At 48.1% G+C, this 230,686-nt stretch carries 193 protein-coding genes, 3 tRNA genes and 2 pseudogenes (2 of these 198 only partly in view); 91 read left to right on the top strand and 107 right to left on the bottom strand.

Features of this window, described 5'->3' with window-relative positions; all coding sequences use genetic code 11:
- The 10 genes in view from T491_RS0101175 to T491_RS0101130 are tightly spaced (at most 48 nt apart) and all read right to left on the bottom strand, a layout consistent with a single transcriptional unit that may run on beyond the window.
- A protein-coding gene (locus T491_RS0101175) for a DegT/DnrJ/EryC1/StrS aminotransferase family protein (protein WP_036915032.1) crosses the window boundary here: on the bottom strand, nt 1-1,040 show its 5' portion. It extends 211 nt beyond the left edge of the window; 1,040 of the gene's 1,251 nt are visible here — the first part of the coding sequence; the start codon lies at nt 1,038-1,040; the stop codon falls past the left edge of the window.
- Nucleotides 1,041-1,042: 2 nt separating this feature from the next.
- Nucleotides 1,043-1,696, bottom strand: a complete 654-nt coding sequence (locus T491_RS0101170; RefSeq protein ID WP_028902256.1) for a sugar transferase — start codon at nt 1,694-1,696, stop codon at nt 1,043-1,045.
- Between the two features lie 3 nt (nt 1,697-1,699).
- Nucleotides 1,700-2,527: a glycosyltransferase gene (locus tag T491_RS15370; RefSeq protein WP_033148171.1), complete on the bottom strand. Its 828-nt coding sequence runs from the start codon at nt 2,525-2,527 to the stop codon at nt 1,700-1,702.
- Nucleotides 2,524-3,657 carry a glycosyltransferase family 1 protein gene (locus tag T491_RS0101160; protein WP_028902255.1) on the bottom strand — a complete coding sequence of 378 codons (1,134 nt, stop codon included), beginning with the start codon at nt 3,655-3,657 and terminating at the stop codon, nt 2,524-2,526. The genes T491_RS15370 and T491_RS0101160 overlap by 4 nt, the downstream gene beginning before the upstream one ends.
- On the bottom strand, nt 3,654-4,631 hold the full coding sequence (locus T491_RS0101155) for an acyltransferase (protein WP_028902254.1): 978 nt from the start codon (nt 4,629-4,631) through the stop codon (nt 3,654-3,656). The genes T491_RS0101160 and T491_RS0101155 overlap by 4 nt, the downstream gene beginning before the upstream one ends.
- Entirely contained in the window at nt 4,613-5,779 is a 1,167-nt protein-coding gene (locus tag T491_RS0101150; protein WP_028902253.1) for a glycosyltransferase, read from the bottom strand. The genes T491_RS0101155 and T491_RS0101150 overlap by 19 nt, the downstream gene beginning before the upstream one ends.
- Nucleotides 5,779-7,299 carry an O-antigen polysaccharide polymerase Wzy gene (gene wzy, locus T491_RS0101145; protein WP_028902252.1) on the bottom strand — a complete coding sequence of 507 codons (1,521 nt, stop codon included), beginning with the start codon at nt 7,297-7,299 and terminating at the stop codon, nt 5,779-5,781. The genes T491_RS0101150 and wzy overlap by 1 nt, the downstream gene beginning before the upstream one ends.
- The gene (locus tag T491_RS0101140; protein ID WP_028902251.1) at nt 7,289-8,734 is read right to left on the bottom strand and encodes a lipopolysaccharide biosynthesis protein; all 1,446 of its coding nucleotides are present in this window, start codon (nt 8,732-8,734) and stop codon (nt 7,289-7,291) included. The genes wzy and T491_RS0101140 overlap by 11 nt, the downstream gene beginning before the upstream one ends.
- A 48-nt stretch (nt 8,735-8,782) precedes the next feature.
- Nucleotides 8,783-9,853 (bottom strand): hypothetical protein, encoded by a 1,071-nt coding sequence (locus T491_RS0101135; RefSeq protein ID WP_028902250.1) that lies wholly within the window; start codon nt 9,851-9,853, stop codon nt 8,783-8,785.
- A gap of 4 nt (nt 9,854-9,857) precedes the next feature.
- Nucleotides 9,858-12,293 carry an SLBB domain-containing protein gene (locus T491_RS0101130; RefSeq protein ID WP_036915029.1) on the bottom strand — a complete coding sequence of 812 codons (2,436 nt, stop codon included), beginning with the start codon at nt 12,291-12,293 and terminating at the stop codon, nt 9,858-9,860.
- Nucleotides 12,294-12,562: 269 nt separating this feature from the next.
- Between T491_RS0101130 and T491_RS0101125 the strand changes: the two genes are divergently transcribed.
- Genes T491_RS0101125 through T491_RS15365 form a run of 3 tightly spaced genes read left to right on the top strand, consistent with a single transcriptional unit; the run spans nt 12,563 to nt 15,568 of the window.
- Entirely contained in the window at nt 12,563-13,468 is a 906-nt protein-coding gene (locus T491_RS0101125) for a UpxY family transcription antiterminator (protein ID WP_028902248.1), read from the top strand.
- A 57-nt stretch (nt 13,469-13,525) separates the two neighbouring features.
- Nucleotides 13,526-14,875 (top strand): glucose-6-phosphate isomerase, encoded by a 1,350-nt coding sequence (locus T491_RS0101120; RefSeq protein ID WP_028902247.1) that lies wholly within the window; start codon nt 13,526-13,528, stop codon nt 14,873-14,875.
- A gap of 18 nt (nt 14,876-14,893) precedes the next feature.
- Entirely contained in the window at nt 14,894-15,568 is a 675-nt protein-coding gene (locus T491_RS15365; protein ID WP_036915027.1) for an HAD family phosphatase, read from the top strand.
- Between the two features lie 580 nt (nt 15,569-16,148).
- Here the strand turns inward: T491_RS15365 and T491_RS0101105 are convergent.
- From T491_RS0101105 to T491_RS15360, 3 genes are read right to left on the bottom strand one after another with little or no spacing between them, the layout of a single operon-like run.
- Entirely contained in the window at nt 16,149-16,727 is a 579-nt protein-coding gene (locus T491_RS0101105) for a DUF4230 domain-containing protein (RefSeq protein WP_028902246.1), read from the bottom strand.
- Between the two features lie 4 nt (nt 16,728-16,731).
- Nucleotides 16,732-17,448 (bottom strand): DUF4230 domain-containing protein, encoded by a 717-nt coding sequence (locus T491_RS0101100; protein ID WP_051522896.1) that lies wholly within the window; start codon nt 17,446-17,448, stop codon nt 16,732-16,734.
- Between the two features lie 5 nt (nt 17,449-17,453).
- Complete coding sequence (locus tag T491_RS15360; protein WP_051522895.1) at nt 17,454-17,975, bottom strand: DUF4738 domain-containing protein; 522 nt, start codon at nt 17,973-17,975, stop codon at nt 17,454-17,456.
- Nucleotides 17,976-18,084: 109 nt separating this feature from the next.
- Between T491_RS15360 and T491_RS16855 the strand changes: the two genes are divergently transcribed.
- On the top strand, nt 18,085-19,836 hold the full coding sequence (locus T491_RS16855; protein WP_081773186.1) for a sensor histidine kinase KdpD: 1,752 nt from the start codon (nt 18,085-18,087) through the stop codon (nt 19,834-19,836).
- 5 nt (nt 19,837-19,841) lie between these two features.
- On the opposite strand, the gene T491_RS0101085 is transcribed toward T491_RS16855, so the two are convergent.
- From T491_RS0101085 to T491_RS15340, 13 genes are all read right to left on the bottom strand, one after another.
- Nucleotides 19,842-20,714, bottom strand: a complete 873-nt coding sequence (locus tag T491_RS0101085) for an RNA polymerase sigma factor RpoD/SigA (RefSeq protein ID WP_028902243.1) — start codon at nt 20,712-20,714, stop codon at nt 19,842-19,844.
- A 99-nt stretch (nt 20,715-20,813) separates the two neighbouring features.
- A complete protein-coding gene (locus tag T491_RS0101080; protein WP_028902242.1) occupies nt 20,814-23,165 on the bottom strand; it encodes a glycoside hydrolase family 2 TIM barrel-domain containing protein in 2,352 nt (783 codons plus the stop codon).
- A gap of 24 nt (nt 23,166-23,189) precedes the next feature.
- Entirely contained in the window at nt 23,190-26,228 is a 3,039-nt protein-coding gene (locus T491_RS0101075; RefSeq protein WP_028902241.1) for a TIM-barrel domain-containing protein, read from the bottom strand.
- A gap of 38 nt (nt 26,229-26,266) precedes the next feature.
- Nucleotides 26,267-29,365, bottom strand: coding sequence for a two-component regulator propeller domain-containing protein (locus T491_RS0101070; protein ID WP_081773185.1), 3,099 nt, complete (start codon nt 29,363-29,365; stop codon nt 26,267-26,269).
- 12 nt (nt 29,366-29,377) lie between these two features.
- Entirely contained in the window at nt 29,378-30,397 is a 1,020-nt protein-coding gene (locus T491_RS0101065; RefSeq protein WP_028902239.1) for a LacI family DNA-binding transcriptional regulator, read from the bottom strand.
- A gap of 223 nt (nt 30,398-30,620) precedes the next feature.
- Nucleotides 30,621-33,248, bottom strand: coding sequence for a DUF5686 and carboxypeptidase-like regulatory domain-containing protein (locus T491_RS0101060; RefSeq protein WP_028902238.1), 2,628 nt, complete (start codon nt 33,246-33,248; stop codon nt 30,621-30,623).
- The gene (locus tag T491_RS0101055; protein ID WP_028902237.1) at nt 33,249-33,938 is read right to left on the bottom strand and encodes an HAD family hydrolase; all 690 of its coding nucleotides are present in this window, start codon (nt 33,936-33,938) and stop codon (nt 33,249-33,251) included. It lies immediately after the preceding gene.
- A gap of 23 nt (nt 33,939-33,961) precedes the next feature.
- Nucleotides 33,962-34,867 (bottom strand): CDP-alcohol phosphatidyltransferase family protein, encoded by a 906-nt coding sequence (locus T491_RS0101050; RefSeq protein ID WP_028902236.1) that lies wholly within the window; start codon nt 34,865-34,867, stop codon nt 33,962-33,964.
- A 41-nt stretch (nt 34,868-34,908) separates the two neighbouring features.
- Nucleotides 34,909-35,688 carry a hypothetical protein gene (locus T491_RS0101045; protein WP_028902235.1) on the bottom strand — a complete coding sequence of 260 codons (780 nt, stop codon included), beginning with the start codon at nt 35,686-35,688 and terminating at the stop codon, nt 34,909-34,911.
- A complete protein-coding gene (locus T491_RS0101040; RefSeq protein WP_028902234.1) occupies nt 35,685-36,392 on the bottom strand; it encodes a sugar phosphate nucleotidyltransferase in 708 nt (235 codons plus the stop codon). The genes T491_RS0101045 and T491_RS0101040 overlap by 4 nt, the downstream gene beginning before the upstream one ends.
- 124 nt (nt 36,393-36,516) lie before the next feature.
- Entirely contained in the window at nt 36,517-37,377 is an 861-nt protein-coding gene (locus tag T491_RS15350; protein WP_051522894.1) for a patatin-like phospholipase family protein, read from the bottom strand.
- The gene (locus T491_RS15345; RefSeq protein WP_197018765.1) at nt 37,374-38,147 is read right to left on the bottom strand and encodes a head GIN domain-containing protein; all 774 of its coding nucleotides are present in this window, start codon (nt 38,145-38,147) and stop codon (nt 37,374-37,376) included. Before T491_RS15345 ends, T491_RS15350 begins: the two co-directional genes overlap by 4 nt.
- Before the next feature lie 92 nt (nt 38,148-38,239).
- Nucleotides 38,240-39,490 carry a sensor histidine kinase KdpD gene (locus T491_RS15340; protein WP_051522892.1) on the bottom strand — a complete coding sequence of 417 codons (1,251 nt, stop codon included), beginning with the start codon at nt 39,488-39,490 and terminating at the stop codon, nt 38,240-38,242.
- A gap of 161 nt (nt 39,491-39,651) precedes the next feature.
- On the opposite strand from T491_RS15340, the gene T491_RS0101020 reads away from it, so the two are divergent.
- From T491_RS0101020 to T491_RS0100985, 8 genes are all read left to right on the top strand, one after another.
- Nucleotides 39,652-41,139 carry a class I SAM-dependent RNA methyltransferase gene (locus T491_RS0101020; RefSeq protein ID WP_028902233.1) on the top strand — a complete coding sequence of 496 codons (1,488 nt, stop codon included), beginning with the start codon at nt 39,652-39,654 and terminating at the stop codon, nt 41,137-41,139.
- Nucleotides 41,129-43,282 (top strand): S9 family peptidase, encoded by a 2,154-nt coding sequence (locus T491_RS0101015; RefSeq protein ID WP_028902232.1) that lies wholly within the window; start codon nt 41,129-41,131, stop codon nt 43,280-43,282. Before T491_RS0101020 ends, T491_RS0101015 begins: the two co-directional genes overlap by 11 nt.
- 22 nt (nt 43,283-43,304) lie before the next feature.
- Entirely contained in the window at nt 43,305-44,591 is a 1,287-nt protein-coding gene (gene purD / locus T491_RS0101010; protein WP_028902231.1) for a phosphoribosylamine--glycine ligase, read from the top strand.
- Nucleotides 44,592-44,601: 10 nt separating this feature from the next.
- Nucleotides 44,602-45,528: a hypothetical protein gene (locus T491_RS0101005; protein ID WP_155949982.1), complete on the top strand. Its 927-nt coding sequence runs from the start codon at nt 44,602-44,604 to the stop codon at nt 45,526-45,528.
- Entirely contained in the window at nt 45,519-45,971 is a 453-nt protein-coding gene (locus tag T491_RS0101000; protein WP_028902229.1) for a YqaA family protein, read from the top strand. The genes T491_RS0101005 and T491_RS0101000 overlap by 10 nt, the downstream gene beginning before the upstream one ends.
- 95 nt (nt 45,972-46,066) lie before the next feature.
- Nucleotides 46,067-49,432, top strand: coding sequence for a DUF2723 domain-containing protein (locus T491_RS0100995; RefSeq protein WP_028902228.1), 3,366 nt, complete (start codon nt 46,067-46,069; stop codon nt 49,430-49,432).
- A 3-nt stretch (nt 49,433-49,435) separates the two neighbouring features.
- Nucleotides 49,436-50,047, top strand: coding sequence for a polysaccharide deacetylase family protein (locus T491_RS0100990; RefSeq protein ID WP_028902227.1), 612 nt, complete (start codon nt 49,436-49,438; stop codon nt 50,045-50,047).
- Between the two features lie 19 nt (nt 50,048-50,066).
- Nucleotides 50,067-52,415, top strand: a complete 2,349-nt coding sequence (locus T491_RS0100985; protein WP_028902226.1) for a glycoside hydrolase family 3 C-terminal domain-containing protein — start codon at nt 50,067-50,069, stop codon at nt 52,413-52,415.
- 19 nt (nt 52,416-52,434) lie between these two features.
- Here the strand turns inward: T491_RS0100985 and T491_RS15335 are convergent, their stop codons facing one another.
- From T491_RS15335 to T491_RS0100965, 4 genes are all read right to left on the bottom strand, one after another.
- Nucleotides 52,435-54,198, bottom strand: coding sequence for a phosphatase PAP2 family protein (locus T491_RS15335; protein WP_081773183.1), 1,764 nt, complete (start codon nt 54,196-54,198; stop codon nt 52,435-52,437).
- A gap of 4 nt (nt 54,199-54,202) precedes the next feature.
- The gene (locus T491_RS0100975; RefSeq protein WP_155949981.1) at nt 54,203-55,258 is read right to left on the bottom strand and encodes a metallophosphoesterase; all 1,056 of its coding nucleotides are present in this window, start codon (nt 55,256-55,258) and stop codon (nt 54,203-54,205) included.
- Nucleotides 55,252-55,962: a hypothetical protein gene (locus T491_RS0100970; RefSeq protein WP_028902224.1), complete on the bottom strand. Its 711-nt coding sequence runs from the start codon at nt 55,960-55,962 to the stop codon at nt 55,252-55,254. The genes T491_RS0100975 and T491_RS0100970 overlap by 7 nt, the downstream gene beginning before the upstream one ends.
- 499 nt (nt 55,963-56,461) lie before the next feature.
- Nucleotides 56,462-57,019 (bottom strand): outer membrane beta-barrel protein, encoded by a 558-nt coding sequence (locus T491_RS0100965; RefSeq protein WP_028902223.1) that lies wholly within the window; start codon nt 57,017-57,019, stop codon nt 56,462-56,464.
- A gap of 202 nt (nt 57,020-57,221) precedes the next feature.
- Between T491_RS0100965 and T491_RS0100960 the strand changes: the two genes are divergently transcribed.
- Complete coding sequence (locus T491_RS0100960) at nt 57,222-57,998, top strand: M15 family metallopeptidase (protein ID WP_028902222.1); 777 nt, start codon at nt 57,222-57,224, stop codon at nt 57,996-57,998.
- A gap of 20 nt (nt 57,999-58,018) precedes the next feature.
- Here the strand turns inward: T491_RS0100960 and T491_RS0100955 are convergent, their stop codons facing one another.
- The 9 genes from T491_RS0100955 to T491_RS0100915 all read right to left on the bottom strand — a co-directional run bounded on the left by T491_RS0100955 (nt 58,019) and on the right by T491_RS0100915 (nt 63,340).
- Nucleotides 58,019-58,510 (bottom strand): Lrp/AsnC family transcriptional regulator, encoded by a 492-nt coding sequence (locus T491_RS0100955; RefSeq protein WP_028902221.1) that lies wholly within the window; start codon nt 58,508-58,510, stop codon nt 58,019-58,021.
- A gap of 7 nt (nt 58,511-58,517) precedes the next feature.
- On the bottom strand, nt 58,518-58,970 hold the full coding sequence (locus T491_RS0100950; protein WP_231480145.1) for a biopolymer transporter ExbD: 453 nt from the start codon (nt 58,968-58,970) through the stop codon (nt 58,518-58,520).
- Complete coding sequence (locus T491_RS0100945) at nt 58,967-59,491, bottom strand: biopolymer transporter ExbD (protein ID WP_028902219.1); 525 nt, start codon at nt 59,489-59,491, stop codon at nt 58,967-58,969. Before T491_RS0100945 ends, T491_RS0100950 begins: the two co-directional genes overlap by 4 nt.
- Complete coding sequence (locus T491_RS0100940; protein WP_028902218.1) at nt 59,452-59,811, bottom strand: hypothetical protein; 360 nt, start codon at nt 59,809-59,811, stop codon at nt 59,452-59,454. Before T491_RS0100940 ends, T491_RS0100945 begins: the two co-directional genes overlap by 40 nt.
- 9 nt (nt 59,812-59,820) lie before the next feature.
- On the bottom strand, nt 59,821-60,663 hold the full coding sequence (locus tag T491_RS0100935; protein ID WP_028902217.1) for a MotA/TolQ/ExbB proton channel family protein: 843 nt from the start codon (nt 60,661-60,663) through the stop codon (nt 59,821-59,823).
- A gap of 79 nt (nt 60,664-60,742) precedes the next feature.
- Nucleotides 60,743-60,833, bottom strand: a tRNA-Ser gene (locus T491_RS0100930).
- A gap of 50 nt (nt 60,834-60,883) precedes the next feature.
- Entirely contained in the window at nt 60,884-61,666 is a 783-nt protein-coding gene (locus tag T491_RS0100925) for a TatD family hydrolase (protein ID WP_033148194.1), read from the bottom strand.
- The gene (locus T491_RS0100920; protein WP_028902215.1) at nt 61,666-62,640 is read right to left on the bottom strand and encodes a polyprenyl synthetase family protein; all 975 of its coding nucleotides are present in this window, start codon (nt 62,638-62,640) and stop codon (nt 61,666-61,668) included. Before T491_RS0100920 ends, T491_RS0100925 begins: the two co-directional genes overlap by 1 nt.
- 4 nt (nt 62,641-62,644) lie before the next feature.
- Nucleotides 62,645-63,340 carry an energy transducer TonB gene (locus tag T491_RS0100915; protein ID WP_028902214.1) on the bottom strand — a complete coding sequence of 232 codons (696 nt, stop codon included), beginning with the start codon at nt 63,338-63,340 and terminating at the stop codon, nt 62,645-62,647.
- A 99-nt stretch (nt 63,341-63,439) separates the two neighbouring features.
- Between T491_RS0100915 and porQ the strand changes: the two genes are divergently transcribed.
- From porQ to T491_RS0100900, 3 genes are all read left to right on the top strand, one after another.
- Nucleotides 63,440-64,390, top strand: coding sequence for a type IX secretion system protein PorQ (porQ, locus tag T491_RS0100910; RefSeq protein ID WP_051522889.1), 951 nt, complete (start codon nt 63,440-63,442; stop codon nt 64,388-64,390).
- A complete protein-coding gene (gene cmk, locus T491_RS0100905; protein ID WP_028902212.1) occupies nt 64,387-65,076 on the top strand; it encodes a (d)CMP kinase in 690 nt (229 codons plus the stop codon). Before porQ ends, cmk begins: the two co-directional genes overlap by 4 nt.
- A 96-nt stretch (nt 65,077-65,172) precedes the next feature.
- A complete protein-coding gene (locus T491_RS0100900) occupies nt 65,173-66,501 on the top strand; it encodes an OmpP1/FadL family transporter (protein ID WP_036915021.1) in 1,329 nt (442 codons plus the stop codon).
- 10 nt (nt 66,502-66,511) lie between these two features.
- On the opposite strand, the gene folK is transcribed toward T491_RS0100900, so the two are convergent.
- The 6 genes from folK to T491_RS0100870 are packed head-to-tail and all read right to left on the bottom strand — an operon-like array spanning nt 66,512 to nt 70,747.
- A complete protein-coding gene (folK, locus tag T491_RS0100895) occupies nt 66,512-66,934 on the bottom strand; it encodes a 2-amino-4-hydroxy-6-hydroxymethyldihydropteridine diphosphokinase (RefSeq protein ID WP_028902210.1) in 423 nt (140 codons plus the stop codon).
- 10 nt (nt 66,935-66,944) lie between these two features.
- On the bottom strand, nt 66,945-68,009 hold the full coding sequence (gene queA / locus T491_RS0100890) for a tRNA preQ1(34) S-adenosylmethionine ribosyltransferase-isomerase QueA (RefSeq protein ID WP_028902209.1): 1,065 nt from the start codon (nt 68,007-68,009) through the stop codon (nt 66,945-66,947).
- Nucleotides 68,010-68,046: 37 nt separating this feature from the next.
- Nucleotides 68,047-68,754, bottom strand: coding sequence for a tRNA pseudouridine(55) synthase TruB (gene truB / locus T491_RS0100885; RefSeq protein ID WP_028902208.1), 708 nt, complete (start codon nt 68,752-68,754; stop codon nt 68,047-68,049).
- Nucleotides 68,754-69,611, bottom strand: a complete 858-nt coding sequence (locus T491_RS0100880) for an undecaprenyl-diphosphate phosphatase (protein ID WP_028902207.1) — start codon at nt 69,609-69,611, stop codon at nt 68,754-68,756. Before T491_RS0100880 ends, truB begins: the two co-directional genes overlap by 1 nt.
- Before the next feature lie 9 nt (nt 69,612-69,620).
- Nucleotides 69,621-69,845: a DUF3098 domain-containing protein gene (locus T491_RS0100875; RefSeq protein ID WP_028902206.1), complete on the bottom strand. Its 225-nt coding sequence runs from the start codon at nt 69,843-69,845 to the stop codon at nt 69,621-69,623.
- Nucleotides 69,846-69,868: 23 nt separating this feature from the next.
- Nucleotides 69,869-70,747: an ABC transporter permease gene (locus T491_RS0100870; RefSeq protein ID WP_028902205.1), complete on the bottom strand. Its 879-nt coding sequence runs from the start codon at nt 70,745-70,747 to the stop codon at nt 69,869-69,871.
- A gap of 89 nt (nt 70,748-70,836) precedes the next feature.
- Between T491_RS0100870 and T491_RS0100865 the strand changes: the two genes are divergently transcribed.
- The 4 genes from T491_RS0100865 (at nt 70,837) to T491_RS18220 (ending at nt 73,137) form a co-directional block, all read left to right on the top strand.
- Nucleotides 70,837-71,613: a radical SAM protein gene (locus T491_RS0100865; RefSeq protein ID WP_028902204.1), complete on the top strand. Its 777-nt coding sequence runs from the start codon at nt 70,837-70,839 to the stop codon at nt 71,611-71,613.
- A gap of 120 nt (nt 71,614-71,733) precedes the next feature.
- Complete coding sequence (locus T491_RS0100860; RefSeq protein ID WP_081773181.1) at nt 71,734-72,408, top strand: VapE domain-containing protein; 675 nt, start codon at nt 71,734-71,736, stop codon at nt 72,406-72,408.
- Nucleotides 72,409-72,463: 55 nt separating this feature from the next.
- Nucleotides 72,464-73,006 carry a DNA-binding protein gene (locus tag T491_RS0100855; RefSeq protein WP_028902202.1) on the top strand — a complete coding sequence of 181 codons (543 nt, stop codon included), beginning with the start codon at nt 72,464-72,466 and terminating at the stop codon, nt 73,004-73,006.
- A 26-nt stretch (nt 73,007-73,032) separates the two neighbouring features.
- Nucleotides 73,033-73,137, top strand: a complete 105-nt coding sequence (locus T491_RS18220) for a smalltalk protein (RefSeq protein WP_155949980.1) — start codon at nt 73,033-73,035, stop codon at nt 73,135-73,137.
- Between the two features lie 61 nt (nt 73,138-73,198).
- On the opposite strand, the gene lpxA is transcribed toward T491_RS18220, so the two are convergent.
- From lpxA to T491_RS0100815, 8 genes are all read right to left on the bottom strand, one after another.
- Nucleotides 73,199-73,978 carry an acyl-ACP--UDP-N-acetylglucosamine O-acyltransferase gene (lpxA, locus tag T491_RS0100850; protein ID WP_028902201.1) on the bottom strand — a complete coding sequence of 260 codons (780 nt, stop codon included), beginning with the start codon at nt 73,976-73,978 and terminating at the stop codon, nt 73,199-73,201.
- Nucleotides 73,979-74,014: 36 nt separating this feature from the next.
- Nucleotides 74,015-75,394, bottom strand: coding sequence for an efflux transporter outer membrane subunit (locus tag T491_RS0100845; RefSeq protein WP_028902200.1), 1,380 nt, complete (start codon nt 75,392-75,394; stop codon nt 74,015-74,017).
- Between the two features lies 1 nt (nt 75,395).
- On the bottom strand, nt 75,396-78,656 hold the full coding sequence (locus T491_RS0100840; RefSeq protein WP_028902199.1) for an efflux RND transporter permease subunit: 3,261 nt from the start codon (nt 78,654-78,656) through the stop codon (nt 75,396-75,398).
- 42 nt (nt 78,657-78,698) lie between these two features.
- Nucleotides 78,699-79,874: an efflux RND transporter periplasmic adaptor subunit gene (locus T491_RS0100835; protein ID WP_028902198.1), complete on the bottom strand. Its 1,176-nt coding sequence runs from the start codon at nt 79,872-79,874 to the stop codon at nt 78,699-78,701.
- A gap of 200 nt (nt 79,875-80,074) precedes the next feature.
- On the bottom strand, nt 80,075-80,539 hold the full coding sequence (locus T491_RS0100830; RefSeq protein WP_028902197.1) for an outer membrane protein: 465 nt from the start codon (nt 80,537-80,539) through the stop codon (nt 80,075-80,077).
- A gap of 42 nt (nt 80,540-80,581) precedes the next feature.
- Nucleotides 80,582-81,655 carry an acyltransferase family protein gene (locus T491_RS0100825; RefSeq protein WP_028902196.1) on the bottom strand — a complete coding sequence of 358 codons (1,074 nt, stop codon included), beginning with the start codon at nt 81,653-81,655 and terminating at the stop codon, nt 80,582-80,584.
- On the bottom strand, nt 81,645-83,909 hold the full coding sequence (locus tag T491_RS15330) for an alpha-N-acetylglucosaminidase (protein ID WP_036915062.1): 2,265 nt from the start codon (nt 83,907-83,909) through the stop codon (nt 81,645-81,647). Before T491_RS15330 ends, T491_RS0100825 begins: the two co-directional genes overlap by 11 nt.
- A gap of 2 nt (nt 83,910-83,911) precedes the next feature.
- A complete protein-coding gene (locus T491_RS0100815; RefSeq protein WP_028902195.1) occupies nt 83,912-85,348 on the bottom strand; it encodes a CCA tRNA nucleotidyltransferase in 1,437 nt (478 codons plus the stop codon).
- Between the two features lie 145 nt (nt 85,349-85,493).
- On the opposite strand from T491_RS0100815, the gene T491_RS0100810 reads away from it, so the two are divergent.
- The 10 genes and pseudogenes from T491_RS0100810 to T491_RS0100760 all read left to right on the top strand — a co-directional run bounded on the left by T491_RS0100810 (nt 85,494) and on the right by T491_RS0100760 (nt 96,833).
- The gene (locus tag T491_RS0100810) at nt 85,494-86,858 is read left to right on the top strand and encodes a sodium:alanine symporter family protein (RefSeq protein ID WP_028902194.1); all 1,365 of its coding nucleotides are present in this window, start codon (nt 85,494-85,496) and stop codon (nt 86,856-86,858) included.
- Nucleotides 86,859-86,900: 42 nt separating this feature from the next.
- Nucleotides 86,901-88,073, top strand: coding sequence for a glycoside hydrolase family 5 protein (locus T491_RS0100805; protein WP_081773180.1), 1,173 nt, complete (start codon nt 86,901-86,903; stop codon nt 88,071-88,073).
- A 32-nt stretch (nt 88,074-88,105) separates the two neighbouring features.
- Nucleotides 88,106-88,462, top strand: coding sequence for a hypothetical protein (locus T491_RS0100800; protein WP_028902192.1), 357 nt, complete (start codon nt 88,106-88,108; stop codon nt 88,460-88,462).
- A 56-nt stretch (nt 88,463-88,518) separates the two neighbouring features.
- Entirely contained in the window at nt 88,519-89,085 is a 567-nt protein-coding gene (locus tag T491_RS0100795) for a DUF1599 domain-containing protein (RefSeq protein ID WP_028902191.1), read from the top strand.
- Nucleotides 89,082-91,034 (top strand): annotated as a pseudogene (gene tpiA, locus T491_RS17975) (triose-phosphate isomerase). Before T491_RS0100795 ends, tpiA begins: the two are co-directional and overlap by 4 nt.
- Nucleotides 91,035-91,038: 4 nt before the next feature.
- Nucleotides 91,039-91,659, top strand: a complete 621-nt coding sequence (locus T491_RS0100780) for an SPOR domain-containing protein (protein WP_028902188.1) — start codon at nt 91,039-91,041, stop codon at nt 91,657-91,659.
- Entirely contained in the window at nt 91,656-92,261 is a 606-nt protein-coding gene (gene folE, locus T491_RS0100775) for a GTP cyclohydrolase I FolE (RefSeq protein WP_051522886.1), read from the top strand. The genes T491_RS0100780 and folE overlap by 4 nt, the downstream gene beginning before the upstream one ends.
- A gap of 10 nt (nt 92,262-92,271) precedes the next feature.
- Nucleotides 92,272-92,853, top strand: coding sequence for a hypothetical protein (locus tag T491_RS0100770; protein WP_028902186.1), 582 nt, complete (start codon nt 92,272-92,274; stop codon nt 92,851-92,853).
- Between the two features lie 63 nt (nt 92,854-92,916).
- Nucleotides 92,917-94,488: a glycoside hydrolase 43 family protein gene (locus T491_RS0100765; protein WP_028902185.1), complete on the top strand. Its 1,572-nt coding sequence runs from the start codon at nt 92,917-92,919 to the stop codon at nt 94,486-94,488.
- Between the two features lie 5 nt (nt 94,489-94,493).
- Entirely contained in the window at nt 94,494-96,833 is a 2,340-nt protein-coding gene (locus tag T491_RS0100760) for a TIM-barrel domain-containing protein (protein WP_028902184.1), read from the top strand.
- 41 nt (nt 96,834-96,874) lie between these two features.
- Here the strand turns inward: T491_RS0100760 and T491_RS0100755 are convergent.
- The 3 genes from T491_RS0100755 to T491_RS0100745 form a co-directional block, all read right to left on the bottom strand.
- Nucleotides 96,875-96,947: transfer RNA gene (locus T491_RS0100755), tRNA-Lys, on the bottom strand.
- Nucleotides 96,948-97,014: 67 nt separating this feature from the next.
- Nucleotides 97,015-98,115: an AI-2E family transporter gene (locus tag T491_RS0100750; RefSeq protein ID WP_028902183.1), complete on the bottom strand. Its 1,101-nt coding sequence runs from the start codon at nt 98,113-98,115 to the stop codon at nt 97,015-97,017.
- On the bottom strand, nt 98,090-98,692 hold the full coding sequence (locus tag T491_RS0100745) for a thymidine kinase (RefSeq protein ID WP_028902182.1): 603 nt from the start codon (nt 98,690-98,692) through the stop codon (nt 98,090-98,092). Before T491_RS0100745 ends, T491_RS0100750 begins: the two co-directional genes overlap by 26 nt.
- 169 nt (nt 98,693-98,861) lie before the next feature.
- Between T491_RS0100745 and rsmI the strand changes: the two genes are divergently transcribed.
- From rsmI to T491_RS0100705, 8 genes are all read left to right on the top strand, one after another.
- Nucleotides 98,862-99,566 (top strand): 16S rRNA (cytidine(1402)-2'-O)-methyltransferase, encoded by a 705-nt coding sequence (gene rsmI / locus T491_RS0100740; protein ID WP_028902181.1) that lies wholly within the window; start codon nt 98,862-98,864, stop codon nt 99,564-99,566.
- The gene (locus tag T491_RS0100735) at nt 99,563-100,429 is read left to right on the top strand and encodes a hypothetical protein (RefSeq protein WP_028902180.1); all 867 of its coding nucleotides are present in this window, start codon (nt 99,563-99,565) and stop codon (nt 100,427-100,429) included. The genes rsmI and T491_RS0100735 overlap by 4 nt, the downstream gene beginning before the upstream one ends.
- Before the next feature lie 466 nt (nt 100,430-100,895).
- Nucleotides 100,896-104,141, top strand: a complete 3,246-nt coding sequence (locus T491_RS0100730; protein WP_028902179.1) for a SusC/RagA family TonB-linked outer membrane protein — start codon at nt 100,896-100,898, stop codon at nt 104,139-104,141.
- Between the two features lie 22 nt (nt 104,142-104,163).
- Nucleotides 104,164-105,846 carry a RagB/SusD family nutrient uptake outer membrane protein gene (locus T491_RS0100725; protein WP_028902178.1) on the top strand — a complete coding sequence of 561 codons (1,683 nt, stop codon included), beginning with the start codon at nt 104,164-104,166 and terminating at the stop codon, nt 105,844-105,846.
- 32 nt (nt 105,847-105,878) lie between these two features.
- Nucleotides 105,879-106,751, top strand: a complete 873-nt coding sequence (locus T491_RS16850) for a hypothetical protein (protein ID WP_155949978.1) — start codon at nt 105,879-105,881, stop codon at nt 106,749-106,751.
- 79 nt (nt 106,752-106,830) lie between these two features.
- Entirely contained in the window at nt 106,831-109,176 is a 2,346-nt protein-coding gene (locus T491_RS0100715; RefSeq protein WP_028902177.1) for a C10 family peptidase, read from the top strand.
- 294 nt (nt 109,177-109,470) lie between these two features.
- Nucleotides 109,471-112,635, top strand: coding sequence for a SusC/RagA family TonB-linked outer membrane protein (locus T491_RS0100710; protein WP_028902176.1), 3,165 nt, complete (start codon nt 109,471-109,473; stop codon nt 112,633-112,635).
- A gap of 20 nt (nt 112,636-112,655) precedes the next feature.
- Entirely contained in the window at nt 112,656-114,251 is a 1,596-nt protein-coding gene (locus T491_RS0100705) for a SusD/RagB family nutrient-binding outer membrane lipoprotein (RefSeq protein ID WP_028902175.1), read from the top strand.
- Nucleotides 114,252-114,285: 34 nt separating this feature from the next.
- Here the strand turns inward: T491_RS0100705 and T491_RS0100700 are convergent, their stop codons facing one another.
- Both T491_RS0100700 and T491_RS0100695 read right to left on the bottom strand, forming a co-directional pair.
- On the bottom strand, nt 114,286-117,162 hold the full coding sequence (locus T491_RS0100700) for a sugar-binding domain-containing protein (RefSeq protein WP_028902174.1): 2,877 nt from the start codon (nt 117,160-117,162) through the stop codon (nt 114,286-114,288).
- An 86-nt stretch (nt 117,163-117,248) separates the two neighbouring features.
- A tRNA-Met gene (locus tag T491_RS0100695) sits at nt 117,249-117,325 on the bottom strand.
- Between the two features lie 142 nt (nt 117,326-117,467).
- Here T491_RS0100695 and T491_RS0100690 point away from each other — a divergent pair.
- The 10 genes from T491_RS0100690 (at nt 117,468) to T491_RS0100645 (ending at nt 128,120) form a co-directional block, all read left to right on the top strand.
- Nucleotides 117,468-117,863, top strand: coding sequence for an START-like domain-containing protein (locus tag T491_RS0100690; protein ID WP_028902173.1), 396 nt, complete (start codon nt 117,468-117,470; stop codon nt 117,861-117,863).
- Nucleotides 117,864-117,983: 120 nt separating this feature from the next.
- Nucleotides 117,984-119,972, top strand: coding sequence for an LptF/LptG family permease (locus T491_RS0100685; protein WP_028902172.1), 1,989 nt, complete (start codon nt 117,984-117,986; stop codon nt 119,970-119,972).
- Nucleotides 119,973-120,000: 28 nt separating this feature from the next.
- A complete protein-coding gene (locus T491_RS0100680) occupies nt 120,001-121,212 on the top strand; it encodes a bifunctional 3,4-dihydroxy-2-butanone-4-phosphate synthase/GTP cyclohydrolase II (protein ID WP_028902171.1) in 1,212 nt (403 codons plus the stop codon).
- A gap of 101 nt (nt 121,213-121,313) precedes the next feature.
- Nucleotides 121,314-122,507 carry a pyridoxal phosphate-dependent aminotransferase gene (locus T491_RS0100675; RefSeq protein ID WP_028902170.1) on the top strand — a complete coding sequence of 398 codons (1,194 nt, stop codon included), beginning with the start codon at nt 121,314-121,316 and terminating at the stop codon, nt 122,505-122,507.
- 118 nt (nt 122,508-122,625) lie between these two features.
- On the top strand, nt 122,626-123,456 hold the full coding sequence (locus tag T491_RS0100670; protein WP_028902169.1) for a MotA/TolQ/ExbB proton channel family protein: 831 nt from the start codon (nt 122,626-122,628) through the stop codon (nt 123,454-123,456).
- A gap of 41 nt (nt 123,457-123,497) precedes the next feature.
- A complete protein-coding gene (locus T491_RS0100665; protein WP_028902168.1) occupies nt 123,498-124,115 on the top strand; it encodes a biopolymer transporter ExbD in 618 nt (205 codons plus the stop codon).
- A gap of 7 nt (nt 124,116-124,122) precedes the next feature.
- Nucleotides 124,123-124,788, top strand: coding sequence for a biopolymer transporter ExbD (locus tag T491_RS0100660; RefSeq protein ID WP_028902167.1), 666 nt, complete (start codon nt 124,123-124,125; stop codon nt 124,786-124,788).
- Between the two features lie 22 nt (nt 124,789-124,810).
- Nucleotides 124,811-125,644 carry an energy transducer TonB gene (locus tag T491_RS0100655; RefSeq protein ID WP_028902166.1) on the top strand — a complete coding sequence of 278 codons (834 nt, stop codon included), beginning with the start codon at nt 124,811-124,813 and terminating at the stop codon, nt 125,642-125,644.
- A gap of 18 nt (nt 125,645-125,662) precedes the next feature.
- Nucleotides 125,663-126,622, top strand: coding sequence for a PstS family phosphate ABC transporter substrate-binding protein (locus tag T491_RS0100650; protein ID WP_028902165.1), 960 nt, complete (start codon nt 125,663-125,665; stop codon nt 126,620-126,622).
- 73 nt (nt 126,623-126,695) lie between these two features.
- Nucleotides 126,696-128,120 (top strand): lipopolysaccharide assembly protein LapB, encoded by a 1,425-nt coding sequence (locus T491_RS0100645; protein ID WP_155949977.1) that lies wholly within the window; start codon nt 126,696-126,698, stop codon nt 128,118-128,120.
- Nucleotides 128,121-128,296: 176 nt separating this feature from the next.
- Here the strand turns inward: T491_RS0100645 and T491_RS17285 are convergent, their stop codons facing one another.
- Nucleotides 128,297-128,464 carry a 4Fe-4S binding protein gene (locus T491_RS17285; RefSeq protein WP_013065171.1) on the bottom strand — a complete coding sequence of 56 codons (168 nt, stop codon included), beginning with the start codon at nt 128,462-128,464 and terminating at the stop codon, nt 128,297-128,299.
- A gap of 172 nt (nt 128,465-128,636) precedes the next feature.
- Between T491_RS17285 and T491_RS0100640 the strand changes: the two genes are divergently transcribed.
- The gene (locus tag T491_RS0100640) at nt 128,637-129,344 is read left to right on the top strand and encodes a porin family protein (protein ID WP_028902163.1); all 708 of its coding nucleotides are present in this window, start codon (nt 128,637-128,639) and stop codon (nt 129,342-129,344) included.
- Nucleotides 129,345-129,346: 2 nt separating this feature from the next.
- Here T491_RS0100640 and T491_RS0100635 read toward each other — a convergent pair whose 3' ends face one another.
- The gene (locus T491_RS0100635; RefSeq protein ID WP_028902162.1) at nt 129,347-130,189 is read right to left on the bottom strand and encodes a bifunctional UDP-sugar hydrolase/5'-nucleotidase; all 843 of its coding nucleotides are present in this window, start codon (nt 130,187-130,189) and stop codon (nt 129,347-129,349) included.
- Nucleotides 130,190-130,192: 3 nt separating this feature from the next.
- A complete protein-coding gene (locus T491_RS0100630; RefSeq protein WP_028902161.1) occupies nt 130,193-130,957 on the bottom strand; it encodes a 5'-nucleotidase in 765 nt (254 codons plus the stop codon).
- 172 nt (nt 130,958-131,129) lie between these two features.
- Here T491_RS0100630 and rplS point away from each other — a divergent pair, with 172 nt between their 5' ends.
- Nucleotides 131,130-131,489: a 50S ribosomal protein L19 gene (gene rplS / locus T491_RS0100625; protein ID WP_028902160.1), complete on the top strand. Its 360-nt coding sequence runs from the start codon at nt 131,130-131,132 to the stop codon at nt 131,487-131,489.
- 45 nt (nt 131,490-131,534) lie between these two features.
- On the opposite strand, the gene T491_RS17550 is transcribed toward rplS, so the two are convergent.
- Complete coding sequence (locus T491_RS17550; RefSeq protein WP_155949976.1) at nt 131,535-131,687, bottom strand: hypothetical protein; 153 nt, start codon at nt 131,685-131,687, stop codon at nt 131,535-131,537.
- A 68-nt stretch (nt 131,688-131,755) separates the two neighbouring features.
- Here T491_RS17550 and T491_RS0100615 point away from each other — a divergent pair, with 68 nt between their 5' ends.
- Genes T491_RS0100615 through T491_RS0100605 form a run of 3 tightly spaced genes read left to right on the top strand, consistent with a single transcriptional unit; the run spans nt 131,756 to nt 134,429 of the window.
- Complete coding sequence (locus T491_RS0100615) at nt 131,756-132,949, top strand: phosphoribosylaminoimidazolecarboxamide formyltransferase (protein WP_255327026.1); 1,194 nt, start codon at nt 131,756-131,758, stop codon at nt 132,947-132,949.
- Nucleotides 132,950-132,970: 21 nt separating this feature from the next.
- Nucleotides 132,971-133,159, top strand: coding sequence for a hypothetical protein (locus T491_RS0100610; RefSeq protein ID WP_013064993.1), 189 nt, complete (start codon nt 132,971-132,973; stop codon nt 133,157-133,159).
- Nucleotides 133,160-133,175: 16 nt separating this feature from the next.
- The gene (locus T491_RS0100605; protein ID WP_028902158.1) at nt 133,176-134,429 is read left to right on the top strand and encodes a glycosyl hydrolase 53 family protein; all 1,254 of its coding nucleotides are present in this window, start codon (nt 133,176-133,178) and stop codon (nt 134,427-134,429) included.
- Nucleotides 134,430-134,512: 83 nt separating this feature from the next.
- Here the strand turns inward: T491_RS0100605 and T491_RS0100600 are convergent, their stop codons facing one another.
- The 9 genes from T491_RS0100600 to T491_RS0100560 form a co-directional block, all read right to left on the bottom strand.
- The gene (locus T491_RS0100600; protein WP_028902157.1) at nt 134,513-135,844 is read right to left on the bottom strand and encodes a TolC family protein; all 1,332 of its coding nucleotides are present in this window, start codon (nt 135,842-135,844) and stop codon (nt 134,513-134,515) included.
- A gap of 6 nt (nt 135,845-135,850) precedes the next feature.
- Nucleotides 135,851-136,966 carry an efflux RND transporter periplasmic adaptor subunit gene (locus T491_RS0100595; RefSeq protein ID WP_028902156.1) on the bottom strand — a complete coding sequence of 372 codons (1,116 nt, stop codon included), beginning with the start codon at nt 136,964-136,966 and terminating at the stop codon, nt 135,851-135,853.
- Between the two features lie 117 nt (nt 136,967-137,083).
- Nucleotides 137,084-138,328 (bottom strand): ABC transporter permease, encoded by a 1,245-nt coding sequence (locus T491_RS0100590; protein ID WP_028902155.1) that lies wholly within the window; start codon nt 138,326-138,328, stop codon nt 137,084-137,086.
- Between the two features lie 2 nt (nt 138,329-138,330).
- Nucleotides 138,331-139,587 carry an ABC transporter permease gene (locus tag T491_RS0100585; RefSeq protein WP_028902154.1) on the bottom strand — a complete coding sequence of 419 codons (1,257 nt, stop codon included), beginning with the start codon at nt 139,585-139,587 and terminating at the stop codon, nt 138,331-138,333.
- A gap of 8 nt (nt 139,588-139,595) precedes the next feature.
- Entirely contained in the window at nt 139,596-140,315 is a 720-nt protein-coding gene (locus T491_RS0100580; protein WP_028902153.1) for an ABC transporter ATP-binding protein, read from the bottom strand.
- Between the two features lie 42 nt (nt 140,316-140,357).
- The gene (locus T491_RS0100575; RefSeq protein ID WP_028902152.1) at nt 140,358-140,720 is read right to left on the bottom strand and encodes a GntR family transcriptional regulator; all 363 of its coding nucleotides are present in this window, start codon (nt 140,718-140,720) and stop codon (nt 140,358-140,360) included.
- Nucleotides 140,704-141,543 carry a hypothetical protein gene (locus tag T491_RS0100570; protein ID WP_155949975.1) on the bottom strand — a complete coding sequence of 280 codons (840 nt, stop codon included), beginning with the start codon at nt 141,541-141,543 and terminating at the stop codon, nt 140,704-140,706. The genes T491_RS0100575 and T491_RS0100570 overlap by 17 nt, the downstream gene beginning before the upstream one ends.
- Before the next feature lie 36 nt (nt 141,544-141,579).
- Nucleotides 141,580-142,380 (bottom strand): hypothetical protein, encoded by an 801-nt coding sequence (locus tag T491_RS0100565; protein WP_155949974.1) that lies wholly within the window; start codon nt 142,378-142,380, stop codon nt 141,580-141,582.
- A 6-nt stretch (nt 142,381-142,386) separates the two neighbouring features.
- Nucleotides 142,387-143,202 (bottom strand): ATP-binding cassette domain-containing protein, encoded by an 816-nt coding sequence (locus T491_RS0100560; RefSeq protein WP_028902149.1) that lies wholly within the window; start codon nt 143,200-143,202, stop codon nt 142,387-142,389.
- A gap of 262 nt (nt 143,203-143,464) precedes the next feature.
- Here T491_RS0100560 and T491_RS17545 point away from each other — a divergent pair, with 262 nt between their 5' ends.
- Nucleotides 143,465-143,647 carry a hypothetical protein gene (locus T491_RS17545; protein ID WP_155949973.1) on the top strand — a complete coding sequence of 61 codons (183 nt, stop codon included), beginning with the start codon at nt 143,465-143,467 and terminating at the stop codon, nt 143,645-143,647.
- A gap of 26 nt (nt 143,648-143,673) precedes the next feature.
- Here the strand turns inward: T491_RS17545 and T491_RS0100555 are convergent, their stop codons facing one another.
- The gene (locus T491_RS0100555) at nt 143,674-144,558 is read right to left on the bottom strand and encodes an NAD kinase (RefSeq protein ID WP_028902148.1); all 885 of its coding nucleotides are present in this window, start codon (nt 144,556-144,558) and stop codon (nt 143,674-143,676) included.
- A gap of 107 nt (nt 144,559-144,665) precedes the next feature.
- Here T491_RS0100555 and T491_RS0100550 point away from each other — a divergent pair, with 107 nt between their 5' ends.
- The 8 genes from T491_RS0100550 to T491_RS0100515 all read left to right on the top strand — a co-directional run bounded on the left by T491_RS0100550 (nt 144,666) and on the right by T491_RS0100515 (nt 153,397).
- Nucleotides 144,666-145,238 (top strand): DJ-1 family glyoxalase III, encoded by a 573-nt coding sequence (locus tag T491_RS0100550; RefSeq protein WP_028902147.1) that lies wholly within the window; start codon nt 144,666-144,668, stop codon nt 145,236-145,238.
- Entirely contained in the window at nt 145,238-145,975 is a 738-nt protein-coding gene (locus tag T491_RS0100545; protein WP_028902146.1) for a 2-C-methyl-D-erythritol 4-phosphate cytidylyltransferase, read from the top strand. Before T491_RS0100550 ends, T491_RS0100545 begins: the two co-directional genes overlap by 1 nt.
- Nucleotides 145,975-148,068, top strand: a complete 2,094-nt coding sequence (recG, locus tag T491_RS0100540) for an ATP-dependent DNA helicase RecG (RefSeq protein WP_028902145.1) — start codon at nt 145,975-145,977, stop codon at nt 148,066-148,068. The genes T491_RS0100545 and recG overlap by 1 nt, the downstream gene beginning before the upstream one ends.
- A 90-nt stretch (nt 148,069-148,158) precedes the next feature.
- Nucleotides 148,159-148,719: a C40 family peptidase gene (locus T491_RS0100535; RefSeq protein WP_028902144.1), complete on the top strand. Its 561-nt coding sequence runs from the start codon at nt 148,159-148,161 to the stop codon at nt 148,717-148,719.
- Nucleotides 148,720-148,875: 156 nt separating this feature from the next.
- A complete protein-coding gene (locus tag T491_RS0100530) occupies nt 148,876-149,808 on the top strand; it encodes a peptidoglycan DD-metalloendopeptidase family protein (protein WP_028902143.1) in 933 nt (310 codons plus the stop codon).
- A 62-nt stretch (nt 149,809-149,870) separates the two neighbouring features.
- Entirely contained in the window at nt 149,871-151,436 is a 1,566-nt protein-coding gene (locus T491_RS0100525; protein ID WP_081773177.1) for a helicase HerA-like domain-containing protein, read from the top strand.
- 67 nt (nt 151,437-151,503) lie between these two features.
- Nucleotides 151,504-152,808 (top strand): DNA recombination protein RmuC, encoded by a 1,305-nt coding sequence (locus T491_RS0100520; RefSeq protein WP_231480144.1) that lies wholly within the window; start codon nt 151,504-151,506, stop codon nt 152,806-152,808.
- A gap of 34 nt (nt 152,809-152,842) precedes the next feature.
- Nucleotides 152,843-153,397 (top strand): 4'-phosphopantetheinyl transferase superfamily protein, encoded by a 555-nt coding sequence (locus T491_RS0100515; RefSeq protein ID WP_028902140.1) that lies wholly within the window; start codon nt 152,843-152,845, stop codon nt 153,395-153,397.
- Here T491_RS0100515 and T491_RS0100510 read toward each other — a convergent pair.
- The gene (locus T491_RS0100510) at nt 153,391-154,845 is read right to left on the bottom strand and encodes an ATP-dependent RecD-like DNA helicase (RefSeq protein WP_028902139.1); all 1,455 of its coding nucleotides are present in this window, start codon (nt 154,843-154,845) and stop codon (nt 153,391-153,393) included. The two genes, T491_RS0100515 and T491_RS0100510, sit on opposite strands and share 7 nt — an antisense overlap.
- 172 nt (nt 154,846-155,017) lie before the next feature.
- On the opposite strand from T491_RS0100510, the gene T491_RS0100500 reads away from it, so the two are divergent.
- Together T491_RS0100500 and T491_RS0100495 are read left to right on the top strand one after the other, a co-directional pair.
- Entirely contained in the window at nt 155,018-155,818 is an 801-nt protein-coding gene (locus tag T491_RS0100500) for a DUF3822 family protein (RefSeq protein ID WP_028902138.1), read from the top strand.
- Nucleotides 155,819-155,833: 15 nt separating this feature from the next.
- Entirely contained in the window at nt 155,834-156,385 is a 552-nt protein-coding gene (locus T491_RS0100495; protein WP_028902137.1) for an RsmD family RNA methyltransferase, read from the top strand.
- Here T491_RS0100495 and cls read toward each other — a convergent pair.
- From cls to T491_RS0100470, 5 genes are all read right to left on the bottom strand, one after another.
- Nucleotides 156,357-157,775, bottom strand: coding sequence for a cardiolipin synthase (gene cls, locus T491_RS0100490; RefSeq protein ID WP_028902136.1), 1,419 nt, complete (start codon nt 157,773-157,775; stop codon nt 156,357-156,359). The genes T491_RS0100495 and cls overlap by 29 nt on opposite strands.
- Nucleotides 157,772-159,706, bottom strand: coding sequence for a DNA primase (gene dnaG, locus T491_RS0100485; RefSeq protein WP_028902135.1), 1,935 nt, complete (start codon nt 159,704-159,706; stop codon nt 157,772-157,774). Before dnaG ends, cls begins: the two co-directional genes overlap by 4 nt.
- A 3-nt stretch (nt 159,707-159,709) precedes the next feature.
- Complete coding sequence (locus tag T491_RS0100480; protein WP_028902134.1) at nt 159,710-160,084, bottom strand: DMT family protein; 375 nt, start codon at nt 160,082-160,084, stop codon at nt 159,710-159,712.
- 15 nt (nt 160,085-160,099) lie between these two features.
- Complete coding sequence (locus T491_RS0100475; RefSeq protein WP_033148248.1) at nt 160,100-160,810, bottom strand: TorF family putative porin; 711 nt, start codon at nt 160,808-160,810, stop codon at nt 160,100-160,102.
- A gap of 61 nt (nt 160,811-160,871) precedes the next feature.
- On the bottom strand, nt 160,872-161,336 hold the full coding sequence (locus tag T491_RS0100470) for an Lrp/AsnC family transcriptional regulator (RefSeq protein ID WP_028902132.1): 465 nt from the start codon (nt 161,334-161,336) through the stop codon (nt 160,872-160,874).
- Between the two features lie 196 nt (nt 161,337-161,532).
- On the opposite strand from T491_RS0100470, the gene T491_RS0100465 reads away from it, so the two are divergent.
- The 5 genes from T491_RS0100465 (at nt 161,533) to T491_RS0100445 (ending at nt 167,792) form a co-directional block, all read left to right on the top strand.
- Nucleotides 161,533-162,822, top strand: coding sequence for an O-acetylhomoserine aminocarboxypropyltransferase/cysteine synthase family protein (locus tag T491_RS0100465; protein ID WP_028902131.1), 1,290 nt, complete (start codon nt 161,533-161,535; stop codon nt 162,820-162,822).
- A gap of 138 nt (nt 162,823-162,960) precedes the next feature.
- Nucleotides 162,961-163,908 carry a cysteine synthase A gene (gene cysK / locus T491_RS0100460; protein WP_028902130.1) on the top strand — a complete coding sequence of 316 codons (948 nt, stop codon included), beginning with the start codon at nt 162,961-162,963 and terminating at the stop codon, nt 163,906-163,908.
- A 178-nt stretch (nt 163,909-164,086) separates the two neighbouring features.
- The gene (locus T491_RS0100455) at nt 164,087-164,959 is read left to right on the top strand and encodes an electron transfer flavoprotein subunit beta/FixA family protein (RefSeq protein WP_028902129.1); all 873 of its coding nucleotides are present in this window, start codon (nt 164,087-164,089) and stop codon (nt 164,957-164,959) included.
- Nucleotides 164,960-165,039: 80 nt separating this feature from the next.
- Nucleotides 165,040-166,062, top strand: a complete 1,023-nt coding sequence (locus T491_RS0100450; RefSeq protein WP_028902128.1) for an electron transfer flavoprotein subunit alpha/FixB family protein — start codon at nt 165,040-165,042, stop codon at nt 166,060-166,062.
- Nucleotides 166,063-166,064: 2 nt separating this feature from the next.
- On the top strand, nt 166,065-167,792 hold the full coding sequence (locus tag T491_RS0100445) for an acyl-CoA dehydrogenase family protein (RefSeq protein WP_028902127.1): 1,728 nt from the start codon (nt 166,065-166,067) through the stop codon (nt 167,790-167,792).
- Between the two features lie 86 nt (nt 167,793-167,878).
- On the opposite strand, the gene T491_RS0100440 is transcribed toward T491_RS0100445, so the two are convergent.
- The 24 genes from T491_RS0100440 to T491_RS0100330 all read right to left on the bottom strand — a co-directional run bounded on the left by T491_RS0100440 (nt 167,879) and on the right by T491_RS0100330 (nt 188,321).
- Nucleotides 167,879-169,171 carry a DegT/DnrJ/EryC1/StrS aminotransferase family protein gene (locus T491_RS0100440; protein ID WP_036915015.1) on the bottom strand — a complete coding sequence of 431 codons (1,293 nt, stop codon included), beginning with the start codon at nt 169,169-169,171 and terminating at the stop codon, nt 167,879-167,881.
- Entirely contained in the window at nt 169,125-170,192 is a 1,068-nt protein-coding gene (locus T491_RS16845; protein ID WP_081773176.1) for a glycosyltransferase, read from the bottom strand. Before T491_RS16845 ends, T491_RS0100440 begins: the two co-directional genes overlap by 47 nt.
- On the bottom strand, nt 170,179-170,793 hold the full coding sequence (locus tag T491_RS0100430; protein WP_028902125.1) for a sugar transferase: 615 nt from the start codon (nt 170,791-170,793) through the stop codon (nt 170,179-170,181). Before T491_RS0100430 ends, T491_RS16845 begins: the two co-directional genes overlap by 14 nt.
- 8 nt (nt 170,794-170,801) lie before the next feature.
- On the bottom strand, nt 170,802-171,863 hold the full coding sequence (locus T491_RS0100425) for a 3-oxoacyl-ACP synthase III family protein (protein WP_028902124.1): 1,062 nt from the start codon (nt 171,861-171,863) through the stop codon (nt 170,802-170,804).
- Nucleotides 171,863-172,102: a phosphopantetheine-binding protein gene (locus T491_RS0100420; protein WP_028902123.1), complete on the bottom strand. Its 240-nt coding sequence runs from the start codon at nt 172,100-172,102 to the stop codon at nt 171,863-171,865. The genes T491_RS0100425 and T491_RS0100420 overlap by 1 nt, the downstream gene beginning before the upstream one ends.
- Nucleotides 172,103-172,123: 21 nt before the next feature.
- The gene (locus T491_RS0100415) at nt 172,124-173,527 is read right to left on the bottom strand and encodes an AMP-binding protein (protein ID WP_028902122.1); all 1,404 of its coding nucleotides are present in this window, start codon (nt 173,525-173,527) and stop codon (nt 172,124-172,126) included.
- 34 nt (nt 173,528-173,561) lie between these two features.
- A complete protein-coding gene (locus tag T491_RS0100410; protein ID WP_028902121.1) occupies nt 173,562-174,320 on the bottom strand; it encodes an SDR family NAD(P)-dependent oxidoreductase in 759 nt (252 codons plus the stop codon).
- Nucleotides 174,321-174,347: 27 nt separating this feature from the next.
- Complete coding sequence (locus T491_RS0100405) at nt 174,348-175,085, bottom strand: SDR family NAD(P)-dependent oxidoreductase (RefSeq protein ID WP_197018764.1); 738 nt, start codon at nt 175,083-175,085, stop codon at nt 174,348-174,350.
- Complete coding sequence (locus tag T491_RS0100400) at nt 175,085-175,321, bottom strand: acyl carrier protein (protein ID WP_028902119.1); 237 nt, start codon at nt 175,319-175,321, stop codon at nt 175,085-175,087. The genes T491_RS0100405 and T491_RS0100400 overlap by 1 nt, the downstream gene beginning before the upstream one ends.
- A gap of 28 nt (nt 175,322-175,349) precedes the next feature.
- Entirely contained in the window at nt 175,350-175,979 is a 630-nt protein-coding gene (locus T491_RS0100395; RefSeq protein ID WP_028902118.1) for an acetyltransferase, read from the bottom strand.
- Nucleotides 175,976-177,019 (bottom strand): acyltransferase family protein, encoded by a 1,044-nt coding sequence (locus T491_RS0100390; protein ID WP_028902117.1) that lies wholly within the window; start codon nt 177,017-177,019, stop codon nt 175,976-175,978. The genes T491_RS0100395 and T491_RS0100390 overlap by 4 nt, the downstream gene beginning before the upstream one ends.
- 21 nt (nt 177,020-177,040) lie before the next feature.
- The gene (locus T491_RS0100385) at nt 177,041-177,457 is read right to left on the bottom strand and encodes a DapH/DapD/GlmU-related protein (RefSeq protein WP_051522881.1); all 417 of its coding nucleotides are present in this window, start codon (nt 177,455-177,457) and stop codon (nt 177,041-177,043) included.
- A gap of 200 nt (nt 177,458-177,657) precedes the next feature.
- Nucleotides 177,658-178,521: a glycosyltransferase family 2 protein gene (locus T491_RS16840; protein WP_028902115.1), complete on the bottom strand. Its 864-nt coding sequence runs from the start codon at nt 178,519-178,521 to the stop codon at nt 177,658-177,660.
- On the bottom strand, nt 178,518-179,501 hold the full coding sequence (locus T491_RS0100375) for a nitroreductase family protein (protein ID WP_028902114.1): 984 nt from the start codon (nt 179,499-179,501) through the stop codon (nt 178,518-178,520). Before T491_RS0100375 ends, T491_RS16840 begins: the two co-directional genes overlap by 4 nt.
- A 13-nt stretch (nt 179,502-179,514) precedes the next feature.
- Nucleotides 179,515-180,264 carry a glycosyltransferase domain-containing protein gene (locus T491_RS0100370; protein ID WP_028902113.1) on the bottom strand — a complete coding sequence of 250 codons (750 nt, stop codon included), beginning with the start codon at nt 180,262-180,264 and terminating at the stop codon, nt 179,515-179,517.
- 5 nt (nt 180,265-180,269) lie between these two features.
- Nucleotides 180,270-181,289: an acyltransferase family protein gene (locus T491_RS0100365; RefSeq protein WP_028902112.1), complete on the bottom strand. Its 1,020-nt coding sequence runs from the start codon at nt 181,287-181,289 to the stop codon at nt 180,270-180,272.
- Nucleotides 181,271-182,488: an O-antigen ligase gene (locus T491_RS0100360; RefSeq protein WP_028902111.1), complete on the bottom strand. Its 1,218-nt coding sequence runs from the start codon at nt 182,486-182,488 to the stop codon at nt 181,271-181,273. Before T491_RS0100360 ends, T491_RS0100365 begins: the two co-directional genes overlap by 19 nt.
- Before the next feature lie 3 nt (nt 182,489-182,491).
- Nucleotides 182,492-183,439 (bottom strand): ATP-grasp fold amidoligase family protein, encoded by a 948-nt coding sequence (locus T491_RS0100355; protein ID WP_036915011.1) that lies wholly within the window; start codon nt 183,437-183,439, stop codon nt 182,492-182,494.
- A complete protein-coding gene (locus tag T491_RS17540; RefSeq protein ID WP_028902109.1) occupies nt 183,436-184,011 on the bottom strand; it encodes a serine O-acetyltransferase in 576 nt (191 codons plus the stop codon). Before T491_RS17540 ends, T491_RS0100355 begins: the two co-directional genes overlap by 4 nt.
- A 6-nt stretch (nt 184,012-184,017) precedes the next feature.
- Nucleotides 184,018-185,073: a polysaccharide pyruvyl transferase family protein gene (locus T491_RS0100345; RefSeq protein ID WP_028902108.1), complete on the bottom strand. Its 1,056-nt coding sequence runs from the start codon at nt 185,071-185,073 to the stop codon at nt 184,018-184,020.
- Nucleotides 185,070-186,608, bottom strand: coding sequence for a lipopolysaccharide biosynthesis protein (locus tag T491_RS0100340; protein ID WP_028902107.1), 1,539 nt, complete (start codon nt 186,606-186,608; stop codon nt 185,070-185,072). Before T491_RS0100340 ends, T491_RS0100345 begins: the two co-directional genes overlap by 4 nt.
- Nucleotides 186,609-186,768: 160 nt before the next feature.
- Nucleotides 186,769-187,089 (bottom strand): DUF4886 domain-containing protein, encoded by a 321-nt coding sequence (locus tag T491_RS17535; protein ID WP_369699732.1) that lies wholly within the window; start codon nt 187,087-187,089, stop codon nt 186,769-186,771.
- A gap of 208 nt (nt 187,090-187,297) precedes the next feature.
- Complete coding sequence (locus T491_RS15310; RefSeq protein ID WP_051522880.1) at nt 187,298-187,534, bottom strand: hypothetical protein; 237 nt, start codon at nt 187,532-187,534, stop codon at nt 187,298-187,300.
- A gap of 115 nt (nt 187,535-187,649) precedes the next feature.
- The gene (locus T491_RS0100330) at nt 187,650-188,321 is read right to left on the bottom strand and encodes a transcription termination/antitermination NusG family protein (RefSeq protein ID WP_028902106.1); all 672 of its coding nucleotides are present in this window, start codon (nt 188,319-188,321) and stop codon (nt 187,650-187,652) included.
- 194 nt (nt 188,322-188,515) lie between these two features.
- On the opposite strand from T491_RS0100330, the gene T491_RS15305 reads away from it, so the two are divergent.
- From T491_RS15305 to T491_RS0100230, 21 genes and pseudogenes are all read left to right on the top strand, one after another.
- Entirely contained in the window at nt 188,516-189,187 is a 672-nt protein-coding gene (locus T491_RS15305; protein ID WP_051522879.1) for a GDSL-type esterase/lipase family protein, read from the top strand.
- A gap of 169 nt (nt 189,188-189,356) precedes the next feature.
- Nucleotides 189,357-189,899 (top strand): RNA polymerase sigma factor, encoded by a 543-nt coding sequence (locus tag T491_RS0100320; protein WP_028902105.1) that lies wholly within the window; start codon nt 189,357-189,359, stop codon nt 189,897-189,899.
- Nucleotides 189,900-189,969: 70 nt separating this feature from the next.
- A complete protein-coding gene (locus T491_RS15300; RefSeq protein ID WP_051522878.1) occupies nt 189,970-190,902 on the top strand; it encodes a FecR family protein in 933 nt (310 codons plus the stop codon).
- A gap of 74 nt (nt 190,903-190,976) precedes the next feature.
- Nucleotides 190,977-192,488, top strand: coding sequence for a DUF4832 domain-containing protein (locus T491_RS15295; RefSeq protein WP_051522877.1), 1,512 nt, complete (start codon nt 190,977-190,979; stop codon nt 192,486-192,488).
- Between the two features lie 30 nt (nt 192,489-192,518).
- A complete protein-coding gene (locus T491_RS0100305; RefSeq protein WP_051522876.1) occupies nt 192,519-195,917 on the top strand; it encodes a TonB-dependent receptor in 3,399 nt (1,132 codons plus the stop codon).
- 12 nt (nt 195,918-195,929) lie between these two features.
- Nucleotides 195,930-197,648, top strand: coding sequence for a RagB/SusD family nutrient uptake outer membrane protein (locus T491_RS0100300; RefSeq protein WP_028902103.1), 1,719 nt, complete (start codon nt 195,930-195,932; stop codon nt 197,646-197,648).
- Nucleotides 197,649-197,686: 38 nt separating this feature from the next.
- Nucleotides 197,687-199,312, top strand: coding sequence for a SusE domain-containing protein (locus T491_RS0100295; RefSeq protein WP_028902102.1), 1,626 nt, complete (start codon nt 197,687-197,689; stop codon nt 199,310-199,312).
- Nucleotides 199,313-199,339: 27 nt separating this feature from the next.
- The gene (locus tag T491_RS0100290) at nt 199,340-200,947 is read left to right on the top strand and encodes a hypothetical protein (protein ID WP_028902101.1); all 1,608 of its coding nucleotides are present in this window, start codon (nt 199,340-199,342) and stop codon (nt 200,945-200,947) included.
- A 16-nt stretch (nt 200,948-200,963) separates the two neighbouring features.
- A complete protein-coding gene (locus tag T491_RS0100285; protein WP_028902100.1) occupies nt 200,964-202,844 on the top strand; it encodes an FAD-dependent oxidoreductase in 1,881 nt (626 codons plus the stop codon).
- Nucleotides 202,837-204,900 (top strand): alpha-galactosidase, encoded by a 2,064-nt coding sequence (locus T491_RS0100280; protein WP_028902099.1) that lies wholly within the window; start codon nt 202,837-202,839, stop codon nt 204,898-204,900. The genes T491_RS0100285 and T491_RS0100280 overlap by 8 nt, the downstream gene beginning before the upstream one ends.
- A complete protein-coding gene (locus T491_RS0100275) occupies nt 204,897-206,690 on the top strand; it encodes a glycoside hydrolase family 2 protein (protein ID WP_028902098.1) in 1,794 nt (597 codons plus the stop codon). Before T491_RS0100280 ends, T491_RS0100275 begins: the two co-directional genes overlap by 4 nt.
- 11 nt (nt 206,691-206,701) lie before the next feature.
- A pseudogene (locus T491_RS18215) lies at nt 206,702-207,508 on the top strand (DUF4886 domain-containing protein); the annotation flags it as partial.
- 48 nt (nt 207,509-207,556) lie between these two features.
- Nucleotides 207,557-209,695 (top strand): glycoside hydrolase family 3 N-terminal domain-containing protein, encoded by a 2,139-nt coding sequence (locus T491_RS0100270; RefSeq protein ID WP_369699733.1) that lies wholly within the window; start codon nt 207,557-207,559, stop codon nt 209,693-209,695.
- A complete protein-coding gene (locus T491_RS0100265; protein WP_231480142.1) occupies nt 209,695-212,166 on the top strand; it encodes a glycoside hydrolase family 2 TIM barrel-domain containing protein in 2,472 nt (823 codons plus the stop codon). Before T491_RS0100270 ends, T491_RS0100265 begins: the two co-directional genes overlap by 1 nt.
- A 12-nt stretch (nt 212,167-212,178) precedes the next feature.
- Nucleotides 212,179-214,623: a glycoside hydrolase family 3 protein gene (locus T491_RS0100260; protein ID WP_028902095.1), complete on the top strand. Its 2,445-nt coding sequence runs from the start codon at nt 212,179-212,181 to the stop codon at nt 214,621-214,623.
- Nucleotides 214,624-214,705: 82 nt separating this feature from the next.
- A complete protein-coding gene (locus T491_RS0100255; protein ID WP_028902094.1) occupies nt 214,706-215,260 on the top strand; it encodes an RNA polymerase sigma-70 factor in 555 nt (184 codons plus the stop codon).
- 61 nt (nt 215,261-215,321) lie between these two features.
- Nucleotides 215,322-216,278, top strand: coding sequence for a FecR family protein (locus T491_RS0100250; protein ID WP_051522875.1), 957 nt, complete (start codon nt 215,322-215,324; stop codon nt 216,276-216,278).
- A 17-nt stretch (nt 216,279-216,295) separates the two neighbouring features.
- Complete coding sequence (locus T491_RS0100245) at nt 216,296-219,559, top strand: TonB-dependent receptor (protein ID WP_231480141.1); 3,264 nt, start codon at nt 216,296-216,298, stop codon at nt 219,557-219,559.
- A 12-nt stretch (nt 219,560-219,571) separates the two neighbouring features.
- Entirely contained in the window at nt 219,572-221,197 is a 1,626-nt protein-coding gene (locus T491_RS0100240) for a RagB/SusD family nutrient uptake outer membrane protein (protein WP_028902091.1), read from the top strand.
- Between the two features lie 58 nt (nt 221,198-221,255).
- Nucleotides 221,256-222,371, top strand: a complete 1,116-nt coding sequence (locus tag T491_RS0100235) for a glycoside hydrolase family 105 protein (protein WP_028902090.1) — start codon at nt 221,256-221,258, stop codon at nt 222,369-222,371.
- Nucleotides 222,372-222,466: 95 nt separating this feature from the next.
- Nucleotides 222,467-222,943, top strand: a complete 477-nt coding sequence (locus T491_RS0100230; protein WP_028902089.1) for a C-GCAxxG-C-C family protein — start codon at nt 222,467-222,469, stop codon at nt 222,941-222,943.
- Here T491_RS0100230 and mutY read toward each other — a convergent pair.
- Genes mutY through T491_RS0100210 form a run of 4 tightly spaced genes read right to left on the bottom strand, consistent with a single transcriptional unit; the run spans nt 222,926 to nt 227,565 of the window.
- The gene (gene mutY, locus T491_RS0100225; RefSeq protein WP_028902088.1) at nt 222,926-223,921 is read right to left on the bottom strand and encodes an A/G-specific adenine glycosylase; all 996 of its coding nucleotides are present in this window, start codon (nt 223,919-223,921) and stop codon (nt 222,926-222,928) included. The genes T491_RS0100230 and mutY overlap by 18 nt on opposite strands.
- Nucleotides 223,921-225,150: a phosphoserine phosphatase SerB gene (serB, locus tag T491_RS0100220; protein WP_028902087.1), complete on the bottom strand. Its 1,230-nt coding sequence runs from the start codon at nt 225,148-225,150 to the stop codon at nt 223,921-223,923. The genes mutY and serB overlap by 1 nt, the downstream gene beginning before the upstream one ends.
- 19 nt (nt 225,151-225,169) lie before the next feature.
- Entirely contained in the window at nt 225,170-226,336 is a 1,167-nt protein-coding gene (gene dacB / locus T491_RS0100215) for a D-alanyl-D-alanine carboxypeptidase/D-alanyl-D-alanine-endopeptidase (RefSeq protein WP_028902086.1), read from the bottom strand.
- 14 nt (nt 226,337-226,350) lie between these two features.
- Entirely contained in the window at nt 226,351-227,565 is a 1,215-nt protein-coding gene (locus T491_RS0100210) for a carboxypeptidase-like regulatory domain-containing protein (RefSeq protein WP_033148282.1), read from the bottom strand.
- A gap of 120 nt (nt 227,566-227,685) precedes the next feature.
- On the opposite strand from T491_RS0100210, the gene nadB reads away from it, so the two are divergent.
- Nucleotides 227,686-229,272 carry an L-aspartate oxidase gene (gene nadB, locus T491_RS0100205; RefSeq protein WP_028902084.1) on the top strand — a complete coding sequence of 529 codons (1,587 nt, stop codon included), beginning with the start codon at nt 227,686-227,688 and terminating at the stop codon, nt 229,270-229,272.
- A 293-nt stretch (nt 229,273-229,565) separates the two neighbouring features.
- On the opposite strand, the gene T491_RS0100200 is transcribed toward nadB, so the two are convergent.
- Nucleotides 229,566-230,686 carry the 3' portion of an insulinase family protein gene (locus tag T491_RS0100200; RefSeq protein WP_081773171.1) on the bottom strand. The gene runs 367 nt beyond the window's last position, so 1,121 of the gene's 1,488 nt are visible here — the last part of the coding sequence; its start codon lies beyond the right edge, outside the window; it ends in the stop codon at nt 229,566-229,568.

Genomic DNA, 230,686 nt, shown 5'->3' with positions numbered 1-230,686 from the left:
GCCTCAACATTATTGTTTGGCTGACAATCAGTAACAGCGGTTGATGCAACATGTATCACACCTGCAGCACCTCCGATAGCACAACGTACAATAGTCTTATATGCATTCTCCTCACCCTTCACTTTCAAATCGGGATCCAGGGTAATGGTGCTCAACCAGAAGTTGGAATCATATTTTCCAGCAGGCTGCTTGTGTACAGTTACCCCCTTCACGTCCTTCAGCAGCTCTTCATACAGAGCCTGCACATGATGATGGTGAGCAATATGATCATTAGCCACTGTCATCTGACCGCGACCTATACCTGCACAGATATTACTCATGCGATAGTTGTAGCCAATAGCATCATGCTGATAATAAGGATAGCTCTCACGAGCCTGAGTAGCCAGCCACATCACCTTGTCCCACTCCTTTTTGTCAGGACAGATCAGCGCGCCACCACCTGATGTGGTAATCATCTTATTACCATTAAAACTCAGAACGCCATACTCACCATATGTACCCAGCACCTTACCATCATAACGAGATCCGAATCCTTCTGCAGCATCCTCAATCACGGGAATATCATACTTATCAGCAATCTCCATGATACGATCTATCTGATAAGGCATTCCATACAGGGCTACAGGTACAATTGCCTTGGGTTTCTTACCCGTCTTTGCAATACGATCCTTGATGGCCTCTTCCATCAAATCCGGGTCCATATTCCAAGTATCACGCTCAGAGTCAACAAACACAGGCGTTGCCCCCAGGTAAGTTACTGGATGACTCGATGCACAGAACGTAAAGCTCTGCACAATCACCTCATCGCTAGGTCCGACACCACAAGCAATCAAGGCCAGATGTACTGCTGCAGTACCTGAACTTAAAGCTACGACCTTTTTATCTTTACCAACAAATGTAGCTAAGTCTTCCTCAAAAGCATTTACGTTGGGACCCAATGGCACCACCCAATTAGTATCGAAAGCTTCCTTAATGTACTTTTGTTCCAATCCCTCCTCACTCATATGAGCGAGACACAAATAGATTCTCTTATTTACCATAATTATATTATTTCATTATTATACTTCATGTGTTTACCAAATACCGTACAGACCAGTATCTGCAAATCCTTAATAAAAGAGTAATGATGGTAATAATAACAGTTTAGTCGTACCTTATCCGGATAAATGACATTATCATTATACTCTTTGGCTATCTCCTGTGTTACTCGGGGGTCGCCCTCTGCCTGCTTCTGTGAAACATAATCAGCAATCATTTCGTCCTCCAATCGATATTTTAAAGTTGCCGGGCCCGTAATCCCTGGACGTAATTTCAATACGACGCGGGCATCACCTTCAAGTTTGTCCGCATACCCTGGAACATCCGGGCGAGGACCAACAAAACTCATATTGCCAATAAGCACATCCCACAAACCGGGTAATTCATCCAATTTGAAGTGACGAAGCTTGGCCCCAAGTGGGGTTATGCGGCTTTCTCCAGCAACACTTATTGTACTACCACCGTGATCCGGCGTCATAGTACGAAACTTATGGCATTTGAATAATCTACCATCTTTACCCACTCTTATCTGTACAAAGACAGCAGGACCACCTGGCATTTTTATTTTCACCAGTAACGCAACAATCAGCAATACCGGCCATAAAAACAATAGACCCATCAGTGACACCAGCCTGTCAAAAAAAAATTTTATTATCATATCTTATCTTAAAAATTGATATGCCAACTTCTTTATCCACGAAGGAGAAACAAGCATACAGAACATGGCAAATCCATAAATATCAGCTTTCCAACTATATCCAAGACATTTATTAATCATTAATCTGTCCTTGAATTGTTTTTTCGCAAAAGCCCACCCACAGCGTCGTTCCTTAAACATAGCATCAGTCATACGGAAATATAGTACTACATCAGGGATATTAGCCTGCAGAGTACCAGCCATCAGTCCATCAAGCCACAACATCGTATCTTGGTTCTGCCGGTATTCTGGTCTGTATTTCCTTCCCTTCAATTTATCAAAGAAACTCTTTCGGAACATCACTGCCGGATGTGCATGGGGATTTCTTTTTGCAAAAAAAGTCCTGCATTCCGAAGGCGTTTCAGGATAAACAATCCTCTTCTTGCGACTATTGCCCCTCTCGTCTATTTCTTCAATAGCACCACCGACAACATCTATCTCCGGGTGGCTATCAAGAAACTTCACCTGTTTTTCAAATCGTGATGGTTCCGAAATATCATCTGCATCCATTCGTGCTATATATTCATACCCGTCTTTGAAACATATATCAAGCAAATCATTAAGCACACAAGCCAAACCGCGATTCTCGTTAAACCTTACAATAGTAGTTTGTTTTGAGTTTTCAATCTGTTGGAAGAATAAATTAATATCATCGCCAACAGGACCATCCACACCTACATAGATGTGATAATCCTTGTATGTCTGCATCACGATACTCTCTATCGCTTTTCTCAAATAATCAACCCTATCCTTCTTATACACAGGAAGAAGCACAGCTACTCTATCTCTCATTCTCTTTTCTTTTTATATTCGATTCCTAATTCCTTCATAAATGTCTCAACTGACTCCTGTGCAGAAAACTTATTAATCTGTGCCCAGCAATGATGAGACAATTCAACTTTTTGTTTCTCAATTCTTTTAAAACCACCTGCTATTTCATCTTCGTCAAGAGGATTAACACAAACACCTGCTGCCCCCACCACTTCCGGAAGACTTGTAGTATTAGAGACAAGTGCAGGCTTATTGTATGCAAATCCTTCTAACGGAGGAATACCAAATCCCTCACAAAGAGATAATAAAACTACAGCTTGACAATTTTGCATCATCCACTCAACATTCTCTCTCGACTGATAGCCTAAATAATGAACATTGTTATTTCCATTTATTCTTTCAATAATCTCTTCCCCACTATTAGCAAGTTTGCCACTAATTAGCAGATTATATTTAATATCACTATTTTGATTAAATATTCTAAATCCTTCTACCATTCTGACAATATTCTTGCCAGGGTGTATATTCCCCACGTATAGGAAGAAAGGCATATTCAAATCAATCTCTTCGCCACCTATACCAGATAGTAGCGGCCGTTCCAGGCTATCAGCCCTTTTTTCACTATTCAAGAAATTGTATGTAATCGTAATATTTTCGGGCTTCACATGGAAATGCCGGATGATTTCCCTCTTGCTATATTCAGATACGGTCAACACCTTATCACACAATTTAAGATAAAGAGCAGTGATCAATTTCAGGTAATTTCTCTGTACAAAGCCATAGCGTTCTTTCTCTGTCAGAAAATAAACATCGTGGAGTGTAAAAATCTTCTTCGACCTCAGAAAAAAGGGCATCGAAGAACAATAACTGTAAAACACATCACAAGGTTTTATATATTTGTAGAATTTTGTTTGTTCGAATAAAATACGCTTGAAACCACGACCCACATTCGGAACATCCACAAATTCAACATTTAAAGACTCGGGAATACCAATATACTCTTTTGATATGCATTGCTGCTTATATACAATAAGCTTGCTATCAAGCAGTTTGTAATTGCCCAACTCCTGCAACAAAAGCTTTATATATCTAAATGCCCCAGAACCCTGTTCTGAAAATAAGGGTATTAAGTTTATACCAATTGTCTTCATTTACCCAATATTAATAAGGAACCCCATTTAGTCTTCTCCATGGCTCTTACGAGGTAATAAGAAACCACTAAAATCAAGAAACTGATTGCAAATAGCATTATCAATGATTGAACTTCATTTAATTCTACATATTTATGAGCTTCATAATATATCCTATATAAAAAATAATGTACAACATAAATACCTAAAGAGCATTGACCAATTCTATTTAAAAATGCCCCCCCAACTGTCATTTTCAACCTGTTAGAAATCACAAGCCAAAACACGCATCCTGCCAGGTTTGTAACAAACCAGATTATAAAATCCAAATTTGAAGCTACATCCTTTATATATAGAATATAATATGTACCAAGTAACAAATACCCTACAGAAATAATAATAGATAGTTTACCATCAACAATACTTCTTCCATTTCCGAACAATTTTAGCAAAACTCCACTTGCGAATATGAGATAATACCTTCGGAAACTTGCAAGACTAAAAAAATAAATAATATCTTGATTAAGAATCTTAGCTAGAAGCACAACAACGACAAAAGGTAGCAATAGAATTAACAATACTTTTGCAAGGTTCCCCTTGTTTATATATTTTTTTAGCAATAGTAAGGATATTATAAATAAAAACAAAACAAACAAGAACCAATACCCTCCTTTAGGGTCCTGAAAAACAAAAGTAAATCCTGGAGGTGTTCCTGAAAGTAGATTTTGATAAAGGTTATATAAGCACCCGACAAAAAAGAAAGGTATTAACAGATGTTTCGCCTGCTTTAACAGATACTCCTTTATAGGTAAATCATTGAAAGATTTTCCTATTGAAAAAAAACCACTTATAAAAAAAAATAAAGAAAGAAAATAGGTGTTTATAAAAGACCTAATCTCCTCATTTCCATGTATAGCAGCAACATGATAAACAATAACTGAAAAGATTGCCCATCCTTTCGCTATATCAAAATACGTTATTCTACTTGTCTGCATCTTTCTCTAATAAAATCCAATATCTTAGTCACTCTCTTCTCTATGGTCAATTCTGAAGCTTTCTTTAAAGCCCCTTCCCTCAAATTCTGCCTCAGAGGCTCATCATTTTTAAGTTTAACTATTGCATCAGCTATCTCCTGTACACTCATAGGACTAACCAACATAGAATTTGATGAGTCAAGAATGTCATAATTAAATGGCAGATCTGAAGAGATAATGGGAAGGCCGCATGCCATTGCTTCAATAACTGAATTCGGACAACCTTCAGCTAAAGAAGGGAGAACAAAAACATCAGCACAATTTAAATATCTCACTATTTCCGCATGAGGCAAGGTTCCCTTGAATAATATGCCTTCACAGTCCGGCTGGGCTGTCTCGTTATCAGCGACACTGCCGATGAAGATTGATTTAATTCGAGGGTCGTTCAACTGAGCAAGGGCTTCTGCTACTCGCATAGCACCCTTACGTTGGTTAAACCGTCCACAAAAACCCACAATGAATGCATCAGGAGGGAATCCCAACGATTTCCTGGCTTCCATCTTATCAATTGGATAAAACTCTTTGGGATCGTATGCATTGGGGAGTACAACACACTTGTCGGCGGTAGCAAGCCCTTGCTGTATACTTTCTTTCTTATTTTTAGTAGAAACACATATCACACCTGACACTCCATATTTTAGCCTGCTGATATCTCCTGCAGAAATATAATTATGAATGGTTATTTTGTCTTCACCCGTAGCTATAAATAGCGGTTTCCCCTCCTTATGTGCTATTCTTTCTGCATTGAAGCCATTAACCCAAAAATGCGAATAAAACAAATCTGGCTTCATGCGGTTCCTCTTAAAAGTGAACTCTGTCGCCCATTTATTAAAACGAGCTGTCCATTTACCCAACAAACCTTCACCGAAAGTGAAAGTAATTGGTCTATATACCTTTATGATTCTCATATCACCAGATACATCTACCTGATCCTCGAAATAACAGGGAGCAAGTTTACCACCTCTTAACAGATATTTAGTTATAGACTGGGGTGCAATCACCACAATCTTGCAGCCTTTTCGAGTCATTTCATGCGCAAGAACCTGAATAAAAGCTGAATAGGGCAACCCTTTTGATGGATAACCATCCGTACAGATACAAATATTCATTATTCAACGCTTTTGGGGGATATACAAGACTTAAACAAAGAAAACAACAAATTCAGCACTATATAAATAATCACTATATATAAGATTCGACATAAGACGAAAGAAAAGGATGCCCTGGGTATATAGACTGACATTGAGGCATACTTTAAGAAAGTAATCATAACTAAAAATGAAGAAATCGACCCATACACAAGTTTTTCATCAATTCGACGATACACCCAACCTACCAAAAACATACCAGCCATTATACCTAAAATACCAAAATCCAAGTAAAAATCCACCAACACAGTCGTACCAAGTCCAATCATGTAATCCTTACCAAAAAAGGAAATAGTAACATACTCATTTGTCGCTGTCCTATATAGATTCAAATCGAATAAGCTTGTTGTAACTCGATTCATAGCTGGAATCGCAGATAGTATTTCACACAAATTATAAAGACCATATTTATATTCCGTCTTATGCTCATCAATATCATGAATAGCTATAAAATTACAATTCACCGATTTAGACAATTCGTAAGTTAGTGGGCTTATTGATTTCACCTCAGAATCATCTCCCAGATCATTAAAACTTCGAGAAACTTTTTCAACAAAAGTTTCGTTAGGATTTCTATAATTACGGACAGTATTTAAAATAGTCATAGAAAACGCTCCTACTGCAACTAAAAGTACTATGACTGATAGTTTAAATTTTCTTTTTGACACCAGCAAATATGAATAAAAGAACATAAGTGCCGTATATATTACCGGACCTCTATCGCCACTAACTAAACGCAATACAATATACAAAAGGACCGATATGAGAAAATAAAACGGAAAAGAAAGAAAATACCGTAATAGAGTAGAAGGTTTGTTATTATTAAGACACTTTTCAGTTGTCAAGGCTACAGTTATAGTCATAAAAGTATCAAAAAGCGTCTCCCAAATAGCAAAAGGTGTTGTTTCTCTATCAGATGCGCCAGAACCTTCATAATCCACGCCTGTTAAAAAACTGACAAGATCAATATTGATTACAAATAGAACAAAAGCAACGCATGATAATAATGCCCATTTCTCTATACTTAGCTGAGAGAGCTTATAAATATGCTTATTAAATATATGTTTCAGTAAAGATGATTCTTTTACAAAAGAATATCCAAACAAATAAAAGACAAGCCCAATTAAACTACAATAAAGGACCTTACCAATATAGCCCGAGTATTCCGTCGTTTCTAAATACGCATCAATTGTATCGTATTCTAACCATGAACTAATAATGACTTGGAAATTTACGATAACGAAAGATAATAAAAAGATATTTGATGGTTTTACCCACGACCTAAATAATTGAGGATCGGATACATACTCCTTAAAGATGAAAGACATCAACAATATGAGGACCCCTCCAAAAAGGAAAGGATAAGAGACGTTATCATCTTTTTCAAAGAAAAACAACATCAATAAAACAAATGTCAAATATATCAAACCAAATATATAGAATATTCGCTCTGAAAATATTTGCAATCTATCATTTTGCATATGATGATTTTCTTAAATATTTTAATGAATAATCCTTCAAATACAAATAAGTAGTCGTATTCAAATATCTGTTCAGAATAATAGCTAATATAATAAAAACCAAATTCATGAAGATCATATGATTAGCTATATCAAACTCACTCATCATCAAGCATACTATACAAGATAAAAATGCTGGCAAAAAAGCTTGTACATACACTTTTAAACTACCCCAAAAAGATATATCACATTTCCATTTCATTTCCATCAAAGAAAAAACAAAGCGTATTAATGAATACATGAGAAGGGCAAAGAGCAAATAGTTTATCCCCAAACCAAACAAAACCAATAAAAGCATCACAAAACAAATGAGTGTGCTTACAATTTCAAACCTAAGGATTGATGATGTATATGCCAAACTCTTCAACAGATTTCTATTAAGGGATGTACCCATCTGGATTAATCCCCAGCACAATAGTATTTTCAGATACGGGGTAGTATCCATCCATTTTTCACCTAAAACAAGGTATACTATTATATCTGCATTTATAATTAATAAAAAAACAAAAGCAGACATAAGAGTGAACGAAAATGAAGATATTTTCATTGAATGATTTATAATTGAATTATCATCTTCTTTACTTAATAATGGGAATAATGCTCCATCGATAACCGTATTAGAAATTGAGGTTATAACACTCTGAAGTTTATAACTTTGATTAAAGAAGCCAGTAATTGTCAAGGATGCTATTTTTGCAACAACATTAATAAAAATATTCTCACTTCCTCCTTTTAAGACATTAGCCATCGTTGTGTTAAAGCCAAATCCAAACATTTCATTAAAGGACTTCTTGGAGAAAGTAAAATTCAATTTATATCTTGTTATGCAATATAACAAAACTGTCAAAATAGCCGAAGAAACAATATATTGACCTATCAGGCTGTACACACCCATCCCATAAACCGCCATAACTATCGCCGTTGCCAAGCCCATAAAACCTGATATCAGTGTTACTAATGAATACTTCTTAAATTCAAGATTTCTGATAAGAATCGTTTTAGGCACAATAGAAAACGATTCTATAACAACAATTAATGCATATACCCTCAACAGATTTGATAAAATAGGAGTTTTATAAAACAAACCTATATAGGGCGCTGATATAAAAATAATAATGTATAAAACAAATGAAAAACTAATGTTATATAAAGATAGCGTAGAAAAGTCCTCTTTACTAACATTTTTCTTTTTTATCAAAGCACCTGCAAGTCCAGCGTCTATCAATGACTCAGAAACAGATATAATAACAGCCATCATACCTATCAAGCCATAATCTTCTGGCTGCAAAAGTCGCGCCAGAATGATAGTAGCCAGGAAATTCAATCCTTGCCGGCCTACAGCTAACAAGGCATTCCAAAAAACGCCTAAAATGAAAGTAGTTCTTTTATCCTTCACTACAATATTACAAAAAGATGACACTATATTTTTACAACTACAACATGACTATAAACCGAAAAGGTTCTTAAGGTCATCTTCTTTGTAAAGCGCATAGATAGAAACGCAGATAAAAGCAAGAAATAGGCATATCACACAAGAGGACGCACGCTTTGGGCCTGTTTTTTTTGCAGGAATAGTAGATGCCTGAATCACTGCAAAGGCTGGTGTATCCTCCTGGAGTTTCATCTCTGCCTGCTGGTACTGGGCTACCACCTGCTGATAAACGCTGCGCTGCAGCGCCATCTCGTTTTCCAGCTCAGCCTTTCTCTGCAGGATGCGTTCCTGGAAGGTGTGCAGGTTGGCATCGGCAAATGAGGCATAAGCACGACTGGCTTTCTCATAGTTTCGCTTGGCTTCAGCAAGGAGCTTTTTATTATACTCCAAATCAACACGGGCTTTGCTGGTACGATAGTCCGTAATATATCGTTGGAGCAGGGCCATGGTTGAATCTGCCATGGTGGTACAAACAAGAGGATCATGGTCCTTGACACTGAGCGAGATAACCATCGTCTTCTTATCGACAAGGCACGTCACATTATCCTCAATGGCTTTTGCCATGACATACTGTTTCTTTGTCAGCTGGCGGGGATTGATCGTATCGGCGTCCTCTTTATCGCTTTTGAACAAAGCCATGAGAGATTTGACTGCCTGACTCCACCAAGGTCGTTTCTCGATATCCTTCTTATAGTCGTAATAAGAATATTCCTGTGTAGCATCCTCTGGACGAACCTTGATTTTAAAGAGATCGGCCTTAAAATCTACCGAAGTCATCAGGTCGGGATAGAGTGTGGGGAACAGGGCCTCGGATGAGTTACCCATTCCAGAACCTAACTTGACACCGAAGCTACTCGCCAATGAAGCCAAGCTACTGGTTGAAGTAGAGCGATTGGAGAGTTCCGGGCTCAACTTGACAGTACAGGTATAATAGTTGGGAATGGAAAGCATATATAATGCTGACAGTGCAAATGCCAACGGTAAAACGATATAATACAGTCGTTTATGCTTCAACAGATCACGGTAGATCTTACCGTAATCGATGGGTTTTCTTTTCGGAGTTGCAGTCTTATTCTCTGTCATAATCTTATTTCAGTATGTTAGCAATGGTGGCGAACATGGTGGCGAGGCTGGCAGCGCTGGTGCCGATGCCTAACCAACGGGAGATGGCGTTGTTGTCGCGGGGCGCCTTAGAGGGCACAACGACCTCGCAGCCCGGCTCTATCTTAGCGCCCTTCTTGGCAATAGCCATGGTGCCGTTCTGATACACGATATAGGTGTGGCTCTTCTTGGCACGGTTGCCAAAGCCACCAGCCTGCTTCACGTAGTACTTGTAGCCCTGACCTTCGTTGTAGGCAACGGTATTGGGGGCATGAACATCGCCACTGATACGGACGGTATGGTTGAAGCGAGGCACAATGAGGCGGTCGCCATCCATCAGCTCGATATCCTGTGTGGTGCCAGGGGCAGCCAATGCCTCGTCGAGGTGGATACCCACGGTATAGTTATCAGACTGGGCAATCTTGTCGATAGCAATCGAATCCTTACCATCGGCACTCTGGCGCGCCATGCGCAGCACAGCCTGCATACGGGCCTTCTCGTCGGCAGTCATTCTACGTACAAGACGGGCGCCACGTACATCGCTGCCGGGGATAGCACCGCCAGCCGCCTTGATGACATCGGAGAGGCGCTGGTTCTTGGTCTCCATGGTATAGGTTCCCTGGAAGGCTACCTCGCCCTCGACACTGACACGAACGGGCTTCTGGAAGACCGGGCTCTTACGGATCTGGACGATATCGTAGGGCTCGAGCACGAAGCTGCGGTCGCCATCGACCTTGAACTGATCCTTCAGCGGGAAACTGAAGGTCTTGGCAATCTCCATGCCTGCCTCAGAGGCGTTGGGGTCGTAGATGCGGCGCGACACATCGACCTTCAGCGTAGAAGCCGCATCGGTCAGACCACCTGCCAACAGGATGAAGTCCTCGATCGTCATATTCTCAGCATACTCGTAGGTGCCAGGGAAGATCACCTCGCCATCGATGGTGAGGGTGCGCAGGTTCTGATGTTCGGCCAGGGTCGGAATGAAAATCACATCCTCGTTCTTCAAAGGCATATCAGCCTCGGAGCCATTGAGGATGCCCTCGATATTCAGCGAGATGACCTCCTGGGTGCGGTTGGGCTTCATACGGCGCATCACCGCGCGTGAGGTCATCGCCTCTTCGGTCAGACCGGCAGCGGTCTCAATCAATGTACGGACAGTGCTCACCTTATCGCCCAACTGGTACATGCCGGGACGCCAGACAGCACCCTTGATCTCGACCATGTTCTTATAGCGGTCGTACACGGAATCAACAATCACTGAGTCGCCATCGGTCATCTTGAAGCTCGACAGATCAAACTCCTCGACATTATAAACACTCTTCAGGTCCTCGCTCTTACGGAGCACACGGACCTGCTTCTTATAGGCATCGCCAGCGAAACCGCCACTGTACTTCAACAGGGTGGCGAGACTCTCGTTGGCCTTCATCTCGTATGCCATCGGACGTTTTACACGACCGGTGATATCCACTAAGCAGTCGTAAGCGCCTACCTGTACCACATCGTTGTCCTGCAAACGGATGTTACCAGCCAAGCGACCATTGAGGATGAACTCATAGACATCGACCGTGGTCACCAAGCGACCCTGACGGAACACCTTGATGGCACGCAGCGTACCCAAGTCGCTGATACCGCCTGCCATATACAGGGCATGGAACACCGTGGCAAAGGCACTCAGGGTATAGGTGCCGGGCACCTTCACCTCGCCCATCACATTGACCATGATGGTGCGCGTCTGTCCGACGGTGACCTTGATATCCGAGCTCTGGTAGTAGCCACCCAACTTGTTGCGGATGCGCTTCTGGGCTGCAGTCACCGAAAGACCGCTCACATGGATGGGACCGAAATCAGGCACGGTGACATCGCCATCGGGGCTCACCGTGAGCGAATTGCTCTCCTGTGTGGCGCCATAGATATCGATAATAAGCTGGTCGCCAGGACCCAGTACATAGTTCTGTGGGGTGGCTATATTCATCTGGGGTTCGAACGACAGGTTGGTGCTGTTGAAGATGTCGCGACCAAACACCTTCTTACCCATGGATGCCTGATTGGCAGGCTCGGGCATAGAAGCGAAAGCACTCCCCTGCAGGGCGGTCTGACTGCCAGCGGTCTGGTCGGGGCGCACGGTTCTGTCGGCTTTCACCTCATTGTTCACACGCATGCGCTCCTTCGCACGGTCGATAGAGTTATCGACACTGTTATCAAGACCACGCTCAGTGATCTGTTTGGCATACTGCTGGCGCAGGCGCTGAATCTGTTCAACAGTCGCGCCACGCTGGATCAGTTGCTTCGCCATATCGGCATTTGAAACACCCGAATTTCTCAACTCAAGAGCATACTTCACAACCTCCTGATCAGACATAGTCTGTGCTACCGCCAGTTGCACCGACAGTAACATCATCCAAAAAAGAACGAATTTTCTCATATTTTTATAATAGATCTTTCATACATGCATAACAAACGTCTTCCTAACGTTCAGCACAAAACATTGATTACCAGAACATTAGACGTTTCATTAGCGTAATATCACCGTAACATGGAACAATTGATTGAACCGGTTCCATTCTTTTTCTTGCGCAAAAGTAACACAAATAAATGAAACATCCAAAGAAAAAGGCATAAAAATGAAGAAAACACCCAAAAACGTACAATATCTCAAAAAAAAAAAGTACCTTTGCAGCCAAATAAAAGAAAATGGATCAAGTGAGCGACATACAGCAGTGGTACAGCATAGGATGCCTCAGTAGCCTGAAGGAACTGAAGGTGCGCGACGATGCCCGAAACTACGGGTTAGAGGCGTTTGTACCCCTGAAATACCAGATCAGAACCAGTCTGAAACAGAAGCAGCGCATCCTGGTGCCTGCCATCTCGGGGCTGCTGTTTGTGAAGGGTACCGAGGAGGAGGTGAAAGCGTATGTTGACAGAAGCCACTTCCAGCTGTATATGCGTAAGTCCACTTTTTCGAACAAAGAGGATTATCTCACCGTACCCTGCAAGGCCATGGAGGCATTTATTGCGGTGACCGAGAACAACGAGCAACATATCACTTATTACAGACCCGATGAGATCAAGCTCCAGGCTGGCGACCAGATCCGTGTGAAAGGCGGTATCTACGACGGTAAGGAGGGAATCATCATGCGTATCAAAGGCAAGCGCAACAAGCAGTTGGTGGTACAGATACCAGGGCTGCTGGTGGCTGCCGTAGAGATGGCACCCGAGCTGATTGAGTTGAAAGCGCAGCAGCAGGAGATCATCGACGAGAAACCCTCGAAGAATATTGACACTGACAAGAAGTTCCTGTACGACACAGCGCATCGGTTGCTGTTCGACATCACAGGACCTTATAAAGAGAGCGCAGAGTACTTCCTGCTGCTGTCGGAACTGAAGCGCTGTCGCGCCAGACTGCTGCCCATCAAGGGGTTTACGCCTGCTACCGAGGCTGAGTTGGCACTGCCCTTGTATATGGCGGCTGTCATCATCAACGAAGACATTGAACCATGCCAGAAGCGACTCATCAAGGCGATGGCACGGCTGAAGGATTGCAGTAAGCTCAAGGCGAGATGCGAAGAGATGCTGAGGACATTGAACTTTGAACTTTGAGCTTTGAACTTTGAACTTTGAATATTGAACATTAAACATTTATAATTTTAACTGATTATGGAAATGATTAAGCTTGACATTACGAAGGCAGCTTGCTTCTTGGAGAAGGGAGCTGTGGAGAGTTTTGAACCAAAGGTTGCTGAGGCACAGAAGGCACTTGAGGCTGGTACATGCCCTGGTAACGATTTCCTGGGTTGGCTGCACCTGCCCAGCAGCATCACACCTGCTTTCCTCGATGAGTTGCAGGCTTGCGCCGACACCCTGCGCGCTAACTGCGAGGCTATCGTCGTAGCTGGTATCGGTGGTTCGTACCTGGGTGCCCGTGCCGTGATCGAGGCCCTGAGCAACGCTTTCAGCTGGTTGGTTAACGATCCTAAGAACCCCACCATCCTGTTTGCTGGTAACAACATCGGTGAGGACTATCTGTTCGAACTGACCGAGTACCTGAAGGGTAAGAAGTTCGGTGTGATCAACATCTCGAAGAGTGGTACCACTACCGAGACTGCCCTCACCTTCCGTCTGCTGAAGAAGCAGTGCGAGGCCCAGCGCGGCAAGGAAGAGGCAAAGAAGGTGATCGTAGCTGTGACCGACGCCAAGAAGGGTGCTGCACGTACCTGCGCCGACAAGGAGGGTTATAAGAGCTTTATCATCCCCGATAACGTGGGTGGTCGTTTCTCTGTTCTTACACCAGTAGGCTTGCTGCCTATCGCCTGCGCTGGTTTCAGCATCAAGGATCTGGTAGCCGGTGCCCAGGACATGGAGAAGGCTTGCGCCCCAACCGTACCATTTGCCGAGAACCCCGCTGCCCAGTATGCTGCCGTACGTAACGGTCTCTACCAGAGCGGTAAGAAGATTGAGATCATGGTGAACTTCCAGCCCAAGCTGCACTTCTTCTCTGAGTGGTGGAAGCAGCTCTACGGCGAGAGCGAGGGTAAGGACCTGAAGGGTATCTTCCCTGCCAGCGTTGACTTCACTACCGACCTGCACTCAATGGGTCAGTGGATTCAGGAAGGTGAGCGCACTATCTTCGAGACCGTGATCAGCGTTGAGGAGCCCGAGAAGAAGCTGCTCTTCCCCAACGACGAGGAGAACCTGGACGGCCTGAATTTCCTGGCTGGCAAGCGTGTGGACGAGGTGAACAAGATGGCTGAGCTGGGTACACAGCTGGCTCACGTGGATGGTGGTGTGCCCAACATGCGCATCAGCGTGCCTAAGTTGAACGAGTACTACATCGGACAGCTCATCTACTTCTTCGAGATTGCCTGTGGTATCAGTGGTAATGTACTGGGTGTGAACCCATTCAACCAGCCTGGTGTAGAGGCCTACAAGAAGAACATGTTCGCCCTCCTCGATAAGCCCGGATACGAGGCAGAGAGCGCTGCTATCAAAGCCCGCCTCGCGAAATAAAATTGTTGCAAAAAACATATGATAAGAGCTGTATTGTTTGATATGGACGGGGTGCTGTATGATTCCATGGGGAATCATGCAGTGGCCTGGGTCCAGTCGATGCAGAAGTTCGGTATCAATATGACAGCCGATGATGCCTACGCCACTGAGGGAGCTCGTGGCGTAGACACCATCCGTTATATGGTAAAGCAACAGCAAGGTCGCGACATCACCGAAGCAGAATCGCAGCTGATGTACGATGAGAAGACACGTATCTTTCACTCAATGCCAGAGGCGCCCATCATGCCGGGAATCTTATCGCTCATGGAGCAGATACACGCAGCTGGCATCACCATTGGCGTGGTGACTGGCAGTGGTCAGCGCCCCCTCATCAACCGCATCCTGCGCGATTTCGGCAAATATGTGAGTATCGATAATATCACCACCGCCTACGATGTGAAACGAGGCAAGCCCAACCCCGATCCCTATCTCATGGGCCTTGAGAAGGCAGGTCATCTGCAACCGAGCGAAGCGATAGTCGTAGAAAACGCGCCACTCGGTGTTCGCGCTGGCATAGCTGCCGGAATCTATACCATAGCGGTAAATACTGGTCCGTTAGCAGACAAGGTGCTCCTTGATGCCGGGGCTAGCATTCTTTTTCCTACCATGATTTCGTTAAGTGAAGCTTGGAAAGATTTGCTTTCTAAATTCTAAGTCCTTCTGCTGGGGGATACCCCCAGACCCCAATCTGTCCTTTTCTTCGGCGCGAAGAAAAGAACTAAAAGAAGCATCCACCTTCCCCAAGCCCCTCCCTATATGGAGGGGATGTAGTTGATTACGAGGGAAGACCCTCTCCATCAAATTTTTGGTATGGCTCTCGAGCCTTTGTCCTGAATAGGATTGACTGCGTCAGCCTTAACAGGCTTGACTCCGTCGATCCTATTCAGGATTCGCCATAAATTTCTTAATATAGGGGCTGCTCGCCCCTATAACCCTCGGTGCTTTAGCATGGTATAGATTATCTGGGGTAACGGCCTTGCCGTTTCTTTTCTTTGGGGTGAGGAATATAGGGAGATAAAAAAACATTCCGCACGAAGAGGTCGTTAGAGGAATGTAAATTCTTTGAATCATATTGAGTTTCGGATTGCGGTACGCAATCTGAACAACGAAATACGAAAAGCTGTTTGAGCGTAGCGAGTTCTTTGAGTGATTTGAAGAATTTATGTTCCGGCCTCTGAGCTCAGGACGTTTTTGTTCTCCCTATATTCCTCAGCCCAGCAGGGGGACCCTGCTTTTACTCGAAGCGGAGGATTACGTTTTTATAACCCAAGCTTCTAAATAGATTTGAAAGCTGGGACTCAGCATTGGTTTGAGCGGCAGTGAGGTTCTCGGGGGTGAGGCAATGGGTAAGCATTTGATTCTGGGCTTTGCGATAAAGAGCCTCGTGATCCTTGGGACTCCATTTGCCAGATTCGTAAAAGGACTTGGTTTTAGCTTCGTCGATGAAGTCTTTGTCCAAGAGACTCACCTCCGGTAACGTTACTTGGACACTGTCAGCTTTTACAGTAATAGCATCATCGCTTAACTGTTGCATATCGATGCCTAAACGAAGCGTTCCGTAATAGATACGCACCAACTCATCATCAGAGAAGAATCCCTTACGGACGGTATCAACCATTTCCTCGGCAGAGATGGACAGAAACTCCCACTCACCAATATCCCTGATGGACTGAATCTGTGTAGGGGTGGGCTCAATATTCTCGTTGGAACCAATCTCGATATAGTTGCTCTTCAGGGCACTCTTGACCCAGAAGAAAACCGCTATAACAGCGATGACTACAACTACACCTATGATGATATGAATCTTCTTCATGACTTTAATCCTCCATGCGTGTTAAGCCTTGGAACTTATGCTTGAAATCCAAATCTTTTCGGAAAGCAATGGTGATATTCTGCTCCTCATAGCCCAACTGGGTAAGCATGGGCACGAGCACCTTAGCCGCATTGGCACGGGCTGTTTCTTCGATACCCATATCAGGAATACTTTGCAGGATGGCCTCCCTACCCTGCTGCTGATAATTAGCAAGTTCCTCATCGCTAAAGTGTGCACGCGTCAAGCCTACATACTGCTTCACGTTCTGCTGATCAATCTTAGAACTGGTCATCACTACCTGTGGATCGGGCAGGATGATGGTAATCTTATCACCACTACGCTCGATATTCTTCTCAGAAAACTCAGAGAAATCGATATATGCCTTGATTTTAGCATCCATGGGGATGGCAATTTTACGGTCCGCCAAAGGCACCTTGAGGTTGAACTGCTTACTCATGAGCAGTCCCTTGAGGCGCAAAGCATCATCGTGAGTAATAATCTTATGCACGCGATATTCGGCCGTATAAAGTTTAGAGCACTTCTGCACCTGCATGATGAGCATGGGCACGGTATCGATGCCCGTGGCGGGAGACAGGTCCCTGGCATCGGAATCGGATGCCAGGGACCTGTCCCCTGGCAGGGAGCAACGGATGATGCCGAGCAACAACAGCAGCAACACCAACACACCACTTGCAACGAGAATGCTACGACGCTGTTTCATACCGCTTACTCCAAATCCTGATCGCGCGAGATGCCTACCTCACCAAAGTTGCTCACCGTCACAATGAGGGGAATATACTCATCGGTCTGGGGATGACACACGCTGGCGGCAAAGATCAGCTGGTTGCCCTCAGCCTTATCGAACACAAAGCCTTCGAGAATACCCGTCTTACGATAATCATCATCCAAGCAACCATCGAAAGCAGCCTTGGTGAAGGTCTTGCTACAGAACACACTACCATCGGTACGGATGACCTTCAGCGTGATGCGGTTATCGACAAACTTCTGACCGTTCTCGTCCTTTACCATTCGCAAAGAATCATCGGCTGTTCGCGATACCTCAATCTGATACTGCTTACCCAACCACTGCACATCCTTTACATCCTGATAATCCTGCATACGGATGGGAGCCTGAGGCTTGGGAGCCTCGGTATGTTGTACGATGATATCATCGTGCTGTTTCTTCTGACCGCAGCTTGCCAATAAACAGGGCACTGCTATAAGGGCTAAAAATACTTTCTTATTCATCTCGCTTTCTTAAATTTGCTGCAAAGATACTATTTTTTTCGAAAAATATTTGGTAATTATGAAATAATTTGTACTTTTGCAGAAAAGAATACCGACTAACCTAAGATTTATGAATATAGGACGAATCCTTTTGGCTACAGCGCTATTACTTGGAACGAGTGCCAGCCACGCAAATATAGATTATAAGAAAGACGCGAAATACATAGAACTTCGCGACTCGATGAGTCATGCGTTTAACGACGGCGACAGTGCCCGCTTTTACACGCACCTGAAAAACCTGCAGCAATACCTGTTGGACCACAACGACCTGCACGGCTACTACACGCAGCGGTGCAACGACATTATCTTTGAGATGAACCGCCAGAAGATTTTCGAGGCGTACACCAAAGCCCAGGAGCTGTCGAAGGAGTTGCGCGAAAAGAAGTTGACCAAGGAGATGTATATGGCCGTGAACATGATGGGTCATATCAACCGCTACTGTGGTAACAAGGAGGCTGCCAAGAAATGTTGGTACGAGGTAGTAGAGATGATGGAGAAGAACGGCTACTTCGAGAGTATCCCGCCCATCTACATGAATATCATCAATGTGGCCTTAGACGATGACGCTCAGGAGGCATTAGACCTGATGGATAAGGCCAAGGAGATTGCCGAGAAATACTCGCCCGAACGGGTGTTCGACATCGAGACCCGCAAGACCCTGACCTACTATAACAGTGGGAACATCCAGCAGTTCTTAGAGGGTTACAAGGTGTACAAGGAGGGCGAGAAGAAAGGGCTCTCATCCGTTCACGGCCGTAGCATGGAGGCCTACTATCTGGCGTGCATGGGACAGGTGGACGAGGCCATCGCCTATGCCAAGCGCGAACTGGGCGACGAGGGTGCTGAAGCCATCCCGCTGATCTACGAGCGCGCGGGCCGCTGGAAGGAGGCCTACGAGTCGTTCAAGAAAGAGTCGCTCATCAGCGACTCGATCGACAATGTGGTGCTGACCAACAGCATGCAGGGTATCCAGGACCAGTTGGCCCTGTACGAGGCGGAGAAGCAGGCCGCCAACGACCGCACCTACGCCCTGCTGGGCGCCATCTTCCTGCTGACGCTGCTGCTGGGTCTGAGCTTCTATATCGTGCGCAGTCGCAAGAGACACCTGCAGGAGCTGACGAAAGCCTATAACAAGGCGCTGGAGTCGGACAAGATGAAGACCGCCTTTATCCAGAACGTGAGTCATGAGGTGCGCACGCCGCTGAACATCATCACCGGGTTTGCCCAGGTGATCTCCGACCCGCAGTTGGACGCCAACCCGGACGAGCGCAGCCATATCGCCCTGATGATGCAGCGCAGCACCCGACAGGTGACGATGCTCATCGACGAGATACTGGGGCTGTCGCTCATCGACTCGACGGAGCAGTGGCCCAAGGACGACCTGTGCCGCGTGAACGACCAGTTGCGCACGATGCAGGAAGAATACCGCAACCTGACGGGAGACGGGGTGACGCTGCAGTTGGACACCACCCTACCCGACGACCTGACGCTGCGCACCAATGAGAACATGCTGCGCCGCCTAGTGAGCTGTCTGCTCGACAATGCAGTGAAATATACCACGGCGGGCCATATCACCCTGCGTGCCCGCCAGACCGACAGCACGCTGGAGCTGACGGTGGAAGATACGGGTAGCGGTATTCCTGCCGAAGAAGCAGAACATATCTTCGACCGTTTCGTGAAGCTCGACAACTTTAAGGAAGGTATCGGTCTGGGACTGCCGTTAAGTCGCAAGCTGGCAGAACAGTTAGGTGGAAAAGTAGAACTGGACACCACCTATACAGATGGTGCCCGGTTTATCGTTACACTGCCAATAAGCGAATAAGCCTATTAGCCTAAGTATTTCATCAAGATGCGAGCATAACCGCTGTCGTGCAGTTTGGTGATGCTCTTTTCACGGATCTGACGGACACGCTCACGGGTGAGCCCCATCTCGGCGCCAATCTCCTCAAGGCCACGCTCCTGACAGCCGATGCCAAAGCACTCCTTGACAATCTTCAGTTCGCGATCCTTCAGCACATTGCGCAATACATTATCCAGGTCGGAGGTGAGCGACTCGTAATCCACTAATTTATCGGTACGGGTATCCTCACCACTGCTCAGCATGTCGGCCATTGAGTTGTCGTCGTCCTCACCGAAGGGGGCATCGATACTCATGTGGTGACTGTCGGCCTTGGCGGTCTGCTCAATCTTCGACTCCTCAATCTGGGTGAGCTCAGCCAACTCGCTCACAGATGGACGGCGCTGGTGCTGCTGCTCGAACTTATTGATCTCCTGATTGATCTTGCTCAGAGCACCACTCTGGTTCAGGGGCAAGCGCACAATACGACTCTGCTCGGCAATAGCCTGCAGGATGCTCTGACGAATCCACCATACGGCGTAAGAGATAAACTTAAATCCGCGGGTCTCATCAAACTTCTCTGCTGCTTTCACCAGGCCAATATTGCCTTCGTCGATCAAGTCGGTCAGTGTCAAACCCTGATGCTGGTACTGTTTCGCTACAGACACCACAAAACGCAGATTGGCTGTCACTAAGCGTTCCTTAGCCTTTTCGCCCTCTGGACCACCACGACGGATGGCCTGAGCCAGCTCAATCTCTTCATCAATTGTGACAAGGGGTTGACGACCAATCTCAACAAGATACTTATCCAGTGCCTCACTTGATCGGTTGGTAATACTTTTTTGAATCTTTAATTGCCTCATATTTCTATCGTTACTCTGAAAAAGTGTGCAAAAGTACTAAAAAAAACGATACGTTGCAATCAACGCATCGTCTTTTTAGTGTATTTTAACAACCTTTGACTACATTCTCAGAGAAGCGGGCTTCAAATCAATCGCCTCGGCCTTTAAAACGCCATTTCCACGTACCACCACCATGCACTTGCCGGAGAAGGCTTTGCGGCGCGGCGCCTGGAAACGTTCCATCGACGTCTGACAGCCATTATCGGTTCCGATGATCTGTGCATCGCCTGTGGTAGAGAACTCAATCTGGTTCTCTGCCCACGGACAGAGACGACCCTCCTCATCCACCACCTCAACGGTGACGAAGGTGAGTTCCTGACCGGCATAGTCGACAGAGAGGCGGAGGTGATCGGGTTGACTGGCAGTATGTATCGTCTGTGTGCAGACGGGTTGGCCGTTCTTACGGGTGACAGCCTTGATCTCGCCTGGTTCGAACTGTACGCGCCACATCACATGGTAATCGTGTTCACCCTTACGACGGATGCCCTGACTACGGCCATTGATGAAGAGTTCCACCTCGTCGGCCTGGTTATAGTAGGCCCAGAGATCGATAGTCTGACCAGGGAGCCAGTTCCAATGGGGGAAGAGATGGAGCATGGGTTTGGCGGTCCACTCGCTCTGGTACATATAATAGCTGTCCTTGGGGAAGCCCGCCAGATCGATGAGACCGAAATAGCTACTACGTGCCGGGAAGCCATAGGGCGTGGGTTCGCCGATATAGTCGAAACCGGTCCAGATGAACTGTCCACCCACGAAGGCATGGTGCTTGACCACATCCCACAGCTGTTCGTGGGTGCTCGACCACGAGGCATGCATGTTATCGTAGGCAGAGCATTTGAACGACGGGTCGGTATAGGGCAGCCACCACTGTTTGGGCGCCTTATAGATACTGTCGGAAGGCATCATATAATAGCCGCGCGACTGGAGCGCCGACACACTCTCGGAGAAGATGAAGGGCTTGCCGGGGAAGTTCCTGGGCACGTCGGCCACATGCTCGTGGTGATAGTTGAAACCAATCAGGTCGATAGCCCCACTCTTGAAGAGGTGGTTATTGGGCGAAGGCTCATTACAACCGGCTGTAATAGGACGGGTGGTATCATAACGCTTCACGATTTCAGCCAGATGCCGGGTGAGCAGGCTCTGTACCGACAGTTCGCCATCCTTGGCGAGGGTCGAGGCATCATGACCGGCATTCAGGATGAGGTTAGCCTGTTCGAGGGTCAGCGTGTCGGCCTCAGCCGAAGACCACTGCTCGAGTACCTCGTTGCCGATAGACCACATGAGGATGCTGGGATGATTGCGGTCGCGCAGCACCAGATCGGTGAGATCGCGCTCATGCCACTCATCGAAGAAGCGGGCATAGTCGTTCTGGGTCTTCTTGCGGCGCCACATATCGAAACTCTCATCCATCACGATGAGTCCCATGGTGTCGCACATGTTCAGGAGTTCGGGTGCCGGTGGGTTATGCGAACTGCGGATGGCGTTCACACCCATGGCCTTGAGTTTGGTGAGTTTGCGATGCAAGGCATCCTCGTACAAGGCTGCTCCTAAGCAACCGAAGTCGTGATGCTCGCACACACCATTGAGCTTGAAGTTCTTGCCATTGAGCCAGAAGCCCGTCTTGGCATCGAACTTAAAGTCGCGGAAGCCCGTGGTGGTCTCTACCTCATCCACCACCTGACCCTTGACAAGCAGTTGCGTGCGTACCTTATATATATAAGGATCCTCACAACTCCATTTACGGGGTTTCCGGATGGAGGTGGGGCGCCCCTGGGCATCCAACCATGTATTGCGAACGGTGACCTTCTGACGGGTGGGATTCACGTAATCGACCTCCACCTTACCATCGTGAACATACACACCCCAGTGTTTGATATGGATGGGGTTGGTACGGGTGAGCCACACGTGGCGATAGATGCCGCAACCGGAATACCAGCGCGAGTTGGGCTGGTCGGAGTTATCCACACGGACCGCCACCACGTTGGTGCCCTCATGCACATAAGGCGTGATATCATATTCGAAACTGGAGTAGCCATAGGGGCGGAAGCCTACCTTCTGACCATTGACATACACGGTGGCATTCATATAGACGCCATCGAACGCTAAGAAGAAGTTGGACAGATCGGCCGACTGCAGATCAGGGATATCGAAGTGCTTGCGGTACCAGCCGATGCCACCGGGTAAGGCACCTCCACCGGCACCACTGGGGTTACTGGCATAGAAGTCGCCCTCGATGGCCCAGTCGTGGGGCACATCGAGGCGGCGCCACTGACTATCGTCGTAATCCACCAAAGCCATCTTAGCATCATCGCCCAGACGGAAACGCCAGTCACTATCAAAACAAACACGCTCTCTGGCTGAACAAGCCAGAGAGCTGAGTATGGCCATCACGGCGAGCAATAGTTTTCTCATCGCTATAGTCGTTATGTGGATGGATTACAACTTAACAGATACCGCCTTACCGTTATACTGAACCAGTTTGCCTGCGGGGTTATCGAGATTCAGCGGCTGGGCGTTGTCCTTCGAGATCAGCACCACATTGAAGCGGCGGTTCTTGAGCATACCAGCAAACTGACCCTTACGGGCACCGAACGAGATGGTGCGGGTGGCGTCATCGTAGGTGATATCGATGGTGGCATATTTGCCCTTCTCGTAGTTGTAGTTGGTACCTTCGTCCTCATAGAGTTGGAAGCTGCCATTCTGACCAGCATAGACATAGAGGTGGATGAGCTCAGCGGGTTTCTCGTCGCTCCACTCCATCTCAGGACCGAATGGGATGATGGCACCCTCGCGAACGAATACCGGGATCTGCTCGTATGGAGCCTCTACGATGAGGCGCTGGCCACCCTCGGTATATTCACCTGTGTAGAGGTTGTACCAGCCGCACTGGGCGGGGAAGTAAACCGAGCGGTTGCGGGCTTTGTAGTAGCCTACGGGACAAGCCATGAGGGCTGAACCGAACATCCACTGGTTACCGATATTCTCTACCTCACGATCGCCATTGAAGTCCATCACCAAGGGGCGCATCAGGGTGTAATCCCTGAAGTGTGCCCATCCTGCTAACGAGTAGAGGTATGGCATGAGGCGATAGCGCAGTTTATCGTAATAGACGAACGACTTGTAGGCAGGATGCTCATCGGGAGCGATGTTCCAGATTTCGCGCAATGGCCACTGACCATGCGAGCGGAACAACGGAATGAAGGTGCCGAACTGGTTCCAACGGGTCTGCAGCTCACGCCACTCCTTCAGGTCCTCGTTCTCTACCCCACTCTTGTCGAAGAGCTGTTGGGCAGCCACATAACGGTTCTCGACACAGAAGCCGCCCTGGTCCATACCCCAGAAAGGAATACCAGAGATAGAGTAATTCAGACCAGCCGTCATCTGGGCACGCATATCCTCCCAACGGGTACCGATATCACCACTCCAGGTGGCGGTAGAGAAGCGCTGCTCACCAGCGAAGCCGCTACGAGTGAGCAAGAATACACGTGGCTCATTGAGCTTACCCTTCCATACTGAACGCTGACCATTGTAGATGGCATCAGCATTCACGGTACTATAAGCATTAAAGTATTCAGTAGATGTGCCTAAAGCAGTTGGGCCAGAGAGAGCCTTGCGATACCACATAGGGGTACAGTCGCGTACGTTGGGCTCCGAGGCATCCATCCACCAGGCGTCGATCATTGAACTTTCTTGCGTCCCTTTCGGTAGCAAGCGCCCCTTCGGGTCGAGCGGAACATTTGAACTTTTGCTCAAGCCCGTGTAGAGGGCTTTGTCCATCTGATTCCAGAACATCTTGCGGGCACCGGGATCGTAGGCATCATAGAAACCATTTGTATAACCAGGACCAACCCAATCGTGGATATCGTCGGTGGGACTCTGGATATACATCCAGCCCTTGGCATCGAGTTCCTTGTAGTTGTCGGTATTGCAATAGAACTTTGGCCATACACTGATCATGAAGCGACCATGCATCTGGTGCACATTGTCGAGCATCTGCTGGGGATTAGGATAGCGTGAAGCCTCGAACTGGTGAGAGCCCCACTGGTCCTCGGGCCAGTAGTTCCAGTCCTGTACGATATTGTCGATAGGGATATGACGCTTACGGAACTCAGCGAGGGTGCCCTCAATCTCGTCCTGTGTCTTATAACGCTCACGACTCTGCCAGAAGCCTAACACCCATTTGGGATAGAGCGAAGCCTTACCCGTGAGAGTGCGATAACCGCTGACCACCTGGTCGAGGTTCTCACCTGCGATGAAGTAGTAGTCCATATCCTTGGCCATCTCGCTCCATACGCTCAGTTGTTCACGCTCCTGCTTGCTGCGGGGTTCCGACACACGCAGACCGCAATATGCCTCGCCACCATCGGGGCGCCACTCGATACGCAACTGCACACGTTTGCCCTTCTGCAGTTCGGTTGAGAACTTATAGGTGTTGGGGTTCCAGGCTGTGCGCCAACGCTCGGGCACCACCTCCTGACCATCGATATACACTTTTACATAACCTGAATAGTACAATATAAATTGAGCATTGAACATTGAACATTGAACATTGAATGTTCGGGGTTCAATGAACCCCTCATAGACTACGCTGGCACCGGCGAGCTGGAAGCCTTTGGGGAAATTCTTGATACCGCCATTGTCGGTCTTCAGGGCAATCGCCGATTTCTCAGGCGTACCATATTCATAATAGATGCTATCCTCATCGCGCACCAACTTCTTACCACGGGCATCGACATAAGTACCCGTGAGATGACCTGCACGTCCCTGTTTATCGTAGAGTTTAAAAGCCCGGTTGAGTTGGAGATAGTCGTTAGGATTACCAAAACGACAGTAGCTGTAAGAGTCCCACAGCAGACCGTAGTTCTTGTTGGAGAGCACGAAAGGAATGCTCACCTTGGTGTTATACTGGAAGAGGTCCTCGTTCTTTCCCTTCATGTTGAACTCCTCGCTCTGGTGCTGACCCAAGCCATAGAAAGCCTCATCATCGGGAGAGTCGAACTTCATCTGCCATGACAAGCCATGTTTCTGTTCCTCGGGAACGGTATAGCCTGTCTTCATACCTAATTCGCGCTCTGGCACGGTGAAGTCCCAGAACTTCTTGCCGTCCTGTGCCTCTTTGAGCAACTGCTTGCCAGCGGCATCGAAGAACGTGATGGCGCCAGTGGCCTTGGCGACCACGGCCTTGACCTTAGCGGTCTTGACCACGATGGTGGCCCCTTCGTCGGTAATGGTGTAGCTACCCTTCTGTGGAGCCTTCTGAGGGACAATCATCAGCGAGGCCGGCTTCTCAGGGAGGGCTTCCTTACTGGTGGCACGCACACGGATAATCTGGTTGTTCATCACCTCTAAACGGATAACCTTGGCCTGACCACCATCAGGACGGATGGTTACGTAGTTCCCATTTGTCTGCACCTCGGCTGCCAGCATGGTTGAAGATAGCAGCAAGGCTGACACTAAAATCTTTATTCGTTTCATTGTTTATATTATTGGTTGAACTCTTCACTATTCACTAATCAATCTTCATCCAACATCACTGCCTCTTCGGCAGCTGCCTCAACGGGCAGGGTGATAGTATAGACCGAACCGCCACTCGGGTTGTTCTCGGCTGTGATGGTACCACCATGCATCTCGACGATGGCCTTCACAAAGAACAGACTGATACCAGAGTCGTCATCGCTCACCATGGGGTCGAAGATGGTGTCTTCGCCACCCTCAGGAATACCCACACCATTGTCGGAGATACGGATAGAGCCCGAGGTAGAGGTCTTATCGACAAACACCTTGATCTTACACTCGGTGGGTGAGAACAGGGCACAGCTGTTGAGCAGCATCTGCACAGCCTGTGCCATCTGCTCGTGGTCGAAGTCGACGGTGAGATCCTGTGCCAGCGGGAAGAACGAGAACTTGACATGCTTGCCCAACGGCGCCTTGAACTGGGCGCACTGCTCCTTCATGAAGTGCTGGAGGTCGTGCGGCTTCTTGACCGTGGCCTCGATGCTCCAGGCGGCATTATAGAGCTCCTCGGCCTGTGCCTTCTGGTCGCTCTCCTGCTGTTTCTGCAGCTCGGCGCGCATCTCGGCCATCCACTGTTTCTTCATCACCTCCATACGCAGATAGTCGCGCTCGGTCTTCTCGGCCTGCTGTTTCAGGAATTTCCTGCGCCAGAAGAAGACGCCTAAGGCTACCAACGACAGGAAGACGAGCATGATCCAACGGTTACGCAACAACGGTGGGGTGACGGTAATCTTCAGGACAGCCTCGTTCTGACCCATCGTACCATCCTCGTTCAGCATACGCACATGGAGGATGTACTCACCATGCTTGAGCGACATATACGTGATGTTAGGATCGTTCTCCTCGGTACGGATCCACTTATCGCTTGAACCTTCCAGCTGGTAAACGAAGCGTGAGGTGTTATGCATCTCGCCCTTATCGGTTGCCAACTGAATGGTGAACTGATTCTCGTAATAGCGCAGCACCAGTTCCTTGCTGGTGTTGAGATCCTCAGTCATGATGACACGACCGTCGTAAGCCTCACCCACGCCTAACTGATGACCGAACAACTTCAGACCGCTGAATACGGGGGTCTCGTTATTATCGCCACTGGTCACGAGTTTCGGATTGATCACATCCACGCCACCAACACCGCCTATCAGGATCAAACCATCAGGTGTGAGGCAAGCAGAGCGCTGGTTGTAGGGTCCCTGTTGCAGACCATCCTTACTGGTGAAACTGCGCACATTAAAGGTCCAGTTGCCCTGCGCATCCTTCTTGGGAACCACATTCGACACGCCATGTTCGGTGATGACCCACATGTTGTGCAGCTGATCCTCAACCAGACCAACGACACTGGAGCCAATCAGACCGCTGTTCATATCGAGCATGGTCTGTTTGTTGGCTTTCCAATCGACCACGCAACAGCCTGATGTAGAGCCATGCCATACCAGTCCACGACTATCCTCCATCACACAGGTGGTGGTAGCCATAGCGGCAACCTGGCCGTTGACCACAGGGATGGTCATCGTTGCCACCTTGCCGCTAACGGGGTTGATGAGCGAATAGAACTGCGAGTGACCAACCATCAGCCAGCCTTTGGCAGTCCAGCTGGCAGAGGTCACGAAGTCCCCTGGCAGTGAGGAGTTATGTGAGTTGATGGAACGGAACTTACCCGTCTTAGGTGAGAAGCGCTGTACGCCGCTACCCAATGTGCCCAACCAGATATCGCCCCACTTATCCTCGGTAACCGACCAGATGTTATTGTTCAGCAACTGGCCATTGGTGTTCGACACGAGGTAGTTCTTGACCTGTCCGTTGGCAATATGGATCAGACCACCATTATACGTGCCGAACCATACCGAGCCATCCTTGGCACCATAGCTCGACACCATGATATCAGATGCGAAGCCACAGCGGGCTCTATCGTAAGTCTCAGTCTCACCAGTATCCTTCAGATATTTGATAATACCACGGTTATCAGTACCGAACCAGTAGTTGCCACTGGCATCGACCGTGGCGGTATTGATATCGCCCAACTCCAAGGTATTGAAGCCTAAGAGCTTCTCGATATACTGGTTCAAACCGTTGCGGTAGCAGCCAATCCACATGTTGCCCGACTTGTCGAGCATCAGGCGTTTCTGGGTATTCTCGCTCACGGAGGTGGCATCGAACTTATTGTTGACGAAGTTCCTGACCTGACCGCCCTTGGTATCAATCACATAGAGTCCCATGTGGTCGGTAGCCAGCCATATCCAGCCTCGCTGGTCCATGCACACATCCCATACCTGTATGTCGGCTGGTAACGGGGCTATGCCGCAAGAAGCCAGATAGTCATTCAGCGAGCCATACCAGATCTTGTCCTTCTGACTGAACACAAACACATGACCAGTGGTGAGCACCCAGTAGTTGCTATGTTTATCGACATAGATATCATAGCCCTGACTGCTCTGGGCGCCACTGCGCTTCATAAAGTCCTCGCGCCACAGCACCTTACCATTGTCGCCATCGAGTGCCATCAGGTCGCCATCGCTCGATGTCACCAACAGTTTATCGTTCCACTCGGCAAAGTTGGAGAAGTTGTACTCCTTGGGAATCTGATTCTGTTCATAGCCGTATTTGATCAGCTTATAGGTCTTCTTACGAGGATTATAGCAATACAAGCCCTCGTCGTAGGTCTTGATCCAGAAACGTTTCTGCGAGTCGATATAGAAACGGTCGATATTGCCCTTGATGCCCCATTTTGACAAGATGTTGGACGGATTGCGGTTGACACGCTCGGTGACAGGATCGAACACGCTGTAGTTCATGCCCTGTTTCAGCCACAGCTTACCTTCGCCATCCTCCCATATCTGATCGACATAGTTGTTGCGGAGGGTGGTGGTATCGTTAGGATCGGAGTAATAGGTACGGAAGCGGTAACCGTCGTAGCGGTTCAGACCATAGGAAGTACCAATCCAGACGAAGCCATGCGAATCCTGGAACATATAGTTGATCTGCGAGTTGGACAAACCATCGCGTGCATCCAACCTGCGGAATTTCATATCAGGAATCACTGCCGTGGCTGCACTCACGGTGAGGCAGCACATACAAATGATAGAAGCAATCAGTTGTCTCATATGCCTGTGTTTTTATTTCTTAGCCGAAGTCTCACGAATCACGAGTTTCTGCGGCACGATTTTCTTGTAAACCTTGGTGTCGCCATTGATCGTATTCATCAACAGGCGACAGGCCTCGATACCCATCTCATGGCTCTGATCCACGATGGCAGAGAGCCGAGGCGTCACGTAGCCGGCGTGTACATCGTCGGTGAAACCGATGAGCGCCACATCCTCCGGGATACGCAGTCCTAACTGCTTGATAGCCGTGAAGGCAGCAAAGGTGATGATATCATTGAAGGCCAGGATGGCATCGGGGCGGTTCTCCATCTGCAGCAATCGGGTGGTAGCCTCCAACGCCCAGTCGTAATCAATCTTATCGCAGACCACGAGTTCACGCTCAATGGGCATGCGGTTCTCGCGGAGCGCCTCGAGATAGCCGTGCTTACGACGGATGACCATGTCGAGGTGGTTAGGACCACCGATAAAGGCAATACGCTTGCTGCCCGTATCGATCAGGTGCTGGGTGGCCATCTGAGCAGCCACATCGCCATTGGCAGTCACACAAGAGAAACGGTCAGACAAACAGGTACGGCCGAAGAACACCAAGGGAATAGACATGCTTGACAGTTCTTCGAAATGACTATAGTCGCGGGTGTTCTGCGACAGGCAGGCGATGATGCCCTCCACATGCAGATTGATAAAATTGTCGATGGCCTTCACTTCTGCCTCACTATCTTCGTGGGTATTGGCACTAATCACCGAATAGCCAGCCTTACGCGCCTCATCCTCGATACCATCGAGAACGGCTGCATAGTAATGAGTCACCAGGTTAGGCACCACCACACCAATCACCCTCGGAGCCTCTTTACGCAAGCTCTGAGCAAAGGGGTTGGGACGGTAGTTCATCTCCTTAGCCAAGGCCTTCACCTTCTTCTGCATCTCCTGTCCTATCTCGGGCGAACTGCGCAGTGCCCTGCTGACAGTAGCTATACTGACACCCAGTTTCAGAGCGAGATCTTTCAACGATGTCCGACGTTTAGTAGTACCCATATTGTTAATAGTAAAAAAGTGACGATGCAAAGGTACATCTTTTTTTGAAATTTGCAAACGTTTACGTGTGTTTTTTCACTATAAACCACTGATTTCAAACAAAATCGTCGTACCTTTGCAGCAGCAAAATCAGAAATGAGTAATGAATAGTTGATAATAAGTTAGTTAGAAAATGAGGGGTAGGCTGTCGTGATGACAGCCTATCTTTTTTATGTTTTCCCACTTAGAAGGTGGCACGCACCATGAACCTGATGCCCCACTTGTTTGCCGTCGGCAACTCGTTGTAATTGAGGCGACGCACATATTCCACATGCACAATCTTGAAGATGTTATGCACACCTAAGCTCAGCTCCATGTAGGGACGGTTCTTATCGATGACATAGCAGCCCTCGGGGAAGTACATCACGATGGAATTGCCCACGTTGTGTGCCAGATAAGGATTGTTCTTATCGCTCAACTCACCCCAGAGTACACGGAAGGCCACCCACTCGCGCCACTTCAGCTTACGGATCAGCGGGATGCGGTTCAGGATCTTACCGTTCATATCCCAGCTCACCTGTCCCCACAGCATACGGTCGGTGGGGAACTCCATATTGTTGATGAGCTCGAAGGTGTTGTCCTGGATGATATAGGAGAGGTTAGTCTCGGGCATGATGAGCAATGGGAATGGTACTTTCTCCCACTGGATGCCACCCTTTACATACCAGTCCATCTTACCCCATGACTTCAGCCAGAAGCGCTTATAGAGCGACGCCTCGGTGTAGTTATAGCTATACTGACCACCCAGCACGCCCTTCAATCCCAAGGTATGACTCACCGTCAGCACCGGTGCATCGAGGTTGATGGGCAGTCGGCGCTGCTTGGTGTTGATAAAGGTCTCACCAGGCGCAAAACGCAGTTCTGCGCGGAGCTCGGTGGTACGGATCTTCTGCGAGGGAGCAGGAGTGACAAAACGATATTCCGAGTCGTTGATGCGCGGAAGAGGATGAGACCAGTTGGTCCAATCGTCAGGATTCGCGGACATCGTCATGGGAACGAAGAACAGATTACCAGCCGCCTCGTTCTCTTCGACTTTCATTGACAAGGTGGTGCGGAAGCCCCAGTCCTCCTCGCGTTCGAAGGTGAGCGACTGACGGTTGTAGAACATCATCTTATCGACTTTCGACCACTTGATACCGGTGAACACATTATCCTTATCGGTATGCATGAACTTATCCGAAGGCGACATCACATCGTAGGTCGATGAGAAGGTGAGCGTGCGCTTGGGGAACTCGCGTGGCAGATACTCCTTCTTATTGAACGACCAGATGACATCACCTTTATAATACCACTTATGAGAGTCCCAGCCACGGGCCACGTAACCACTCAGGAAGAGGTTTGAATCCAGGTTGGCGGTGGTCTGCGCCGAGATACGGGTACGGATACCATCGATGAAATTCTTGGTGATCATGGTGTTGATAGGACCAATATCCACCTTGCTCGGATGGTTCTTGCTACCTGTCTCCACAAAGTTCTCGACAAAAGCCTTCAGACCGAAGATAATCCACTTGAAGCCCTTGATGTTCTGCAATCCGCTGACAAACGAGTCCATCTGACTCTCGCCCTTAGTCAGCTCCACCTGACGATACTGATTCCAGAACTCATCGCTTCGCATCATGGCATTCACATCCTTCACCTCCTTCTTCGAGCCCTTGAACAGTTGTCGGGGCAGTTCGTCGAAGGCATAATCATTGATGCGGGTATTACGGATGACCGCGAACTTCTGCAGGAAGCTGGCCAGCTTGAGCTCGGTGAACATGTCATCGACACTGAGCACCCACTCGCCATCAGGCAACTGCGTGAACTCCTGCACCACCTGCATGTTCTCCACCCAGTTCACATCGCTCTTCTTGGGGATGGTCATCTCGCAGCGCTTGACCTGCCAGCTTGAGTCGGCCAGGATATACAAGTCGCCACGGAAACCAAAGTCCTGCTGGTTGTTGGGCAGGAAGTGCAGATGGTAGCACAGATCGCGGTCGACCATCAGCGTGTCCTCGATATAATAGCGGTAGAACCCGATGGCATCCTTACCGATAGGCGACGTGAAGGGGTACTGCAACAAACGGATCTGGTCGTCGTAGATGTTCACATCGGTAAACACCTCCTTCATCACCGTATTCAGGATGTCACCTGTCTGGAACAGGTCGTTGATACCCTGCGAGTTCATGCCTTTGATGATGGTCTTCTCGTCGTGCGGTTTCTTACGGTAGATCTTCTGCGAAACGGTCTCATCCACACTGATAGGCAGGATGAGCTTGTTGTTATACGGACAAGCTTCTATCTGGTCGATCAGCCACTGTTTCTTCTTGAACTTAGGCGAGTCGAGGACCTCCGGACGGAAATCGTTGAGTGCCAGGGTAATCTTCTGATATTTGTTGTACTGATAGAAGTCGCGATTATCCAGATCGGTCTTCTTCTTAGCGGCAATCACCTTGCGCATCATCTCGACCGCCGGGTTGTTCTTACGACTATAGCGGCCGCGCTTGGTCTTGATGGTCACCTCCTTCAGCATACGGTTATCCGTTTTCAGGGCAATCTTGATGACACTCTTGATGCCCGAGTTCACCTGTATGGTATGGGCTACATAACCCACGGAGGTGAACGTCAGTTGCCAACCGTTATGACGGGCTATGGAGAAATTACCATCGATATCCGATGCCACTCCTACCCCGTGACCCAGATACTGGGCACTGGCAAATGGTATCGGCTCACCGGTCTTCGCATCCACGATCTGACCGCTGATGGTGTGCTGCGCCAGCGCACTCAGCGTCAACAGCAGCATACATACCATAAGATTTAATCTTTTACTCATTTACTTTAAAATCTGTGTTAAGTCTGTTATTACCTTTTCGGCGGCTGACTCATCGACGGGATCGTCCGTCCAGCCTTCGCCTTTAAACCATATCGTGTGACATCCCGCCTTACCAGCTGGGATGATATCCTTATCCATGCTGTCGCCTACGACCACCACCTCGTCGGGTTGCAGCCCCAAGGCCTCGACGCCTAAGGTAAAAATCTGCGGGTCGGGCTTGCGCACACCTACGACAGCACTCTCAATAATCGATTCAAAAATGCCATCGAGCTTAAACTCCTTCAGTACAGTGGCGATATTACCATAGAAATTGCTCACCAGCACCAGGGGGAACTGCTGCTTCAGCTGTAACAGCACCTCGCGACTCTTGTCGGTCTCTGCAAGTGTCCGAGCATAGAGATCATCCACTACCGCCTGCTCATAGGCCTTGCCACAAGCTTCACTCCACTTGTCGCGGAAGCACTCGAACTGAATGCGGATTTTCTCCTCCAGCGTCCGACGGAACGTGAAATCGGACTTGATAATGGGATTCTTGCCCAAAGTACGCTCACCTACCACGTAAGCATCACGGAACTCCGACTCGCTTACAGGTACCTGCTGACGCTCGTAGGCGTGCCAGATGACCTTACCCCAGTGGTGTCCACCGGTATCCAAGGTCCCACCGTAATCAAATATATAACCCTTGATCATCACTATTCACTCTTCACTAATCACTATTCACTAATCTCCTTACAGAGGGCCTCGTGCTTGCTGTGCATGTACATATACATGGCCTGGAAGACCGTGATCTCCACCAGAGGATATACCCAGGGGCAATCCAGCAGACAGGTGACATAGATGGTGATAGCGCGCGTATTGAACGTGAGCAGATTGGTGTACTTCATCAACGGACGACTGCCTGCCAACAAGCGCTGACGGACCTCCTCAGAGGGCTGTGCCTTCCAACGGGCGAAGAACTGCTGGAACTGCGGGGTGCGCTGCTCCTGACTCTTACAGTAGTTGGCGTAGTTGTAGAAGAACAAACGCGACAGCCAGTCGCTCTTGGGCAACGACTCGTAGTGGGCACGCTGCTGCTTGTAGTTATCGAGTTCGCTACCCTCCTTACCCAACAGGAAGAAGAGGTGGATCTGACGGTAGTAATCGGCCAGCGAACTCTGTTTGGCATGCAAGCCAATACCTGCAATCGCACAGAGCACAAAAGCCCAGAAGCCCCACTCGATATCCGTTCCCGGGATGTGCTGGTTCCACAGACGGGCGATGATACCGATATAGATACTGGTGAACCACAGATCGCCTGAGAAACCATCCAGCATACGACCAATCAGGGTCTTCTTGCCGGTGATACGTGCCATCTGACCGTCGGTACTATCGCAGAAGTTGGCAAACATCAGCAACAGTACACCATAGATGTTATGCAGCAGGTCGGTGTAATGGAACATCCAACCAGCGCCCACGCCTAAGAAGATGGATACGATGGTAATAACATTGGGGTGGATGTCCAGTTTGTTCCACAACAGGGCAAACACCAATCCTATAGGACGTGTAAAGTGCACGTCCAACCACTCTTCAGTATCCTCTGACTTAAATGATAATTTTAGTAATTCCTTAAAACTTGACATTATTTTAGTTTGCAATTTAATACTTCGTATAGAACTAATCACTAATCACTATTCACTAACCCCGCGATAGCTTCGGCGGCTTCGTCACGACAACGCGAAAAACTGGGCCAGTCGTTAAAGTCGATGACACAGAACGAGCCATCCTCACGTACGATACAGTCGCCTCCATACACCTGGATACCCACAGCCTGAGCGAGGGTCTCAGCCGTATGCTGCAGCACAACCTCCTGGAACGGATAGTGACGAGCTGAGCCATTACGCGCCTCATCGCCGAATTTGGTATCACCATCGTCGGTGGGATAGTAATAGCGGAAGAAACCGGAACCGCTCACTCCATAGAACTTCACCAGATCGCCAGGTACATGCGCACTCACCGTATAGGCCGTGATGCCACGCTGTTCGAAAGCAGCTATCTTCGCAGCCAGTTCGGTTTTATCGGCCACATACTGCACATCATCCTTGCTCTGTGCAGCTGCATCGCCACGCTTCAGCCAGTAGCCATGGCTGCCCTCCTGTGGAGGTACAGGCGTATCAGACAGTTGCATGATGGTTGCCAGCTGACAACGCCCGCAGTTACGGATAGCCGCAGAGGTGTTGATCACGCCAGCTTTGCTCTGCAGTTTCTCCAGTGTCTCAGGCAAGCGCCCCATGGTCAGCACCCAGTCGTAGCCATCGACATGGGTGAGTTGCTGCTCACCAATGGCATCCACCTGATGTCCGGCTGCCACGAGCTTAGTACCCACAGCATCCAGTATCGCCCGGTCCTTCTCTACAGAGTTAGGAGAGAACTGCTCTGCTCTATATATCAACAGTATCTTCATTTCAAAAAGTCTTCCGCTTTCTCAATATCGCTGGCATGGTCGATGTCGAGCACCTTCGAGAAGGCATAGGCCTTCAGCTGCAGGCCTTCGTTCACCAAGGCACGCTGGAAGTTACGCATACGACTCTCGCCACGGGCTATGCAGCGCTCCAGTACAGGGATAGCCTTAGGGGTGAGTCCATAGATGCCGCCGCTGATATACTGTGGATGGTCGCAACTATCCAGGAACGCGGTGATGCGCTGCGCCTCATCAACAGCCACATGAAGTGGTTTCTCGTCGTCGATATAGTCGGTCACGCCCATCAGGCCATCTACCTCGTTGGTATCGACCAGCTGTTCGAATGTCTTTACATACGTTGAGAATTCCTTTTCACGGAAGATGGTATCCACGGTAGTCAGTACAAAAGGCTCATCCTTCAACCAAGCACTCAGTTCCCACATGCTATGCATTGAGCTGGGGGTGCTCTTCACCTTATATCTCAAGGGTACCTGCCCTGCCTCGGCAACAGCCTTCAGGTGAGCAGCCACATCGGTCATCTGTTCATTACATATCACACATATCTCGCTGGCACCTTGCGCCATAAACACACGAATCAGGCGGTCGATCAGCTGTTCACCCCCCACTTTCACCAGTGGTTTCGGCGCAGCTACGCCCTCCTGAGCCAGTCGCGAGCCCTCGCCCGCTGCTATTATCGCATACTTCATACTTAAATATCCTAACCTGATTTTCCTGTTTTTGTCCCATTTCTGGCTGCAAAATTACGCATTTTTGTTGAAAGTACGGAAACTTCGGCTATATATTTAGGTTTTATTTGCTTAAAAAGACCCTTCACTGGGTGGTATAAGCCATCAATGCCTGATGGGTTTTCTGGTGACCAACAGCGATAATTTTTTCTGACTTATCGTAGTCGAATCCACTAAAACGACTCATCTGGATATCGACCAGGACATCAGGATGGGTCAGCTGCGCCATCAGCAACGAGTTCTGACGAATCATGATGGAGCTGGTGCGCGAGAGCATGGTGTAATAGTTGAAATCGAGGTTATCAGGTAATAAACGGTTCAGGATCTGCTGCGACAGCGAGGTGCTGCGCTTGCGCTTCTCATGGAGTTCCTGATGCATCAGCCATTGCGCCTTGTAATCATGCCCACTCACATCGATACCAATCAACAGGTCGCCTTCCTGGCGCACGACCCGATTGAGAGGAATGGGATTGGTGACACCACCATCGATCAGGAGCATATCGCCACGACGCACGGGCTCGTAGAAGGTAGGCAACGAGATAGAGGCACGGATAGCCTCGAACAGACTGCCTTCACGGATGACTACTTCCTGCCCCGACAGATAGTCGGTAGCCACGGCACAATAAGGAATGGGTAGCTGTTCGATGGGCACATCGGGCACAAACTCCATGATAGCCTCAATAATGCGGGAGCCCTTGACCAAGTGGTTAAGACTGAACGAGAAATCTGTCAGCTCGAGCATTTTCTTACGGTCGATAGTCTTCATCCACTCGCGGAAATCATCGAGTTTACCAGCAGCATAGACGCCCCCAATGAGGGCGCCCATAGAACAACCGGCAACAGAGGTGATGCGGTAATCCTGCGACAGCAGTTCCTGAATAGCACCGATATGCGCCAATCCACGGGCGCCGCCACTGGACAGCACCAAGGCTACATCACGACTCATGGGGCAACTATTTTTAAGCCATCGGTGTCGATATCGCCCGAACCACGTTTGTGCTTACTCATCGTACGTACACTGCCTTTGAGCGAGATATCGCCCGAACCCATCAGTTCGGCATTCACAAAGCCACAGCCATCGCGAAAATCCACTACAATATCACCCGAACCACGGAGCGACAGATTGGTAGTATCGACCTGGTGCTGACGGATATCCACGTCGCCAGATCCTACCAGACTGACATCGGTCCGACGCCCTTCAAGGCGCTCGATATCCACATCGCCAGAACCTACTAATTCAATGTCGGCACGGTCGCAAAGGAGGTCAGCGAAATCGATATTACCAGAGCCTTTCAGGCGAATCGTCATCACATCGGTATCAACACGGCCCTCACTCAAGAAATCGCCTGAGCCATTGAGCGTCACACCAATCAGATCGGGTGAAGAAATACGGACACAGAGTTCGTCATCGCCACCAAAGCGCACATTGAACAGTCCATGTTTGCCACGGTTACGGATAGTAAGGGTGTTCCCCGACATTTCGGTGAGAATATCAGAAACCAGTTCCTTAGGACCACTGACACGTACAGAGAACGAATCGGCCTGAGTATAATAGACCGTGGGCGAACCATTGATCTCAACACGTTCGAACCCCTTGAGCGAACGCGACTCCATGGCCTGCTCGCCACTCAGTTGGATGGAACCATTAAACCCATTGGTATTACAAGCACACGAGGTGATACCCAACAGCACACACATCGATAGAAATAACTTCATTTTCATAACAGTAAATACGCTTTATATGTTTCAACTTATACCCGTTAGACGCAAACAAACAGGAAAAAGTTGCAAACACAACCTAAAAAAAATCAACCTAACGGCAGTTCAACCCAGAAACGAGAGCCCTCGCCCAGGATAGAGTCGACACCAATAGAGCCACCTAAGCTCTCTGCATGACTCTTGGCCACCGACAAGCCCAGACCCGTACCAGGAATATACTCATCGACCTTGACGAAACGCTCGAAGATACGCTGACGGTCGGCCTCGGCAATACCCTTACCGGTATCGAGAACCCACAGACAGAGACGATCGCTTTGAGGCAGATCGAAGCCAAGGGTGATAGAACCTTGCGTGGTGAACTTGACAGCATTCTGAACGAGATTGGACATAATCTCCTTGAGCTTGCCTATATCAGTATTCATCATCAGCTCGGGAATCGGGAACTGGGTGACCAGTGTGACAGCCGACGAATCGACCATCGGTGCAAAGGAGTCGGCAATCTGACGAAGTACAGGCACCACATCGATCTGCGACTTAACCAGACTCTTAGCCTCAGCCTCAACCTTCGACATGCTTACCAGACCATCGATAATATTAAGCAGCTTATAGTTGTTCTTCTGGATTTCGGTGATAATCTGATTACGTTCCTCGGCATCCTCAATCATCGGTAACAGATCGGCAAAGCCCACGATGGCGTTGAGCGGCGTACGAATCTCATGACCCATATTTGCCAAGAAAGCCGTCTTCAAGCGGTCGCTCTCCTCAGCCTTATTACGTGCAGTAATCAGTGCCGCCTCCATCTCCTTCTGGGCATCGATACGCATGGAAGTGCCCACCACACGCAAAGGCAGACCTTCCTCATCGCGAGCTGCGATGGTACCGAAACTCTCCTCCCAATAATAAAGCGCACCTTTACCTAACGACACACGATAGACCTCGTGGTACGACTGTGTCTTTCCCAAGCACACATTCTCAAGGGCCATCTTGACACGTTGACCATCACTCTTATCAAGAATCTCAGGGAGAACATCGAGGGGGAAATCGGGAGGGCCTACCAGACCACCCTTGGTCTCACGATAATCGGCATCCACATACAGTATCCTGCTGGGCACATCGATATGCCACGTACTGAGTTTCATGGCCTTGAGCACGAACTCCGATTCAATATTATTCTGACGGACCTTGGTCAGTTCCTCAAGCTCAGTCTGCAAACGACGACGTGTGCGACGCTGATAGACAATCATCACCATGAGCCACAACACCACCAAGACGCTGCCAATCCACAACGCCTGAATGAGATACGGATTATCCGACTGAGTATAGAGCAACAATCTAACCATAGGTTCTTAATTTCATGTGCAAAAGTAACCATAAAAATTAAAAAACGAACATTTTTAGGCTGATTTTTCATAAAAACAAAGCTTTTTTATTAGATTAACAGAAAAAAAGTACATTTTTAGGCCGATTTGCATTAACTTTGCAGCCTGTAAACATTAATGTAATGGAACAAAAGTATGAATTGATCGCCAAAACGTTTATGGGACTGGAACCTGTACTGGCGAAAGAGCTGACCCAACTGGGGGCTAATGATGTAGTGATCGGTAGACGAATGGTATCGTTTACGGGTGATAAGGAAATGATGTATCGTGCCAACTTTCAGTTGCACACGGCTATCAGGATTCTGAAGCCGATACGTCACTTTAAAGCGAAAAGCGCTGACGATGTGTATGAGGAAATCAAGAAGATTGACTGGACCGAATATCTGGGAACGGACAAGACATTCACCGTTGACTCAGTAGTCTTCTCAGAAGAATTCCGCCACTCCAAGTTTGTTTCGTATAAGGTAAAGGATGCTATCGTGGACCAGTTCCGCGAGAAGACCGGCAAACGCCCCAATATCTCGGTGGCCAACCCCGACATCCGTCTGAATATGCACATTGCCGAGGACAAGTGTACACTGAGTCTGGACTCGAGCGGTGAGAGTCTGCATCGTCGTGGTTACCGACAGGAGAGTGTAGAGGCACCCCTCAACGAGGTGCTGGCTGCAGGTATGATCCTGTTGAGCGGCTGGCAGGGCGATACCGACTTTATCGACCCGATGTGTGGTAGCGGTACCCTGTTGATTGAGGCTGCCCTGATTGCCAAGAACATGGCACCAGGACTCTTCCGCAAGGAGTTTGCCTTTGAGAAGTGGCCCGACTTCGATGCCGACCTGTTTGATGAGATCTACAACGACGAGAGTCATGAGCGTGAGTTCAACCACAAGATCTACGGATACGATATTGACATCAAGGCTGTCAACACTGCCCGTATGAACGTCAAAGCAGCTGGACTGAGCGACGTGATCACGGTTGAGGAGCAGGACTTCAAGAACTTCACCCAGCCTGCCAACAAGAGTATCATGATTTCGAATCCCCCCTATGGCGAGCGTATCTCAACGCCCGACCTGTTAGGCACCTATAAGATGATTGGTGAGCGTCTGAAGCATCAGTTCAAGGGCAACGACGCCTGGATTCTGAGCTATCGCGAGGAGTGTTTCGACCAGATTGGTCTGAAGCCCAGTATCAAGATTCCCCTTTACAACGGCAGTCTGGAGTGCGAGTTCCGCAAGTATCAGATGTTTGACGGTAAGTTGAAGGACTTCCGCTCGGAAGGTGGTGTTGTGAAGACCGAAGAAGAGAAGCGCCAGATGGCTGAGAAGCATCGTTTCAAGAAGGAGCGCGAATTCAAGAAGCGTCTGGAGGAGAAAGAAGAGAATGAAGAGGCCGACATTCTGAACTTCACATTCCACAAACACGATATCAACAAGAACCGTGGTGGACACGAGAGCTTTGACCGCAGCGGCAAGGACCGTAAGGAGTTCAACAGAGACCGTAAGGACTTCGGCAAAGGCGGCAGAGACCGTAAGGACTTCAAACGCGGCGGCAAAAGAGAATTCGGCAAAAAGGACTTCGGCAAGAAAAAGAGATTCGACGATGATGAGGATTAAACAGATGGTGGCCACCATGGCCATGATGGCAATCGCAATAACCATGAGTGCTCAGGATAAACTTTTCACATTGGAGGACCTTAACTTCGGCGGTAGGAACTACGCAAACCTTCGACCACAGAACATGTGGTTGACATGGTGGGGTGAGCAGTTGATTCAGACCGATGTGGAGGCATGCTATAAGATTGACACGAAGACAGGCAAGAAGAGCACCCTTTTTACCCTCGACGACATCAACAAATGGGCAGGCAGCAACGACACCAAGTACGTACGCCACCTGATGAACGCCTCGTTCCCCTACCCCAACAAGTCGCTGGTCCTGTTAGGCAACCGCAAGTCGGTGATCCTGTTAGACTTTGTCCAGAAGAAGATTGTATGGCAGGACAGTATCGCTGGTCAGCAGGCCAACGACTGGCATGCCGCATCGCGCGCCACAGCCTACGTAGAGGCTGATCAGCTGTTCGTGGTTGACGGACAAGGCAAGAAGCACCAGCTATCAACTGACGGTAGCCGTGAAATCGTCTATGGTCAGAGCGTACATCGCAACGAGTTCGGCATCCGCAAGGGTACCTTCTGGAGCCCCGACGGTCAGAAGCTGGCTTTCTACCGCATGGACCAGCGCATGGTAACCGACTATCCACAGGTGAACATCTTCCCTCGCAACGCCCAGCACGAGCCTGATAAATATCCGATGGCAGGCATGACATCGCACAAGGTGACGGTGGGCGTGTACGACCTGAAGACAGACAAGACCGTCTATCTGCAAGCCGGCAATCCTACTGACCGCTATTTCACCAATATCACCTGGAGTCCCGATGCCAAGACCGTTTACATGTTCGAACTGAACCGCAAGCAGAACGACTGCCGGTTGGTAGCGTATGATGCAGCAACGGGTCAGAAGACTGCCGAGTTGTATCGTGAGACCTCGAACAAATATGTGGAGCCTCAGAACCCCATTGTGTTCCTGCCCTGGGATGCCTCTAAGTTCGTCATGCAGAGCCAGAAGGACGGCTACAACCACCTCTACCTCTTTGATCAGAGCGGCAAGGAGCTGAAACAGCTGACCAGTGGTACATGGGTAGTGATGGAGCTGGTGGGATTCAACGAGAAAACCAAGAGCATTGTCTATACCAGCAACGAGGTAGATCCACGCTATTGCAACCTGTGGAGCCTGAACCTGAAGACAGGCAAGCGCCAGTTGTTGGACCGTGGTATCGGTGTGATTCAGCGCGCCCAACTGTCGGCCACAGGTCAGAAAGCCTGTCTGACGCTCTCGACACCCAACAAGCCCCGTCTGATTGACATCGTGACAACCGGCAAGCAGTCATCTCTGAATCTGCTGGATGCCCCCGACCCCTGGAAGGACTACCAGCAGCCCATCTATACCAGCGGCAGTATCAAGGCAGCCGATGGCGTGACCGACCTCTATTATAGAATGGTGAAGCCCCACGATTTCGATCCCAACAAGAAATACCCCACCGTGGTTTATGTCTATGGTGGTCCTCATGCCCACAACGTAGATGCCTCATGGCACTGGCTGAGTCGTCCATGGGAGACCTACATGGCACAGAAGGGTTATATCTGCTTCATCATCGACAACCGTGGTTCGGAAAACCGTGGTCGTGACTTTGAGCAGGCCACCTGGCACCAGTTAGGTCAGATTGAGATGCAGGACCAAATGAAAGGTGTGGATTTCCTGCGCCAGCAGCCCTATGTAGATATGAACCGCCTGGGTGTGCATGGCTGGAGCTTCGGCGGATTCATGACCATCTCGCTGATGACCAACTATCCCGACGTGTTCAAGGTGGGTGTGGCAGGTGGACCTGTCATCGACTGGAAGTGGTACGAGGTGATGTACGGCGAGCGTTATATGGGCACCCCACAGGACAATCCTGAGGGCTACGCCAAGAGCAGCCTCATCAGCAAGGCCAAGAACCTGAAAGGCAAGCTGCAGATTATCACCGGCTATAATGACAACACGGTGGTACCACAGCATTGTCTCTCGTTCCTCGATGCCTGCATCAAAGCCGGTACCCAGCCCGACTTCTTTGCCTACCCCGGCGAGGAGCATAACATGCGAGGGCATGCCTCAGTGCATCTGCATGAGCGCATCACCCAATACTTCGAAGACTATTTAAAGTAATCATAAAGTTCAAAGTTCAAAGATGAAAATCTTACTGTTAGGAAGCGGCGGACGTGAGCACGCCTTAGCTTGGAAAATTGCTCAGAGTGATAAATGCGAGAAACTCTACATCGCACCAGGTAATGCCGGTACAGGCCAGTGTGGCGAGAACGTTGCCATGAAGGCCGACGACTTCGAAGCCATCAAGGCTTTCGTGGTAGAGAAAGGCATCAACATGGTGGTGGTGGGTCCTGAGGATCCATTGGTCAAGGGCATCTACGACAATCTGAAGACTGACGAGCGTACCAAAGACATCCCTGTCATCGGTCCGTCAAAGGCCGGTGCCGTACTTGAAGGCTCGAAGGATTTTGCCAAGGCCTTCATGGAGCGCCACAACATCCCTACCGCACGTTACCAGACTTTCGACGGAGAGCATCTGGAAGAAGGCTTGAAGTTCCTGGAGACACTCGAAGCTCCTTACGTGCTGAAAGCCGATGGTCTCTGCGCTGGTAAGGGCGTACTGATCCTGCCTACCCTCGACGAGGCCAAGAAAGAGCTGAAGGAGATGTTAGGCGGTATGTTTGGCAATGCTTCAAGTCGCGTGGTCATCGAGGAGTTCATGAGTGGTATCGAATGCTCGGTATTTGTACTGACCGACGGCAAGAACTACAAGATTCTGCCCGAGGCCAAGGACTACAAGCGTATCGGTGAGCACGACACTGGTTTGAACACTGGTGGAATGGGTAGCGTTACACCCGTGCCTTTTGCCACCAAGGAGTGGATGCAGAAGGTAGAGGACCGTATCATCCGTCCTACCGTAGAGGGACTGGCCGCTGATGGCATCGACTATAAAGGATTTATTTTCTTCGGACTCATCAACCGTACTAACACCCCCAGCAAAGAGGCTGAGCCATATGTCATCGAGTATAACTGCCGTATGGGCGACCCAGAGACAGAGAGCGTCATGCTGCGCCTGAAGAGCGACATCGTCGACCTGTTTGAAGGTGTGGCTGAGGGCAACCTGAACGAGCGTGCCATCGCATTCGATGAGCGTGCCGCCGTCTGCGTGATGCTGGTTTCCGGCGGTTATCCCCAGGAGTACAAGAAAGGCTACCCCATCAAGGGTATTGAGGACGTAGAAGGCTCTATGGTGTTCCACGCAGGCACCGCGATGAAGGATGGTGAGGTTGTAACCAATGGTGGACGTGTCATTGCCGTATCATCATATGGAAAGGATAAGGCCGAAGCCCTGCAGAAATCATTCGAGGAGGCTCAGAAGATTGGATTTACCGACAAGTATTTCCGTCGTGATATCGGAGCAGATCTGTAAGATATAAATAGTGAAAAGATTACAGAATAGAATAGCAGAAAGTCGCCGCACGTTGCCGATAGCCATCCTGTATGGCATCGGCATCTGGCTGGCGTCAGGGATGGTACAGCACCATTGGTGGTTTCAGTTCGCCTGTTTCTTCACCGCAGTCTATGCGATGATTCATCTGAACAACATCAACATGCTGATACGCGTCTATAGCCGCATGGTATCAGTAGCTTATATCATGCTGGGCTGTTCGGCTGTATGGCTTTTTTCTTCGGTCCACGCCAGCATTGTGCAGGTATGCACCATCCTCATCCTACTGCTACTGTTTGCCAGTTATCAGGACACAAAGGCTATCGGAAAGATGTACTACGTCTTCCTGCTCATCAGTCTGGTGAGCTTGGCTGAGCCTTACTTCCTGCTATTCATCCCAATCATCTATCTGCTCATGGGCACCACGGTCTACTCCATGAGTATCCGTTCCTTCCTGGCCACGGTGTTAGGCCTGATCACCCCCTATTGGTTCTACATGGGGTGGCAGCTGTTCACTCATATCAAGGAACCCAGCGCCATGCTGAGTTTCCTGTCGCATTTCAAGGATATGAGCTGGAGTCCGGACTATACAGCACTGACACTTCCACAGCTCATCTATTTCGGTCTGCTGGTGGTGCTGTTCGTGGTAGGAGCCATCCATTTCTGGTTGACCAGTTATATGGATAAGATCCGTGTACGTAATATCTATGCCAGTCTGAACCTGCTCACTCTCTACAGCTTTGTCATGATGGCCATTCAGCCACAGGCATACGAGGTGTGGATACAGGTGCTCACCATTACCGTAAGCCCCATTATAGCCCACTTCATCTCACTCACCAGAACCCGCATGTCGAACATCTTCTTTATCGTGGTGACAGCGGTTGTTCTGCTTTTAACCGGCATGAACCTATGGATGTAATCATCAGTTTTCTCACACAGTACGGCTATTGGGGCATGTTGTTGGCAGCATTCCTGGCCGGCAGTTTCTTCCCGTTCTCAAGCGAGGCCGTGATGGTTGGTCTGATGGCTACCGGACTGGACCCCTGGCTGCTGATGATCTATGGCACTATAGGAAATGTACTGGGCTCGGTATTCAATTACGGCGTGGGCCGAATGGGTAAGTTGGAGTGGATTGAGACCTATCTGCACGTGAAGAAGGAAGATCTGGACAAAGCCCACCGTTTTCTGGCAGGACATGGCGCCTGGATGGGCTTCTTTGCCTTTCTGCCTGTACTGGGTAGCGCCATCACGATAGCCTTGGGACTGATGCGATCGAACGTCATCATCACGTTTATCGCCATCACATTAGGCAAGTTATTCCGTTATGTGGTCTTAATCTATGGTGCAGGATTGTTTATGTAAGTTAATTATCAATTGTCGATTGTAAATTATCAATTATAATTTGTACCTTTGCACCACCAAACTCGAATTTTAACGTTAAAGAAAATATTTGTGTAATGAAACAATTCAGGTTAGTAGACAACGCATTGGGCTGGTTCGCTTTTTTAGTGGCTGCCATTGTCTATTGTTCTACCATTGAACCGACAGCCAGTTTCTGGGACTGTCCGGAATTTATCACCACGGGGTATAAATTGGAGATCGGTCACCCACCAGGGGCACCTTTCTTCATGCTCACAGCTAATCTGTTCTCACACTTTGCAAGCGATCCAACGCAAGTGGCACGCATGGTCAACACCATGAGCGCCCTTTTGTCGGCCACTTGTATTCTGTTCCTGTTCTGGACCATCACGCATCTGACGCGTCGATTGCTCATCAGCAACTGGAACGAGTTGACATGGCCCAAGACGATTGCCATCGAGGCCTCAGGATTGGTAGGAGCACTCATCTATACCTTCAGCGACACCTTCTGGTTCTCGGCTGTTGAGGGTGAGGTCTATGCTTACTCTTCAGCATTCACCGCTGTGGTATTCTGGTTGATTCTGAAATGGGAAGATCACGCCGACGAGCCTCATAGCGACCGTTGGCTGATCCTGATCATGTATATGACAGGTCTGTCTATCGGCGTTCACCTGTTGAACCTGCTCTGTGTACCAGCCATCGTATTGGTTTACTACTACCGTCGTTTTCCCGATGCCAACCTCAAGGGTTCACTCATTGCATTGGCTGTGTCGATAGTCATCCTGGCCGCCGTGCTCTATGGTGTCGTTCCCGGCATCATCACCGTGGGAGGCTGGTTCGAGCTGTTCTTCGTGAACACCCTCGGCATGCCATTCAATACGGGCGAGATCATCTATCTCATCCTGTTGGTAGCCTGTGTAATCTGGGCTGTTTATGAAACCCAGACACAGCAGCACTCGCTCACCATCCAGAACATAGCCTTCCTGCTGTCGGTAGGCATGCTGGGTATCCCCTTCTACGGTTGGGGATGGTCGGCATTCTTCATCGGTGTCATCGTACTGGCTGCCCTGTGGTTCCTGCTGAAGTACACGGTGAACAAGCAGGCACTCATCACTGCCCGCATGAAGAACACCATGTTGCTCTGCATGCTGATGCTGATGATTGGCTATTCAAGCTATGCCCTCATCGTGATCCGTTCATCGGCCAACCCGCCTATGGACCAGAACTCACCTGAGGATATCTTCACACTGGGCGACTACCTGGGACGTGAGCAGTACGGTCAGCGTCCTCTGTTCTATGGTCAGGCCTATACCTCACAGGTAGCTCTGGAGCAGGAAGGCAACTACTGCAAACCCGTCATGACGAAGGGTAAGCCCGTTTACCAGCGTAAAGAGAAAGCCTCGGCCGAAGAGAAGGACTCTTATTTTGTTGTACGCACCAAAGATGAATATAAGTATGCTCAGAATATGCTCTTCCCACGCATGTATGATGCCGGTCATGCCCAGGCTTATGAGTCGTGGATGGGCGGTGTAGATGGCACAGAAGTGCCTTACGACCGTTGTGGTGAGCAGATGACCGTGAAGGTTCCTACACAGCTGGAGAACCTCCGCTTCTTCCTGAGCTATCAGTGCAACTTCATGTACTGGCGCTACTTCATGTGGAACTTTGCCGGTCGACAGAATGATATCCAAGGCAACGGCGAACTGGAGCACGGCAACTGGATTACCGGTTTCTCGTTTATCGATGATGCACGTCTGGGCGACCAGAGTCTGCTTCCTACCGATCTGAAGGAGAACAAGGGTCACAATGTGTTCTACTGCATGCCTCTGATACTCGGTCTGCTGGGTCTTTTCTGGCAGGCATGGTACACCCGCAAGCGTAAGGCGATGGTGAATGGTCAGGAGAAGTTAGTCGATGAGCCGATAGGCATCCAGCAGTTCTGGGTGGTATTCTTCCTGTTCTTCATGACAGGACTGGCCATCGTGATATATCTGAACCAGACACCTATGCAGCCCCGTGAGCGTGACTATGCGTATGCCGGTTCATTCTATGCCTTCGCCATCTGGTGTGGTATGGGTGTAGCAGCCATCATCGACTGGCTGAACCGCAAGCTGAAGAAGGAGAACCTGGTGGTAGCTGCCGTTGTCGGCATCGTCTGTCTGCTGGTTCCTGTTCAGATGGCATCACAGACCTGGGACGACCACGACCGTTCAGGCCGCTACTGCTGTCGCGACTTCGGCCAGAACTACCTCATGACCCTGCAGGAAGAGGGCAACCCGATCATCTTCACCAATGGTGACAACGATACCTTCCCACTCTGGTACAATCAGGATACTGAGGGATTCCGTACCGACGCACGCGTCTGCAACCTCTCTTACCTGCAGACTGACTGGTATATCGACCAGATGCGCCGTCCTGCGTTTAAGTCGCCTTCTGTCCCCATCACCTGGAGCCGTCTGGAGTATTGTGCAGGCACCAACGAGTATGTACAGATTGATCCCTCACTGAAGAGCGAAGTGGAGAAGTTGTACCGCGAGAATCCAGAGGAAGCCAAGAAGAACTTCGGCGAAAACCCATTCGAACTGAAGAACATTCTGAAGTACTGGGTTCGCAACACTAATAAGGAGCTCCACGTCATTCCTACCGACACGGTCTACATGACCATCGATAAGGAAGCTGTACGCAAGAGCGGTATGATGATGGCAGCTGACAGTATCCCTGACCGGATGGTCATCTCGCTGAAAGGCAAGAGCGCGCTCTATAAGGGCGACCTGATGATGCTCGAGATGATTGATCAGTGCAACTGGACACGTCCTATCTACGTAGCCACCACCGTAGGTGCTGAGAACTACATGAACCTGGGCGACAACTTTATCCAGGAGGGCTTGGCCAACCGTATCTCACCCTTCACCACCAACGCCCCAGGCGCAAAGAACTTCGACACAGAGAAGACTTATAACAACGTGATGAAGAAGTTTAAGTTCGGTGGTGTGGATAAGCCCGGCATCTATCTCGACGAGACCGTGATGCGCATGTGTTACACCCACCGTCGCCTGATGTCGCTGCTGGCCATGAACCTCATTCAGGAGGGTAAGGACAAGCAAGCCAAGGAGGTACTCGACAAGGCAGAGAAAGAATTGCCAAGTTACAATATCCCTCACGATTATCAGAGCGGTTCGATGGAGCTGGCCCGTGCCTATGCCCTGATTGGTCAGACCAAGAAGGCTCAGGAACTGATCGACCAGCTGTGGAAGAAGTCGGCCGAATACATGATCTTCTATTGTTCGCTCGATGGTCAGCGCTTCGCCAGCTCACAGCAGGATTGTCTGCTCCATATGTACATCCTGAATCAGGTACTCAACCTGCAACAGGTTGTAGATGAGAAGAAGGGCAAGGAGAAGGAGCAGCAGTTCCAAGGCATCAGCAAGATTTACGAAGCTAAGGGAGGAACTTACGGAAACTAAGATATGTTTATAGAGCAACCGGCAAAATTTCTACGCTGGCTCTACCCTAGAGCATACTGGCGAATGGACCGTCGTGTGAAGGCAGTGTACCTGACCTTCGACGACGGCCCTATCCCAGAGGCTACGCCGTTTATCCTCGACACGCTGAAGGAATTTGGTGTGCGCGCCACCTTCTTCATGGTAGGCGATAATGTACGCAAATACCCCGAACTCTACCAACGCATTCTGGCCGAAGGGCATCAGGTGGGCAATCACACCCACAACCATATTGGCGGTCTGCGTCACTCCATCAAGGAATACAGCTATAATGTGGAGAAGGCCAACGCCTACATCCACAGTCATTATGTACGTCCGCCACATGGCTGGATGCGTATGGCACAGTATGCCTGGCTGAGCAGGAAATACAAGATTGTGATGTGGGACCTCGTGACACGCGACTACTCCAAGTGGCTGACCGCCGAAGATGTGGTCTATAATATAAAGAGGTACGCGCGAAACGGTTCGATCATCACCTTCCACGACTCGCTGAAGAGTATCGACAAACTGAAGACCGCCCTACCCGAGAGTCTGCAATGGCTCAAGGACCAAGGCTATGAGTTCAGGATATTCCCTTAGAACCCCCAAAATAATAACAATGAAACGAATTCTAACCACTTGCTTATTAGCAACAACATTCGCAATGACGACAAATGCGCAACCACAGCTCCGCGCCGATAATATCGACGAGGTGCTCAAGGCAATGACCCTTGAAGAGAAAGCCAAACTACTGGTTGGCGGTGCAAACAATTTCTTTAGTGACAATGCCGTGGTTGGCGGTGAGGCTGACCTCGTGGCAGGCGCTGCAGGCACATCGCCTGCCATCCCCCGATTGGGTATCCCCGCCACCGTGCTCACCGACGGACCTGCCGGTGTACGTATCGATCCCACCCGTAAGGGAACCACTAAGACGTACTATGCCACAGCCTTCCCTATCGGCTCGTGTCTGGCTTCAACCTGGAACACCGACTTGGTAAACAAAGTAGGTCAGGCCATTGGTAACGAGACCAAGGAGTACCGCTGCGACGTGATTTTAGGTCCTGGCATGAATCTGCACCGCAATCCCTTGTGTGGACGTAACTTCGAGTACTACTCTGAAGACCCGCTGCTCACCGGAAAGATTGCCGCAGCCTATATCCAGGGCGTACAGAGCCAGGGTGCCGGCGTATCAGCTAAGCACTATGCCATCAACTCACAGGAGACAGATCGTACTGCTGTAGACGAGCGCGTCAGCCAGCGCGCTGCTCGCGAACTCTATCTGCGTGGTTTCGAGATTGCCGTCCGTGAGAGCGATCCTTGGACTATCATGGCTTCATACAATCAGGTGAACGGTCTGTACTCAATGGGTAACCACGACCTGCTCACCAAGATTCTGCGCGACGACTGGGGCTTCAAGGGTATTGTGATGACCGACTGGATTGGCATCCGCGATGGTCTGACCACTATCAGCGAGGTACATGCCGGCAACGACCTGATGGAGCCAGGACAGCCTGCTCAGGTGAACGAGATCATAGAAGGCGTGAAGAGTGGCAAACTCGATATCAAGGATGTGGATCGCAACGTGCGCCGTATGCTTGAGTATATCGTCAAGACCCCCAGCTTCCATCAGTACCCAGCATCTAACAATCCCGACTTCAAGGCCCATGCAGCCATCACCCGTCAGAGTGCCAACGAGGGTATTGTACTGCTCAAGAACAATGGCTCGCTGCCCTGGAAGAACGGTGCCATCAAGACCGTTGCCCTGTTTGGCGAGAACTCGTACGACTTTCTGTCGGGTGGTACCGGTTCTGGTTGCGTTCACCCACCTTACGTGGTTGACATGCTCGAGGGTCTGAAGAATGCCGGCATCAGCTCATCACCCGTACTCACCGATATCTATCGTAAGTACATCGAGTTTGCCCGTGTCAAGTTCCAGGCCGAGCGTCATCCTGCCAAGTGGTATCAGCGTGAATACTTCGGACAGCAGAAATATCCAGAGATCGGTATCGATCCTATCGCTATCAACAACGAGGTAAAGACTACCGATGCAGCCATCATCACCATTGGTCGTCAGGCTGGCGAGGGTGTAGACCGCGACCTGAACACCGAATTCAACCTCATCCCCGAGGAGCGCGCACTCATCACCGACGTATGCAATGCCTTCCATGCAGAGGGTAAGCCCGTCATCGTCATCATCAACTCGGGCAGTGTCATCGAGACAGCCTCTTGGAGTGGCTACCCCGATGCTATTCTGTGCGCATGGCAGCCTGGTATGGAGGGCGGTAACTCGATTGCCGACCTGCTGACGGGTAAGGTAAATCCTTCAGGTAAGCTCACCATGACATGGCCTATCGCTGCTACCGATCATGCTTCAACCAAGAACTTCCCTGGTCAGATAGACGACTACTCGCTGCAGATGATGATTGGCAGCAAGGCGCCCATCCCCGGACATGCCTATACCAACCACGAGGAGGACATCTACGTTGGCTATCGCTATTTCGACAGCTTTGGTCGCGATGTTGCCTACCCCTTCGGATTCGGTCTGAGCTATACCACCTTCGCCTTCACAAAACCCGTGGTTAAGGCCAAGGGCAAGGAGGCTGTCGAGGTCAGCATCACCGTCAAGAACACTGGAAGCGTCAGCGGTAAGGAGGTAGCTCAGGTTTACGTGCAGGCCCCCAACGGCAAGCTTGAAAAGCCCGCTCAGGAGCTGAAAGCCTTTGCCAAGACCCGTGAGTTGCAGCCCGGTGAGAGTCAGGTACTCACCATGACTATCCCCGTTCGCATGCTGGCCAGCTTCGACGAGGCTGGTAGCCAGTGGCTCACCGAGGCAGGCACCTATACCTTCCGTATAGGAAATAGCAGCCGCAACATTGCTGCGACTGCTACTCTCAAATTGGGTGAATATACCGAAAAGACCAGTAACGCTTTGGCACCTCAGCACAAACTGAATCTGCTCAAGAAGTAAGCGTCAGCAGAAGTCTTTTTTAGAACGATATGGTTAAAGAGCCGCCAATTACGAAAGTATGGCGGTTCTTTTTTACATGTGTGGTAAGAGGCACTAAATTGGCACGAGCTTCCGCTGCAGCTTCGGCAGCCTCCTTCAACTCCATATCAGTTGGATCTGACTGGTATGCCTCATCCAGGAAATCCAGGAAATCAAAGAATGATGGCATCGCTGATTTCATGAACTGGGCGGGGTTATACTCCAGCGTATAGGTCTTGCGACTCATATCGTAGTCGATAAACAAACGCCAGGCATAGTTCTCCTTGTAGGCATAGGTCAAGGAAATACCTGTTCCCCACTTATTACTGTTATTAGCACTAAGCGTGAAGTAATCCCACTTCGTATCGTATGTCTTACCAGCATCAACAAACATATTGTCACTGAACAGGTCAACTTCTTTCACTCTACCCTGATAACGCGCCGACAGATTCAGTTCCTGCATGATGCTACGACCAGCCACCAGCTTAGCACCTAAGGCAAAACGTTTTGAAAGGGGCAGATTGAAGTACAAACCCAAATCAGCAGCAAACTCCGTCAGGTGATCACTCTCAATATTAAACTCCGGTCTCTTATCTGGTGTATTGAACACGATATCATTCAGAGAACTCAGATCGGCATCACTTGACAGACCAGCAAACATCTCCTTCACATCCTGGTCGGCAAAGTCGAGCACACGGTCCCAGCCTTTGATAGGCGAGCTGTTCACACGCAGACGACCACCGAAACCGATGTATTTATTGAAGAAGTAGGCACCTTCGGCCGATACAGCGGTTGAAGCACCGAACTTCAGATTAAAGTTATCGTGGGCATCGTTGGTTTCAACACCGAAATCCAGATTACGCGAACCGAGTCCCAGTCCCATTGAAATCGAGAAGAACGACGGATGGTAGATGATACTACGCTCGCTCACGGCATCGCCACGGAGCAGTCCTTTTCCTTTGAAGATCAAGTCGCTCAAGGCGTAACCTAACTCTCCCGACATGATACCGATACCGGCTCCCGAGAGTACATCGCTCACCCAGTGGCGGTTGTTCAACACACGCATCACTCCAGTGGCCGTTGCCACGCCATAACCAGCTACCGAGTACCAGGGCGAACGGGTCAGTCCATACTCCTTATGCAGCACAGTAGCACCTACGAACGCTGTTGCAGTATGTCCGCTGGGCCATGAGTTACGGGTCGAACCGTCGGGACGCATCTCCTTTGCGGTATATTTAATACTGTTCACAAATAAAGCCATAAATCCGTACGACATACCTGTCGATGCCAGATAACGTCCCCAATCACTACGGCCTTCTACACCGGCTATCTTCAGGCCTGTCGATAATACAGGACCAAAGAACTGGGTGTAGTTGTCTATCTCGGTCTTGAAATCAGTCACCAGTGTATGACGGTTCAACTTCGTATTCTGGCGGAAGGATTTCTTCTCACTCTTGGCTATGATACCAGCCAGGAACAAAGGCACGCCGGCAAACGTCAGGTCGTCCATCACCTGATAGGGCTTCACGTCGGAATTGGTACGCATCCATGTCAGCTGGTACTTCTGACTTCCGGATAGCAAGGGCGCCATAGGCAGTTCCAACTCAGGCCGGTAGGTATAGGCTGCCTTCATATCCAGTTTCATATCAATGGATGGAGTCACCAGTTTCAGGGGTTCCTGATTGGTATAATCCCTGTTTTCTGCCCTGACCTGACTGCATACTGTCAGCATGGCCATCAAAGCAAATAAAGTTTTCATTTTCATATCGTTACTTTTTAGTATAGTTCATTCTGACCTTCTCCCAGCTGATGGTACCGTCTTTCTTCACATGCACACGTATCAGATAATCGCCTGGATTGGGGTTATTGGCCTCACACATCGAGTCGAGAGTCAGATACTCTGTATTGCCCACTTTCTGATAGTCCCATTTATGCACATGCCCCAAGAACACCATATCCGTTTCCCACTCCGTAAACTTGTTCAACAGGAAGAACATCTCCTCACGAGGGAAAGTAGAGGCAAACTCTACCGACCGTGGACGGAAGATATTGGTATGACTGAAAACAAAGGTATGACGGATAACTCGCTCACCTGATTCATGATGATAATCATTCAATACACCTTGTTCCAACAGCTTGACCTGTTCACGTCCCAATGTACCACTGGCAGAGTCAAGGAAAATAAAATGATCCAACTGAGGAGGATAGAGATTTACTAAGACGTAAACATCATAGAACGATGAGTGGAATATACTCGACCACAAAGCCCACCCGTTGTGTGTAATGTCGTGATTACCCACCACAGGATAAAAAGGATACTTCACCTGATTAAGGAGGTATTCTTTATGATATACCGTATCTTCATATACAAAATAATCCGGCAGATCCTTCAGATATTCGTAATCTTCTTCATTGCCCTTGAAATGCTCTACGAAATTTTTCCTGGCATATTTCCATCGATACTCATCTATCAGGTCTTCGAGCGTGATATAGTATTCTGCTTTGGTATCGGCAATATCTCCCAAATGCGCCATCAGCAGATCGTTGTTATCGAGTGCAATCTGCAGCATTTCCCGCATACGCCCATCGTCAGTTGTCAGATGACTGTCGGCTCCCACTAAGAAGGTGTATTCATCCCCATCATAACCAGCGAGCATAGAACCTTCACCCTTATGATCCTGATAATAGGCATTCGACATTTTGACACGGTCCTCAACACCCGTACCACTTACCAACACTCCTATCGGACTCACTTTATCGCAAGCCGAAAGCAATAGCAGGACAGTTCCTGATAATATATAATGTGTAGTCTTCATGGTTACCATACGTATTTAAGTCCTAATTTCCCTGATGTCTCATATTTACTGGCCAACTGGCTCATACTACCTGCTGGACGCACATTAAACTCACCGAAGAGATACATCTGTTTGTTCAGGCGCCCGTAAAAGTTCAATCCCCAGTTGATGTTCCAGTTCTCATAATAGAAATCGTCGTAGTTACGGAAGAAGAGGCCTACATTCCACGAATTTGTACGCGGACGTATCATGGCTCCGAATCCGAAAGTAACAGTAAGTGGTTCGGTATAGCCGAAGTCACCCGTATGCCAATGAATATACGACTCACCCACACGCAGATAGAAATAAGGCATTTCCCAGGTAACCGAGAGATTGCCAATGGTCTCATTGGCATTCCAACGGTGATAACGATTGTACATCAGTTTAGCATCAAAATAGAGGTCGCCCCACCATACGGGCAGTCGATAACCACCCTGCACATCGTTCGAGTAGAGCTGCTTACCCCACTGCTGCTGTACATCAGCACCTATATGCCAGCGATCAGTCAGATGGCGCTTGTACGAAAGACCTATGCCGCCATAGCCACTAACAACAACGTTATGTCCCGCCATCACATAACCCGACACCTCGTTTCGATGCTTGCCATCGTAACGATGCTGCCCCACAAAAGCGTTCTGCGCAGAAACAGAGAGTCCACCTATCAGGAGTCCAAGGATAATGATTAGTCTATTCATATAATAGTTTTAAGCTACTTTTGCAAATTTAGGCAATTTTCATCATTTAAAGAGGTTTTTACTCTTAATTATTGTTAATCCAATCCTTTATAGCTATAAAAAGAGGCTCGTAGTAGTAATACGAGCCTCTTATTGCAGATGTTGCTACAACTTGTGTGCGCACTGCGTCACTATTGTCAAAAGGTATTAGAATTATTATTCGAAAGTAATCTAACTTTCACGACGTTGGCGCCGTAGTTCTTTTCATTATGTTCCAAAATCAAATTCACTCATTATTTTTCTTTCCGAGTGCAAAGTTAATACAAAATAATCAAACTCCGCAGAATTTAACATAAAATATCTTAAAACAACGACTTTTTTAGGCTTTCGTCAATAAAATCGATACAAACAAGTCGAATTAAACCCATTTTTTATATTCAGTTTTGAAAAAACAGCGCATTAAACAAAACAAGGCTCGCAGCAATTGCGAGCCTTGATTCTATAACAATATGAGGATTGATTAGAATGGAATCTTGTAACCCAGAGTCAGCATGATAACACTGTTCTTGTAGCTCTCATCAGTGTAGTCCTTCTTAACAATCTTAGACAGACCAAAGTTATAACGAGCATCAATCACAAAGTCGCCGAACTCGTAAGCAGCACCCAGAGGAATAGAGATATCGGTCTTATTGCAATACTCCTTGAAATCAACATTAGAATTCTTAGCCTTTGTCATGAAACCGAATTGTACACCAGCCTTCAGGGCAAAACCAGGAGCTACATAGCAGTTAGCCAATATTGGAACATTGATATACTCTGATTTAAAGTCTCCTACATTATTTTTACCCTTTTCACCTTGCATGGTATAGAGAGCACCAACAGAGAGACCAAAGTTGTCGCTTAGCATATAGCCCAACTCAGCACCAGCCACTTCACCAAACTTCATCTTACCATCAATGTTGGTAACGTTAGTCAATGTAGCACCAACCATTGGCTTCAAGAATACCTGACCTGCCTCCTGGGCACTTACTGTAACTGCTGCGAGCATCATTGCTGCAATCATCATTAGCTTTTTCATAATCGTTCTGTTTTAAATTAATAAATTCTGTTTCAGTTAATAGAGAGTGTTTTAAAATTCATTTGCAAAAATACACATTTTTTCAATACATGACCCGTTTTTTCAAGTTAAATAATATTAAATCAGTGAAAATATGTAGATTTTTTGTAATTTTGCAGCATAAAAGTAGCAACTTACATTAACAATTTAAAACTATTACCACATGAAAAAATTGATTTTGACAGTAGTCGCCGCCTTGATGATGTGCTTCGTGGCAGTATCCACCACCAGCTGTAAACATCAGGTTGCCGAACCAACCATCGCAGCCACCGAAGATGCGAGCAACTTTGTCAGACTGACAGATGTCGTACCCGACGCCATCCTCGAAATCCGTTACTATGGCACCTACAACTTTGTGGGCACACGTATCGACGGCTATTTAGCACCTACGGCATGGCTCACGAAGCCTGCCGCCGACAGTTTGAAGGCTGTCAGCGACGATGTCATCCAACAGGGATACCGGTTGAAGATATACGATGCCTATCGTCCACAGAAAGGTGTCGATCACTTTGTACGCTGGGCCCAGAACATACCCGACACGGTGATGAAACGCTACTTCTATCCCGATTTGGACAAGAGCGTACTGTTTGAACAGGAGTATATTTATGAGAAGAGCGGACATACCCGTGGCAGCACGGTCGACCTGACGCTGTTTGATATGAACACGGAGAAAGAGTTGGATATGGGTGGGACATTCGACTGGTTCGGTCCCGAGAGTCACCCCGACTTCTGCGGTAATCCCGAAACAGGCGAATATACTGGCAACAACAAACCGTCGCCTCAAGGTCGCAGTATCACCGCCGAGCAGTTTAAGAACCGCATGATACTGCGCGCAGCCATGCTACGCCACGGCTTTAAACCGTTAGACAGCGAGTGGTGGCACTTCACACTGAAGGACGAGCCTTATCCCGACACGTACTTTACATTCGATGTGAAGTAACCACTCTCATTAATAAACACTTAATCGGTATCCTCGCTGTCGTTATCTGCAGTGAGGATATCTTGTATAGGCAGCTGACGATCTATCTCGGTATGAAACGAGATGAGCGTCTGACTACTGCTCAGTCCAAGTGGCTGAAGCTTGTCATGGATGATGGTGAGCAGATGGTGGTTATTGCGTGCATAAATCTTGATAAACATATCGAAATTACCCGTTGTGTAATGGCACTCCACCACCTCAGGTATCTGCTTGAGCTGTTCGAGCACCTCGTCGAATGCGGCGGGGTCCTTCAGGTTTAGTCCGATGTAGGCACAGGTCTCATAACCTATCTTCTCTGGATCAATCACAAACTGTGAGCCCTTGAGCACCCCCAGTGTATTCAACTTCTGAATGTGCTGATGAATGGCAGCTCCACTCACATTACAGGCACGAGCCACCTCAAGGAACGGGATGCGTGCATCGGCGGCTACCAGACTCAAAATCTGTCGGTCGAGTTCATCAATTTTTACCATATCGTCGTTATTTATTTAATTCTGTTGCACTATAATTGATTTTCAAGGCATAGGCCTGCTGCAGTTGGCGTTTCACCTCAGCCACCAGTCCCATAGGCGCCTTTCGGTCTACACGCAGGTTGACGGTAAGTCGCTGCTGATTTTCATTCGAGAGACCGCCACGGATATGTTCAATGAGCGCAGGGATATCGGCAGGCTGTACCAAGTCGCCATTCAGCTGCACTCCCCAGGCACCATGATGATGACCGATATACAGGTTCACCACCGCCTGCTTATTAGTCAGTTTCTGCACCTCGCTACCCTGAGGCACCTCCAGACGCACCTTCACCTCGTCGCTACGCATGTGGGTCACAATCATAAAGAAGAAGAGCACCGTAAAGATGAGATCAGGCATCGACGCCACGTTGAGCGACGGTACACTGCGACGGCTCTGATGGAACATGCTACGCATGGGTCTCATTGGTCACCTCCTTTCTCTGCGATGGGCACTTCACTGATACGCTGTGGATAGTATTCGTTGATCAGGGCTCGTTGCTCGGCAGTACAGGTCTCGTAGCTATGACCGTAGTGTTTCTGCGCATACTCATTGCGCAAGGCGTGATAAGCCTCAACCACAGCATCCTGCATACGGAAGTAAGCCTCGTAGGTGGTGGCGGGATCAGCCTCGATCGACACCACATGCCCCGTGCGATTCACAAATGCCAATGCGTGGACCTCGGCTGTCAACTGCTCAAACGTGATGATTTTGCCATCGCATGAGAGTTGGTTATGGGCATCGAGTTTCACCTGCATTACGTTGTCGCGGTTGATATCCTTCGGCTGTTCGTGCTCCAGGGGAGGCGGAGCCATTTGGCGCAGCAATCCCTTCTCCGTGTCCATCGACGAGGTCACGAGGAAGAAAATCAACAGCATAAACGAGATGTCGGCTGTCGATGTGGTGTTCAGCTCCGGAATCTGCTGACGATAGCGCTTACGAAACATCCGATAATCAGTATAATAGAAGTATAGATAAACATATCAGCCACCCGCAGCCACAGCGGGTCGGTAAGCCAGATGCCATTGGTAAGGATGGGTTTGGTAGAACCCAAGGCAAAGGTGAGCGCCATGACCAGTACCAGTCCTGTGAGCACCAGCCAACCAATACGCCCGGCGGGCACACCGTTCACCACATCGTCACCCTTACGACGGAAGCGTAGTCCATGCCATACGGAATAGGCAGTCACACTCATAGCTACGGCCAGTGTAATATACATCAGCCAGAGCATGACATCAGCAATTGCGGGCGATACGAAATTATTCATCACTCTTCACTATTCACTCTTCGTTTTCCATTCGGCAATCATATCGAGGAGCATGATAGCAGCTTCTTCCATCTGGGCAGTCAAACGCTCAATCTTCGAGAGGATATAGCTGTAAAACAGCTGCAGTACCAGCGCCACCACGATACCGAAGATGGTTGTAATCAGTGCTACCTTCATACCTTGTGCCACGATGGTAGGACCGATATCACCGGCCTGCTGAATCTGGTCGAACGCCATCACCATACCAATCACCGTGCCTAAGAATCCGAGCGACGGTGCCATGGCAATGAAGAGCTTAATCCACGAGCAACCTTTTTCGAGGTTAGCCGTCTGCAGACCACCGAAATTCGTGATGCTACGTTCGATGGCATCCATAGGCTGCTTGATATGTAATAGTCCCTGATAGCATACCGAGGCCACAGGACCGCGCGTATTGCGACAGAGGGTCTTTGCCCCTTCCACATCATCGGCTTTCAGGCGTTTCTCTACATCGTCCATCAACTGATGGGTTTTGATTTCCGAGAGTGTCAGGTAGATGATACGCTCAATGCAGAACGCCAGTCCCAACACGAGGGCCAGTGCTACAAGCGACATGAAGGATACATTACCATCCACGAACTTGGTCTTGAGCTGCTTGTGCAGACCACCATCCTCCTCGCTGGCATCGTCGGCCAGCAGACCATCGAGTTCGGTATTAAGGGCTGCCAACGAATCGGCTACCGCAGCAGAATCCTGAGGCAGGATACATTCTGCGTTCTTGACCGTATCGGGCACAACTTTCTCCTGAGCAATACTGGTTTGCGAGAAACTGAGCAAACCTATCAGTGTGAATAGAAAAATCAGTCGTTTCATACCTCTTTGTTCTTCGCGGCGGAGAGAACAGGAAACCTCGGCACTATGCCTCGGTGCTTTGAATCCTCATTCCTCCCCCTGGCGGAGAGAACAGGATTCGAACCTGCGAGCCGGTTTTGCCGGCTACACGCTTTCCAGGCGTGCCTCTTCAACCACTCGAGCACCTCTCCCCATTGTTAAGCGGATGCAAAGGTAAGATTTTTACCGCATAATCCGCAGGTTAAACATTGATATTTAATACTTTTTTACAGTTTTCATTAGTCGCTCGTTCCAGCTCTTCTTCACTCACGCCATAAGCTTCGGCCAGGCGCTTCAACACGTAGGCCACAAAGGCTGGTTCGTTTCTTTCGCCACGCTTAGGCACAGGAGCCATATACGGAGCGTCGGTCTCAAGCACCAGACGGTCGAGTGGAACCACAGCAGGCAGTACCTCAGGTAGGTGCGACTTCTTAAAAGTTGACACCCCACCGACACCTAACACAAAACGATCGAACTGTAACAGTTCCTGAGCTTCGAGCTCATTACCGGTGAAACAGTGGAACACGCCACCTGGCAATTGGTCTTTATAGCGTTTCAGGATAGCCACCATCTCGTTCTGTGCCTTACGGCAGTGAATCATCAATGGCAACTGCAACTCTACCGACCAGCGTACCTGTTCCTCAAAAGCCAACAGCTGCTCCTGCTCAAACTCACGGCTCCAATAGAAGTCCAGTCCTACCTCACCGATAGCCACCGGTCTTGGAGAACAGGCAGCATCCAAGCGAGGTCTTATCTGCGCCAGCACCTCCTGCCAGTCGGTCTTCACGTCCTCGGGATGAAGTCCCAACATGGGATAGCAATAACCGGGATAGCGCTGGCATACAGCCATCACAGTATCAAGCGACGACAAGTTGATGCCTGGCACACCGATGGCCTGCACCCCTGCCTCACGGGCACGGGTTATCACGGCATCGATATCCTCGACAAACTCCTCACCATCAATATGACAATGCGTATCAATCATCAGCTCTGACGTTTCATCATATCGGCAGCATATGCCTTCAGGATGGTCTTGCGCTCCTCGCTGACGTTCACCTTAGCCAGATACACCAGACTTTCCTGATAAAATTCCTCTATCTTCTGCTCGCAGAGTTCACGGATACCTATCTCATTATAGAGGGCAGTCACGGCAGCCACCTTCTCGTTGCGGTCGAACTGCTCAGCCTCAATCCATTTCATCAGCTCAGCACGCTGCTCGGCATTGGCACGGTTCACAGCATTGATGAGCATATAGGTCTTCTTATTCGAGGTGATGTCGCCACCGATGTTCTTTCCAAACACAGCAGGATTGCCATACACATCGAGCAGGTCGTCCTGCAGCTGGAAGGCCAGTCCTAACTTCTCGCCGAACTTGTAGAGGTTGTCGATATCATCCTGACTGGCATCGGCCATGATGGCACCAACCTTACAGGCACAGGCCAGCAGCACACTGGTCTTCAGACGGATCATCTCGATATATTCCTCTTCAGTCACATCGTTACGCTGTTCGAACTCAACATCAAACTGCTGTCCCTCACCAATCTCGAGCGTGGTCTGGATAAACACCTGGAACACAGCAGGCAGATACTTGGAATCGCAGTCCTCTACACGTTCGAACGCCTGCAACAGCATGGTATCACCCGAGAGGATAGCACGGTTAGCATCCCACTTCTTGTGCACCGTCTCATGCCCACGACGCATGTCAGCGTGATCCATCAGATCATCATGCAACAGGGTGAAGTTATGGTAAGTCTCGAGTCCGATAGCCTGCGACATGATGCTCAGGGGATCGTCCTTATAGAGGTTATAAGCCAACAAGGTCAGTACGGGACGTACACGCTTGCCGCCGATAGATAGTACGTACTTGATAGGGGCGTACAACGAGGCTGGTTTGCGATCGTAAACCAGATGGTCGAGCGCCTCATTCACTTTCTTGAGAAGTTCTTCTGATGTATACATATACTTATAAGTTAAATACAACTGGTATGCAGACCATGGTGCGACACGGCTTAGCATCCATCATGCCAGCCTTCCACTGGGGCATGGTCTTGAGTACTCGCAGCACCTCGGCATCGCAGGCAGGCTCCAAAGGCTGAACCACCTGCAGGTCGGTCACCGAGCCATCCTTGTTAACCACAAACTGTGCCACTACCCTCCCCTTGATCTTGCGCTGCTGCGCCGAAGGGGGATATCTTAAGTTTTTAGTGAGCCACTTCATAAACTCTGCCGCGCCACCGGGAAACTGCGGCAGGTCCTCGACTACACGGAAGTCGATTGGCTCATCGTACATATCCACCACCTGCGGTTTCTCTTCCTCCGCCTTCAAGGTGGGTTCTTCTTGTTCTGTCTCCTCCTGCAGGATGGGCTCTGGTGCAAGCTCCACATCATTATCAACCAGATGGAGCTGTTGCGACTCCTGTTTCTCCACTTTCCGTTCCTGTGGCATCATCATCGGCACCTCGTCCTTATCGCGTTTCAGCGGCGAGAGCTCCACCTCGGCATCCAGGCTGTCGTCATCGTCGAAAAATGACCAGCCGCTACCGCCGCTGTTCCATTCAAGTGCCACGAACAGCGAAGCCAGCACCACAATCAGTCCCAACAGGAACCCCTGTGTGCGCTTTTGTTCCAAATCCGCTTCGCGGCTCTTCTTGACTTCCATCCTGAATATATTAAAACCGACTGCAAAGATAGTGATTTTTTCCATATAATGCGGAATATATTAAGTTTTTTTGCTATCTTTGCGACCAAAATAGGAGAAATGAACATCAGAAGCATCGTAATAACCACCCTGTTAGCTTGTGCATCGACAGCAGTCGAAGCGCAAGAGAGCGAGACGGTGTACAACTTCCTGCGACTGCCAGTTAGTGCCCATGTGGCAGCGCTGGGCGGCGAGAACATATCGCTGATAGCCGACGATGCCACCCTGATATTCCATAACCCGGCGCTGATTAGCGGTGTCAGCGATAAGACGCTGAACCTGAACTACATGACCTATATGGAAGGCGCCAAGACAGTGAGCGCCTCGTTTGTGCGTCTGGCTGGCGAACGGGCCTCGTGGGGCGTATCGGCACAGCTCATGGACTACGGCAGCATCAGACAGACAACCCGCTTTAATGAGGACTTAGGCGATTTCAAGGCCCACGACATAGCCATCGGTGGCACCTTTGCCTACGAGCTCACCAACCGTATCAGCGGTGGTATTACAGCTAAGTTCATCACCTCGACTATCGCCGGCTACAACTCGCTGGGTGTGGGTGTCGACTTAGGTGTGAACTACCTCGACGACGCCCATGGCTGGAGTCTCTCGGCTGTAGCGCGTAACTTAGGTGGACAGGTCAAGGCTTACGATGATAAGTTTGAGCGCATCCCCTTCGACCTGCAGGTGGGTGTCAGCAAACGCCTCATCAACTCCCCCTTCCGGTTCCATGCCACCCTGAGCCGTCTGACCAACTGGGACGAAGGTTTCGGGCGCCACTTAGCCGTCGGTGCCGACGTGCTGATAGGCGACAACATCTATCTGGCAGCAGGTTATAACTTCCGCCGTTCACAACAGATGAAGATTACCGACGACGAAGGTGCAGCTGCCCACGGTGCAGGCCTCTCGCTGGGAGCCGGTCTGTCGCTCCAGCGGTTCAAGCTCCATTTAGGCTGGGGCAAATACCACGTCAGCACCTCATCACTACTGATTAACATATCATACACATTATGAAGAAGATAACAATTGCAATCGACGGTCACAGTTCGTGTGGTAAAAGCACGATGGCCAAAGACCTGGCCCGCGAGGTGGGCTATGTATATGTAGACACTGGCGCCATGTACCGTAGCGTAACACTCTACGCCCTGCGCCATAACCTGTTTAACGAAGACGGTAGCGTGAAGACCGCCGAACTGGAACAGGAAATGCCCAACATCCAGATTTCGTTCAAGTTCAACCCCGAGACCGGTCGCCCCGACACCTATCTTAATAATGAGTGCGTGGAGCAGGCAATCCGCAGTCTTGAGGTGAGCAGCCACGTCAGCCCCATAGCAGCTGTAGGTTTCGTACGCACAGCCATGGTAGCCCAACAACAGCAGATGGGTAAGGACAAAGGCGTGGTGATGGACGGACGTGACATCGGTACCACGGTATTCCCCGATGCCGAACTGAAGATTTTTGTCACAGCCTCGGCCGAGGTACGTGCCCAGCGCCGTTTCGACGAGCTGAAAGCCAAAGGCATGCCTGCCGACTATGAGGACATCCTGAAGAACGTACAGGAGCGCGATTATATCGACTCACACCGTGAGGTAAGTCCACTACGCAAAGCCGACGATGCCCTTGAGTTGGATAACAGTCACATGACCATTGCAGAACAGAAACAGTGGCTTTTGGACCGTTTTAACGAACGAGCTGTATAAAAATTGTTCTTTTTGCGCATTTTTCTCGTCATTTTTTCGCTTTTCTATATTTTTTTGGCTACCTTTGCAGCCGAAATTCATTAGAATCTGAAGAAAATGACGAGAAAATTATTTATTTTAGCCTTATTGGCTATGGCTACAACAGTCACTGTCCACGCTGGTGGACTCATGACCAACACAAATTATCACATAGCATTCGACCGTATGTTTGCACGTGGAGCATCAACCGAAATTGATGCAGCCTACAGCAACCCTGCTGGCCTGGCTTGGGGCCACGAGGGATTCCAGTTTTCCCTGAACTTCCAGAAGCCTTGGCAGTATCGTAACATCGAGGCAGTAACAACAGCTGGCAGTCAGAAGTTTGAAGGCAAAGCCTCTGCCCCCATCGTGCCTGCTCTGTTCGCCTCATACAAAAAAGGAAACTGGGCATTCTCTACCATGATTGGTATCGTAGGAAGTGGCGGTTTCGTAGAGTACAAAGAGGGTGTACCCATGTTCAACATGCTCGTACAAGGCATGTTAGGTCAGATGAACATCGCCCCGAACAGCTATAAGATTGACTCTGAGATGAAGGGCAAACAATACATCTACGGCGGTCAGGTTAACATCACCCGCAAGATCAACGACAACTTCTCGGCTTCAATCGGACTGCGTGCCAACTACTACGACGGTTACTACCGTGGTCACGTATTAGCCAACGAGCATGCTCAGTTAGGCGATCTGACCACACTCGCACTCGATGTTGATCAGCGTGGTTGGGGTTTCGCGCCCATCGTAAGCTTCGACTACCACAACGGTCCACTCACCATCGGTGCCCGCTACGAGTTCCGCACCAAGATTGAGACCGAGAACAAGACCAACACCCTGAACGCTGGTCTTGGCACAAACCTTCAGGCCATGTTGATGCAGAGCAATCCTGCTGCGTTGCAACAGATTGCCACTACCCTCGGCACCTACACAGCCGAATACCAGGACGGCGTGAAGACCCGCTACGACATGCCCTCGCTCTTTGTAGCTGCAGTAGGTTATGAATTCTCGTCCAAACTGCGCGGTGCAGTAGAATACCACTTCTTCGATGACAAGCACGCCAAGATGGCAGGCAACCGTCAGAAGGAGCTGGAGCATGGCACCCACGAGATTCTGGCAGGTGTAGAGTACGACATCAACGATAAGTTCACCATCAGCTGCGGTGGTCAGCGTACCGACTACGGTCTCTCTGACAACTACCAGAAGGATACCTCATTCGCCTGCGACAGCTATAGCGTAGGTTGCGGTGGCGCCTGGAACATCAACGACAAGATGCGTCTCAACGTCAGCTACTTCTGCACCTTGTATAGCGACTACAACAAGCCAGCCAGCTATGGCTCAGAAGTCTACAGCCGCACCAACCACGTGATTGGCGTAGGTTTAGACTATAGATTTTAATTTTATCAATTCAATCTCTAATTTCGCGAAGCGGGATCATCACAAAGTCGCGCTTCAACATCAGGGGGTGGGGAATCTGCAAGTCGGGTTCATCCACCCTCAGATCGTCATATAGCAGAATGTCTATATCTATCAGGCGGTCGGCATAGTGACCGCCAACCGATTTATGCGTGCGTCCTAATTCACGCTCAATCTGCTGCGTGGCAAGCAGCACCTCGCGAGGCGACAACATGGTCTCGCAAAGCACAGCTGCATTGACAAAACGGTTATCCGACTCGAACCCCCAGGGCTCGGTCGAAATAAGAGAGGACTGGCGCAGCACCAGTCCTACTCTCTCGCCGATAAGCAATATAGCTTTACGGATATTTGCCTCCTTGTCGCCGAGATTACTCCCCAGACTCAGGAATACCCGATGTAACTCTTCACTCTTCACTATTCACTAATTAGTCGTCCAGCATCAGGATAGCATCGCCATAGCAACCGAACTTATAACCCTCCTTGAGGGCACGCTGATAGCCTTCGTACAGCAGCTCATAGCCTACAAACGAAGCCTCGGTCATCATCATAGGCGACTCTGGATGATAGAAATTACCGATCATCGAGTTGCACAAGCCGAACTCGTATGGTGGGAAGATGAACTTGTTGGTCCATCCCTCAAACTCCTTCAGCATACCGTCGGTACCTACTGCACTCTCGGTAGCACGGGCGGTGCTCACACCTACACAGCACACACGGTGACCATTCTCCTTGGCAGTATTCACGATATCGCAAGCCTCCTTAGGAATAAACATCTGCTCGCTCGACATCTTATGCTTGGTCAGATCCTCCACCTCGATGGCATCGAAGTTGCCCAATCCGCAGTGCAAGGTGATAAAGGCAAAGTTGATACCCTTGATCTCCATACGCTTCATGAGCTCACGACTGAAGTGCAGACCTGTGGCAGGCGCAGTCACAGCACCCTCGTTCTTGGCATAGATAGTCTGGAAGTTAGTCATATCCTCCTCGTTAGCCGGACGGCGGTCGATGATATAACGTGGCAGCGGAGCCTCACCCAGTCCGAAGAGCATCTCCTTGAACTCATCGTGAGGACAGTCATAAAGAAAACGCAGCGTACGACCACGGCTGGTAGTGTTATCAATCACCTCAGCCACCATGGGTCCATCTTCCTCGAAGAACAGTTTGTTGCCGATACGGATCTTACGGGCAGGCTCAACCAGCACATCCCACAGACGCTGATCAGCATTCAGCTCACGCAGCAGGAACACCTCAATCTTGGCATCGGTCTTCTCCTTGGTACCGTACAGACGGGCAGGGAACACCTTCGTGTCGTTAAAGATAAAGGCATCGTCCTCATCAAAGTAATCGAGAATATTACGGAAATCAAGTCCCGACTCGATACGCTTACTCTTACGGTGCAACACCATCAACTTGCACTCGTCGCGGTGGAATGGCGGCTCGAGCGCAATCTGCTCTTCAGGTAACTTAAACTTAAACTGTGATAACTTCATATTTTAATTATTTCACTATTCACTAATCACTCTTCACTCAATCGAGGTCTTCACTCAAATTCTCTTCCAGCCATGCAGGAAACTCATCGAAGGTGAGACAGTCCTCCAGTCTGACATCACCCACACGGGTACGGCAGAGTGCTGTCAGATGGGCACCACTGCCCAAGGCCTCACCGATGTCACGGGCCAGCGAGCGGATATAGGTACCCTTTCCACAGCCCACACGTATCTGCAGCTGCATCTTCTCAGGATCGAAATCCACGAGTTCGATCTCATCGATACGCACCGGTTTCTCGGCCAACTGGTGATCGCTACCCTTGCGGGCCAGTTCGTACGCACGGTCGCCCCCCACCTTACAGGCAGAGAACAGCGGCGGACGCTGCATGATATCACCAACAAACTTAGGCAGTGTCTGCTCTATCAGCTCTCGGGTGATATGACCGGTGGGATAGGTCTGATCCACCTCGTGCTCCAGATCGTAACTGGGCGTAGTGGCACCTAACTGCAGGGTAGCCGTATATTCCTTTGAGTGCTGCTGCAGAGCCTCAATCTGTTTGGTGGCCTTGCCGGTACACAGCACTAACACACCTGTAGCCAGGGGATCGAGCGTGCCGGCATGTCCCATTTTCACACGTTTCACATGCAAGCGTTTCGACAGCACATAACGGATATGTGCCAATGCGCCGAAGCTCGACATGCGATAGGGCTTATTAATATAGATATATGCTCCTTCCTGGAAATTCATTAATCAACCATTGCTAGTGACTGCCCCATGAGAAGCATTATAATAATGATACTACCTACCACGATACGATAGATACCAAAAGCCTTGAATCCGTATTTGGTAATGTAGTTTACAAACCACTTCATGGCCAGAAGAGCCACTACAAACGCAATTACACAACCAAGTATAAGCATAGTGATGTTGTGGCTTGTGGCCCATACAGTATCTTCCTTCAGCAGGTCGAGCAAATCGAGCAGTGTAGCACCAGCCATAGTTGGCACAGCCAGGAAGAATGAGAACTTGGCAGCACGACGGCGGGTAAGTCCCTGAGTCATACCTCCTACGATGGTAGCCATCGAACGAGATACACCAGGAATCACAGAGATACACTGGAAAAGACCAATCATGAAGGAACGACGCTCGTCGACCTTATTATCCTCGCTACCCTTATTAAACAGTCTGTCGCAGAAGAGCATGAACACACCACCCAGAACCAGCATGATAGCAACTACCTCTACGCTATCAAGCAGCCAGTCGAGCAAGCCAGACTTCTTGGCAAGAAGTCCGATAACTACTGCAGGAAGCACTCCCACAATCAGTATCCAGTAGAAATTGTACTTATGCTTAAGCTTCTGCCAAAGCGAGCTACCCTGAGGAGCAGGTGTATTATCAAACTCAAAGAAACGCTTCCAGTACAAGCATACCACCGACAAGATGGCGCCAAACTGGATAATAAACGTGAAGGCATGTACAAAGGGATCGCCCTGAGGTACACCTAACAGATTCTGTGCTATAATCATGTGGCCTGTCGAAGAAACAGGCAGAAACTCAGTCAATCCCTCTACAATAGCAATAATAATAGTCTGAATCCAATCCATATCTTATTATTAATCTTTTGGTTTTCTAACAACAGCATATATCATCGACACAAAGCCGAACAGACAAACCACAGGTGCCACCTTGGTACGGCGCACACTGAAGATATCGGGTTCGAACGTGGTGTCGGTAGAGTTAGGACCTACCATCAGCAAGAAGCCAATCACCACGATGACCATGCCGATTGCCAACAATATAAAGTTGGTCTTATCGAATGCAAAATTCTTTTTATCCATATCTATTCACTAATCACTATTCACTAAATTTTATATAGTTCTCCTGCCGACATACGGAGGAACTTGTTCACCGAGATATATGAGCAGGCAGCTGTGATGATGATACCGAACAGCAGTACTGCCACAGCGGTAATCACGAGTTCGCGCCAGGTGATGATGGTCAGCATGTTAGGCTCATAATAGTAGAATCCGTACATACAACCGCCTAATACAGCGATAGCTATCAGCGCCGCAATCACGCCCACCAGCAAAGCCTGTTTCATAAACGGTGCTCGGATAAAACTCCACGAAGCGCCCACCAATTTCATCGTATGGATGATGAAACGGCGAGAATACACGCTCAGCCGCACGGTGTTGTTGATCAGCGAGAACGACACAAACGTGAGCAGAACGGCTAATGCCAGCAGCACCAGGTTCACCTTGGTCAGGTTCTGGTTCACGCTGTCCATCAGGTCCACCTGATAAGCCACATCCGTCACCTTCGGGTTCTTCTGCAGCTCTTTGGCAATCCACTTCAACGAGTCGCGGTTGGCATAGTCAGAGTGCAGTTGTAACTCCAACGTTGCCGGGAAGGGATTCACTCCCAAGAACTCCGACGGATCAGACCCCATCGCCTCGCTCTGTTCCTTCAGTGCCTGTTCCTTGCTGATGTAATCGATGTTTTTTGAATAGGGACGATGATACAAGTCGCGACACAACAGTTTTGCGCCGTTCACCGATACGTCGTCGCTCAGCATCACTGTCACGGTAAGGTTCTCTTTCACCCACTGTGACAGATTACGAGAGATCTGGACTGAAAATACCACCAGTCCAAGCAAAACCAGCACCATCGCCGTACTAATGCAAAGTGTTACCAACTGCACACCGCGACGGTTGCCAGCATCATTTTTTCGTCTTTTCATTAATTTACGTACGTAAAAATTCGAATTCGGCTGCAAAGATACTATTTTTTTTCTTTATCACAAAAAAAAAGTGTAATTTTGCACCCGATATGAGTACAATTATTTATCCATCGCCAATTTTCGGACCCGTTCATAGTCGCCGATTAGGCATTTCGCTCGGCATCAACCTATTGCCAGCCGACGGTAAGGTGTGCAGTTTCGACTGCATCTATTGTGAGTGTGGTTTCAACGAAGACCATCGCCCCACCCTTCCTATGCCTACGCGCCAGGAAGTAGCCGAGAAGCTCGAAGCCAAATTGCAGCAGATGAGTGCCGAAGGTCAGCTGCCCGACGTGCTGACCTTTGCCGGCAATGGCGAACCCACCTGTCATCCGCATTTTGCCGAGATTATCGACGATGTGATCCGCCTGCGCAACCAGTATTGCCCCAGCGCCAAGGTATCGGTACTCAGCAATTCCACGATGATCCACCGTCAGCAGGTGCATGATGCCCTGATGAAGGTAGATAATAACATCTTGAAACTCGACACCGTTGATCCTTTATATATTAATAAGGTTGATCATCCCAACGGCACCTACGATGTGGCACGCATCATCGAGCGCCTCAAGGCCTTCCACGGCCATGTCATCATCCAGACCATGTTCATGCGTGGCACATGCAACGGCGAGAGCATCGACAACACCAGCGAGCACTATGTGGCACCCTGGCTCGAAGCCGTCAAGGCCATCAAGCCCCAGCAGGTGATGATCTACACCATCGACCGCGAGACGCCTGCGCAAGGCCTCGAGAAAGCCACCCACGAGCAACTCGACGCCATCCGCGACCGTGTCATCGCCGCCGGCATCCCCTGCACCGCGTCGTACTAAGAGAATGTGAAATTAACCTCCAACTCAACTCATATTGACTGGGGACACTATATGGGCTTGCATCATTTTGCAAGCCTTTTTTGTTGTTTTGAGGCATCTTTATGTTAAAAAGCATGTAACATCGGCCCGCAAGGCATCTACAAAACCACCTTTTTCCGCTATCTGCTACCACCCGCACTAAAAGCATACTATCACGAAAACTCGAGCAACTCATTTACGACAAAGGACGACCAGATTGCCCTTGTTGAGAATAGTCTGGTAGAAATCGAGGAAATAGACATGTTCAAAGACCGTGATAACGCCGAACTCAAATCGCTTTCCACCAAAGTAACCCTGAAAATCAGACGACCATACGATAAATACGTCATGGCCCGACACCGATTGGCATCGCTCTGCGCTACAGGCAATCAGGAGCGTTTTCTTACGGATGAGACGGGCAACCGCCGTTGGTTATGTTTCCGCGTAGCCAACATCGATAATCCACGACAATGGGAGCTGGATTACGAACAACTCTTCGCCCAACTACGCGACGAGTATTATGAGGGGTTTGCATACTGGTTCGAAAAGGCCGAAGAGGAACGCATGAAACAACAGAACGAGAATTTCCGGATTATCAGCGACGAGGAGCAGCTCATCACGCAACGTTTCCGTGCCCCCAAACCCGGTGAGCCATTCAAGCACCTGAGCGGAGCTCCAGGATCAGGATGCACTACAAAAATCACCTATTTATCAGAATTTTCTTCGGATGTTAGACAATGCCTGCCAACGGCTTTCAAAGAAGTAGTACCTTTGTAACGTCATTCCGGATGGCAACAACTATTCACTATTCACTAATCATTATTCACTAATTATGTTACGTTACATTTTACAGCAAATCAAAATTACCAGTCACAAGTGTTTTGGTAAGTGGTTCGCCAAGAACGTGGTTGAGGAAACTATCGACCTGGACGCTCTGGCAGAACACATGAGTACTCACAACTCGCCCTACTCCAAGGGCGTCATCAAGGGACTCTTAACCGACATGATCGGCTGTATCAAGGAGCTCCTGCTGGAGGGCAAGAACGTGAAGATCGACGACCTGGCCATCTTCAGCCTTGGCATTAAGAACAAGGAGATGGCGCTGAAGGAGGAAGACTTCACCGTGAGTAAGAACATCGAGGGAGTGAAGCTGAAGGCCCATGCCACTGGCGACCTGATGAGTAAGAGCCTCAACCTGGAGGCTACTATGAAGAAGGCCACCTTTGTAAACGGTAAGCTGACCACTGTTCCATCCAACTCAGGTAACACCAGCGGTGGCAGTTCTACCACACCAAACAACGGGGGTAACACCGGTGGCGGTGACAATACCGGTGGTGGTGGCGACAATACGCCAGGCGGACCTGTTGAGGATTAAATAACCATTAAAAAATCAAACGAATTATGACAAAAGTTAACTGGACCAATGTTGCTAAAGTCCTTAAATTTATCGCAACAGTGATTACCGCAGTTCTCGGAACCATAGCCGTGCAGTCATGCGTACAGTAAATACCATTGAAAATCCCTCAGCTGTTGATGAGCTGAGGGATTATGTAATTAGTTATACATATTATTTACACATGATGCCGCGTTTGGTATTCTCGAGGAATGTGATGATATTACGGATTTCAGGGCCGTCGGGCACCTGTTCCTTGATCTGGTTGATGACATCGAACACACTCGTCTTACCATGGAACAGCAGACGGTAGGCGTTGGCGATATGCTTCTGAACCTTGGGGTCGATCTCGGCGTAGTTCATCACAGTGGTGTTAGGACCACCATATTCCATGGGTGAGCCACCGGCAATTACGTAAGGAGGCACATCGTGAGAGAAGGTGCAACCAGCCTGGATGAGCGAGAGGTCGCCAGCACGGGTGTTGGCATTCTGGATGGCACCCGACGAGAAGATAACACCGTTACCAATCTCGCAGTCGCCTGCTATCTTAGTACCATAGCCAAACACGCAGTTATCGCCCACCACGGTATCGTGGCTGATGTGGGTACCCTCGAGCAGGAAGTTGTGATTACCAATCTTGGTAACACCATCCTTGTTGGTACCGCGGTTGATAACCACGTTCTCACGGATGACATTGTTATTACCAATCTCAACATACGACTTGGCACCACGGAAGTTGAAATCCTGTGGCAGGGCAGCAATCACCGAGCCCTGGTGGATCTTATTGTTATTACCAATGCGCGAGCCGTCGCAGATGCTCACGAAGGGGAAGATGATACAGTTATCACCTATCACCACATCGTCCTCGATATACACGAAGGGGAATATCTTACAGTTGTCGCCAATCTTCGCCTTTGGGCTAATCTCGGCTTTGGGGGATATTTCGCTTGCCATAATTATTTCATTGAAAATTGAACATTGAACATTGAACTATTTGGCACCGCCGCCTAAAGCCTGATAGAGACTTACTACAGCCTGCATCTTCGAGAGCTGGTCGGTCACCTCGTTAATCTCGGCATTGAGCAGATTGCTCTGAGCGGTAATCACCTCGAGATAGGTGGTGTTAGACGATGACTCCATCAATCGCTTGGTGTCCTCAACATTCTTCTTAAGTACCTCTACACGTTTGCCATCGAGCTCAGCCTTCTGACTGTAAGAGTTATAGGCTACAAGAGCGTTCGACACCTCGTTACCAGCCTTATAGATAGCGTTCTGCCACTTGTTGTAAGCCTGCTCGTACTGCATCTTGGCCACCTTCAGACCAGCCACAATCTGTCCATGCTGGAAGATAGGCTGAGTGAGTGAACCAACAGCCGAGAGCAACCACTTACCTGGGTTTACCATACCATTATTATTGGTAAAGGCAGCTGTACCGGTAACGGTGATGTTGGGATAGAAACGGCTGCGGGCTGTCTCCACATCATAGAAGCACTGTGCCAGCGACATCTCGTACTGATGCACATCGGCACGGTTGGCCAACATCTGGATACCAACGCCTGTAGAGAGCTCGGTGGGCAGACTCTGACCGGCAAACTTTCCACGGGCGATAGCCTGACCGGGCTGACCCAGCAACAATGAGAGCGAGTTCTCGGTCTCACGCATCTGGCGCTGCAGATCGACACGCTGACTCTGCACCTGATAGTAGGCAGCCTCAGCACTCTGAACAGCGGTAGAGCGATAGCCAGCACGGTTCTCGTGCATGAACTGCATCTTCTCCCAAGTCTCCTTGGTGAGCTGCTCCATATCGGTCACAATCTCCAGCTGGCGATCAAGCATCAACAGGGTGTAATACAGGTTGGCGATAGTCGAGATGACATTGGTCTTCACTACCGTCTGATAATCCTTAGTAGCGATGAGCTGCATCTGCGCCGAGCGTTTGGCACTGAGCAGATTGCCGAACAGGTCGACATTCCAGCTGGCCGAGATGGGCAGCGAGTACGACTTGGTGGCAGCAGCACCATCAAACGAGGTGAGCGAGCCCTGTGGACTAACAGCCACTGAGGGCAGGAAAGCCAACTTTGCAATCTTCAGCGCCTCGTTCACCATCTGCACATTGAGAGCCGCATTCAGCAGGTCAGGATTATTATCCAGTCCCTGCTGGATCAGAGCCTGCAGCTGTGGATCGGTAAACACTGTGCGCCAAGGCATATTGCCAAACGAGGTGGTATCCTGTACGGCCAGGGTGTCGGTGAGCGACTGTGTGTCGCGCACCAAACCCTTGGTATCCACTTCTGGACGTTCGTATTTGTTATAGAGTCCGCAACTTGACAACAGCAGAGCTGCAGACATGCATATCATCAGTTTCTTCATATTACTTCTCCAATTCATAATCTTCATGTTTCTTATGAGCATACTGAGCCAGCTCGGCAGCCACCTCGGCATTCTCCTCATCCTCGAACTTCATCGGACTGAACTTCTCCTGGATAGACTGGAAGATGACAAACAGCGTGGGCACAACGAACAGCTGCAGGATAGTACCAATCAACATACCACCTACGGCAGCAGCACCCAGCGTCTGGTTACCGTTCTTACCAACACCGCTGGCAAACATCATTGGCAGCAGTCCGATAACCATGGCCAGTGAGGTCATCAAGATAGGACGCAGACGGGCAGCAGCACCCAGTACAGCCGACCACGTAATGGCCATACCCGTCTGACGGCGCTCAAGTGCGAACTGTACAATCAGAATGGCGTTCTTAGCCAACAGACCAATCAGCATAATCAGCGAAATCTGCATGTAGATATCGTTGGCATGACCGAAGATATTGGTGAACAAGAAGCAACCTGCCAGTCCGAATGGAACAGAGAGTACTACCGACAGCGGCAGGATGTACGACTCGTACTGTGCCGACAGAATGAGGTAGATGAAGATGAAACACAACAGGAAGATGATACCTGTGGTGTTAGAAGCCTTAGCCTCCTCACGTGTCAGACCTGAGTAGTCGTAGGTATAACCAGCAGGCAGTACCTGCTTACCAACCTCCTCAATAGCCTTCAGCGCCTCACCAGTAGAATAGCCACTGGCCACTGTACCTGTTACGTTGATAGAGGTGAACAGGTTGAAGCGGTTGATATTCAACGGACCATATACGCGCTCCAGGTTACAGAACTCCTTAATTGGAGCCATACCAGCCGACGTGCGTACATATATACTATTAAGCGACTCTGGTGTCATACGTGTCTCAGGAGAACCCTGAATCATCACCTTATAGAGCTTACCAAACGAGTTGAAGTTAGAACCATACAGTCCACCGAAATATCCCTGCAGGGTGCTGAGCACCAATGTTGGCGAGATACCACTCTGCTTACACTTGGCCACATCCACGTGTACCATATACTGTGGATAGTTAGGATTGTATGAGGTCTGAGCTGTCTGGAACTCAGGACGCTTGTTCAGCTCGCCCAGGAACTCCTTCACGATACCAAAGAACTTGTTCAGGTCGCCACCAGTACGGTCCTGCATCACCAGCGAGATACCGCTGTTGGCAGAGAATCCAGGAATCATTGGGGGCGAGAATGCCAAGATCTGAGCATCCTTGATATGAGCTGTCTTAATAAATATCTGGGCAATCACACCTGTTGCATCGTAAGGATTCAGGAAGAAGCGATAGATACCATCACCCTCCCAAAGGCCTGAGATCTTCCACCACAAACCTTTCTGACGCTCCTCGAAGGGCTTCAGTTTGAGAATGAATGTACCCTGGTCGGAACCAGCACCTGCAATAAAGTTATAACCCTGAACCATCTCACGGTTCTTAACAGCGGGAAGCTGCGACAGGATAGAATCTACCTGCTGAACAACCTGCTTGGTGCGAGCCTCTGAGGTAGCAGGAGGCATAGAGATAGTACAGAACAATGTACCAGTATCCTCGTCGGGCACCAGACCGGTCTTGGTGGTCACAAATGTCACAGCCAGGATGGCGATACCTACAACCACTGTACCGATGATAGCCAACGGCTTGCGCACCAGTTTCTCAAGGATATTACGATATTTATTGGTAGTGGTCTCGAAAGCGACGTTGAACGACTGGTGGAAGCGATCCACACGACTCATTTTCTTCTCGTGACCATCCTTATCATGAGGCTTCAGGAATACAGCACACAGGGCTGGCGACAGCGTCAAGGCATTTACAGCCGAGATGATAATACTGATGGCCATGGTGACACCGAACTCACGATAGAAGGTACCCGAAGTACCGCCGATGAATGATACAGGCACGAACACAGCTGCCATCACCAGGGTAATAGAGATGATAGCGCCCGAGATCTCGTTCATGGCATCGATAGAGGCAGTCAGTGAACTCTTATACCCCTGGTCGAGCTTAGCGTGTACAGCCTCAACCACCACGATGGCATCGTCCACCACAATGGCGATAGCCAGCAGCAAAGCTGAGAGTACCAGCAGGTTGATTGAGAATCCCATCACATTCAGGAAGAAGAATGTACCTACCAGTGATACTGGCACGGCAATCAATGGGATCAGCGTAGAGCGCATATCCTGCAGGAAGATGTAAACAACCAGGAACACCAGTGCCAGAGTCATGAAGAGGGTGAACACCACCTCCTCGATAGAGGCATACAGGAACTCGGTTACATCGTAGTTGATCTTCACCTCCATGCCCGGTGGCATCAGCTTCTGCTGCGAGTCGAGCTCGGCCTTTACCTGCTTGGCAATCTCGTTAGCGTTAGATCCAGCCACCTGCTGTACCATGGTCATAACCGAAGGTACACCATTGTTCTTCATCGATACCGAATAGCCTTCACCACCCAGCTCAATCTTGGCCAGATCCTTCAGCTTCAGTGTCTGTCCGTTGGCATCACTCTTAATAATAATGTTACCGAACTCCTCGGCTGTACGGAATCTACCGGTATAACGCATCGAATACTCATAAGCCACGTTAGGAGCCTGCTCACCAAACTTACCTGGTGCAGCCTCGATGTTCTGCTCGGCCAGCGCCGCAGTGATATCCGAAGGAATCAGGCTGTGCTGCTTCATTACATCAGGCTTCAGCCATATACGCATAGCGTAGGTCTTAGAACTGAATCCAGAAGCATCACCCACACCCTCGATACGCTTCAGCGCAGGAACGATGTTGATGGCGTTATAGTTGGTCAGGAACTCATCGTCGTAACGTCCGTCGGATGTCAGCGAATACATCAGTACCTGTGACGACTGACGCTTGATGACACGCACACCAATCTGGACAACCTCAGATGGCAGCAGGGCCTGAGCCTGGCTCACACGGTTCTGCACGTTAACCGCACACATATCAGGGTTGATACCCTGACGGAACATCACCTGAATCATAGCCGAACCAGGCGATGCGGTAGAGGTGATATAGTCCATACCCTCTACACCGTTGATACTCTCTTCAAGAGGCGTAACCACGGCATTCTTCACCGTCTCGGCATCGGCACCAGGATAACTGGCCTGTACCACGATGTTAGGCGGTGCAATATTCGGATACTGCTCGATAGGAAGCGAGACCAGTCCGATAAAACCCAGCAGCACGATAAGGATAGAAATTACCGTTGACAGTACCGGGCGTTTAATAAAATTCGTAAATGTCATATGCTAACTATTCACTAATCACTAATCACTATTCACTATTCACTACTTCATGGCGCCTACGATGTCGCCGGCAGTCATAGCCTTAGCCTGCTCGTCGATCTTCTGCTGGTAGCGCTCAGGAGTGATGGGCACAATCTCCATGCCATCAGCCAGCTTGGTGATACCATTGGTAACATACTTATCGCCAGGTTTCAGACCACCAGTCACAACGTAGTTCATACCATCGTTCTGTGGAGCTACCTGAATCTCGCTGTACTTCACCTTGTTATCAGTACCCAGCAGGTAAACGAACTTCTTGTTCTGAACCTCAGAAACAGCCGACTGAGGAATGATGATAGCCGATGAAGTGCTGTGAGGGATCACGATAGCACCAGAGCCACCACTCTTCAACACACGCTGAGGATTCTGGAACAGGGCAATCATCTGTACTGAACCGGTGGCAGCGTCAATCACACCACTCATCTTGGTCACAGTACCATCCAGATCGTACATAGAACCATCGGCCAACTTCAGCTTAACAGGTGGAAACTTAGCTACAGCAGCACTCTGACCGCCCTCGCCCTTGCTCATCTCGAGCGCATCCTTCTCGGTTACAGAGAAGTAAACCTCCATCGACGAGTTGTTTGATACGGTGGTGAGCACATTACCAGTGCTAACCAGCGCACCTACCTTATAAGGCAGGGTACCAACTACACCTGCGGCAGGGCTCTTTACGTAGCAGTAGCTCAGCATCTCCTTATTCGACGAGAGCAAAGCCTCAGCCTGAGCCACTGTGGCCTTAGCCTGCTCGTACTGATTGGTGGCCTGCTGTAGCTCAAAGTCACCAATCACACCATTCTCATGCAACTTCTGAGCGTTCTCATAACTCAACTTAGCTGTATTGAGCGAGGCCTTAGCAGTATTAACGCTGGCCTGCGACTGGCGCACCTGGGCCTGATAAGTTACATTATCAATCACAAACAGCACCTGTCCGGCGCTAACTGTCTGACCTTCCTTTACATTAATCTGAGTAATGAATCCAGCTACCTTAGGACTAATCTGCACATCCTGCACACCCTTAATCGTTGCAGGATAAGTGGTCTGAGTTTCAGAACTCTGAGTACCTACAGCTGTTACAGGATACTCATTGTCGCCAAACTGAGGGCGACCACCACCGCCACCGCATGATGACAATATCAGCGATGCTGCGGTCATTACCAAAAACATTCTTTTTTTCATACTATCTATTTGTATCTAATTTAATTCAAACATACATCGTCTCCATATAGAGCGTAAAAAGAGCAACCCGAAAACTTTTCGCATTACGCAGGGTTTTCGGGTTGCAAAGATACGAAATTTATATCTAAGGATATATTTTTCTGAACGAAAATTTAACGTTTATTGCCTATAGCATATGAGGCAACGCACTTTTTAACATTTTAGAATGGGAATACCAAACCAACGTTGAGTGTGCTCAAGCCCTCATACTGAGTCTTATAGCAGTACTCACACTTGAATGAGAGGTTGTCATTCAGAGGGAATTCCAAACCACAGCCGATGTTCAGACCCAGCTTAGAATCGCTGCTGCCATCGCCACTCCAACCAACTACATTCAGACCTGCGAGAGGATAGATGATAAAGTTGGTATTAGGCAGACGGAACAGGTACTCAACATTGACATTGGGGTTCCACATGCTCACATGATCCTTATTGAAATAATAATCGAACTGGGCCACGCCACGCACATTCTCAGCAAACTCATAGCCGATGTTGGCACCGATACCACAGTTGTTAGGTGAATCGAGCAGATAATTGAAATGACCGCTGATTGTAGTCTTACCAACCTGTGCGAAAGATGTGAGACTCCACATCATAACGCTGATAACCATTAAAAACTTTTTCATAATCGTCTTTTAAGAATTAAATTAATAATACAAATTTACATATCATAGTTTGATATATATTCTCTTTCGATAAAGCAGATAACCAATCAGGAAATTGAGCATCACAAAGTAAACAGCATAAGCCAGCGAAGCCCACTTCAAAGCAGGAATCACAGCATGCATGCCGTTATAGACCGTTTCCGAAACGCCGATATTTCCCAACAAAATAGCCAGCAGCTCGCTCGACACATAAAGCGCCAGCGCATTCACACCGAACACATGGAAGAAGGTGGTCCAACCGCTCTTCTTCTGTATGTCTATCACATACATCAGCAGGGCCTGCAGCAGCGAAGCCAAACCGCACGTCATGAGCACGTAGCTGGGGCTCCAGATACGCTTATTCAAAGGCAGACCGTAGCTGAGCAGATAGCCGCCAATCACACAGATGGCTCCTACCACAAAGAGGGCTATCACCTTCTGTTCAACCGTTTCACGTTTGCGGATCAGCATACCACAATAGAAGCCTAACAGCACATGGGCTACTGATGAGATGGTGCCTACCACCCCCTCAGGATCAACCGGACTTTTATGATAGATATGCTCGTAGCCAAACAACTTCAAGTCGGCTTGCGCCAAGAAATTCACGTCAGCATCCTCGGCATAGCCGTTGCCCAGAATCAGGATGGCGGTATAGATGGCCAACAGACCTGCAATCACTGGCAGGGTGTACTTGTGGTTACAGAACAGTGCAAACAGCGATACGATGCCATAGCACAAGGCAATACGCTGCATGACAGCCCAGATACGCAGATGTCCGAAACACAACAGGTCGCCCTCGATAGCATGATCAAACCAGTTGATGAACAAACCGATGACGAAAAGCAAAACAGTACGCTTGATGATGCGACGGATGACTGGCGACGTAGGTTTGAAATCAGACTTCACTAACGAGAGATAGCATGAGATTCCCATGATAAACAGAAAGAACGGGAATACCAGATCGCAGGGAGTCATGCCGTTCCACTTGGAATGTCGCAGCATCTCGAACGATTCACCCCAACCGTTGTTTACCAGTATCATGCCTGCTACGGTGATACCACGCAGGATATCGAGACTCAATAATCGCTTACTTTCCATTGACCATTGAACATTGACCATTGAACATAAAATCCATCACCTCCTTGGCTACATCTACGGGTGAGCCTTCGGGGATAGCAGAGTATGGAGTCTGGTCGAGTGTCCAGGGCTCCTCCATAGCGTAGTAATCCAGCTTTACCTCCTGTGGCAGAGCCATCGCAAAGAGCTCTGCAGCTGTCTTGGTGGCATTCGGACCACCACCCAACAGCTCTGGCTGGGGTGCTGTCTGAGCCTTCATCTGTTCAGCAAGGGCATCAAAATAGGCCTTCCAACGCACATAATAGAAATCCTTCAGCATTCCCTGCCACTCCTTATGCGCATAATCGCGCAGACCACCCGTATCAGCACAATAACGGTTGCCCCAGGTGGTAATCTGTACACGGGCATTCCACTCATAGAGTTTCTTCTCGTCAGCCGTAGTACCAGCATTCAGCGCATACTGTGTCCAGCGTCCTACACGGAACTCGGTACGTGTGCCTAACAGTTTGTCCTGCAGCAACAGCATCTGGAGGAAACGCTTGGCCTCCTTGTCAAACTGCTTGCGACTGAACGCCTTGTAGGCTGCTATCGTCTTCTGATACCGGATACGTGCCTGATCGGCCAGTGCCTGACGGGTGATATCCACCAGGTCGTATTCAAAGTTGTTGTTGCCACGATATCGGTTGGCCACGCTGTTCATGAGTTTAGCAGCCCGTTTGGTGTCAGCGGGGTCGTAATAGTTTTTCATCTTCGACCAGCTCGATGCCTGGAAGTTGTTCAACGAAGGCCGTCCGCAGAAGATGCTCTCGTGAGGGCCCTGCTGGTTGTTACCTGCCGGACAATTATAGATACTCTTCACCAGCACCAGCCAGGCCTTTTCCAGGGTTTTATCCTCTACCCCATAACGGGCTTTCACATAGTTCTTGATCCACGCCTCCTTCGTAAACTTCTCAGCACGCCAAGGCAGTTCACTCATCAGTTCGAACATCACGGGATTGTTCTCCGAGCCTTCCATGGTAAAGCCGATGCCCTTGAGCTTGGAACTTTGAGCTTGGAACTTTGAACTTTGCAGCATATAGAAGTTGTCGAGCAACTGGTCCATACGTCCGTGCAGACCTACATTGGCGCCGAAGTTCTCCAACAAACAGAACAGCCACTGATGCTGCTTATAGCCCTGCTCACGCTTCCAGATGCTGGGGATACCGAACATAGGACGGCATTCTGAGAAGAGGTCGAGCACCAGCAGATCGCCCGTCTTCATACCATCCACCATGGCCTCGCGTGGATTCTCTGTCCATCCCTGAATCACCCACACTGCCTTGGGATTAACACGCTTCATCGCCTGCATCATAGCCTCACCGGCCTTGGCATAATCGATATTGGGATCATCGTTACTCTCGTGGAAAGGATCCATCGAATAGTAGTCGGCCTTACCGAACAACTTAGTCAGTTCATTATAATATAAGGTAGCGATTTCTGAGAATCGCGCATCAGTAGGCAACAGGTTGGCAGGACGCTGGAAACCATTCCACAGACCAGCATCGGCTACATTCAGACCGAGACGTTGCTTGGCATCATGGGGTACCATGCCGCAATAACCAGGCAATACGGGATGCATGCCCAGTTGTTTCATGCGTGCCAGAATCTGCTTCTGCAGTTTTTCCTGACGGGCATACCAGGATGTGGGTAGCGGACCGCCCCACCCTTCGAGGTTGTTCATCTCCCACCAGGCCAGGAACGCTGGGCCGGCGATAAACTCGCCCACCTCTTTCTCACTATAGCCTAACTTCAGCAACATATTACGCCATACGCACTCCTCACCCACGATAGCCAGTGGCAGGTTGACACCATGCAGCGCCATCCAGTCGATCTCTTTCTCCCAGCGCTTCCAATCCCAGAAAGCCATGGAGTAAGAGAAGGTACAGTAGTTAAAGTCGTAACGCAGTGTCAGATCAGTCTCATGGCACTCTTTCTTTGTGACAGCCGGCATCACTGCTGGCAACTTCGCCTGCATCTGATTCCAGGAGAGGTGGATGCCCGCATAGTATTTCAGATACCAGTTCAAGCCCGAGGCGATGTTCACCCACGAGTTACCGCGGATCACCACTTTCTTACCAGCCTGATCGAGTTCAAAGAAGTCCTTGTCGCTCTTCACCAGCTGGGTTTTAAACTTGGCCGATCCGCCTTTATCAATACGCTCAATCAGTTCATCCACTGGATTCGCATACAGCTGCACTGACAACAGAATACCAATAATAGTTAGTAGTTTTCTCATGATCATATCAGTTTCATTTGTTTTGCTTTTTCCATAAGGAGGGCCATGAGGGGTTCGCGTTCGTTCTCCACCTTATTATCCAACACGGCATCCTTGAGGTATTGCTTCAAGGTTCCCACCTCACGACTGGGCGTCAGGTGGAACAACTCCATGATCTCATTACCATCAATCACAGGCTGCAGCAATCGTACATAGTCCTTCTCTTTCAGATCGGCCAGTTTCTCGCGTACCATACGGAAGTTCTCCAGGAACAGCTTTTTGCGTACCTCATTCTTCGACGTGATGTCGGCCTCACAGAGAATCATCAGATCCTCGATATCCTCACCAGCATCGTTCAGCAATCGACGTACAGCTGAATCGGTCACAATATCATCGGCAATAACAATAGGTCGCATATGCATCTCCACCAGCTTCTGCACATACTTCATCTTCATATCCATCGGCAACATGAGTCGACGGAACAGTTGTGGCACCATCTTGGCACCAATCAGATTATGATTATGGAAGGTCCAGCCAATGGCAGGATCCCAACGTTTCGACTTGGTCTTACCCACATCGTGCAGGATAGCCGCCCAGCGCAGCCACAGGTTATCAGAATGACTGGCCACATTATCGAGCACCTCTAACGTATGATAGAAGTTGTTCTTATGCGCCCGACCGTTTCTCTGCTCCACGATGTCGAGTGCCGCCAACTCGGGCAGGATGAGCTGCAACAAGCCACAACGCTGCAGATCCACAAAGCCTCGTGATGGTGTCGGCGACAGGATAATCTTATTGAGTTCGTCTTTGATGCGCTCGCCACTCACAATCTTGATTCTGTCGGCCATACGCTCCAAAGCCACAAACGTATCTTCTTCAATCTGGAATTTCAGCTGTGTTGCAAATCGGATGCAACGCATCATGCGCAACGGGTCGTCAGAGAATGTGATGCCCGGCTCCAAAGGGGTTGCAATGATACCATCCTCCAGATCGGCCAAGCCATTGAAGGGATCGACCAACTCACCAAAACGCTCCTTATTCAGGCAGATAGCCATGGCATTGATGGTGAAGTCGCGACGGTTCTGATCATCCTCCAGCGTACCGTTCTCCACAATGGGCTTGCGCGAGTCGTGACTGTAGCTCTCCTTACGGGCACCTACGAATTCCACTTCATATTCCACCCCTTTCTGACGGAACTTCACCTGGGCAGTACCAAAATTACGGAACACGGAAAGATGTGCTTTTCTGCCCACCATGCGCTTCAGCTCTTCGGCCACCTGGATACCACTACCCACAACAACCACATCAATATCATTCGAGGGACGTTCCAGGAAGATATCCCTGACGTAGCCACCAACCACATAGCACTCCAGCCCCAAATGGTCTGCAGCCTCACTGATCTGGTGAAAAACCTCTTGATTTAATATCTCTGCTAATTCCTCGTCGCTATATAGTTTCATCCTCAATACTTCTCTTTTAGGGTGCAAAGATAGCATTTTTTCTGCATTTTTAGGCTTTATCACGCAATTTATGTTGAAATATGCGACATATTTTTGGTTTTTTCAGAAATAACTACTATTTTTGCATGCAGATTTTTAAGAAAGTATGGAACCTATCAACGACTTCTTCGCGCTGTTAAGCTCATTCCTTTGGGGATGGCCGATGATTATCCTACTGCTTGGTACGCATGTATTCCTGACCTTTCGTCTACGAATACCACAACGAAAACTGTTGACGGGCATACGACTGAGTATCAAGAAGGATGCCATGGCCGAAGGCGAAGTGAGCCAGTTCGGCGCACTCGCCACTGCATTAGCAGCCACCATTGGCACAGGAAACATTGTTGGTGTGGCAACAGCTGTAGCACTGGGTGGTCCTGGTGCCGTACTGTGGTGCTGGCTGACAGGTATCTTTGGTATGTCGACCAAATATGCAGAAGGATTGTTAGCGGTGAAATACCGTGTAAAAACAGACGACGGCAAGATGGTTGGTGGTCCGATGTACGCATTGGAACGCGGTCTGAACATGAAATGGCTGGGTATCCTCTTCGCTATCTTTACCGCCTTAGCCTCATTTGGCATCGGCTGTACAGTACAGGCCAATTCCATCGCCCTGCTGGCAAACGAGACATTCGGTGTACCCACATGGATTATCGGTCTCTTTGTCTGCATACTGACAGCCTTAGTCATCCTGGGCGGTGTGAAGGCAATAGCCAAGGTGTGCACCATACTCGTGCCCTTTATGGCTGCGCTCTATGTCATAGGCTGCATCGTTATCCTGTGTATCAACGGCAGTTATGTATGGCCTGCCATCCAACTGATTGTAGATTCCGCTTTCAACCCATCGGCTGCCGGCGGCGGCTTTGTGGGAGCTACTGTGATGATGGCAGCACGCTATGGTATTGCCCGTGGACTGTTCAGCAACGAGAGTGGCATGGGTAGCGCACCGATTGTGGCCGCTGCTGCCCAGACACGCAACCCGGTCCGTCAGGCGTTAGTATCGAGTACAGGCACATTCTGGGACACTGTCATCATCTGTGCACTGACAGGACTGGTACTGGTAAGCAGCATCCTGGCATACCCTGACATCACCTACGACGACGGTGCAGCCTTGACCAAGGTAGCCTTTTCGAAGATTCCCTATGTAGGCGCTCCGTTGTTATCATTCGGCATTCTGACCTTCGCCTTCAGCACCATCATCGGATGGAGCTACTACGGTGAGAGTGCCGTCAACTATCTGGAAGGTCATCGCACCAACAAGTTCTATCGCATTCTGTTCATCGTGTCACTCTTTTTCGGATCGATCATCAATCTCGACATCATCTGGAACATAGCCGACTGTATGAATGCCCTGATGGCCATTCCCAACCTGATAGCCCTCTTGCTCCTCTCGGGCATAGCGGCATCAGAGACCAGGAAATATCTATGGGACGGACGCTTGGACGAGGTCAGCGAAGACCTCGACGTATAGTACCAACAAAGCATATGGATAGCTAACAAAAATGATAACGGTATGAAAAAGAACGTATTGGTTTTAGCCGTTTTTTTTACGGCAACGCTAACAGCGATGTCATGCAGTAACAAAAGTCAGAGTCAGAAACAGGAAGAGACTCAAGCCGGACAGGTGAACAACTTCCGCATCAAGCGCGGTACAAACGTCAGCCACTGGCTGAGTCAGTCGGAACAGCGTGGCGAAGCACGTCGCCTGCACATTCAGGAAGACGATTTTGCCCGTCTGGAGGAGTTAGGCTTCGACTTTGTCCGTATTCCCATTGATGAAGTACAGTTCTGGGACGAGAAAGGCAAGAAACTGCCCGAAGCCTGGGGCTTACTGAACAACGCCCTCAACTGGGCTCAGCAGCATCACCTGCGCGCCATCGTCGATCTGCACATCATCCGTTCACATTATTTCAATGCCGTGAACGAAGGCGGCTCTTCGACCAACACCCTGTTTACTTCAGAGAAAGCCCAGGATGACCTGATCAACCTGTGGCGCCAGCTGTCGGAAGACTTAAAGGACCGTAGTTGCGATTCTGTGGCCTATGAGTTCATGAACGAGCCTGTAGCACCAGAGCACGAGCAGTGGAACCAGCTGGTAGCCAAGGTACACAAGGCACTCCGTGAACTGGAGCCTCAGCGTACATTGGTGATTGGTTCGAACATGTGGCAGGGACATGAGACCATGAAATACCTGAAAGTTCCCGAGGGCGACAAGAATATCATCCTCTCGTTCCATTACTACAACCCAATGATAGTGACCCACTATGGTGCATGGTGGACACCATTAGGCAAGTATAAGGGCAAGGTGAACTACCCTGGCGTACTGGTATCGAAGGAAGACTATGAGGCAGCTCCTGCCGACATCAAAGACCAGCTGAAGCCCTATACTGAGGAGATCTGGGACATCAGAAAGATTCGCGAACAGTTCAAGGATGCCATTGAGGCTGCCCAGAAGTACGATCTGCAGCTGTTCTGCGGTGAATGGGGTGTGTACGAGCCCGTGGATCGTGAACTGGCTTACAACTGGACACGCGATATGCTGACCGTATTCGACGAATTCAATATTGCCTGGACCACCTGGTGTTATGATGCCGACTTCGGTTTCTGGGACCAGCAGCGTCACACCTTCAAGGACCGTCCATTGGTTGAGTTGCTGATGAGTGGCAAAAAATTAGGAGAAAAGTGATTATAATTGAGAATTGATAATTGATAATTAAATTGAGAAAGATTGCATTGGCCGTATTTACGGCATTACTGATAACAGCTTGCGGCGAGACGAAGACCCGAAAGGAAATCAATCGCCGCAAGGCTGCTTTGGTTGAGAAACAGGAAACCGAGTTGAAAAAAGCGCAGGATGAGTTATGGCGTACCGACAGTCTATTACAGATTGCCAACAAAGAGTTAGAAACCATGACGCAAGAGGTTGAAGCGCACAAGAAGGAACTGAAAGCCACACCCGAGGAGCTGACAGCACTCACCAGGCTGCGTGTGAAGCGTGACAGCATTCAGACGCAATACGAGGCATTAGGTCTGAAAATAAGGTACATACACAAGAAACAGAGTGAAAATAAGTGAATTTTTCACGATTCACCATCCGTTATTCACTAAAAATTGCTACCTTTGCAGCCGATATGACTCAATTTGACAAGACAAACGTTCAGTTTGAGCAGGCTTTGGCAGAGTGCAGAGCCCTGTTCGAGAAGAAGCTTCACGACTATAAGGCATCGTGGCGCATTCTGCGCCCCACGGCATTGACCGACCAGCTGTTTATCAAGGCCAAGCGCATCCGTTCACTGGAGATCAAGAAAGAGTCTCTGGTGGGCGAAGGTATCCGTCCCGAGTTTATTGCCTTGATCAACTACGGCATCGTAGGTCTCATCCAGTTAGCCAAGGGGTTTGCCGACACTGTTGATATTAACAATGCCGAGGCGATGGCCCTTTATGACAAGCATGCCCAAGAGGCACTGGAGCTGATGAAGCGTAAGAACCACGACTACGACGAGGCGTGGCGCGGGATGAGGGTCAGCAGCTATACCGACCTGATTCTGACAAAGATTGAACGCATCAAGGAGATCGAGAACCTGCAGGGCGAGACACTCGTCAGCGAGGGTATCGACGCCAACTATATGGACATTATCAACTACGCGGTCTTTGGAGTAATTAAATTATCGGAGGAGGACGACAACGCCACAGCATGAAGAAAGCTGCCGTTAACATCTGCCGACTACTGCTGGCACTGACATTTATCTTCTCAGGATTTGTCAAAGCCGTTGACCCATTAGGGACGCAGTACAAGATTCAGGACTACTTGGTGGCGATTGGATTAGGGCGCATGATGCCCGACTTCACGACACTCGCCACATCAGTACTGTTGGCAGCCACGGAATTCTTCTTAGGTATCTGTCTGCTCTTTGCCATCAGGCGCCGAATGGTGTCAAAATTAGTGCTGGCTATCATGGGCGTGATGACACCGCTCACACTCTGGTTGGCCTTGAGCAACCCTATCAGCGATTGCGGTTGTTTTGGCGACGCTCTGGTGCTGACCAACTGGCAGACGCTGTGGAAAAACATCATCCTGCTGGGGGCAGCCATCGTAGTATGGAAATGGCCGTTGGAGCAGGCCCGCCTGATTAGTCAGTCGAACCAGTGGATTGTGATGAACTACTCGCTGGTATTCATCCTGCTGTTCATATCGGTCAAGAGTCTCTACACCCTACCCCAGTTCGACTTCCGTCCCTATCATATCGGTGCTGATATCCGAGAAGGTTGGAACAAGATGATGGAAGGTGAGGAATCACCCTATACCGATTTCTTCGTAGAGAGGCTGAAGGATGGTGAGGACATCACCGAACAGATACTGGCAGACAAGAGATATACCTTTCTGCTGATAGCCCCACACTTGGAACAGGCTGACGACTCACGATTAGACGAGATCAACCAGATGTACGAATACAGTCTGGACTACGGCTATCCGTTCTATTGCCTGACAGCCAGTGGCGCGAAAGCCATCGACAGCTGGCGCGACCTGACAGGTGCAGAATACCCATTCTGCCAGACCGATGACATCACGCTGAAAACCATGATACGGTCGAACCCAGGTCTCATCCTGCTCAAGGATGGCAAGGTGATACGTAAGTGGAGTCATAACGACCTGCCCACCGAAGAGGCGCTGACCACCAGACTGGAAGACTGCAAGTTAGGTCAACTGCCTACAGAGACGGTGACCACCAAGATACTCTGGGTACTGACCTGGTTTGTATTGCCACTGGTGCTCCTGACGATAGCCGACCGCCTCTGGGCTTGGACCAAGTGGATTCGCAAAGGTGAAAAGGTAAAAAAAGAAAAGGTAAAAAAGTAAAGTTTTACATATTTAAAATTTAATAGAATTATGAGAAAGAAAATTGTAGCAGGAAACTGGAAGATGAACATGAATCTCCAGGACGGTATTGCTCTTGCAAAGGAGCTGAATGAGACTCTGAAGGCTGAGAAGCCCAACTGTGGTGTAGTGATCTGCACACCATTCATCCACCTCGCTTCTATCGCACAGTTCCTCGATCAGGACATCATCGGTCTGGGTGCTGAGAACTGCGCTGACAAGGAGAAGGGTGCTTTCACTGGTGAGGTTTCTGCCGAGATGGTAAAGAGCACTGGTGCTCAGTACGTTATCCTGGGTCACTCAGAGCGTCGTGAGTACTACAAGGAGACTCCCGAGATCCTGAAGGAGAAGGTGCTGCTCGCTCAGAAGAACGATCTGAAGGTTATCTTCTGTATCGGTGAGAGTCTGGAGGAGCGTGAGGCTGGCAAGCAGAACGAGGTTGTTAAGGCCGAGCTCGAGGGTTCTGTATTCAACCTCGCTGAGGAGGACTTCCGCAAGATCGTTATCGCCTACGAGCCAATCTGGGCTATCGGTACCGGTAAAACCGCTACCGCTGAGCAGGCTGAGGAGATCCACGCATACATCCGTTCTATCATCGCCGAGAAGTATGGTCAGGCTGTAGCCGACGATACCACTATCCTCTATGGTGGTTCTTGCAAGGCCAGCAACGCTCCTGAGCTGTTTGCTAAGCCCGACATCGATGGTGGTCTGATTGGTGGTGCTTCACTGAAGGCTGCTGACTTCAAGGGTATTATCGACGCATTCAAGTAAGAAAGTGAAACGATTTATCATCATAATGACGCTCTGCATCGGCTACTCAATGGTGGCCGATGCTCAGTCGTCGTTTACGCAGAGACTGCAACAGAGTAAAGGTGGCGAGGGAAAAATCACCGTCACTCAGGACAAGGCTATCGATGAACTGGTGAACGGTCCGGCCGTTGTACCAGCCAAGCCTAAGACCAATACCAATACCACTCAGCTTAAACAGACTGAAAAGAAAGAAAAAGATAACAATACTGCTACAAATCAAGAAAAAAAGACTGAGCCCAAGGTCGTCGTTGTAGAGCAGCATGACTCTACCGAGATTGACACCACCCCCGAGGAGCTTCAGAAGAAGGTCATGAAAGGTTATAAGGTGGCAGGATACCGTGTACAGGTGTTTGCCGGAGGCAACACACGTAACGACCGACTGAAGGCAGAACGGACAGGCAGCGAGATCAAGGCTTTGTTCCCTGGCGTGCCCGTCTATGTACATTTCTATACCCCACGATGGATTTGCCGCATGGGTAACTACCGCACCTACGAGGAAGCTCACGAGGTGCTGGAGCGCGTCAAGAACAATGGCTACAAGTCGGCTATCATCGTCAAAGGGAAAATCACCGTACAATATCAATGAAGATAGAGATTAAGGAATACGACAACGAGAGATATCGTGAGGGACTCGAAGATTTAGCGGGTCACTACAAAGAGATACTGACGCTGCTGGGCGAAGACCCCGAGCGTGAGGGACTGGAGAAGACCCCCATGCGTGTAGCCAAGGCCATGCAGGTGCTGACCAAAGGTTACACGATGGATGCCCACAAGATCCTGACGGACGCGCTGTTCAAGGAGGACTACAACCAGATGGTGATTGTGAAGGACATCGATTTCTTCTCGCTGTGCGAACACCACATGCTACCCTTCTACGGCAAGGCACATGTGGCTTACATCCCTAACGGCTACATCACTGGTCTGTCGAAGATAGCCCGCGTAGTGGACATCTTTGCCCATCGCCTGCAGGTACAGGAGCGAATGACACAACAGATCAAGGACTGTATCCAAGATACACTGCACCCCTTAGGTGTGATGGTGGTGATAGAGGCCAAGCACATGTGCATGCAGATGCGTGGCATTGAGAAACAGAACAGTATTACCACCACCAGCGACTTCAGTGGTGCCTTCAATCAAGCTAAGACTCGTCAGGAGTTTATGAACCTCATACACAATAATCAAATCTAAAACTAACAGTATGTATCAAGTTGACAACAACACCAATTACAGAACCAACCAGTCGTTTACACAGGAGTTCACCCGCAGCTGTCTGGGCCGCATACTTATTCTCGGCGTAATCACACTGGTAGGTATGCTGGTAGCCTACTTCACTGCTCCCAAGGAGAGTGACATGACCGAAGAGATGACCGATAACATGATGCAGTGTCTCGAGGTGAACAATGGCATCAAAGGTGACGTAGTTGATGACTATGTAAACAACTTGGCATTTATCTTTACCACTGCCGATACCACTGCCATTTCCAAAGACATCCTGGAGACCTATCACAAATACAACCGTCTGGAGTCGTATCGACACACATTCTACTCTACCTCTTACATCCACAACAACATGCACCCCGAAGGTACCCGTGTAGGCATTGGCATCTTCGGTATCATCATCCCAACAGTGCTGTACGAAGACATCCTGCTGGAAGTAGGTCCTGTACACAAAGGCTACGAGCAGAAACTGAATCAGGAGGTGATTGCGCCACAGGAAGAAGACCTGGGTGTGAATCCGAACATCACGGAGTTCCACTACAAAGGCGACCAAGAGAACTAAGAAGCGAACTAATTAGTATCAATTATTTATATGAAAACCAAGACTTTACTAAGCATCGTGATGATGCTTTGTGTTACAGCGAACCTGTCAGCACAGAACAAGAATGACAACATGATTGAGAACCCCATGCTGTGGGCAGACGTACCCGACCCCGACATCATCCGCGTGGGCGATACCTTCTATCTGGTATCCACCACCATGCACCTGATGCCTGGCGCGCCTATCATGCAGTCGAAAGACCTGAAGAACTGGGAGACCATCGGCTACATCTTCGACAAGCTGACCGATTCGCCTAAGTACGACCTCTCACCTACTGAAGGTACCGTCTATGGTCGCGGACAATGGGCTACCTCTCTGAAATACCACAAAGGAAAGTTCTATGCGCTGTTGGCTCCCAACGAGGCAGGTGCCATGGGCGATACCTATATCTTTACAGCCGACCAGGCTGCAGGACCATGGAAGATTGTGTCACGTATGCGTCACTTCCACGATTGTTCGCTGTTCTTCGATGACGACGACCGTGTGTATGTCATCTATGGTACTGGCGAGATGATGGAACTGAAGCAGGACCTGAGCGATGTCATCGAAGGAACACATCGCCAGATCTTCCAGCGTGAGGCTGATGAGACCGGTCTGCTGGAAGGCTCACGTATGATCAAACATAACGGCAGATACTATCTGATGATGATATCGCACGTATATGCCCCAGGCCGTCACCGTCGTGAGGTATGCTATCGTGCCGACAACATTCAGGGCCCTTATGAGAAGACCACCATCTTAGAATCAGAATTCGGAGGTTTCTCATACGAGGCACAGGGCACCATCGTCGACACAGAGGATGGCGACTGGTATGGCATCATCTTCCAGGACCGTGCTGGTGTAGGCCGTGTGCTCACCGTGATGCCCTGTCGTTGGATTGACGGTTGGCCCATGCTGGGCGACGAGGAAGGCAAGGTGCCTGCCCGTGTGCGTCCTTTGAAGAGTGGCGAGCCCGTCAAGTCGATCGTCAATGCCGATGATTTCTCTAACGAAAAACTCGGTCTGCACTGGCAGTGGAACCACAACCCTGTAGATAAGGCATGGAGTCTGACCGAGCGTCCAGGCTATCTGCGATTGAAGACAGCCCGTGTGGTGCCCAACCTGTATCTGGCACCCAACACACTCACCCAGCGTATGGAAGGTCCCAAGTGCACAGGCTCTATCGCCCTCGACCTGTCGAAGATGAAGGATGGCGATATAGCCGGTCTGGCAGCATTCAACGACAACTCTGCCGTGATGGCTATCAAGAAGGTGGGTAAGAGGCTCACCCTGGAACTGAGCGAGCAGAAGGTCAGTCTGAGTCAGCGCGAGAAAAAGGTAGAGAAGGTGGATGTAAAGGTTGTAGAGAGCGTAGAGCTGAAGCAGCAGAAGATTTGGTTGCGTATCGATGCCAACTTCGTGCCTCGCACCGACATCGCCACATTCTCTTACAGTCTCGACGGCAAGGAGTGGACTAAGATTGGCGGCAACTTCCAGATGACCTTCGACTGGCAGCGATTCTTCATGGGCACTAAGTTCGGTATCTTTAACTACGCCACCAAGAAGGTTGGAGGATATGTAGATGTAGACGAGTTCGCATACAACAAACATCAATAATAACTATGAACAGAAGAACAATAGCCATTCTTGCCTTGCTGGCACCAATAGCTATTTGGGCGCAAGGCGTAAAGATTGAGTTCTTTACACCTTCTGTTGTCCATGTAGTCAAGTACCCAGGTCAGGCAGTACCCCCTGAGAGCAAGGTGATCATCGCCAAGCCGCAGGAAGTCGCACTCACCAAGCGCGGCAACATCACCTCGAGTAGTGAGCTGAGTGTAAAGATCGATGAAAAGACCGGCTGCCTCACCTTCATGGCAAAAGGTAAGGTGCTGCTGCGTGAGAAGTCACACAGCTTCAGTCCGTTGAACCAGACCTTCACCCTCGACAAGGGCGAGGCCATCTACGGCCTGGGCACCATCCAGAACGGTAAGATGAACCGCCGCGGCGAGCACAAACGCATGGAACAGTCGAACCTCGAGGACTTCCAGAATGTGATCCAGAGCATCAAAGGCTGGGGAATCTATTGGGACAACTACGCCCCCACCCAGTTCGACGACGATGCCAACGGCATGTCGCTCACCTCGGAGGCTGGCGACTATATCGACTATTACTTCATGTATGGCGGCTCTGCCGATGGCGTCATCGCGCAGATGCGTCACCTCTCAGGCGACGTGCCCATGTTCCCCCTGTGGACCTATGGCTTCTGGCAGTCGAAGGAACGCTATAAGAGCGCTGCCGAAACCGAGCATATCGTGGACCAGCACCGGGCACTGCAGGTGCCCCTCGACGGTATCATCCAAGACTGGCAGTACTGGGGTTCCAACTACCTGTGGAACGCCATGGACTTCCTGTCGGAGGACTTCAGCAATGGTCCGCAGATGATTCAGAACGTGCACCGTAAACACGCCCATTTCATGATCAGCATCTGGGCGAGCTTCGGTCCGCAGACCCAGCAGTTCCGCGAGCTCAACGAGAAGGGACTGCTGCTGCCCATCGAGACCTGGCCACAGAGCGGCATCTCACACGTATGGCCGCCCATCATGGAATATCCCTCTGGCGTAAAAGTGTACGATGCCTTCAGTCCTGTGGCACGTGCCATCTACTGGAAATACCTGAAGAAGCTCTACGACTATGGCACTGACGCCTGGTGGATGGACTCTACCGATCCTGATTTCTTCAATCCCAAGGAAAGCGACTATGCCCACAAGGTGACCGGCGGCACCTGGCGCTCACTGCGCAATGCCTTCCCCCTGGAGACCGTTCGTGGCATCTACCAGTCGCAGCGCAAGGACGACCGTGGCAAGCGTGTGTTCATCATGACCCGCTCGGCCTTTGCCGGTCAGCAGCACTATGGTTCTAACATGTGGAGTGGCGATGTAGCCTCATCATGGGATATGCTCCGCAAGCAGATTCCTGCAGGTCTGAGCTTCTCGCTCACAGGCAACCCCAACTTCAACACCGATATCGGTGGTTTCTTCTGCGGCTCCTATAACACCAAGGGCGCAGGCTCTGCCCCTCGCAACCCGCAGTTCCAGGAGCTCTATGTGCGCTGGATGCAATATGGCTTGTTCTGTCCTGTGTTCCGCAGTCATGGTGCCGACGCACCCCGCGAGATCTGGCAGTTCGGCCAAAAGGGCGAGCCCGTATACGACGCCATCGAGAAGATGATCCGCCTGCGCTACCGCCTCCTACCTTATATATATAGTATCGCCGGACAGGTGACCGCCAACAACGAGAGCTACCTGCGCCCGCTGTTCAGCGACTTTGCTGCCGACAAGCAGGTGTGGGACATGACCGATGAGTTTATGTTCGGCCGTAGCATCCTGGCAGCCCCCATCGTCGAGGCACAGTACACCCAGGAGAAGATCATCAAGGAAGATGCCATGACCGGCTGGGATAAGAAAAATGTCAGCGGCGACCAGGAAGAGACAAGCGGTATCAACTGGCACGCCACGAAGACCGCCACGAAATATCTGCCCAAGGGTGCCACCTGGTATGATTTCTGGACAGGCAGGCAGTACAAGGGCGGACAGCATGTCACCCTCAGCACCCGTTTCGACCAGGTACCCATGTTCGTACGTGCCGGCAGCATCGTGCCCCTGGGCCCGGAGATGCAGTATGTAGGCGAGAAGTCATGGGACAACCTCGAGATCCGCCTCTACCCCGGCGCCGACGGCACGTTCAGCCTCTATGAGGATGAAGGCGACAACTACAACTACGAGCAGGGCTACTACTCGAATATCATCTTCACCTGGACCGAGCGCACACGCACCCTCCACATCAGCGCCCGCCAAGGCGGCTACAAGGGCATGCTGCTCAACCGTCAGTTCCAGATTGTGCTGCCCGATGGCACCGCAAAGACCATCGACTACAACGGCAACCAAGTAACAGTGAAACTTTAAAGACACAAAAAAGAGAGGCTCGATTGAGTCTCTCTTTTCTGTGATCCGTTTGGGGCTCGAACCCAAGACCCCAACATTAAAAGTGTTGTGCTCTACCGACTGAGCTAACGGATCGACCTTAAATCATGCTCCCATTAGAAAGCGGGTGCAAAGGTACTATCTTTTTCCGAAACTACCAAATTTATTCAGAAGATTTTTCTTCTAACCCCTCAAATTCCTTATCTTTTGTCACATATTGTTGATAATAAGCAATCAAAAGTGTGGTCAAAGGCAGTGCAATGATGAGTCCGATAAAACCTAACAAGGCACCCCAAACCGACAACGACAATAACAGGATAGCAGGGTTCAGGCCCATGGCCTTCCCCATCACCTTAGGTGTCACAATCATGTCGCATATCAACTGCACCACAATAAACACCAGCAGGGCCAACGCCAAGATTCCCCAGAAGTTCTGTCCTGTATCAGCCGACTTCAGCAACGCCAGCAATACCGTTGGTATCAGGGCAAACGTATGCAGATAAGGCACGAGGTCCATGATACCGATCATGATGCCCAGACCGATGGCCATGGGGAAGTCGATGATGGTGAAGCCAATGCAGAACAGTACCCCCATGATGAGTGCCACCGTTCCCTGACCGCGCACATAGTTATTAAGTGCCTGTCCGGCATCCTTACCCAGTCCCTGCCAGAAGGGGCGACTCTTCTTTGGGAAGATACGGATCCAGTTCTCAGTCAGATACTCATAATCGAGCAGAATGAAGAACATATATAATAAGGTGATAAGCGATGCCACAATACCGAGAATCACACTGGCGGTCTGACCCAGTACATTAAACAGTCGGGGCAGCACCGTTTTCAGACTATCCGTAAACCTGTCGCTCTCAAAGAACTTCTGGATTTCCCTGCTATTCTGATCTATCCAGAGCTGAATGGCACCGGGGATATCCTTGATATGAGCCTCCTCCTGTATATAGCCGCTCACCAGTCCGCCCAACTTATCAAACTGCTCAATCATTGGTGGGATAATCAGATAGATGATACCACCGAGAACGGCAATCACCACAATCAGTGTGATGATGATACTCAGTGTTCTACTCTTCACATGCAACCGATACTGCACGAACTTCACCATCGGATACAGCAGATAGGCAAAGAACCAGGCAATAAAAAACGGCAGCAATACATTGCTCAGATAGTTGACCAGCCAGAGGATACCCAGCACCAGCAGGCCAGCTCCCACCCAGCGCACCAGTTGGTCAAGCGTGATTGTCTTTTCTTTCATTCTCTTCTTTGATTGCTTTCTGATAACATTCCCGGCACAGAGGTTCATACTCCGTAGTCTCACCCAACAATACCCGCTGTTCGCTCTCCACCTTACGATGACTTACGTAAGCCAGATTGCCACAGTTCACACAGATGGCATGCACCTTCGTCACATCGTCGGCAATAGCGCAAAGCGCTGGCATAGGTCCGAAAGGCACACCCTTAAAGTCCATATCCAGTCCGGCCACGATGACTCTGACGCCACGGTTTGCCAGTTCGTTGCACACATCAACAATCCCCATATCAAAGAATTGCGCCTCATCGATACCTACCACATCGATATCGCTTGCCAGCAACAGGATACTGGCCGATGAGTCAATAGGTGTCGACTGGATGTGTTTCTGGTCATGGCTCACCACGTCTTCTTCCGAATACCTCACATCAATGGCCGGCTTGAATATCTCCACACGCTGTCTGGCGAACTGCGCTCTGCGCATTCGTCGGATCAGCTCCTCCGTTTTGCCCGAAAACATCGAGCCGCACACAACTTCTATTCTACCAGGTCTGTGTGCCTCACCTATTAAGATATCTGTCATATTGGCGACAAAGATACGAATAAGCGAGTAAAATACCAAACAAATTTGGAATTTTCGAGCGAAAGTATCTTCGAACTGCGTTCAAATTTACAAATACCTTTTAAAAATTGCAAAGATTTTGCCTTTTATTTGTCTATTCCGCTATTTTGCCTTATATTTGCCCCTTGTAATGGGCATATTATATATCGTACCGACCCCAGTTGGGAATATGGAAGACATGACATTCCGTGCCATCCGCATTCTGAAGGAGGTGGATCTCGTACTCGCAGAAGATACTCGCACATCGAGCAAACTGCTGAAGCACTACGACATCCACAACCAACTCTTATCACATCATAAGTTTAACGAACACGGCACATCCGCCTCCATCGTAGCCCGACTGCAGGCAGGCGAGAATGTGGCTCTGATAAGCGATGCTGGCACACCTGGCATCTCCGACCCGGGATTCTTTCTGGTTCGCGAGGCCGTACGTGCAGGCATCGAAGTACAGTGTCTGCCTGGCGCAACCGCTTTTGTGCCAGCCCTTGTAGCGAGTGGTCTGCCTTGCGACCGCTTCGCCTTCGAAGGCTTCCTGCCTCAGAAGAAAGGACGCCAGACCAAACTCGAATCGCTGAAAGGCGAACAGCGCACCATGATCTTCTACGAATCGCCTTATCGCGTGGTGAAGACCCTGCAGCAGTTTGCTGAGTTCTATGGCCCAGAGCGCCAGGTCAGCGTATGTCGCGAGATATCCAAGATTCACGAGGAGAGCGTCAGAGGCACACTCACTGAGGTGATAGCCCATTTCAAGGAACACGAGCCCAAGGGTGAGATTGTCATCATCCTGGCAGGTAATGATCATAAAGAACAAATCAATAAACAAGAGGAATTATGAAGAAACTATTTATCTTTGCAATGTGTGCCATGGCTATGGCAAGTTGTAATGAGGCAGCCAGAAAGGCAGAAAATCAGGCTCGCGCAGAGCGTGACTCACTGAATCAGGTGATTGCCCAGAAAGATGATGAAATCAACGACATGATGACCACCCTGATCGACATCGAGGAGGGATTCCGCGAGATCACCGAGGCCCAGAACCGCGTCACTTTAGCCAAGACTGGCGAAGGCACTAACACGAAGGAGCGCATCGCTGAGAACTTCCAGTTCATCCAGTCGATGATGCAGCAGAACAAGGATCTGATTAACAAACTGAAGCAGCAGGCTCGTGAGAGCTCTATCAAAGGCGACAAGCTGAAGAAAGTCATCGCCAGTCTGCAAGAGCAGATGGAGAAGAAGGACCAGCAGATTGTAGAGATGCAGGAGCAGCTCGAACTGAAAAATATCCATATTGGCGAACTGAAATACGAGCTCAACTCGATGAAGGAAGACGCACGCGCCCTTCAGAGCGAGAACGATGCTCAGGCCAAGAAACTGAAGGATCAGGAGAAACAGTTGAATACCGCTTGGTTCGTATATGGCACCAAGGACGAGCTGAAGAAGCAGCAGATTATCACCAAGGACGGTCTGTTCAGTAAGAACAAGATTCTGCAGGGCGACTTCAACCGCGACTACTTCACCAAGATTGATATCCGTGTTGACAAGGAAATCAAGCTCTACAGCAAGGATGCCAAGATCCTGACAGCACATCCCGCCAACTCCTACAAGTTGCAGCCCGATGCCAACAAGCAGTTGATACTCCGCATCACCGACCCACAGGCCTTCTGGTCAACCAGCAAGTACCTGGTAGTTCAGGTGAAATAAATAACGCATACACCCCAACAATAATCGGATGCCCCCTGAAAAGCAGACGTTTTTCAGGGGCTTTTTGTAGTTTTGCGTTACCTACCCTGGCCGGTGGTTAACTCAAAATCATCCATCCTAACCCAACCAAGACAGTCTCGCCCACCGCGAGACTGTCTTTTGTGATTTCAAATTTACACAGAAAGTGTAGTTTTAACATCAAATTGTAAGATAAATAATTATTCAACTTTCATATTGATTTCAATCAACTCTACACGTTGATTTGTTAAAAAATGGCATCAAAATGTGTTTTTTTTATAATTTTATTCGTTTTTTAGAATAATATGCATTATATTTGCAACCTGAAATTAGCAAAAAGGGCATAATAATGTAATACCTCCGCCCACTAATTGTGCTAAAATATAAATATGTACGCGAACATTAATATAGTTAAACATTTAATAATTAACAAAAAGAGAGAGAATTTATGAAAAGAAGACTAACGATGTTTTTGGTCGGCCTCTTCCTGTGTGTAGGAACAGCGCTGGCTCAGACTAAGATCACCGGTACGGTACTCTCACAAGACGACGGACAGCCCATTATCGGTGCTGCTGTCAAGGTGGTTGGTACCAGTACAGGTATGTTGACTGACGTAAACGGTCGTTTCAATGTAACCCTTCCTGCTGGTAAGGATCAGCTGGAAATTTCGTATCTTGGCTATGAGAGCAAGACTCTGAAGGCCAAGAATGGTATGCGTGTCTTCCTGAAGACCGATGCCAAGATGGTTGATGAAGTGATTGTAGTTGCTTTCGGACAGCAGAAGAAGTCGGCCTTCACAGGTTCGGCTGCCGTTGTTGGCGAGGTTGAACTGCAGAAGCATACTGTATCAAACGTGCAGCAGGCTCTGGCCGGTGCCGTTCCTGGTCTGCAGATTCGTGGTGCCCAGTCAGGTGCTCCTGGATCAAGCGGTGGTTCAGTTAGCATTCGTGGTATCAACTCACTTTATGCTGGTACCGACCCTCTGGTAATCGTGGATGGTGCTCCTTATACAGCCAGCCTGTCAAACATTCCTCCCAGCGATATCGAGTCAATCTCAGTCCTGAAGGATGCTGCTTCTGCAGCTCTGTACGGTGCTCGTGGTGCAGGTGGTGTTATCATCGTTACTACCAAGAAGGGTAAGAGCCGCGACGCTCAGATCAATGTTGATATGAAGTGGGGTGTTAACTCTCGTTCAGTTCAGGACTATGATGTCATCAAGGATCCTGCTCAGTTCTACGAGACCTACTACGCTCAGCTCTACAACTACAGCTACTACGGTCAGGGTAACAGCAACGCCGCTGCTAACCAGTGGGCTAACAAGACCATGCTGTCACACCTGGGTTACAATGTTTACACTGTTCCCGATGGCGAGAACCTGATTGGTCTCGATGGCAAACTGAATCCTAACGCCACTCTTGGTCGCAAGTACGACTATAATGGCGAGACCTACTACATGGCTCCTGAGGATTGGACTGACGCTGCTTATCACAATGCGCTCCGTCAGGAATACACCATCAGCGCTAATGCAGCTAACGAGAAGGGTAGTTTCTACTTCAGCCTCGGTCACCTGAATGAGGATGGTATCGTAGAGTACTCAAGCTATCGTCGTACAACAGCCCGTTTGAAGGCCGACTATCAGCTGAAGAAGTGGATGAAGGTTGGTGCAAACATTGGTTATGTACACTCTAATACCGAAAGTAACCCCAACCTGTCGAGCGATACTTATGGTTCAACCAACCTGTTCTACTATACTTCACGTATTGCTCCTATCTATCCTATCTACGTTCGCGTGATCGATCCAACAACAGGTCAGCCAGTTGTTCGCACTGATGCCAACGGCAATCCTCAGTACGACTACGGTGTAGCCTCGTCAAACTATGGTGTAGGTCGTGCATTCCTTGAGACTGGTAACCCACTCGGTTCTAACCGTTATAACAAGGTTTACTCTATTGGCAACCAGCTGAACGCCAGCGGTACACTGGATATTAACTTCACTGACAACCTGAAGTTCAACAACACCAGCACCATCATCTGGGGTCACACACTTTCGTCTGACTATGAGAATGCACTCTATGGTCCTAAGGTAGGTGTAAACGGTGAAATCACCAAGGTCCAGAGTACTACACTCCGTCAGAACCATGTTCAGACACTGACCTACACCAACGAGTGGACTGGTCACGCTCTGACAGCTATGATCGGTCATGAGTGGTACGACACCAAGACCCGTTATCTGGGTGCTTCCCGTACTGGTGGTTTTAGTGCAGAGATTCCTGAGCTGAACGCCTTTGCAACCATGTCTGGTTCAAACAGCTACACCAGCGAATACAATGTAGAGGGTTACTTCGCTAATGTACTCTACAACTTCAACGAGAAATATTACGGAAGTGCTTCGTTCCGTCGTGATGCCACCTCTTATTTCCATAAGAACCACCGTTGGGGTTCGTTCTGGTCAGTAGGTGGTGCCTGGATCATCTCTAAGGAGAAGTTCATGGAGAGCACTAAGAACTGGCTCGACATGCTGAAGATCAAGGCCTCTATCGGTCAGCAGGGTAACGATAACATCGGTTCATTCACCTATGTTGACACCTACACACTCTCTAAGTCAAGCGACACCTCAATGGCCCCCAGCTTCCATCTGCTTGGTAACCCTGAGATTACATGGGAGACCATGACTAACGTGAACATGGGTCTGGAGTTCGGTCTCTGGAAGGGTCGTCTGACTGGTAACGTAGATTTCTACTACCGTAAGACTGCCGACCAGCTGTTCTGGCTCTCTATTCCTGAGTCAGCAGGTACACGTGGTTACTATGGTAACGTAGGTGACATCCGCAACCAGGGTGTTGAGCTGACACTGACAGGTCAGATTATCCACACCAAGGATCTTGACTGGACTGTTACAGCCAACATCTCACACAACTCGTCTAAGATTCTGAAACTGCCCGAGGCAAAGGTTACAGAGAACGGTGGATTCTATGAGTCTCCATTCTGGTACGCTGAGGGTCAGCCCATCAACAACTATATGAATTATGCTTATGCCGGTGTAAACGAGAATGGTGAGGCTCTGTACTACTATGATGCAGAACTGAGTCCTGCTGGTGGCAAGGTTACCACTAACGTGATTAACAAGCCTGGTTCACAGAAGAGTGGTACAACCACTAACATCGGTGAGGCTTCTCGTTATACCAGCGGTACCACACTGCCTAAGGCATTCGGTGGATTCGGAACCACATTTACCTGGAAGGGCATCGACGTATCAATGAACTTCGAGTACCAGATTGGTGGTAAGATCTACGATTCACAGTATGCTGGTCTGATGACCAACCCAACCAGCACCTCTGATGCAGGTCAGACCTACCACAAGGATATCCTGAAGGCTTGGACTCCTAACAACACCAGCTCTAACATTCCTCGTTGGCAGTATGGCGATGAGTATGCAGCATACGGTTCAGACCGTTTCCTGACCAACGCCAGCTATCTGAACTTCCAGTCATTCACTGTAGGCTACACACTGCCTAAGAACTGGATTTCATCACTTGGTTTGTCAACTCTCCGTGTTTACGCTGCAGGTGAGAACCTGATGCTCTGGTCAAAGCGTAAGGGTCTTGATCCTCGCCAGTCATTCTCAAGCGTAACCTCAATTAACAGTTATGCTCCTGTACGCACAATCTCAGGAGGTATTCAGGTTTCATTCTAATTATAAAAAGGAGAATAAGTATATGAAAAATAAAATATTATCTATTATAGCGGTTGCTACACTGATGACAACGGCAACCAGCTGTATCAAGGAGATTGAGCCTCAGACGAGCTATGCTACAGTCGGCCAGGTTGCAAACGCTCCTGGTGCATTCCAGAATGCTGTTGATGCTATCACTGCCACGCTTACAGGACAGTTCGTATATAGCCCAAGCGATGAATATCTTTACGACCTGGGTATACCGGCCTTCTATCTGGAGCGCGATATCATGGGACAGGATATTGTATATCCTTACCAGAACTGGTACACCTATTGGTACACAGCTCAGTATCTTGGTCCGTCATACCGTTTCGCCCAGCTCCCTTGGACCTACTACTATAAGTGGATCAAGAGCTGTAACGAAGTGATCAGCATGGCTGGCGACGAGCCAACAGAAAAGCAGAAGAACGGCGCAGGTATTGCCTATGCTATGCGTGCCTACTTCTACATGGACTTGGCTCGTATGTACTGCCAGAAGCCCTATGCCGTTGACAAGAACGACGTAACAGTACCTATCGTCAGCGAGAAGACTTCTGTATCTGATCTGACAAGCAACCCACGTGCTACCAACCAGGAGATCTGGGACTTCATCATCTCTGACCTGGACAAGGCTGAAGAATACTTAGCAAACTATAAGCGAAGCGATATTCTGACCCCTGACCAAAGCGTTGTATATGGTCTGAAGGCTCGCGCTTACCTTGAAATGGAAGATTGGGCTAATGCAGAGAAGTACGCGAAGTTGGCTCAGAACGGCTATACCATCATGACTGCCGACCAGTACACTGACTGGGAGACTGGCTTCAACACTCCTAACGGTGCTTGGATGCTGGGTATGCAGTACAAGAGCGACGATCCTCAGATTCTGCGTAACGACGCTGACTCAAGCTGGGGTTCACTGATGTGTATCGAGATCAATCCTAAGGTTTCTGGTTGCGGATATGCTGCTAACTATGGTCAGCCATTCTGTATCGACCGTCACCTCTATGAGACCATCCCTGCAACAGACTGCCGCAAGAAGTGCTATATCGATTTCGATATCGACAATCTGCCTTCTGATGCTGCCAAGGTTGAGGCACTTGCTGCCTACAGCAATCACCCCGACTGGCTGCTCACAACGGGTAAGGCCGTTGGTAGCAAGGGCTACTGCGGTGTAGGTGGTCTGCCTTTGAAGTTCCGTACCGCCGGTGGTGAGGCTGGTCGCGATAACCAGTATGTAGGTTTCGTGGTAGCCGTACCTATGATGCGTGTTGAGGAGATGTACCTGATCGAGGCTGAGGCTGCTGGTATGCAGGACGAGGCTCGTGGAAAGCAGCTGCTGGAGAAGTTTGCCAAGACCCGTGATGCGAACTATGAATATGGAACTCATGGCAGCGAGGCTTACTACAACGGTAGCACAGGTCAGTTCCGTAACGAGGTATGGTGGCAGCGCCGTGTAGAGCTTTGGGGTGAAGGCTTCGCAACCTTCGACATCAAGCGTCTGCAGAAGGGTATCATCCGTAGCTATGCTGGTACAAACCACACCGACCAGTATCAGTGGAATGTACAGACCACTCCCGAATGGATGAACTGGTGTATCGTACAGACAGAGACCAACTACAACACTGCTTGTACCAACAACCCAGACCCGAAGGCACCTGAGGGCAACTCTGCTCCATACGCATGGTAATATCGTGTTCAAATAATAAAATGAAAAAAGATATGAAAAAATATATTAGTTTAACACTGTCGCTTCTCGCCATGCTGGCATTCACTGCTTGTACACTGGAGGAAGGAACGACACCAGGAGGCGACTCTGCCCCCTATGTAAACGTCAAGCAGTACGAGGTAACAGCTCCTCTGAATCCTGACAATGATGTTCAAATACGTATCTTAGCCAATAATAAGGCCAGCGACGTGTATTATCTGGCAGAGAAGTCTGCTGATAAAGATGCCCGCGGTTTGAGTGCTGATGCATATGCCGACTACGTGGTTTCTAATGGAACCAAAGCAACTCTCGAGGACGACAAGCAGTCGGGCGGTAAAGTTGTCGACGTTACTCTGACCGACTTGTACGGCGAATACACCATCACTGCTGTTGCTGTTAACGGTAATGCAAAGAACGTTTCATCAACCTCATTTACAGGTCTTGACTGGTCTACCGTATGCGAGGGAACTTATGAGTTCGGCATTGCGACAATTGGTAATTTGGCTGGTAGTATAGTTCCAACAACACTTCAGGTTTGCACCACCAATGACAAACTCTATCGTTTTAAGGATGTATTCGGTGAAGGTCATCACTTGAAGATTAATCTCTTGACCATTAAAGGTGAAAAAGAGGGTGCTGCTTATACATTCTTCCGTATCCCTGCTCAAGGTACTGGTCTGACATTTAAAACTTATGGCGAAGTATCTATTCGCGATTTAGGTTACTGGCAGGGTTCCGATGCATATATTACCGATTATGGCTATGAGAGCGGAATGTTTGAAGACCACTTCTGCTTCATCTGTGCTCAGTACTATGTTTCAGCAGGAAACTTAGGTTATTCTCTGGCAAGTGGTAACGATTACGATTACTTTACTCCAGCAGAGTAATAAGGTTTAAATAAATAGAATGGGGCTTGGTAAGCAAGATTATCAAGTCCCATTTTTCATTCAAAAATCCTTTTTGTCTATGAGAAAGTCTTTACTCTTTATTCTATCCTTACTTCCATATCTGTGTCTGGCCAATCCTGTTTCCGAAAGTCAGGCCCGCCAAAAGGCTCAGGCATTTCTGAACAGCCAATCTAACAAGCATCAGGGCACCACACGTGCCATGAGCAATCATCTGCAGTTGATCGATACACATCATGACCAACTGTTCGTCTTCAATACTGAATCATCCGACGGTTTCGTTATTATATCGGCCAACGATCAAACCCCATCAGTACTGGGCTATAGCGATACTGGTTCCATATCAGCCGAAAACATGCCGCCACAATTAGTGTATTGGCTGGATGAGATCAACAGACAGGTCAAGGCCGTTGGCAACGGCTGGGCCAAGTCAGCCATGACACGAAGCACCACACACGAGGCTATCGCACCTATGGTGACCAGCAAATGGAACCAATCGGCTCCATATAATCTCCGTGTAGCAACCAGCAGTAATCAGTACGTAACAGGTTGTATGGCCACAGCCATGGCCCAGATACTTTATTACCACAAGTTTCCTGAACAGGTAACCGAAAGGGTGCCATCGCCAGGAGCAGCTCTGATTGATCTGGAGCCTACCACCTTCAACTGGGAACTGATGCGTGATGAGTACAGCAAAGATGATACCGACGAGGGGGCACAGGAAGTAGCCAAACTGATGGCCTATTGCGGTTATGCCACCCAGATGAACTACGACATGGGTAGCTCCGGTGCCCATGAGGTTAATGCAGCAGAAGGGCTCCGCAGATTCTTGGGAAGCGACAAAACCACAGAAGTCATCTATCGTGCCAACTACACCTCCCAGCAATGGGACGACATCATTTATCAGGAGTTAGAAGCCCAGCGTCCTGTATTGTACTGCGGCTACGCTGCCGGAGGTGGACATGCCTTTGTATGCGACGGTTACGACGGAAATGGCTACTACCATATCAACTGGGGATGGGGCGGATACAGTGATGCCTACTTCCTGCTCTCAGTGATGAATCCTGAAGATCAAGGCATAGGTGGAGCACCTGGCGAAGACGGATATTCCATCTGGCAGTCGGCTATTGTCGGTATCCAGAAAACTCAGGAACCTTACGAGATCAAGAGATTGACAACCTCAAGAGTATTCACCCAAACGCCAGACATTGAACGCGCCTCAACATCAGATGATTTCTCTCTGAAGGCATATGCCTATCTCTATAATTATATCACACCTGAAGAGGACGGCACTTTTGATCTGGCGTTCGGACTATATCAGGGCGAAACACTCCTGAAAATCTTTGAGGGGACAACAAACAAGACTATCAAGAGCAGTAAGTTCGCCCAATTATCGAACACCATGCTGTTCGGAAAGGATCTTGCAGATGGCACCTACCAACTTCGTGCACTCCAGCGCGTAAGCGGAACATCAGAATGGCTGTATGCAAGTTTGTCGAAAGCAGTTTTCCTACAACTGCAAATAGCAGGAACCAGACTGATTTCAACTGAGATAGACGCTTCGTCAGACATCACAAAAATATCGACTACGCTGGAAGTCATGTCAGCGTCAGTCAACGGGGATGCATATGCCCAGAATGCAGTTGAGATCATAGCCAGCGTGAAGAACACTGGCAATCAGAATACGGGTGTCATGGATCTGGAGATAGCCAAGATGGCTGACTTCAGTGATGCGACGCTTATTTCACGAGTTGGTGTGAACATCGACCCCAGCCAGACCGAGGATGTTACCATTCACTTTACCCCAGAGGAAACAGGAACATTCTACCTGCGTTTGGTCAATTTCAAGGACGATACCGTATTGAAAGAACTGACGGTGCAGGTAGTGAATGCACCACCTGTGATATTACAGTGTTCGGGGAGCATCGAGAATACAACCTTGAAGAGCAACTATCAGAACTACTACGATGTGGACGGGAACACACTGAAGCCGAGTCTGCTTATAAAGAACCTTGGTTCTGCAGCTTATAAGAACTATGTGTATGTCTATATTTTCAGCAAACTCCCTGAAGAGCAACAATTCCAGTCAAGCACCACCTACAAGGTAGCATATGTTGAGTTAGAACCAGGCGAATCCAAAACATACGATTTTGAGTTCAGCAATCTGGCTGCAGGCAGAGACTATGCCTTCTCAGCCCTTTACACAGACAAAGGTGAACGAAAACAATTCACTGATGTGGCCTTCGGCATTTATTTAGTATCGGATGACACAGGCGTATCGGGCATTAAAGCAGACAGCTTGAATCTGACCATCTACGATCTCCACGGTCGCAACTGGGGAACCAACCCAACAAACCTGCCTAAGGGCATATATATAATAGGTGGAAAAAAGACCGTTGTCAAATAAGAAAAAAAACAAATCCTAACAGTCATCGGATGTTCGAACAGAGCATCCGATTATTTTTTCATTCCACACTTTACAAAAGAAAGCAAAAACCGCCTTTTGCTGACGTTTTGTAATTTTAATTAAAATATCGCTTTCATATTGACATAAATCAACCCACTCCGGATAATTATACGAAAAACATAGCAAAAGTGATATTTTTTAATTAATTTGTTTCTTTTTTAAGAAAGAAATATATACTTTTGTGCCAACTAAAAAAGATTTTTATTAGGATAATTAATCAAAGAGAGTGAATTTATGAAAAAAAGTCTAACAATGTTTCTTGTCAGCCTTTTCCTGTGTGTAGGAAATGCGTTGGCACAAACGAAAGTTACAGGAACAGTTCTTTCACAAGAAGACGGACAGCCTATTATCGGTGCTGCCGTTAAGGTTGTGGGAACTCAAACCGGTGCATTGACCGATGTGAACGGTCGCTTCTCAGTATCTCTTCCAGATGGAAAGAACCAGTTGGAAATCACCTATCTGGGATATGAGGACAAAACTGTTACTGCCAAGAATGGCATGCGTATTTTCTTGAAGACCGATGCCCAGGCTATCGACGAGGTGGTAGTAACCGCCATGGGTATTTCACGCGAGAAAAAGGCGCTGGGATATGCCGTATCAGAAGTTAACGGCGACGAACTGATTAAGAGCCGTGGTGGACTGAGCAACCCCGTAAACGCCCTGCAGGGTAAGGTTGCAGGTCTGCAGATCAGCTCTGGTGCAGGTTCTATGGGTGGTTCATCAAAGGTACTCATCCGTGGTAACAACTCACTGAGTGGTTCGAACCAGCCTCTGTTCGTTGTTGATGGTGTACCCTTGGAGGGTAAGGACTTCAACTCTAACGACACACAGCGTGGTGGTGGTGGTTACGACTATGGAAACCTGATTCAGGACCTGAACCCAGATGATATCGAGAGTGTATCAGTACTGAAGGGTGCTGCTGCATCGGCTCTGTATGGTAGCCGCGCCTCAAACGGTGTAATTATGATTACCACCAAGAAAGCCAAGAAACAGCAGGGACTGGGTGTAGAGTTCAGTTCAACCATCGGCTTGGAGCGCGTCAGCAAACTGCCTAAACTGCAGAAACTGTATGGTGGCGGTTATGGCGAAGACGATTTTGGCGAGGTGACCATCAATGGCAAGACCTATCTGACACCTGATTACGGTATGGACGAGAGCTGGGGTCCCAAACTGGATGGCCGTCAGGTTCTCTCATGGTACGACCTGGCTAAGTGGGAGGCTAACGGAAAGGTTGGCGATCCTACCACATCAGCCTGGAGCGCACCAAAGCATGACTATGATGACTTCTTCGAGACTGGCGTATCGTTCACCAACAACGTAGCCATCTCTCAGGTTTACGACAATAGCGCTTTCCGTATCAGCTATACCAACACCAGCCTGAACGGCTATCTGCCCAACAGCGCTATGTATAAGAACATCTTCAATGTCAACGGCAACATCATGAGCCCTGACAAGAAGCTGAACGTATTCACCAGCGTGAACTTCTTCAACAGTCGCGCCAAGGGTCGTCAGGATACTGGTTATGGCGACAACAACATCATGGTGAAGTTCGTACAGTGGGGACAGCGCCAGCTGGATATGACCGAGCTGAAGGATATGTATAAGTATCCCGATGGCACACAGGCCACCTGGAACCGTAACGATGCTGACGATCCCACACCTGCCTATCATAACAACCAGTACTGGAGCCGCTACATGAACTACGAGAACGATTCACGTAACCGTATCTATGGTAACGTAGGTGTCAGCTACCAGATCCTGCCTCAGTTGAAGGCTCAGTATAAAGTAAACCTCGACTTCTTCGTTGACAAAGAGTACGAGCGCAACGCCGTTGGTTCACAGGAGGAGTCACGCTATATGGAGATCTCTCGTCAGCAGTACGAGATCAACCACGAATTCATGCTGATGTACAACCAGACCTTCAATGACTTCACATTGAACGCCAACCTGGGTGCCAACATCATGAAGAACCACTACGAGTACGTATATGGTGAGACACAGGGCGGACTTGCTATCCCCGAGTTCTACAACCTGGCTAACTCAATGACTCAGGCCGCTGGCTACAACTACCGTCGTGAGAAGTCTATCAACTCACTCTTCGGCGACGTTACACTGGGTTGGAAGAACATGCTGTACTTGGAAGGCACCATCCGTGGTGATAAGTCTTCTACCCTGCCTAAAGGCAACAACACTTATGTATATCCTTCAGTGACTGGCAGCTGGATCTTCTCTGAGCTGTTGAAGGACAAGCAGAACTGGCTGAGCTTCGGTAAGCTCCGTCTCGGCTTCGCCAAGGTAGGTAATGACACTGATCCTTATCAGCTGTACAACACCTTCTCACAGTACACTAACATCGACGCAACCACACCAGGTTATCGTTTGCCTAACACCATGCAGAACCCTGACCTGAAGCCAGAGTCAACCACCTCGTTCGAGGCTGGTCTGGAGATGAGCTTCTTCAACAACCGCTTAGGATTCGATGTTACCTATTATAGAACCAACACCAAGGACGAGATTCTGCCTCTGTCAGTATCTGGTACCACAGGTTACATCTATAAGTATGTAAACTCTGGTGAGATCGAGAACAAGGGTTGGGAGTTTGGCGTACACGCTACTCCTGTGAAGACCCACGACTTTGAGTGGAACACCAACCTGACACTAGCCACCAACAAGAACAAGGTAAAGTCGCTGGCTGATGGTGTTGACTATTATCGTATTGCCAGCGCTCCATTCCTGGTAGAGATTGGCGCTATGGTTGGCGAGGAGTATGGTGTTATCATGGGTACCGACTATGTATATGATGAGAACGGCAACAAACTCGTTGGTGATGACGGTCTGTATATGGCTACCGACGGCAACCAGGTGATTGGTCATATCTTCCCAGACTTCACTGGTGGTTGGACCAACGCGTTCCGTTATAAGAACCTCGATCTGAGCTTCCAGCTCGACTTCTCTAAGGGTGGTCAGTACTTCTCTACTACTTACCTGTGGGGTATGTACTGCGGTATGTTCGAGGAGACTGCCGCTAACAACGTTCGTGAGACAGGTATCATCACTCAGGGTTACACCACAGACGGCAAACCTAACACACAGGTTGTGGCTGCCCGCGACTACTACGAGAATTTCTACACTGGCCCTGCTGCACAGAGCCTGCTGAAGAGCGACTATATCAAACTGCGCGAGGTAAGCGTTGGCTATACCTTCAACCTCAAGCCCCAGTGGTTCGTTAAGAGCCTACGTCTGTCGGCATTCGGTCGTAACCTGGCTGTATGGGGACCTGATGTAAAGCACTTCGACCCAGAGATGATCGTGACAGGTTCTGGAAACATCCAGGGTGTTGAAGGTGGTGCTACACCAATGGTTTCTACCTATGGATTCACTGTCAATATGAAATTCTAAAACAAAGGAGGAAACATAATATGAAGAAATTAATTAAATATACACTGATTGGTTCTCTCTGCTTCGCTACTGTTGCTTGTACGGATCAGGAGGCAATGAATGTCAACCCTAATGCAGCTTCGAATGTTCCTTCGAACATGATCATGAACGCAGCAGAGAAGTGGACAATGGACAACATCTACGACAACTGGTTCAGCGCTCGTCAGTGCCTGGTTTACTCACAGCAGTGGAGCCAGCGTAACTACACCGAGGAAGACCGCTACCAGATTCGTGAGTCAGTCAACAACAGCTACTTCAAGTACATGTATATGGGCTTGAACAACTTCCAGAAGGTAATCAACATGAACACCGATGCTGCCACTAAGGACGCCAGCTCGGCCTATGGTGCTAATGCCAATCAGATAGCAGCCGCTATGATCATGAAGGTTTGGCTGGCCGACCTGATGACCGACACATGGGGAAGCATCCCCTACTCTGAGGCTCTGAAGCTGGAAAGCGATGGTCTGCTCTACGCTAAGTACGACGACCAGAAGGAGCTGTATGCTCAGCTGATGAAAGAAGTAACTGAGGCTGTAGAGATGATCGACGAGAGCGAGCCAGCCTTCACCAGTGGCGACGTGATCTACGATGGCGACGCCTCGAAGTGGAAGAAGTTCGGTAACTCACTGAAGTGCCGTCTCGCCATCCATATGTCAAAGGTTGACAGCAACTGGAAGACCTACATCCAGCAGGCTCTGGCCAGCGGTGTATTCGAGAGCAACGACGATGCAGCCAAGTTCCAGTATTCAGCTACAGGTACTGAGTACTGTAAGTTCTACGAGGGTTTCTTTGTTGACCGTCGTAACGACTTCGCCATCAACAAGACACTGGCCGACCTGCTGAAGGGTCAGACCGACACCCTGAACGTTGAGGCTCGTCCTTCAAAAAAGCATCCTTGGGAAGGTGTTATCGACCCACGTATCCACGTCTATACTGTAGATGATGGCAAGTGGAACGGTATGGCAGTGGCTACTCAGACTGGTGTTCAGGCCCGTCTGTTTACACAGGACGGTGTGGCCAGCTGGTATGCTGCTCAGCCTCCTGTATTGGCTAAGACATACGCCGTGCCCCTGATGACCTATGCTGAGCTGAAGTTCATCATTGGTGAGTACAACGGATTCAGCGCTGACGACTATAAGGAAGGTGTTGAGGCAAGTATCGCCTACTGGTACGACGTGATGGGTGCAACACCCGATGAGGATGAGGTGGCCACCTATGTAGCCGCAGCCTGCCAGAACATCAATGCCGAGACCTACGCTATCCAGAAGTACATCGACCTGTTCACCAATGGTACAGAGGCTTGGACAGAGATCCGTCGTACGGGTTATCCTGAGCAGATTGTACGTCCAGGTGAGTACAGTGCAGCCTTAGGCACTACTCTTTACAAGTTTGAGCCTCTGTCGGATGTAAAGGGCGATATTATCAGCCGTGTTAAGTACCCCACCGACGAGAGCACACTGAACAGCGAGAGCTGGAAGGCAGCTGTAGCCAAGTTGCAGGATGGCACCAACAACTACTATTCAAAGATGTTCTGGGATGTTCGTACATCAACCTACGATCACCCTGCCAACAAATAAAGAATAGTTGCAGATAAAACATTTAGCAGGCGCTTCATTTCGAAGTGCCTGCTATTTTTGGTTTCAACTCGTCGGGACTCTCGCGGGTAAACATATCTACCTTAGGAGCCTGACGGGTATAGAGATGGGTAATCACATCGGGCGAAAGGTTGAGCGATGGTCGGAAGTCAGCACTCTGCATATAACGCAGGACAGCCTGACGCATCTGACGAGCTACCAAGCGATGCTCAAGATCGGAAGAAAGATCCATCGTGGTCATCAGCAGTCGTCCCTTCAGCACACGGGCTTCGATCAGCATACCAAGTTTACGCGAGACATGCCACGTATCAATCGGCTGGATGGGCGACTGGTACTCGAGCGGGAATTCACTGAGGTTCATCACCTGGGCCTTGTTCAGCAGTTCCCACCAGTTCAGGTTACCCCAGTCGTCCGTAGGGAATCCATAGCGGAACAAAGGATGCTCCTTATCGATATAGGCACCTGTGATGTGTGGCGGACGCATCTTAAACCACGACGTGTTCCAGAACACTGGCAGATAGTGTTGCACCACATCGCTACCAAACCTGACACGACCAGCAGCTGTAAGCAATACTGTACCACCCCGCTGCAGTTCGGACAAAGCACGGGCGTCGAGTGTATCGGCTATCAGCACCTTGTCAGAAGCCGGCATCGCCACAGAATCAGGATAGACCCAGAACTCCCAATGGTTACGCACGGCATTGCTACCCACACTCACTGCGAGTGTCAGTTTCTGTGGTGCCGTGACAGAATCGAGCGGGAACACAATCTCACCTACCTGCGTATGCTTAGCCAGAGGGATATCGCCAGAAGCCAGTAAACCGCCCGCCAGCACCTTTCCAGAATCGGTATAGATATAATAGCTGGTACGTACGTTACGCAGATGACCATACATGGCATTATAGATCTCAACTGGCACACGAAGGGTGTCGCTGTTAGCAAAGACAAACTTACGGAAGCGGGCCAGAGGCACGATGGGACGACAGAACTCTAAGAACTCGCGGGCATTGGTATAGCCCTTCTCACCCCAATGCACATTGAGCACACCTTCAAGGGCAGTACCCTGACCGCTATAGTCGTTAAGGGCCAGCAACTGGAAGCCTGCATAATCGGTAGTACGCAGATTGCGTTCTATCTCGTATTTATAGCACAGGGTCTGTAATCGACCGCTGGCCGTCAGGAACTTCTCGCTCATAGAGGCCATACCATGATCGGCCAGCAAATCGCGGAACAGCTCAAAGTTACGCGCCTTATACACACCTACATACTGCGGTATCTCCTTGAAATCAGGGAAAGCACACCACTGTCCTTGCTCATGGGCAATGATGGGCGAGTTGTTATCAACGGTATCGCGATAGTTGCGCGGACGGAGTATCTGGTCATCATAGTCGTCATCAGAACTGGGCGCATGCTTATCCCACGCCAAGCCACGGGCTCCTCCTTTGACATGATAGTCGGAGCCTGCATCCCAAGCCCATCCGCCACCAACCGAGGCACCGCAATAGATACGATAGGGGTCGTAGGCCTTCATCTTCTTCACCCAGTCGGCACAGTACTCCACCCAATTGCCTGCTGGTTCGTTGCCAGCCGCCATCATGATAAACGAAGGATGATGACCATAGGTATCTATAATACGTTTCGACTCCTGCAACAGATAGTCGTCGATAGGCTGCCCCTGCCCTAACTTCACCCCATGATTCGGCCACGAGGGTCCCTCAGGTTGCAGATATACACCCAACTTATCTGCCGCACAGAAAGCAGCATCGGGCGGACAATAGGAATGGAAACGCACATGATTCAAGCCATATTCTTTGATCTTGCGGAAGATTCGTTCCCACGAGGCCTCGTCGGTAGGTGGAAAGCCTGTTTCGGGGAAACAGCAGTTCTCCACGGTTCCACGCAGGAAAATGGGATGGCGGTTCAGAAATATCTGACGATCCACTACCCCCACCTCACGCATACCGAAGGTGGTCTCATAATAATCGTCGCCAGCACTGACAGCCAAGCGATAACAGTTGGGGTGGAACTCATCCCACAGCCAGTTACCATCAATCACCGGCACCTCAAGTTTCATGTGGTTCGACCAGATATCATAGTTGGCCACATAGATTTTTGCCGTGTCACAATTCTCACGCTGTATCATCACCTGCATGCCATAAAAACCAAAATCGGGCGATTGTCCACGAAGTTCAATCTCGAGCCCCACTGAGTTAACAAAGGGATGCGGATGGATCTTTACCTTATCAATATAGAGCTTACGAGGTTGGGCACGAAGTTCCATGCGTCCGATGATACCGTTCCAGTTACCCTGCGTCTGATCGGAAACACTATGCGAGTCCTGTCCCACGCACACATGATCGATACCATTATACACCTTCACCTCGATGGTATTACGTTGCCCGGGCAAGACATAGTTGGTCACATCGTAGACATGAGGAGTTGACAACGACATGTCGTGGCCTACCTCAGTACCATTCACCAACACAGTCGTCTCGATATGCGGACGTTCGAGGAAGAGCGTGACACGACGTTTCTCCCACGACTGAGGCACATACACACTACGACGATACCAAGCGCTGCCTACATAATGACGATCGGGAGTCAGAAAGAAGGGGAACTTCAGGTTACCTTCCTGACGATACTTCTGTAAATAGGGATTGAAATAATAGCTCGAATCATACAACGAGCCCGTCCAACGGGTAGTTAACGACACTGAGTCGCCTTTACCATTAGTAAGCATTGAACCTGGCAGAATCACCTGATCAGTATAACGAGGTGTCTCGCCAACACAGAAATCCCAAGCGCCAGAGAGATTGACAACCTCCTGGGCCACGATGGATAGCGGAGAAAGAGATGCTATCACAAAGGCTATGGTAAACAGTATTCGTTTCATGGCTGCAAAAATAATGTTTTTTTCCTGACCAGCAAAACAAAACAAAGAAAAAAGGCAGTTAGAAATGAATCTAACTGCCTCTCTTTTGGTAGCGGGACCCAGGATTGAACTGGGGACCTCATGATTATGAATCATGCGCTCTAACCAGCTGAGCTATCCCGCCATTTGCTGTTTTGCGGGTGCAAAGGTAGTACTTTTTTTGGAACTACCAAAATTTTTCGGCAAAAAGTTTTGTTTTTCGAAGATTTTTTGTAATTTTGCCGCATAAAACAATACTAAAATCAGTAATCCTAACCCAAAAACATATGGGAAAGCAGAAAATAGACATAGAATATCCATTGGCCATCAAGTCGCCAGCATTAATATGGGAACAGATAGGTAGCGCTCACGGACTGGAGCGTTGGTTTGCAGACCACGTCACCGAAGAAGACGGGATTTTCACTTTTACCTGGGGAGAACCATGGACAGAACAAGACGTGAGAGTGGCACACGTCATCGAAGCCCAGAAATTTGACCACATCCGTCTGAAATGGGACGAGGAAGACGATGATACCTACTTTGAGATGCGAATAGCACAAAGCGACCTGACCCACCAACTGAACCTGCTCATCACAGACTTTGCCGATGACGACGATATAGACGGTCTCAAGATTCTGTGGGAGAGCATGCTTGACCGACTGCACAGAGCAAGTGGACTATAATGAGTGAATAGTGATTAGTGAATAGTGAAAAAAACACAAGGGGAAACAACTTTTCACTATTGACTATTCACTATTCACTATTTTTTTTGTAATTTTGCAGCCAAAATTGCAAAAGAGCAAATGTTTCGAATCAAGAAACTGGACATATTCATCGCTAAACAGTTCGGAATGCTGTTTGTAGGAACCTTCTTCATCTGCCAATTTGTGCTGATGATGCAGTTCCTATGGCGTTATGTTGACGAACTGATTGGTAAAGGACTTTCACTGGAGGTGATGGCCCAGTTCTTCTGGTACATGGGCCTGATGCTGATGCCACAGGCCTTCCCTCTGGCCATCCTGCTTTCATCGCTGATTGCCTTTGGTAACTTAGGCGAGAGTTCTGAGCTGACCGCCATCAAGGCGGCTGGCATCTCACTGATGCAGGCTTTCCGTTCGCTTATCATCATATCTGTACTGATGGCTGGCGTTTCATTCTACTTCCAGAACGTGGTTGGTCCACAGGCTAACCAGGACTTCTACCGTCTGCTGTTGGGTATGAAACAGAAAAGCCCCGAGGTTGAGATTCCTGAGGGCATGTTCTACGACGGTCTGCCTAACACGAACATCTACGTACAGAAGAAAGACCTGAACACAGGTATGCTATACGGTATCATGATCTACCGTATGACTGGCAGCTACGAGGATCAGGCCATCATCCTGGCCGACTCGGGTATGATGCAGAGCACTGCAGAGAAGAAGCACTTGTTACTTACACTATATAATGGTGTATGGAACGAGAATATGCGCTCGCAGGATCTGGCAGGGACTGCCGACGTACCCTATCGCCGCGAAACATTCGTCACCAAACGCATCGTCCTCGACTTTGACGGCGGTTTCAGCATGGCTGATGTCAACGATATCGCAGGCGACGCGAGAGCGAAGAGTTTAGGTAAGATCCTGCACGACAAGGACTCACTGCAGGAGTTTAATGACAGTGTAGGTCGTGCCTACTATAAGGAGGGAACCAGCTTCTTCTTCAGAAAGGCCAGTGTATCGGCAAGCGACTCAACAAAGATAGCCCAGCAACTGGCAGGAGGCCACACCACCCTCGACTCGCTATTCAACAAGTTAAACGACAACCAGAAGCAAGCGGCTATGCGTGTAGCGGTCAACAACGCCCAATCGTGCGCTACCGACCTGGAGATGAAGGGCACCTATGCCAAAAATCTGCATCGTTATTTCCGTACACACCAGATTCAGGCCATCCTTAAATTTACACTGGCCCTAACCTGTATTATCTTCTTCTTTATCGGAGCGCCCCTTGGTGCCATCATCCGTAAAGGAGGACTGGGTGTACCTGTCATCATATCCGTACTGGTATTTATTGTGTACTACATTCTGGACAGTACAGGTCAGAAGATGGCACGCGACGACCAATGGACCGTATGGTATGGCATGACGATATCAACCGTTGTCCTGGCACCTATCGCTGCCTTCTTTACCTATAAGGCAAACAACGACTCGGTGGTATTCAACATCGACATGTACAAGCAGGTATTCATGCGTATATTCGGTCTGAGAACACACCGCCACGTCTATCGCAAGGAGGTGATCATCGAGGATCCTATCTATGCACTCGACTCGTACTATCTGCTGCAGATCAGTCAGGAAATCAAACAATATAGCGAGGAGCACAAGCTGTTGCATCTGCCTAACCCCATCCACGTGTTCTTCCACCCTGGTGACGACCAGAAGATCCAGAAGATTGTAGAACAGCTGGAAGAAGTCATCGACGACCTGGCCAATACCAAGGATGCACAGATACTGGGTTACCTGAACCACTACCCCATCGTGGCTACCCATGCGCACACCCGTCCGTTCCGCCAGAAGTGGCTGAACATCATCACAGGTTTGATTCTGCCACTTGGTGCGTTCTTCTATCTGAGAATGTGTCGGTTCCGTCTGCGTCTGCGCAAAGACCTGAACCGCATTCTGGAGACCAACGAGAGAATACTGGAACGTGCGGCCAAATTCGCACCACCAACACCTAAGTCGTTCGAAGATTTAGAGAAGATGCCATTCGTATATGAACTGGCACGCGACAAGGAGTCAAAAAAGCATAAGGATTAACTACTATATATAAATAAGGTGTAATAAAATGGAAAAGATGAAGTTGAACAGCATAGAAGAAGCCGTCAAGGACTTCGAGCAGGGTGAGTTCGTGATTGTTGTAGACGACGAAGACCGCGAGAACGAAGGCGACCTGATTATCGCCGCCGAAAAGATAACAGCAGAGAAAGTAAACTTCATGCTGAAACACGCGCGAGGCGTGCTTTGCGCACCTATCACCATCGAGCGTTGCAAGGAACTGGACCTGCCACATCAGGTACAGGACAACACCTCAGTACTTGGCACTCCATTTACTGTCACCGTGGATAAACTCGAAGGTTGCACCACCGGTGTAAGTGCTCACGACCGCGCAGAAACTATCAAAGCATTGGCTGATCCGACCGCCACGCCTGAGACATTCGGACGTCCAGGACACGTGAATCCCCTTTACGCCCAAGACAACGGTGTGCTGCGACGCAGCGGACACACTGAAGCCGCCATCGACCTCTGTCGCATGGCAGGTCTCTACCCAGCAGGCGCACTGATGGAAATCATGAATGAGGATGGCACCATGGCCCGTATGCCCGAACTGATGGCCTTTGCCAAAGAGTGGAATCTGAAGATTATCAGTATCAAAGATATGATTGCCTACCGACTGAAGAAGGAGTCATTGATTGAAGTAGGCGAAGAGGTGGATATGCCCACGGATTACGGTCACTTCCGCTTGATACCCTTCCGCCAGAAGAGTAATGGTCTGGAGCACATGGCCCTGATCAAGGGCGAATGGCAGGAGGACGAGCCTATACTGGTACGCGTCCACTCGTCATGTATGACAGGCGATATCTTAGGCAGCAAGCGCTGCGATTGCGGTGAGCAGCTGCACAAAGCCATGCAGGCCATCGAGAAAGAGGGCAAAGGCGTGGTCATCTACATGCAGCAGGAAGGTCGCGGTATCGGTCTGATGAACAAGATTGCCGCCTATAAACTGCAAGAGGAAGGTCTCGACACTGTCGACGCCAACGTACACTTAGGATTCAAGCCCGATGAGCGCGACTACGGCTGTGGTGCGCAGATGCTGCGCCACATCGGCGTACACAAGATGCGTCTGCTGACCAATAATCCCGTAAAGCGCGTAGGTCTGGAGGCTTATGGTCTCGAAATCATAGAGAATGTGCCCATCGAAGTTACTCCCAACCAGTATAATCTGCGTTACCTGGAGACGAAGAAGAACCGTATGGGACATACGCTCCATCTGAAATAACACTCAGAATGCCACAAATTCACTCCTGAAAGTGAAAAATTGGCACATTTATTTCGTATTAAAAAATAAAATGCGTAATTTTGCACAAAATTTAGAATAATATGGCACAATTATCCAATCGTCTGCAGCGTTTAGCCCCATCGGCCACGCTGGCAATGTCTCAGAAAAGCTCCGAAATGAAGGCACAAGGTATCGATGTAATTAACATGAGTGTTGGAGAACCCGACTTCAATACACCTGATGCTATCAAAGAGGCAGCCAAGAAAGCTATTGACGAGAATTATTCACGCTATTCTCCCGTCCCAGGCTATCCCGATCTGCGCAAGGCTATCGTAGCCAAGCTGAAGAACGAGAACCAGCTGGACTACACCGTCAATGAGATTCTGGTCAGCAATGGTGCCAAACAGAGTGTGTGCAACACAGTGATGGCTCTGGTGAATGATGGCGAAGAAGTCATTATCCCAACCCCATATTGGGTGAGCTATCCCCAGATGGTACTGCTGGCTGGTGGTACTCCCAAGTTCGTAGAGGCCGGTTTCGACCAGAACTTCAAGATGACGCCAGAGCAGTTAGAGGCAGCCATCACCCCCAAGACACGCATGATTATCCTCTGCTCACCCAGCAACCCAACAGGTAGCGTTTATAGCAAGGCTGAACTGAAGGCGTTAGCCGATGTCATCCTGAAGCACGACGACCTGTTTGTACTGGCAGATGAGATCTATGAGCACATCAACTATATCGGCAAGCATGAGAGTATCGCCCAGTTCCCTGGCATGAAGGAGCGTGCCATCATCGTAAACGGTGTATCTAAAGCCTATGCGATGACAGGCTGGCGTATTGGCTATATTGCCGCCCCAGAGTGGATTGTCAAGGGCTGTAACAAGCTTCAGGGACAGTACACCAGCGGTCCCTGCTCAGTAAGTCAGAAAGCCGCTGAGTTTGCCTATGTGGCCGATCAGCAGTGTGTAGAGGATATGCGCCAGGCTTTTGAGCGCCGTCGTAACCTCATTGTCAAGCTGGCAAAGGACATCCCCGGACTTGAGGTAAATGTGCCAGAAGGTGCCTTCTACCTCTTCCCCAAGTGCAGCAGTTTCTTTGGTAAGAGCGATGGTGAAACCACTATCAATAACTCGACCGATTTCGCCATGTATTTGTTAGAAAAAGGTCATGTCGCAACGGTTGGTGGAGACGCCTTCGGTGATCCTGAATGCTTCCGAATGAGCTACGCTACAAGCGATGAAAACATTGTGGAAGCCATGAAGCGCATCAAAGAAGTGGTAGCAAAACTAAAATAATTCGGAAATTCTTAGTTAAAATGTATTAATTTAGCTTGTATTCCGCTTTATTTTGCTACTTTTGCGAGGTGAAACAAATCTTTATTTATTTATAATAACTAAAAAATTATTTTTAATTATGGCAACAACAACAAAGGCTGCAGCCCCAGCCAAAAAGAATTCGGGCTTTGGTGGTATTAAGGCAGCATGGGTTATCTTGGTAATTTGTGCAGCTCTTGGTTATGGTGTATGGTACTTCGTTATGGGTGATCCCAGCAACTTCGTTGGTGGCGACCGTAGCGGTCATCCTGCAAACCTGCTGGGTACTGTATATAAGGGAGGTTTCGTTGTAGGTCTGATCCTGACTCTTCTCTTCACCGTTATCTGCCTGGGTATCGAGCGTTTCTTCGCTATCAAGAGCGCCGCTGGTAAGATTAACCTCGCCAAGTTCACCGCTCAGGTTAAGGAACTCATCAAGGCTCAGAAGTTCGATGAGGCTGACAAGCTTTGCGACAAGATGCAGGGTTCTGTAGCTAACGTAGTTAAGGCTTCTATCGCTGCTTATAAGGATGTTGAGGCTAACGATACTCTGAAGAAGGCTGCTAAGATTGCTAAGATCCAGCAGGCTCACGAGGAGGCTACTCAGCTTGAGATGCCTACTCTGCAGATGAACCTCCCAATGGTTGCAACCATCGTATCACTCGGTACTCTGACCGCTCTGTTCGGTACTGTGCTCGGTATGATCGGATCATTCCAGGCTCTGTCTGCTGGTGGTGGTGCTGACTCTATGGCTCTGTCTGCAGGTATTTCTGAGGCTCTGGTTAACACAGCTTCTGGTATCTTGACATCATGGGTAGCTACCGTAGTTTACAACTTCTTCTCAAACAAGATCGACAAGCTGACATTCGCTCTCGACGAGATTGGTTACACAATCGCCGCTACATACGATTCTAACCACAACGAGGCTTAATCTTTATCCATTTTTTTAACGCATTAAAAAGCATTTAGAGAATGGCTAAAATTAAGATACAGAAAAAAGACATCTGGATTGACATGACGCCTATGTCAGACGTGATGACGCTGCTTCTGTGTTTCTTTATGTTGACTTCAACATTCTTGACACCAGAGCCAGTTTCAGTCACAGCGCCTAATTCTGTGTCAGAGGTTAAGATACCAGAGCAGGATGTGCTCAACATTCTGGTAACTCCAGAAGGACGCATCTACTGCGGTACCGAAAACAAGAATAACATGCAGGCTATGATGGAGACCATGACCGACAAGTTTGGTATCCAGCTGAATGCCAACCAGATCAAGCACTTCCGTGAGGATGCTATGGTTGGTGCGCCAATGGCTCAGCTTGCTAACTATCTGAACCTCGATACAGAAAAGATGGGCGAGGCCATCCAGAAGCTCGGACTGCCGCTCGATAGTATCAACGGTGGTAAGAGTGAGTTCCAGGAGTGGGTGACAGCAGCCCGCGAGGCTAACCCCGACATCAAGCTCGCCATCAAGTGCGACTCAAAGACTTCTTATGGAACCATCAAGAAGCTGATGTCAGAGCTCCAGGACATGAACGAGAACCGTTTCCAGCTGATTACGAATCTCGATGTTAAACGTTTAAACGACTAGTAGTATTATGGCAAAAAAGAATCTATCAAAGCAGAAAAAGATGGATACCCGCGTGAACTTCACGCCAATGGTAGACATGATGATGCTTCTTATTACCTTCTTCATGCTGTGTACTACACTGGCAAAGCCACAGGCTATGCAGTTGACTATGCCATCAAACGATGACACATCGCAGCTGAAAGAAGAAGAGAAGCAGGTAACAAAGGCTTCTCACACCATCACACTCTATCTGGGTGCTAACAATAAGGTATGGTATGTAGCTGGTCTGCCCAACTACGACGATCCTTCATGCGTAAAGCCCACCACTTATGGTAAGGATGGTATCGAGAAGGTTCTCAACGAGCACACTACTGAAGAGGGTATCAACCCTATCGCCAAGATCAAGTTGGCTAAGAAGGAGCTCGATGCGAAGAAGAATGAGTACAACTCAAAGATGACCGACGAGCAGTATCAGGAAGCTCTGAAGAAGCTGAAGAAGGGTGAACTGCCCTCAGGCGAGAAGGTTCCTACTATGACCGTCATCATCCGTCCTCTGAACACAGCTACCTATGAGAATATGGTTGCTGCACTCGACGAGATGCTCATTAGCAATATTGATAAGTATGTGATTGACAATGTCGACAAGATGAGTGACGACGATAAGGCACTTATCGAGAAGGCTGGCGTCAAGTAACCCCTAAAATGTAGAATAGACTATGGCAAAAATAGATCTTATTGACAACAGCTGGGTTGACCTCGTATTCGAAGGTAAAAACCAGGCATACGGAGCTTATCAATTGCGCAAGAAGACGGGAACCCGTAACTTGAAGGCACTGCTGACCATGATTGCTATATTTGCTCTTATCGCAGCAATCGTGATTGCAAAGGTGCAAATCGATAATTACATCGCTTCCCGTAACGCAGCCATCGAAACCGACGTTGAGCTGGCCAGTCTGGCTGACAAGAAAGAGGCTAAGGTGGAAAAGAAAGATGAGCCCGAACCCGAGAAGATTGAGATTGAGCGCGTCAAGAGCTCTGTAGCCTTCACCGTTCCTGAAATCAAGAAGGACGAAGAGGTTAAGGAAGAGCAGGAGATGAAGTCTCAGGAAGAACTGCAGGAAACCAACACCGCTATCGGTGCTTTCAACGTTGAAGGTAACGACGAGACAGCTGGTGAGGTTCTCAAGGTAAAGGAGACTATTGCTGAGCCCGAGCCACCAAAGGTTGAAGAGACCAAGGTGTTTGACGTGGTAGAGGAAATGCCTCAGTTCCCTGGAGGTAGTGCAGCTCTGTTCGAATATCTGTCTAAGAATATCAAGTATCCAGTAGTAGCCGAGGAGAACGGTGTACAGGGTCGTGTAGTTGTAACCTTCGTTGTAGAGCGTGATGGTTCTATCACCGATGTAAAGGTTGTAAGAAGCGTTGACCCATCACTCGACAAGGAGGCACAGCGCGTTGTAAAGTCAATGCCACACTGGATTCCTGGTAAGCAGAACGGTAGCGCAGTACGTGTAAAGTACACCGTACCTGTTACATTCCGTCTGCAGTAATGTTCAACAAAATCTGAAATGAACGCATTCAACAAATTATCACAATTAGTTGGATTAACCTTGATATTAGGCTTGTTCCCCGGATGTGGGAACAAGCCTAATCCTGAAAAGGAGCAAGCTTATCAGAAGGCTGCCAGCATACTGACAGCCGATGAAAGTTTCTACCCTATCATTGACGAAGAACTATATTATTTCACTAATCAGACACTCGACTCCATCACACCCGTTTATATCAACGAGCAGGATGCTGTTAAGAAACTGATGAACAAAGAAACATGGCTGGCTTTCACCACACGTGATTTCACGAAGAAAGAGCGCCAGACACTGATCAGCCAGAAATTCCTGCCAAGAGCCATACCTGTAGCTTACGACGGTCTGGCCATCATCGTCAACAACTCAAACCCCGACTCTTGCATCACCATCAAGGATTTTGCACGAGTGCTGAAGGGCGAGATTACCAAGTGGGACGAGATATACCCACAAAACAAACTGGGAGTCATTGATGTGGTATTCGACAATCCACTCTCAAGCACCGTACGTTGGTGTGTAGACTCCATCCTTGGTGGCAAACAATTCAGCGCCCCCAACATCGGAGCAGCCAAAACAAGTGCTGCCGTTATCGACTATGTTGAGAACCATCCAAACTCTTTGGGTATTATAGGTTCGAACTGGCTGAACGACAAGCGCGACACCACCAACGTGACCTTTAAGAAGAATATAACAGTGATGGGCGTTTCAAAGCTCGATTCGGCAACGAAATACAACAGTTGGAAACCCTATCAGTACTATTTATATAATGGCAATTATCCCCTACGTCGCACCATCTATGCGTTGCTAAATGACACACGTAACGGCGTGCCCAGTAGCTTTACTCACTTTGTACAGCTACCCAAAGGACAGAAAATCATCCTGCGCTTCGGACTGCTCCCAAGAACAGCCAATATGAACGTTAGAGATGTGATTGTCAACAAGCAGTGATTAAACCAAAATCAAATATAAACGTCATAAGAGAAAGAACAGTAAACAAAGTAGAATTAAAAAAACACGAATTATGAAAGCAATTAAATATCTATTAATGGGTGCGATGCTGACAGGTTTCAGCGCCGCCGCTAATGCACAGGAAGCAGAGCTCAATGCTGCTCTCGATGGAATTAAGTCAAAGGCTCCCAATGTAGCCGAGTTAGCAAAAGCTGCCTACAAGAAGAACAAGAAGGACGCTGCTGCGCTGATTAAGATCGGTCAGGCCTTCTATGCTCAGAAGGATACAGCTAATGCACGAATGTTTGCCAACTATGCCAATGAGGCTGGCAAACCTAAGTATCAGTATGCACCCGCATATCTGCTGTTAGGCGATATCGAGTCGGCTTACGGTACTGATGGTGGTAAGGCTGCTGGCTACTACAACCAGGCTATTACCTTCGACCCCAAGAATCCTGAGGGTTACAAGAAGTGGGCCATGGTTTATCGTAAGATCAGCCCAACTCAGGCTGCCAAGAAGTTGCAGGATATGAAGGCTCAGTGCCCTAACGAGGACGTAGATGCCATCACCGCACATATCTATATGCTGGCTGGTGACGAGAAGGCTGCCTACGAAAACTATGCTAAGGCCGATATCAACAAACTCGACAAGTTAGGACTGAACGAGTTCGTACGTTGTAGCTATTTCACTGGTCACTTCCAGGATGCTCTCCGCGCTGCCGAGGCTGGTATCAAATTGGAGCCACGCAACCCAACATTCAACCGTCTGGCAATGTTCTCAAACTATGAGTTGAAGAACTACGAGGCTGCCAAGAGCTACATCAACAAGTATTTCTTCGAGACCGATAGCGCCAAGGTATCTGAGTACGACCACTTCTATACAGCACTGATCTATCAGGCTCTGGAGGATAAGGCTAACATGTACACTCACTATGACAAGGCTCTTGAGCTGGTTAACGATCAGTCAATGATCAAGCGCTGGGCTATCCTGAAGAGTGTATCTGACTCTTATCTGAAGGACAAGGAGTTTGAGAACGCCATCAAGTACTACGAGCAGTACATCGCTTGCAAGCCCGATGTAAACTCTGACGATATGGAAGGTGTAGCAAAGATCTACTCAAAGTATGCTGACGAGGATGCAAGCCGCAAGGCTGAACTGATTGGTAAGGCTATCGAGGCTTATCGCGCTATGGGTGAGAAGTTCCCCATCCAGTCAACATACGTTGCCTATCAGTGCGCTACCATGAACAACAAGCTCGACAAGAATGGTGAGAAGGGTCTTGCCAAGGCCGACTACCAGAAGGTTGTAGAGCTGCTGGAGGGTAAGGCCGACCGCACCAAGGGTGAGGACACCATGCTGAAGTATAGCTTGCACTACTTGATGTCGAACGCTTTCCTGTATGGTAAGAACAAGCCACTGGCTAAGGAGTATGCCAACAAGATCCTGGCTATCGACCCCAACTATGCTGCTGCACAGCAGATTCGTGATCTGAAGTAATTCAAGCATTACAATACAAAGAAAGAGGTGTTCACTGCTGAACATCTCTTTTTTTGTGAGTATTTTCCAAGTTAGAAAATGGTGTTTTCTAAGTGAGAAAACATTGGTTTCCAATAAAGAAAACAGGTGTTTCCAATAAGGAAACACCTGCTATACTTTCACTATGTCCAAACTTATTAGGGAAGGCTGATAGCCTCAGAGGGACAAACAGAAGCACAAGTACCACACTCTGTGCAGAGATCGGGGTTGATAGAATACTTCTCACCCTCAGAAATAGCCTCTACTGGGCACTCACCCTGACATGTACCGCAAGCGATGCAGTCGTCACCAATTACATATGCCATAATTCTTAATCAATTTAAGTTATTAATACTGTTAATACTCACATTTAATGATGCAAAGGTACAATTTATTTTCGAAATATACCAAATTTTAGGTATCATTTTTAATAATTTATACAATGTCAAAATAAGCACACACATAATAAGATAAGTATTTCTCCGTTATTAATATGGTATGAAGCAGAGATTTCTAACCGTCATCATAACGCTATGTATCGCCATGAGTTGTCAAGCACAGAAGCGATACGTGATACAGCACAAGCCGTACATCGACTTGCGCCCAATGCACTTTGGCATATCCGTAGGTATGAACATGCAGGACCTGGAGTTAGAGAACACCACCCCGTTTGTATATGATGCAGACCGCTGGAACGTGGGATTCTCAGTAGGCGTGCTCGCGGATATGCGCTTATCCAGCAATCTGAACCTGCGCATATCGCCCACCATGCATTTCGGTGCGAAGCACCTGATATTACAGAATCTGCAGGACTTAGATTCTGAAGGCAACCCCAAGACAGAGACACAGGACATGAAGAACACGTATCTGGCCGTACCTGTCGACCTGAAGTTCTCCGCTCAGAGATGGAACAACATCCGCCCTTATATGGTAGCAGGCGTTAGTCCGATGGTGAACCTGACCAACAATCAGCAGGAGATTGTACAACTGAAACGTACCGACCTCATGCTGGAGGTGGGACTGGGTTGCGACCTGTATCTGCCATTCTTCAAGCTGATACCTGAGTTGAAATTCTGTTATGGTCTGGGCAACAAATTGGACAAGAGCCATGTTGCCAGTCTTAAGGACGACCAGAAAAAACTGTATGCCAACTCTGTTAAGAGCGGGCATACAAAGATGATAGTATTAACTTTCTATTTCGAATAAGCTTACTTCTCAAAAGTCAGCACCAGCTTGCCGATATACACGCCATGCTTACCATTCTGATCTACAGGAATCTGCTTTCCGGTCTTGTCTGGAGCATATTCCAAGGCAGGCATATAGGTATGAGTATGACCTCCCAGCACCAAATCGCAGCCCTCTATCTCACGAATGAACTGCTGATCAGGATATTCAGATATCTCCCATCCTAAGTGTGACAGACAGATTACCACATCACACTTCTCTTGACGACGCAGGATATCAATATACTTCTTCGAAGTCTCAACAGGATCAAGGAAAGCCACACCCTCACAGTTCTTATTCGACACCAGTCCCTTCATCGGTGCACCAAGGGCAAAGACGCCAATCTTAAGTCCTTGACGCTTCAGGATGATATAATCCTTTACCAAGCCCTCGCAGGGAGTACCAGTAAAATCGTAGTTAGAACAAACCACGGGGAAGTTGGCCATACGGAAGATCCGTGCCATATTCTCAAGTCCGAAGTCGAACTCATGGTTACCGATAGTCACCGCATCATAGCCCATCTGATTCATCAGACCGATCTCAACCTCGCCCTTAAACAAGGTATAGAAACCCGAGCCCTGAGAGAAATCGCCAGAATCGAAGAACAACAGGTCAGGATGCTGCTGGCGCTGTTCCTTGATCATATTGATACGACGCAGGAATCCGCCACGACCAGCCAGGTTCTTATTATCCAGATTCTCATTCAGCGGCAAAATGCATGAATGTGTATCATTGGTATGAAGTATTACCAACTCTTTTTTGGTCTTAGCACCTGCCGAAACTACCGACAAGAGTGCTACAAGTATCATCAGGTGAAATCTGCGCATAACTTATTGGATTTTAATACGACCTTCAACATTCGAATCGACCACCAAGCCACGAGCCTGATGATCTTTGAAATAATTCATAATCAGGAAGCGTGTGTTATTGCTCTTGTCATTGGGGGCAATGATATTAGTACCCTCCTTGAGCGCTGGCATACCGTCGTTACCTTCAATCAGATAGTTGATTGTAGCCACACGATACTCTGCCTTCGGATCAATCTCCTTACCATGCAGACGGCAAGATATCAACTTCTCGTCCTTGGAAATCACGAGTTCAACACCATGACTAACTCCCTCGCCGCCTCGTTTGGCAATCTGCTGGAAGAGCTTCAGCATCTTCTCGCCTGTCAGCGTGATAAAGCATATCTTATTCTCAAACGGAGCTACATCGAGCACATCGCCATAGGTGACCTTACCTTTGGTGAGATCGGCACGAATACCACCCATGTTATAAATGCCCAGAACAGGCTGCTCGCCGTAATCCTTAGCCGCCCATACCAGGATATCAGCCAAGAGGTTCGACAAATCGCTCTCTGGACGATCGGCATGCATGTTATGTGCCACCATACCCACTACCGGTCCCATGATACTGTCGTTAACCCGTTTGAAAGGTTCAATAAACTTGATAGCAGCCTCGTCGGGATTCTGATCGTAACGATCATCTACAATGATGCGAGTGCGCTCAATATGAGATAGTTGATAATTCTTTGGAGCACACGAGAATAGCATCAATGAGGCAAAAGAAACATAAAAAACGCGTCTTATACTCATAATTTATTCTTTTAATGGTGCAAAAATACAAAAAATATTCGAAATATTTCGTTGAAACAAAAAAAAGTTGTACCTTTGCACCCGCTTTTCGGCGTAATCGCTGGCAGGAAGTAACGAGAGGCCTGTTATGTTGCGTTGGAACGATACAACAATTTAATTATAAAAAAGTACAATGGATTTAATTAAAGTTGCTGAAGAAGCATTTGCAACCGGCAAAAAGTTCCCAGAGTTCAAGGCTGGTGACACCATCACTGTCGCTTACAAAATTATCGAGGGTGCCAAGGAGCGTATCCAGCTCTATCGTGGTGTAGTTATCAAGATTGCAGGTCACGGAGACAAGAAGCGCTTCACCGTTCGTAAGATGTCTGGTACCGTTGGTGTAGAGCGTATCTTCCCCATCGAGTCACCCAACATTGAGAGCATCGAGGTTAACAAGGTAGGTAAGGTTCGCCGCGCTAAGCTTTACTATCTGCGCAAGCTCACTGGTAAGGCTGCTCGCATTAAGGAAAAGCGTCACAACGTTGGCGAATAAAAAAGTAAAAAAAGAGGCTTCACCCAAGTGTGCGAGCCTCTTTTTTTATTCCCCATGCAGGGCTTTCTGAAAATCCTCCCAACTCTGGAACCCTGCCAACAAAGAAAGACGGTCGAGCGTTTTCTTATCAGGTTTTCTCAGGATTTCCTTCTCCACTGCCTCCAGCAGCTTCCGAAGCGCCAAACGTTTCTTCTCCATGTTAATAATTTAAGTTTGGTGCAAAATTACAAAAATATTTTGTACCTTTGCACACAGAAATAAAAAATATCGCAAAAATGAAAGAATTAGCACTCAAGTACGGATGTAATCCCAACCAGAAGCCCTCGCGCATTTTCATGACCGAGGGTGAGCTCCCCATCGAAGTAATCAACGGTCGTCCTGGATATATCAACTTCCTCGACGCATTCAATGCCTGGCAGCTTGTCAAGGAACTGAAGGCCGCTACCGGTCTGCCTGCAGCAGCCTCGTTCAAGCATGTTAGCCCTGCTGGTGCAGCTGTTGGTCTGCCCCTGAGCGACACCCTGAAGAAGATCTACTTCGTGGACGACGTGAAGGACCTCGACGAGAGTTCTATCGCCTGTGCCTACGCCAGAGCACGCGGTGCCGACCGTATGTCGAGCTATGGTGACTTTGTGGCTCTGAGCGATACCTGCGACGCTACCACAGCTAAGCTGCTGAAGCGCGAGGTGAGCGATGGCGTGATTGCACCTAATTTTACACCTGAGGCTATTGAGATTCTGAAAGACAAGCGTAAGGGTACCTACAACGTGATCAAGATCGATCCTACCTACGTTCCCGAGCCTATCGAGCGCAAGCAGGTATTCGGCATCACCTTCGAACAGGGCCGCAACGAGATCAAGCTCGACGACGATGCACTCTTCGAGAACATGCCTACCCAGAACAAGACCTTCACTCCTGAGGCTAAGCGCGACCTGATCATCGCCCTCATCACCCTGAAGTACACCCAGAGCAACTCAGTATGCTACGTGAAGGATGGACAGGCTATCGGTATCGGCGCTGGTCAGCAGAGCCGTATCCACTGTACCCGTCTGGCTGGTAACAAGGCTGATATCTGGTGGTTGCGCCAGCATCCAAAAGTGATGAACCTGCCTTTCATCGACAATATCCGTCGTGCTGATCGCGATAACACCATCGACGTGTATATCTCAGAGGATCACGACGATGTACTGCGCGAGGGCACCTGGCAGCAGTTCTTCAAGGAGAAGCCAGAAGTACTGACGATGGAAGAAAAGAAGGCATGGATTGCTCAGAACACCAAGGTGGCTCTGGGTAGCGACGCTTTCTTCCCCTTTGGCGACAATATCGAGCGTGCACACAAGAGCGGCGTAGAGTTCATCGCTCAGGCAGGTGGCTCTGTTCGCGACGACCATGTTATCGACACCTGCGACAAGTATGGTATCGCAATGGCCTTCACTGGCGTTCGTCTGTTCCACCATTAATCATTGGCAAATTGTAAATTCATGGACGATTTTCAAAACATTCTTGAGAACGGCATCAACTTCGGACGCGGAGGTGACAAGCCGAAAGACGATGGCAAGGTGAAGACCAAAGCCAAGAAAAAGAAGTATATCACTGGTGCTCACGGTAGCGGCTCTGCAAGGCAGAAAGCCAAATACCGTGAGCAACGGGCCAACCGTCATAAGAAATAATCAATAACATAATAAGATGAAACTACTAAAACTATTACTAACAACTACCCTACTCTGCGGCATGAACACCCTTCATGCCCAGAAGTATGTAGGTGGCGACATCTCATTATTGCCCACCTACGAAGAGCATCTTGCCAACTACATGGATCCCGATGGCAATCCCATCAACAATCTACTCCAGTATTTTAAGGATCAGGACCTGAACGCCATGCGCGTGCGCCTGTTTGTTGACCCCAGCCAAGCCAGCACGGAGGATAAAGGCGAAGGTGTGCGACAGGATCTGGCCTATGTAAAGGCATTAGGAAAGCGCATCAAGGATGCTGGTATGAAGTTCATGTTAGACTTCCATTACTCTGACACCTGGGCCGACCCCAGTCAGCAAGCCACGCCCGCATCGTTCAAAACGGTAAACACCCCAGCCACCGAGTATATCTACACCTATACCAAGGACTGCCTGAATGCATTAGTTGAAGCAGGCGCTACGCCCGACTTTATCCAGACAGGAAACGAGATCACCTACGGCATGATGTGGGATTCGGGGTGTAAGGTTGAAGCCAACACCCAATGGAATGGCTATAAGGACACTAATTGGAGTAGCCTCACCACTGCCCTAAAGAATGCAGGAAGAGCCTGCCGCGAAGTATGTCCAAATGCCAAAATCATTATCCACACAGAGCGCGTGCCCAATATTCCGCAGATCACAGACTTTTATCAGAGAATGGATCAGAACGAAGTGGATTACGACATCATCGGCACCAGCTATTATCCATACTATCATGGCAACCTTACCCAACTGGACGCCGCATTAACAGCGTTTGAGACCACATTCCCCACAAAAGATATCATGGTGGTAGAAACAGGTTGTGGCTACCACTACCAGGTAGGCGATAATGCCACAGGCTATCCCCTTACATACGAAGGTCAGCGCCAATTCACTGCCGCCTTGGTAACCACCCTCAACCAGCATCAGAATGTGAAAGGTCTGTTCTGGTGGTTCCCTGAAGCCAATGAATATGGTCTTGACTGGAACACCCAACGCGTAACTGATGGTTGGTACAATGCCTCACTCTTTGATAATGAAACGGGTAAGGCTCTGCCAGCGCTCTTCGAACTGAAAAAATTCTGCGATGAGAACGCAGGGATGCAGCTACTACAGACAGAGACTGCGCAACCTGACTGCTGGTACACCCTTAGTGGCTGCAAAGTAAACAAAAAGCCCGATACAAAAGGGATTTATGTAGCTAACAAAAGAAAAATCATCGTGAAGTAATTTATATTTCACGCTTTGAAATTTGTATCCCAAACTTTGCAACATAAGTTTCAAAGTTTGGGATACAAAATAGATAACGTAGCTTAGAAATTCAGTTCCTTGCCGCGATAGAACTCCAGCAAGGCGTGCTGATACAGATTCTCATAGCGTGCCTGAACCATATCGGATTCCGACTTCAGGTAGCTGTTCTTCGATTCGTTGAACTCTGTAATGTTTGCCTTTCCGTTCTCATACTTGGCCTGCATCAGTTCGAAAGCGTCTTTCGAGCTCTGTACAGCCTCAGCCGAGCTCTTCTCCTTGCTCTGCGCATTCAGGGCGTTGTAATACACCTGCTGAATCTCCTTATAGAGCGTTTTCTTCGTATTGTCGAGCTGTAACTGCTGGTTTTCCTGCTGGATACGGGCGTTACGAACGCTGTTGCGTGTCTGGAAACGATTAAAGATAGGCACACTCAGATTCAGACCGATATACTGGCTGAAGTTGTTCTTCAACTGCTTGCTGAAGCCATCAGACTTAAAGCCCGAGGTGGTGTAATAGTTGGTACCCAGTCCGCCACTCAGTGAGAGGGTCGGATAATGTCCTGCCTGAGCAATCTTGATGTTATGCGCAGTACCCTTTAGCTTCAGCTGTTGTGAGAGGATCTCTGGTCGTACCCCCATAGCCTCAGCATAAATCTGATCGGGGCTCACCATACCATCCAGCTTGCCAAGTGCATCCAGCTCCTCATCCGTAGGGCGTACAATCGCGAAACCTTCAGGGGTTGCTAACTCTAACAGCTGAGTCAGACTCAGCACAGCCAGTTTCATGTTGTTATCAGCCTGGGTAGCAGTCAACCTGCTGTTAGCCAAAGTGGCCTTCTGGCGTGAGAGTTCGGCCTCGCTGGCCTTGCCGTTATCCACAAAAGCCTGCAGACGAACCACCTGAGCCGAGTCGATTGCAATCTGTCGATGCGCCACATCAGCCATCTCCATATCGTAGAGTATCTGCACATAAGCCTGAGCCACCTGCATACGGATATCGTTCTTGGCCTTCTCCAGGTCGGCAGTAGCAGCCTCCAGATTCAGCTGGTTCAGCTTTATCTGGTTAGGAATCTGGAAACCAGTGAAGATCGGCACGCTGGCACCCAACTGGAACGATGTCGACGAGGTATTGGTATTGGTATAAGTATTCTGGGCAGTCAGACCACGGCCGAACGAGAAATTCTGCCCCAGACTACCATTCAGATCCGGCAGTCGTGAGTTCTTGGCATTGCTGAGTTGCAGCTCCTGCTGACGGCGCTCGTTCTGCTGCTGCTTGATGCTGATATTATGCTCGATGGCATAGTCGCAGCACTCGCGCAGGCTCCAGACCTTCTGGGCATTTGCTGCACCCAGACCCAACGAGCCAACAACGATGGTTAATATATACTTTTTCATAACCGCTTACTTTTCTGTATCATCCGTAATAATCTCTGGGCCACGGACCTTATCCTTAGCTGTAATACCCTTCTTGATCTCAATGTTCACACCGTCAGAGAGTCCTGTCTCCACATAAGTACGATTGTAGGTCTTGTTCTTACCCTCGCCCTTGACCACATAAACAAAGGTGCTGTCGCCGCTGAACTCGATGGCGCTCTCTGGAATGCAGAGTACCTTATCAACCCTTGCCAGCACAATCTCGGCATTGGCGCTATAGCCTGAACGGATTTTCTTGCCGTTCTCCGACAGTTTCACAGCTGCCTTGATCTCGAACTGGTTAGTACCATTGCTCTCCACTGCCTTTGGCGAGATATACTCCAAGGCCGCATCGAACTTCAGGTCCTGCAGGGCACCGATGGTTATCTTCATGTTCATGCCGCTAATGAGCTGACCTACCTCTGTCTCGTCGATGTTTCCACGGAAAATCAGGTCGTTCATATTCGCTACAGTGGCAATAGTCGTACCATCGTTGAAGGTATTCGAGAGGATGACCGAGTTACCCACCTTCACGGGGATATCCAGAATCACACCGCTGATGGTTGAACGGATGAGCGTAGAAGAAGCCTTGGCATTCGACTTCGACACACCATCGCGCACTACCTCAAGCGCATCCTGAGCAGCTATCTTCTCATGTTTGGCCTGAGCCAAGCTCATCTTGGTCTTGTCGAACTCATCAGCTGATACGAGCTTCTGGTTAAACAGGTTCTCCTCACGCTGGAAGTCGGTCTCTGCCTGTTTCAGATTGATTTCTGCCAGACGTACACGCATCTCAGCACTCGACAGCTGCGCCATATCAGGGATCACCTTCACCTTGGCTATCACATCGCCAGCATTCACATAGTCGCCTGGCTCTTTCAGCAGTTCAGCGATGATACCAGAGATCTGCGGCTTGATATTCACCTCGTTGCGAGGTTCAATCTTACCTGTAATAATGGTGGTTTTCTGGATACTGTCTGTCTGGGGAGTAAACTCATTGTAGACAATCTCCTTGGGTTGGCTCTTCTGCCACAGGAACACGAATGTTCCGATGAAAATCAGCGCTACGATAGCGGCGATAATCAGTTTGCTGTACTTTTTCATACTTTTTATAGTTTTATTATTATTTTCTTTTTTCTTGCAACGGACTACAGGACTTAAGGACTTTTTTTCTTTTAGTGGACAATCAGTCCTGTTAGTCCTGTTGTCCGTTGCTAATAATTATTCATCTCGCATGGCGTCTACGGGCTTGATGCTCATAGCTCTTGCGGCTGGGGCCAGTCCTGCCAGCAAACCTAACGTGCTGACCACGAAGGCACAGAAGATAGCCGTCCAGAAGCCTACCTGGAAGTGGGTGTTCACAATACCATCCTCGGTATTGGCCATTTCCAGCATCTGCAGGATCATCACAGCGAAGAGGATGCCACTCATACCTGCCACTAACGTCAGCACGATACTCTCTGAGATAATCTGCGAGAGAATCATCTTGGGGGTAGCACCGATGGCTCTGCGGATACCAATCTCTGTGGTACGCTCCTTCACCGTTACCATCATGATGTTCGACACGCCGATGGCACCTGCCAACAGGGTTCCCAAGCCCACCAACCAGATCAAGACGTTCACGCCTTTAAACAGGTTGTTGATCAACTGGAACATCAGCTCGGTATTGAATACAAACACACCTTGTTCATCAGTCGGGTCGATATAGTGTGCTCTGGCAACAGTCGCACGGATACGAGGCGTAATCTTACTCATCAGTACACCAGGACGACCTGTGGCAGCAATGATATCAACGGCATTACCACGATTAAAGGCAGCCTGCATCAGGGTGATGGGGATGGTGATGCGCTCTTCAGAGCGACCACCAATAGAGATACCACCTGAGCTATAGTCAACGCCAACCACCTCGTAATAGGTAGAGTCCACTCGGATTTTCTTGCCACAAGGGTCGCCACCTTCCTTAAACAGGTCTTTGTATATCTTCTTACCAATCACGCACACCTTGCGCTGTTCCTGAATATCCATCTCGTTGATGAAACGACCATAATATATCTTTGGTGTGATAATATTCACCATCTCAGGCACAGCACCCTGTATTCTGGGGGTAGTTTTCTGGTCGCCATAGTAGGCCGTCGATCCACGTCCCATCAGGATTGGCGCAACAGCATCCAGTTCTGGTACTTGCTGCTTCAGTCGGTCCACATCCTTATACTCCATATACCAACTGCGCCCCTTGCGGAAGCCCTTATAGGGTTTCGAGGTTGGATCGGCACCAATAATCACGGTATTCTGTGCAAAGCCATCGAAGTTGCTGTACAGTTTCTCCTTCACGCCCTGTCCGGCTCCCATCAGTGCCACCAGCATAAACACGCCCCAGAACACACCGAATCCAGTGAGGAACGAGCGCGACTTGTTACGAGTCAGCGTATCGATGATTTCTCTATATGAATCAATATCTATTCTCATAATCAATCAACTCTTAATGCCTCGATGGGGCGGATTCTACTTGCTTTATAGGCAGGGATGAGTCCTGCGATAGTACCAGCTATCACCATCACCAGCGTGGCCTCGATACATACATCCAGTCCTACTGTAGGATCAACAAACAGGGTTATCTTCTCCATACCCAGGTCAGTCACCTCGTGGCCCAGCGTGGCATCCATATACTCGTTGGCAAAAACGCCGAACAGCATACCTACATAGCCAAAGATGGTGGTGATAATCACACTCTCTGTGATGATAAGTCGCAGTATGCTCCATGGCTTGGCACCAATGGCCTTACGGATACCGAACTCGTGGGTACGCTCCTTCACAGTGATGAGCATGATGTTTGATACGCCTACGATACCAGAGAGTAAGGTAAAGAGTCCTATCACCCAAAGGAAGGTATGGATGATGGCGATACCATTGTTCATCTGCATGCCCTGCGTATAGTTATTCCATATCCAGATGGCGCGCTTGTCGTCAGGATGAGCCTGGTGAGCACCATTCAGACGCCTGCGATAGTCCTTCTCAAAGTCATCGTTGGCCTTCTCTGTGTTCAACCCGTGGAAGGTAAACTCTACTCGACCTATGCTGGGTGTATTAGCACCATAGATGCTCTTGATGGCCGAGTACGATGAATAGGCATTACCCCACCCTTCGTCGCGGCTCTTATAGATGCCCACCACTTTGAATGAGAAGTTGTCCACCTTGACAAACTTACCCAACAGCGTCTTGTAGTCCTTAGGCTCCAGTTCCTTGGCCTGACTGTCGGCAAGCACCAGCACCTTGCGGCGCTCTTTCTGGTCGATATCGTTGATGAATCGTCCACAGATGATATGCGTTTTCACAATCTGTGTATGAACAGGGTAAACGCCTGCTATCTGGATACTCTTATAGTTATCGCCATTGGTAACCATGGCGGTGGTATAGTAACAGGCACCTACTTCATCTACGTTCTCCGTAAACTCTGTTTCCGTAGCTTCCATATCGTGCTTGTTCAGTTGGATATAGCGGCCTTCCTTCATACCTTTGTAAGGCATCGAAGTCACACCTTCGCTCACCTCTATCGAGTTAGTCAGGTAGTCTTCGCTCATCTTCATCGTGGCATTGATGAGTCCGTTTCCAGCTCCAAGCAGCACGATAATCATAAAGATGCCCCACGCCACAGCAAATCCTGTGAGCGTAGTACGCAGCTTATTGCGCCGTGCCGTCTGCCATATTTCAGTTAGGATATCATGCATAGCATTTATTATTTCATCATTCCATTAATACCGAACGGACTGGCGTCGTGGTTCAGGTTCTCTTCGATATTGCCGATGATACCATCCTTGATATGTACGATCTTGTTCGTCTCGTTAGCCACACCGCTCTCGTGAGTTACCACCACAATGGTCATGCCATCCTCCTGGTTCAGCCTCTTCAGCAGCTGCATCACCTCCACAGATGTCTTCGAGTCGAGGGCGCCCGTAGGCTCGTCGGCCAGGATAATCTGTGGACGGGTGATGAGTGCTCTGGCTATAGCCACGCGTTGCTTCTGTCCTCCCGACAGCTCGTTGGGGTAATGCTCAGCCCAGTCGGCCAAGCCTAACTTATCCAGATATTCCATCGCCATCTGGTGGCGCTTCTTTCTGGATACCCCCTGATAGAATAATGGCAACTCAACGTTTTCCACGGCGGTCTTGAAAGAGATGAGATTAAACGATTGGAAGATAAAACCAATCATCTTATTGCGATACTCAGCAGCCTTGCGCTCTGAGAGATCCCAAATGGGTACGCCTGCCAGCTCGTAGGTACCCGAATCGTAGTTATCCAGGATACCCAGGATGTTTAGCAGTGTTGACTTACCGGAGCCCGAGGCGCCCATGATGCTGACGAACTCACCTTTCTCGATGTCGAGCGAGATACCCTTCAGCACATGGAGCGGCTGAGCACCTTGATAGGTCTTGTTGATGTCTTTTAAGTGTATCATACAATATGTTATTACCTTTATTAATCATCTTTTTGACGTAGCTTACTCACCAAAAGTTGCAGCATACGCATTTTTAACATCCTCTAACGTAATGCCTAACAGCTGCATCTGACGGAACAGTTCTGGCAGTCGCTCTTTCATAAACTCCTGTTTGCGTGCCTTCAGAATCTGCTGTTTGGCACCTGGCGTTACAAAGTAACCCAGTCCACGCTTGTTGTAGATGATTTCCTCGCGAGCCAATTGTTCGTAGGCTTTTACAGCGGTATTAGTGTTCACCTCGAGCAACACGGCATACTCACGTACGCTGGGGATGCGATCATCGTCTTTATATACACCCGAGAGGATTTCCTCGCACAGCCTGTCGGCCATCTGGATGTAAATCGGTTTATCATTTGTAAAAGTCATAATTCATCCACTTTTTAGTAATTAATTCAAATCCTTTGAAGATATGGAACGATACCCAGTAATTCACCACAGAGAATACAGTGAAGAATGCTGTAAGTATATAGGCGATGGTGCCTACCTTTTCAACCTTGCCAACACCTTCTACGTAATAGTTACAGAACATATTGATTTCGTGATTCTTCGAAAACCAAACCAACATGGTAAAACCAGCTACCAACACCAGACTGCTGATGACGAACGCATACTTGCGGAACAGTGTGCCACCAAGGGTATAGAAAGAGTGCAGCCACACCAGTCCACTAACCAAAAATGCCAGAGATATCAGGCGATAACCCAATGAATGATATGAACTTATACCATCAAATGTCATCATCTTAAACAATTCCGGGAAAACAAACGAATTCCACGAATCGCCATAGAACAGGCCACGGAACACCACACGCAACGTATCACCAACGATAAACGACAGGTGCATCGTCAGGATTCCACATACAGTAGAGAATATGGTGGCTGCCAGAAACTTCTCTAAGTTGGTAGCAGGCAGCATCAGGAATGCCTGGCGATTTGGTTTCTTATCCAGCTCGACAAACAGGTTACAAATACCTACCACTACACCTATAATGATGTAAACCACAAAGAATGCAGCCAGGCTACCAGTATGGGTTCCTACAGGTTCTGTAGAACGGAATATGCCCAATATCATCATCTCGCCCAGAAAAACACCCAGCATTAATCCCAAGGCCCACATCAAAGATGAGCGAAAGTTGACACTTATCACCCAGCGTAAAGTCCTTCCAAATCTATTAATATCGAAACTGTTCATAACTCCAATTTTTCAACTATTAAATTCTTCAATTCATCACAGGTTCACAAATTTGCCAATGTTCTGAGTTCTGCAAAAGATCTTGTACGACAGCCAGTAGTTAACAATACCCCAAATACCGTAAACTGCATCAGAGATATGAAGCAGCGTCATAGCATCACCGTGAATCATATCAAACTGATTTTCGTAAGAAATAGGGAACAACCATGTTTGTACCATCGACAAGAAGATGAGCACCAATAAGGTGAGAATCCACGAGTACTTGTGCGAACGGAAGAAGGTGGCACCAAGGGCGAAACACGACTGCGTCCAAAGAAATAAAATAATCAGGGCATTAATAACCGTAACCTTCTTTGAGCCAATGGCTTCCCAATTAACTGTGAAAGGATTTAAGCGACTGAACAGAGCACCTGTTACAAACTGCGGATTATTACCTATCAGCCAGTTAATCACATACTGCACCAAGTCGGCACCTAAGAAAGCTACAAACGTAAGACCCAATACATATATCCAAGTGGTGTAGCGCATCAGGTACTTCTCGAAATTAGAGGCGGGCAACAGCAACAGGGCCTGTTTGTCGTATTTTCCCTTCATACTGTTGAACATCATCGATGGCCCTATAGCTACTTGAATAAAAAACATCAGCACCACAACCACGCAACAAGGTCTATAACCCGTATCAGCGCCTCTCAGCCAGTAAAAGCTCGTGGTGAAAAACAAGAATATCAATGTCAACACCACAAACATCTGGAGCAGCGTGCGCACGTAGTAGCTCTTGTCGTTAGTGAACGACCAACGAGCCACATTGGCAAACCTATGTATATTAAACTGTATCATAGCTTCTTAAATTTTACCTTCGTTTACAGCATTAAACAGCAGTTCCAGATTCACCTGAGTCTCAGCGTAACCCTCCTTACGAGGGGCAATCACAGCATTACCCTGAAGCGAAGGTTCGGCATAAAGCACATCGTCCATCTCGGCAGGTGTACGATACTCAAAGGTGTACTTATCCTGAATATCAGCCACACTGGCATTGAGCAACAGCTTCTGTGGTGAGAGAATCAGGATATGATCCAACAGCGATTCCACATCGTGCACCTGATGGGTTGAGATAATCAGAGTGCGATCGCCAGTCATATACTGTGTTACCACCTTGCGGAACTGACTCTTCGATGGGATATCCAGTCCGTTGGTAGGCTCGTCCATCAGCAGCACACGGGTGTTGGTAGCCAAGGCAAAAGCCATAAACACCTTTTTCTTCTGTCCCATCGACAGGGCATTCAGTTTCAGGTCGGTGGTCAGTTCAAAATCCTTCAGACAGCCTTCCAGTACAGTGGTGCTGAACAAGGGATAGAAGGGGCGGTTGATCTTCACATACTCATCGAGCGACATAGCAGGCAGGTCGAACTCCTCAGGAACAATAAAGATATCCTGCAGTGTTTCAGGGCGGCGCAGCTTGGTCTCAATACCATCAAAGCTAACAGTACCCTTCTTGGGGCGCAGCAGTCCAGCAATCAGGTAAAGTAGTGTACTCTTACCTGTACCGTTCTTACCCAGCAGACCATAAATATTATCCTGCTTCAGTTCCAGACTGAAATCATCGAATACCAGGTTCTTACCACCTGCGTACTTAAAACTGATGTTGTTTACCTCGATCATAATCCTATGTAATTTTAATGTTTTACGTTATGTGTAATAGTGTACCACCTTAATAGTACACTGCAAAAGTAGAATAAAAAACAATGCGCTCCAAGCTTTTATGCAAAAATCTTCATTCTGTTAACACTATTTAGCACCCCATCCCTCGCGCGTACATAAATTAAAAAGCATAGCAATTGTTGTTCGCAAAAATGTAACTAGTTAGTTTTCAAGGTACAAATACTAAGCTTAGCAGGTACAAACAGTAAGGTAAACAGGTACAATGAGCCTATTAAAATATCGTTTGCCTATACCCAAACGATTATTCGCCTATACCCAAACGATTGTGCGCCTATACGCAAACGATCGTTCGGGTATAGGCGAATTGAAACTTTTTTCTCATCGTTCGATACCAAACTTGCTGAGTCTGCTCACGCCCGAGGAGAAGGTGGGACTAAGGACCTGAGAACCATCGATTTTGTAGTTAAGTAATCAGCGTGTATCAGCACCCCACATCATTTTTTCGCGGAGGGTGTTGAAATAGCGATGATCAGAACGCTTAACAACCTTGATATCAAAGGGGGCGCGACGGAGCACAATCTTCGTGCCCTCTTTGCATTTCTCCGATCGACCGTCGATAGCCACCAGGAAGTTATGAGAGCGGCTCTCCACATCGAGTTCGATCACCGACGAATCAGCCAGCACAATGGGGCGCACATTCAGCGAGTGAGGCGCTACAGCCGTCATCGAGAACACCTTGGTGCCAGGCACGATGATAGGACCACCATTAGAGAGCGAATAAGCCGTTGAACCAGTTGGTGTAGAGATCACCAGTCCATCAGCCTGATACGTGTTCAAATACTGTCCGTTGACATTGGCACGTATCGAAATCATCGATGCCGTATCACGTTTCAGGATGGCCACATCGTTCAGCGCATAGCTGCACTCGCCCAAAGGCGCACCATCAACCTCAACCTGTATCAACGCACGACTCTCTACCGCATAATCATCGTTATATAGCGCCCTCAGACAGTGCTCAATATCATCGGGGCTGATATCGGCCAAGAATCCCAGTCGCCCCATATTCACACCTAGGATTGGGATATTTTTATTACCCACACGACAAGCCGCCTTCAGGAATGTACCATCACCTCCCATCGAAATCACAAAATCAGCATCAAAGTCATTATCCGAGAAAACCTTTGTGGCCTTCACATCCAGACGCTGATGATCTTTCAAGAAATAATAGTATTCCATGTCCACATAGAGCTCTGCACCATAGTTGGCTATCGTTGAGAGCACCTTCTGGATACTGGCCGACTTACGGGCCTGATAAATATTGCCCAACAGGGCGAACCTGAGTTTACGCTGTTTCATTCTTGTATCTTTTGGGTGCAAAGATATAAAAATTCGTGTAATTCGTGCAATTCGTACAAAAAAAAATTGTATCTTTGCCGTCAGAATAACAAATTATCAAGAATATTATGGCTAAAGTTTATGTTTTCCTGGCAGAAGGTTTCGAGGATGTAGAGGCCTTGATTCCTATAGATGTATTACGTCGTGGAGGCGTGGATGTGACTACAGTTAGCATCTCAGAATTTCCTTTGGTAACGTCGGCTCACGGCGTGAATATCGAGGCCGACATCTTGTTCGAGCAGGGTATGTTTGGCGATGCTGATCTGCTCATGTTGCCAGGCGGTATGCCTGGTGCCAGCAATCTGTTTGAGCACGCTGGCGTGCGCCAGGCTGTAACAGCCCAGTTTGCCGCAGGCAAGAAAGTGTCTGCCATCTGCGCCGCCCCAGGTGTGGTGCTTGCGCCATTAGGCATCCTTCAAGGCAAAAAAGCCACTTGCTATCCTGGATTCGAGAAAGCGCTTGCAGAAAATGGCGCTACCTATACTGCCGACTTGGTGACCGTTGATGGTAACGTGACCACGGCTGAGGGGCCTGCCGCTGCCTTCCCATACGCCTACGAGCTGCTGGCTCAGCTGGTCGACAAGCAGACCTCAGACCAGATAGCCGAAGGCATGCGTTTCAAGCACTTAATGCAGAAATAATGGACTACATTATAATAGTAGCAGGCGGTAAGGGTTTGCGCATGGGAAGCGATATTCCCAAGCAGTTTCTGCCCATAGGTGGCAAGCCCGTGCTGATGCGCACACTGGAGCGATTCCGCGAGTACTCGAAGGATATCCAGATTATCCTGGTATTGCCTGAGGCCCAACAGGATTATTGGCATCAACTTTGCGAAGAGTATCATTTCGACGTGGACTACACCTTAGCTAATGGCGGACAGACACGTTTCCACTCCGTACAGAACGGACTGGCCAAGGTGCCCGATGATGCCATCGGCGTGGTAGGTGTGCACGATGGCGTGCGCCCATTCCCCAGCATCGAGGTGATTCGTAATTGCTATACGACAGCAAGAGAAAAAAAGGCCGTCATTCCAGTCATCCCCGTTGTTGAGACCGTTCGCCATCTGGAAGGCAAGCAATCAAAAACAGTACCTCGCGATGACTATCGACTGGTGCAGACACCCCAAACCTTCGATATTCAATTACTCAAGGCTGCGTATAAGCAAGCGCAGAACCAAACGTGTTTGGGTTCTGCCGAGCGTGAACAGTCTCGACCGGAGGTCAAGGCCGCAAACAAACAGCCATATAACGATGGCTTTACTGATGATGCTTCGGTAGTTGAAGCATTCGGCTATAACATCACCCTCGTAGAAGGCAACCGCGAAAACATCAAGATTACCACCCCATACGACTTAAAAATCGCAGAGGTTTTAATTTAATGGATATATTAGATCAGGATATAAAATATTTACCTGGGGTAGGCCCCAACCGCAAGAAAATGCTGAGCAATGAGCTCGGCATTGAGAGTTATGGCGACCTGCTGGAGTATTACCCCTACAAATATGTAGACCGCTCGAAGGTGTACACCATCCACGAGCTTACAGGCGATATGCCCTTTGTACAAGTGGTTGGTCATATCCTGAGTTTCGAGACCTACGCTATGGGCCCACGCAAAGAGCGTGTAGTAGCACATTTTACTGATGGCACCGACATCTGCGACCTCACATGGTTTAATGGCGGGAAATACGCTAAGCAGAATTATAAGATAGGAACCAAATATCTGGTCTTCGGTAAACCAACGGTGTTTAACAACCGTATCAACTTCACCCATCCCGACCTGGACGACGCTTCGAAAGTCGACTTATCAAGTATGGGTCTTCAGCCCTACTACAACACCACCGAGAAGATGAAGAAGAGCGGTCTCAACTCGCGTGCCATTGAAAGATTGACAAAAACGCTGATTGAGAAACTGCCGCCTCAGCCCGAAACCATCCCCGATTTTATCTACCAGCCCTTGCATCTGGTAGGTCGCGACGAAGCCTTGCGCACGGTGCACTATCCGCAGAACGCCAAGGACCTGGAACGAGCCCGACTGCGATTGAAGTTCGAGGAGCTGTTCTTTATCCAGCTTAATATATTAAGGTACGCGAGCGACCAGCGCCGCAAGTTCCGCGGCTACGTCTTCCCCACCATCGGCGAGGTTTTCAACACCTTCTACAACCAATATCTCCCCTTCCCACTCACAGGTGCCCAGAAGCGTGTGATTAAGGAAATACGCAAAGACATGGGGTCAGGACGCCAGATGAACCGTTTGCTGCAAGGCGACGTAGGTAGCGGCAAGACACTGGTAGCCCTGATGTCGATGCTCATTGCCATAGACAACGGCTATCAGGCCTGTATCATGGCACCAACAGAAATCCTGGCTGAACAACATCTGCAGACCATCATGGGATTTCTGAAGGATATGAACCTTCGTGTAGCTCTGCTCACAGGTATCGTTAAAGGCAAACGACGCGAAGAAGTGCTCGAAGGCCTGTTAGACGGCACCATCCATATCCTTGTGGGCACCCATGCGGTCATCGAGGACACCGTGCAGTTTGCCCGCTTAGGCTTTGTGGTGGTCGATGAGCAGCACCGCTTTGGTGTGGCTCAGCGTGCCAAGCTTTGGAGCAAGAGCTCGAATCCACCCCACGTCTTGGTGATGACTGCCACCCCTATCCCCCGTACATTAGCGATGACCCTATATGGCGACCTCGACGTGAGCGTGATCGATGAGTTACCACCTGGTCGTAAGCCAGTACAAACCACACATGTCTTCGATTCGCGCATGACCTCACTCTACGACGGCATCCGCCGACAGATTCAAGAAGGACGACAAGTGTACATCGTATTCCCTCTGATCGAAGAGAGCGCCAAGAGCGACCTGAAGAATCTGGAAGATGGCTTTGAAGTACTGAAAGAGGCGTTCCCGGAATTCCGCCTGAGCAAGGTTCACGGACGTATGAAACCGAAGGACAAGGAGGAAGAGATGCAGAAGTTTGTAAAAGGTGAAACTCAGATACTTGTAGCCACAACGGTTATCGAAGTAGGCGTAAATGTTCCTAACGCATCAGTGATGGTTATTCTCGAAGCCCAACGCTTCGGACTGGCCCAGTTACACCAGCTTCGCGGCCGTGTAGGTCGTGGCGCCGACCAGTCTTATTGCATCCTCGTCACCCCCTTCAAACTGAGCGACGACACCCGCAAACGTATCGACATCATGTGCGACACCAACGATGGTTTCCGCATTGCTGAAGCCGACCTGAAACTGCGCGGTCCTGGCGACCTGGAAGGCACCCAGCAAAGCGGTATGGCTTTCGATTTAAAGATTGCTGACATAGCCCGCGACGGACAGATTGTACAGATGGCCCGCGACGAGGCACAAAAGATTATTGACGAGGGCCCAAATTGTAACTCCGAGAAATTCAGCATGTTATGGAACAGACTGCGCCAATTACGTAAAACAAATATTAATTGGGCGGCTATTTCCTAAAACTATGTTAACTCGCGCTGTTATCGCACACGTATTTCAAAAAAAAATCATACCTTTGCACCCAGAAATCTTTTTCAAAATAGTAGTCAAATGAAGAAATTGTTTATTTTTGCGCTGATGATGATGCTTTCTATGAGCGATCTTGCTCTTGGAAAGGTTAATCCTGATCAGGCTCCCGATGAGAACAGCGAGGAGGCTGAGATTGGCAATTTCGATTTCATTTATGGGCCACAGGATAATCTGAACGAGGCATTCGAGCGCACAGAGATGTTGATGAGCGAAGCCTTCTCTCATCTGGGCACCCGCTATCGTTCTGGCGCCAAAGGTCCCAGTGCTTTTGATTGTTCAGGTTTCACCAGCTATGTTTACAAGCAGCAGACAGATGTATTTATTGGTGCCTCTTCGAGAGACCAGTATGCACGTAATATCCCCATCACTCGCGACGAGTTGCAGTGTGGCGACTTGGTATTCTTTACCAGTCCCCGTTCAGGTCGAGGCGTTGGTCATGTAGGAATTGTGGTTGATGTCAACCCCATCAGTCGCACATTCACTTTCATCCACGCCAGCACCAACGAGGGCATCAAAATCAGCAACTCTACCGACTCTGGTTACGCTAAGCGTTACATAGGTGCAAGGCGAGTTCAACTATAGAGATGTTTCTCTATTTTGGGCTCAAAAAAAAGAAAAAAAACAGGTGTAAAATGTTAAAAGTGAACAAAAAACACCAATATTTTCCGGATTTTCATACATTATTAGTACCTTTGCACCGGAATTTTTGACATTTTGATATTAACTCAACTAAAGAATATGAACTTTACAAGTATAAAAAAATCTTTTCTGATAGCATTTGCAGCTTTTGTGGCGGTACCTGTGTCCGCTCAGGATCTGTTAGCCAAACAGGCTCCAGTTGACCGCAAAATGAAGGCTGTAGATTCAATGGTTCTGAAGAGAATCATCGAGCAGGAAGAGAAATACAACCCTTCAGCCGACCTCTACGAGGACTGGAACAACGTATATGCTCATAACGAAACTACACTCCCCGATTCATTCCGCATCGACTTGAGAGGCTTCCACATGCCTACCGATAGCCGTGTGCTTACATCAAACTTTGGTGCCCGTTGGGGACGTCAGCACAAAGGTCTCGACATCAAGGTGTATATCGGTGACACCATCCGCGCTGCATTCAGCGGAAAAATCCGTATCGTGAAATACGAGCCAAGAGGTTATGGAAAATATGTAGTCATCCGCCATCACAATGGATTGGAAACCATCTACGGTCACATGTCTAAGCACTTGGTTGTTGAGAATCAGGAGGTCAAGGCAGGCGATCCTATTGGACTGGGTGGAAACACAGGTCGTAGCACAGGTTCTCACCTGCACTTCGAGACCCGTCTCTGTGGTGTAGCGTTGAACCCAGCACTGATGTTCGACTTCCGCAATCAGGATGTTGTAGGCGACTTCTACTATTTCAAGCGTAATAAGTATGCATCTGAGTCGGCTCAGGCCACACGTCTGCGCGGCGTTGGTGGCATTAGCACCAGCGATAGCGATCAGGACGACGAACTGGCCATTGCATCACCCGCACGTACATCTAATGTACACTTCCATAAGGTGAAGAAAGGTGACACCCTGCAGGCTATTGCCCGCAAGCATCACACCACGGTTGCCAAGCTCTGTCAGCTGAACCACATCGGCAAGACAATCCGCTTGAAACCTGGACAAATTTTGAAATACAATTAAAACTCATATAGAATCCCGTCAAGCCGACGGGATTTTTTTTACTAACCTAAATCAAAAAGCGTATGTTCGATAAGGAAAGAGGGCTTTACATAGCCCACTGCAAAAACGGAGCACTGAGTATCACTGGTAAGATGGCTAACCGTCATGGTCTGATTGCAGGTGCAACAGGTACGGGCAAGACCGTCACCCTGCAGGTGATGGCTGAGACATTCTGCCAAGCAGGCGTTCCCTGTTTCATGGCCGATATGAAGGGTGATCTCTCGGGTATCTCTCAGGCTGGTAAGCTGAGTGGTTTCATCGAGAAGCGCATGCCCGAATTCGGCATTGAGAATCCTGAGTTCCAGAGTTGTCCAGTACGCTTCTTCGACGTCTATGGTGAGCAAGGACACCCCATGCGCGCTACCATCAGTCAGATGGGACCACAACTGCTATCACGCCTGCTTGACCTCAACGAAACACAGGACGGTGTACTCAATATCGTGTTCCGCATAGCCGATGAGCGCGGTCTGCTGATTCTCGACCTGAAGGATCTGCGCGCCATGCTCGATTATGTCTCACAACATGCCAAAGAGTACACCTCTAAATACGGCAATATCTCTTCTGCCTCAGTAGGTGCCATCCAACGTGCCCTACTCCAGTTGGAGAATCAAGGGGCCGACAAATTCTTTGGCGAGCCCTCATTCGATATCTTCGACCTGATGCAGACAGAAGGTGGGAAAGGCATCATGAATGTGCTGGCAGCCGACAAACTCATGATGCAACCCAAACTCTATTCCACCTTCCTGCTGTGGTTGCTCTCCGAACTCTACTCTACCCTCCCCGAGGTAGGCGACCTGCCATTGCCAAAACTCGTATTCTTCTTCGACGAGGCACACATGCTGTTCGACGGCACATCCAAAGCTCTGCTGGATAAGATTGAACAAGTGATCCGCCTCATCCGTTCGAAAGGTGTGGGCATCTATTTCATCACACAGAGCCCAACAGATATTCCCGAGAATATCTTAGGTCAGTTAGGTAACCGTGTACAACACGCCCTGCGTGCCTATACTCCAAAAGATCAGAAAGCCGTTAAGACCGCTGCCGACACCTTCCGTCCCAACCCTGATTTCAAAACCGACGAAGCCATCATGAATCTCGAGACGGGTGAGGCACTCGTCAGTTTCCTTGACGAGAAGGGCGCTCCCAGCATGGTGGAACGTGCCAAGATCCTGTTCCCCCTCTCACAGATTGGAGCTGTTACCGAGGGTCAGAGATTAGACATCATCAAGCAGAGCCGCATCTATGGCAAGTACGACACTCCTGTGGATCGCGAGAGTGCTTTCGAAGTGCTGATGGCAGAAGCCGATCGGGCTCTGCAGGAGCAAGAACAGACAGAGGCACCTCAACCAGAGACTAAAGGGAAGAAGAAGGCAGGCATCTGGAGCAAAGTGGGCAAAGCCATCCTGACCGCCATCACCTCTACCCTCGCCACGATGTTGGGAACTTATGTCAGCGATAAGGTTACAGGCAAGAAGACCAAGTCGAGGACCTCAGCCAAGGGACGTGTTGTAAAGAATGCCACCAGCGCTGCCACCCGTACCATCACCAAGGAACTCACACGCGACATCCTCGGTAACCTCATCAAATAGTTTTTTTCCTGCGAATGGTACACATTATGCAGAATTTTATTACCTTTGCAGAAAAATTAGCAAAAAGATGATGGTTGTGATATATGTGATTATTGGAATAGCAGTAGGTGCCCTGGTGCTCTATCTGCTGATGGATCGCCGTATGGATGCCCTGCGTATAGCGGGTGGCAAGGCTGATATCGAACTCAAGATGAAGACCGAACAACTGGCAGAGAAGACCAGTCGTGTACAGCATCTTGAAGTCGAGAACAGAGACCTGCACGCCAAGGCCGAATCGCAGGGACGTGAGTTGCAGCTGCTACATCAGCAGATGACCGAAGAACTGCAGCGCAACGAGGCACGATTCAAGAATATGGCGCAGCAACTGCTGGAACAGAGCGCCTCCAAGCTGAAGGAGTCGAATACCGAGACCATGTCGGGCATCACCCAACCGCTGAAGGATGCGATAGCCAATATGCAGAAGGCCATCAACGATAATCAGAAGGAGTCAGCTGCCCATTCTGCCTCGTTCCGCGAGCAGATGCTGATGATGATGCAGCAGACACAGCAGTTGGGCGAGAAGGCAGAGAGCCTGACCAATGTGTTGCGCCGTGACAATAAGGTGAGCGGAAACATGGGCGAGATCATACTGGGCGACCTGCTGACATCGCAGGGACTCACCGAAGGTATCCACTACGAGGTGCAGGCACGTCTGCGCGATGAGCTGGGACGTCCGATGAAGCACGACGAAACAGGTCGCGAGATGCAGCCCGATGTCATACTGCACTACCCACAGGGACAGGATGCCATCATCGACTCAAAAGTATCGCTGGTGGCCTACGAGAAATATGTGAATGCCGAGACACCCGAGGAGAAGGAACGCTATCTGCAGGATCATATCAAGAGTGTGCGTCAGCATGTCAACGAGTTAGCACGCAAGGACTATTCCAAGTACGTGAAGAACGGTCGCGACGTGATTGACTTTGTGATTATGTTTGTGCCGTTCGAGTCATCGCTACAGTTGGCATTGGCCAACGACCCCACACTATGGCGCGAGGCCTTTGAGAAGAAGGTGTTTGTTACAGGTGAGCAGAACCTATTAGGAATATTGCACATGATTCATATTGCTTGGGTACAGAACCAGCAGGCCGAGAACCAGGAGAAGGTATTCGGTCTGGCCGAGCAGTTGCTTGATCGTTTGGGCGATTTCGTTCAGCGTTACAATGACCTGGGTACAAAGATTGAGGCAGTACAGAAGGCTTACGACAACACCAACAATAAGCTCATCACTGGTCGCCAAAGCGTCACCCAAAAAGCCCAGGAGCTCATCACCTTAGGTGCCAAGGAAAATCCCAACCGCAAGATTCCCATGCCCGAGATCGGAATAGAATAATTTAGCAACGGACTACAGGACTCAAAATCTGAATATGGGAATATATATAAGCGAGGATATATGGAAGTTTGATCTGGAGGCGGCGTTGAAGGATATTTCGGAGCAACGGCGCGAACAGGCCCTAAAATTCAAGCATGAACAAGGGCAGCGACTCTGTGTGCTGGCCTATCAACTATTAAAAGAAGGACTGCAGAAGGAGTACGGCTTAACAGGCAATCCCATCTTCGAATACAACGAACATGGTAAACCCACCATCGTAGGTCATCCTGAGATATACTTCAACCTGAGCCACTGCAAAGAGGCCGCCATCTGCGCTATCAGCAACAAACCCGTTGGTGTGGATATTGAATCTATCCGTGAGTTTAAGGATAGTCTGGTAAACTACACGATGAATGATGAAGAAAAAGTAGAAATCTCATCATCGTCTGATCCGGCAACCACTTTCATCCGTCTGTGGACCATGAAAGAAGCCACCTCAAAACTCATGGGCACCGGTATCACCCACGATGTAAAAACACTCATCGATACCACCAAATATCAATATACTACTGTTGAGCAACAGCGGTATATCTATACCATCTGTCAGTAAGCCTCATCGATTTGGGGCTTAGGCCAGTTTACCAAATAGAGGCGTTCGGTGGCACGGGTGAAGGCAGTGTAGAGCCAATGGATATAGTCGGGTGTGAGCATATCGTCGGTCATATAACCTTGGTCAATATAGACATGCGCCCACTGACCACCCTGAGCCTTATGACAAGTGACTGCATAGGCAAACTTTATCTGCAAGGCGTTGTAATACTTATCTTCCTTCAGTTTCTTGATGCGTTCGGGCTTGGTTGGGATGTCGGCATAATCTTCCATCACAGCATTGTAGAGTTGATCCTGCTGTTCACGCATGAGCGACGGAGCCTCGGTGGTGAGTGAGTCGAGTATGACCGTAGCGGTGAGTTCGTAGTCGTCGTAATCGGGCAGCGTCATGGTAACCTCGGCGAAACGGAAACCGTAGAGTTCGTGGATATGGCGTACGCGCTGAACGATGGCAATGTCGCCATTAGCAAGGAATGATATATCCTTAGACTTTTCGGTCCAGTAATAATTGTTTTTGACTATCATCAACTGGTCGCCTCGACAGAGCTCATCCTCACGATCGAGTACCATATTACGGATACCTTGATTATAGATATTGGCGCGCTTGTTGCTGCGAGTGATAACCATTGTCTCATCCATACCCGCACGACTATAGCTGGTAGCCAGCGATTCTATCAGTTCATCGCCTGTCACATTGACGATATCGGGGAAACCATGAAAGCGGATCTTAGGCAGGCTCCATCCGCCATCAGCCATCATCCCCCTGACTTGCGTAGCATTCCATAGGATACCAGAATCCTCGCTCTGACGGAGCACTTGATTCAGGTCGCACTCATAGACACGCATGCCGTAGCCACGTAACACATCACTCATCAAGGCAGGACTCTCATCTTCGCCTACAGGTGGCAACTGTGCCTTATCGCCCACCAACAGCAAACGGCAGTTCGTACCAGAATACACAAACTGCATCAGATCATCGAGCAGACAGCCTGAACCAAACGAACTCTCACCATACCCCAGATTGGCAATCATCGACGACTCATCGACAACAAACAAGGTATCGTGATGATTGTTGAAGTTAAGATTAAACGACGAAAGGCTACGGGTAGGCGACCTTAGGTCGGGAATGATGTCGCCAGCACTCTTCTGCCGGTAGATGCGTCGATGGATAGTATAGGCAGGATGACCGGCATTGAGCGAAAAGACCTTGGCTGCACGCCCTGTAGGTGCCAGCAGGATCATCTTCTGCTTAAGCGATGTCATCGCACGCACAACGGCACCAGCCAGCGTGGTCTTACCTGTACCAGCTGATCCACGCAGAATCATCACTACGTGGTCGTCGGAATCAGCCATAAACAGCGAGAACACGTCGATGGCGTGTTCCTGTTCCTCAGTTGGTACTACCCCCAAAGCCTCTCTGATACGGTATTTAAACTCGTCGCTTATCATTTCGGATGCAAAGTTACGAAAAATTAAACATTTAATATTCAACATTTAAAAAAAAATAGTACCTTTGCACCCAGTTATGCAGATGAATCAAAAAATAGTCACCATTCTTCTGGCTGTGGTTGCTGCAGCATTGCTTGCACTATGCGTAGCCAGTGTGATGAACGCAAAATAGATGAACGTGAAGAAAACGATTATTCGCATTGGGCGTAACACGCTCTCATTCACCTTACTCGATGCCCCCGGCACTGAGCAGTCTATTCAGTATCGTCCCTACGTGGTTCGCGGCGGCATCTCCATGTCGGCCAATCTGCGTGAGGCTTTCAAGACGCCTGACGTTCTGAGCGACAAGATCGACAAGGTTCAGATACTGATCGACACCCCATCACTCCTGGTACCTATCGAACAGTTTGACGAGAATGAGATGGAGACACTTTTCTCTTTTTCGTTCCCTGCTGGTCAGGAGAAACGAGTGATCCTGTATAACGTCCTGCCCGACCTGAAGGCGGTGTGTATCTTCGCCATCAACAAGAATCTGGACACCGTGATTCGTGACCGCTTCGAAGGCGGTGTGGACTATATCCACGCCATGAGTCCAGTATGGCGCCAGCTGCATCAGCGCAGTTTCACAGGCCATCGCAACAAGTTGTATGGTTACTTCCACGGCAAACAGTTGGAAATCTTCAGTTTCCAGCAGAACCGTTTCAAGTTCTGTAATACCTTCGACACATCCAACGCCCATGATGCGCTCTACTATCTGCTCTACGTATGGAAGCAGTTGCGCCTGCAACCTGAGCACGACGAACTCCATATCTTAGGAGCCATACCAGAAGAGGAATGGCTATTGGAGGAGCTGAAGCGCTATCTGCAGAATGCCTACGTCATCAATGCCTCGGCAGAATTCCAGGAGGCCCCCGCAACCAAGATTAAAGGTATGCCCTATGATCTGATGACGCTCATCACCAAAGGACGATAAAAAAAACAGCAAATCATGAGAATCATCACAGGTATCTATAAGGGGCGTCATTTCGATATACCCCGTACGTTCAAGGCACGTCCTACGACCGACTTTGCTAAGGAAAACATCTTTAACGTGCTCACCAGATATATCGATTTCGAAGGTATCAATGCCCTCGACCTGTTCTCAGGCACTGGTAGCATCTCGCTCGAGCTGGTATCGCGCGGTTGCGAGCACGTGGTGAGTGTTGAGATGGACCGCGATCACCACCGTTTTATCACAGACTGTCTGAAGAAGTTGGATACCAACGTCTGCCTACCGTTGCGTGGTGATGTTTTCCGTTATATCAAATCATGCAAGCAGCAGTTCGACTTTATCTTTGCCGACCCCCCATACGCTCTGAAGGAGCTGCCCACCATACCTGGTTTGATATTTGAGAAAGATCTGCTGAAGGATGATGGCATCTTGGTGTTTGAGCATGGTAAGGAGCACGACTTTTCTGATGCCCCCTACTTTGTTGAGCATCGCTGTTACGGTAGTGTCAACTTTTCGATATTCAGAAAAGAGGCGAAAGCATCCTTGTAACACTTTCCCACAGTCTCACAAAGAAACCGTTGTGCATACGGTCTTTGGCTTCCTCAAGCGATATGGTATGCTCCATATCGCGCAAGAAGATGTTTTTCATGCGTAGTGCCATCCCTTCGTCGAAGAAGAAGATATTTGCCTCGAAATTATTTTCAAAGCTACGGAAGTCGAGATTGGTAGAGCCACAGGTGGTGATGGCATCGTCGCATACCAGCAGTTTTGAGTGCAGGAATCCGGCTTCATACAGATACACCTTCACACCAGCCTCCATCACCTCGCGCAAATAGCTACAACTGGCCCACTCTACGAATTTAGCATCGCTATGACGGGGACAAACAACCCTGACATCGACGCCCCCTAAAGCGGCCGTCTTGAGGGCAAACAGTACTGGATTATTGGGTAGAAAATAAGGTGTTTCGAGATACAGATAGCGCTTGGCACCCAGAATGATACGCACATATCCCTGCATGATCTCTGGATAAGGCGTGGTTGGACCACTGGTCACCACCTGAGCCAGGCAGTTATTCGTGATATCCTCGCAACGCGGATAATATCTGCGATCGGAAAGCAGCGTACGATCCACAAAATACCAGTCGACCAGAAAAGCGCGCTGTAGCGCATGTACAGCACCGCCGCTGATGCGCAGCATCGTATCACGCCAAGCCAGATTTTTGGTGCCTTTCACATAACGCTGGGCAATATTCATACCACCGATATACCCCACCTTACCATCGATGACGATAATCTTACGATGGTTGCGATAGTTCACCTTACTGGTGAATGAAGGGAAATGTACAGGCATAAACGAGCGCACCTCGATTCCTGCCTCACGCATACGCTCGAAGAAACGGTGACTGACATTCCAGCAGCCCACATCATCGTAAACCAGACGCACCTCAACACCCTCATTACGCTTGTCGATCAACGCATCGGCCACCATCATACCCAACGGGTCATCGGCAAAGATATACATGCCGATATGGATATGATCCTGGGCACGTCCAATGTCCTCCATCAGCTCGGCAATGAACTGGTAGCCATCCGTACAGATATCCACGAGATTATCCTTGAACGGCAGGGCCAGATTCTGATTGACAAAAAGGTCAATCAGCGGTTTGTGCTTATCAGGAAGTCGCAGATTCTGTTGCTCGACAAACTCCAGCATGGAACGCTTGGTGAGCTGGTTCATGGAACGCTCACTGATATAGCGCTCCTTGCGGTGGTTGATACCAAAGAAGAGATAGAAGACAATGCCTACGACCGGGATAAAGTAAATCACCATGGCCCAGGCCATCGTCTTGGCGGGTTGACGGTTGTCCATCACGACGTGTACGATGGCGATAGTCACCACCACATAGTACACGAGCCATATGATATTAAACCAACTCATCGTCCCAGTTTCTTTGCCACCTCTTTATATATTGCGTCAACTTCCTGAAATTCCCTCAGGACAGCCCTGAAGTCACCCTTACACGTATCCACTGCCTCTTTCAATTCCTTCACCTTGGCACCCAGACAATAGTAGCGGAAGTCGAGCACCAAGTGCTCCACACGCTGGCGCAAGCCGTCCTCGCGCTCTTTCAACTGGAAACCTTTTCCGAGCTGATAGCGGTCAACGGCCATGTGTGCAGCTATCGAGCTGATTTCATAATCAGGGTGTCGCGTCAGGTATTCCTCCGCCTTAAAGCCTTCTTCACCACAATGTGCTACCACCTCATGCAGCATCTGGTTATAAATAGGGTTACTGCGGAAGCTGAGCCTGTCTGATTCCATATCATAACTGATAAACTGCGCCACAGTGAAGTTAACGGTCTGTCCGTCTTCTGTCGGCACGTTTTCGTATATCACCTTCTCGCCATCGCGCACAATAGCTATCATCAGCAAATCCTCCACCTGCTTCATCTGGTCGTTAATGGTGTGCAGACCGATGGCCATCGGCTTACCTTGTGCCTCACGCTCCAACTGCTGAGCGTTCTGGGCCTGTTCACGATTGTATTCCTTTTCCTTCTCCTCGCGGTCGCGGATAATCATACCGTTCATCGAGTTGAGCAGTGTATCCTCCTTGATGCCCAGACGTCGCGACAACTGGGTGAGATACTGATCGCGCAACAGGTTATCATCGACCACCGAGATGCTCTTTACAATACCACCGATAGCCTCGGAAAGCTTCACGGGGTCGGTCACGTTCTCAACCGTCAGTTTAGTCTTAAACGAGATAAAGTCCTCAGCATGTTCCTCGATATAAGCCTTGAACTCCGTAGCCGTGTGTTTGCGAGAGAAAGAATCCGGATCGTCGCCGTCAGGCAACAGCAACACCCTGACCTTCATGCCCTCGGCCAGCAGCATATCTGTTCCTCGCATCGCGGCATGGATTCCAGCCTCATCGCCATCGTAGAGCAGGATGATGTTAGGCGTGAAACGGCGCAACAATTTAATCTGATGTTTAGAGAGCGCCGTACCACTGTTAGCCACCACATTCTCCAGTCCGCACTGATGCATGGCAATCACATCGGTATAGCCCTCCACCATATACACACAGTCCTCCTTAGCAATAGCCTTCTTGCCTTGATAGAGTCCATAAAGCTCACGCTCCTTATGATAGATCTCTGAGTCGGGCGAGTTCACGTATTTCTGTTGCACACCCTTAGTACGCGCATCAAGCAGTCGACCACCAAAGGCCACCACCTTACCACTGACATTGAACCAAGGGAAGATGACACGACCTGCATAACGGTCGTACACGCCCTTCTCGCCTTTGATGCAAAGACCGGTCTTGAGCAGGTACTCCTCCTGATAGCCTGCCTTCTTGGCGGCAAGGGCCAGCGCATCACGCTTAGGGAGCGAGAAACCCAAGTTGAACTTCTCGACAATATCATCGCGGATGCCACGACTACGGAAATACTGACGCCCGATGGCTACGCCATCAGGATCGTTATGCAGGACGTCACTGAAGTAGTTCATCGCCCACTCGTTGACAATGAACATTGACTCACGGTCACTCTGTTCCCGTTTCTCCTCGTCAGTCAGTTCCTTTTCCTGAATCTCGATGTTGTATTTCTTAGCCAACCAACGCAGCGCCTCTGGATAGGTGATCTGTTCATGCTTCATGAGGAAGTTGATAGCCGTACCACCCTCGCCGCATGAGAAGCACTTACAGATCTGCTTGGTGGGCGACACCATGAATGATGGCGTCTTATCATCGTGGAACGGACATAAACCCTTATAGTTTACGCCCGCCTTTTTTAGCGTCACAAACTCGCTGACCACATCTACGATATTGGTAGCATCGAGTATCTTGTCAATCGTTTCTCTGTCAATCATACACTATGGTTTCATGAACACAAAGTACACAGCCATTACCAGGCAAAGTGCAGCGGCAGCATGATTCCAGTGTAACTGCTCGTGCTGGAAGATGAGGTTGGCAATGACAGCAAACACCACTAACGAGATGCACTCCTGAATGACCTTCAGCTGTACCAGATTGAAAGGACCACCATTATCCACAAAACCAATGCGGTTAGCTGGAACCTGACAACAGTACTCGAAGAAGGCTATCATCCACGAGAAAGCGATAACGAGATATAGCGGCCAGTTAGACGACACGCCCGATTGCTGCAATCGTAAGTGTCCATACCAGGCAAAGGTCATGAACACATTACTCATAATGAGTAGCAGGATGGTATATATTCCGTTTGCCATATGATTATCTGTTGTTTAAAATGCTTTCAGAGTAAAACCGAATACGAAATAAGTATGTTCTGTACTGGGATTGACAGCTATCTGTGCAAACACTGGCAGAGAGAACGAATCAGTCATCTTGATATCACGCTCAGCACGCAACGACACATTGTTGACAATAAAGCCATCAGCATTATAGTAGTCGGTATAGAAAGGTACGGCTCCCACCGTTGCCTGCCAATCACAGCCCCCTAACTTAAAAGGAACGCCAGCCTCCACATAACTACTGTAGGCACGATGGTCACAACAGGTCTTACCATCATTACCAGCAAAGTTGGTGTACCACTGCAGCGATAACAATCCGAAATCGTAACCCACATTAGCCTCGAACACATGGTTGGTTGAGTGTGCGTTATAACGCAAGTAACGATTCTGTGGATCAAGTCCCTCCGTCATCCAGTAATCAGTAATGCCAATATTGAATCGGCCTGTGGTATAACTCAGCGTCAGGTCGATCTCACGAGGATCATTCGAATCAGTCAAACCAACACTCCCCCAAGCACTCAGTGAAAGGCCTTTATAACCTACACCCAGTGTAGGCTGTATCGATACATGTCCCATATCCATACCACGCCAAACATACTGGCTCACTACATCAGCCTCGACAGAAGCCTCAACTTGTTCCTGTGCTTCAACAACAATAGTTCCGGCAAGCCATGCAAGAACAAAAAACACAAATTTCTTCATGATCTCAATATTAATACCGGTGCAAAGTTACAACATTTCAGTCAAAAAACACACTTTTTACTTAAATATTAAGTCCATAATTCTGTTTAATCTCGCTCATGACGAAGGTGCTCTCAATGGCGCTGATATTGCTGATATCACCTAATTTATTGAGCACAAACTCCTGATACTGTTTCATGTCTCGCGCGCGTACCTTTAGTAAATAATCGTAAGCACCCGAGGTATTATAACACTCCGTAACCTCAGGAATACGCATGATACGACGTGTGAACGAGTCGGCCATCTCATGATTAATCATCTGCAACTTCACCTTACAGAACACCAGCAGTCCCTGGTTCAGTTTCTCAGGGTCAAGAATGGCCACATACTTCTTGATGTACCCCTGACGTTCGAGACGTTTTTGGCGTTCAAACACGGGTGTTGGGGTTAAATGTACCGCATCAGCCAGCTCTTTTGTGGTCAATTTAGCGTTTTTTTGCAGCGTTTTCAGTATCTGCAGGTCAGTTTCGTCTAAGATTTCTGCCATAATTTGGAATTTTATTCTGTTTGTGGGCAATCAGACAGCCCGAATTGGAAACTTATTCTTTATCGACCGCAAATTTAGGTATATTTTCTGAAATAAACAAGAAATTTGGTAGATTTTTCTAAACCACTTACCTTTGCACCCAGAAAGTTTTAATAAAAAGAATGTATAACAAATAAAAAATAGAAAGGATTAGATTATGAGTACAAAGAATTATCGTTTTGAGACATTGCAACTCCACGTAGGCCAAGAGCAGGCTGACCCCGCTACCGACGCACGCGCCGTGCCCATCTATCAGACCACATCGTACGTATTCCATAATAGTCAGCACGCCGCCGACCGTTTCGGTCTCCGCGACGCAGGTAACATCTACGGTCGTCTGACCAACTCTACCCAAGGTGTATTCGAGGATCGTGTAGCAGCTCTCGAAGGTGGTGTAGCCGGTCTGGCCGTTGCCAGTGGTGCTGCCGCTATCACTTACGCCCTGCAGAATATTGTACAGAATGGTGACCATATCGTAGCAGCCGATAACCTCTACGGTGGTTCTTATAACCTCATTACCCATACCTTAGCCACACAGGGCATCAGCAATACGATTGTCAACGTGAACGACCTTGAGGCTCTTGAGGCAGCCATCCAGCCTAACACCAAAGTGGTTTATGCAGAGACCTTCGGCAACCCCAACAGCGACGTGCTCGATCTGGAAGGTGTAGCAGCCGTAGCCCACAAGCATGGTATTCCGTTCATCGTTGACAACACCTTCGGCACCCCATACCTTATCCGTCCGCTGGAGCATGGTGCTGATATCGTGGTTCACTCGGCAACCAAGTTCTTAGGTGGTCATGGCTCTTCATTAGGAGGTGTGATTGTTGATGGTGGCAAGTTCGACTGGAAAGCGAACCCCGACAAGTTCCCCACCCTCGCCAAGCCCGATCCCAGCTATCACGGCATCGTGTTTGCCGATGCAGTAGGTGCAGCCGCCTATGTCACCCGCATCCGTGCCGTCATCCTGCGTGATACCGGTGCTGCCATCTCGCCCTTCAATGCCTTCATCCTGCTACAGGGAGTTGAGACACTGAGTCTGCGCGTAGAGCGCCACGTAGAGAATGCCCTGAAGGTTGTAGACTTCCTTGCCAACCATCCCAAGATTGCCAAGGTGAACCACCCGGCCCTCGAGAGCCATCACGACCATAAACTGTATCAGAAGTATTTCCCCAATGGTGGCGGTTCTATCTTCACCTTCGAGATCAAAGGCGGACAGGAAGAAGCATGGAAGTTTATCGATGCCCTGCAGATCTTCTCGCTGTTGGCTAACGTGGCCGACGTGAAGAGCCTGGTGATCCACCCCTACACCACCACGCACTCACAGCTTTCGCCTGAGGAACTGGCCGAGCAGCACATCACCCCATCGACCGTCCGTCTGAGCATCGGAACAGAGCATATCGACGACATTATCGACGATTTGAAGCAGGCTCTCGACCAGATTTAAGCATTATACCCTATTTATGGTATGTAAAATACCACAGTAAGATGATTGTGGGTATGCGAAAAAAGTTGTAACTTTGCACCGTGATTAGTTCACAATAAAACAAAGATGAGTTATTAATAAAAAAATAAGGTAAGGATTATGACAAAGATTGCTAAACAACTGACAGAGCTCGTGGGCAACACCCCACTGCTTGAGCTCAACAAGTATTCACAGGCAAAGGGACTCGAGACTCCCGTCATTGCCAAAGTAGAGTTCTTTAACCCTGGCGGCAGTGTAAAAGACCGTATCGCACTGGCCATGATTGAGGATGCCGAAGCAAAAGGCATCTTGAAGCCAGGCGCCACCATCATCGAACCAACATCTGGAAACACGGGCGTAGGACTGGCACTGGTATCAGCCGTCAAAGGCTACCATCTGATCCTTACCATGCCTGAGACCATGAGTGTAGAGCGTCGCAACCTGGTGAAGGCCTACGGTGCCGAGGTTCGCCTCACCTCTGGTAAAGACGGTATGCCAGGTGCCATCCGCGCTGCCGAGGAACTGCGCGACTCTATCCCAGGCGCAGTGATTCTGCAACAGTTTGAAAATGCAGCCAACCCAGCTAAGCACTATGCCACCACAGGTCCTGAGATCTGGCGCGACACCGATGGTCAGGTAGATATTTTCATCGGCGGTGTAGGTACAGGTGGAACCATCAGCGGTACAGGAAAATTCCTGAAGGAACAGAATCCCAACGTGAAGATTATCGCTGTCGAGCCCAAGTCGAGCCCAGTACTCAATGGTGGTCAGAGCGGCCCTCACAAGATTCAGGGTATCGGTGCAGGCTTTGTGCCCAAGACCTACGATGCCAATGTGATCGACGAGGTGTTTGATGTAGAGAACGACGACGCGATCCGCACAGGTCGTGAGATTGCCCAGAGCGAAGGTCTGCTGGTAGGTATCAGCGCAGGTGCTGCCCTCTACGCAGCCATCCAGGTGGCCAAACGCCCAGAGAACAAAGGTAAGAAAATTGTGGTATTACTGCCTGACACAGGTGAACGCTATCTGAGTACAGTGCTCTATGCCTTTGAAGATTATCCACTTTAAAAACGTATCATAGAGAGAGTGTTAACGGCCCGGTGCTATAACAAGCATCGGGTTTTTATTGCACAAAACACTCGATTTGTGCACATTCGGTGTATTTTTGTGCATTTTATTTGGCTGTATGCATAAAAAAGTGTATTTTTGCAGCCGATTTTGAAATTTCATTCACATTATTAAAAATATGGCTTTAAAGATTGTTGTGCTGGCCAAGCAAGTGCCAGACACCCGAAACGTGGGTAAGGACGCCATGACTGCCGAAGGCACCGTAAACCGTGCAGCCCTGCCCGCCATCTTCAATCCAGAAGATTTGAACGCCCTGGAGCAGGCCCTTCGTCTGAAGGAGCAGAACCCAGGCTCAACAGTAGGAATCCTCACGATGGGTCCTCCACGTGCAGGTGAAATCATCCGTCAGGGATTATATCGTGGCGCTGATACTGGTTGGTTGCTTACCGACCGTCTCTTCGCTGGTGCTGATACCCTCGCTACATCTTATGCGTTGGCTACTGCCATCAAGAAGATTGGCGATGTCGACATCGTAATCGGTGGTCGCCAGGCTATCGACGGTGATACCGCTCAGGTAGGTCCTCAGGTGGCTCAGAAGCTGGGTCTCAACCAGGTTACTTATGCTGAGGAGGTTCTCTCAGTAAAGGATGGCAAGGCTACCATCAAGCGTGTCATCGACGGTGGTGTGGAGACTGTAGAGGCTCCTCTGCCTGTTGTTATCACCGTTAACGGAAGCGCTGCTCCTTGTCGCCCCCAGAATGCTAAGCTGGTGATGAAGTACAAGCGCGCTACTTGTCCTATGGAGCGTCCTGCCGAGGGCACACCATACGACTATCTGTACGACGAGCGCCCTGAGCTCACACTGAACCAGTGGAGCGTGGCCGACGTGGATGGCGATGTAAACCAGTGTGGTCTGAATGGCTCACCTACCAAGGTTAAGGCCATCAAGAACATCGTGTTCCAGGCTAAGGAGTCGAAGACTTTGACGGCTTCTGATGCTGATATCGAGGGAATGATCAAAGAATTGTTGGACGAAAAAATCATTGGCTGATATGAATTTCTGGAGCAGCGAATGCCATCAAGCTTGCTTGAATGGCTGAGTCGCGACAGAAATCTATAATTCGAAGAATTATGAACAACGTATTTGTATATTGCGAAATTGAAGGTACTCAGGTACAGGAAGTATCTCAGGAGCTGTTGACCAAGGGTCGCAAGCTCGCCAATGAACTCAAGGTTGAGCTCCACGCCATTGTTGCCGGTACTGGCATCAAGGGTAAGGTTGAGGATCAGATTCTGCCTTACGGTGTCGATAAGCTGTTTGTTTTCGACGCTAAGGACCTGTTCCCTTACACCTCAGCTCCTCACACTGATATTCTGGTTAACCTCTTCAAAGAGGAGCAGCCACAGATCTGTCTGATGGGTGCTACCGTTATCGGTCGCGACCTCGGTCCACGTGTATCGTCATCACTGACCTCTGGTCTGACTGCCGACTGCACAGAACTGGAGATTGGTCCTTTCGAGGATAAGAAGAACAACAAGACATACGAGAACCTGCTTTATCAGATTCGTCCTGCCTTCGGTGGTAACATCGTAGCTACCATCGTTAACCCCGACCACCGTCCACAGATGGCTACAGTACGCTCTGGCGTGATGCAGAAGGCTCTGTACGATGGTGAGTGCCGCAAGGAGGTTGTTTATCCTGAGGTAAGCAAGTATGTAAGCCCCGAGGCTTTCGTAGTAAAGGTGCTCGACCACCACGTAGAAGCTGCTAAGCACAACCTGAAGGGTGCGCCTATCGTTGTAGCCGGTGGTTACGGTATGGGCTGCAAGGAGAACTTCGACCAGCTGTTCGAGCTCGCAAAGGTTCTGCATGGTGAGGTTGGTGGTTCTCGTGCCGCTGTTGATGCTGGCTGGTTGGATCACGACCGTCAGATTGGTCAGACTGGTGTTACCGTTCACCCCAAGGTGTACATCGCCTGTGGTATCTCTGGACAGATTCAGCACATCGCTGGTATGCAGGATTCTGGTATCATCATCTCTGTCAACAGCGATCCCGATGCACCTATCAACAAGATTGCCGACTACGTCATCGTTGGCACCGTTGAGGAGGTTGTTCCAAAGTTAATTAAGTACTATAAGCAGAATAGCAAATAATTATGGCAAACTATTATAGCGATCATCCTGAGATCGGGTTCTACTTGAACCACCCCCTGATGGCTCGTATCGTTGAGCTGAAGGAAAAAGGCTTTGCTGATGCAAAGGAATATGACTATGCCCCCGTTGACCTGGGCGATGCCATCGAGAACTACAAGCAGATTCTCGACATCACTGGCGACGTGGCTGCCAATATCATCGAGCCAAACTCTGAGAGCGTTGACCTCGAAGGTCCACACCTTGAGAACGGTCGTATGATCTACGCCTCTAAGACTTACGAGAACCTCGACGCCACCCGTAAGGCTGGTCTGTGGGGTGTATCAATGCCTCGCCGTTATGGCGGTCTGAACCTGCCTAACGCAGTATTCTCGATGCTCTCTGAGATGATTTCTGCTGCTGATGCCGGTTTCCAGAACATCTGGAGCCTGCAGAGCTGTATCGATACCCTCTATGAATTCGGTTCTGAGGAGCAGCGCCAGAAGTACATCCCCCGCGTTTGCGCCGGTGAGGGTATGAGTATGGACCTGACTGAGCCTGATGCCGGTTCTGACCTGCAGCGCGTGATGCTGAAGGCTACCTTCGACGAGAAGGAGAACTGCTGGCGTCTGAACGGTGTGAAGCGTTTCATCACCAATGGTGACAGCGACATCCACCTTGTGCTGGCTCGTTCTGAGGAAGGCACGAAGGATGGACGTGGTCTGTCTATGTTCATCTACGACAAGCGCCAGGGCGGTGTTGACGTACGTCACATCGAGCACAAGCTGGGTATCCACGGCTCACCTACCTGTGAGCTCACCTATAAGAACGCTAAGGCAGAGCTCTGCGGTAGCACACGTCTGGGTCTGATCAAGTACGTGATGGCTCTGATGAACGGTGCCCGTCTGGGTATCGCTGCACAGAGTGTAGGTGTTGAGCAGGAGGCTTACAACGAGGGTCTGGCTTACGCTAAGGAGCGTCAGCAGTTCGGTGATAAGATCATCAACTTCCCCGCTGTTTACGATATGCTCTCTCGCATGAAGGCTAAGCTCGATGCTGGTCGTTCACTGCTGTACGAGACAGCCGCGTATGTGGATATCTACAAGTGCCTCGAGGATATCGAGCGCGACCGCAAGCTCACTCCCGAGGAGAAGCAGGAACTGAAGAAGTACCAGCGCCTGGCTGATGCCTTTACCCCACTGGCTAAGGGTATGAACTCTGAGTATGCTAACCAGAACGCTTACGATGCTATCAGCATCCACGGTGGTTCAGGCTTCATCATGGAGTACAAGAGCCAGCGCCTGTTCCGCGACGCACGCATCTTCTCTATCTACGAGGGTACCACCCAGTTGCAGGTTGTAGCTGCTATCCGCTACATCACCAACGGCACTATGCTCAACAACATCAAGGACATGCTGGCTGCACTGCCTGCTGAGGCTAACGCTGCTCTCAAGGCCCGTGTCGAAAAGCTCATCCCCGTTTACGAGGAGGCTCTCGCTGCTGTTAAGGCTCTCGACAATCAGGATGCTCACGACTTCCTGGCTCGCCGTCTCTACGACATGACAGCCGAGCTCGTGATGTGTCTGCTCATCCTCCGCGATGCTGCTAAGGCACCTGAGCTGTTCGCTAAGAGCGCTAACGTATATGTTCGCATGGCCGAAGAGGATATCCTTGGTAAGGCTGCTTACATCAAGGCTTTCCAGGTTGAGGATCTTGCTAATTTCCGCGCCGCCGAAGAAGAGGTTGCTGAGTAAGCAATCCCAATATTAAAAAGAATGAGCATCCCGCAAAGGATGCTCATTTTTCATTTGTTTTATCGTAACTGCCTATAATCAGGCACCTACTCTATCGCACTCTTAATCGTCTCGACAATATACTTTACGTCATCTTCACTGACACACGGGCCAGAAGGTAGACACATACCTATCTTAAACAAAGCTTCCGATACGCCGTTAACATACGCAGGTGCCGATGCATAAACCGGCTGCTTATGCATAGGTTTCCACAATGGACGTGCCTCTATATTGGCTTGATTCATAAATTCTCGCAGTGCCTCTACATTATCATTTGGCTGACAATCAGTCGTAGGCGAAGATGCAACATGAATCACACCTGCTGCTCCGCCGACAGCACCTGTCACAATAGTCTTGTAAGCATTTTCTTGCCCTTTTATTCTTAACTCCGGATCAAGCGTAATTGTACACAGCCAATAGTTACTGTCATATTCCCCTGTGTTTGGTTGAGCGTGGACGTGAATGCCGTTCACGTCAGCCAACAATTCCTCGTACATCTTCTGAACATGCCTATGATGAGCCAGGTGATCCTCTGCCACTGTCATCTGACCACGCCCGATGCCCGCACAGATATTGCTCATACGATAGTTGTACCCTATCTTCTCGTGCTGGTAGTAAGGATAGCTCTCGCGGTACTGTGTGGCATACATCATAATCTCTCGCCACTCAGCATCGTTGGCAGTAATCAGCGCACCACCACCAGAGGTCGTAATCATCTTATTACCATTGAAACTCAGCACACCATACTTTCCGAAGGTCCCAAGCACCCGACCCTTATATCGTGAGCCGAATCCCTCAGCAGCATCCTCCACAACTGGTATGCCGTATCTATCCGCAATTTCCATAATTTCGTCAATCCGATATGGCATACCATACAAGGCCACAGGCACGATGGCCTTCGGTTTCTTGCCCGTCTTGGCGATGCGGTCTTTGATGGCCTCTTCCATCAACACAGGATCCATGTTCCATGTATCGGGTTCCGAATCGATGAATACAGGCGTTGCTCCAAGATACGTCACTGGGTGCGCTGAAGCACAAAAAGTAAAGCTCTGAGTAATTACCTCATCGCCCGGCCCTACCCCACAGTTCAACAGTGCAAGGTGGACAGCAGCAGTTCCTGACGAAAGCGCCACTACTCTCTTAGAGAAGGACTCGTATCTTCCTTCTTCCTTCACCCCTCTTACATCCGATACGAATGTTTCGAGATCTTTCTCGAACCCATCCACATTAGGTCCGAGAGGCACCACCCAGTTCGTATCGAAAGCCTCTTGGATGTACTTCTGTTCCAATCCTTCATCCGACATGTGCGCCAGACAGAGGTAAATTCTTTTTCTTTCCATTATGTTTCAAAAATCTTATAGTCTTACTTTTATTCCTATTTACTTTTAAATACAGGCCAATAAGGGAGTGAAGAAAACTCTCCCCCACACGATACCTCAACAGAGTTCTCGTGGCTGTAAGGAGCAATATCCCGTTTAGATCTTTTCTTGTAGAAAACTCCTTTCTGAACTTTTTGGTACTTTGGGCAAAAGAAGGAATCTTCGGATTGTTGATATAGTGGAAGCACAAACCTCGCATATAGTATTTTGCTTCTCTTCTACTGTCTCCTTCCGTGAAATTATTCACTATCTCTTCATACACAAAACTAAAGTGTCTAGCCCGCTCAGCTTTGTTCATACCTGTATTAATGGAGCGAGGACGCCTATAATAAATATAGGTCACATCAGGAATGGCATAAAAATGTCGAAGATGCTTCACTGCATAGAAAAACCACAATATGTCTTCATACAAAAAACCTTCTTTAAAGAATAATTGGTTTTGATACAGGAAGCCCTTCTTAATCAGTTTATTCCACGTATAAACATTTATGCCTTTCCTACCAAACCAATATTTTCTGACAGCCTCAAAAGATGATAATTCTGTTTCCTTCCCTTTTTTGCATGGTTGCAGGTTCGGGGGTGTAGGAGAGCCCTCCGTACAACGAACATAGCCTCCCATCACCATCTCAATAGATGTATCCTTCAAGACTGGCCTTACCAGTTTCTCAATGCAATCTGCAGTCAATTCATCGTCACTGTCAAAAAAGAATAAATAATCACCTGTAGCCGCTTGTAACCCGGTATTCCTGGCTGCAGACAGCCCTCGGTTCTTCTCGTGATGAAGAACAGAAAACCGAATAGATCCTTGATAATCGGCAATGAGTCGCTCACATTTTTTAATACTGTCATCGGGTGTGGCATCATCCACAATAATACACTCGATGTTTGAATAAGTCTGGTTCATCACAGACCTGATACAACGTCCAATATAGGCAGAAACGCCATACACAGGTATGATGATTGATATATTAATTATGTCCATTAAATGCTTCTATTGTGGCTGATGTACCTGATTCGTTGTTGATATCAGCACGTTTAACAACCTTCTTAATAGTTATCCATATCACCTTAATATCAGTCAATAACGTACAATGATCCACGTACCATACGTCCAACTTAAACTTCTCTGTCCAGCTGATATTGTTTCTGCCATGACACTGTGCCCATCCGCTGATGCCCGGTCGCACCTCGTGGCGGCGCATCTGCTCCTTGGAGTAGAGCGGCAAGTATTTCACCAATAGCGGCCGCGGCCCTATCAGCGCCATGTCGCCCTTCAGCACATTTATCAGCTGCGGCAGTTCGTCAAGAGACGTGGAGCGGACAAACTTTCCCACCTTCGTCAGTCTCTGTGCGTCAGGCAGCAGCTCGCCGTCGGCATCTCGCTCATCCGTCATCGTCTTAAACTTGATAACCTTGAATATCTTCGCATCCTTACCAGGTCTATCCTGAAAGAAAAACGCCCCAGCACCTTTATTGGCAAAGTGCAACCAGATAGTCACCACTATCAATATAGGGCTGATGCATATCAGCGCCACAAGAGCTATCCAAAAATCGATAAAACGTTTAAAAAAATGACTATACATCGTTCTCATTAAGATAGCTCTATTATTTCCGGTATGACCATTGGCTTGGTTTTCAACAGCATGGTTCCCCAACTGAGGCCAAGACCAAAGCTGCTACCGAGAATGGTTGTAGGTTCTTTGCGAAGTTTATCGGCAATGCGCGTCACCATCAACGAAGGGATACTGGCACCACCGAGGTTTCCATATTCTTCCAAGTTATATGGACATTTCTCTTCTGGCAGTTTCAGTTTTTTCACCACGCGATCTACAATCAACTTATTTGCCTGATGAATCAGGAAGTAGTCTATATCCGCATCTCGGTTGATGTTGTAATCTGCCATAAACTGCTCTACACTCTTCGGTGGACGGCTGATGGCAAACGTAAACACCTTCATGCCATTAATCATCGTGTGATAAGGCGCGCGGACAATGCCATTGCCGAAGTCCTCATACTCAAACGACTCTGGTGTAGCTGGCTCGCGGAATCCGCCATGAGGCGTCATCAACGCCTCATAGCCCTTACCCATCGTATGGAAGTCGATTATAATGTCATTGGCAGTCTCGTCGTATTCCAGAGCCAAAGCCGTGCCACCATCGCCGAAGAGGGGGACACGACTCTTATCCTTCATCGAACCCATCCTCAATGCCGTATCTCCCACTAACACCAAGGCACGCTTAATCTGTCCCGTAGTGAGCAGATTACCTGCTACTGTAATAGCATACATACAACCGCAACAACCCATCGGAACATCTACGCAGAAGCAGTCCTCGCTCAGTCCCATACGGTATTGCAGCAGACAGGAGGTAGGCGGTGTACGATAGTCGCCTGTGACGCTCTCAAAAACAAGGGCATCAATACTCTCCTTGTCCCAGCCCAGTTCTGCCAGCAATTTCTCGCCCGCAGCTTGACACATATCCGACGCACACATCGTATCGGGTGCGATATGGCGCGACTTGATGCCTACCGTATTGTCAAACAGCTCAGCCTCCTCCTTAGTAAAGAGGTCTATCTCTGCAGTCTTAACAGTATGCTCAGGCACCGCCATTGCCACACCAGCAATATTGACGTTCTTAATCTCCCAACGTGCCATTACAACTCAATCTCGTATTTCTTTAACAACTCCTTTCCTTTGGCATAGGAGGTCATTTCCATAATATCCTCTGGGTCGAGCATGATATCGAAAGCCTCTTCCAACTCTGCCACCAAACTCAACTGGTGTACAGAATCCCACTCTTCCACTGTATCTTTGCCATAATTGTCATTCAAATCTCCAACCTGTGCACCAAACACATGCACAAACGCTTCGTTATATTTCTCAATATTCTCCATATTTTTTACTTTTTTACCTTTTTACTTTTCTTGTAGTTTTGCATATAATGTCTTACCTGCCTCGTTCTTCGGAATCTCATTGATAATCCGGACCTCAAAAGATGAAGCGACGAGTTTCAATCTGGTAACCAATTCCTCCTTCACTTGATTCTTATAGTTCTCATCTGTCAGATATACCAGCATCTTTTCATCAGTTCCCACACAGGCACATTCCAGTCCAGAGAACTTACTTTTAATAATGTTTTCACATTCGTCGAGCCCTACCCTCATACCGAAAAGTTTCAGAAAACGCCCCATGCGACCTACAATATAGTAGCAGCCATCTTCATCGTAATAAGCCAAATCACCAGTTCGAATGAAACCGTGACACTCATCGCCTAACAATAAATCCTCACGACTACGAGCATACCCCATCGTCACATTCTTACCACGATAGCACATCTCGCCTTCTGTATGTGGAGTGGTGATGGGATTACCATCCATATCTATCAATGAGAGTTCTCCGTTTGGAACAGCAATACCAATACTGCCCACCTTCTCTACTGCCCATTTGGACGGTAGCCAAGCCATGCGGGCGGTACACTCCGACTGGCCGTAAGTAGCAATCCATTTTTTTCCATTATCGCGACACCACGCTGCAAACTTCAGGTTCAGCTCCTTGGGCATCCGTCCCCCACCCTGTGTCAACAGGTTTAAGTCAGGCAGGTCCATACGGAAGAATCGCATTAGGTTTAATATCTGATAGCTATAGGGCACCCCCGTAAAACTCGTAGCATGCTCTTCCTTGATGAACTTCCAGAAATTGCGGTCGGTCATGCTCAGGTTAGTAATGAGCACCGTTGCACCCACATACAGATGACTGAACACCATCGACAGTCCCATCGTATAATACAAGGGCAACACCATCAACGGACGATCTTTCTCCGTAAGTTCAAAGAACGTGGATATATTCAGGGCTGCAGCCTCAATATTGTCATATTTGTGGCGTACTAGCTTCGGACTTCCCGTACTACCCGATGTCGGTAACAGGTGTGACAACTCATTGTTCATCGGACAAGCCTCATTGCCAGTTTTTATCAAAGCATAACCATAAGACGTAGCCACTATCTCATACGGATATTTCTCAACCATCTTTTCTGGTACACAGACAAATGGTGGCTGATAGAGTTCATACAGGCTCTTATACAAGCCTTCATCCAGATGTGCATTCAGTACCAACGGTACATTCCCCGCACAGATATTCCCAATCGTCCATGCTATGCCTCCGACATTATTCTCTACGAGCAGAAACAGCAATGATCGCGACGGCATCAACTGCTTTGTCCCATCCGCAAAGTCTCGCAACTCACCGTATGTCAGTTGCTCCCCCAGCGAATCCACCGCCGCAATCGCTTCCCTCTGCCATCTATCCAAATTCAGAATCATCTTCAATTATGAATTATGCATTGTGAATTATGCATTATATAGACGCACATCCATTAACCCCCAGTATCTCTCCTGAGATATAGCTGGCTCTATCTGATGCCAAGAATGCACAGGCATTTGCCACATCCTCTGGCGTACCCAATCTTCCAAGTCCTATTCGTGAGATACGTTGGTCAATCTTAGCCCCGTCACTTTCGTACAGCTCGGCGAAGCGCTCTGTCTTCACGATACCAGGTGCCACAGCATTCACACGGATACCTTGCGGAGCCAACTCCTTGGCAGCCGACTTTGTAAACGATATGATAGCTCCCTTAGTGGCAGAATAAGCGCTCTGTCCGGGCGAACCAAGAACTGCCGTTACAGAGGCGATATTCACAATCGAGCCGCCACCAGTACGAGCCATCAAGCGTGAGCACAACTGCACCATCTCGATAACAGCAATCACATTGATGCGGAACATCAGTTCTGTTTCCTGACGCACAATCATGCCTATTTTCTTGTTGAATACCACACCGGCATTGTTAACCAACGCATCGATACGCTTCTCAGCCTTAAAGATTACCATAAACGCGTTCTTCACTGCTGCCGCATCACTTACGTCGAAGTACATCGGAATCACACGTGTCTTATTGCGTTCAGAACAATCCTTTGCCCACTCATCCATACTTCCCTCACGCAAGTCACAGGCATAGACAATAGCCCCATCAGCAGCAAATTGCTCCGCAATGCCCTTGCCTATTCCCTGAGCCGCACCAGTAATGATGCATACCTTATTATGTAATAATCTTCCCATCAATTCTCAATTCTCAATTTTCAATTATCAACACGTCACCATCATTGACGTACCACTTATCCATGCGCTAGCATCCGATAATAGGTAAATTACCGCCCATGCTATCTCCTCTGGCTTTCCATAGCGTTTCAGAAGATAGTTTTGCTTATCGCGTTCTATCATTTCTGCAGATAGTACGCCCTGTTTGTTCAGCGGTGTCTCAACCATGCCTGGCAGTATAGCATTTGCACGTACCTGCATCGGCGCATATTCTTGAGCACACGACCTTGCAAATGATTCCAGCGCAGCCTTCGAGGCCGCATACATAGCATTCCCGGGTGTCACCTGGCGTGCTGCCATCGACGATATGAATACCATCGAACCTCCTCGGTTCATCTTCTTGGCTTTCATGATGGCTTTTGTCAGCGTGAATACCGCAAAAGTATTTGTTTCGAACACTTCACGCAATTCCTCTTCCTTCACATAGCTCACAGGTCTTCGACGTGTAATTCCTGCGTTGCATACAAAACCGTCAATTTGCGGCAGTTCCGACACCAGCCTTGCTACGTCTTCAGCATTCGTCAGGTTAGCAAGTATCGATACGTGACCTTCGCCTGTCAGCGCAGCCATCGTCTCACCGAGCCTTACCTCGTCGCGACCAGTTGCCACAACAGTCGCTCCTAATCGCGAGCACTCTATGGCTGTAGCTCTGCCGATACCCGAAGAGGCACCTGTCACTAATACCGTCTTGCCTGCAAGTGAGTAAGGATTGTACCCCTCCATCATTATTCTTCCTTCAGTCTTTTCACTGTATTGAACAAATCCTCGATAGTCACAGCAGCAGACATATCCTCTGGCTCAACTGTCACGCCATACTCTTCGTCAATCATTGAGATAATCATCAATGCTATTAACGATGTATATTCGTCCAACTCATGAAACACAGTATCCTTCGTAAACTCGCTCAGTTCTGTATCCAAGAACTGCCCTGCAAATTTCTCAATAAATTCTTTAATCTCCATTATATTTTACTTTTTTACCATTTTACCTTTAAATCAGTCTCTTCGCCGGATTCCCAATGACGGTTGTCCCTGCTTTCACATCCTTGATGACAAAACTCAGTGCTGCCACGCATGATTTGCTTTCCACTGTCACGTTATGATTAATCACTGCCGATGTGTGAATATTCACCTCATCATCGATGACAATACCTCCCACACAAGTCACTCGTGTATCTATACGGTTAAAGTCACCAATGCGTGCGTCGTGGCCAATGATAGTATATGACTGAATCATATTGTAGTTACCTATCACTACGTCGTTACCAATCACCGTATCCGCTCCGATGAAGTTTCCCTTACCTATCACCATATTCGTAAGCAGACGTGCCGTGCGATGTATAATATTGATAAACTCGCCACCACGGCTAATGATACTTTCCATACAAGGCCTACGCGAAGCTCCACCAATAGAACAGACAAACACATCGTCTGCCTCTGGCTGGTATCCGCTAATCGTTCCAACAATAGGTGGATAATAATCAAAGCCATCTAAAGCCTGGAGGTCATCATCAATAAATCCCTTCACGACAAACGTCTCTCCGTAGCCTCGGCTCTCCAAGATATTGCTATACATCGTGCGGCCCATGCCGCCAGCTCCTATAATAATCAGTTGTTTCATTTTATATCTGTTTTCTTTATCTTAATCACATCTTTCTGAGCCGTTACATACGGCAGATATTTCTTCATCAATGGGATAATCAATTGGTAACTGAACATGACAACGGGCAACAGAACTAAAGCCGTAATCATGGTAGACAGATGCGCCCGACGTACCAAGGGTAGTAAAAAGTGGATTAACAGGCCGTGCGTACAGAGAATCATAATTGAGTAACGTCCCAAATAGGTGATGAAAGGCAATGTGCGCAGAATTTTGGCTGTGAAGATGATACCCAGTGTACCCGTCATACCACAGACATATTGTAGTATCGGATGAATCTGATAACTATTGACGCGATAACTGCATTTTCCTCCAACATAGAATGTCAAGGCAAAACATGCCACAACGAGTATGGGGAGAAGTTTGTCCCATCGGTTGGGTACTAGAATGTCTGTAAACCTGTTGAAAAGATATCCCATGACAAAGAATGGCAAGGCCGACATCGCCGAATCCAGAAACGCACACATTATGTGCTTCCCGCCTAACCATACAGACCCCGCACAGCCAATGACAAAGCATATCACAGTAATGATAGCAGCAATGTTTCTTGGATTAGAGGTCAGTTTTTTCACGGGTACCAGTATTGCATAGAAATAGATGTTAACAAGGAATAATACCCAGAGGAACCAGATAGGGTTGTTAGAAAAATCCTCCTGTGTAATAAAAGCCCAAAGTCCGCTGATACCCAGTGATTCAGTATTTCTTACCGCGAAGCCAAATACGCTATGCAATATGTTTGGCAGGGCAAACGAAGTGACCAGATAGAAAAAGGCAAAGGGAATGAGCAGTTTGTTCACCTTCCTGAGAAAGAACCCTATAAAGCCTTCATACTCTTTGAAGAAGAGGCCAGAAAGGAAAAAGTAGAGTGGCATTCGGAACACGGACAGTGACCGGATGATTGGTGGACAGTCATGTTGGATGGTAAAAAAATGGTAGAACACCACCAGCGTGATACACAATCCTTTAGCTAAATCGATGTATTCTATTCGCTTCTGATTCATTTGTGTCACTTTCTGCAATGCTTATACTTCTTGCTTTACTTTCTCTCCCCTCTCCAATATCTGTCCTCTATCACTGAGAACCATGCCTCGTCTGATAATCCGTGCAGGATTGCCCGCCACGAGACAGTGGTCTGGCACATCATGGGTCACCACGGCACCACCACCAACATACACATGATTGCCTATTGTTACGCCAGGCATAATCATAGTCCTTCCTCCGATGACGCAGTTATTGCCTATGCGAGTGTCACACCACATGCTTTGTCCTTCAAGCGCAGCACGCGAGAAGTCATGTGCAAGAATCATAGCTTCCATCAGTATGCGAGTGTTGTCACCAATATGTACTCCTTTGTGATGAGCACGGTCTAATATAGCGCTCCTACTGATACGGCAGTTTTCTCCGATGTCGTAGCCACGAAGTCTATAATAAGCCACCATTGTTTTACAAAGGTAACGATTCAAAAGTTGTCTGAAACTTAAGTCCATATTTTATCGTATTATTGTTTCTTCAAAAATCTCTATCAGTTGTTTGGCTATGGTTTGTAGGCCCAAGCGGCGTCGTGTATCGGAGGCGATGGAAATACAGTCCTATACGACATAATAGACGGTATATTATACTCAGCTGTATAAATGCAGTCTTAATTCCATCTATTTGGCATAATCCACTTCCAACATAGCATAAAAAACAGACGGGATTTGCTTATATGAAATGGAAGATTATTCATACACCCGAATTTAATTTCAAATACGTTAAAAACACGAAGAGGATTTTTCAGAACTTTGCGTGCGACAGTTCCCTGACCTTCGTTAGTGATCTTTTGGAAGGAAGTAACATTCTTACTGTGTTGTCGATACTTTATAAGTGGCTTTGACACATAGCCCACCTTTCCATATTTGGCACAAACGAACACTACAAGGCGATCATGCAAGCCACGCTCAGCGGGATATGCTTTGCCCGAGAGTGCCAATCGGCGCGCCTCATTATTAAACATCATTGTGCAACCTAGAGCTGCTTGACGGTAAACGGCATAGCGATAAACATCACGAGCATCTTCGGGGTTACGATGGTTCGATTTCCATAGAGAATCAGCTGTAACATTCATGTTTTCATCTGTAATGATGGCATCTGTAAAGACTACACTGGCAGTTTTTTCATGACCAGTAGTGTCCAGTTCCTGCATCTTATGCAGGGTTTCCTCTATCTTCGTAGGCAACCAAATATCATCTTGGTCGCAGTACATATAGTAATCGGCCTCTGTATGTTCCAACAACCACATAAACGATTGCCCGCAACCCAAATTGTTTCCGTCACGATCTACTCTAAAAATCTTATTCGGAAATCTTCTAGCGTAATCGTCCACTATTTCACTTGTGCCGTCAGCAGATCCATCTACCCTAATATATAGTTTAAAGTTCTGACAAGTCTGTATCATTAACGAATCTATTTGTTCGCTAACGTATTTTGCACCATTATATGCAGACAGAAGTATTGCTATCATCATTTATTGACGTTTACATTATGAATAATTGTTTCGGGCTTCATCCTATGACTAATCGGCACGGCATAGCTACGCTTCAAGTTTCCTATTCCCAAACAGCAAATAACTTGCTCGTCATGCGCAATACCTATCTTATCATAACTTTTCTGTCTTTTCGAATTGTACAACAATTGCCTTTGAATAAAACATGCTCCAATATTATACACTTCAAGAGCCAACGACAGATATGCTGCAAAAATAGAAGAGCTGACTATCCATTGATGCATTTCCGACTGACGATAAGCACTTATTTTGCCAGTGATAAAAAGTATTTTGTCTATCCTATCTGTGAAACCGCCAATTCCATCAAACCAGCCATCTAACAAATTAAAATCTATTTTGTTTACTATATACAAACCGAATCCCTGACGATTACATGCACTGGGGCAGTGCAAAGCCAATTCAATAGCCTTTCTAAGGGCTTCACTATCAACAGCCCCATCAGCAAAATCGCGCACAGAGTGACGGTTATAGAACAATTTTGAAAAAAAAGTTTGCTCTTGATCTGTATAGTATTGATGTTCGACCATAATTGTTCCTCCGTAAACAATCGAACTATCCTGAGGACTTTTTTTCCTTTTCTCATTCAATTCCAATGCTCTTCCTCGAATATTCTCTATGGTGGAATTACAAAAATTCCTTTCTTCATGAAATCTGAGGTAAGAATCTAAGGCATCCAAAAACATCATGACTGGTTCGTCTGTTAACTCGCCATATTTGAGATACTCTTCTACTAATCTAAGTGCAGCGAGTATCTTTAACGTTCCAAAACCTAATCGGACATTTTCTAGCGACATGTCTTTCTCTATGCTATGTGTATTTCGCAATAGTTCTCCTACTATCTTGTTTTTCTTGTATATTGAACCATGGAGCACATTGGAAATAAACCAATGGCTCTTTACAATAGTCCACCAATAAGCAATTGTTTGTTTACAAAATATCATATCTGTCTATAATTTATCGTAATATTAAAGAAGCAACAGGTTTCCTTATTCCTGAACGTAGTTTGATGTAAGTATTCCACATTCCTTCCCTATGTGAATGCTTCACAAGACGCATACAGTCACAGTTACGAGCATTATGTTGTTCATCTATGAGGTAATTGGGCTTAAAAATACATTTCCAATACACATACATCAAACTAAACTGGTCTCGGTGAGAATAGGCGTTGTATTCCTGCCACCATGCATTCGAAATATTGACCACAAAAGGGTCATTATGCCGGCGCAAAATGACATTGTTCTCATAAAGGCCATAATGCTCTGGGAAACCTTCTTCACGCAGATGTTGCATTTGACGGCGAGCTTCTCTCAATGAGACTTTTCCTAAGCGATATGCTATGCGAATATCCTGATAGACACTGTCACGAAATGTGTTAGGAACTTGAGCTATTTGGACATTCTCTTTGATACGCTCTTCTATTTTGTTGTATATATATGATGATGTTATCTGTATGTTTGCGTCGATATAGAGACTATAATCGTATTCTGCCAACACTTTGTGTGGCAGAAGTTTGGGGAACCGTGATGTACGAGTATTATCACCCTTAGCGTCACGATATGGGATGTCTCTCAACTCCCATATACCCGCTCGTTGAGACATAGGATTATCGCAGAAACAAACATAGTCATAACTTTCATCCGTTGCAAGTGGCTGCAACAGTTTGTCATAACCTCCTACGAGTACCGTGTATATCACTTTTTTCATATTCCTCAAAACTTACCGATCATAAATCTCAAGTATTTGGTATTTACGACATAGGCCACAGCACCACATGCAACTATCGACAGTAAAAAACCAAATAGAATAATAAGAAATGCTATAATTATTGGTGTATCGTGAGATAGAAATCTGGCAGAACACAAAAAGGAAACATGAAGAGTATAGCCTTGGAGGCAATAAATGGTGAGACTATTCTTGCCAAAATATTCCAACAGGGGACACGAACTGATATACCTGCATAAGGTAACTATCATTAAACTACCAGATACAGAAATAACCAAAAATGGGATTAACGTAATGGGATTCATATTTGTTATTTTGCCCGCTATAAATGGAATTGCGTAGTTTGAGTCAGCATCTATATTATTTTTGCTCGACAGAAATATCACTAACCCAAATGTTAAAGCATACAAAATAAAGATTGTCCAGAAATGATTAAACTGATATCCTATCTTTTTCAGATGACTTCCTAAACCAATGAACGGCATCAACATCATACCATGATACATTCTCCAAAATTCTATTCCTGGACTTAGATTATATAAGATAAGACCTATGAAGAAAGACAAGCACAAGCAAAGATAATAAGGAATCCCTTTTGTATAATGGTGAACAAACCAGAATAGTAATCTTCCCACAAATAAAGCAGGTAAGAACCAAAAGTTCCCTCCCTTTATGAACACCGCATTCATCAATGTGCTCAGCGATTCTGCGTTGAATCTCATCTTGAGCAAGAAAAAAAATATAGTAAAAGTAATGCCCGGTAATGCAATCGTCCGGAAAGACGAAATAAAAATTTCTTTGAAAGATTTGTTGAAACTGCTACAATAGCCCGTCAAAACAAAAAATGCGGGCATAAGAAGAGGAATATATGAAATTGTAAACTTGCGTAAATAATCTAATACGACATGGTCAACAGAAGCATACACCAGAGGTATATGCGCAAGGAGAACCAAAAGAATCATGATTCCCTTTGATATATCAATATAACCTAATCTCTCTTTCGCCATTGTCTCATGCTTGTTGATAATCTTTTTGCATGCTTATTGTTTTTATTAATATCCGTATTGTAAGCCATACAGTAACCTAAAACTATATTGGAGTAAAGCGTAAACTGGTCGTATGACATGGAGAACATCGATTTCAATAGGAAAAATACAAATAACATCCATAAAGCTGTCTTTACAAGAATATCGGATTTACATTTCAAACAAAGTTGCAAGAATGTTAACCAGAAAAAAACATATATCGATAATCCTAATACACCTTGGTTGATGGCTATCTCCAACCAGTCGTTGTGAGCATATAAACCGTAAAGGAAAAGTGTTTCAAAGGCTCCGCCGCCAAAAAGGAACTGCTTTGTTGTTGTCGAATCCAGAAAGTAATACCAGAAGAACTCATAAATAAAGTCACGCCCACTGGAATTACCCTCCATAGTTTTATCTACACGCTCTACGAAATATTCGCTGCTCTGAAACATCCAGTCAAGAGCAAAGTAAGCAACTAAAGCTGCAACAATTAGTAGAATATAAGCCTTGTAGTTCTTTCTTCGGTTATCATGCTTGAGCATGAAGAAGAAATAGATACTCATTGATAGGCCAGCACATATTATTGCCCCACGTTTCACGCAAAATAGTATTAAAAATAGCATTAGCCACATAAGCATTTGCTGACGTATAGTCCGGTATTTATAAAAAACCATTAGAGGCAGAATGGTAAGAATTTCATAACCATAATTGACCGTTGCCTCGTCAGCCTCCTTTGCAGCAAGAGCGGAATTACGTTGTTTTATAAAACTCAGGATTATTAAAGCAACAAATGGGAAAAGGTAGCTAAGCATAAATCGCTTAGTTATATATCCCTTCATGGAGAAATAATAAAAGGCAAATATTGGCATCAACGAAAGGGCAATCTTACGGAAGTAAATGATGCCTGTTATATTGAAGCCATGTTTCTCGTTATATATGATTCTGCCTTCCATTAGTGCCAGGACAGTATAGGCGAAGAAAAGAGTTAAAAGAAGGGTAACGCCCCGAACAAACAATGGCTTGGCATAGGAACTAAAAAGAACCTTCGCCATATATACTGCTGACCATGCTACGATGATGAGTTCCATAGAACCCAAACTAGACTTACCCATGATGGTCATGGTTAGCAGATATAACATGTAGAAGCCAATATAAAGCTTCGCCGCAGTACGATTTCCCATCCGTTATGCCTTTGCGTCAATTATAATCATGTCACCTAATCTGCCATTCCATTCTTGCGGACGAAATACGCCTCTGCCTGACAATGGAAAGAAAGTGATTTCACCGAAGTAAATTTTTCCGTCTATGTTGTAGAAGTCTATTCTGACAAAAGGAGAACGTATGTCAGTCGCAATCTTGTCAGCCATATCTACCATTAGGGAATAGTTATGTGGCGCATTTTGTGACTGTGGCACATTTTGTGACTGTGGCGCATTTTGCGCAGAACTTACTAGTCCCACAAATGGCTGATGTCGCCATTGGCGGTCATAAAAATCAATTGTCTCGTTTGTTGAGCGATCTGCTATTACTTGGCAGTATTCTGCTCGTCCATTAAAACAGTAGAACTTGTAGTCTGTCAAGTCACTATTAGGTTTCTGTTTTTCAACGAGCAATGGTTCAGCAAGGATTCGTGGTTTTACGTTCTTATAAGGCCATTCACGAGTTTGCCAAAAGAAGTTGCGCTTTAGCGAACTAGCCAGTTTCCTTTTAGTAGCGATAACATCTAATTTGTTTTTGTCTCGGCATATAACAAGACCTGCACTGTCATGTGTGCATTTCAAAACAAACTGCTGCGGGAGTTTGTTGAAATCGATGTCTTCTACTCTGTCATAGACAGCTATAATAGGGTTGATATAATCTTCTCCGATGATTGATGCTACGTATTTCTTTGCCTCAACCTTATCAACCATGCATGAAAACTCTGGTCGGTGGTTATGCAACTTCAACCATTGCAACTTTTCAGAAAATGTCCTTGGATGTTCCAAATCCAACGGACTATCCATATAGAGTCTCCACTTCAATTTCAAAAATGTTGCGTCATTCTTGATAAAAGGTGCAAATCTGTAGAGTATGAATTCTTTCAGTTTTAGTGGATTCTTGAAGTGGACAATAATTTTGTGTATAATGTTCATTCCTTTTCTTCCTTATATTTCAGGACCTTTGCTGGTATTCCACCAACAATGCAGTTGTCTGGCACATCCTTCGTTACTACAGCATTGGGAGCAACAAACACATTGCTGCCTATCGTAATTCTTCCAAAAGCCATTGAACCTGGCCCAAAAGCTACATGGTCGCCTATTGTGGGACGATTGGCTTCACCATCTTTAGTGCCAATAATTACTCCTGCATTAAAACCACAATAGTTGCCACATTTCTTTGGACGGATACGAGCTCCTCCACCACCAGAGAGATGCATGATTCTCAATCCATAGCCACAGACATTTGGATCAAGGCGTACGCTGTATTTTAATCCCAAACGGGACTGTTTAAGCCTATAATAATGACATAGCAGTTTATGGTATAGACTATTTTTGCTATTGTTCAAATGGTACTCACGTTTACGTAAGCATTTTATATATCTGAAAATGCATGCTGCATCAGAACCAGAAACAAGAAGAATATAATATCCTATGCCTTTGGGCACATGATTTCGCTTACGGTCTTCTTCCAAATAGAAGCGCAGATCAGCCTTTGTCTTAATCATACTATTTTAAATGTTTATTTCTTTCTTAATCAGGTTTATCGATGTTTCCTGTACCTCCTTATAGATATTTGATTTCTTAACCGTATTCTGTTTTTCCAGCAATATTGAGATTTGATCAGCAGACTCAAAATATCTATCTCTCTCATGATAGAGGTTTAGGAAACTGGTTATCTTATTTTTACCCTCATTATGGACTGCAAAAGGTTTCTCAAATACTAACGAAAGAGCACATCCGTGAAAAGTATTTGTAATAACTGCAGTAGCATGCAGAAAATAGGAAACCATATTGCGTGGATCCTGGTTTTTCGACATATCACACCATTTCCTCACATATGGCATGGATACAACCTTGAGATTATGACTCGAAGCGTATGAAATGATAGCATTTTGTATTTCGGTAGAGATGTCCCCAAAATAATAAAGAAGCAAATAAGGCACACTAATATCAATTGTCTGATATAGTGGAGCATAGTCGGATTTGTCAAGCAAAAGAGTCGGATCTGTCACTATTTTTGCCTCTCTTCCAGCTACTCCCTCTACCAAATCCTTTGTGTATGCATCTCTCACCAAGATGGTTGAGAGGTGTTGCAAGCCATACTTTTCCACGACAGAATTGAATATGTCAGCTGAAGTGTTTGCCGCAGAAACTGCATAGCTAAACACCTTCTTCCCTTCAAAGCTACTACCAAGAAATATAGCTGCATGACTGCGGAAATAGGATTTATCAAAATTCCATATCGTATCGCTACCTAGAATGACATATTCTGTTTGATTATAGAAACTAGAATTCTTGTCGTATATTGAGAATCGTTTAAGAAGATGATTAAAAGTAAACCATACGCTAAGTTCATTGATAGCCTCAGCGAACTTGAAACTTTGTATTTTTTTTATGCATCTAGCAATCACTATTCTTTTGCTATGTGATGACTCACTGTCTTTACGCTTGTAAAAACCCACATTAAGCCCCAACTTTGTCAGAATAGCATGCATGGCGAAAGCTTGTAGAAAGCTTCCACTGTTTTGCGAGTTATAAACTGTAACTATAAGTGCTTTTTTCTTCATCTCCTGTGAAAAATTTTCTTCTTGACTATTGATAAGACATATTTTCGTTCACCTTTTTCCATCCCTAATAATGATACCGTTGTTAATACAGAGACTAAACTAAGTATCACTACGATAGTACAAGACAGAAGTCCATTAGGTCGTGAATAATAATGGACTAATGCTGGTATGACAAAGGATACAACAGTAACAAGCAGGCACGTAACCAACACTTTATAAATGTATGTCACAACAGGGAATTGTGGTATAAGATATTTAATGATGGCCAAACGAATAAAAATGCATATCACAGAAATAACCAGTGATACCCAAAACACAGTCAATGGAGGAAAACCCATATGCAGAAACACGTATGATATGGGTATGTTGAGTATGTTCATCATACCAACGACAGACTGATAGAGAGCGACACGACCTGTCGCATGCGTTGCTGTCATGATGGGATGCTCCATGGATCCGATAGCCGAAATGACAATGATGAGACGTGAGAATTCTACGACATAGTCTGGTACCTGCCCCAGCCACAGAGCTACTATATATGGAGTTTCCAACAAAAGAGGTACAGAGAACAGAAGATTAAGATAAAATGAATATCGGCTACTACGGAATACAAGCTGAAACATGTTTGTCAGGTCATCCTGAGCATAATACTTTGTTATTTGTGGACGAACGGCTGTATAAAAATTCTGACTGAATTGCGAGATGGCATTGCTTACCTGAAAAGCGATACCACGGGCGGCATTTACTGCTGGTGTGAAGAACATATTGAGCAAAATATTCAATCCTTGCCCCTTTACAAGTGCAGAAAGTGAGCCGAAAAGGTTCCAACCTGAATATGACAACATTTTGCGAAAAAGTAATCCGTCACGATATATACGGAAGTGACACTCAACAAAATGCCGTTTGCAATAGATGCTGTAGATAAGGCGTATAGACACAGATACGCACAACATCAGTAAACCGTAAGTAGCCAAGTGGTCTGATGGCACCACAAAAAGTGCATATACAACAATGAGACGTAGGATTACCTCGACAATACTAACATAAGCGAAAAATGACATGCGCTCATGAGCAATAATAACGGCATTGTAGGGTTGTGCCATCATCTCCACCACCAATGACGCAATAGTGAATTGATAAACCCAGTTGGCTGCAGTCATGCGCTCGTCAGGGATAACAAGTTGAGTATTGAGGAACCATAACCCAATGGTTTCCGCCGCTACAACAAAAAACAGACAAATGAAAGCATAGATCATGATACTCACACAATAGGTCTTGTGCAACTCTTCATAGTCACCTCGTCCTAACTCGTATGTGATGAAACGGGTGGTGGCTGCCGACATAGAGCCTTTTAAAAAGCCCATCATAGACACGACGCCTCCCACAACATTGTAGATGCCAAAGTCCTCTACACCAAGAACCTTCAGGATAACACGACTGGTGTACAGAGTTACAGCCATAATAAGGAACATCCTGATATAGAGCATCAAGGTGTTCTTCGCTATCCTTTTATTGTTCTCAACAATCTTTTCCATCTAATCTATCGTCAATCGCTACTTCCCAACTAATTCGCTATGACCTTCTTGATTTTATTATCACTCATACGAATCATGTTCAAGCACCTCTGAGGATGGCCTATTCTACGGCCTTGCATATCGTAGATGATAGCTCCTGACGAATCATTAACTACGCCATTTACTGCAGAAGTGTAATCTTCAGGATTTTGGCAATGATACATACCTTTGTTGCCAAATAGACCGCCTCCTGAGCTATGAGGGCATTTTTATCCGTCACATTAACTGGTGGATACTTCGACTTTTTATCAGATACATCTATACGGGCAGAATTACCTACTACCGAAATACCACAACGCGGTGCAATGAGTGATTCATAATAGCAACAGGCTACCGTATATTCCGCCAGTCCATATCCACAATGAGTCCCGTCACGTGTCAAATCATATTCATTATTAAGTGAACTCGATCTTAGAATGTACCCAAAACCGTATCCTGACAAGGAACACCCAACAACCGATAAATACTGCTTCCGAGATGTTCGGAGAAGCAACTATTGGAATAGGATTGTTCATTGGGACGCGACGTGACATTGGGCGGAAACTTGAGAATCCACGACTCGCCCTGAAACAGAACGGCTATTTTCTTACCGTTTGCTCCATTATAAGCCCTAACAGGGATGCGGGGGCATGATGTAAAATCAATGGCTGTCATACGTCTTTATGCCATAGGTATTTGTCACGCAGATACTGTGCATGCTCGTGGGTAATGGCCTGATCGTCGATTTCAGCACCATTGATGCTCCCATACAACTCGCACCACAGGCAGTCAATCAACGTGCTACCTGTGCGGAGTCCTTCCTTATACGCATCCAAATCGTGCTGAAGATAGGCCGGCAAACCACATTCCCAAGCCCGCTGACGTTGTATCTTGCCTATTTTATCCATTCTTTTTACTTTTCGAAGACCAGACCTTGCTACGAACTTCCTACGACCTTCCTTCTCCCTTGCTACAATTTTTGGCTTTTTTGGCTCGGTCTATGCTACGCCTATGCTACGCAAACTAATCTCCCTCGACCTTTTCGAGAAAATATGGTGGGATATAGGCGGTGGTGATGCCGGATTGCAGGCCTTGGATGTGGATGACCACACGCTTCTGGCGGGCAACACGGGCGACACGACCTATGATACCCTCGAAGGGGCCGGCGGTGACACGTACCAGCTCGTCGGACACAAAATGGCAGGTTTTCAAATCTACCTCCATTACATGCTCGTCGAGCAAAGCCGTGGCCTTGACTAAGGGCTCCATATCCCTGCAACTAACTGTCAACGGCGGGTTATAGCCGTTCACGTCAGTCACGAAATGATTATAATAATAGGTAATGAACTTCGACATAACAGAACTCTTGACATACTTTTCAGCCTCTTCCGCCGTCATATAGGCAAAAAGAAGATTCATGAAAGGAAAGAGTTTTCGCTGCTTTTTGCCCGTCTCCCTGTTTCGAACGTCTTTCCACACTTTAGCCAGATAGACGTAGGTGCCGTCTTCGATCATAGCATCGGCTACTGCCTGAGCTTGACCATACTTGATACGGAGAACAAACCATTTTTTGTTATCATCAGGGATATATCCTACCGACACCCCGGTTTTTGAGTTTATGACTTCGGGGAGGGCATAGGAGGTAAGTCCTAAGCTATTTTTATCCTTGATATTAGCATTATCCAACGCGTTCATATCGGACTAAAAACCGTATTCTGGTTAATAATAACGGCGACAAAAGTACAACTTTTTTGTTAATTTCAGCAGATTTCATCGATTTTTTTCGCAATTTCTCATAAAAAACTGCGATAAAACAATTAAAAAGTAAATATACGACCTATTGGTTTCTTTTTTATTTGCGACTCTTATAAAAAGAGTATTGTATAATCATGCAAAAACGACTTTATATATTGATGCTGCTTCTGCTGACTGGCATGTTCACTTATGCCGGGCAGCAGAAACGTTTCACCGTCATGGGATTCGGCGATTCCATTACCGAAGGCGGTGAGAACTTCTCTTCCTACCTCTATCCTTTATGGGAAAGACTCATTGCAGCTGGCTATGAGTTCGACTTCATCGGTCCTAACAAAAGCGAATGTGAGATAGGTAAGCTTGCAAATAGTGGTTTCAGAGGAAAACCAGTAGAATATCTGGACCAGATAACCGATAGTATCTACAGGGAATATCCTGCCGACTTCGTATTGATACATGCAGGACATAATCATCACATTGACCAGAATCCCGTCAAGGGAATCATACAGAGTTACCGCTCTATCATCCAGAAGATTCTGACTATCAACCCTCAAGCACATATCTTCCTCGCCACCGTAACAGAGAGCGGGAAACTGCCCAAATATGGTTATATCCCCAAGCTTAACACAGAGATTAAAAGGTTTGTCAAAGCACTCAAAAACAAACAGGTTATACTGGTTGACCAGAATGCCACGCACGATTGGCGAACCATGACAATAGAAGACAAGGTGCATCCTAACCAATTGGGGCGCGAACGTATGGCAGAGGTATGGTTTAACGCCATGAAACCCTACTTAGAGGCGTTTTAATGGGCTCATTCTGAAGAAAAGCACGCCCATAATACTAAAAAAACAAAAAATTACTTGTTTAACCTATAGTATTTTTATATATTTGCGACATTATCTGTAGAAGGTAATGAGGAGAAATCTCCTATGTAAGGAAAAACTTTGATTTGCCCACATCTAAATGACCAGAATAATGGAAGACCTATCTCGAGAGCTGTTACTAATTGCAAATGGTAATGAGCTTGCTTTTAACGAATTCATGAACCGATACATGGAAGGATTATACTACCATGCATTCGGTATTTTGTCGAATAAGGAGATGGCAGAAGAGGTGGTGAGCGATGTCTTTCTGGAAGCCTGGCGCAATCGCAAGATACTATCCGAGATAGACAACATGAAGACGTGGCTCAACACAATTGCTTTTCGCAAGGCTGTATCTTACTTAAGGAAAGAAAAGAACAGCACAAAAGTTGTCTCGATCGACAGCCTGAACAACTTTAACTTCCCTGAAACTGAAACGCCTGTTGATGGCATTATTAATAATGAAGAGGTTAAAGCCCTACATGCAGCCATAGAAGAATTGCCTCCCAAGTGTAAGCATGTTTTTTTCCTCGCTAAGATTGAGCAGTTGCCCTATGCACAGATTGCCAAAGTACTCGACCTTTCACTGGCAACGGTAAACTACCACATAAGTGCTGCCATGACAGCCTTGAGAAAGAAAATGTCGTCAGGATAGAAAAAAAACGAGGTACGACCTATATATATCCCAATAAATTGCGTCTTACAATATAGAACCCTGTATAAACATGGAAGAAGATTTAAAAACATATCAATACGGAGAAAGCCTGGAGGACTGTAAAATCAAGTCGTTCGTGGAAGACTCCAAACCCAAACAGCATATGGATATAGCAGCCATCAAGCAGAAGACGTTTCAGAAGATTCATGAGGAAGAGCGTAAAAACAAACGCCGCCGCATGACGACCATCGCTGCCGCAGCAGCGAGTCTGTTGCTGATTGTTGGTTTTGGTATTGGTCGCCTGACAACTGCCGACCATGAGCTGAACCACCAGTTAGCTGCTCTTTCCAAGAAAACCGAGACAGAGGTGATGCAGATGATAAAGGTACCCGTAGGCGAGAAAGCGACCATCATTCTGGCTGATGGTACCAAGGTGGTAGCCAACTCGCGCACAGAACTGCTCTACCCTAAGAACTTCAAAGGTGACACGCGCGAGGTGACCGTTCATGGCGAGGCCTACTTTGAAGTAGCTCACGACACAGAACATCCGTTTATAGTGAAGGCCAACAAGTTCAATGTCAAGGTACTGGGCACCCGATTCAACATCTCAAGTTACGATGCCACGACATCGAACGTGGTATTAGTACAAGGTAGTGTTGAACTGACGACACAGAATACAGACGTGGTACGCATGAAGCCCTCAGATAAGGTAGATATCAGCGATGGTGCCATCACTCAGAAAACACAGGTTGATCCTGATGATTATATCAGTTGGATGAATGGCGTTATCAACCTACACGGAGAAACAGTAAGACAAATAACCCAACGGCTCAGTCAGCACTATGGTGTGAAGATTGTTTGCGATGCAGGTGGCGACACGCCGCTCTATGGAAAGTTATCCATCCAAGGCGCACTTACTGATATACTCAATGTGATCAACAACATGGCCGGCGTTAAGACGGTAGAAAAAGATCACGTAATACATCTCGTTTCAAAGAACTAACATATCTGATTTTACATTAACATCTGGTACATCCCTTCAATGGGTAAGGGGACCTTATATTCAATTATTATAATATGACTCTAAACAAAACAACACTCTTAAGTAGCATTTTGCTTGCTGTTGCTTCCACATCCATCAAGGCAAAGGATGTGACGGTAAGCATCATGCCCGATACGGTAACTGTGCTCCGCAATCCACTGAACGGATGGGTGATGTATCTGGGGCGCAACTGGGATGAGCAGTTCTGGACCAACCAAGGCTATGATGCCATGCCAGCAGACCATCACAAAACCACAGTAAAAGTATCGGACTATGCTAACACCTGCTACATACGCACCAGCTGGCGTTCGTTTGAACCGGAAGAGGGACAATATATCTGGAAGAATCCTCATTCCCGACTGATGAAGCTGCTACGTAGTTGTCTTGACCGCCACATGAAATTAGCATTCCGCATTGTGGTTGACAGCCGCGACCAAGGTCAGAACACACCTCTTTATGTAAAAGAGGCTGGTGCCAAAGGGTTTCAGGACCCCAACAACCCTCAGAACTGGAGCCCCTACCCCGACGATGCTGTTTTCCAAGAGAAATATGCCAAGTTTCTGAAAGCTTTCGCTACTGAATTCAACGATCCTGACAAGGTGGATTTCATTGATGCCTTCGGATTGGGCAAATGGGGCGAAGCACATGGTCTGATTTATGAAGACTACCAGAACAAGGGAAAAGTCTACAAGTGGATCACAGATTTGTACGCACGTACGTTCACACGTATTCCATTAATCATCAACTACCATCGTCTGGTTGCCGACACCGTGAGTTGGGCTGCACCCAACCCCAATAGCCGTCGCATGCTGGAAGAAGCTATCCAGAAGGGATACAGTCTTCGCCACGATGCCTTTGGGATGACAGGCTATTATCAGGATTGGGAAAAAGAGTTTGCAAAAAAATGGAACTTCAAGCGCCCTATCATCATGGAAGGCGGATGGATTACAGGGGCTCATCATCGCTACTGGATAGATCCCAGCAATGCCTACCGGCAGGGCCATTCAGAAGACGTGCGAAGAGGCGAATACACCTTAAGTGGCGAGGCGCATGTGAACATGATGGACCTCCGTGTGGGCGACGAGACGCATTCCTGGTTTAACACAGCCTTCGACCTTGTGAAAAAGTTTGTTCATGAAGGTGGATACAGACTATATCCCTGTACACTGACAATGCCTGATCAGGCCAAGCGCAATGAGACAGTACTCATCCAACACACTTGGCGAAACATCGGCTGGGGCTATTGTCCTACCAATATTCCGCAATGGCATCAGAAATACAAGGTGGGAATAGCATTAAAGGCCCCCAATGACCGAATTGTAAAAACCATTGTTGTAACCGATTCCGACCTCTCGACATGGCTGAAAGGCAATGACACTACATATACAACCTCCGTATCGCTTGACGGGGTAGAAAAAGGCAAATACATCTGGCTCATCGGACTGGTTGATACGACCAAGGGCAATCAGCCAGGCCTACAGATGGCGGTTGCAGCCGACAAACAATTTAACGGCTGGCTGAAAGCTGGAACAGTGACAATCAAATAGAATATTATCCATTTAACAAAATATTAGTTTATGAACCTAACATCATTTTCAGTTATCACCAGAAGATCTACAAAAACCATCTTGCTGGCTGGACTGATGACCATTCCCTCTTTTTCTATTCAAGCCTCTGACATTTCAATGACAGAGAAGAATGGTTTTTATGTCCTTAAAGTTGATCAATCAACAGTTAAACAAGTATTCGATTACATTGAACGCAATAGCAAGTATGTATTCGTTTACGACAAACAGGTAAAAAGTCTCCTTGGAAGTAAAGTGAGCGTTGAAACCAAGGGAAGAAGTATTGAGGCAATTCTTGCTGATGTGTGTAGCCAAGTAGGCCTATCTTATCGCATCAACAACCGACAGGTCTCTATCACGGCAGGGGCGAAAACTGCCAGCAACCAAGCGCAGCCGAAGAAAGGAACAACCAAAGTCAGCGGAACCATCAAAGACGCAAACGGCGAACCACTCATCGGTGCAACCATCAAAATAAAGGGTACTAATCAAGCAACTGTTACCGATTTCGATGGCAACTACAGCATTGACGTTCCTCTGGGAGCTGATCTTGAAATCAGCTACATCGGATTCATCGACCAGCACATACACGTAAGCAACAAAGCAAACTACAATATCATACTCGAAGAGAGTGCCAACAATCTGGAAGAGCTCGTTGTGATTGGTTATGGTTCCGTTAAGAAAAAGGACCTGACTGGTGCTGTTGCCGCCGTTAAAGGAGATGAACTGGTAAACAAACGCACCACCATGCTTTCGAGTGCTTTACAGGGAACCCTCTCGGGTGTCACCGTTAACCGCACAAACGGTTCACCTGGCTCAGGTGCCAGCAGCATCCGTGTACGTGGTATCACGACCATTGGCGAGAGCAGTCCTTTGATTATTGTTGATGGTGTCGAGGGCACCCTTGATTATGTAAACGCCAACGATGTAGAGAGCATCTCTGTATTGAAGGATGCTGCAGCAGCCAGTATCTATGGTTCGAAAGCTGCTGCCGGCGTGATCCTTGTCACCACCAAACGTGGAAATGATACAGGCAAACTTGACTTGAAATACACCGCAGAGTTCGGATGGGAGATACCGACCCGCCAGCCAAGTATGGTAGGTGTCACCCGTTACTTAGAGATGAATAACGAGTTGATGTATAACGACAATCCTTCAGGAGGTTTCTTCCAAGTTTATACTGCCGACCAGGTCAAAAACTGGGTAAAATACAACGCTACCGATCCCAACAACTATCCTATCACCGACTGGCAGGGGATGATGCTGAAGAACAGCGCCTCACGAATGACCCACACTCTGAGCGTATCGGGCGGCAATAAAGCTGTAAAATCAATCGCAACACTGTCGTACGATGAGGTTGGCGGACTGTATCAGGGACGTGGTTTCCAGCGTTATATGTTCCGCTCAAACAACGACTTCAAAATCAATGAGAAGCTGAGTGCCCAACTCGATGTAAACATCCGTCATGCCAAGAGCAAAGGAACAAACTACACCCCATTCAGCGACATGCGTAAGATGCCAGCCATCTACCCTGCCCTGTGGGATGATGGTCGCATAGCATCAGGTAAGAGTGGCGCTAATCCATATGGACTGCTGACCACAACAGGCAGTTCGATTTCTCACAGCACCCAGATAGCTGGTAAAGGCCAACTCACTTATAAGCCATTCAAGGGGTTGAGTCTTTCTGCCATTGTCTCTCCGTTTATCAACTATCAGAAGTCAAAGGCATTCCGCTTAGCATCATGGTACACCTTGATGGATGATCCGGAAACCATAGGTGGCTATCTGGATGGCGGTTCACTCTATGCAACCAATAAGCTGACCGAAGGACGTAATGACAACTGGCATGTAACCAGTCAGCTGCTGGCCAACTATATACGCAGTTTCGGCAAACATGATATCACTCTCATGGGAGGTTTTGAGAATTACTATATGAAGAGCGAAAGCCTCACTGCTGCTCGCGACCAGTATGAACTGACCAACTATCCATACCTGAATATCGGTTCTGAGGATTTCCAGACCAACAGCGGCTCTGGTTCCAAATATACCTCGAACTCATTCTTTGGTCGTCTGCTCTACTCTTACGCCAACCGCTATCTCCTTCAGGCCAATGTCCGACATGATGGCAGTTCGCGATTCGCCAAGAATTACCGCTGGGGAACCTTCCCTTCATTCTCTGCCGGCTGGGTCATCTCTGAAGAGCCTTTCATGCAGAAGGCAAACATCAACTGGCTATCATTCCTGAAGCTTCGTGCTTCATGGGGTAAGTTAGGTAATGAGCGTATCGGTAGCAACTACTATCCATACATCGCCTTGATGTCATTCGGAAACAGTCTGTTCTACAATGCTGATGGATCAGTTACATCAAGCAAGACAGCCCGTCCTGGCGTATTAGCCGTTGAAGACATCTCATGGGAAACAACCACCAGCACTGATTTAGGCTTTGATGCCAACTTCTTCAACAACCGTCTGCACTTCAATTTCGACTATTATTGGAAGAAGACCACCGACATGCTGTTGGCTATTGAGATACCCTACTCTATGGGCTACAGCAATCCAAGCACCAACGCAGGAAAGATGTCGACACATGGTTACGATATCGATGTAACCTGGCAGGACAAGATTGGCGAATTCCGCTACAGCATCAGTCTGAACTTCTCAGACTATCTGTCAAGAATCGACTATCTGAACAACGCCGATATCATTAGCGGCAGCACTATCAAGCGTGCAGGCATTCTCTATAACGAATACTATGGTTATATCTGCGATGGTATCTACCAGACACAGGAAGAGGTGAACAATTCAGCCACCACCAGTACTACTGTCACCGTAGGCGATTTGAAGTATCGCGATATCAGCGGTCCTGACGGCGTTCCTGATGGAAAGATCTCGCCAGAGTACGACCGTGTACCTCTGGGCAATTCACTGCCACGCTATCAATATGGTGGCAACATCAATGGTTCCTGGAGAGGATTCGACTTCAATATTGCCTTCCAGGGCATTGGCAAGCAGAACGCATATCTGTCAACAGTTCAGATTCAGCCACTACGTGACAACTATGGAAATATACCTGCCATCATTGAGGGGAAATACTGGAGTGCATTCAACACCGATGCAGAGAACGCAGCAGCCAGCTACCCACGCTTATCAAACGTATCAAAGAACAACAACTACGCCACATCATCATTCTGGATGTTCAATGGCTCTTACTTCCGTTTGAAGAATCTTACTATAGGTTATACACTTCCACAGCAGTGGACAAACGCTATCGGTATCAACAAGACACGTTTCTACGTCAGCGGATCGGATATCTTCTGCATCAGCAACTTCCCCAAAGGATGGGATCCAGAGATGGGTGCAACGGATTATCCTATCACAACTTCTTTGATCTTAGGTGTACAAGTAAACTTCTAAATACGACAAACAATGAAAACAAAGATATTTTTAGCAGGCATCTGCCTTGCAATGGCATCTTGTGAGAGCATGGACCTGGTGCCAGACTATCAGGGTAATACCGCCTCATGGTATACCTCAGAGACCGAACTGCAGTTGGCAGCGAATGAGTTCTACATCCTTGGCTACTGGCAGGAGCCACTCAACTCGTCAGAGCAGTGGAGCGACAATACAACCTATCGTCTTCAGAACCGTAACCCAGGTAGTAACGGAACTATCCTCGACGGCACCATGAATGGTCAGCAATGGGAAGTTTATTCACTCTGGCAGCAGAGCTATAAGTTGATTGCCCGTTGCAACACCATGTTAGAGAACATCCACAAGGCCGAAGGTAAGGTGAACGCACAAGTCAAGAACCGCTATGCTGGTGAAGCTTATTTCTGTCGTGCTTGCAAGTACGCCGATCTGCTATTCTTCTATGGCGATATACCATATCTCGAAAGGACAGAGACCATTTCTGAGGCAGAAAGTCAAGGACGCATGCCCAAGGCTGAAGTGAAAGAAAAGACATACGCCGATTTCGATAAAGCCATCGAATATCTTCCTGTTGAGTATGGTCTTAATCAAACCATCCATGCCACCCGTGGTGCAGCCATGGCTATGAAAGCCCGTTTTGCGCTCTACATGGGCGATTACGACATTGCCGCACAAGCTGCCAAAGCATGTATGGACCTGGGCATTTACTCACTGGAACCCGACTTTGCAAAACTCTTCAAACAGAGTACCAAGATTAATCCTGAGAAGGTATTCGTCATACCACGCTCTATAGAGAACAATGTGATACTTGACAATTGGATTGTCAAGAACGGATTACCACGCAATGCCAATGGCTATGGTTCGTACAACCCTTCATGGGATCTGCTTGCAGCCTATCTCTGTACCGACGGTCTGCCCATCGACGAATCTCCCCTATTCAATCCTCAGAAGCCTTTCGAGAATCGTGACCCACGCTGCGCCATGACTATCGTGGAGTTCAATACCGAACATTGCGGTTTCGAATATGATCCAAGTCCAGCAGCGAAACAGGTTATGAACTATACAACTGGTAAGATGCAGTCGAACAACGACTCACGTATCGTCAACCAGTATGCTTCATACACAGGCTTACTATGGAAGAAAGGCATTGATGCCACCTGGATGGAAAACGGTCTGAAAGTTGAACAGGACTATATCATCATGCGTTATGCAGATGTATTGCTCATCTATGCAGAGGCCATGATTGAACAGAATAAGATTGACGACAGTGTGCTGAAGGCCATCAACATGGTGCGCTCACGTGCCTATGGTGTTAGCTATAACCAAACCGACGCCTATCCAGCTGTAACTGCAACAAGCCAAGCAGCCTTGCGTAAGGCAGTCCGTATCGAACGCCGTATGGAGTTTGCCATGGAGAATCAGCGTCTACAGGACCTGATGCGTTGGAAGTTAGCCTCAAAAGCGCTGAACGGCTATAACTACATCATGCTTCAACCACAGGATTTATTGAACGATGTAGTGAATAAAGGTCTCTGGTTCTGGGCAATTACACCACAGATTGATGAAGACGGACTGGCAGATTTCTCTGCGCTCCTTAATGGCGGTTATTGCACTACCGGGGCCAAACGCATCTTCCCTGATCGTGAATACCTATGGCCCATCCCAACGCACGACATGGAACTGAATCCAAACCTCACCAATAATGAAGGTTATTAAACAGGGTATTAATTTCATTTAGCAACTGATGAATCATTATGAAAACTAAGAATATTATCAAAACACTTACGGTTACAGCCATGGTCTCTATGACCATGCTGTCAACCTCTTGCAGTGACACTATTGACAACCTGTACTCGAAGAATAAATCGGAAATACAGTTGAATATCTCGAGCGACTACATCAAACTTGATGAAAGTAATCCCGACGCAACGGCATTAACCATTGACTGGGACGCAGCTCACAATTTCGGTGAGGATTATATCACTACCTACAAATACGAATTCCAGCTGATAGGTTCAAAAGCTGACGAGCTCAAGGAATATGAGGACGACGGTAAATTCCAGCGTACTTATACCAATAAGGAACTTCAGGATATCCTGGTGAATCATTTCGGATTAACGACCTCTACGGTGGGTAATGTGCTTGTCACAGTTACAGCCACATTCGAGGGACCGAAACTGATCGTACCGGATATCTCAACCGTCTATCTGAAGATCAAGACCTATGGTCCCAAACAGTTCAAGGCAGACAAACTGTACATCGCAGGTAGCGCCGTTGGCGAAGATAAATTGGAACTGACTGCCAACGAGACCTCGCCAGAGCTCTATGTATGGAACGGAGCTCTGAACCCTGGTAAGGTATTCTTCCCTGTTACTAATGCTGATGAGCAAAACGCTATTGGTCCAGCAACAGCGGATGAGCCCGTTACGACGTCCGACATGGAAGCCATCATCAGCGATGAGGCAACAACTAATTCTTGGGTCGTAAGCAAGGCGGGAAACTACCGTGTTACAGTTAACATGAATACCCACAAGGTAAAGATTGTTGAAGAAGGCGCCGTAGTAGAAGTCGATCAGATGTATATGGCTGGTTCGGCTATTGGAGCAGGCCAAATTGAACTGGCCCAGACCCTTGAAAACGAAAACGTATATGCCTGGCGTGGTGAGCTGGCTGCAGGAAATCTCTATATTCCAGTGTCATTTGACGGTGCACAGGAAGTGTCGATTGTACCTCAGGACGCTAATAGTCACGACATCCAAGATGGCGAACCTACCGCATTCGGACAAGCTGCCACATCAACAGCGCTGTCAAAGCGTTACTGGACTATTCCCGCTGCCGGAACTTACCGCATAGTTGTCAACACCAATGAGAAGACAATTGCCATCTATTCGGCAGCCACCGACATGCAACCAAAGCAAGTTAGCTGGAATAACACAACACTCAAAATCAATCCTTATGTACAGGAGGTCAACGTTCTCTATATGTATGGTACTTTCAACAGTTTTGCCCATGATGAAGGCGTGTTTACTGGTTTCCAATCAAAATACAACCTCATCCAGAGCGCTGCCAATCCATACGTATTCGTTTACAAAGGCGATCCACTGCCACGTGAGACAGCCAAGGACGAACGTAGTAATGACGTAAAGGCTGCCGTGAAGTTCTGTACCGATAATCAGAACAACAACATCTATGCCTACGGTTCGACCGCAAGCGCCAAACGTAACGACCACAACGGATATGTAGAGGCACAGTTAGGCAAATCAGAAACACTTGTTGCAGGTCAGGGCGACAACCGTTATGCCTACTTCGTCATTCCTGAGGGTTGCAACTATGTAGAAGTGAACATCGACAAACTCACCGTCGTATTTGATCAGAAATAATCATCTTTAAATCATAGAAAAAGAACAATGCATAATAATTTCAAAAGCAAGTTGACAACATGGTCAATGGTCCTTTTAACCTCACTGCCCATCATTGGAACCTCGTGTTCCAGTGATAAGGTAGCTGAGACCTCAACAAACAATTGGAATATATCTGGTAACACTATTGTAAATATCAAGCCAGAATACAACAAGCTACTTCGCAATCCACTTCAGGGCTGGAACATCTATACAGGTCTTGGCGATGGACTCATTAGTGATTTCTGGGAGAAGTATGATCATTTCGAGTCACGCATCGGTCAGGTAAAAGTTTCCGATTATGGAACTACACTCTACATCCGCGGTGCATGGAGTTACTTTAATCCAGAGGAGGATAAGTATATCTGGGACGAAAATAACAACGACATCTATGCACAACGCTTCCGTATGCTTGCAGAAGGTGCCAAACAGCGCAACCTGAAGTTGGCATTTACATTTGTCGTTGACAGCCGTGACAAACATGAGTTCTTTACCCCCCAGTTTGTTAAGGATGCAGGCGCCAAATGCTATGAAACAGTTACTGGTACAATGAAAGTATGGTCCCCCTACCCTGACGATCCTATTTTCCAGCAGAAGTATGAGAAGTTTCTCAGAGCATTCGCTGCCAAATACAACGACCCCGACGTCACAGCCTATGTCAGCGGTTTCGGCTTAGGCAAGTGGGGAGAGACCCATTCACTGATCTACTCTACTGGCGACGAGAGTCCTAAACAAGCTGTTTTCGACTGGATTACCGACCTGATGTCGAGCCTCTTCACCAAAGTGCCTATCTTCATTAACTACCACCGTTGCCTTCTTTCTACCAAGGAGTATCAGAGTTCGCCAAGTGATGATTCTAAGCGTCTCATCACTGAGGCTGTCAACAAGGGATTCTCTCTGCGTCACGACGCATTTGGTATGAAGACCTACTATAGCACGTGGGAACGTGGCATCGCCGCTAAGTTCTACGGTATTCGCCCCATCATCGAAGAAGGCGGCTGGGTAGAGTCTTCACATGGTAATTCTATCAAAGGAGATGGCTATGCAAACTTCGCCGAAGTCCGCAAAGGCGAATTCGACGAAGGCAAAGTAGCCCATGTTAATATGATGGATCTTCGTTACTCAAGTTCAGTTAAGACAGGAGAGACGCATTCATGGTTCAACGATGGTTTCACCTACCTCAACGAGTTTATCTCGGAAGGCGGCTACCGTCTATATCCCGACAAGGTATCCATTCCACAGTCGGCCAACATCGGTTCCAAGGTACAGATTACACACCGTTGGTCAAACCTTGGTTGGGGCTATTGTCCCAATAACATTCCACAGTGGAACTATAAGTATAAAGTAGCATTTGCCTTACTCGACAAGAATACTCAGAAACCTGTCCAGACATTTGTTGACGAGACACCAAAGATTTCGGATTGGTTGCATGGTAACCCACAGACATACACCTCCGATTTCTCATTACAGAGTGTATCAGCAGGTAGCTACACGTGGGCTGTAGGTATTATCGACTCATCAAAAGGTAATGATGTGATTGGTTTGAACCTCTCCGTACGCGACGATGATCTGACGCCAGAAGGATGGGTTAAACTCTCTGATGTAACCATTAAATAGTTTTCATTGAGCTATGATAGAAAGACTCATCACGTTGTTGATAGTTGTAATTGGTTGCCTGACGGCAGAAGCCTCGGAAATCTTTTTAGAGACCGAGAGCTTCAGCCGCCACGGTGGCTGGGTTGTCGATCAACAGTTCATGGATCAAATGGGCTCACCTTATATCATGGCTCATGGTATGGGAGTTCCTGTAGCAGATGCAACCACGGATTTTGAAGTATCTATATCCGACACCTATTATATTTATGTACGCACCTACAATTGGACATCGCCTTGGACCTCACGCCGTGGTCCTGGCAGTTTCCAACTGAAGGTCAATGGTAAATACCTGTCCGAAAGACTTGGCGACACAGGCTCACGATGGCAATGGCAATTTGCCGGCAAAGCCAGACTACGAAAAGGTATCAACGCCATAGCCCTACATGACCTGACAGGTTTTGACGGGCGATGCGATGCTGTGTATATAACCACCTCACCTGTATTGACAGACTCATTGTCAAACATGACAACAACCCAACAACTACGTCAACGTTTAAATCCCAACAAGGTGACCCATGCTGGCCGATTTGACTTAGTGGTTGTCGGTGGTGGCATTGCAGGCATGTGCGCAGCCGTTAGTGCAGCCCGATTAGGCAGCAAGGTAGCATTGATCAACGACCGTCCACTATGGGGTGGCAACAACTCATCAGAGGTACGTGTCCACCTAAGCGGTATCATTGAGGTCGGTCAATATAAAGGTCTTGGTCGCCTCATCCGAGAGTTTGGTCATTCAAACAAAGGGAATGCAGGCCCCGCAAAAACCTACGAGGATGACAAAAAGAAAGCATTCCTTGAAGCTGAACCAAACCTTACACTCTATCCTTCTTATCATCTGGTAGGTGTCAAGAAGGCTAACAGCAACATAGAATCCGTAACCATACAGAACATATACGATGGCCAGCAATATGAACTTGAAGCACGCCTGTTCAGCGACTGTACAGGTGATGGTACTCTGGGTTTTCTGGCCAATGCCCATTACCGCATGGGTCGCGAGGCCAAAGCCGAATATGGTGAGAGTTTAGCACCTGAAACGACTGATTCAATTGTTCAGGGTGCATCATGCCAATGGTATTCAGAGAAGCGTTCTCATCCATCCACATTCCCGGAATTCTCATATGGTGTAGATTTCAATGCTAACAATTGTGAGCGAGTGGACAAAGGCGAGTGGAAATGGGAAACAGGTATGAACCGCAACCAGATAACCGAAGCAGAACGTATTCGTGACTACGGCATGATGGTTATCTACTCCAACTGGAGCTGGCTCAAAAATCATGATCACTCAAAAAAGAATTACGCCAACAACCAACTGTCTTGGGTTGCTTATGTCTTAGGCAAGCGCGAGTCACGACGTTTGTTGGGCGACTACATCCTGTCAGAGGAGGATATTAATAAAAATGTATTCCATGAGGATGCCTCATTCACTACGACATGGGCCATCGACGTCCATTCCGTAGATTCTATGAATCACATCCATTTCCCTGGCAATGAGTTTAAAAGCCGGACTGTACATCGTTGGATTTACCCCTATGGTGTTCCCTACCGCTGTCTCTACTCCCGCAATGTAAACAATCTGTTTATGGCTGGAAGAAATATCAGTTGCACACACATCGCACTTGGTACCGTCCGTGTGATGCGTACAACAGGCATGATGGGCGAAGTGGTTGGCATGGCTGCAGCCATATGCAACAAACACCGAGCACTTCCACGTGATGTATATCATCACTATCTCCCTGAGTTGCAAGCACTCATGCAGCAAGGAGTTGGACGCAATGACGCGCCAGACAATCAACGTTTTAACGGCCCGAATCAGTTACTATCGGTTCCCAGGGCTTTCATGACAAGAAACCTTTATGAATAGATTTTTCATACACCTCATCATGTTAAGCACCATGGCTCTGTCACCCGCTCATGCGGAGAGACAGAGTTATGCCGTCATGCACGGAGATACACTAAAATTGGGTAACAGTCTTGTGGAGCGCACCTTCCTTTGGAATGGTGGCGCTCTGAAGACTGTACGCTTGGTTAATAAGCAACATAAAACAGCCATCCTTGCGAAAGGAACTATGCCTGATTTCGCTATGGTCAAGGCTGAGGTTGACAGTGCCTGGATAAAAACCGAGTGGCTATCCGCTAATGGGGTTCATCCAGCGTATCTAAGAGTCAGTGTATGGTCACGTCAGGGTACACTTGAGTGCTTACGTCAGTTCCGTGTTTACGATGATTGTCCAGCAATTGCCTGTGACTATTATCTCAAAGGACGTATCAATCCGCTGCATCAAAGTACAGTGGTCAATCATGCCGACCGCAAGAACATCGAGTCGACCGCCGATATGGGTATACAACTGAAAACACCGACAATTGACAGGATTCAGCTTGATGGAAACCATTGGCAGACACGTGTAGTAGAGTTTCTTGATTATACCGACTGGAACGATAATCTTGTAGTAGAACGCCAATTCATCCCATATCGTCGTACAGGTCATAGAGGGAACCTTCTCTTTTCGAAAGACGAACTAACAGGAAAGGGCTTTTTCTTTCTGAAAGAGGCACCAAGTTCAAGTACACAGTTACATTACACCGGCTCTGACTTCATCACAGATTTCAATGATTTCATGGTTGTGAGTCCTGGTTTTACTCATCAGGATATCAGTCCTGACACATGGACCCGTATCTATGGTTGTGTGATAGGCGTATGGAATGATCGAGAAGTGGATGCTCTTATTGCCCTTCGCTCTTATCAGAAACAGTTACGGAGCGCCGCATCCCAGCGAGACGAGATGATTATGCTTAACACATGGGGCGACCGGAGTCAGGACGCCAAGATTAACGAGGCATTTTGTCTGGCAGAGCTTGACCGTGCCAAACGTCTGGGTATCACCGTATTTCAGCTCGATGATGGCTGGCAAACGGGAAAGAGTCCAAATTCCAAAACTTCAGGCGGTTCGTTTAATGACATCTGGAAAGACAATCTTTACTGGACACCCAATAAAAGCAAATTTCCTCATGGTCTTGAACCTATCGTGAAGAAAGGCAAAAAACTCGGCATCCGCATAGGTCTCTGGTTTAATCCGAGCATACAGCATGACTTTGCCGATTGGCAGAAAGATGCAGATGTCATCATTAAGCTCCATCAGCAATATGGTATTGAGTGTTTCAAGATTGACGGTTTACAGATACCGAACAAAACGGCAGAGACAAACCTACGGAAGCTTTTCGACCGCGTCTCTACCGAAACCAATCATCAGGTGATCTTCAACCTCGATGCGACGGCTGGTCGTCGTGGCGGCTACCATCTGTTCAACGAGTATGGTAACATCTTCCTCGAGAATCGCTACACCGATTGGGGGAACTACTATCCGTACCGCACACTCCGTAACCTATGGCAACTCACCCGCTATGTGCCTGCAGAAAAACTGCAAGTGGAGTTTCTTAACAAATGGCGTCATGCTGAGAAATATCCTGCCAATGATAGTTTCGCCCCTGCGCACTATGATTTTGACTACCTGTTTGCCATCACCATGGCAGCCCAGCCGCTGGCATGGATGGAGGCCGCCAATCTACCCCAAGAGGCATTTGCATTAGCAACACTCATGAGTCAATACAAGACTATCCAGCATGCCTTTCATCAAGGTATCATTTTACCCATTGGTGAAGAACCTTCAGGACGTGCCTGGACGGGATTTCAGTCGATGACGTCAGAAACGACAGGCTATTTCATCGTCTATCGCGAAGACAACCAGCGTCCCCAAGCCGAACTGTCAACATATCTCAAGAAGGGCGCCACCATTGGCTTAGAACTTATTGCCGGACGAGGTAGTTCGTTTAAGGCACATACAGATGACGAGGGCAGACTGTTGTTCAAACTCCCTCAGAAAAATCAGTTTGCAATCTATAAATACACGATTATAAAATGAAGAAGATCATATCTTTATTACTTTTTTCCCTATCAACTGTGGCTGTCATGGCGGCCGATACGTACATCTCCAATGTCTATGGTAGGAGCTACCAACTACTCAATGGCAAATGGGATGCGATTGTTGATCCCTACGATGCAGGACGTGGAGCCAGGATTTTCTTAAATCAGAAGCCCACAGGGAAAAGCGACTTTTATGAATATGCCTTTGAAAATGGCATGCGCCTGAATGTTCCTGGCGACTGGAACTCCCAAAACACAGAGCTGAAGTATTACGAAGGGACGATTTGGTATTCACGCCATTTCAATGTCCGAAAAGTTGGTACAGAACGACGTTTTCTCTATTTCTGCGGGGTAAGCTACCGCTGCAATATCTACCTCAATGGTGCGCTCATCGGTTCACACGAAGGTTCATTTACGCCTTTTCAGTTTGAAGTCACCGATAAACTGAAGGATGGTGATAATAATCTCATAATTGAGGTGAACAACCGTCGCCAGCAAGATGCCATCCCCGCATTGTCGTTCGATTGGTGGAACTATGGTGGAATTACACGCGATGTGATGCTCGTTACCCTTCCTCAGACCTATATCAGCGATTACTTTATTCAATTAGACAAACATCTGCCGAACGTGATTCATGCAGAAGTCAGTCTCTCTGACGAGAAAGCTGACGAGACGATAACGCTACGCATACCTGATTTATCAACGAGCATCAAGATGAAAACCGACAAATCTGGGAAAGCAAAGAAAACCTTCAGGATAAACAAATTACAACGCTGGTCACCAACACTTCCTAAGCTCTATGATGTAGAGATAGAAACAAATACGGATCAAGTCAGCGAGCGCATCGGATTCCGAAACATTGAAACGGCAGGTACAAAAATCATGCTGAACGGGAAAGAGGTTTTCCTGCGAAGTGTCTCTTTCCACGAAGAGATTCCTCAGCGCATGGGACGTGCCTGCACGCTTGGCGATGCCGAGTTTCTGCTTAGCGAGGCCAAGGCTTTAGGAGTAAACATGGTACGTTTGGCACATTATCAACAAAATGAGTATATTGTGCGTCGTGCCGAAGAGATGGGTATCATGCTTTGGCAGGAGATTCCTGTATGGCAAGCCATCGATTTCACCAACAAGGAGACTCTTGCCAAGGCTCAGCAGATGCTTCTTGAGACCATCAAACGGGATCGCAACCGTTGTGCCGATTGTTTCTGGGGCATTGCCAACGAAACCCGCCCTTCAGAAGCACGCCATGTATTCCTCACGACACTGCTTGAGACTGGCAAAGACATAGATACCACCCGACTCTTTGTGGGAGCTTTTGACAACGTGTATTTCCAGCAGTCATCACAACACTTCGAGATGCACGACGCGTTTATCAACCAACTCGACATGATTGGTGTAAACAAATATATGGGCTGGTACGCAGCCTGGCCACTATCTCCTGAGAAATGCATCTGGCAAGTAGCCGAAAACAAACCACTCTTCATCTCAGAATTTGGAGGCGAGGCCTTATATGGACAGTCGGGCGACGAAACAGTAGCCTCTTCATGGAGCGAAGACTATCAAGCCAAGCTCTATCACGACAATCTCACCATGTTCGAGGGCATTCCTAACCTCGTTGGTATTTCACCATGGGTTCTGTTCGACTTCCGTTCCCCCACTCGTTTCCATCCACGCAATCAGGAAGGCTGGAACCGCAAAGGACTTGTCTCCGATCAGGGACAGAGAAAGAAAGCATGGTATATCATGCATGATTTCTACAACCAGATGAAAATGAAATACGAATTTTAAACCACTTTTCAATGATACACAATCCTATGATAAGAATCAAACAGCTACTGCTCATCGTTATCCTGACTTTAGCAACCTCAGTCAGTGCGAAAGACGGCATTGTCCGCATCCTGGCCATCGGTAACAGTTTCTCTGAGGATGCCGTCGAGCAGAACCTTCATGAGTTGGCTGCTTCCGACGGTCATCAGACCATTATAGCCAACCTGTATATTGGAGGCTGTTCTTTGGAACGCCATCTGAATAACGCACGAAATAACACCCCTGACTATCGCTATCGAAAGATCGGGACAGACGGTATTCGCAAACAGTCAGACCACATGACCCTCCAGCATGCATTAACAGATGAGAAATGGGATTACATCTCTCTTCAACAAGCCAGTGGTTTGTCTGGACGTTATGAAACCTATGCCCCCTACTTCCCAGAGTTGCTGACTTATGTAAAATCGTTAGCACCAAAGGGGTGCAAGATTATCTGGCACCAGACATGGGCCTACTCCATCGATTCGTCACACGGTGCATTCAAGGATTATGGACATCAGCAGATGCGTATGTATCAGGCAATCATGGACTGCTCGCAACGCGCCATTAAGGAAAATGGTCTTTACATGGTTATTCCCTCGGGTACTGCGATTCAGAATGCACGCACCACGTTTTTGGACGACAACATGAACCGTGATGGTTACCATCTGAATCTGTCCTATGGCCGTTATACCGCAGCTTGCACATGGTATGAAGCCATCTTCCATAAAAACGTAGTTGGCAACAGATTCGCGCCTCAGGGTATGCATCCCGACATTGTGAATGTGTGTCAGCAGGCTGCACATGCTGCAGTGCTTAAGCCATTCGAGGTGACCATTCTCAGCAACATGAAACCAAACGATGTATTATACAAGAATCCATCCATACCGATAGATATCCGTGTCAACGACCTTCTCTCTCGCATGACCCTGAAAGAAAAGATCATGCAAATCAACCAATACACCCTTGGTACCAACAATATTGAGAACAACAAAGGTGTTGAGGTGAAGCAGATTCCTGCCGAGATCGGGTCGCTCATCTACTTCCCCACAGACCCAGAGCTACGCAACCGTATGCAGCGTCATGCCATGAACGATTCAAGGTTGGGGATTCCCATTCTTTTCGGATATGATTGCATTCATGGATTCCGTACCATCTTCCCTATTCCATTAGCCCAGGCTTGTAGCTGGAATGTGCCCTTATTTGAAAAGGGCTGCCGCGTAGCTGCACAGGAATGTCGCATGAGTGGTGTCGACTGGACATTCTCGCCCATGATTGATGTCAGTCGCGATCCTCGATGGGGACGTGTAGCAGAAAGCTTTGGCGAAGATCCTTATGCCAACGCCACCTTTGGCAGTGCTGCCGTGCGTGGCTATCAGGGCCGGAACATGTCAGATAGTCTGTCAATAGCAGCATGTCTGAAACACTATGTGGGCTATGGTGCTTCCGAGGCTGGTCGTGATTACGTCTATACCGAGATTTCCAGACAGTCACTTTGGGATACTTATCTTCCTCCCTTTGAAAAGTGCGTACAGGCAGGTGCAGCTACGCTGATGAGTTCGTTCAATAATATCAGCGGCATTCCTTCTTCGGCCAATCACTACACACTGACTGAAGTGCTACGCAAAAAATGGGGATTCCGTGGGCTCATGGTATCCGACTGGGGCGCTGTTGAACAGCTCGTCCATCAGAACATGGCTCGCGACCTGAAGGAAGCTGGTCAGCTCGCACTCAATGCCGGTGTGGATATGGACATGATGTCGCATGCCTACGACACCTATCTTGAGACGCTCGTCGATGAGGGAAAGATTTCAACAAGCACCCTTGATGAGGCTGTTCGCCGTACTCTACGAGTTAAATTCCAATTGGGATTATTTGAACATCCTTACACGCCTGTATCAAAAGCAGAAGATCGTTTTCTGCGTCCACAGAGTGTAGCGGCAGCCCGCCAGATGGCAGCCGAGTCGATGGTCCTCTTGAAGAATGAGCACCAAGTACTACCTTTGAAGCAGGGATTGAAGATTCTTGTAACAGGTCCTGTTGCCGATGCGACTCACGATCTACTGGGCTGTTGGTGGGGACATGGTGAGGATGGCGACATCGAAAAACTCAACGAGAGTATACAGAAAGAGTTTGGGTCGCAGGCAGAGGTTCGTTATATCAAAGGGTGCGATTTCGATGGCACTGATGAGCGTCAGTTCAAACAGGTAGAGAAACTCTCTCGTTGGGCAGATATTGTTATCACGTGTGTGGGCGAAAAAGGCTCATGGAGTGGTGAGAATAATTCGCATGCAGACATTGCGCTCCCTACAATCCAGCGTCATCTCATCCAATGTGTCAAAGCTTCGGCCAAACAGCTGGTACTGGTACTTGCCAATGGTCGGCCTATGATTATTACAGATGAAGTTGCCATGGCCGATGCCGTTATTGAGATGTGGCAACCTGGCCTTTATGGAGGTTCGGCAGTGGCAGGTATTCTGTCTGGTCGCATAAACCCTTCAGGTCGTCTGGCAATGACTTTTCCCTATTCTCAAGGACAGATTCCCATCTACTATGGACGTCGTCATAGTGCCCGTCCACATCAGGGCTTCTATAAAGATCAGACCAGCGAACCACTCTATCCGTTTGGCTATGGTCTCAGCTACACCACATTTGCTTATGGTGAGCCCAAGACTGCTTCACATGAAGTAAAAGCTGGCGACAAGTTCGATGTCATCATACCAATAACCAATACTGGTCAGCGTGATGGTTTGGAGACCGTCTTCTGGTATGTCTCTGACCCCTATGGAAAGATTACACGTCCTGCACAGGAGTTGAAACATTTTGAAAAGAAACTGATCAAGAAAGGTGAGACCGTTGATTTCGTATTCCATGTGAATGTCAATCGCGACTTCGGTTATGTTGATAGCGAGGGGAAACGTTTTGTTGAGCCGGGCGACATCATGATTTTTGTTGGTGATAAGAAACTTAAGTTCACAATCAAATAATGCAGTTATTCTTTCAACATATCAGGCTTTCTCTTCTACTATGCAGCTGCTTTAGCATAGCCACTCTTTTTGCTCAGCGCACAGTAACCGAACTCAGTACGGGATGGCGCTTTGCTTTAGGCGAAAGGGCAGGAGCCGAAGCCACATACTACGATGATAAAGCATGGCAGGAAGTACGCGTTCCTCATGACTATGCCATCCTTGGACCATTCAGTCGCGACAACGATCTTCAGGACGTACGTAACATTCAGAATGGTGAAACACAAGTAAACCGCAAGACTGGGCGCACTGGTGGTCTGCCCTACTATGGAAAAGCCTGGTATCGGCGCTCATTCACGGTAAAAGGCAAAGGCCGTTGGTTCATCTATTTCGACGGCGCCATGAGCGAAGCTACCATCTTTGTCAACGGCACCAAGGTGGCGTTTCAGCCAAATGGCTATGCAGCCTTTGAAATAGATGTCACTCCTCATGTACATCAGGGGAAAAACATATTAGCTGTCCAACTGGATGCCAAAGCACACTCTTCGCGCTGGTATCCTGGCGCAGGTCTTTTCCGCAAGGTTGAACTACTACATACTGCCAGTCATTACATCCCCTTATGGGGGACTCATGCCATTCCCCTCTTGCAAGGCGAACAAGGCATTATCAATCTGACCACCCGTATTTGCGGAGGTAATCAGGAGGTCATGCTTCAGAGTCAGCTTTTAGATGCGCAAGGTCATGTTGTCGCTCAGACCATAAACAAGCTGAAAGAACAGGACTCATCCCTATGCCATCAGAGGATCGTTATTGACAAGCCGCAGTTATGGAGCCCGGAAAGTCCTTATCTCTATCGGTTGGTGCAACAGGTTATATGGCGAGGCAAGGTCGTTGACAAACAGGTACAGTCTATCGGTATCCGTTCGGTAGCGTTTCGCCCATACGAAGGATTTTTTCTCAATGGTCAGCGACACAGTATTCAAGGCGTATGCCTCCACCACGACTACGGCATGCTTGGAACGGCAGTCAACGAGTCGGCTCTTCGCTACCGTCTGCAGTTACTCAAGGATATGGGATGCGACGCCATTCGCACATCGCATAACCTCCCATCATCGCTTCTGGCTCAGCTCTGCGATGAGTTAGGATTCATGCTCATGATCGAGCCGTTTGATGAATGGGATACGCCCAAATGCGAGAATGGATTTCATCGATACTTCGACAAGTATGCCGATGACCTCGTCCGCCAGATGGTACGCCATTTTCGCAATCACCCCAGCGTAGTACTATGGGGCATCGGCAACGAAGTACCCAACCAGCGCGATGAGAACGGTTGGAAACTTGTTCAGCATTTCCAGCAGATATGCCACGAAGAAGATGCCAGCCGTTCCGTTACAGTATGTATGGACCAGATTCCCTATGTACTGAAAAACGGATTCGAGCGCGAGATTGATATTCCTGGTATCAACTACAACACCCAGAACTACCCCCAAGCCTATGCCCAATGGCGACAACATATCATCTTAGGGTCAGAAACTGCCTCAACAGTCAGTTCACGTGGTGTATATAAATTTCCAGTACAACTACGGGAAATGGCTATGTATGATGATCACCAATCATCAAGCTACGATGTAGAGTACTGTAGCTGGAGCAACACACCTGATACCGACTTCGCGCTTGCAGATGATAACCCATGGTATGCCGGACAATTTGTTTGGACGGGATTCGACTATCTTGGTGAGCCGACACCTTATAATAATGACAGTTGGCCCAGTCATAGTTCTGTTTTCGGCATCATCGATCTGGCAAATATCCCTAAGGACCGCTATTATCTCTATCGCAGCAAATGGAATCGTCAGGCGCATACACTTCATGTACTCCCCCACTGGACATGGCCAGGACGCGAAGGCCTCATCACACCAGTCATGGTCTATACCGACTATCCTGAAGCCGAACTCTTTGTCAATGGCCGCAGCATGGGACGACAGCGTAAACTGTCGGCGACAGAAGTTGCCACTTCGCTGCATGACTCACTGGCATTGCTACGCCGTTACCGGCTCATCTGGGACAACGTCAAATACGAGCCAGGGCAGATTCAGGTTGTTGCTTATGACTCTATGGGACGTGCCACCTTGAACAAAACTATCAAGACCGCAGGTGCACCTCATCATCTTGTTGTTGAGACCATCAACGATACAATCAGCCAAAGCGATGGAAGCCTGGCCTTCCTCCGGGTGTCAGTGGTTGACAAGGAGGGGCAGCTCTGTCCAGATGATAACCGCTTGGTCAGTTTCTCTGTTTCAGGTGTAGGCAGATATGTGGCAGCTGCCAATGGAGACCCTACCGATCTCCACCAGTATCACCTGCCCCAGATGCCACTTTTCCATGGTCAGCTGATGGCTGCCGTTTCAGCCCTGGGCCGTAAGGGAACCATCAGATTTACCGCCCAAGCAGATGGCATAGCCCCCTGTACATTCACACTGATAACAAAATAACATTGACAGAATATGAAAAAATTATTGTATTTACTTTTATGCTTCTCAGCGTTCAGCCCTGCTAAGGCTCAAATCATTGATGAGTCAGCCAAGCAACGGGCCAAACAATTAGTCAGCCAGATGACACTCCGCGAGAAAATCGACTACCTCGGCGGTGAGACCTCGTTCTCCTTACGTGCCATTCCACGACTGAACATACCACGTATTCTCCTTGCCGATGGTCCGCAAGGCATCCGTAATCATGCCCCACACAGTACACTCTATCCTTCAGGCATACTCACAGCCGCCACATGGGATCGTACACTGGCACGCAAAGTGGGCGAAGGACTTGGCCTTGATGCACGAGCCCGTGGCGTTGGAATTCTCCTTGGCCCTGGTGTCAACATCTATCGTGCACCAGTGTGCGGTCGAAATTTCGAGTATTTTGGCGAAGACCCGTACCTGACCTCAGAGATTTCCAGTCAGTACATTCAGGGTGTACAATCGAAGGGTGTCATGGCTACTATCAAACACTTTGCAGCGAATAATCAGGAGTGGAATCGTCATCACGCCAGTTCAAATATCGACGAGCGTACCCTTTTTGAAATTTATTTCCCTGCGTTCCGCAAAGCTATCCAGGAGGCACATGTAGGCGCAGTCATGAACAGCTATAACCTACTCAATGGGGTTCACGCCACAGAAAACGAATGGCTCAACGTCCATGTGCTACGCAATACCTGGGGATTCGACGGACTACTCATGTCCGACTGGACCTCTGTCTATAGCGTAGTCAACACTGCCAATCACGGACTCGACCTCGAGATGCCTAAAGGCCGTTATATGAACTACGACAATCTGATGCCAGCCATCAGGAAAGGTCTCGTCACCGAAAAGACCATAGACCTGAAAGTCCAGCATATCCTGCAGTCACTCATTGCCTTTGGACTGCTAGACCGCGAGCAGAAGGACACCACACTACCACTCGATAATCCAGCCACTCGACAAATGGCGCTCGACATTGCACGTGGAGGTATCGTGATGTTAAAAAACGAAGACCATGTGCTGCCACTCCGTGGTAGCATTGCCATCATAGGCGAGAATGCCGATCAGATAACCACAGGTGGCGGCAGTGGAAATGTCAGCCCATTCCGTTCAACCACCCTCGCAGATGGTCTGAAGGCAACTGGAAGGAAGATCATCCAACTGACCGACAATGTCATCTTTGATGATATCTCTACTCAGGTGTATGCCGACGAAGACATGACACAACATGGTTATCAGGCTCAGTATTTCAAAAATCAAAAAATGGAAGGGCAGCCTGATTCTACCGGAATCGAACAGCATATCAACCATACCTGGCGTGCTGCTGCCATTGGTGCAGGTTTCCCTGCCGACCACTTCTCCGCCCGCTGGACTTGTTACTATCAACCCCAAGCTGATGGTTTGCTGCGTGTATCCTTAGGAGGCGACGATGGCTACCGTATCTTTGTTAATGACAGTCTGCTGACCGGCGATTGGGGCAACCACTCCTATTCAAGCCGTGAGAAGACTATCAAGGTAAAAAAAGGTGTAAGATACTGCTTCCGACTGGAATATTTCGATAATATCAGCGATGCCTATATCAATTGTAACATACGTTTGCTCAACGAGCAACGCCTGATGGCAGGACTTAAGAAAGCCAATCATGTGGTCTATGCTACTGGTTTCAATTCAAACATTGAAGGCGAAGGGTTCGACCGTCGCTTTGCGCTCACCGAGTATCAGGAAAGTATGATTCAGCGTCTGGGGCGCATCCATAAGAATCTGGTAGTTGTTCTCAATGCAGGCGGTGGTGTCGACATGAGTCGCTGGCTCTCATCTGCAAAGGCCGTTCTGATGGCTTGGTATCCAGGTCAGGAAGGCGGTACCGCACTGGCAGAAATTCTCACAGGCAAACTCTCGCCTAGCGGCAAACTGCCCATTTCCATTGAGCGTCGATGGGAAGACAACCCTTGTCATGATAGCTATTATGCCAACGACAAGAATCATGAGTCAACATCAATCACCTATTCCGAAGGCATCTTTACTGGTTATCGCGGCTACGATGAGTCGGATACCCAGCCGTTGTTCCCATTCGGTTTTGGTCTGTCCTATTCTTCTTTTGCTTACTCCAATCTTGCTCTGAAGCCAGTTGCCGATGGGGTTGAAGTATCGTTCGACATCAAGAATACTGGAAAATGCGATGCAGCCGAAGTTACAGAGGTTTACGTCAGCGATATAGAGTCGTCAGTAGCCCGCCCCCAGAAAGAACTCAAAGGTTTTGAGAAAGTGATGCTCAAGAAAGGCGAGCAGAAACATATCACCATTTCTCTACCATCCGACGCCTTTAAATTCTACGATATCGATACTCACCAGTTCGTACTCGAACCAGGTCTTTTCAATATTATGGTAGGCGGTTCATCAGACAATCTGCCATTAAAAGGCACTATAAACCTGTAATATATTGTTATTCGTGGAGCCAGCTTTATACTCTATAAGGCTGACTCCTTTTTTCTGTTCTCCAGAAGTCGTCCACTTCATCATGATCATAGACTTATATCAGTATAATAGTTTCTTCATTGAAAATCAGCAACGACTCATTCATTTTGCTTCGGTCTATGTACGAGACAACATGGTTGCAGAAGACTGCGTCATAGAAACAATGATGGAATTTTGGGAACGACGACAAAGGCTTCCCGACAATACCAATATACTTGCATGGGTTCTTACTATACTTAAGCACAAGTGCATTGATTATTTAAGAAAGGAAAGAAGACTACAAAGTTCAAACGACTATAACGATTCTATCTGGGAACTTGATGAACGTATTACTGCTCTTGAGGATTTCGACCCTCATGAGATTTTCACCCAAGAGATACGCAATATCATCGACAGTACCCTCGATGCCTTACCTCCACAGGCGAAACAAATATTCATTTTATCTACCTATGAGAATAAAACTCATCAAGAAATAGCAACTATAACCAACCTCACCCTTCGAGGCGTAGAATACCACTTGTATAAAGCCAAGGATGCGTTAAGACAATCACTAAAGGATTATTTACCAGCCATGGTGCTATTTGTTTATTTTTGTTAAATAATCAAGACTTTACTATGAGTTTAGTTTCATAGTAACGTTAACTTTATGAACTTAAGCAATGATGGACAAAAATCTATTATATCGTTACTTTATTGGCCATGCTTCTGCCAACGAAATACATCAAGTCAGAACATGGAGCGACGAGTCAGATGAGAATCAAAATCTGCTTCGTCGTGAAAGGAAACTGTTTAACGCAATGATCATGGCTGGGTCTGTTAAGAAGCCTATGCCTATCAACAATGATAAGACATATCGGCCAACTAATAGGATATGGCTACGGATAGTCGGTATGGCAGCCTGCATAGCAGCCATTTGTTGCATTAGCATCATTACCATTTTCATAGGGCACTCCGACACACAACTTGCCATGCAAACTATTCATGTACCTTCGGGGCAGAGTGTTGACCTGATCCTGCCAGACAGTTCACATGTATGGCTCAACGCCAATACTCGCATGACTTATCCTCTGTCCTTTACCAAAGGAATACGTGAGGTATCCATTGAAGGAGAGGCCTTTTTCGAGGTGAAGCACCATGATAAATGGCCTTTTATTGTTCATACCCCGCATATGGATGTGAAGGTTCTTGGCACGAAGTTTAATGTAGAAGCCTATTCTGACAAGCCACTCACAGAGACCTCACTCATAGAAGGCAAAGTACAGATAACACTTCCTAAACAGGATGGCGTATCTCCTCAATACATATTGCAACCTGGCAGAAAGTTATCGTTAACAGAAAATCAGGTAGTTATAAGTGACATAACCGACCCGGAGGTTTATCGGTGGCGTGATGGACTCTATTGCTTCAATAACAAAACTATCGTTGACATTATGCACGATTTCGAGAAATACTATGGTATAAAAATCGTAGTTCAAGAAGAAAACCTTAAAAAGGTCGTTCTATCTGGAAAATTCCGTATAGCCGAAGGCTTGAACTATGCTTTGGACGTTTTGAAATCTGAAGTTCATTTCAGTTATCACCGTAGCAGCGACAACAATACATTATTTATCAAATAACCAAACCTAGTTTATTTATGAAAACTTATTTAAAAGTATCTCTATTCTCGTCTATGTTCACTTTGAGCATGCTTCCAGCTCAAACATATGGACAGAATGCAAAGGTAACAGTAAACCGAAACAATGTTACTGTAAAAACAGTTCTAAACGACATCGAATCGCAAACGAACTATCTGTTTATTTACGGCAAAGACATTAATGTCAATCGCCTCGTCAATGTGTCATCATTGCAGCAACCTACCAGTAGTTTATTAGACAAACTATTTGAAGGAACGAACATCAGCTACGCATTATGTGGCAATCACATTGCGTTAAAACTGGAGAATGAAGGACGAACTGCTACCAGTACTCAGCAAAAGGGTGACACCAAGACGATTAAAGGTCGCGTCTTTGACTCTAACGGTGAACCCCTTGTAGGCGTAGCCATATCGATTGAAGGCACTAATCGCATGTCAACAACCGATATGGATGGAAACTATTCTATCAAGGCAACAGAGGGTGAAACGCTCAAATTGACCTACATTGGTTTCAATCCTTTCTTCCAGAAAATCAGCAGAGGAAACAGCTATAATATCACGATGAAAGAAGACACCAAAGCACTTGATGAAGTGGTGGTTGTAGGTTATGGTACCATGAAGAAAGCCGATTTAACCGGTGGCGTTGTCAACGTTGGTGAAAAGGACCTGAATCGTGTGGCAAGTTTTAACCTGATGGATAAAGTAGCAAGCCAGATACCTGGATTAAATATCACAACTGGCAATGCTGCTCCAGGTGTAGACCAGTCCATCCTCATCCGTGGTCAGAACTCTCTTACGGCAGACAATGCTCCTCTCGTGGTTCTTGATGGCATTCCCTATAATGGTTCTTTAGCCGACCTTGATCCAAATACCATAGAGAGTATGAGTGTGCTGAAAGATGCATCAGCAGCTGCCATCTATGGTTCACGCGGTTCTAATGGTATTATCCTTATCCAGTCAAAGAAAGGGCGTATTGGTGCACCGCATGTTTCCTACAGGGGTGAGTTCAGCATCTCAGAGCCACAGCATCGTGTTAACGTCATGAGTCCGGAAAAATACTTAAAATTCAAACAAGATATTGCCCGCCTTCAGGATGGATGGGAAGGTGAGCAACTCAGACCAGAGAACATCCTCAGTGCCAGCGAGCTCAGCAACTATTATCAGGGTATTACTAACGACTGGCAGGACATCATTTTCCGCACAGCCTTTTCTCACGACCACCAGATCAGTCTTTCGGGTGGTACCGAACAAACTACTTACAATGCCGCTCTTGCCTACCTCAATCAGCAGGGGGTAGTCTTTAATTCCCGCATGGAGCGCTATAACCTCGACCTTGGTGTAACTCAAGTACTCAACAAGTGGCTCACCATTGGTGTCAATACCAAGTATATCCAGAAACAGTCTGGTGGCATCACCCCAAATATCGAGCATGCCGTCAAGCAGAGTCCTTATGGCATCTTCAAAGAGGAGAATGGTAACTATTATGAGGAGCCTATGGACCAGTCGCTCATCCGCAATCCCATGGTGGATGTTAATGCCGATCAAGACAACACCAGCCGCAACCTCATCATCAACTCCTATGCCAATATTGTATTCCCCGTCAAAGGGCTCTCTTTCCGAACCAATTTCGGATATAACAACCGTACTATTTTTACAGGAACTTATTACGGTCGCGACACCTTCACCGGTAAAAGCGTAGGCGGTAAAGCCTCTATCAACAACACACACTATTATGATTACACTTGGGAAAATATCCTGAAGTATAATCGTACGTTTAGGAAACATACCATCGACCTTACAGGTTTATTCTCTTTGCAGAAGACATGCAGCAACAAGGCTGGTGGCTCGGCTGAGAGTTTTATCAACGATGACTCCAGTTTCCATAACCTGAGTGCTGGCGAGAAGAACAAGACTGTGACCTCAAGTCTCCGCGAAACCCAGATGTTGTCATACATGTTCCGCGCCAACTATAATTATGCAAACCGTTATCTGCTCACACTTACTGGCCGTACAGATGGCTATTCTGCTTTTGGAAAGAACAACAAATATGCATTTTTTCCTTCTGTAGCAGTAGGTTGGAACATCCATCAGGAGGCATTCTTGGCTAATACACATGACTGGCTCGATCAGTTGAAGATCCGTGTCTCCTATGGTTCCAATGGTAATCAGGCCATCAACCCCTATCAAACACTCGACCGTCTTCACATTGGTACTTATGTATGGGGCGACAATGGCTCTACTGCCAACGCTGTCTACCTGCCTAACGACGGTGCAGGAAACCCGAACCTCAAATGGGAGACAACTCACACCTTCAATCTTGGTATCGATTTCTCATTCCTCAATGGACGTATCTATGGTAGTATTGATACCTATGTTTCCAATACAAAGGACTTGCTCATGAAGCGTACCGTACCTATTATGAACGGTTATAGCACCATCATGGACAATATCGGCCGTACACGAAACAAAGGCATAGAAATCAGCTTAAATACAGTGAACATCAAGCAAAACGATTTAGAGTGGCGTACAGGTATAAACTTCTCACTCAACCGCGATAAGATTATTGACGTTCGTGGCGATAAGAAAGACGACATCACCAACAAATGGTTTATCGGACAGCCTATACAAGTGTACTACGATTACAATGTTGTAGGTATCTGGCAAGAGGGTGATACCTATACCACTACCGATGCCAATGGAAATACCGTACAAATCCAGAAAGGTGCCAAACCTGGCTCTGCCAAACTCCAAGACACCAATGGCGATGGTGTCATCAACTCTAACGATAAAGTCATTATCGGCTCAAAGAAACCAAGTTTCCGTATGGCGATGACCAACGAACTCACATGGCGAAACTTCTATTTCTCAAGTCTGATTAGCGGTACCTTTAAGGTTACACGTGAACTGAACGAAGCCAATATCGGTTCTTGGGCTTACAATCTCTATAACTATCTGGAAGATGCCGACTACTGGACTCCAGAGAATCCGAATGCCAAATATTGTTCTCCTGTATACAGCAATTTTGATGGACATACCTTCTATCACGACTTTACCTATATCCAGATAAAGAACATCACTGTTGGTTATAACCTTGATCACAGCCTCGTTAAGCGCATGCATCTCCAAGGAGCATCCGTCAACCTCAGCGTGAATAATGCATGGACATTCTGCGACATCCGCTCCATGCTCAATTACGACAACAGCTGGTTCGCTTCATACCCAACAGCTCGTTCATATGTATTAGGTATCAATTTGACTTTCTAAAAACCACAAATTATGAAAACAATGGAAAAGAAAAATATTATATCAGCATTATTTGTATCGCTCTCCATCATGGCTACCAGTTGTTCTGACTATCTCGATGAGAAATTAAAGAGCGAACTTGCACCAGACAACACCTATACCAACTCTTATGGCTTCGAAACAGGCTCTGCTGGTATGTATGCTATTGCGCGTGCTGAGTATAACACATGGGGATCGACCGCCTTTATGCACAGTGCAGCCTGTCCATACGAATCACAACAGATAGCTACTGACTTAGCTGTCATGGGGACCAAGGATGGTTCTATTCAGCCTTTCGGCTATTGCACATTAACATCCAATACGGGGATTGTTACCTCAACATGGAAATGGGCATACAGCCTAATTGCAGCTGCAAATGAGATTCTTGCCTATGCAGAGAAATGTACAAACTGGGATAAGCCAACCGATCAGGCAAACTATATGGCAGAAGCACGTTTTTTCCGTGCATATGCATATCGCACTTTGGTTTATCTCTATGGTGATGTTCCTTATGTTGATAAGATTCAGGAAAAAATCCACACAGATTTTACAAGAACGCCTAAGACTGAAGTCATTCAACACATGATAGACGATCTGAAATATGCATCAGAAAACCTCCCTATTGATCCTGACAATGTTTCTAAAGTAGGTAAGCTTACCAAATGGGCTGCGGAACATCTGCTCAGCGAGGTTTATCTTATGAACGGTGATAATGCCAATGCTGAGAAATCCGCGCTCAACGTCATCAATTGTGGCTATTTCCGTCTTATGAGTAATCGATTTGGCGTTGAAAAGAATAAGCCCGGTGATGTTTTTTCTGACCTTTTCAAAGAATATAACCAGAACCGCACCTCTGGCAATATGGAGAGTATATGGGTTATGCAGTTCGAATACCAGACCAAAGGAGGTGGAGATGCTTACGACGATTGGACACGACGTGCTTGGGAACCAAAATACTTCGAAATTCAAGGTTTCACACTTGCAGATACTCTTGGCGGTCGTGGTCTTTGCCAGTTGGTTCCTCTGAAGTGGTGGATTGGTGACAACACAGGTTTCTTCGATGCCAACGACATCCGAAACTCGGAATACAACATCAAACGCAACTGGTATTATAACAATCCGAAAACACCAAATCTACTGGGTAAACGATGTGAAATTACTGATGAAACCTGGTTTACAACCTATCGTCTCTATCCTGCTCTCGTAAAATTTTTCTATGGCAAAGCAGACAATCTTACTTATACGGGAACCAACCGCGATCGCATGAAGTTCCGTCTTGCAGAAACCTATCTGCTTCTTGCCGAAGCGCGATTGAATAAAGGCGACAAAACCGGCGCATCAGAAGCACTGAATGTTGTACGGCGACGTGCTCACGCTTCTGAAATATCTTCAGAACAGATAACGATGGACGTTATTCTCGATGAGCGCATCCGAGAACTGGTTGGAGAAGAGTCACGCCGATTCACTCTCTGCCGCACAGGAAAGCTCCTTGAACGTTGCCGTAAATATAACACCGAGGCTGGTCCGCTGATTCAGGATTATCATGTACTATGGCCTATTCCACAGGAAGTTATTGATTCAAATACAAGTACTGAGTTCCCTCAGAATGTTGGTTATTAAAAGTTAGTTGCTGAGTTGCGGAGAGATTTTCTCTCTGCAACTCTTTAATAAAAAAGAGATGAAAAGAATATCAGTTTTATTTTTCATGATGGTGCTCTCTGTAAGCACATCAGTTTGGGCTCAGGTGCCTTTTAGTAAACAAGCTACTTACAATAAGATGCGGCAGGTTGCCGATTGGCAAATTGCGGATTTTAATACGAATCAGCGTCACGACGATGTTAACTGGGCTAATGCAGCTCTTTATATTGGCATGGCTGATTGGGCGCAACTCAGTGACAAAGTTGATCAGTACGAAGTTTATTACCAGTGGCTTGACAGCATTGGGCGTCGCAATGACTACCAGCTGGGACGCAAAATCTATCATGCCGACTATATGGCTGTGGGGCATACCTATATGGCACTCTATGAAAAGTATCAGGTTCCTGAGATGCTGTGGCATATCCAAGCACGACTCGACTGGATTATCACTCACCCGTCTCACTACAGCATGCAACTCGATGAGAGCCATCCCCATACCTGCGACCGTTGGTCATGGTGCGATGCTCTCTTCATGGCTCCACAGGTATTTGCACACATGTACACCCTGACAGGCGACAAGAAATACATCGATTTCATGAACCAGGAATGGCTCACCACTTACAAACTTCTGTACGATAAAAATGAACATCTCTTCTATCGGGATACACGGTATTTAGGCAAACGCGAGACCAATGGCAAGAAAATATTCTGGGGACGTGGAGCAGGATGGGTTGCAGCAGGTACGGCTAACCTGCTACGCATCCTTCCTGTAAAAGACAAGAACCGCAAATTCTATGAAGAGTTCTTTATCGAGAACTGTACACGTTTAGCTGCTTTACAATGTGCAGATGGATACTGGCACGCCAGTTTGCTGGATCCAGAATCCTATCCATCGCCAGAAACCAGCGCCACAGGCCTCATCACTTATGCTTTAGCTTATGGTATCAATGCCGGATTGCTTGATAAGACCAAGTTCCTGCCCGTAGTCATCAAGGGGTGGCAGGGGATGCTTAAAGCCGTTGACCCCTCAGGCAAGTTAGGATATGTTCAACCTATCGGAGCCGACCCACGTAAAGTGACACGCGACATGACCGAGGTCTATGGCGTTGGCGCCTTCCTCTTAGCAGGCTGTCAAATCTACCAAATGGGGAAATGATATTATGGTACCAGGTCGAATACAAAAAAAAAATCATATAATACGCTTTTTTGAACAAAAAACATATATCTTTGCAGGCAAAAAAGGTAAAGATGATGACAGATAAAGAATTAGACGAGCGCGTGAATCGTGCGGTGGATAACTTTATGGCAGGCTATGGCTGTTGCCAGAGTGTGGTGGCGGCGTTTGCTGACCTGTATGGATTGGACGATACTTTGGCTAAGAAGATAGCCGCTGGCTTTGGCGGCGGTGTGGGACGCCTGCGCATGATGTGCGGCGCCGTATCGGGCATCGTGATGCTGGTAGGACTGGACTGCGGACAGACGGAGGGCAGCGACCGCGAAGGAAAGTCGGCCTGCTACAAGGTGGTGCAGGACCTGCTGGCACAGTCGAAAGCAGAGAACGGCAGTGTGATCTGTGCAGAGATCTTAGGCCTGAAAGGTTATGAAAAGGCACACGCCAGCTATGTAGCCTCGGAACGCACGGCGGAATACTACAAGTCGCGCCCTTGTGCCGCGAAGGTAGAGAGTGCCGCCCGCATCTTTGCCAACTACCTAAAGAGCAAGCAGTAGGTTCTCAATCAATCGAGGCAAGGCATATTGTTCAATGTCGGCCTCGGCTATCCAGATATAATCGGGGGGAAGCGCAGGCTTCTCTCCGATTTCTAATAGGTAGAAGTCGGCATAGAGTACCCGATGGGTAAGCACGTGGCGGACGCCTTTTTTCACAAGCCGTAGTGAATAGCGATGAGTGAATAGTGAATAGAGCTCATCGTTGAGCAACAAGGGTTCCCAAAGTCCTTGCCAGATATCGCCTGGTCCACGACGATGGATGGCGGTCTCGCCGTTACATCTGATATACACGTAAGACAAGTGGCGCTCGGTAACTTTGAGCGTCTTGAGTTTGACGGGGAGCTGGGCCACCGTGCCTGAACGAAAGGCAACACACGACTCGACCAAAGGACAGAACATGCAATTGGGCGAGGCGGGTGTACACTGGATGGCCCCGAAGTCCATGATGGCCTGATTATAGGCAGCTGCCTGCCCCTGGGGCAACAGCTCTTGAGCGAGAGCCGCAAACACCTTCTTGCCCTCGGTGGTGTTGATGGGGGTATCGATACCGAAATGGCGGGCAAGCACACGATACACGTTACCATCGACCACAGCGGCAGGGATATCGAACGCAAAGCTGGCAATGGCAGCGGCAGTGTAATCGCCAACACCTTTCAGTTTCTTGATATCCTCTAAGGTATCAGGGAATTGTCCCATCGATACAATCTGCTTGGCAGCGAAATGGAGGTTACGGGCGCGACTGTAATAGCCCAGTCCCTGCCACTCGCGGAGCACCTCGTCCTCAGTAGCAGCAGCGAGCGCCTCAACGGTGGGCCAGCGATGCATGAAGCGCTCCCAGTAGTCCCACCCCTGCTTCACCTGGGTCTGCTGGAGGATAATCTCTGAGAGCCAAATAGGATATGGGTCGCGCGTCTGCCGCCAGGGCAGATCGCGACCATATTCCTTATACCATGCTAATAAAGTAGATGCGAACGCCATTACATCACGCCTTGATCGCCGAGATATGAGTCCTTGAAGCCAAGGAAGTAGAGCACACCATCAAGTCCGATGGTATTGATGCTCTGTTCGGCATTGGCCACTACACGAGGCTTAGCGTGGAAGGCGATACCCAGTCCCGCCTCACTAATCATAGGCAGATCGTTGGCACCATCGCCCACGGCAATAGTCTGTGCCAGGTTCACCTTCTCAACCTGAGCAATAAGCTTCAGCAGCTCGGCCTTGCGATGACCATCCACAATCTCACCTACATAGCGACCTGTCAACTTGCCATCATCGCCAATCTCAAGCTCATTGGCATATACATAATCGATGCCATAGCGGCGCTGCAGGTATTCGCCGAAATAGGTAAAACCTCCAGAGAGGATGGCAATCTTATAACCATAACGCTTCAGGGTGGTCATCAGTCGATCAACACCCTCTGTGATAGGCAGTTTCTCAGCTATCTCCTGCATCACACTCACGTCGAGGCCCTTGAGCAGACTCACACGGCGTGTAAAACTCTCCTTGAAGTCGATCTCGCCACGCATAGCACTCTCGGTGATGGCACGCACCTGATCGCCCACCCCATTACGTTCTGCCAGCTCGTCGATACACTCGGTCTGGATGAGCGTTGAGTCCATATCGAAACAGATGAGGCGACGCATACGACGGAACATATCATCCTTCTGGAACGAGAAGTCGATTTCCATATCGCTCGATAGCTTCATCAGTTTCGACTGCATATCCTGACGGTCCTTGGGCTCGCCACGCAGCGAGAACTCGATGCAGGCACGGGTGTGCTTGGCTGGATTCTTGATGCTCTTACGACCTGTAAGACGGATAATCGAGTCGATATTCAATCCCTGCTCGGCAATAACCGAGGTGGCGGCCTCTATCTGGCGGGCCTCCAGTTGGCGTCCCATCACGGTGAGGATATAACGGTTCTTACCCTGATGGTCCACCCAGTCTTCGTACTCATCGTCGCCAATGGGCGAGAAACCTATCTGTACCCCCAATTCGGTGGCCTTGAAGAGCAGTTCCTTCATTACCTGACCTGAGTTGGTCTCGTCCATACGGATAAGGATACCCAACGACAATGTAGAGTGGATATCAGCCTGACCGATATCCAGGATCTGTGCATCGTATTTTGCAAGGATACCCATCACAGATGCCGTGAGTCCTGGGCGATCCTGACCTGTAATTCTAACTAATATCTGTTCTTGTTTCATATTTCTAACTAATCACTATTCACTTACACAAAGCTGTACATACTTTATCCTGAAAATTGCGCCCATCGTCGCTCTTCATCACACCCTGATTGATGATGCTGAACGCCAGGATATGGCAATCGGCCGACAGGGCATAACCAGCCAACGACGATATACCTGTAACAGTACCTGTCTTGGCGCGGATATTGAGATAGGCAGGCGTGTCCTTCATGCGACTCTTCAACGTGCCGTCCTCGCCGGATACGGGCAACGACGAGTAGAGATGCCGGATGATGCCCGACTGGCGATAGGCATAGACGAGCAGTCGGGTGAGCAGGTCGGGCGTCACGTAGTTATAGAGCGACAATCCACTGCCGTCGGCTATCTTATACTGGCCTCTGACACCCGCCTTCTGGAGTGTTTTCAGCATCACCTGCCTACAGTGCGAAGCCTTGGCAGGCTGAGCCCCTGTCGAGGCACCCAACTGGTAGAACATTGCCTCGGCAAAGAGGTTATCGCTGTTCTTCATCATCGGGCCAAGCACATCCGTCAACGGATGGGTGCGCACGCAGAGTTGCTTGGCCTGCTTGGGCAGCGTACCATAGTCGGCAGGCGCATCTACAAAGATGCCCAGGGCATCGAGTTGCTGTACCAGTCTGCTGATGAACACATCCTTCTTATCGATGAGCAGCGGACTGAGCGTGGGGTTATCATCGTCCCAGCACCAGCCTTCGCCCAGCAGGTCGTTATCCTTGAAGTTTCTCACCTCCACCAGTTTGCCACGAATGGTATGGAGCCCCAGCGCCTTCACGCTGGCGGCAAAGGCCTGCATATCGGCGATATCAAACAGAGGGTCCATGCCGCCCACGCAATACAGATTGCCAGTGAGCACACTGTCCTTCACCGTGCCTGTGTAATACAAAGAGGTGTGGAACTGGTATTTAGCGCCCAATGCATCGAGGGCAGCAACCGACGTGAGCAGCTTCATGGTCGAAGCGGGCCTCATGGTCTGACGCGCATTGTAGGCATAGAGCGTCGAGTCGGTCGTCAGGTCGTACACCACCAGTCCTAACTGTGTACTGTTCAGTAGCGGGTCGCACAGCAGCGAGTCGATACGCACTTTGATGCTATCGGTCTGCGCCTGCAGCGTGGCCAGCGAACATATCCATAAGAGTGTTATTATCCAATATCTGTATTTCAGCTTCATGTTTTGTTTCCTAATCAATTGCGCTGGTACGTTGAAACCAGCTTACGTATCGCCTTATCGAGCGATTCAGAGGGTTCTATGATATTATAATGCTCCCAGTATTCGGGATCCAGGAAGTACTCCACTTTGTCGTAATAGGCCTCACGCGAGTCGAACGAGTTGCGGCTCTGGATGGGTGTCACACCTTCCGACTGGCTATCAGTGACGGCCATCTCGCAGGTAGCGGTAAACGAGGTACTGAACAGGCGCTTCTTCCAGTCGCAGTTAAACCTGAACGTGTTGCGCAGGTAGCTGATACGGGTGACGCCATCGGCATAACGATAGTCGACCACGCACGACAGCTCACGCGGCTTGAACCTCACGCCCATCGGCTTACGCACCAGCATGGTGCGGGTGGCCTTCTCCTTGTCGCTCATATCAAGATCCAGCTCGATACGGGTGAACGCCAGACGTTCGTTGTCGATATATAGCTTTCCATGATAGAGCGCATAGGGCTTCGGGAACTGCGGTTCCATCAGCACCACCATCTGCAGGCGGTCGTTGATATATTCCGGTGTGCCCCAGCTGTAGCTGTAGGCATCCATATCCTCCTTGTTCAGCAGCAGGTCGCTGTTCTTCACCACGTCGAGCTGCACAGGCAGCACAGGTCCACCCATCACCTTCAGTCCTAAGGTGTCGCCCTGCTTCTGACTGAGCAGGCGCCTACCCTTCACGATAGCCACCTTGTCGCGGAGTATGCCACGCGTATAAGGCGTCTTATACATATCCTCCACACCTTCTGCCACATAGATGAAGTGCTTACGCTTCATGGCCGTTTCGCGATAGAACGCCTTCAGCAACTCAGGCTGTCGGCTGTAGTTCTCAGGAATCTTGCGAATGGCTATCTCAACGATTTCACGCGGGTCGCCCGTATGTATCACCACCTCGCGCAACTGGATGACAGTGGGCTGCAACTTGATTTTCAGCCCTTCTGTCTGCCCTGCCTGTAGAGCCACCTTTCTGGTTTTGTAGCCCAGATGCGATACCGTGACACTCTGCGGCGCGCCAGCCAGTTTCAGGAGGAAGGCGCCATCCTCGTTGGTGACGACAGAAACTCTGCCCACGGAAACACTCACTTGAGGCAAAGGCCTCCCCGTCTTCTCGTCTAAAACGGTTCCGCCAATGGTTGTCTGCTGTGCCAGCACCACCATCGGGACCATCAGCATGAATATAAGCACTAGTCGTTTCATTGTGGTATTTATTGAGGGTTTTACGATGGCAAAGATACAAAAAAAACGTCAAGATGCAAAGAATATTCGAAATTTTAAGTAATTTTGCAGCAGATTTGTGACAATTACATTATCAGTAGTATGGTATACAAGTATGATTTCCTAGTGATAGGAGCCGGCGTAGCAGGCATGAGCTACGCACTGAAGGTGGCTCGCGCCAACAAAGGCAGAGTATGTATGATCTGTAAGACATCGCTCGACGAGGCCAACACCTCGTTTGCTCAGGGCGGCGTGGCATCGGTCACCAATCTCGAACTGGATAACTTCGAGAAACACATTGAAGACACGATGATTGCTGGCGATTACATCAGCGACCCGAAAGCCGTAGAACAAGTGGTAAGAATGGCACCAGAACAGATTAAGGAACTGGTGAACTGGGGTGTTAACTTCGATAAGACCAACGAGGGCAAGTTCGACCTGCATCGCGAGGGCGGACACTCAGAGTTCCGCATCCTGCACCACAAGGATGATACGGGCGCTGAGATTCAGCGCGGGCTGATGGAGGCTGTACGCAGCAATCCTAATATCGACATCAAGGAAGATCACTTTGCCGTAGAGATTATCACCCAGCACCACCTGGGCGTACGCGTCACACGCCGCTCGCCCAACATCCAGTGCTACGGTGCCTACGTGCTGAACCCCGAGACGCAGAAGGTGGATACCTATCTGGCCAAGATGACCGTGATGTGTACCGGCGGTTGCGGTGCCGTCTATGTCACCACCTCAAACCCCGTCATCGCTACTGGCGATGGTATCGCCATGGTATATCGTGCCAAAGGAACAGTGGCCGACATGGAGTTTGTGCAGTTCCACCCCACTGTGCTCCATAATCCCAAGGAGACCCACCCCGCCTACCTCATCACCGAGGCCATGCGTGGCTACGGCGGCATCCTGAAGCTGCCCAATGGCGAGACCTTCATGGAGAAGTACGACGACCGTCTGTCGTTAGCACCACGTGATATCGTGGCGCGTGCCATCGATAAGGAGATGAAGATTCACGGACTGGATCACGTCTGCCTCGACGTCACCCATAAGGACCCTGCCGAGACCCGCAAACACTTCCCAAACATCTACCAGAAGTGTCTGTCGATGGGTATCGACATCACCACCGACTATATCCCCGTTCGCCCTGCAGCCCACTATATGTGCGGCGGCATCAAGGTCGATCTGAATGGCCAGACCAGCATCGAGCGCCTCTACGCCCTGGGCGAGTGCTCTTGCACAGGTCTGCATGGTGGTAACCGTCTGGCCTCTAACTCTCTCATCGAGGCAGTGGTCTATGCCGAGACAGCCGCCAAGAATTCGCTGGAGCATGTAGATTACTACGAGTTCAACGAGAAGGTACCCGAATGGAACGACGAGGGTACGATGACCAACGAGGAGAAGGTACTCATCACCCAGAGCGTCAAGGAGGTCAACCTCATCATGTCGAACTATGTAGGCATCGTCCGTTCCGACCTGCGCTTGCATCGCGCCTGGGACCGTCTGGATATGCTCTACGAGGAGACCGAGCGCCTCTTCAAACGTGTACGCGCCACCCGCGACATCTGCGAGCTGCGCAACATGATCAACGTGGGCTATCTCATCACCCGCTGGGCGTTGGAGCGCAAGGAGTGCCGCGGATTGCACTACACCACTGACTATCCTGTCCACGCTTACGATAAATAGTTTTCCATATATATTAAAATCAAATACCTAAATCACTTGTATTGACGATTGAGTGATTTAGGTATTTTTTTCGCATATTTCTGTATATATTCCCCCGATGTTAATTGGAGTGCCTAAAAACCGTGAATTAATTCAAACGATTAATCGAGCCGGCTCAAATCATCAATCGAATTAACTCAGCATAAAAATCGACCGAATTTACTTAAGCCAGAAACTCTAATAAAAAGTTTTTACAAGCATCAGAGATAAAAAATTGAACTGACCATAGACCGGCATCGCTCCAGATAGATTTATTAATTCGGGGGTGTAGATAGGTGGTAGATCATTGATTCCAGCTTTGCCTTGATGTCGGCATCGGGATAGCCATACGGCGTTGTACACACGATTCGCAAATCGTAATTTTTGAATAGCTCTTTGCAACAGTCCTGAATATCCTGTTCGCTGACTTCGTGCTTGAAATACTGGTACGTCGGTTCCTCCTTGACGAGTGGCTTGGAATGAATAAAATTAGCCTTGATACAGGAATGGGTATCCAGCACCTTATAGTCACGGATATTGGTCAACGCCTGTTGCTGGAGTTCCTTTTGCTTTTCTATCGTTAGTTGTTCTATATGAGTCTGCACCCCGTTGTGTATGATGTCATCCAGCTTCTTCGTGACATCATCGACAAAGTCACTCAACTGACGCTCGTCGGCATAGAGGTCTAATGCCATCATCATTCTCAATTCAAAAACGGGGCATCGGAAAAACGGAGCGTCTTCATCCATCGACACCGTTACTTGTGCATCCTTAGAAGTACCAAGAATCTCGCCAAGTCGGCCGTAAACCGCCTTTTTTCGAAGATAGTCCAGATTCTTGGTCGCCGATGCCGCTACACGAGGTTGCACGAAACAGAACTGAAGATAAAATGCCGGAACGTCGTGTTTTAACATCAGCAGCTTCTGGTGGTTCAGTTTATTCACACCCCTTTCGGGAGCGGGCATATTGGGACGACAGCCAAATTGCTGCTTGATGATATCAACGATATCGTCTGGCGCTTTGCCAAACACATACAGGCACTGATTCTGTGGCACATACCAACGCTGGTAGTACGCCTCAATCTGCTGGAGCGTAATGCTGCGGATACTGTTGATTTGTTTGTTAATCAACTCATCGAGGGTACATCCATCCACAAATGTGGCCTTTAGGCTGTTTTCTCCGGATTTTGCAAGGTCGTATCTGCTGTTAGTGATCTCGTTGACCAGAAACGTCTTCTGGCGCTCCAACTCAGAAGCCGAGAAACGGGCATGACCTGCTATCTGGGACAACAGCTCTACACACGACGCCGCATAGGCACGCTCTTTCTTCAAACGAAACAGATTGAACTCCGTACACCCGTTGTCCATCTCTGAACAGTAAGCGGGAATATCGGGTA

This window comes from Prevotella sp. P6B4, from assembly GCF_000619985.1.
Taxonomy (GTDB): Bacteria; Bacteroidota; Bacteroidia; order Bacteroidales; family Bacteroidaceae; genus Prevotella.
The sequence above is the reverse complement of the archived record's forward strand: the minus strand, read 5'-3'. Positions and strand labels throughout refer to the sequence as shown.

What these genes read in the sequence shown, in the direction of transcription:
- T491_RS0101170 (WP_028902256.1), bottom strand. Translation starts at nt 1,696, where the DNA reads ATGATAATAAAATTTTTTTTTGACAGGCTGGTGTCACTGATGGGTCTA.
- T491_RS15370 (WP_033148171.1), bottom strand. Translation starts at nt 2,527, where the DNA reads ATGAGAGATAGAGTAGCTGTGCTTCTTCCTGTGTATAAGAAGGATAGG.
- T491_RS0101160 (WP_028902255.1), bottom strand. Translation starts at nt 3,657, where the DNA reads ATGAAGACAATTGGTATAAACTTAATACCCTTATTTTCAGAACAGGGT.
- T491_RS0101155 (WP_028902254.1), bottom strand. Translation starts at nt 4,631, where the DNA reads ATGCAGACAAGTAGAATAACGTATTTTGATATAGCGAAAGGATGGGCA.
- T491_RS0101150 (WP_028902253.1), bottom strand. Translation starts at nt 5,779, where the DNA reads ATGAATATTTGTATCTGTACGGATGGTTATCCATCAAAAGGGTTGCCC.
- wzy (WP_028902252.1), bottom strand. Translation starts at nt 7,299, where the DNA reads ATGCAAAATGATAGATTGCAAATATTTTCAGAGCGAATATTCTATATA.
- T491_RS0101135 (WP_028902250.1), bottom strand. Translation starts at nt 9,853, where the DNA reads ATGACAGAGAATAAGACTGCAACTCCGAAAAGAAAACCCATCGATTAC.
- T491_RS0101130 (WP_036915029.1), bottom strand. Translation starts at nt 12,293, where the DNA reads ATGAGAAAATTCGTTCTTTTTTGGATGATGTTACTGTCGGTGCAACTG.
- T491_RS0101125 (WP_028902248.1), top strand. Translation starts at nt 12,563, where the DNA reads ATGGATCAAGTGAGCGACATACAGCAGTGGTACAGCATAGGATGCCTC.
- T491_RS0101120 (WP_028902247.1), top strand. Translation starts at nt 13,526, where the DNA reads ATGGAAATGATTAAGCTTGACATTACGAAGGCAGCTTGCTTCTTGGAG.
- T491_RS15365 (WP_036915027.1), top strand. Translation starts at nt 14,894, where the DNA reads ATGATAAGAGCTGTATTGTTTGATATGGACGGGGTGCTGTATGATTCC.
- T491_RS0101105 (WP_028902246.1), bottom strand. Translation starts at nt 16,727, where the DNA reads ATGAAGAAGATTCATATCATCATAGGTGTAGTTGTAGTCATCGCTGTT.
- T491_RS0101100 (WP_051522896.1), bottom strand. Translation starts at nt 17,448, where the DNA reads ATGAAACAGCGTCGTAGCATTCTCGTTGCAAGTGGTGTGTTGGTGTTG.
- T491_RS15360 (WP_051522895.1), bottom strand. Translation starts at nt 17,975, where the DNA reads ATGAATAAGAAAGTATTTTTAGCCCTTATAGCAGTGCCCTGTTTATTG.
- T491_RS16855 (WP_081773186.1), top strand. Translation starts at nt 18,085, where the DNA reads ATGAATATAGGACGAATCCTTTTGGCTACAGCGCTATTACTTGGAACG.
- T491_RS0101085 (WP_028902243.1), bottom strand. Translation starts at nt 20,714, where the DNA reads ATGAGGCAATTAAAGATTCAAAAAAGTATTACCAACCGATCAAGTGAG.
- T491_RS0101080 (WP_028902242.1), bottom strand. Translation starts at nt 23,165, where the DNA reads ATGAGAAAACTATTGCTCGCCGTGATGGCCATACTCAGCTCTCTGGCT.
- T491_RS0101075 (WP_028902241.1), bottom strand. Translation starts at nt 26,228, where the DNA reads ATGAAACGAATAAAGATTTTAGTGTCAGCCTTGCTGCTATCTTCAACC.
- T491_RS0101070 (WP_081773185.1), bottom strand. Translation starts at nt 29,365, where the DNA reads ATGAGACAACTGATTGCTTCTATCATTTGTATGTGCTGCCTCACCGTG.
- T491_RS0101065 (WP_028902239.1), bottom strand. Translation starts at nt 30,397, where the DNA reads ATGGGTACTACTAAACGTCGGACATCGTTGAAAGATCTCGCTCTGAAA.
- T491_RS0101060 (WP_028902238.1), bottom strand. Translation starts at nt 33,248, where the DNA reads ATGAGTAAAAGATTAAATCTTATGGTATGTATGCTGCTGTTGACGCTG.
- T491_RS0101055 (WP_028902237.1), bottom strand. Translation starts at nt 33,938, where the DNA reads ATGATCAAGGGTTATATATTTGATTACGGTGGGACCTTGGATACCGGT.
- T491_RS0101050 (WP_028902236.1), bottom strand. Translation starts at nt 34,867, where the DNA reads ATGTCAAGTTTTAAGGAATTACTAAAATTATCATTTAAGTCAGAGGAT.
- T491_RS0101045 (WP_028902235.1), bottom strand. Translation starts at nt 35,688, where the DNA reads ATGAAGATACTGTTGATATATAGAGCAGAGCAGTTCTCTCCTAACTCT.
- T491_RS0101040 (WP_028902234.1), bottom strand. Translation starts at nt 36,392, where the DNA reads ATGAAGTATGCGATAATAGCAGCGGGCGAGGGCTCGCGACTGGCTCAG.
- T491_RS15350 (WP_051522894.1), bottom strand. Translation starts at nt 37,377, where the DNA reads ATGAGTCGTGATGTAGCCTTGGTGCTGTCCAGTGGCGGCGCCCGTGGA.
- T491_RS15345 (WP_197018765.1), bottom strand. Translation starts at nt 38,147, where the DNA reads ATGAAGTTATTTCTATCGATGTGTGTGCTGTTGGGTATCACCTCGTGT.
- T491_RS15340 (WP_051522892.1), bottom strand. Translation starts at nt 39,490, where the DNA reads ATGGTTAGATTGTTGCTCTATACTCAGTCGGATAATCCGTATCTCATT.
- T491_RS0101020 (WP_028902233.1), top strand. Translation starts at nt 39,652, where the DNA reads ATGGAACAAAAGTATGAATTGATCGCCAAAACGTTTATGGGACTGGAA.
- T491_RS0101015 (WP_028902232.1), top strand. Translation starts at nt 41,129, where the DNA reads ATGAGGATTAAACAGATGGTGGCCACCATGGCCATGATGGCAATCGCA.
- purD (WP_028902231.1), top strand. Translation starts at nt 43,305, where the DNA reads ATGAAAATCTTACTGTTAGGAAGCGGCGGACGTGAGCACGCCTTAGCT.
- T491_RS0101000 (WP_028902229.1), top strand. Translation starts at nt 45,519, where the DNA reads ATGGATGTAATCATCAGTTTTCTCACACAGTACGGCTATTGGGGCATG.
- T491_RS0100995 (WP_028902228.1), top strand. Translation starts at nt 46,067, where the DNA reads ATGAAACAATTCAGGTTAGTAGACAACGCATTGGGCTGGTTCGCTTTT.
- T491_RS0100990 (WP_028902227.1), top strand. Translation starts at nt 49,436, where the DNA reads ATGTTTATAGAGCAACCGGCAAAATTTCTACGCTGGCTCTACCCTAGA.
- T491_RS0100985 (WP_028902226.1), top strand. Translation starts at nt 50,067, where the DNA reads ATGAAACGAATTCTAACCACTTGCTTATTAGCAACAACATTCGCAATG.
- T491_RS15335 (WP_081773183.1), bottom strand. Translation starts at nt 54,198, where the DNA reads ATGAAAATGAAAACTTTATTTGCTTTGATGGCCATGCTGACAGTATGC.
- T491_RS0100975 (WP_155949981.1), bottom strand. Translation starts at nt 55,258, where the DNA reads ATGGTAACCATGAAGACTACACATTATATATTATCAGGAACTGTCCTG.
- T491_RS0100970 (WP_028902224.1), bottom strand. Translation starts at nt 55,962, where the DNA reads ATGAATAGACTAATCATTATCCTTGGACTCCTGATAGGTGGACTCTCT.
- T491_RS0100965 (WP_028902223.1), bottom strand. Translation starts at nt 57,019, where the DNA reads ATGAAAAAGCTAATGATGATTGCAGCAATGATGCTCGCAGCAGTTACA.
- T491_RS0100960 (WP_028902222.1), top strand. Translation starts at nt 57,222, where the DNA reads ATGAAAAAATTGATTTTGACAGTAGTCGCCGCCTTGATGATGTGCTTC.
- T491_RS0100955 (WP_028902221.1), bottom strand. Translation starts at nt 58,510, where the DNA reads ATGGTAAAAATTGATGAACTCGACCGACAGATTTTGAGTCTGGTAGCC.
- T491_RS0100950 (WP_231480145.1), bottom strand. Translation starts at nt 58,970, where the DNA reads ATGAGACCCATGCGTAGCATGTTCCATCAGAGCCGTCGCAGTGTACCG.
- T491_RS0100945 (WP_028902219.1), bottom strand. Translation starts at nt 59,491, where the DNA reads ATGTTTCGTAAGCGCTATCGTCAGCAGATTCCGGAGCTGAACACCACA.
- T491_RS0100940 (WP_028902218.1), bottom strand. Translation starts at nt 59,811, where the DNA reads ATGAATAATTTCGTATCGCCCGCAATTGCTGATGTCATGCTCTGGCTG.
- T491_RS0100935 (WP_028902217.1), bottom strand. Translation starts at nt 60,663, where the DNA reads ATGAAACGACTGATTTTTCTATTCACACTGATAGGTTTGCTCAGTTTC.
- T491_RS0100925 (WP_033148194.1), bottom strand. Translation starts at nt 61,666, where the DNA reads ATGATTGATACGCATTGTCATATTGATGGTGAGGAGTTTGTCGAGGAT.
- T491_RS0100920 (WP_028902215.1), bottom strand. Translation starts at nt 62,640, where the DNA reads ATGTATACATCAGAAGAACTTCTCAAGAAAGTGAATGAGGCGCTCGAC.
- T491_RS0100915 (WP_028902214.1), bottom strand. Translation starts at nt 63,340, where the DNA reads ATGGAAGTCAAGAAGAGCCGCGAAGCGGATTTGGAACAAAAGCGCACA.
- porQ (WP_051522889.1), top strand. Translation starts at nt 63,440, where the DNA reads ATGAACATCAGAAGCATCGTAATAACCACCCTGTTAGCTTGTGCATCG.
- cmk (WP_028902212.1), top strand. Translation starts at nt 64,387, where the DNA reads ATGAAGAAGATAACAATTGCAATCGACGGTCACAGTTCGTGTGGTAAA.
- T491_RS0100900 (WP_036915021.1), top strand. Translation starts at nt 65,173, where the DNA reads ATGACGAGAAAATTATTTATTTTAGCCTTATTGGCTATGGCTACAACA.
- queA (WP_028902209.1), bottom strand. Translation starts at nt 68,009, where the DNA reads ATGAAGTTATCACAGTTTAAGTTTAAGTTACCTGAAGAGCAGATTGCG.
- truB (WP_028902208.1), bottom strand. Translation starts at nt 68,754, where the DNA reads ATGAATTTCCAGGAAGGAGCATATATCTATATTAATAAGCCCTATCGC.
- T491_RS0100880 (WP_028902207.1), bottom strand. Translation starts at nt 69,611, where the DNA reads ATGGATTGGATTCAGACTATTATTATTGCTATTGTAGAGGGATTGACT.
- T491_RS0100875 (WP_028902206.1), bottom strand. Translation starts at nt 69,845, where the DNA reads ATGGATAAAAAGAATTTTGCATTCGATAAGACCAACTTTATATTGTTG.
- T491_RS0100870 (WP_028902205.1), bottom strand. Translation starts at nt 70,747, where the DNA reads ATGAAAAGACGAAAAAATGATGCTGGCAACCGTCGCGGTGTGCAGTTG.
- T491_RS0100865 (WP_028902204.1), top strand. Translation starts at nt 70,837, where the DNA reads ATGAGTACAATTATTTATCCATCGCCAATTTTCGGACCCGTTCATAGT.
- T491_RS0100855 (WP_028902202.1), top strand. Translation starts at nt 72,464, where the DNA reads ATGTTACGTTACATTTTACAGCAAATCAAAATTACCAGTCACAAGTGT.
- T491_RS18220 (WP_155949980.1), top strand. Translation starts at nt 73,033, where the DNA reads ATGACAAAAGTTAACTGGACCAATGTTGCTAAAGTCCTTAAATTTATC.
- lpxA (WP_028902201.1), bottom strand. Translation starts at nt 73,978, where the DNA reads ATGGCAAGCGAAATATCCCCCAAAGCCGAGATTAGCCCAAAGGCGAAG.
- T491_RS0100845 (WP_028902200.1), bottom strand. Translation starts at nt 75,394, where the DNA reads ATGAAGAAACTGATGATATGCATGTCTGCAGCTCTGCTGTTGTCAAGT.
- T491_RS0100840 (WP_028902199.1), bottom strand. Translation starts at nt 78,656, where the DNA reads ATGACATTTACGAATTTTATTAAACGCCCGGTACTGTCAACGGTAATT.
- T491_RS0100835 (WP_028902198.1), bottom strand. Translation starts at nt 79,874, where the DNA reads ATGAAAAAAAGAATGTTTTTGGTAATGACCGCAGCATCGCTGATATTG.
- T491_RS0100830 (WP_028902197.1), bottom strand. Translation starts at nt 80,539, where the DNA reads ATGAAAAAGTTTTTAATGGTTATCAGCGTTATGATGTGGAGTCTCACA.
- T491_RS0100825 (WP_028902196.1), bottom strand. Translation starts at nt 81,655, where the DNA reads ATGGAAAGTAAGCGATTATTGAGTCTCGATATCCTGCGTGGTATCACC.
- T491_RS15330 (WP_036915062.1), bottom strand. Translation starts at nt 83,909, where the DNA reads ATGAGAAAACTACTAACTATTATTGGTATTCTGTTGTCAGTGCAGCTG.
- T491_RS0100815 (WP_028902195.1), bottom strand. Translation starts at nt 85,348, where the DNA reads ATGAAACTATATAGCGACGAGGAATTAGCAGAGATATTAAATCAAGAG.
- T491_RS0100810 (WP_028902194.1), top strand. Translation starts at nt 85,494, where the DNA reads ATGGAACCTATCAACGACTTCTTCGCGCTGTTAAGCTCATTCCTTTGG.
- T491_RS0100805 (WP_081773180.1), top strand. Translation starts at nt 86,901, where the DNA reads ATGAAAAAGAACGTATTGGTTTTAGCCGTTTTTTTTACGGCAACGCTA.
- T491_RS0100795 (WP_028902191.1), top strand. Translation starts at nt 88,519, where the DNA reads ATGACTCAATTTGACAAGACAAACGTTCAGTTTGAGCAGGCTTTGGCA.
- folE (WP_051522886.1), top strand. Translation starts at nt 91,656, where the DNA reads ATGAAGATAGAGATTAAGGAATACGACAACGAGAGATATCGTGAGGGA.
- T491_RS0100770 (WP_028902186.1), top strand. Translation starts at nt 92,272, where the DNA reads ATGTATCAAGTTGACAACAACACCAATTACAGAACCAACCAGTCGTTT.
- T491_RS0100765 (WP_028902185.1), top strand. Translation starts at nt 92,917, where the DNA reads ATGCTTTGTGTTACAGCGAACCTGTCAGCACAGAACAAGAATGACAAC.
- T491_RS0100760 (WP_028902184.1), top strand. Translation starts at nt 94,494, where the DNA reads ATGAACAGAAGAACAATAGCCATTCTTGCCTTGCTGGCACCAATAGCT.
- T491_RS0100750 (WP_028902183.1), bottom strand. Translation starts at nt 98,115, where the DNA reads ATGAAAGAAAAGACAATCACGCTTGACCAACTGGTGCGCTGGGTGGGA.
- T491_RS0100745 (WP_028902182.1), bottom strand. Translation starts at nt 98,692, where the DNA reads ATGACAGATATCTTAATAGGTGAGGCACACAGACCTGGTAGAATAGAA.
- rsmI (WP_028902181.1), top strand. Translation starts at nt 98,862, where the DNA reads ATGGGCATATTATATATCGTACCGACCCCAGTTGGGAATATGGAAGAC.
- T491_RS0100735 (WP_028902180.1), top strand. Translation starts at nt 99,563, where the DNA reads ATGAAGAAACTATTTATCTTTGCAATGTGTGCCATGGCTATGGCAAGT.
- T491_RS0100730 (WP_028902179.1), top strand. Translation starts at nt 100,896, where the DNA reads ATGAAAAGAAGACTAACGATGTTTTTGGTCGGCCTCTTCCTGTGTGTA.
- T491_RS0100725 (WP_028902178.1), top strand. Translation starts at nt 104,164, where the DNA reads ATGAAAAATAAAATATTATCTATTATAGCGGTTGCTACACTGATGACA.
- T491_RS16850 (WP_155949978.1), top strand. Translation starts at nt 105,879, where the DNA reads ATGAAAAAATATATTAGTTTAACACTGTCGCTTCTCGCCATGCTGGCA.
- T491_RS0100715 (WP_028902177.1), top strand. Translation starts at nt 106,831, where the DNA reads ATGAGAAAGTCTTTACTCTTTATTCTATCCTTACTTCCATATCTGTGT.
- T491_RS0100710 (WP_028902176.1), top strand. Translation starts at nt 109,471, where the DNA reads ATGAAAAAAAGTCTAACAATGTTTCTTGTCAGCCTTTTCCTGTGTGTA.
- T491_RS0100705 (WP_028902175.1), top strand. Translation starts at nt 112,656, where the DNA reads ATGAAGAAATTAATTAAATATACACTGATTGGTTCTCTCTGCTTCGCT.
- T491_RS0100700 (WP_028902174.1), bottom strand. Translation starts at nt 117,162, where the DNA reads ATGAAACGAATACTGTTTACCATAGCCTTTGTGATAGCATCTCTTTCT.
- T491_RS0100690 (WP_028902173.1), top strand. Translation starts at nt 117,468, where the DNA reads ATGGGAAAGCAGAAAATAGACATAGAATATCCATTGGCCATCAAGTCG.
- T491_RS0100685 (WP_028902172.1), top strand. Translation starts at nt 117,984, where the DNA reads ATGTTTCGAATCAAGAAACTGGACATATTCATCGCTAAACAGTTCGGA.
- T491_RS0100680 (WP_028902171.1), top strand. Translation starts at nt 120,001, where the DNA reads ATGGAAAAGATGAAGTTGAACAGCATAGAAGAAGCCGTCAAGGACTTC.
- T491_RS0100675 (WP_028902170.1), top strand. Translation starts at nt 121,314, where the DNA reads ATGGCACAATTATCCAATCGTCTGCAGCGTTTAGCCCCATCGGCCACG.
- T491_RS0100670 (WP_028902169.1), top strand. Translation starts at nt 122,626, where the DNA reads ATGGCAACAACAACAAAGGCTGCAGCCCCAGCCAAAAAGAATTCGGGC.
- T491_RS0100665 (WP_028902168.1), top strand. Translation starts at nt 123,498, where the DNA reads ATGGCTAAAATTAAGATACAGAAAAAAGACATCTGGATTGACATGACG.
- T491_RS0100660 (WP_028902167.1), top strand. Translation starts at nt 124,123, where the DNA reads ATGGCAAAAAAGAATCTATCAAAGCAGAAAAAGATGGATACCCGCGTG.
- T491_RS0100655 (WP_028902166.1), top strand. Translation starts at nt 124,811, where the DNA reads ATGGCAAAAATAGATCTTATTGACAACAGCTGGGTTGACCTCGTATTC.
- T491_RS0100650 (WP_028902165.1), top strand. Translation starts at nt 125,663, where the DNA reads ATGAACGCATTCAACAAATTATCACAATTAGTTGGATTAACCTTGATA.
- T491_RS0100645 (WP_155949977.1), top strand. Translation starts at nt 126,696, where the DNA reads ATGAAAGCAATTAAATATCTATTAATGGGTGCGATGCTGACAGGTTTC.
- T491_RS17285 (WP_013065171.1), bottom strand. Translation starts at nt 128,464, where the DNA reads ATGGCATATGTAATTGGTGACGACTGCATCGCTTGCGGTACATGTCAG.
- T491_RS0100640 (WP_028902163.1), top strand. Translation starts at nt 128,637, where the DNA reads ATGAAGCAGAGATTTCTAACCGTCATCATAACGCTATGTATCGCCATG.
- T491_RS0100635 (WP_028902162.1), bottom strand. Translation starts at nt 130,189, where the DNA reads ATGCGCAGATTTCACCTGATGATACTTGTAGCACTCTTGTCGGTAGTT.
- T491_RS0100630 (WP_028902161.1), bottom strand. Translation starts at nt 130,957, where the DNA reads ATGAGTATAAGACGCGTTTTTTATGTTTCTTTTGCCTCATTGATGCTA.
- rplS (WP_028902160.1), top strand. Translation starts at nt 131,130, where the DNA reads ATGGATTTAATTAAAGTTGCTGAAGAAGCATTTGCAACCGGCAAAAAG.
- T491_RS17550 (WP_155949976.1), bottom strand. Translation starts at nt 131,687, where the DNA reads ATGGAGAAGAAACGTTTGGCGCTTCGGAAGCTGCTGGAGGCAGTGGAG.
- T491_RS0100610 (WP_013064993.1), top strand. Translation starts at nt 132,971, where the DNA reads ATGGACGATTTTCAAAACATTCTTGAGAACGGCATCAACTTCGGACGC.
- T491_RS0100605 (WP_028902158.1), top strand. Translation starts at nt 133,176, where the DNA reads ATGAAACTACTAAAACTATTACTAACAACTACCCTACTCTGCGGCATG.
- T491_RS0100600 (WP_028902157.1), bottom strand. Translation starts at nt 135,844, where the DNA reads ATGAAAAAGTATATATTAACCATCGTTGTTGGCTCGTTGGGTCTGGGT.
- T491_RS0100595 (WP_028902156.1), bottom strand. Translation starts at nt 136,966, where the DNA reads ATGAAAAAGTACAGCAAACTGATTATCGCCGCTATCGTAGCGCTGATT.
- T491_RS0100590 (WP_028902155.1), bottom strand. Translation starts at nt 138,328, where the DNA reads ATGAGAATAGATATTGATTCATATAGAGAAATCATCGATACGCTGACT.
- T491_RS0100585 (WP_028902154.1), bottom strand. Translation starts at nt 139,587, where the DNA reads ATGCATGATATCCTAACTGAAATATGGCAGACGGCACGGCGCAATAAG.
- T491_RS0100580 (WP_028902153.1), bottom strand. Translation starts at nt 140,315, where the DNA reads ATGATACACTTAAAAGACATCAACAAGACCTATCAAGGTGCTCAGCCG.
- T491_RS0100575 (WP_028902152.1), bottom strand. Translation starts at nt 140,720, where the DNA reads ATGACTTTTACAAATGATAAACCGATTTACATCCAGATGGCCGACAGG.
- T491_RS0100570 (WP_155949975.1), bottom strand. Translation starts at nt 141,543, where the DNA reads ATGAACAGTTTCGATATTAATAGATTTGGAAGGACTTTACGCTGGGTG.
- T491_RS0100565 (WP_155949974.1), bottom strand. Translation starts at nt 142,380, where the DNA reads ATGATACAGTTTAATATACATAGGTTTGCCAATGTGGCTCGTTGGTCG.
- T491_RS0100560 (WP_028902149.1), bottom strand. Translation starts at nt 143,202, where the DNA reads ATGATCGAGGTAAACAACATCAGTTTTAAGTACGCAGGTGGTAAGAAC.
- T491_RS17545 (WP_155949973.1), top strand. Translation starts at nt 143,465, where the DNA reads ATGAGCCTATTAAAATATCGTTTGCCTATACCCAAACGATTATTCGCC.
- T491_RS0100555 (WP_028902148.1), bottom strand. Translation starts at nt 144,558, where the DNA reads ATGAAACAGCGTAAACTCAGGTTCGCCCTGTTGGGCAATATTTATCAG.
- T491_RS0100550 (WP_028902147.1), top strand. Translation starts at nt 144,666, where the DNA reads ATGGCTAAAGTTTATGTTTTCCTGGCAGAAGGTTTCGAGGATGTAGAG.
- T491_RS0100545 (WP_028902146.1), top strand. Translation starts at nt 145,238, where the DNA reads ATGGACTACATTATAATAGTAGCAGGCGGTAAGGGTTTGCGCATGGGA.
- recG (WP_028902145.1), top strand. Translation starts at nt 145,975, where the DNA reads ATGGATATATTAGATCAGGATATAAAATATTTACCTGGGGTAGGCCCC.
- T491_RS0100535 (WP_028902144.1), top strand. Translation starts at nt 148,159, where the DNA reads ATGAAGAAATTGTTTATTTTTGCGCTGATGATGATGCTTTCTATGAGC.
- T491_RS0100530 (WP_028902143.1), top strand. Translation starts at nt 148,876, where the DNA reads ATGAACTTTACAAGTATAAAAAAATCTTTTCTGATAGCATTTGCAGCT.
- T491_RS0100525 (WP_081773177.1), top strand. Translation starts at nt 149,871, where the DNA reads ATGTTCGATAAGGAAAGAGGGCTTTACATAGCCCACTGCAAAAACGGA.
- T491_RS0100520 (WP_231480144.1), top strand. Translation starts at nt 151,504, where the DNA reads ATGATGGTTGTGATATATGTGATTATTGGAATAGCAGTAGGTGCCCTG.
- T491_RS0100515 (WP_028902140.1), top strand. Translation starts at nt 152,843, where the DNA reads ATGGGAATATATATAAGCGAGGATATATGGAAGTTTGATCTGGAGGCG.
- T491_RS0100510 (WP_028902139.1), bottom strand. Translation starts at nt 154,845, where the DNA reads ATGATAAGCGACGAGTTTAAATACCGTATCAGAGAGGCTTTGGGGGTA.
- T491_RS0100500 (WP_028902138.1), top strand. Translation starts at nt 155,018, where the DNA reads ATGAACGTGAAGAAAACGATTATTCGCATTGGGCGTAACACGCTCTCA.
- T491_RS0100495 (WP_028902137.1), top strand. Translation starts at nt 155,834, where the DNA reads ATGAGAATCATCACAGGTATCTATAAGGGGCGTCATTTCGATATACCC.
- cls (WP_028902136.1), bottom strand. Translation starts at nt 157,775, where the DNA reads ATGAGTTGGTTTAATATCATATGGCTCGTGTACTATGTGGTGGTGACT.
- dnaG (WP_028902135.1), bottom strand. Translation starts at nt 159,706, where the DNA reads ATGATTGACAGAGAAACGATTGACAAGATACTCGATGCTACCAATATC.
- T491_RS0100480 (WP_028902134.1), bottom strand. Translation starts at nt 160,084, where the DNA reads ATGGCAAACGGAATATATACCATCCTGCTACTCATTATGAGTAATGTG.
- T491_RS0100475 (WP_033148248.1), bottom strand. Translation starts at nt 160,810, where the DNA reads ATGAAGAAATTTGTGTTTTTTGTTCTTGCATGGCTTGCCGGAACTATT.
- T491_RS0100470 (WP_028902132.1), bottom strand. Translation starts at nt 161,336, where the DNA reads ATGGCAGAAATCTTAGACGAAACTGACCTGCAGATACTGAAAACGCTG.
- T491_RS0100465 (WP_028902131.1), top strand. Translation starts at nt 161,533, where the DNA reads ATGAGTACAAAGAATTATCGTTTTGAGACATTGCAACTCCACGTAGGC.
- cysK (WP_028902130.1), top strand. Translation starts at nt 162,961, where the DNA reads ATGACAAAGATTGCTAAACAACTGACAGAGCTCGTGGGCAACACCCCA.
- T491_RS0100455 (WP_028902129.1), top strand. Translation starts at nt 164,087, where the DNA reads ATGGCTTTAAAGATTGTTGTGCTGGCCAAGCAAGTGCCAGACACCCGA.
- T491_RS0100450 (WP_028902128.1), top strand. Translation starts at nt 165,040, where the DNA reads ATGAACAACGTATTTGTATATTGCGAAATTGAAGGTACTCAGGTACAG.
- T491_RS0100445 (WP_028902127.1), top strand. Translation starts at nt 166,065, where the DNA reads ATGGCAAACTATTATAGCGATCATCCTGAGATCGGGTTCTACTTGAAC.
- T491_RS0100440 (WP_036915015.1), bottom strand. Translation starts at nt 169,171, where the DNA reads ATGGAAAGAAAAAGAATTTACCTCTGTCTGGCGCACATGTCGGATGAA.
- T491_RS16845 (WP_081773176.1), bottom strand. Translation starts at nt 170,192, where the DNA reads ATGGACATAATTAATATATCAATCATCATACCTGTGTATGGCGTTTCT.
- T491_RS0100430 (WP_028902125.1), bottom strand. Translation starts at nt 170,793, where the DNA reads ATGTATAGTCATTTTTTTAAACGTTTTATCGATTTTTGGATAGCTCTT.
- T491_RS0100425 (WP_028902124.1), bottom strand. Translation starts at nt 171,863, where the DNA reads ATGGCACGTTGGGAGATTAAGAACGTCAATATTGCTGGTGTGGCAATG.
- T491_RS0100420 (WP_028902123.1), bottom strand. Translation starts at nt 172,102, where the DNA reads ATGGAGAATATTGAGAAATATAACGAAGCGTTTGTGCATGTGTTTGGT.
- T491_RS0100415 (WP_028902122.1), bottom strand. Translation starts at nt 173,527, where the DNA reads ATGATTCTGAATTTGGATAGATGGCAGAGGGAAGCGATTGCGGCGGTG.
- T491_RS0100410 (WP_028902121.1), bottom strand. Translation starts at nt 174,320, where the DNA reads ATGGGAAGATTATTACATAATAAGGTATGCATCATTACTGGTGCGGCT.
- T491_RS0100405 (WP_197018764.1), bottom strand. Translation starts at nt 175,085, where the DNA reads ATGATGGAGGGGTACAATCCTTACTCACTTGCAGGCAAGACGGTATTA.
- T491_RS0100400 (WP_028902119.1), bottom strand. Translation starts at nt 175,321, where the DNA reads ATGGAGATTAAAGAATTTATTGAGAAATTTGCAGGGCAGTTCTTGGAT.
- T491_RS0100395 (WP_028902118.1), bottom strand. Translation starts at nt 175,979, where the DNA reads ATGAAACAACTGATTATTATAGGAGCTGGCGGCATGGGCCGCACGATG.
- T491_RS0100390 (WP_028902117.1), bottom strand. Translation starts at nt 177,019, where the DNA reads ATGAATCAGAAGCGAATAGAATACATCGATTTAGCTAAAGGATTGTGT.
- T491_RS0100385 (WP_051522881.1), bottom strand. Translation starts at nt 177,457, where the DNA reads ATGGTGGCTTATTATAGACTTCGTGGCTACGACATCGGAGAAAACTGC.
- T491_RS16840 (WP_028902115.1), bottom strand. Translation starts at nt 178,521, where the DNA reads ATGATGATAGCAATACTTCTGTCTGCATATAATGGTGCAAAATACGTT.
- T491_RS0100375 (WP_028902114.1), bottom strand. Translation starts at nt 179,501, where the DNA reads ATGATATTTTGTAAACAAACAATTGCTTATTGGTGGACTATTGTAAAG.
- T491_RS0100370 (WP_028902113.1), bottom strand. Translation starts at nt 180,264, where the DNA reads ATGAAAAAAGTGATATACACGGTACTCGTAGGAGGTTATGACAAACTG.
- T491_RS0100365 (WP_028902112.1), bottom strand. Translation starts at nt 181,289, where the DNA reads ATGGCGAAAGAGAGATTAGGTTATATTGATATATCAAAGGGAATCATG.
- T491_RS0100360 (WP_028902111.1), bottom strand. Translation starts at nt 182,488, where the DNA reads ATGGGAAATCGTACTGCGGCGAAGCTTTATATTGGCTTCTACATGTTA.
- T491_RS0100355 (WP_036915011.1), bottom strand. Translation starts at nt 183,439, where the DNA reads ATGAACATTATACACAAAATTATTGTCCACTTCAAGAATCCACTAAAA.
- T491_RS17540 (WP_028902109.1), bottom strand. Translation starts at nt 184,011, where the DNA reads ATGATTAAGACAAAGGCTGATCTGCGCTTCTATTTGGAAGAAGACCGT.
- T491_RS0100345 (WP_028902108.1), bottom strand. Translation starts at nt 185,073, where the DNA reads ATGAAGAAAAAAGCACTTATAGTTACAGTTTATAACTCGCAAAACAGT.
- T491_RS0100340 (WP_028902107.1), bottom strand. Translation starts at nt 186,608, where the DNA reads ATGGAAAAGATTGTTGAGAACAATAAAAGGATAGCGAAGAACACCTTG.
- T491_RS15310 (WP_051522880.1), bottom strand. Translation starts at nt 187,534, where the DNA reads ATGGATAAAATAGGCAAGATACAACGTCAGCGGGCTTGGGAATGTGGT.
- T491_RS0100330 (WP_028902106.1), bottom strand. Translation starts at nt 188,321, where the DNA reads ATGAACGCGTTGGATAATGCTAATATCAAGGATAAAAATAGCTTAGGA.
- T491_RS15305 (WP_051522879.1), top strand. Translation starts at nt 188,516, where the DNA reads ATGCAAAAACGACTTTATATATTGATGCTGCTTCTGCTGACTGGCATG.
- T491_RS0100320 (WP_028902105.1), top strand. Translation starts at nt 189,357, where the DNA reads ATGGAAGACCTATCTCGAGAGCTGTTACTAATTGCAAATGGTAATGAG.
- T491_RS15300 (WP_051522878.1), top strand. Translation starts at nt 189,970, where the DNA reads ATGGAAGAAGATTTAAAAACATATCAATACGGAGAAAGCCTGGAGGAC.
- T491_RS15295 (WP_051522877.1), top strand. Translation starts at nt 190,977, where the DNA reads ATGACTCTAAACAAAACAACACTCTTAAGTAGCATTTTGCTTGCTGTT.
- T491_RS0100305 (WP_051522876.1), top strand. Translation starts at nt 192,519, where the DNA reads ATGAACCTAACATCATTTTCAGTTATCACCAGAAGATCTACAAAAACC.
- T491_RS0100300 (WP_028902103.1), top strand. Translation starts at nt 195,930, where the DNA reads ATGAAAACAAAGATATTTTTAGCAGGCATCTGCCTTGCAATGGCATCT.
- T491_RS0100295 (WP_028902102.1), top strand. Translation starts at nt 197,687, where the DNA reads ATGAAAACTAAGAATATTATCAAAACACTTACGGTTACAGCCATGGTC.
- T491_RS0100290 (WP_028902101.1), top strand. Translation starts at nt 199,340, where the DNA reads ATGCATAATAATTTCAAAAGCAAGTTGACAACATGGTCAATGGTCCTT.
- T491_RS0100280 (WP_028902099.1), top strand. Translation starts at nt 202,837, where the DNA reads ATGAATAGATTTTTCATACACCTCATCATGTTAAGCACCATGGCTCTG.
- T491_RS0100275 (WP_028902098.1), top strand. Translation starts at nt 204,897, where the DNA reads ATGAAGAAGATCATATCTTTATTACTTTTTTCCCTATCAACTGTGGCT.
- T491_RS0100270 (WP_369699733.1), top strand. Translation starts at nt 207,557, where the DNA reads ATGAAACCAAACGATGTATTATACAAGAATCCATCCATACCGATAGAT.
- T491_RS0100265 (WP_231480142.1), top strand. Translation starts at nt 209,695, where the DNA reads ATGCAGTTATTCTTTCAACATATCAGGCTTTCTCTTCTACTATGCAGC.
- T491_RS0100260 (WP_028902095.1), top strand. Translation starts at nt 212,179, where the DNA reads ATGAAAAAATTATTGTATTTACTTTTATGCTTCTCAGCGTTCAGCCCT.
- T491_RS0100255 (WP_028902094.1), top strand. Translation starts at nt 214,706, where the DNA reads ATGATCATAGACTTATATCAGTATAATAGTTTCTTCATTGAAAATCAG.
- T491_RS0100250 (WP_051522875.1), top strand. Translation starts at nt 215,322, where the DNA reads ATGATGGACAAAAATCTATTATATCGTTACTTTATTGGCCATGCTTCT.
- T491_RS0100245 (WP_231480141.1), top strand. Translation starts at nt 216,296, where the DNA reads ATGAAAACTTATTTAAAAGTATCTCTATTCTCGTCTATGTTCACTTTG.
- T491_RS0100240 (WP_028902091.1), top strand. Translation starts at nt 219,572, where the DNA reads ATGAAAACAATGGAAAAGAAAAATATTATATCAGCATTATTTGTATCG.
- T491_RS0100235 (WP_028902090.1), top strand. Translation starts at nt 221,256, where the DNA reads ATGAAAAGAATATCAGTTTTATTTTTCATGATGGTGCTCTCTGTAAGC.
- T491_RS0100230 (WP_028902089.1), top strand. Translation starts at nt 222,467, where the DNA reads ATGACAGATAAAGAATTAGACGAGCGCGTGAATCGTGCGGTGGATAAC.
- mutY (WP_028902088.1), bottom strand. Translation starts at nt 223,921, where the DNA reads ATGGCGTTCGCATCTACTTTATTAGCATGGTATAAGGAATATGGTCGC.
- serB (WP_028902087.1), bottom strand. Translation starts at nt 225,150, where the DNA reads ATGAAACAAGAACAGATATTAGTTAGAATTACAGGTCAGGATCGCCCA.
- dacB (WP_028902086.1), bottom strand. Translation starts at nt 226,336, where the DNA reads ATGAAGCTGAAATACAGATATTGGATAATAACACTCTTATGGATATGT.
- T491_RS0100210 (WP_033148282.1), bottom strand. Translation starts at nt 227,565, where the DNA reads ATGAAACGACTAGTGCTTATATTCATGCTGATGGTCCCGATGGTGGTG.
- nadB (WP_028902084.1), top strand. Translation starts at nt 227,686, where the DNA reads ATGGTATACAAGTATGATTTCCTAGTGATAGGAGCCGGCGTAGCAGGC.